Source organism: Bacillus aerolatus (assembly GCF_009183655.1).
Taxonomy (GTDB): domain Bacteria; phylum Bacillota; class Bacilli; order Bacillales; family Domibacillaceae; genus Pseudobacillus; species Pseudobacillus aerolatus.
This window is the reverse complement of record NZ_WEIO01000009.1, coordinates 1-195,648: the sequence shown is the minus strand read 5'-3', so window position 1 is coordinate 195,648 and position 195,648 is coordinate 1. Positions and strand designations below refer to the sequence as shown.

General features: G+C 43.1%; 174 protein-coding genes, 2 rRNA genes, 5 pseudogenes and 4 riboswitches. Of the genes and pseudogenes, 49 read left to right on the top strand and 132 right to left on the bottom strand.

Going from position 1 to position 195,648, the window contains the following annotated elements:
• The first annotated feature begins 20 nt into the window (after positions 1 to 20).
• Entirely contained in the window at positions 21 to 77 is a 57-nt protein-coding gene (locus tag F9802_RS20290; protein WP_404799162.1) for a hypothetical protein, read from the top strand.
• Positions 78 to 247: 170 nt separating this feature from the next.
• Positions 248 to 469: a DUF1128 domain-containing protein gene (locus F9802_RS14980; protein ID WP_152153401.1), complete on the top strand. Its 222-nt coding sequence runs from the start codon at positions 248 to 250 to the stop codon at positions 467 to 469.
• 116 nt (positions 470 to 585) lie between these two features.
• On the opposite strand, the gene F9802_RS14975 is transcribed toward F9802_RS14980, so the two are convergent.
• The 5 genes from F9802_RS14975 to hmpA form a co-directional block, all read right to left on the bottom strand.
• On the bottom strand, positions 586 to 1,104 hold the full coding sequence (locus tag F9802_RS14975) for a type 1 glutamine amidotransferase domain-containing protein (protein WP_152153389.1): 519 nt from the start codon (positions 1,102 to 1,104) through the stop codon (positions 586 to 588).
• Between the two features lie 230 nt (positions 1,105 to 1,334).
• A complete protein-coding gene (locus tag F9802_RS14970; protein WP_152153424.1) occupies positions 1,335 to 2,666 on the bottom strand; it encodes an alanine/glycine:cation symporter family protein in 1,332 nt (443 codons plus the stop codon).
• Between the two features lie 157 nt (positions 2,667 to 2,823).
• Positions 2,824 to 3,597 (bottom strand): flagellar motor protein MotB, encoded by a 774-nt coding sequence (gene motB, locus F9802_RS14965; protein ID WP_152153386.1) that lies wholly within the window; start codon positions 3,595 to 3,597, stop codon positions 2,824 to 2,826.
• Complete coding sequence (gene motA / locus F9802_RS14960) at positions 3,590 to 4,381, bottom strand: flagellar motor stator protein MotA (protein ID WP_152153384.1); 792 nt, start codon at positions 4,379 to 4,381, stop codon at positions 3,590 to 3,592. Before motA ends, motB begins: the two co-directional genes overlap by 8 nt.
• A 208-nt stretch (positions 4,382 to 4,589) precedes the next feature.
• Complete coding sequence (hmpA, locus tag F9802_RS14955; RefSeq protein ID WP_152153382.1) at positions 4,590 to 5,795, bottom strand: NO-inducible flavohemoprotein; 1,206 nt, start codon at positions 5,793 to 5,795, stop codon at positions 4,590 to 4,592.
• Positions 5,796 to 5,975: 180 nt separating this feature from the next.
• On the opposite strand from hmpA, the gene F9802_RS14950 reads away from it, so the two are divergent.
• Complete coding sequence (locus F9802_RS14950) at positions 5,976 to 6,422, top strand: RrF2 family transcriptional regulator (protein ID WP_152153380.1); 447 nt, start codon at positions 5,976 to 5,978, stop codon at positions 6,420 to 6,422.
• Positions 6,423 to 6,424: 2 nt separating this feature from the next.
• Here F9802_RS14950 and F9802_RS14945 read toward each other — a convergent pair whose 3' ends face one another.
• A complete protein-coding gene (locus F9802_RS14945) occupies positions 6,425 to 6,832 on the bottom strand; it encodes a hypothetical protein (protein ID WP_152153377.1) in 408 nt (135 codons plus the stop codon).
• A 180-nt stretch (positions 6,833 to 7,012) separates the two neighbouring features.
• Between F9802_RS14945 and F9802_RS14940 the strand changes: the two genes are divergently transcribed.
• Positions 7,013 to 8,251, top strand: coding sequence for an aminopeptidase (locus F9802_RS14940; protein ID WP_152153375.1), 1,239 nt, complete (start codon positions 7,013 to 7,015; stop codon positions 8,249 to 8,251).
• 44 nt (positions 8,252 to 8,295) lie between these two features.
• On the opposite strand, the gene F9802_RS14935 is transcribed toward F9802_RS14940, so the two are convergent.
• The gene (locus tag F9802_RS14935) at positions 8,296 to 9,201 is read right to left on the bottom strand and encodes a LysR family transcriptional regulator (protein WP_152153373.1); all 906 of its coding nucleotides are present in this window, start codon (positions 9,199 to 9,201) and stop codon (positions 8,296 to 8,298) included.
• Between the two features lie 119 nt (positions 9,202 to 9,320).
• A complete protein-coding gene (gene argF / locus F9802_RS14930; protein WP_152153370.1) occupies positions 9,321 to 10,274 on the bottom strand; it encodes an ornithine carbamoyltransferase in 954 nt (317 codons plus the stop codon).
• Between the two features lie 207 nt (positions 10,275 to 10,481).
• Here argF and F9802_RS14925 point away from each other — a divergent pair, with 207 nt between their 5' ends.
• From F9802_RS14925 to F9802_RS14905, 6 genes are all read left to right on the top strand, one after another.
• Entirely contained in the window at positions 10,482 to 10,973 is a 492-nt protein-coding gene (locus F9802_RS14925; protein ID WP_191992004.1) for an acyl-CoA thioesterase, read from the top strand.
• A 268-nt stretch (positions 10,974 to 11,241) separates the two neighbouring features.
• On the top strand, positions 11,242 to 12,249 hold the full coding sequence (gene mreBH, locus F9802_RS14920; RefSeq protein ID WP_152153366.1) for a rod-share determining protein MreBH: 1,008 nt from the start codon (positions 11,242 to 11,244) through the stop codon (positions 12,247 to 12,249).
• Between the two features lie 220 nt (positions 12,250 to 12,469).
• Positions 12,470 to 12,581: riboswitch (SAM riboswitch) on the top strand.
• Positions 12,582 to 12,664: 83 nt separating this feature from the next.
• Positions 12,665 to 14,530 (top strand): bifunctional homocysteine S-methyltransferase/methylenetetrahydrofolate reductase, encoded by a 1,866-nt coding sequence (locus tag F9802_RS14915; protein ID WP_152153364.1) that lies wholly within the window; start codon positions 12,665 to 12,667, stop codon positions 14,528 to 14,530.
• Positions 14,508 to 17,957: a methionine synthase gene (gene metH / locus F9802_RS14910; RefSeq protein WP_152153362.1), complete on the top strand. Its 3,450-nt coding sequence runs from the start codon at positions 14,508 to 14,510 to the stop codon at positions 17,955 to 17,957. The genes F9802_RS14915 and metH overlap by 23 nt, the downstream gene beginning before the upstream one ends.
• Before the next feature lie 209 nt (positions 17,958 to 18,166).
• Positions 18,167 to 18,343: a hypothetical protein gene (locus tag F9802_RS19760; protein ID WP_191992003.1), complete on the top strand. Its 177-nt coding sequence runs from the start codon at positions 18,167 to 18,169 to the stop codon at positions 18,341 to 18,343.
• Between the two features lie 533 nt (positions 18,344 to 18,876).
• Positions 18,877 to 19,077: a cold-shock protein gene (locus F9802_RS14905; protein WP_152153360.1), complete on the top strand. Its 201-nt coding sequence runs from the start codon at positions 18,877 to 18,879 to the stop codon at positions 19,075 to 19,077.
• Between the two features lie 306 nt (positions 19,078 to 19,383).
• Here the strand turns inward: F9802_RS14905 and queF are convergent, their stop codons facing one another.
• Positions 19,384 to 19,884 carry a preQ(1) synthase gene (queF, locus tag F9802_RS14900; protein WP_152153358.1) on the bottom strand — a complete coding sequence of 167 codons (501 nt, stop codon included), beginning with the start codon at positions 19,882 to 19,884 and terminating at the stop codon, positions 19,384 to 19,386.
• A gap of 123 nt (positions 19,885 to 20,007) precedes the next feature.
• Here queF and F9802_RS14895 point away from each other — a divergent pair, with 123 nt between their 5' ends.
• Together F9802_RS14895 and F9802_RS14890 are read left to right on the top strand one after the other, a co-directional pair.
• Complete coding sequence (locus tag F9802_RS14895) at positions 20,008 to 20,328, top strand: thioredoxin family protein (RefSeq protein ID WP_152153356.1); 321 nt, start codon at positions 20,008 to 20,010, stop codon at positions 20,326 to 20,328.
• Between the two features lie 76 nt (positions 20,329 to 20,404).
• A complete protein-coding gene (locus F9802_RS14890) occupies positions 20,405 to 20,980 on the top strand; it encodes a beta-class carbonic anhydrase (RefSeq protein WP_152153354.1) in 576 nt (191 codons plus the stop codon).
• 64 nt (positions 20,981 to 21,044) lie between these two features.
• On the opposite strand, the gene F9802_RS14885 is transcribed toward F9802_RS14890, so the two are convergent.
• From F9802_RS14885 to F9802_RS14825, 13 genes and pseudogenes are all read right to left on the bottom strand, one after another.
• Positions 21,045 to 21,767: an ATP-binding protein gene (locus tag F9802_RS14885; protein WP_152153352.1), complete on the bottom strand. Its 723-nt coding sequence runs from the start codon at positions 21,765 to 21,767 to the stop codon at positions 21,045 to 21,047.
• Entirely contained in the window at positions 21,764 to 22,258 is a 495-nt protein-coding gene (locus F9802_RS14880) for an ECF transporter S component (RefSeq protein WP_152153349.1), read from the bottom strand. The genes F9802_RS14885 and F9802_RS14880 overlap by 4 nt, the downstream gene beginning before the upstream one ends.
• Positions 22,255 to 22,842, bottom strand: a complete 588-nt coding sequence (locus F9802_RS14875) for a cob(I)yrinic acid a,c-diamide adenosyltransferase (RefSeq protein WP_152153347.1) — start codon at positions 22,840 to 22,842, stop codon at positions 22,255 to 22,257. The genes F9802_RS14880 and F9802_RS14875 overlap by 4 nt, the downstream gene beginning before the upstream one ends.
• The gene (locus F9802_RS14870; RefSeq protein WP_152153345.1) at positions 22,817 to 23,287 is read right to left on the bottom strand and encodes a bifunctional adenosylcobinamide kinase/adenosylcobinamide-phosphate guanylyltransferase; all 471 of its coding nucleotides are present in this window, start codon (positions 23,285 to 23,287) and stop codon (positions 22,817 to 22,819) included. Before F9802_RS14870 ends, F9802_RS14875 begins: the two co-directional genes overlap by 26 nt.
• Positions 23,239 to 23,865 carry a histidine phosphatase family protein gene (locus F9802_RS14865; RefSeq protein WP_152153343.1) on the bottom strand — a complete coding sequence of 209 codons (627 nt, stop codon included), beginning with the start codon at positions 23,863 to 23,865 and terminating at the stop codon, positions 23,239 to 23,241. Before F9802_RS14865 ends, F9802_RS14870 begins: the two co-directional genes overlap by 49 nt.
• Complete coding sequence (locus F9802_RS14860; protein ID WP_152153341.1) at positions 23,823 to 24,620, bottom strand: adenosylcobinamide-GDP ribazoletransferase; 798 nt, start codon at positions 24,618 to 24,620, stop codon at positions 23,823 to 23,825. The genes F9802_RS14865 and F9802_RS14860 overlap by 43 nt, the downstream gene beginning before the upstream one ends.
• A 152-nt stretch (positions 24,621 to 24,772) precedes the next feature.
• Positions 24,773 to 25,501: pseudogene (locus F9802_RS14855) on the bottom strand (cobyric acid synthase); the annotation flags it as partial.
• Complete coding sequence (locus F9802_RS14850) at positions 25,498 to 26,082, bottom strand: bifunctional adenosylcobinamide kinase/adenosylcobinamide-phosphate guanylyltransferase (RefSeq protein ID WP_152153337.1); 585 nt, start codon at positions 26,080 to 26,082, stop codon at positions 25,498 to 25,500. The pseudogene F9802_RS14855 and the gene F9802_RS14850, both read right to left, overlap by 4 nt.
• Complete coding sequence (gene cobD / locus F9802_RS14845) at positions 26,064 to 27,134, bottom strand: threonine-phosphate decarboxylase CobD (protein ID WP_152153335.1); 1,071 nt, start codon at positions 27,132 to 27,134, stop codon at positions 26,064 to 26,066. Before cobD ends, F9802_RS14850 begins: the two co-directional genes overlap by 19 nt.
• Entirely contained in the window at positions 27,091 to 28,071 is a 981-nt protein-coding gene (gene cbiB / locus F9802_RS14840) for an adenosylcobinamide-phosphate synthase CbiB (RefSeq protein ID WP_152153333.1), read from the bottom strand. The genes cobD and cbiB overlap by 44 nt, the downstream gene beginning before the upstream one ends.
• Positions 28,068 to 29,540, bottom strand: a complete 1,473-nt coding sequence (locus tag F9802_RS14835; protein ID WP_152153331.1) for an adenosylcobinamide amidohydrolase — start codon at positions 29,538 to 29,540, stop codon at positions 28,068 to 28,070. Before F9802_RS14835 ends, cbiB begins: the two co-directional genes overlap by 4 nt.
• Complete coding sequence (locus F9802_RS14830) at positions 29,537 to 30,598, bottom strand: FecCD family ABC transporter permease (RefSeq protein ID WP_152153329.1); 1,062 nt, start codon at positions 30,596 to 30,598, stop codon at positions 29,537 to 29,539. Before F9802_RS14830 ends, F9802_RS14835 begins: the two co-directional genes overlap by 4 nt.
• Positions 30,561 to 31,535 (bottom strand): ABC transporter substrate-binding protein, encoded by a 975-nt coding sequence (locus F9802_RS14825; protein WP_152153327.1) that lies wholly within the window; start codon positions 31,533 to 31,535, stop codon positions 30,561 to 30,563. Before F9802_RS14825 ends, F9802_RS14830 begins: the two co-directional genes overlap by 38 nt.
• Before the next feature lie 133 nt (positions 31,536 to 31,668).
• Positions 31,669 to 31,810: riboswitch (cobalamin riboswitch) on the bottom strand.
• Positions 31,811 to 32,007: 197 nt separating this feature from the next.
• On the opposite strand from F9802_RS14825, the gene F9802_RS19755 reads away from it, so the two are divergent.
• Positions 32,008 to 32,181, top strand: coding sequence for a hypothetical protein (locus tag F9802_RS19755; protein WP_191992002.1), 174 nt, complete (start codon positions 32,008 to 32,010; stop codon positions 32,179 to 32,181).
• A gap of 93 nt (positions 32,182 to 32,274) precedes the next feature.
• Here the strand turns inward: F9802_RS19755 and bioA are convergent, their stop codons facing one another.
• Complete coding sequence (gene bioA / locus F9802_RS14820) at positions 32,275 to 33,624, bottom strand: adenosylmethionine--8-amino-7-oxononanoate transaminase (RefSeq protein ID WP_152153324.1); 1,350 nt, start codon at positions 33,622 to 33,624, stop codon at positions 32,275 to 32,277.
• A complete protein-coding gene (gene bioD, locus F9802_RS14815) occupies positions 33,602 to 34,333 on the bottom strand; it encodes a dethiobiotin synthase (RefSeq protein WP_191992001.1) in 732 nt (243 codons plus the stop codon). The genes bioA and bioD overlap by 23 nt, the downstream gene beginning before the upstream one ends.
• Positions 34,334 to 34,431: 98 nt before the next feature.
• Between bioD and F9802_RS14810 the strand changes: the two genes are divergently transcribed.
• Complete coding sequence (locus tag F9802_RS14810) at positions 34,432 to 34,998, top strand: biotin transporter BioY (RefSeq protein WP_152153320.1); 567 nt, start codon at positions 34,432 to 34,434, stop codon at positions 34,996 to 34,998.
• Positions 34,999 to 35,098: 100 nt separating this feature from the next.
• Here the strand turns inward: F9802_RS14810 and rraA are convergent, their stop codons facing one another.
• On the bottom strand, positions 35,099 to 35,590 hold the full coding sequence (rraA, locus tag F9802_RS14805; protein WP_152153318.1) for a ribonuclease E activity regulator RraA: 492 nt from the start codon (positions 35,588 to 35,590) through the stop codon (positions 35,099 to 35,101).
• Positions 35,591 to 35,740: 150 nt separating this feature from the next.
• On the opposite strand from rraA, the gene F9802_RS14800 reads away from it, so the two are divergent.
• Both F9802_RS14800 and F9802_RS14795 read left to right on the top strand, forming a co-directional pair.
• On the top strand, positions 35,741 to 36,265 hold the full coding sequence (locus F9802_RS14800) for a general stress protein (protein ID WP_191992000.1): 525 nt from the start codon (positions 35,741 to 35,743) through the stop codon (positions 36,263 to 36,265).
• Positions 36,266 to 36,354: 89 nt separating this feature from the next.
• Positions 36,355 to 37,311 (top strand): YsnF/AvaK domain-containing protein, encoded by a 957-nt coding sequence (locus tag F9802_RS14795; RefSeq protein WP_152153315.1) that lies wholly within the window; start codon positions 36,355 to 36,357, stop codon positions 37,309 to 37,311.
• A gap of 46 nt (positions 37,312 to 37,357) precedes the next feature.
• Here the strand turns inward: F9802_RS14795 and pabC are convergent, their stop codons facing one another.
• From pabC to F9802_RS14780, 3 genes are read right to left on the bottom strand one after another with little or no spacing between them, the layout of a single operon-like run.
• Complete coding sequence (gene pabC / locus F9802_RS14790) at positions 37,358 to 38,230, bottom strand: aminodeoxychorismate lyase (RefSeq protein ID WP_152153313.1); 873 nt, start codon at positions 38,228 to 38,230, stop codon at positions 37,358 to 37,360.
• Position 38,231: 1 nt separating this feature from the next.
• Complete coding sequence (pabA, locus tag F9802_RS14785; protein WP_152153311.1) at positions 38,232 to 38,819, bottom strand: aminodeoxychorismate/anthranilate synthase component II; 588 nt, start codon at positions 38,817 to 38,819, stop codon at positions 38,232 to 38,234.
• Positions 38,816 to 40,240, bottom strand: coding sequence for an anthranilate synthase component I family protein (locus F9802_RS14780; protein WP_152153309.1), 1,425 nt, complete (start codon positions 40,238 to 40,240; stop codon positions 38,816 to 38,818). Before F9802_RS14780 ends, pabA begins: the two co-directional genes overlap by 4 nt.
• Before the next feature lie 156 nt (positions 40,241 to 40,396).
• On the opposite strand from F9802_RS14780, the gene F9802_RS14775 reads away from it, so the two are divergent.
• A complete protein-coding gene (locus F9802_RS14775) occupies positions 40,397 to 41,209 on the top strand; it encodes an aminoglycoside N(3)-acetyltransferase (RefSeq protein ID WP_152153307.1) in 813 nt (270 codons plus the stop codon).
• Here the strand turns inward: F9802_RS14775 and F9802_RS14770 are convergent.
• Together F9802_RS14770 and F9802_RS14765 are read right to left on the bottom strand one after the other, a co-directional pair.
• Positions 41,187 to 41,738, bottom strand: a complete 552-nt coding sequence (locus F9802_RS14770; RefSeq protein WP_152153305.1) for a class I SAM-dependent methyltransferase — start codon at positions 41,736 to 41,738, stop codon at positions 41,187 to 41,189. The genes F9802_RS14775 and F9802_RS14770 overlap by 23 nt on opposite strands.
• A gap of 76 nt (positions 41,739 to 41,814) precedes the next feature.
• Positions 41,815 to 41,919: riboswitch (SAM riboswitch) on the bottom strand.
• Between the two features lie 65 nt (positions 41,920 to 41,984).
• Entirely contained in the window at positions 41,985 to 43,175 is a 1,191-nt protein-coding gene (locus F9802_RS14765) for a pyridoxal phosphate-dependent aminotransferase (protein ID WP_152153303.1), read from the bottom strand.
• Positions 43,176 to 43,272: 97 nt separating this feature from the next.
• On the opposite strand from F9802_RS14765, the gene F9802_RS14760 reads away from it, so the two are divergent.
• Complete coding sequence (locus tag F9802_RS14760; RefSeq protein WP_152153300.1) at positions 43,273 to 44,058, top strand: carbon-nitrogen family hydrolase; 786 nt, start codon at positions 43,273 to 43,275, stop codon at positions 44,056 to 44,058.
• Positions 44,059 to 44,104: 46 nt separating this feature from the next.
• Here the strand turns inward: F9802_RS14760 and metA are convergent, their stop codons facing one another.
• Positions 44,105 to 45,013, bottom strand: coding sequence for a homoserine O-acetyltransferase MetA (gene metA / locus F9802_RS14755; protein ID WP_152153299.1), 909 nt, complete (start codon positions 45,011 to 45,013; stop codon positions 44,105 to 44,107).
• 150 nt (positions 45,014 to 45,163) lie between these two features.
• On the bottom strand, positions 45,164 to 47,326 hold the full coding sequence (locus tag F9802_RS14750) for a DNA topoisomerase III (RefSeq protein ID WP_152153297.1): 2,163 nt from the start codon (positions 47,324 to 47,326) through the stop codon (positions 45,164 to 45,166).
• 191 nt (positions 47,327 to 47,517) lie between these two features.
• Here F9802_RS14750 and F9802_RS14745 point away from each other — a divergent pair, with 191 nt between their 5' ends.
• Complete coding sequence (locus F9802_RS14745) at positions 47,518 to 49,725, top strand: GDYXXLXY domain-containing protein (RefSeq protein ID WP_152153295.1); 2,208 nt, start codon at positions 47,518 to 47,520, stop codon at positions 49,723 to 49,725.
• A gap of 104 nt (positions 49,726 to 49,829) precedes the next feature.
• Here F9802_RS14745 and F9802_RS14740 read toward each other — a convergent pair whose 3' ends face one another.
• On the bottom strand, positions 49,830 to 51,152 hold the full coding sequence (locus F9802_RS14740; protein WP_152153293.1) for a hemolysin family protein: 1,323 nt from the start codon (positions 51,150 to 51,152) through the stop codon (positions 49,830 to 49,832).
• A 284-nt stretch (positions 51,153 to 51,436) separates the two neighbouring features.
• Here F9802_RS14740 and F9802_RS14735 point away from each other — a divergent pair, with 284 nt between their 5' ends.
• Complete coding sequence (locus tag F9802_RS14735) at positions 51,437 to 52,993, top strand: ABC-F family ATP-binding cassette domain-containing protein (protein ID WP_152153291.1); 1,557 nt, start codon at positions 51,437 to 51,439, stop codon at positions 52,991 to 52,993.
• Positions 52,994 to 53,019: 26 nt separating this feature from the next.
• Complete coding sequence (locus F9802_RS14730; protein ID WP_152153289.1) at positions 53,020 to 53,685, top strand: Dph6-related ATP pyrophosphatase; 666 nt, start codon at positions 53,020 to 53,022, stop codon at positions 53,683 to 53,685.
• A 201-nt stretch (positions 53,686 to 53,886) separates the two neighbouring features.
• Here the strand turns inward: F9802_RS14730 and F9802_RS14720 are convergent, their stop codons facing one another.
• Positions 53,887 to 55,029, bottom strand: a complete 1,143-nt coding sequence (locus F9802_RS14720) for a DEAD/DEAH box helicase (protein WP_152153285.1) — start codon at positions 55,027 to 55,029, stop codon at positions 53,887 to 53,889.
• A gap of 169 nt (positions 55,030 to 55,198) precedes the next feature.
• Between F9802_RS14720 and F9802_RS14715 the strand changes: the two genes are divergently transcribed.
• Positions 55,199 to 57,196, top strand: a complete 1,998-nt coding sequence (locus F9802_RS14715; RefSeq protein ID WP_152153283.1) for an alkaline phosphatase family protein — start codon at positions 55,199 to 55,201, stop codon at positions 57,194 to 57,196.
• Positions 57,197 to 57,241: 45 nt separating this feature from the next.
• On the opposite strand, the gene F9802_RS14710 is transcribed toward F9802_RS14715, so the two are convergent.
• Positions 57,242 to 57,841 (bottom strand): general stress protein, encoded by a 600-nt coding sequence (locus tag F9802_RS14710; RefSeq protein WP_152153281.1) that lies wholly within the window; start codon positions 57,839 to 57,841, stop codon positions 57,242 to 57,244.
• 133 nt (positions 57,842 to 57,974) lie between these two features.
• Here F9802_RS14710 and F9802_RS14705 point away from each other — a divergent pair, with 133 nt between their 5' ends.
• Together F9802_RS14705 and F9802_RS14700 are read left to right on the top strand one after the other, a co-directional pair.
• Positions 57,975 to 58,187, top strand: coding sequence for a hypothetical protein (locus F9802_RS14705; RefSeq protein ID WP_152153279.1), 213 nt, complete (start codon positions 57,975 to 57,977; stop codon positions 58,185 to 58,187).
• A gap of 92 nt (positions 58,188 to 58,279) precedes the next feature.
• A complete protein-coding gene (locus F9802_RS14700) occupies positions 58,280 to 59,197 on the top strand; it encodes a DMT family transporter (RefSeq protein WP_152153277.1) in 918 nt (305 codons plus the stop codon).
• A gap of 25 nt (positions 59,198 to 59,222) precedes the next feature.
• Here F9802_RS14700 and F9802_RS14695 read toward each other — a convergent pair whose 3' ends face one another.
• Positions 59,223 to 59,819: a DNA-3-methyladenine glycosylase gene (locus tag F9802_RS14695; RefSeq protein WP_152153276.1), complete on the bottom strand. Its 597-nt coding sequence runs from the start codon at positions 59,817 to 59,819 to the stop codon at positions 59,223 to 59,225.
• A gap of 276 nt (positions 59,820 to 60,095) precedes the next feature.
• Between F9802_RS14695 and F9802_RS14690 the strand changes: the two genes are divergently transcribed.
• A complete protein-coding gene (locus F9802_RS14690) occupies positions 60,096 to 60,458 on the top strand; it encodes a DUF948 domain-containing protein (protein ID WP_152153274.1) in 363 nt (120 codons plus the stop codon).
• A 352-nt stretch (positions 60,459 to 60,810) separates the two neighbouring features.
• Here the strand turns inward: F9802_RS14690 and F9802_RS19750 are convergent, their stop codons facing one another.
• Together F9802_RS19750 and recQ are read right to left on the bottom strand one after the other, a co-directional pair.
• Positions 60,811 to 60,951 carry a hypothetical protein gene (locus F9802_RS19750; RefSeq protein WP_191991999.1) on the bottom strand — a complete coding sequence of 47 codons (141 nt, stop codon included), beginning with the start codon at positions 60,949 to 60,951 and terminating at the stop codon, positions 60,811 to 60,813.
• A 71-nt stretch (positions 60,952 to 61,022) separates the two neighbouring features.
• Entirely contained in the window at positions 61,023 to 63,161 is a 2,139-nt protein-coding gene (gene recQ, locus F9802_RS14685; protein WP_152153272.1) for a DNA helicase RecQ, read from the bottom strand.
• A 137-nt stretch (positions 63,162 to 63,298) separates the two neighbouring features.
• Here recQ and F9802_RS14680 point away from each other — a divergent pair, with 137 nt between their 5' ends.
• The gene (locus tag F9802_RS14680; RefSeq protein ID WP_152153270.1) at positions 63,299 to 64,975 is read left to right on the top strand and encodes a glutamine--tRNA ligase/YqeY domain fusion protein; all 1,677 of its coding nucleotides are present in this window, start codon (positions 63,299 to 63,301) and stop codon (positions 64,973 to 64,975) included.
• A 44-nt stretch (positions 64,976 to 65,019) separates the two neighbouring features.
• On the opposite strand, the gene uvsE is transcribed toward F9802_RS14680, so the two are convergent.
• From uvsE to F9802_RS14660, 4 genes are all read right to left on the bottom strand, one after another.
• A complete protein-coding gene (uvsE, locus tag F9802_RS14675; RefSeq protein ID WP_152153268.1) occupies positions 65,020 to 65,901 on the bottom strand; it encodes a UV DNA damage repair endonuclease UvsE in 882 nt (293 codons plus the stop codon).
• Positions 65,902 to 65,991: 90 nt separating this feature from the next.
• A complete protein-coding gene (tatC, locus tag F9802_RS14670) occupies positions 65,992 to 66,738 on the bottom strand; it encodes a twin-arginine translocase subunit TatC (RefSeq protein ID WP_152153266.1) in 747 nt (248 codons plus the stop codon).
• A gap of 95 nt (positions 66,739 to 66,833) precedes the next feature.
• Positions 66,834 to 67,031, bottom strand: a complete 198-nt coding sequence (locus tag F9802_RS14665; protein ID WP_152153264.1) for a twin-arginine translocase TatA/TatE family subunit — start codon at positions 67,029 to 67,031, stop codon at positions 66,834 to 66,836.
• Between the two features lie 11 nt (positions 67,032 to 67,042).
• A complete protein-coding gene (locus tag F9802_RS14660; protein WP_152153262.1) occupies positions 67,043 to 68,689 on the bottom strand; it encodes a PhoX family protein in 1,647 nt (548 codons plus the stop codon).
• A gap of 294 nt (positions 68,690 to 68,983) precedes the next feature.
• Here F9802_RS14660 and F9802_RS14655 point away from each other — a divergent pair.
• From F9802_RS14655 to putP, 3 genes and pseudogenes are all read left to right on the top strand, one after another.
• A pseudogene (locus F9802_RS14655) lies at positions 68,984 to 69,378 on the top strand (proline dehydrogenase family protein); the annotation flags it as partial.
• Positions 69,379 to 69,435: 57 nt separating this feature from the next.
• Positions 69,436 to 70,977, top strand: a complete 1,542-nt coding sequence (gene pruA / locus F9802_RS14650) for an L-glutamate gamma-semialdehyde dehydrogenase (RefSeq protein ID WP_152153260.1) — start codon at positions 69,436 to 69,438, stop codon at positions 70,975 to 70,977.
• 217 nt (positions 70,978 to 71,194) lie between these two features.
• A complete protein-coding gene (gene putP, locus F9802_RS14645; RefSeq protein WP_152153258.1) occupies positions 71,195 to 72,661 on the top strand; it encodes a sodium/proline symporter PutP in 1,467 nt (488 codons plus the stop codon).
• A gap of 253 nt (positions 72,662 to 72,914) precedes the next feature.
• Here putP and F9802_RS14640 read toward each other — a convergent pair whose 3' ends face one another.
• Positions 72,915 to 73,076, bottom strand: coding sequence for an anti-repressor SinI family protein (locus F9802_RS14640; RefSeq protein WP_225435369.1), 162 nt, complete (start codon positions 73,074 to 73,076; stop codon positions 72,915 to 72,917).
• Positions 73,077 to 73,445: 369 nt separating this feature from the next.
• Between F9802_RS14640 and F9802_RS19745 the strand changes: the two genes are divergently transcribed.
• The 6 genes from F9802_RS19745 (at position 73,446) to F9802_RS14615 (ending at position 80,640) form a co-directional block, all read left to right on the top strand.
• Positions 73,446 to 73,604, top strand: coding sequence for a hypothetical protein (locus tag F9802_RS19745; protein ID WP_191991997.1), 159 nt, complete (start codon positions 73,446 to 73,448; stop codon positions 73,602 to 73,604).
• A complete protein-coding gene (locus F9802_RS14635) occupies positions 73,579 to 74,418 on the top strand; it encodes a prohibitin family protein (RefSeq protein ID WP_404799175.1) in 840 nt (279 codons plus the stop codon). Before F9802_RS19745 ends, F9802_RS14635 begins: the two co-directional genes overlap by 26 nt.
• Positions 74,419 to 74,518: 100 nt before the next feature.
• Positions 74,519 to 74,863 (top strand): hypothetical protein, encoded by a 345-nt coding sequence (locus F9802_RS14630; protein WP_152153241.1) that lies wholly within the window; start codon positions 74,519 to 74,521, stop codon positions 74,861 to 74,863.
• A gap of 262 nt (positions 74,864 to 75,125) precedes the next feature.
• The gene (locus tag F9802_RS14625) at positions 75,126 to 76,478 is read left to right on the top strand and encodes a 3' terminal RNA ribose 2'-O-methyltransferase Hen1 (protein ID WP_152153238.1); all 1,353 of its coding nucleotides are present in this window, start codon (positions 75,126 to 75,128) and stop codon (positions 76,476 to 76,478) included.
• Between the two features lie 2 nt (positions 76,479 to 76,480).
• Positions 76,481 to 79,078: a polynucleotide kinase-phosphatase gene (locus tag F9802_RS14620; protein ID WP_152153236.1), complete on the top strand. Its 2,598-nt coding sequence runs from the start codon at positions 76,481 to 76,483 to the stop codon at positions 79,076 to 79,078.
• A 365-nt stretch (positions 79,079 to 79,443) separates the two neighbouring features.
• The gene (locus F9802_RS14615) at positions 79,444 to 80,640 is read left to right on the top strand and encodes an MFS transporter (protein ID WP_152153234.1); all 1,197 of its coding nucleotides are present in this window, start codon (positions 79,444 to 79,446) and stop codon (positions 80,638 to 80,640) included.
• Positions 80,641 to 80,926: 286 nt separating this feature from the next.
• Here the strand turns inward: F9802_RS14615 and imm47 are convergent.
• The 8 genes and pseudogenes from imm47 to F9802_RS14575 form a co-directional block, all read right to left on the bottom strand.
• Positions 80,927 to 81,073 (bottom strand): annotated as a pseudogene (gene imm47 / locus F9802_RS19990) (Imm47 family immunity protein); the annotation flags it as partial.
• Between the two features lie 67 nt (positions 81,074 to 81,140).
• The gene (locus tag F9802_RS14605) at positions 81,141 to 81,590 is read right to left on the bottom strand and encodes a YrhA family protein (RefSeq protein WP_225435368.1); all 450 of its coding nucleotides are present in this window, start codon (positions 81,588 to 81,590) and stop codon (positions 81,141 to 81,143) included.
• 12 nt (positions 81,591 to 81,602) lie between these two features.
• Positions 81,603 to 82,211, bottom strand: a complete 609-nt coding sequence (locus F9802_RS14600) for an HNH endonuclease (protein ID WP_152153232.1) — start codon at positions 82,209 to 82,211, stop codon at positions 81,603 to 81,605.
• A gap of 259 nt (positions 82,212 to 82,470) precedes the next feature.
• Positions 82,471 to 83,190, bottom strand: coding sequence for a PoNi-like cognate immunity protein (locus F9802_RS14595; protein WP_152153230.1), 720 nt, complete (start codon positions 83,188 to 83,190; stop codon positions 82,471 to 82,473).
• A gap of 32 nt (positions 83,191 to 83,222) precedes the next feature.
• Entirely contained in the window at positions 83,223 to 85,217 is a 1,995-nt protein-coding gene (locus F9802_RS14590; RefSeq protein WP_152153228.1) for a T7SS effector LXG polymorphic toxin, read from the bottom strand.
• Positions 85,214 to 85,480 (bottom strand): YwqI/YxiC family protein, encoded by a 267-nt coding sequence (locus F9802_RS14585; protein ID WP_152153226.1) that lies wholly within the window; start codon positions 85,478 to 85,480, stop codon positions 85,214 to 85,216. Before F9802_RS14585 ends, F9802_RS14590 begins: the two co-directional genes overlap by 4 nt.
• On the bottom strand, positions 85,480 to 85,911 hold the full coding sequence (locus F9802_RS14580; RefSeq protein ID WP_152153224.1) for a YwqH-like family protein: 432 nt from the start codon (positions 85,909 to 85,911) through the stop codon (positions 85,480 to 85,482). The genes F9802_RS14585 and F9802_RS14580 overlap by 1 nt, the downstream gene beginning before the upstream one ends.
• Positions 85,912 to 86,168: 257 nt before the next feature.
• A complete protein-coding gene (locus F9802_RS14575; RefSeq protein ID WP_152153222.1) occupies positions 86,169 to 87,563 on the bottom strand; it encodes a M28 family peptidase in 1,395 nt (464 codons plus the stop codon).
• Positions 87,564 to 87,880: 317 nt separating this feature from the next.
• On the opposite strand from F9802_RS14575, the gene F9802_RS14570 reads away from it, so the two are divergent.
• The gene (locus tag F9802_RS14570) at positions 87,881 to 88,696 is read left to right on the top strand and encodes an arylamine N-acetyltransferase family protein (protein WP_152153220.1); all 816 of its coding nucleotides are present in this window, start codon (positions 87,881 to 87,883) and stop codon (positions 88,694 to 88,696) included.
• A gap of 55 nt (positions 88,697 to 88,751) precedes the next feature.
• On the opposite strand, the gene F9802_RS14565 is transcribed toward F9802_RS14570, so the two are convergent.
• The 5 genes from F9802_RS14565 to F9802_RS14545 form a co-directional block, all read right to left on the bottom strand.
• Positions 88,752 to 89,948, bottom strand: coding sequence for a class I SAM-dependent rRNA methyltransferase (locus F9802_RS14565; RefSeq protein ID WP_152153218.1), 1,197 nt, complete (start codon positions 89,946 to 89,948; stop codon positions 88,752 to 88,754).
• A 285-nt stretch (positions 89,949 to 90,233) separates the two neighbouring features.
• Positions 90,234 to 91,226 carry a zinc-binding dehydrogenase gene (locus F9802_RS14560; protein ID WP_152153216.1) on the bottom strand — a complete coding sequence of 331 codons (993 nt, stop codon included), beginning with the start codon at positions 91,224 to 91,226 and terminating at the stop codon, positions 90,234 to 90,236.
• Positions 91,227 to 91,361: 135 nt separating this feature from the next.
• Positions 91,362 to 92,795, bottom strand: a complete 1,434-nt coding sequence (gene pdxR, locus F9802_RS14555; protein ID WP_152153214.1) for a MocR-like pyridoxine biosynthesis transcription factor PdxR — start codon at positions 92,793 to 92,795, stop codon at positions 91,362 to 91,364.
• A gap of 139 nt (positions 92,796 to 92,934) precedes the next feature.
• Positions 92,935 to 93,120 carry a hypothetical protein gene (locus tag F9802_RS14550; protein ID WP_152153212.1) on the bottom strand — a complete coding sequence of 62 codons (186 nt, stop codon included), beginning with the start codon at positions 93,118 to 93,120 and terminating at the stop codon, positions 92,935 to 92,937.
• A gap of 395 nt (positions 93,121 to 93,515) precedes the next feature.
• Positions 93,516 to 93,716, bottom strand: coding sequence for a cold-shock protein (locus tag F9802_RS14545; protein WP_152153210.1), 201 nt, complete (start codon positions 93,714 to 93,716; stop codon positions 93,516 to 93,518).
• A 315-nt stretch (positions 93,717 to 94,031) separates the two neighbouring features.
• Here F9802_RS14545 and F9802_RS14540 point away from each other — a divergent pair, with 315 nt between their 5' ends.
• On the top strand, positions 94,032 to 95,297 hold the full coding sequence (locus F9802_RS14540) for an erythromycin esterase family protein (protein WP_152153209.1): 1,266 nt from the start codon (positions 94,032 to 94,034) through the stop codon (positions 95,295 to 95,297).
• 143 nt (positions 95,298 to 95,440) lie between these two features.
• On the opposite strand, the gene F9802_RS14535 is transcribed toward F9802_RS14540, so the two are convergent.
• Positions 95,441 to 96,826 (bottom strand): protoporphyrinogen oxidase, encoded by a 1,386-nt coding sequence (locus tag F9802_RS14535; RefSeq protein WP_152153207.1) that lies wholly within the window; start codon positions 96,824 to 96,826, stop codon positions 95,441 to 95,443.
• Positions 96,827 to 97,224: 398 nt separating this feature from the next.
• On the opposite strand from F9802_RS14535, the gene F9802_RS14530 reads away from it, so the two are divergent.
• Entirely contained in the window at positions 97,225 to 100,275 is a 3,051-nt protein-coding gene (locus tag F9802_RS14530) for an efflux RND transporter permease subunit (protein ID WP_225435371.1), read from the top strand.
• A gap of 122 nt (positions 100,276 to 100,397) precedes the next feature.
• On the opposite strand, the gene brnQ is transcribed toward F9802_RS14530, so the two are convergent.
• The 15 genes and pseudogenes from brnQ to F9802_RS14455 form a co-directional block, all read right to left on the bottom strand.
• On the bottom strand, positions 100,398 to 101,708 hold the full coding sequence (gene brnQ, locus F9802_RS14525; RefSeq protein WP_152153203.1) for a branched-chain amino acid transport system II carrier protein: 1,311 nt from the start codon (positions 101,706 to 101,708) through the stop codon (positions 100,398 to 100,400).
• An 88-nt stretch (positions 101,709 to 101,796) separates the two neighbouring features.
• Complete coding sequence (locus tag F9802_RS14520; protein WP_152153201.1) at positions 101,797 to 103,452, bottom strand: LysM peptidoglycan-binding domain-containing protein; 1,656 nt, start codon at positions 103,450 to 103,452, stop codon at positions 101,797 to 101,799.
• 253 nt (positions 103,453 to 103,705) lie between these two features.
• A complete protein-coding gene (locus F9802_RS14515; RefSeq protein ID WP_152153199.1) occupies positions 103,706 to 105,682 on the bottom strand; it encodes a methyl-accepting chemotaxis protein in 1,977 nt (658 codons plus the stop codon).
• A gap of 225 nt (positions 105,683 to 105,907) precedes the next feature.
• Positions 105,908 to 106,111 (bottom strand): hypothetical protein, encoded by a 204-nt coding sequence (locus F9802_RS14510; protein ID WP_152153197.1) that lies wholly within the window; start codon positions 106,109 to 106,111, stop codon positions 105,908 to 105,910.
• 266 nt (positions 106,112 to 106,377) lie between these two features.
• The gene (locus F9802_RS14505; protein WP_152153195.1) at positions 106,378 to 106,653 is read right to left on the bottom strand and encodes a hypothetical protein; all 276 of its coding nucleotides are present in this window, start codon (positions 106,651 to 106,653) and stop codon (positions 106,378 to 106,380) included.
• Between the two features lie 225 nt (positions 106,654 to 106,878).
• Positions 106,879 to 107,886, bottom strand: a complete 1,008-nt coding sequence (locus tag F9802_RS14500) for a histidinol phosphate phosphatase domain-containing protein (protein ID WP_152153193.1) — start codon at positions 107,884 to 107,886, stop codon at positions 106,879 to 106,881.
• Positions 107,880 to 108,668, bottom strand: coding sequence for a DeoR/GlpR family DNA-binding transcription regulator (locus F9802_RS14495; protein ID WP_225435367.1), 789 nt, complete (start codon positions 108,666 to 108,668; stop codon positions 107,880 to 107,882). The genes F9802_RS14500 and F9802_RS14495 overlap by 7 nt, the downstream gene beginning before the upstream one ends.
• Positions 108,665 to 109,669 carry an ABC transporter ATP-binding protein gene (locus F9802_RS14490; RefSeq protein WP_152153191.1) on the bottom strand — a complete coding sequence of 335 codons (1,005 nt, stop codon included), beginning with the start codon at positions 109,667 to 109,669 and terminating at the stop codon, positions 108,665 to 108,667. The genes F9802_RS14495 and F9802_RS14490 overlap by 4 nt, the downstream gene beginning before the upstream one ends.
• On the bottom strand, positions 109,666 to 110,445 hold the full coding sequence (locus tag F9802_RS14485; RefSeq protein WP_152153189.1) for an ABC transporter permease: 780 nt from the start codon (positions 110,443 to 110,445) through the stop codon (positions 109,666 to 109,668). The genes F9802_RS14490 and F9802_RS14485 overlap by 4 nt, the downstream gene beginning before the upstream one ends.
• Positions 110,442 to 111,278: an ABC transporter permease gene (locus F9802_RS14480; protein WP_152153187.1), complete on the bottom strand. Its 837-nt coding sequence runs from the start codon at positions 111,276 to 111,278 to the stop codon at positions 110,442 to 110,444. Before F9802_RS14480 ends, F9802_RS14485 begins: the two co-directional genes overlap by 4 nt.
• A gap of 20 nt (positions 111,279 to 111,298) precedes the next feature.
• Positions 111,299 to 112,123, bottom strand: a complete 825-nt coding sequence (locus F9802_RS14475) for an alkaline phosphatase family protein (RefSeq protein WP_152153185.1) — start codon at positions 112,121 to 112,123, stop codon at positions 111,299 to 111,301.
• Positions 112,113 to 113,219: an ABC transporter substrate-binding protein gene (locus tag F9802_RS14470; RefSeq protein ID WP_152153182.1), complete on the bottom strand. Its 1,107-nt coding sequence runs from the start codon at positions 113,217 to 113,219 to the stop codon at positions 112,113 to 112,115. The genes F9802_RS14475 and F9802_RS14470 overlap by 11 nt, the downstream gene beginning before the upstream one ends.
• Positions 113,220 to 113,705: 486 nt before the next feature.
• Positions 113,706 to 115,229 (bottom strand): Na+/H+ antiporter NhaC family protein, encoded by a 1,524-nt coding sequence (locus F9802_RS14465; protein ID WP_152153180.1) that lies wholly within the window; start codon positions 115,227 to 115,229, stop codon positions 113,706 to 113,708.
• Positions 115,230 to 115,526: 297 nt separating this feature from the next.
• Positions 115,527 to 116,132: a methyltransferase gene (locus F9802_RS14460; RefSeq protein WP_152153178.1), complete on the bottom strand. Its 606-nt coding sequence runs from the start codon at positions 116,130 to 116,132 to the stop codon at positions 115,527 to 115,529.
• Between the two features lie 86 nt (positions 116,133 to 116,218).
• Positions 116,219 to 116,389 (bottom strand): annotated as a pseudogene (locus tag F9802_RS14455) (MFS transporter); the annotation flags it as partial.
• Between the two features lie 215 nt (positions 116,390 to 116,604).
• On the opposite strand from F9802_RS14455, the gene F9802_RS19740 reads away from it, so the two are divergent.
• A complete protein-coding gene (locus tag F9802_RS19740; RefSeq protein ID WP_191991996.1) occupies positions 116,605 to 116,772 on the top strand; it encodes a hypothetical protein in 168 nt (55 codons plus the stop codon).
• Between the two features lie 145 nt (positions 116,773 to 116,917).
• Here the strand turns inward: F9802_RS19740 and F9802_RS14450 are convergent, their stop codons facing one another.
• Positions 116,918 to 117,931, bottom strand: a complete 1,014-nt coding sequence (locus F9802_RS14450; RefSeq protein ID WP_152153176.1) for a DUF1646 family protein — start codon at positions 117,929 to 117,931, stop codon at positions 116,918 to 116,920.
• Between the two features lie 119 nt (positions 117,932 to 118,050).
• On the opposite strand from F9802_RS14450, the pseudogene F9802_RS14445 reads away from it, so the two are divergent.
• Positions 118,051 to 118,701 (top strand): annotated as a pseudogene (locus tag F9802_RS14445) (molybdopterin-dependent oxidoreductase); the annotation flags it as partial.
• A 63-nt stretch (positions 118,702 to 118,764) separates the two neighbouring features.
• Here F9802_RS14445 and F9802_RS14440 read toward each other — a convergent pair.
• The 8 genes from F9802_RS14440 to F9802_RS14405 form a co-directional block, all read right to left on the bottom strand.
• Positions 118,765 to 119,991 carry a cytochrome P450 gene (locus tag F9802_RS14440; protein ID WP_152153172.1) on the bottom strand — a complete coding sequence of 409 codons (1,227 nt, stop codon included), beginning with the start codon at positions 119,989 to 119,991 and terminating at the stop codon, positions 118,765 to 118,767.
• Positions 119,992 to 120,058: 67 nt separating this feature from the next.
• Complete coding sequence (gene bioF, locus F9802_RS14435) at positions 120,059 to 121,231, bottom strand: 8-amino-7-oxononanoate synthase (protein ID WP_152153420.1); 1,173 nt, start codon at positions 121,229 to 121,231, stop codon at positions 120,059 to 120,061.
• A 645-nt stretch (positions 121,232 to 121,876) separates the two neighbouring features.
• On the bottom strand, positions 121,877 to 122,494 hold the full coding sequence (locus tag F9802_RS14430; protein ID WP_191991995.1) for a HutD/Ves family protein: 618 nt from the start codon (positions 122,492 to 122,494) through the stop codon (positions 121,877 to 121,879).
• Positions 122,495 to 122,667: 173 nt separating this feature from the next.
• Positions 122,668 to 122,958 (bottom strand): YxcD family protein, encoded by a 291-nt coding sequence (locus F9802_RS14425; protein ID WP_152153168.1) that lies wholly within the window; start codon positions 122,956 to 122,958, stop codon positions 122,668 to 122,670.
• The gene (locus tag F9802_RS14420) at positions 122,946 to 123,389 is read right to left on the bottom strand and encodes a hypothetical protein (protein ID WP_152153166.1); all 444 of its coding nucleotides are present in this window, start codon (positions 123,387 to 123,389) and stop codon (positions 122,946 to 122,948) included. The genes F9802_RS14425 and F9802_RS14420 overlap by 13 nt, the downstream gene beginning before the upstream one ends.
• A 43-nt stretch (positions 123,390 to 123,432) precedes the next feature.
• A complete protein-coding gene (locus F9802_RS14415; protein WP_152153164.1) occupies positions 123,433 to 123,576 on the bottom strand; it encodes an FbpB family small basic protein in 144 nt (47 codons plus the stop codon).
• A 502-nt stretch (positions 123,577 to 124,078) separates the two neighbouring features.
• Entirely contained in the window at positions 124,079 to 124,261 is a 183-nt protein-coding gene (locus F9802_RS14410; RefSeq protein ID WP_152153162.1) for a hypothetical protein, read from the bottom strand.
• A gap of 286 nt (positions 124,262 to 124,547) precedes the next feature.
• On the bottom strand, positions 124,548 to 126,077 hold the full coding sequence (locus tag F9802_RS14405) for a DHA2 family efflux MFS transporter permease subunit (protein ID WP_152153160.1): 1,530 nt from the start codon (positions 126,075 to 126,077) through the stop codon (positions 124,548 to 124,550).
• Positions 126,078 to 126,266: 189 nt separating this feature from the next.
• Here F9802_RS14405 and F9802_RS14400 point away from each other — a divergent pair, with 189 nt between their 5' ends.
• The gene (locus tag F9802_RS14400) at positions 126,267 to 127,148 is read left to right on the top strand and encodes a TetR/AcrR family transcriptional regulator (RefSeq protein WP_152153158.1); all 882 of its coding nucleotides are present in this window, start codon (positions 126,267 to 126,269) and stop codon (positions 127,146 to 127,148) included.
• 287 nt (positions 127,149 to 127,435) lie between these two features.
• The gene (locus tag F9802_RS14395; protein WP_225435366.1) at positions 127,436 to 129,115 is read left to right on the top strand and encodes a ribonuclease J; all 1,680 of its coding nucleotides are present in this window, start codon (positions 127,436 to 127,438) and stop codon (positions 129,113 to 129,115) included.
• A gap of 301 nt (positions 129,116 to 129,416) precedes the next feature.
• Here the strand turns inward: F9802_RS14395 and F9802_RS14390 are convergent, their stop codons facing one another.
• Positions 129,417 to 133,709: an AAA domain-containing protein gene (locus tag F9802_RS14390; RefSeq protein ID WP_152153154.1), complete on the bottom strand. Its 4,293-nt coding sequence runs from the start codon at positions 133,707 to 133,709 to the stop codon at positions 129,417 to 129,419.
• A 300-nt stretch (positions 133,710 to 134,009) separates the two neighbouring features.
• Positions 134,010 to 134,963, bottom strand: a complete 954-nt coding sequence (locus tag F9802_RS14385) for a DMT family transporter (protein WP_191991994.1) — start codon at positions 134,961 to 134,963, stop codon at positions 134,010 to 134,012.
• A gap of 491 nt (positions 134,964 to 135,454) precedes the next feature.
• Between F9802_RS14385 and F9802_RS14380 the strand changes: the two genes are divergently transcribed.
• Both F9802_RS14380 and F9802_RS14375 read left to right on the top strand, forming a co-directional pair.
• A complete protein-coding gene (locus F9802_RS14380; RefSeq protein ID WP_152153149.1) occupies positions 135,455 to 135,988 on the top strand; it encodes an ECF transporter S component in 534 nt (177 codons plus the stop codon).
• Positions 135,989 to 136,553: 565 nt separating this feature from the next.
• Positions 136,554 to 138,023, top strand: coding sequence for a transposase (locus F9802_RS14375; protein ID WP_152153147.1), 1,470 nt, complete (start codon positions 136,554 to 136,556; stop codon positions 138,021 to 138,023).
• Between the two features lie 216 nt (positions 138,024 to 138,239).
• Here the strand turns inward: F9802_RS14375 and F9802_RS14370 are convergent, their stop codons facing one another.
• The 9 genes from F9802_RS14370 to F9802_RS14330 form a co-directional block, all read right to left on the bottom strand.
• Positions 138,240 to 139,202, bottom strand: coding sequence for a tRNA dihydrouridine synthase (locus F9802_RS14370; RefSeq protein WP_152153145.1), 963 nt, complete (start codon positions 139,200 to 139,202; stop codon positions 138,240 to 138,242).
• Positions 139,203 to 139,455: 253 nt separating this feature from the next.
• A complete protein-coding gene (rlmD, locus tag F9802_RS14365; protein WP_225435365.1) occupies positions 139,456 to 140,826 on the bottom strand; it encodes a 23S rRNA (uracil(1939)-C(5))-methyltransferase RlmD in 1,371 nt (456 codons plus the stop codon).
• 197 nt (positions 140,827 to 141,023) lie between these two features.
• On the bottom strand, positions 141,024 to 142,820 hold the full coding sequence (locus F9802_RS14360) for an ABC transporter ATP-binding protein (protein ID WP_191991993.1): 1,797 nt from the start codon (positions 142,818 to 142,820) through the stop codon (positions 141,024 to 141,026).
• Complete coding sequence (locus F9802_RS14355; RefSeq protein ID WP_152153143.1) at positions 142,801 to 144,543, bottom strand: ABC transporter ATP-binding protein; 1,743 nt, start codon at positions 144,541 to 144,543, stop codon at positions 142,801 to 142,803. Before F9802_RS14355 ends, F9802_RS14360 begins: the two co-directional genes overlap by 20 nt.
• Before the next feature lie 75 nt (positions 144,544 to 144,618).
• A complete protein-coding gene (locus F9802_RS14350) occupies positions 144,619 to 145,809 on the bottom strand; it encodes an MFS transporter (RefSeq protein ID WP_152153141.1) in 1,191 nt (396 codons plus the stop codon).
• Positions 145,806 to 146,246 (bottom strand): MarR family winged helix-turn-helix transcriptional regulator, encoded by a 441-nt coding sequence (locus F9802_RS14345; protein WP_152153139.1) that lies wholly within the window; start codon positions 146,244 to 146,246, stop codon positions 145,806 to 145,808. The genes F9802_RS14350 and F9802_RS14345 overlap by 4 nt, the downstream gene beginning before the upstream one ends.
• 132 nt (positions 146,247 to 146,378) lie before the next feature.
• Positions 146,379 to 147,293 carry a diacylglycerol kinase gene (locus tag F9802_RS14340; RefSeq protein WP_152153137.1) on the bottom strand — a complete coding sequence of 305 codons (915 nt, stop codon included), beginning with the start codon at positions 147,291 to 147,293 and terminating at the stop codon, positions 146,379 to 146,381.
• Between the two features lie 102 nt (positions 147,294 to 147,395).
• Positions 147,396 to 148,202, bottom strand: a complete 807-nt coding sequence (locus F9802_RS14335) for an arylamine N-acetyltransferase (protein ID WP_152153135.1) — start codon at positions 148,200 to 148,202, stop codon at positions 147,396 to 147,398.
• Between the two features lie 119 nt (positions 148,203 to 148,321).
• Complete coding sequence (locus F9802_RS14330) at positions 148,322 to 148,885, bottom strand: thioredoxin family protein (RefSeq protein WP_152153133.1); 564 nt, start codon at positions 148,883 to 148,885, stop codon at positions 148,322 to 148,324.
• A gap of 232 nt (positions 148,886 to 149,117) precedes the next feature.
• Between F9802_RS14330 and argC the strand changes: the two genes are divergently transcribed.
• The 4 genes from argC to F9802_RS14310 all read left to right on the top strand — a co-directional run bounded on the left by argC (position 149,118) and on the right by F9802_RS14310 (position 153,407).
• Entirely contained in the window at positions 149,118 to 150,155 is a 1,038-nt protein-coding gene (argC, locus tag F9802_RS14325; protein ID WP_152153131.1) for an N-acetyl-gamma-glutamyl-phosphate reductase, read from the top strand.
• A gap of 23 nt (positions 150,156 to 150,178) precedes the next feature.
• Positions 150,179 to 151,411 carry a bifunctional ornithine acetyltransferase/N-acetylglutamate synthase gene (argJ, locus tag F9802_RS14320; protein ID WP_152153130.1) on the top strand — a complete coding sequence of 411 codons (1,233 nt, stop codon included), beginning with the start codon at positions 150,179 to 150,181 and terminating at the stop codon, positions 151,409 to 151,411.
• Between the two features lie 62 nt (positions 151,412 to 151,473).
• Complete coding sequence (gene argB / locus F9802_RS14315; protein ID WP_152153128.1) at positions 151,474 to 152,244, top strand: acetylglutamate kinase; 771 nt, start codon at positions 151,474 to 151,476, stop codon at positions 152,242 to 152,244.
• Positions 152,241 to 153,407, top strand: a complete 1,167-nt coding sequence (locus F9802_RS14310) for an acetylornithine transaminase (protein WP_152153126.1) — start codon at positions 152,241 to 152,243, stop codon at positions 153,405 to 153,407. The genes argB and F9802_RS14310 overlap by 4 nt, the downstream gene beginning before the upstream one ends.
• A 53-nt stretch (positions 153,408 to 153,460) precedes the next feature.
• Here the strand turns inward: F9802_RS14310 and F9802_RS14305 are convergent, their stop codons facing one another.
• The 38 genes from F9802_RS14305 to F9802_RS14120 all read right to left on the bottom strand — a co-directional run bounded on the left by F9802_RS14305 (position 153,461) and on the right by F9802_RS14120 (position 194,834).
• The gene (locus F9802_RS14305) at positions 153,461 to 154,210 is read right to left on the bottom strand and encodes a TPM domain-containing protein (RefSeq protein ID WP_404799174.1); all 750 of its coding nucleotides are present in this window, start codon (positions 154,208 to 154,210) and stop codon (positions 153,461 to 153,463) included.
• Positions 154,207 to 154,785, bottom strand: coding sequence for a LemA family protein (locus F9802_RS14300; RefSeq protein ID WP_152153124.1), 579 nt, complete (start codon positions 154,783 to 154,785; stop codon positions 154,207 to 154,209). Before F9802_RS14300 ends, F9802_RS14305 begins: the two co-directional genes overlap by 4 nt.
• A 94-nt stretch (positions 154,786 to 154,879) precedes the next feature.
• On the bottom strand, positions 154,880 to 155,650 hold the full coding sequence (locus tag F9802_RS14295) for an alpha/beta hydrolase (protein WP_152153123.1): 771 nt from the start codon (positions 155,648 to 155,650) through the stop codon (positions 154,880 to 154,882).
• Positions 155,651 to 155,723: 73 nt separating this feature from the next.
• On the bottom strand, positions 155,724 to 156,692 hold the full coding sequence (locus tag F9802_RS14290; protein WP_191991992.1) for a nuclease-related domain-containing protein: 969 nt from the start codon (positions 156,690 to 156,692) through the stop codon (positions 155,724 to 155,726).
• 634 nt (positions 156,693 to 157,326) lie between these two features.
• Positions 157,327 to 158,757 (bottom strand): Asp-tRNA(Asn)/Glu-tRNA(Gln) amidotransferase subunit GatB, encoded by a 1,431-nt coding sequence (gene gatB / locus F9802_RS14285; protein ID WP_152153119.1) that lies wholly within the window; start codon positions 158,755 to 158,757, stop codon positions 157,327 to 157,329.
• Positions 158,758 to 158,770: 13 nt separating this feature from the next.
• Positions 158,771 to 160,228, bottom strand: coding sequence for an Asp-tRNA(Asn)/Glu-tRNA(Gln) amidotransferase subunit GatA (gatA, locus tag F9802_RS14280; protein ID WP_152153118.1), 1,458 nt, complete (start codon positions 160,226 to 160,228; stop codon positions 158,771 to 158,773).
• A gap of 12 nt (positions 160,229 to 160,240) precedes the next feature.
• Entirely contained in the window at positions 160,241 to 160,531 is a 291-nt protein-coding gene (gene gatC / locus F9802_RS14275) for an Asp-tRNA(Asn)/Glu-tRNA(Gln) amidotransferase subunit GatC (protein ID WP_152153116.1), read from the bottom strand.
• A gap of 350 nt (positions 160,532 to 160,881) precedes the next feature.
• Complete coding sequence (gene aceA / locus F9802_RS14270) at positions 160,882 to 162,171, bottom strand: isocitrate lyase (RefSeq protein WP_152153114.1); 1,290 nt, start codon at positions 162,169 to 162,171, stop codon at positions 160,882 to 160,884.
• Positions 162,172 to 162,472: 301 nt separating this feature from the next.
• Positions 162,473 to 164,452 (bottom strand): hypothetical protein, encoded by a 1,980-nt coding sequence (locus F9802_RS14265; RefSeq protein ID WP_152153112.1) that lies wholly within the window; start codon positions 164,450 to 164,452, stop codon positions 162,473 to 162,475.
• Positions 164,427 to 165,326, bottom strand: a complete 900-nt coding sequence (locus F9802_RS14260; protein WP_152153110.1) for an ABC transporter ATP-binding protein — start codon at positions 165,324 to 165,326, stop codon at positions 164,427 to 164,429. The genes F9802_RS14265 and F9802_RS14260 overlap by 26 nt, the downstream gene beginning before the upstream one ends.
• Positions 165,313 to 165,705 (bottom strand): GntR family transcriptional regulator, encoded by a 393-nt coding sequence (locus tag F9802_RS14255; RefSeq protein WP_152153108.1) that lies wholly within the window; start codon positions 165,703 to 165,705, stop codon positions 165,313 to 165,315. Before F9802_RS14255 ends, F9802_RS14260 begins: the two co-directional genes overlap by 14 nt.
• Positions 165,706 to 165,859: 154 nt before the next feature.
• Complete coding sequence (locus F9802_RS14250; protein ID WP_152153410.1) at positions 165,860 to 166,990, bottom strand: CamS family sex pheromone protein; 1,131 nt, start codon at positions 166,988 to 166,990, stop codon at positions 165,860 to 165,862.
• Between the two features lie 52 nt (positions 166,991 to 167,042).
• On the bottom strand, positions 167,043 to 169,049 hold the full coding sequence (ligA, locus tag F9802_RS14245) for an NAD-dependent DNA ligase LigA (protein ID WP_152153106.1): 2,007 nt from the start codon (positions 169,047 to 169,049) through the stop codon (positions 167,043 to 167,045).
• A 17-nt stretch (positions 169,050 to 169,066) separates the two neighbouring features.
• Positions 169,067 to 171,268, bottom strand: coding sequence for a DNA helicase PcrA (gene pcrA, locus F9802_RS14240; RefSeq protein WP_152153104.1), 2,202 nt, complete (start codon positions 171,266 to 171,268; stop codon positions 169,067 to 169,069).
• Between the two features lie 35 nt (positions 171,269 to 171,303).
• Positions 171,304 to 171,996, bottom strand: a complete 693-nt coding sequence (locus tag F9802_RS14235; protein ID WP_152153102.1) for a heptaprenylglyceryl phosphate synthase — start codon at positions 171,994 to 171,996, stop codon at positions 171,304 to 171,306.
• A gap of 157 nt (positions 171,997 to 172,153) precedes the next feature.
• Positions 172,154 to 172,453: a YerC/YecD family TrpR-related protein gene (locus F9802_RS14230; protein ID WP_152153408.1), complete on the bottom strand. Its 300-nt coding sequence runs from the start codon at positions 172,451 to 172,453 to the stop codon at positions 172,154 to 172,156.
• 21 nt (positions 172,454 to 172,474) lie between these two features.
• Positions 172,475 to 173,509 carry a DUF3048 domain-containing protein gene (locus F9802_RS14225; protein WP_152153100.1) on the bottom strand — a complete coding sequence of 345 codons (1,035 nt, stop codon included), beginning with the start codon at positions 173,507 to 173,509 and terminating at the stop codon, positions 172,475 to 172,477.
• Positions 173,510 to 173,547: 38 nt separating this feature from the next.
• Positions 173,548 to 175,290: an adenine deaminase C-terminal domain-containing protein gene (locus F9802_RS14220; protein WP_152153098.1), complete on the bottom strand. Its 1,743-nt coding sequence runs from the start codon at positions 175,288 to 175,290 to the stop codon at positions 173,548 to 173,550.
• Positions 175,291 to 175,623: 333 nt separating this feature from the next.
• Complete coding sequence (locus F9802_RS14215) at positions 175,624 to 176,655, bottom strand: sensor histidine kinase (protein ID WP_152153096.1); 1,032 nt, start codon at positions 176,653 to 176,655, stop codon at positions 175,624 to 175,626.
• Between the two features lie 43 nt (positions 176,656 to 176,698).
• Positions 176,699 to 177,382: a response regulator transcription factor gene (locus F9802_RS14210; RefSeq protein ID WP_152153094.1), complete on the bottom strand. Its 684-nt coding sequence runs from the start codon at positions 177,380 to 177,382 to the stop codon at positions 176,699 to 176,701.
• 13 nt (positions 177,383 to 177,395) lie between these two features.
• Positions 177,396 to 177,998, bottom strand: a complete 603-nt coding sequence (locus tag F9802_RS14205; protein ID WP_152153092.1) for a TlpA disulfide reductase family protein — start codon at positions 177,996 to 177,998, stop codon at positions 177,396 to 177,398.
• An 18-nt stretch (positions 177,999 to 178,016) separates the two neighbouring features.
• Positions 178,017 to 178,733 carry a cytochrome c biogenesis CcdA family protein gene (locus F9802_RS14200; protein ID WP_152153090.1) on the bottom strand — a complete coding sequence of 239 codons (717 nt, stop codon included), beginning with the start codon at positions 178,731 to 178,733 and terminating at the stop codon, positions 178,017 to 178,019.
• Between the two features lie 114 nt (positions 178,734 to 178,847).
• On the bottom strand, positions 178,848 to 180,287 hold the full coding sequence (locus F9802_RS14195) for a bifunctional metallophosphatase/5'-nucleotidase (RefSeq protein ID WP_152153088.1): 1,440 nt from the start codon (positions 180,285 to 180,287) through the stop codon (positions 178,848 to 178,850).
• Positions 180,288 to 180,458: 171 nt separating this feature from the next.
• Positions 180,459 to 180,842, bottom strand: coding sequence for a DUF302 domain-containing protein (locus F9802_RS14190; RefSeq protein WP_152153406.1), 384 nt, complete (start codon positions 180,840 to 180,842; stop codon positions 180,459 to 180,461).
• Positions 180,843 to 181,020: 178 nt separating this feature from the next.
• Complete coding sequence (gene purD, locus F9802_RS14185; RefSeq protein WP_152153086.1) at positions 181,021 to 182,295, bottom strand: phosphoribosylamine--glycine ligase; 1,275 nt, start codon at positions 182,293 to 182,295, stop codon at positions 181,021 to 181,023.
• A 19-nt stretch (positions 182,296 to 182,314) separates the two neighbouring features.
• Positions 182,315 to 183,850, bottom strand: a complete 1,536-nt coding sequence (gene purH / locus F9802_RS14180) for a bifunctional phosphoribosylaminoimidazolecarboxamide formyltransferase/IMP cyclohydrolase (protein WP_152153084.1) — start codon at positions 183,848 to 183,850, stop codon at positions 182,315 to 182,317.
• Entirely contained in the window at positions 183,847 to 184,452 is a 606-nt protein-coding gene (purN, locus tag F9802_RS14175; protein WP_152153082.1) for a phosphoribosylglycinamide formyltransferase, read from the bottom strand. Before purN ends, purH begins: the two co-directional genes overlap by 4 nt.
• Positions 184,449 to 185,477 (bottom strand): phosphoribosylformylglycinamidine cyclo-ligase, encoded by a 1,029-nt coding sequence (gene purM, locus F9802_RS14170; protein WP_152153081.1) that lies wholly within the window; start codon positions 185,475 to 185,477, stop codon positions 184,449 to 184,451. The genes purN and purM overlap by 4 nt, the downstream gene beginning before the upstream one ends.
• A gap of 55 nt (positions 185,478 to 185,532) precedes the next feature.
• A complete protein-coding gene (gene purF / locus F9802_RS14165; RefSeq protein WP_152153079.1) occupies positions 185,533 to 186,954 on the bottom strand; it encodes an amidophosphoribosyltransferase in 1,422 nt (473 codons plus the stop codon).
• On the bottom strand, positions 186,930 to 189,164 hold the full coding sequence (gene purL, locus F9802_RS14160; RefSeq protein WP_152153077.1) for a phosphoribosylformylglycinamidine synthase subunit PurL: 2,235 nt from the start codon (positions 189,162 to 189,164) through the stop codon (positions 186,930 to 186,932). Before purL ends, purF begins: the two co-directional genes overlap by 25 nt.
• Entirely contained in the window at positions 189,148 to 189,831 is a 684-nt protein-coding gene (purQ, locus tag F9802_RS14155) for a phosphoribosylformylglycinamidine synthase subunit PurQ (protein WP_152153075.1), read from the bottom strand. The genes purL and purQ overlap by 17 nt, the downstream gene beginning before the upstream one ends.
• The gene (purS, locus tag F9802_RS14150; protein ID WP_152153073.1) at positions 189,828 to 190,082 is read right to left on the bottom strand and encodes a phosphoribosylformylglycinamidine synthase subunit PurS; all 255 of its coding nucleotides are present in this window, start codon (positions 190,080 to 190,082) and stop codon (positions 189,828 to 189,830) included. The genes purQ and purS overlap by 4 nt, the downstream gene beginning before the upstream one ends.
• Complete coding sequence (purC, locus tag F9802_RS14145; RefSeq protein WP_152153071.1) at positions 190,070 to 190,795, bottom strand: phosphoribosylaminoimidazolesuccinocarboxamide synthase; 726 nt, start codon at positions 190,793 to 190,795, stop codon at positions 190,070 to 190,072. Before purC ends, purS begins: the two co-directional genes overlap by 13 nt.
• An 81-nt stretch (positions 190,796 to 190,876) precedes the next feature.
• Positions 190,877 to 192,175 (bottom strand): adenylosuccinate lyase, encoded by a 1,299-nt coding sequence (gene purB / locus F9802_RS14140; protein WP_152153069.1) that lies wholly within the window; start codon positions 192,173 to 192,175, stop codon positions 190,877 to 190,879.
• Positions 192,172 to 193,317: a 5-(carboxyamino)imidazole ribonucleotide synthase gene (gene purK, locus F9802_RS14135; protein WP_225435370.1), complete on the bottom strand. Its 1,146-nt coding sequence runs from the start codon at positions 193,315 to 193,317 to the stop codon at positions 192,172 to 192,174. The genes purB and purK overlap by 4 nt, the downstream gene beginning before the upstream one ends.
• A gap of 4 nt (positions 193,318 to 193,321) precedes the next feature.
• Positions 193,322 to 193,810 (bottom strand): 5-(carboxyamino)imidazole ribonucleotide mutase, encoded by a 489-nt coding sequence (purE, locus tag F9802_RS14130; protein ID WP_152153067.1) that lies wholly within the window; start codon positions 193,808 to 193,810, stop codon positions 193,322 to 193,324.
• A 114-nt stretch (positions 193,811 to 193,924) separates the two neighbouring features.
• A riboswitch (purine riboswitch) is annotated at positions 193,925 to 194,026 on the bottom strand.
• Between the two features lie 75 nt (positions 194,027 to 194,101).
• Complete coding sequence (locus F9802_RS14125) at positions 194,102 to 194,296, bottom strand: NETI motif-containing protein (RefSeq protein WP_152153065.1); 195 nt, start codon at positions 194,294 to 194,296, stop codon at positions 194,102 to 194,104.
• Positions 194,289 to 194,834 (bottom strand): DUF2179 domain-containing protein, encoded by a 546-nt coding sequence (locus F9802_RS14120; RefSeq protein ID WP_152153063.1) that lies wholly within the window; start codon positions 194,832 to 194,834, stop codon positions 194,289 to 194,291. Before F9802_RS14120 ends, F9802_RS14125 begins: the two co-directional genes overlap by 8 nt.
• A gap of 143 nt (positions 194,835 to 194,977) precedes the next feature.
• On the opposite strand from F9802_RS14120, the gene F9802_RS14115 reads away from it, so the two are divergent.
• Positions 194,978 to 195,169, top strand: coding sequence for a hypothetical protein (locus F9802_RS14115; RefSeq protein ID WP_152153061.1), 192 nt, complete (start codon positions 194,978 to 194,980; stop codon positions 195,167 to 195,169).
• Positions 195,170 to 195,277: 108 nt separating this feature from the next.
• On the opposite strand, the gene rrf is transcribed toward F9802_RS14115, so the two are convergent.
• Together rrf and F9802_RS14105 are read right to left on the bottom strand one after the other, a co-directional pair.
• A 5S ribosomal RNA gene (gene rrf / locus F9802_RS14110) occupies positions 195,278 to 195,393 on the bottom strand.
• A gap of 131 nt (positions 195,394 to 195,524) precedes the next feature.
• Positions 195,525 to 195,648: ribosomal RNA gene (locus F9802_RS14105) — 23S ribosomal RNA — on the bottom strand; the annotation flags it as partial.

Below are 195,648 nucleotides of genomic sequence, written 5' to 3'. Positions count from 1 at the left end.
ATTATTATAACAATACCCGTATTCAAACGAAACTAAACAGCCAGTCGCCGGTACAATACCGGCAACTGGCTGCTTAAAAGGTGTTTTGATCCCTGTCTCAAAAACGGGGGTCAGTCCCAAATGAGTAAGATATAAAGCCGGCTCTTTCTTGGAAGGGAGCCGGTTTTACTAAAGATAAAATGCAGATTGACAAAAATAGTGAAAAGTGAAATGATGTTATCAAATCACTGGAGAGGGTGAAAAGAACGTGGATCTGTCTGTTAAATCCCCTGAAAATATCGAGTATATGGTGGAACAAATCACATCAAAATTACGAATGGTCAATGTCGGTGCAATCAAACCGGATCATTTTAGCGAAGCTTCCTACGAAGATTTAAAAGAAATTTATGAACTTGTCAACAGAAAAAGCAACTTCAGCCCGAGCGAAATGCAAGCTATTGCTGAAGAATTAGGCAACTTAAGAAAATAAACAAAAGCGCAAGCGCCTTGATCAGCTCCATTAGCAAAGGTATCCATAATGCGATTATTTTATAGTTTCCTAAGCATAAACAAAAGCCGGCCCTCTGCCGGCTTTTTTCTAAATGATTAACTTTCGAGAAGCTTCAACGATTCTCTGTTAAAAGCAGGAAGATCATCAGGTGTCCGGCTTGTTACAAGCTGGTCCTGGCAGACGACTACTTCTTCATCTTTGTAAGTCGTCCCTGCATATTCCATATCTACTTTAATAGACTTATAACCTGTCGCTGTCCGCCCTTCCAATGCTTTAGCTGTAATTAACAACTGCGGTCCGTGGCAAATAGCAAATACCGGTTTTTTTGCATCCATAAACGCTTTTGTAAATTGGACAAACCGGTCATCTACCCGCAGCTTGTCAGGAGAATAGCCGCCCGGAAGCAATAAAGCATCGAATTCATCAGCATTTACCTCATCAATGCCTTTATCGATTGTTATAGCAGTTCCTTCCTTTTTACCTTTCACCGTCTTCCCAGCTTCTTTTTCAATATTCACTACTTCATGCCCTGCTTCCTTATAAGCATTTACAGGCTCCGTGTATTCTGAATCCTCCACCATATCTGTTACTAAAACGGCAATTTTTTTACTCAAAGAAAAAACTCCTCCCTTACTTTTATGTGCACTTCTGGAACTCCGACCGCTGAAGCAGTAGAGTTCTTAAGTAACTAAAATGAATAAGATCATACGTTCCTATAAGTATTGTATAGTTGATCATGAAGAAAAGCAAGAATATTCAATTACTTATCAAGTTAAAATGAAGCTGTCCTATCTAAGCAAGGTCTATAAGTGTAAGGATAAACACCCAAAAGCAGCTATCCTTCTCAACTAATCTTTTTCTTGTTCACATCTTTCAAATAATATTTTTCTGATTGGAAAAACTCGTCTTTCAATTCTTTCACCTTATTGCTCAGCAAGAGAACAGCAATGATATTTGGTAAGAGAATAGCTGCCAGCGCTAGATCCAAGAAGGACCAAATTGTTTTGGCGGCTCCAACTGATCCCAGTATAATGGCTGCTAAATAAACAACTTTTATGCCTTGAGCCGCTTTTAAATTAAATAGGAATTCGGCTTGCTTTGAACCGTAAAACACCACAACAATAATTGTAGAAAGAACAAAGAAAATTAATGAAACAGTGACGAGCAAACTGCCAAAAGCGCCAAAACTTTCTTCAAATGCAATTGTTGTTAACGCAGACGGATCATCAAGTGCCCCTTCTTGTTTCCACACACCGGTGGATAATATGACAAAGGCGGTCGCTGAACAAATAATGAGCGTATCAATAACAATGCCGATAATAGACCAAAACCCCTGACGGACAGAGTGATCTGTTTGTGCCGCTGCATGGGCAATTGGTGCTGTCCCGAGACCAGCTTCGTTCGAATACAATCCCCTGGCGAATCCCCAGCGAATCGTTTCCGCCACAGCTGCTCCAGCAAATCCGCCAACAGCAGACATTGGCTGAAAAGCGTGAGAGAAAATCAATGAGATAACGGCAGGCACTTGATCAAGATTTAACATTAATACAGCGAATGCGCCGCCGACATAAATAAGAGCCATAAACGGGACAAAAATTTCAGTGACACGCCCAATCCGCTTAATTCCACCGAATACAACAAGACCTGTCACAACAGCCATCGCTATGCCTGTATACAGCTCGTCAATTTTAAACGTTTGCGAAACGGTGGCCGCTACTGAATTTCCTTGCACCATAATACTAGGAATTAATTCGATCATTAAAGCAAAAGAAAAACAGACACCAAGCCACTTCATGTTAAGACCTTTCGTCATATAATACATCGGCCCGCCGACGAATTCTCCTTCTTCGTTTTCTTCGCGGTAATGAACGGCGAGCACACTTTCTGAAAACTTAATCGCCATTCCAATTACAGCGATGACCCACATCCAAAAGACTGCGCCCGGCCCGCCGAACATAATCGCTGCTGGTACACCGACTATGTTCGCCGCTCCGATCGTAGACGATAAGGCTGATGTCAGCGCCTGCAAAGGAGTAACCGTTCCCTCTCCTTTCGGCTTTTTAAATACACTCCCTAATGTTTGTTGAAAGATATAAAGCGGATACTTAAATTGAAAGAATCCGAGTTTAACTGTCATAAAAACTCCCGAAATTGCCAACAGGCCTATTAAAGGCATCCCCCATAGCCAAGCTGAAAATTTCTCCACCCCTAAAATAAAATTGCCCAAAAATGCCCCTCCTTCATTTTTTTATAATATGTATGTAATGATGACTTCTTCCGTTATACCCTAAAGTTTCTTCACCAAACAAAAAAAACTGAACCATTGCATGGGTTCAGTTCACTGCAGCAGGCTCCTGCTGGCTATTTTCTCTTTCTCCTTGCGGCAAAACTAAAATTTCCACACGGCGGTTTTTCGCTCTTCCTTTTTCTGTTTCATTCGAAGCGATCGGCTGGTATTCGCCATATCCCTTTGCACTGAATAAACGGGGATCGAGTTTTGGGTTTTCCAGCATTACTTTCATGAAGTTCACAGCTCTCATCGCACTCAATTCCCAGTTTGATTCAAATTCTGCAGTTTTAATCGGCATGTTATCTGTGTGGCCGCTTATAATAATGGTACGCGGTACATTCATTTCCAACAAACGAGAAATTTCTCTTGCCGCTTTTTTATCATCTTCCCTGATTTCAGATACCCCTGAATCAAAAAGAACATTATCACGTATGCGCAAAAGCAGCCCCTCGCCGCTCAGCACCGTTTCAACTTTGCTTTGTAAATCATTTTCTTTAATGTATTGATTAATCTTTTGCTGCATTTCCGTTAACTCTTCTTTATCCTGTTTGCCAAGCTCCGATAACTCTTTGTTTTCCGGACTGCTTTCTGACGTGGACTCCGGAGGAACTACTTCTGGATAATTCATGACTCCCGTTCCTCCATCGAATGCACTGTTAAAAGCTTGAGAAACAAGCTGAAACTTCTTTGCATCTACAGAACTCATGGCAAAAAGGACAATGAATAAAGCTAGCAGCAAAGTCAGCAAATCAGCATAAGGCAATAGCCATGACTCATCAATGTGATCATATTCCTGATGTTTTTTTCGCTTACTCATTCGGCTCGCCGCTTTCCTGAATTAACTTCCTTTTCTCTTCTGCAGGCAAGTACGAAGCAAGCTTTTGTTCGAGAACACGCGGCGCTTCTCCTTCTAAAATAGATAGTACCCCTTCAATCATCATTTCCTTCACTTTTACTTCTTGTTTTGATTTACGTTTTAATTTATTCGCAAATGGATGCCAAAGCACGTACCCGGTGAAAATACCTAATAAAGTCGCGACGAAAGCGGCTGATATGGCATGACCGAGCGTCTCAGTGTCATTCATATTGCTGAGTGCCGCAATCAAACCGATAACTGCCCCCAACACTCCGAGCGTCGGTGCATACGTGCCTGCCTGGACAAACATGCTAGCCCCGGCTCCATGACGTTCTTCCATAGCGGAAAGCTCTTCATTCATAACATCTCTAATATAATCGGCATTTTGCCCATCTACTGTCAAACTTAGTCCATTTTTCAAAAATGGATCTTCCACTTCGTTAATTTTTGATTCCAGCGCAAGCAAACCTTCTTTTCTCGCAAGTTCTGCCCAGCCGGTAAACTGCCGGATTAATTGTTGCGAAGACATCATCGACTGTTCTTTAAAAATAATGCCAAACAGCTTTGGTAATCTTTTTAATTCGCTTGAAGGGAAAGCGATTGTAATTGTCGCCGCTGTTCCGAGCAAAATAATTAATAGCGCAGCCGGATTAAACAGAACGATCGGACTTACCCCTTTAAAAATCATTCCCACACCAACAGCAATAATGCCGAGAATCATCCCAATAATTGAACTTTTATCCATTCTTATTCACCCTGTGTTTTTATTTTTGTATGTTTAATATCGGTAGAAAAAAATTTTTTTGTATCGTTTTCCACAATTATTTTACTTTCCAAACGGCTCAAAAAAGAAAAGTGGCATCTAGAGCTAGACGACTTTCTTACTCAAAAACTTGTAATTTCTTAACAGATAAAAAAGCCGGGCTTCACGAGTCCGGCTTTTTTGCTTGTTATTATTGAGTTTTCAGTTCGACAGCCGGTCCGAAAAATTCAAATTTAATTCTATCTTCCGGAATGCCGTTTTTGCTTAAATGTCCGATGACCGCTCCCATGAATGGCACCGGGCCGCAAATGTAACAAATGCTATTTGAGGCAATAACTTCTTTTAAGAAATCAGCACTAATACGCCCTTCAACATCACACATCGTTTGTTGATCTTTTTTCTTGTCATAAGCAGTGTAGGCGCGGGCGTTTTCTAATTCTCCCACCAATTGCTTTGTATGTTCTTTAAAGGCATGGGCTTCTTCGTCTCGGGCTGCATGGATAAAGACAATGTCACGTTTGCTGTTGTTTGCTGCTAATGTTTCAAGCATGCTCATCATCGGTGTAATACCGACGCCTCCGCTAATTAACGTCACAGGTGCATCATTTTCTACATCCAGATAGAAATCGCCAGCTGGCGCACTTAGCTCCACCTTGTCGCCTTTATTCACATGGTCGTGCAAATAGTTGGACGCTTTTCCTTCTGGTTTATTGTCTGATTCACGTTTAACAGAAATGCGGTAATAATCATGGCCAGGGGCAGCTGATAAACTGTATTGGCGATTGACGATATTTTTTTCACCAGGAATATCCAGCTTAATCGTAATATATTGTCCCGGCAAATAAGATGGTAACTTCACTCCATCTTTCGGTTTTAAATAGAAAGAAGTGATGAGTGAACTCTCTTCCACTTTGTCGGCTACTTCAAACCCTTTAAAGTCTTCCCATCCGCCTTCTTGTTCTTTTGCTTCTTTATACATTTCTGTTTCAATATCAATAAATACTTGAGCGATGGCGCCATATGCTTCCGCCCACGCACCGATAATGTCGTCTGTTGCCGCTTCCCCTAATACTTCCTTGATCGCTTTTAACAAATACTCGCCTACGATTGGATAGTGTTCAGGCTTGATAGCCAAACTGCGGTGTTTATGAGCGATTTGCTTTACTGCAGGAATGAGCACTTCCAGCTGGTCAATATATTTTGCCGCTGCATACACCGTATTGGCCAGCGCTGTTTGCTGGCGTCCTTTTTCCTGATTGGCATGATTGAAAATATCTAACAATTCCGGGTGATCTTCAAACATAGTGCGATAAAAATGGGTTGTAATATCTTTTCCCTTTACTTCAAGTACAGGAGCAGTAGATTTAACGATATCAATAGTTTTTTGGGATAGCATATGAAGCCCTCCAAGTATGAATGTTTTTTTAAAGATGTATTTATAATACATCTTATTTATAATCCTTTTTTTCCTTAAAATCAATCCATTTTCTATTAGTGTAATAAAATGTTCACAATCTTTGATTACAACCTTTTTCACATATATAATAGAAACAAGAAAACGATAGTGGTGAAAAAAATGAGATTAACTCTTTACACAGATTATTCGCTGCGGGTACTGATTTACCTCGCTTCCAAACACAAAGGCGAGCTTTCCAACATAAAGGAAATCGCAGAAGCTTACCAAATTTCCAAAAATCATTTGATGAAAGTCACTCATGAGCTTGGGAAATTAGGCATCATCGAAACGATTCGCGGGCGAAACGGCGGCATTCGGCTTGCCGTGGCTCCGGAAGAAATAAATATTGGCGAAGTTGTACGGAAAACAGAAGATGATTTTCACTTAGTTGAATGCTTCAACCCTGACACTAACCGCTGCGTCATTACATCAGAATGCGGATTAAGACACGTCCTTTTCCAGGCATTGCAAGCTTATCTAGCTGTACTCGATCAATACACATTAAGAGATTTAGCTGCTGACCCTGCTGCGCTCCGCAGCTTATTTTTAAAAAACCCCGAAGATTAAACTTACATCTCCGGGGTTTTGCTATTATCTTTTCCATATTTAAATGCTACAAACACAAATAATAAAAAACTGATTAACAAAATGGTTCCGCCGACAATATAAAATACCGTCGTAAATGTTTCAGGCAGATCAAACGGCTTTACTGTATAAAGCCACATACCGGATGTGAGGCCAATCGTGCCGATAATGGCACTCCATACATGTGCTCCCGCAAGCTTTGATTTTCTTGGCACCGAATACATGCGGTAAAATGCCGCAAACGCAAACAAACTGAGCCAGCCGACGACTAGAATATGGGCATGAATTGGACGAAAAGCATAAGAGCCCGCTCCCGCCATATGAGAACCCATCATCGCTCCGATAAAGCCAAAAATAGCAGCCGTCCGTACAAGCAAGACATGATAAGACATCTTTTTCCCCTCTTTTCTATCCTTTCTATCGCTTAACATTATAACGGACCTGCCATTAATTGAACACTTTCATACTGCTGGAAAGAAAACGTTCCTTTTTCCGCCATTAAATTTTGTTCTTTGTTTTATTCTTGATACAATGAATTCATTAACTATTCTGTATAAAAAAGGAGAATGCATATGTCAGACTTCCAGCAAACGTTAGAGAAATACGCAGAACTGGCAATAAAAGTAGGCGTAAATATTCAAATTGGCCAGACACTCGTCATTAACACTTCGATCGGAGCGGCAGAATTTGTCCGTTTAGTCGTAAAAAAAGCGTATGAAGCAGGCGCAAAGAGCGTGAATGTGAACTGGGATGACGATACCGTTTCCCGACTGAAATACGACTTGGCACCAGATGAAGCATTTAAAGAATTTCCAAAATGGCGTGTGCAAATGCTTGAAGAATTAGCGGAAGAGGGCGCAGCTTTTATGTCGATCGTTTCTTCCAGTCCTGACTTGTTAAAAGGCGTGAATCCTGAGCGTATTGCCAATTTCCAAAAGGCAGCCGGCCAGGCAATGCAAAAATACCGGCAATACATTCAATCCGACAAAGTCAGCTGGACAGTCATTGCCGCTCCTTCCGAAGCGTGGGCAGAAAAAGTCTTTCCCGGCCTTTCAAAAGAAGAGCAAGTCCCTGCTTTATGGGAAGCGATTTTCAAAGCGGTGCGGGCGGATACAGACAATCCCGTAGAGGCGTGGAAAACTCATGATGAGGAACTTCACAAAAAAGTTGACTACTTAAATGAAAAGCGATTCAAATCTCTTCATTATACTGCACCGGGCACAGATTTGACGATTGATTTGCCAGAAGGCCATCTTTGGGTCGGAGCGGGCAGTGTCAATGAACAAGGCCACGAATTTATGGCTAATATGCCGACAGAAGAAGTGTTCACTGTTCCTCATAAAAAAGGTGTGAACGGCTTCGTTTCCAGCACGAAACCGCTAAGCTACGGCGGCAACATCATCGATGAATTTAAAATAACATTTGAAAACGGCCGCATCACTGACGTGCAGGCAAAAGAAGGAGAAGACGTCTTAAAGAAATTGGTGGAAACAGATGAAGGCTCCCATTATCTTGGTGAGATCGCACTCGTTCCTCATCAGTCCCCGATTTCAGAGTCCAACATTTTGTTTTACAACACGTTGTTTGATGAAAATGCGTCAAACCACTTAGCGATCGGAAGCGCTTATGCGTTCTGTATCGAAGGCGGCAAGAAAATGTCGCAGGAAGAGCTTGAACAAAACGGGTTGAACACGAGCATTACTCACGTCGACTTCATGATTGGCTCCAGTGAAATGAACATTGACGGCATCAAAGAAAACGGAGAAAGTGAGCCGATTTTCCGCAATGGAAACTGGACAGAAGGCATTTAATACAGACGAAAGCTGTTCCCAAGAGCGGGAACAGCTTTTCCATTTTAGAGACTGAATTGATTTAAGCGGTTGTAATAGCCAATTAAAAAATCATAAAATAATTTTTCCGAAGGCGGCAGAGTGCGCACTTTCGTCAGGATCACGCCAACTGTTCTCGTTACATATGGTACGCCGACTGGCAGGCTGACTGTTCCAGGCGGCGTCTGATCAATTAACAATGTTTCTGGCAGCAGACTGACGCCAAGGCCCGCTTCCACTAATCCCTTAATCGTATAAATGTCTTCGCTTTCGAATCCGACGTGCGGTTCAAAATTCACTTGCCGGCAAGCCTCGATAACAAGCTTTCTCATATCATACCCTGTCCGGAATAAGACAAACTGATCGTCCATTAACTCCCGCAAGTTTACTTTTTCTTTTTTCGCGAGCCGGTGATGGTCAGGAAGAAGTACTCTCATGCTTTCAGAAAAAAAGACTTGAGTTGAAATTTCCGGCGTACTTTCCGGTACTGGTGAAACAAAAGCAAAATCAATATCTCCCTTTTCTACCAGCTCCCGCAATTCTTTGTTCGATCCTTGATGGAAATCAAAGCCGATATCAGAATACTGGCTGCGAAAAGCGGAAATGACACGCGGCAATGTTTTTGTCGCCAAGGAATTAGGAAAACCAAGCCGGATTTTGCCTGTTTCCGGATTCAAATAGTTTTCTACCGCTGCGACAGCCCGGTCAATTTCGTTCACAGCTGTTTCTATATGCTGCAAGAAGATCTTGCCCGCGTAAGTCAGCTTCACATTTCTTCCTTCCCGCAAAAACAATTCCACACCGAGTTCACCTTCCAATTTAGCAATTTGCCGGCTGACTGCTGACTGTGCTACATGCAGGCGGTGCGCCGCTTCTGTGACATGTTCTTCTTTGGCTACTTCTATAAAATATTTAATTTGACGAAGCTCCATTCTGCCCCCCACCTTTTCAGCCAATACCAATTATTTCGTCTCTTTATTTTACCATTGTCTTTTTCAGAGAGCGCTATCCGAACAATAAAAAAACGGACTTATTTAAGTCCGCTTCAATTTTATTTATTCATTACACTGTAAAGAACGGCTTTTTGTGCGTGCAGACGATTTTCAGCCTGCTGGAAGACAACAGATGCTTCACCATCCATCACTTCTGCTGATACTTCTTCTCCGCGATGGGCAGGCAGGCAATGCATAAATTTACAACCTGGGTTGGCAAGAGCCAGCATCTCTTCATTCACCTGATAAGGGGCAAATGCCTGCAAACGTTTTTCCGATTCTTCCTCCTGCCCCATACTTGTCCATACATCCGTATAAATAAAGTCGGCTTCTTTCACTGCTTCAAGCGGGTCTTCTGTGAATGTCAGTTTCGCCCCTGTCTGTTCACTGATTTCCTGCGCCAATGCCGCCATTTCCGATGAAGCTTCATAACCGGCCGGTGCGGTCAACGTAAAGTCCATGCCCATCATCACTGAGCCGACCATTAACGAATGGGCAACGTTATTTCCGTCGCCGACATATACCATTTTCAATCCTTTAAATCCGCCTTTTGTTTCGTACACAGTTAATAAATCAGCCAGTGCCTGGCACGGATGGTATAAATCAGTCAATCCATTAATGACCGGAATGTCAGCTGCTTCGGCCAGCGCTTCAATTCTGGAATGGCTATGCGTGCGGATCATGATACCATCCAAATAGCCTGACAGCACTTTCCCTGTATCTTCTATCGTTTCGCCGCGTCCAAGCTGCATGTCGTTAGAACTTAAAAACATGCCGTGTCCGCCAAGCTGGATCATTGCTGCTTCAAAAGAAACACGCGTGCGCGTGGAATGCTTTTCAAAAATCATGCCAAGCAGCTGTCCTTTCAGCGCATCAGAATAATTCTCTTTGTTCTTTTTCATATCATCCGCTAACAGGATGAGAGCTTCGATATTTTCCGTTGTAAAATCTGCAAGTTTTAATAAATCCTTCCCTTTTAACCCCTGTGTCTTCACTACATCGGCAGCTAACATTTTATCACCTCATCTAATTTTTTATGTATCGGTTCTTTCCTCGTTTATGATCTTATTTAATATTTATACATTATAATTAATTAAAATACAATGAAAATTTCTGAATTCTTCTATTTTCATTGAAAATAACTGCTTTTTCTTCTTTTAAGGTATACTACTTGTATCAAATGTTTTAACGAGGTGACATTCTTGAGAGAGAAGAAATTAATGAAAGACACATTGTCTATTAAAACTAGCTATGTCCTTCCGCCCGATACGAATCACCATGGTACTTTATTCGGAGGCAAGCTAATGGCTTATATTGATGACATCGCCTCGATCGCCGCGACAAAATTGGCCAGAAAGCCTGTAGTTACTGCTTCTACAGACTCAGTTGATTTTTTGAAGCCCATTCGGGTAGGAGACGCAGTGACGCTCGAAGCAATGGTTTCTTATACAGGTACAACCAGCATGGAAGTATTCGTTAAAGTGTTATCGGAAAACTTAATGACAGGCGAACAGGAAGTGGCCGCCATTTCCTTTTTAACATTTGTCGCTTTAAATGAATCGGGCAAGCCGATCGCAATTCCCGAAGTTGTGCCAGAAGCGGAAGATGAGAAGTGGCTGAATGAAACAGCAGTTAACCGCGCAGGCCACCGGAAAGCCCGAAAGCAATACAGCAAGGAACTGGCCGAGTTTTTCTCTTCTCCAGGAAAATAGACACACAATATGGAACGATTTGCGAAAGCCACTGAAATTCAGCGGCTTTTTTATTTACAAAAATTAAGATTCGTTAACATCGTCCCTCGCTCTCCTCCCCTGAATTTCTTTTAGCCATTGTTTTTATTGAAGAAATCCACTGTAACAATCGATTTCATTTTGTAACAATGTGCATTCCATATTTTGTCCCATATACAGTGCCATTTGTTCCTCTTTATACTTATATATAAGGAAAAAAAGTGAGGAACGCCGTTTGGAGGAATGATCAATGTTTGGACAAACCGAAATTGGAATAGATTTAGGAACAGCCAATTTACTCGTTTACAGCAAAGATAAAGGAATTATCGTAAATGAACCATCAGTAGTGGCTATTGATACAGAAACAAAAAAAGTTCTCGCCATTGGCACAGAGGCGAAAAATATGATCGGAAAAACCCCTGGACGAATTGCGGCAACACGCCCAATGAGAGACGGGGTTATCGCCGACTTTGATATCACAGCAGAAATGCTGAAAGGCTTAATGAAAAAAGCAAGCAAAGTGTTAGGGTTCACCGTCCGCAAACCGAGCGTTGTTGTTTGTGCCCCTTCTGGTGCAACGACCGTAGAAAAAAGAGCGATTCAAGATGCCGTTAAAAGCAGCGGAGCGAAAACTGTTCACTTAATTGAAGAACCTGTAGCAGCCGCTATTGGTGCTGATTTGCCTGTAGAAGAACCCATCGCCAACCTTATCGTTGATATTGGCGGCGGAACGACAGAAGTCGCCATTATTTCATATGGAGGCGTTGTTTCCTGCAACTCGATCCGTGTCGGCGGCGACAAACTGGATGAAGACATCGTTCAATACGTCCGCAAACAATATAACCTGCTGATCGGGGAACGGACAGCAGAAAAAATAAAAATGGAAATCGGTCATGGCTTAGTGGAACATAAAGAACGAACGATGGATGTGCGCGGCCGTGACCTTGTTACTGGCTTGCCGAAAACGATTGAAGTGAGCTCCTACGAAATTCAAAAAGCGATAAGAGAATCTCTGCTCGCTATCTTAGAAACTATTCGTGTCACTTTGGAAAACTGTCCACCTGAACTGAGCGGCGATATCGTCGACAGAGGCGTGGTGCTGAGCGGCGGCGGCGCCTTATTGAACGGCATCCAGGATTGGCTGAGCAAAGAAATCATCGTACCTGTTCATCTCGCCCCCAATCCGCTGGAAGCTGTGGCAATCGGCACAGGCCGCTCGCTTCATGTCATGAAAAGCCTGCAAAAAGTGACAAGCTGACCTTACTCGGCCGAATTTATGCACACGATTGCGAACTTTACGCACACACTTTTATATTTTATGCACCGAGTATGAATGACGGTGCACGTCCATAAAAAAGCAGCCAGTTTCATTGGCTGCTTTTTTATGGACGTTTAAAAATTCTAAATTTTCTATTGACTATTCCTTTTCAAAAGGATATGATATGGTCAATTATCTTACTAAATGAATACGAAATTATTTCTTATCAAGAGAAGCAGAGGGTACTGGCCCTGAGAAGCTTCAGCAACCAGCCGCTAGCGGGCCTAGGTGCTAAATCCAGCAAGCTGCATTGGCAGTTTGAAAGATAAGAAGGATGAGACATTAACGATGTAAAGCCTTCTTAATACGTAGAAGGCTTTTTCTTGTGAATATAGAGCTGGAAAGGACGAACAAAATGAAATTACTTGAGAGGCTGCAACATGAAGTACTAACTGCTGACGGAGCCATGGGCACTCTTCTTTATTCATCCGGCATAGATTTTTGTTACGAAGAGCTGAACGTGGAAAACCCTGAAATTATTGAAAAAATCCACCTTGAATACATAAGGGCGGGGGCAGATATTATTCAAACGAACACATACAGCGCTAATGCCTTAAAGCTTGCGAGATATGGCATGGAAAACCGCGTGCAGGAATTAAACAAAGCCGCTGTGCGCATTGCCAAAAAGGCTGCAGCTCCCGAACAGCGATTTGTGCTCGGAACAATCGGCGGCATTCGCGGTGTCGGTAAAAGCATCGCCTCCCTTTCTGACATTGAAGCAGCTGTTCGCCAGCAGGCAGAAGCAATTTTATCAGAAGATCCAGACGGGTTATTATTTGAAACGTATTACGATTTTGAAGAGTTAACCACTGTATTAACATTAATCCGCCAACTCACCGATTTACCGATCATTACTCAAGTATCGATGCACGAACCTGGTATATTACAAAATGGACAACCCTTGAACCGTGCTCTTGGACAGCTTGAATCACTCGGAGCGGATATTGTCGGCGTCAACTGCCGCCTTGGCCCATATCATACGATTCAGGCGTTTGAAGAAGTAACATTGCCTGAAAAAGCTTTTTTATCCGCTTACCCGAACGCAAGCTTATTAGATGTTGAAGACGGGCGAATCGTGTACGAATCGGAAGCAGACTATTTTGGCCAGGCAGCTGTTCATCTCCGCAATGAAGGTGTCCGGCTGATCGGCGGCTGCTGCGGAACAACGCCTAAACATATTAAAGCAGCCAAAAAAGCGCTTGCCGGCCTTCCGCCGATCACTGAAAAAAGAGTAAAAGCAAAAAAACCGATTATGATAAAAGAATCCGCTCCTCCTTCTGTGCCTCCACTGCACGAGCAGGTGAAAAAAGAACGGACGGTTATCGTTGAACTTGATACACCGAAACACTTGGACACCGCCGCATATATTAAAGGGGCAAAAGCGCTGCAGCAAACAGGAATGGCAGCTGTGACGATCGCCGATAATTCACTCGCTTCCCCGCGCGTCAGCAATTTGGCGATGGGCTCTATTCTTAAAATGAAACATCAAATTCGCCCGCTCGTTCATATTACGTGCCGCGACCGCAACCTCATTGGCTTGCAGTCACACTTAATGGGATTGCATGCGCTTGGGCTTCATGATGTGCTCGCTATTACCGGCGATCCGACAAAAGTCGGCGACTTTCCAGGTGCCACTTCTGTATACGACGTGTCAAGCATGGAACTCATCCAATTGATCAAACAGTTGAACGAAGGTATCTCTTTTTCCGGTAAACCATTAAAGCAGAAAGCCAGCTTTTCTGTTGCCGCTGCTTTTAACCCAAATGTGCGTGTTCTTGATCGGGCCGTAAAGCGCCTCGAGAAAAAAATTGAATGCGGGGCTGACTATTTTATTACCCAGCCTGTCTTTACGAAAGAAAAAATCATTGAAGTGTACGAAGCAACGAAACACTTAACAACGCCAATTTTCCTCGGGATTATGCCTTTAACGAGTTCAAGAAATGCTGAATTCCTTCATCACGAAGTACCGGGTATTAAATTATCTGAAGAAACTCTGGCTCGCATGAAAGCATATGAACACGATAAAGCTGCAGCCGCTCTTGAAGGTGTAAAAATCGCGAAAGAATTAATAGATATTGCAGCTGAGCTGTTTAACGGTATCTACATTATCACTCCTTTTCTGCGTTATGAAATGTCGATTGAATTGATCCGTTACATCGAAGAGCTAGATCTTAAAATAAATGAAAGAGGGATCACTCATGTCCAAACAACACTCAATTGAAAAAGAATTAGAAAAGCGCATTCTTTTCCTCGACGGAGCCATGGGCACGATGCTCCAGCAAGCCGATTTAACAGAAGATGATTTTGGCGGAGAAGAATACGATGGCTGTAATGAATATTTGAATATTACCGCTCCCCACGTTCTTGAGAAAATTCACCGCGACTACTTAGAAGCAGGAACAGACATTATTGAAACGAATTCTTTTGGCGGTACACCGCTCGTCCTAAATGAGTATGGACTCGGTGATCAAGCCTATGAAATAAACAAACGGGCAGCGGAAATCGCCCGTAAATGCGCTGATGAATTCTCGACACCGGACCACCCACGCTATGTCGCTGGTGCAATCGGTCCGACGACAAAAACCTTATCGGTCACGGGCGGCATTGACTTCGAAACATTGAGCAAAGATTTCGAACTGCAGGCCACCGCTTTGATTGACGGCGGCTGTGATTTGATTTTAATGGAAACGAGCCAGGACATGCTTAATGTGAAAGCGGGCACGCTCGGCATTGAGCGTGCGTTTGAAGCAACGGGAAAAAGATTGCCGGTCATGATTTCGGGGACAATTGAACCGATGGGAACGACGCTTGCTGGACAAAACATTGAAGCCTTCTCTATATCAATTGAGCATATTAACCCACTGTCGGTTGGCTTAAACTGTGCAACAGGTCCAGAATTTATGACGGATCACATCCGTTCGCTTTCCGCCTTGACAAAAAGCTTCGTCAGCTGTTACCCGAACGCCGGGCTTCCTGATGAAAATGGCTGTTACCACGAATCACCTGAATCGCTCGCGATGAAAATTAAAGGATTCGCTGAAAAAGGCTGGCTGAACATCGTCGGCGGCTGCTGCGGCACAACGCCGGAACATATCCGCGCAATGAGAGCGGCTATTGAGGACCTTCCTCCCCGCCAGCGTCCGGAACAGCCGCATGAACACGCTGTGTCAGGCATTGAACCGCTCTTATATGACGATACGATGCGGCCATTATTTATCGGTGAGCGCACGAACGTTATCGGCTCCCGCAAATTCAAGCGCCTGATTATTGAAGGAAAATATGAAGAAGCGGCTGAAGTCGCCCGTGCCCAAGTAAAAGGCGGCGCCCACGTTATTGATATTTGTCTCGCCAATCCAGACCGTGATGAACTCGAAGACATGGAAGCGTTCATGCAAGAAGTTGTGAAAAAAGTAAAAGTGCCGCTCGTCATTGATTCAACGGATGAAGCGGTAATTGAAAAAGCCCTTAAATATTCGCAAGGGAAAGCCATCATTAACTCCATCAACTTAGAAGACGGCGAGGAGCGCTTTGATGCGGTGCTGCCGCTCGTTAAAAAATTCGGTGCTGCCGTTGTCGTCGGTACAATCGATGAAGTGGGCATGGCCGTAACCCGCGAACGTAAACTGGAAGTCGCTGAGCGTTCCTATGACTTGCTCGTGAATAAATGGGGCCTCGCTCCTGAAGATATTATTTTTGATCCGCTCGTCTTCCCTGTCGGTACAGGCGATGAACAATATATTGGCTCAGCGGAAGAAACGGTCGAAGGCATCCGCCTCATTAAAGAAAAAATGCCGAAAGCTTTAACTGTACTTGGTGTCAGCAACGTATCATTCGGCCTTCCTCCTGTTGGCCGTGAAGTGCTGAATGCCGTTTATTTATATCACTGTACACAGGCAGGCCTTGATTATGCCATCGTCAACACGGAAAAACTGGAGCGCTTTGCTTCCATTCCGAAAGAGGAAATAGCGATGGCCGAAAAACTTCTTTTCGAAACGAACGATGAAACGCTTGCAACGTTTACTGACTTTTATCGGGATAAAAAGAAAGAGAAAAAAGAAGAAGACATTCCAAAGACAGTAGAAGGCCGCTTGAGTTATTATGTCGTCGAAGGAACAAAAGAAGGGTTGATTCCTGACTTAGAGCAGGCACTTAACATGTACGACACGCCGCTTGATATTATCAATGGCCCTTTAATGAAAGGAATGGCAGAAGTCGGCCGCTTGTTTAATGACAACCAGCTCATCGTTGCCGAAGTATTACAAAGTGCCGAAGTGATGAAAGCGTCAGTAGCTTTTTTAGAGCAGTTCATGGAGAAGAAAGAAGATGACAACGGCAAAGGAAAAATTGTCCTTGCCACCGTCAAAGGCGATGTGCATGACATCGGTAAAAACCTTGTCGATATCATTTTAAGCAACAACGGCTTTAAAGTTGTTGACTTAGGCATTAAAGTGACGCCTTCTGCACTAATTGAAGCGATCAAAAAAGAAAACCCTGACATGGTCGGACTTTCCGGGCTGCTCGTTAAATCCGCACAGCAAATGGTGATCACTGCGCAAGACATGAAAGCTGCCAGTATCGATGTACCGATTTTAGTCGGCGGCGCCGCTCTTTCCCGCCGCTTCACCGAAACGAAAATATCACCAGAATATCTCGGTCCTGTTCTTTATGCGAAAGATGCAATGGACGGCTTAGCACTCGCCAGCCGCCTGCAAGACAAAGAAGAAAAAACGTTGCTTTTAAGTGAATTAGAAGAAAAGCAAGAAAAACGGCAAGAAGTAGAAGCATACCGGGAAACGATGAAAGCATCGGCCGTAGCGGTGCTTGAAAAGCCTAAGAAAACCGTTCGCCAAGACGTGCCTGTATTGAAACCGCGCGACTTGCAAAAACGCGTTCAGCCCGACTATCCGGTTGCTTACTTAAAACCTTACTTGAATATGCAGACGTTAATCGGCCATCACCTTGGCTTAAAAGGAAAAGTGGAAAAACTGCTCGCTGAAAAAGATGAACGGGCACTGGCGTTAAAAGAAACCGTCGATGACTTTTTGGAGTCCGGTCTTTTGAAAACAGCCGGTCTGTATCAATTTTTCCCTGCTCAGTCAGACGGTGATGATGTCATTATTTACGATCCGACTGACAGTAAAACAGAAATTGAACGTTTCACTTTCCCACGCCAGCAAAAAGAACCATTCCTTTGTTTGGCTGATTATTTAAAACCAGTTGACAGCGGTGAAATGGATTATGTTGGATTCTTCATCGTCACCGCCGGCTTCGGCGTCCGTGATCAGGCCGTAAAATTTAAAGAAACAGGCGAATTTCTTCAAAGCCATGCGCTGCAGTCTACCGCCTTAGAGCTGGCAGAAGGATTCGCTGAGCGGATTCACCAAGAGATGCGCGATCAATGGGGCTTCCCGGATCCAGTCGATTTCACGATGAGAGAGCGATTCGCTGCCAAATACAAAGGCCAGCGCTTCTCTTTCGGCTACCCGGCCTGTCCAAATCTCGAAGATCAAGCAAAACTATTTAAATTGCTAAAACCTGAAAAAGAAATCGGCGTCCACTTGACAGAAGGCTTCATGATGGAACCCGAAGCTTCCGTCTCTGCCATCGTCTTCGCCCACCCAGATGCCAGATATTTTAACGTAGACTAAGAAAAAGTAGACAGTGCTCCGGTGCTGTCTGCTTTTTTGTATCTGGTTTGCGGTTTCTATGTGTTGTTCATCATTTTGGCCGCTTTGTTCACGATTCTCATGTGGTGTAAAGTGTATTCACTGGCACAGGGGTCACTCCAGCGAGACTATCTGCTTTTTTGTATAACAGAACTTTCCGAAGCCACATTAATCATAAAGGAGATGATAAAATGAAGAAAAAAGATATAACAAATCAGCCGCTAATACCTGACACACCGGAAATCGGCATCCATAGCGACATAAATGAGTACCCTCCAGGTGACTCTGTTAATGAACATGCAAATCTCGAAGTAGCCAACGAGATTATCGGCCGCAAAGAAATCGGCCAGCAAAATAACAATCTTTAGCAGACATTGTTCAAGAATTTAGTTCTTTAAAGAAAGAGCAAACCGCCCATCCCGACAGGTGAGCGGTTTGCTTTTTTGTATTACCTTCCAATCAAATTAACAGTTACCTACCGTTTCCGTAATTCATCAAACGGTAATTCGCCCTTTCCTTAAACCTTGTTCCTCGGCGTCCCCGGTTCGTGCATGAGAGAATTATTAGTTCGATAAGATCATTCATGATGTTCATACAGTCTTTGTGAAAGAAAAATTAAAAAAATAAATTATTTCAAGGGCTTAAATCTGTTAAAAGTCACTTATCGCTTTTTGGTTATAATTAACAAAACTTTCACTCCCTCTCCCTGATGCTTCAAGCTGCATAGACGACAATACATAACTATATTTTTTCTCTTGCACTACAAAAAATTGTATGTTATATTTAAAAAGAATTATTTTTGTTCGGTAAGGATTGATAAGTGATATAACTTTCCGTCTGGAAGATTTGTGAGCAAGGATAGTAACACAATGTGTGCATAGCACACGAGGAGGAAACACACATGGAACAAGGTAAAGTAAAATGGTTTAATGCAGAAAAAGGTTTTGGATTTATTGAACGCGAAGATGGAGACGATGTATTCGTTCACTTCTCAGCTATCCAAGGCGACGGCTACAAATCTTTAGACGAAGGTCAAACTGTAACATTTGATACTGAACAAGGTCAACGTGGACTACAAGCGACTAACGTTCAAAAAGCATAATTATAACCAACATATATAAACAGACTCTAATTTTAGAGTCTGTTTTTTATTTGTTTTAAAACAACATAAAAAAACCCTACTCACGAATGAATAGGGAATATCGAAACAAGTAATAGTAAATGGTAAACTAAGTATAGCATAGTATCCTTGCAACCACTAATCATTTTTGGTGTTTTTCATCATTCTAAAGAAAAAAGAGGTGTCTGATTAAGACACCTCTTTTACGCAGATTATCGTAGTTACACCCTGCAATATTTTTTGTTTTCGTGTTCACAGATGGTCACATTTCTAGCGACTTTACTTCGCTTAACGATTATCCACCGTCTCCGGATACAAATCATGGTTCATTAAGCGGTAATCCGCCATTTCCTCAAACTTCGTTCCCGGTCTGCCCCAGTTCGTGTACGGGTCAATAGAGATGCCGCCACGTGGCGTAAACTTACCCCACACTTCAATGTAGCGGGGATTCATCAGTTCGATGAGGTCGTTCATGATGATGTTCATGCAATCTTCGTGAAAGTCGCCGTGATTGCGGAAACTGAACAAATATAATTTCAGTGATTTACTTTCCACCATCTTAATATCAGGTATGTAGCTAATATAAATAGTGGCAAAGTCCGGCTGGCCAGTCATTGGGCACAGGCTCGTGAATTCAGGACAATTGAATTTCACGAAATAATCGCGGTTCGGATGTTTGTTGTCAAACGCCTCTAAAATTGATGGATCATATTCAAATGTATATTTTGTTCCTTGGTTTCCCAAAAGTGAAATATCTTTTTTTAACTCTTCTTCATTTCTTCCTGCCATGCAAAAAACCTCCTTAATCTAGCCCTTATTATAATGCGATTATCTCTGCAGCACAATAGATGTCACTTCACTTGCTCCATCATACCCGCGTGAGTATAATAAATGGAAAAGGAGGCGTTTTGAATGGAACAAATAACAACGATGCCCGTCTTACAAGAAAAACTAAATGAGAATCATCTGGCACTGCTTTATATATCACGTCCAGGGTGTTCCGTCTGTCATGCTGTCCTGCCGCAAGTGGAAAATGTGTTAACGAACTACCCTAAGGTCTCCTCTTTTCATGTAAACGCTGATGACATCCCCCAAGTTGCCGGTGAATTCTCCGTTTTTACCATTCCGGCTGTACTGTTTTTCGTGGATGGAAAAGAAATGTTCCGTAAAGCCCGCTTTATTCCGATGGAAGAGCTAAATAATCAAATAAAGAAAATTACTGATTTCATTTAAGCAGAAAAAAATTAAAATTCTCAACTTGGTGATATTAATGTAAAATATATAGTGTAACAGAAAGGAGAGTGACTAAATGACTCTATTAGAGGAAGTATTGTCATTTAATAAAAATTTCGTATCGAGCAAAATGTACGAGGAGTTTGCTACCGATAAATTTCCCGATAAGCGTGTCGTTATTTTAACGTGCATGGATACACGCCTTGTGGAATTGGTAACAAGAGCGATGAATTTCAAAAATGGGGATGTAAAAGTCGTCCGCAATGCCGGTGCTATCGTTAATCATCCATTTGGAAGCATTATGCGCAGTCTGCTAGTGGCTGTTTATCAGCTGAAAGCAGATGAGGTACTGATTGTCGGCCACCATGATTGCGGAATGAGTACATTGTCAAGCGATGCCATCCTTAGTGATATGAAAGAGCGTGGCGTGCAGCAGAACACCATCGACACCTTACGCAACGCCGGTATCGAGGTGGACCAGTGGCTCCAAGGCTTTGACAGCGTGGAGGAAAGCGTGACGCATAGCGTACATATGGTCAAACAGCATCCCCTTATGGTTTCTGACATCCCTGTGCATGGTCTTGTTATTGATCCGGGCACCGGAAAACTTGATCTTGTGGTAGATGGATATGAAAAAGAAGCGGCTCTTTAAGAGTCGCTTCTTTTTTTATTAGGCTTAATGGATCATTCATCTAAGCATTTAAAAGGCAGTAACTTCAACTTTTCTGTTTACATATTACTTTCGTATAAAAACTCCCGCAAATAGCTTGAAGCGCCTGTTCTGCATCAAGGTTATACCCAACTATAAAACAAGTGCTGGGCCCGGCGGATCTCTTAAGGTCGATCGTGCATATGATGTCGTCCGTCTGCAAGTCTTTGTGATTAGACATGTTTCTAATTTCATGAAGGATTCCTTTAGATCCGACTGGAAATACAGCATGAACTCCTTCCGTTTCGAGCACTTGCCGAAACAGTCGCAAAGGAACAACGAATTCCGGCTCGTCCAACACTTCCGGTCCGACAAGCGGCTTCCCAATGACTGCATACTGCTGGTTTTTTGGCACTGGTCTTTCCTTTATCTTCACTTTTTTTCCGAGTACGACAACACCAGTAGCGGATTGGATCATTTCAAAATTTGATTCTGTGCTTCCTGTAACAGACAGCTCAGCAAGTCCTGCTTCAACTGCAGCTTTTTTTACACCCGCAATTAAACCCGGCCACGCATCTTCTCCGGAAAAGTTATGTATGGCAGCGGCAAACGGCTCTCCCCCCGCAGCCATACACTCCATAAGAGCAACACGAGCGGAAAAATAACCGACTGTTTCATACAATGCCTGCACCGTGTCATCCGGCTTTTCACCGACCGCCCCGCTGTTATCAGCGGCGACAATAAGATCGTTTTTTTCATCCAGCGGCAAAATCAGTACATCACGATTCATACTTTTAAAACGTCCGATCGTCCAAATTTATCCGCAATCGGCAAAAGACGGGGTAATGCAACCCAGGCGAGTATACCATTAAGAGCAGACGCAATAAGAAGAGACGGCACCATAGCAGTGTAAAATCCCCAGCCCATCACGAAAATAAAAGGGAGAGGCAGAATGAGTCCATTTAACAAGACAAAAAAAGCGATGGCTAAAACCCGTTTACTAGACTGGTACATTTTTGCAAACAACCAGATGACCATCGCCATTTCCACAGCGATAAGCGCATGCAATGGCCCCATTGGCATCCCGCCGATTAAGGCCGACGTTAAATGGCCAAGGGCAGCAACAAGGGCCCCCGGTCCCGCTCCAAGCAGGCCGGCAGCAAGCAGCGCTGGAAACGAATCCAGCGCAACACTTGCCACAACCGCAGGCACTTTAATCATCCCGCCTACAACGGATAAAGCTATAAATAAAGCAAGCCAACTAATGCGTTTAGCACTCACTGCTTATCTTCCTTCCGCTTTCCATCCCGAAACACGTTTGCACTGCGAATATATTCCACATCTTTCACACCGAGGCGGAAGTTGATGACGCGCGCGATAGCAAAGAAATAGTCGGAGAGACGGTTCAAATATTTCAGCGTCACCGGATGAATGCCCTCTTCCTGACGCATTAAAGCGACAACAAGACGTTCAGCGCGGCGTGTCACCGTGCGGGCGATGTGAATAGATGAAGATGCTTTCGAACCGCCTGGTAAAATAAACCGCTCTAGTTCCGGCGCTTCTTTAATATATTCATCAATTTTCTTCTCGAGATCATCGACGGACTCGGGCTGCAGCTTCCATTCTCGTTTTCCTGCCACCGTTGCCAAATCACCACCGCAGTCAAACAGTTCATGCTGGATCGTTTCCAAATCAGCTAAAATGTCTTTGAATTTCTCAGGCTCCAGTTCTGCCATTGCCTGGCCGACGAAGCAGTTCGTTTCATCTACAGTTCCATATGCTTCTACTCGTAAGTTATCTTTTCCAACGCGTCCTCCGATAATGCTAGTGTCCCCTTTGTCACCTGTTCTCGTATAAAGTCTCATTGTTATTATTCCCCCTCATTTTTATTTTCTGCGGCAAGCCGTACCAAATTTGAATGACTTGATCCGCTTTTTCGGCGGCGTCTTGAAAACACCATCCAGCCGCGTCCCGCCACATTCTGTCAAATGCATTAGCCGGCACGATACCTTTCGTAATGTCCGTACCAATCAAAATTAATTGCCTGCCTTGCTTTTCTGTTTCCCAATTCAGCCAGCCAGCCAGCTCCTCTTTCCATACCTCGCGAGCCGCTTCCGAGCCTTCTTCTTTCTCAATAAGCCGACGGACGTGACGCTCAATGCCTTCAAGCACGATGAGCTCCATCTTCCATTCTTCCAGCTCATCTGATGCATAAAATGAATGCCATTGATATGGTTTCGAGTCGAGTTCAAACTCTTTTCTTACCCATTGCTTTTTGCCGTTGAAGGCACCGCCCGTAATGAGATACACCGTTCACCCCTCCTTAATGCCGACAGCGATCCGGTCAATTCATAACCGCGCCCGTTTTCAGCTTTCCACTCCCAAAACTTTTTCTGTTCCGGCGCAAATTCCGTCAACAGACAGCGGATCACGCCGCCGTGTGTGACGACCGCCGCACGTGTTAATTGATGGTGAGCGAGATCATCCAGCCACTTTTCCCACGCAGTGCGGATTCGGCTGCCGAACTGTTGAAAGCTTTCTCCTTCTGGCAGTGGGCTTGAAAACGGATCGTTAATCCAAGCATTGTACTCTTCCATATGTTCCAGTTCTTGATGAATTTTCCCTTCCCAAAGACCAAAATTCATTTCCCGGAATTCAGGCCAATAGTCAATCGAACTCGATGGAAAGAGAATTCCTGCCGTATCGACACAGCGCTGCAAGTCGCTTGCGATAATTTTTTCATAGGAAGGGACGAGCGGCTGAATAAGTTGAAGTTCTTTTTTTCCCGTCTCGCTGAGCACTGAATTTGTCCAGCCGCTGAAAGCTTTACGTTCATTGTCGGTCGTTATGCCATGCCGATAGAGACCAATAACCACAAGATCATCCATAAAAGCAATTCCGCTCCTTCTAGGCCGGCACCGAGCAAGTCCCCGCTAATGCCGCCAAAATGTTTGAGTGCACCCCGGCGGGCAAATACAAAAAACATGGCCGCCGCTGCAGTAAATAGAAGAAAAACGTTGATTCCTCCGCTGATGAAAAAGAAAAGCACTCCGGCTCCGGTGACCCAGAAGCTGTAGCAGACAAAAAGCCGGGCATCTTTCCCTTGTTGAAAGAAATAAGCGATTCCTTCTTTTTTTGCCGGTGTGACGCTATTTAATAAAAGACCGGTAACCATCTGACTGTAAAAAGGAATGAGCACGAAAAAAGTTGCGAGCAGACTGTGGCCAAATTTAGTGATTTCATATAAAAAGAGAAAACGCGCAGCCAGCAGCACGATCAGTGACAAGACTCCGAAAGCTCCCACACGCGGATCGTTTAAAATGTCCAGCCTGCGCTTTACATCCCGGTATGAAAAAAACGCATCACTCGTGTCAATCCAGCCGTCCAGATGAAGCCCGCCCGTCCAAATAATCGGCAGCAGCCAAAGTAGAAAAGCATCGCCGAGAGGAGAAAGCGGCGACCATTCAAGCAGCAGCCAGAAAACACCTCCGTAAAGCAGCCCTTTCACCAAGCCAAAAAGAGGAAATACCCGCAGTGTCGCCTGCAAATGCCGGGCATCTACCGGCAGTTCCCGATGAATCGGCAAAACGGAAAAGAATTGAAAGCTAAGCAATAAGCCATTTATATAAGCTTTCGCTTTCATTGAATATTTTCCTTTTTACTTCCACTGACAATACTCAAAAACTTCTCCCAATCTAAGTACTCTTGTAAATGGCCGGCCAGTTGATTATATGTTTCTTCTTTTTCTTTCATTATTGTTTGTTCTTTTTCAGGCTCCCGTCCGCTCGATGAAGGTCGGTTTGTGAGCGACAAAGCATCTTCTTCTTCCAATTGATGATCAGCTAAATAAGGGAGGACAGCCAGCACAGGAATACCTGTCCGTTCCTCAAGCCATTGCTTCCCTTCATCAAACAGCGCCGGATCTCCATGAAATTTATTAACGATTAAACCTTTTACCCGCTTTCGCTCGTCCGGTTCAAGCAGTTCAAGTGTACCGATGACGCTGGCAAACAAACCGCCGCGGTTAATATCCGCAATTAAAATGACCGGTACATCAGCGAGCTCCGCAACTTTCATGTTGACTACTTCACGATGCTTTAAATTCATCTCTACCGGGCTGCCGGCTCCTTCAATGACAAGGAAATCTGCCTGTCTGCTTAATGTTTCTAACGACTGCCTGATCGTCTTTACAGCTCGTTCATAATATTGTTCGCGGTACTCCATGCCCAATATCACTTCCATTTGTTCACCGAGCCAGATCACTTCGGAACGGCCGGAGCCAGATGGCTTGAGTAATATAGGATTCATCTCGGGGCTCGCTTCGATGTTGCACGCTTCTGCCTGCAGTACTTGCGCTTTTCCGATTTCTTTTCCATCATCAGTCACATATGAATTATTGGTGACATTTTGTGACTTAAAAGGAGCCGGCCGAAAGCCTTTTTGAACGAGCAGCCGGCACAATGCGGTCGCAACAAGACTTTTTCCTGCGTCTGATGCGGTTCCTTGAATCATCACGCCTTTCATTTGGAAGCCCCCTTCTTTTTCACTATCGGATGTCCGTGCTCGACAATGACAGCGAGCTGCGCATCAGCTGTCAGCTGCTGGTGCAGCTCTCCTAATGTTTTGGCATAATGAAAAACGAGCGGTGTGCCGAGCGGTTCAAATGCCAATTCATTGGAAACAATGAAAACGGCGCCGGCTGACTTTCTGATCTCACTGATCCCTGTTTCAATTTTCCGCTTTACTTTTTCATGAAAAACAGACTGTCCCCATTCTTCTTCACTCGTCCCGTCCTCAAACCATTCATTCGTTAAAAGTGTCGTTAGGCAATCAATCAGTACAATATCTTTACGTGTGAATTTTCCAGCTATTAATGACAGCTTTGACGGCTGTTCCCACGTCGTCCACTTTTGCCCCGCTCTTTCCCGTTGCTTTTGATGAGACCTGACACGGGCAGCCATTTCTTCGTCTGTCACTTTTCCGCACGCTACGTAATGAAGCTTGCCCCCGAGCTTTTCGGCTTCCGCTATAGCTCTCTTTTCCGCTTCCCTGCTCTTCCCGCTGCGTACACCGCCTAGAACAATTATCAGCTTTGCTTTTTCCATTGCTGCAGCGCCTCTTTCAGCTTATTATTTTCCTCTTTCGTTTTCACGGCCGCTCTCAGCCACTTACCGCTAAGACCAGGATAATTATATGTATGACGAAGAACAAAGCCTCTTTCAAGTAAAAATATAAATAGCGGCTGCTGATCTTCCAGCTCAGGATCGCGCAATAAATAAAAATTAACAACGGAGCGGGTGAAGTGAAACCCTTCTTGTTTTAAAAACTCAAACATTCGTTTACGCTCTTCTATAATGTTCTGCCGGGTCCAATCTGCAAATGAAGAATCGGCTAGAACCACTTCTGCCGCTTTTAATGCCAGAGCGTTCACATTCCAATGCGGACGAAAGCGTGCAACTTGTTTTGCTATCGCATCACTCGCCAGCAAATAGCCAATCCTCAATCCGGCAATCGCATACATTTTTGTCAATGACCTTAACACAATAAGCTGCGGATACTTGTGAAGGACACTAGCAAACGTAAAAGAGCCGGCAAAATCATAGAACGCTTCATCTATAACGACATAACAGCCGGTTAGCTGCAATTCATCCAGAAGCTGCATAATCTCTTTTTCTGAAAAAGCAACACCGCTCGGGTTATTTGGCGTGCAAATAAATATTGCCGCAGCTTCTTGCGCTTTAATTAAAATGTCCCCGACTGGAAGGGTTCCGTTTTCCTCCGCAAAGACGAAATCAATTTCACAGTCATACGCCCGGCAAGCAGTTTCATATTCAGAGAACGCCGGCTGAACAATGACAACTTGTTGGCCGCGCCATAGCTGCCCGAGAAACTGAATGATCTCAGCTGCTCCGTTGCCTAAGATGACTTGACTTTCATTTACGCCATTTTGGCCGGCCAGCAGCCGGACTACACTTTTCCCGGCTGGATCCGGATAATCAGAAACAACGGAGAGCCAACTCCCCCACTGTTTAGAGATGGCAGGAGGCGGACCGAAAGGGTTAACATTTACACTGAAGTCAATAAGCTGTGTTGGTTTTTCCATATTCATTTTTTCATATAAGCGGGCCGGATTCGAGCCATGAGCAGGCAAGTCCATAACAAATGCCTCCTATCCACATCATTAGTAAAAATAAAAGCGATGTCCGTTCCATGATCCGGTTAGCAAGCAAGATATCACCTGCTGTTTTTCCTTTCAGCGGATCGCCCATTTTAGCGCGGTGGGACACACGGCCTTTGTACTTATTCATCCCGCCAAGCTCAATGCCAAGCAGGCCGGCGACCGCCGCTTCGCACCAGCCGCTGTTCGGACTCGGATGCTTTTTCGCATCGCGGCGGACAAGCTGCCAAACTTGCTTTCTCGTAAAATCACTTTCAGGAAAAGACCATATCATCAACCAGCCGGTCAAGCGGGCGGGCAGCCAATTAACGAAGTCATCGAGACGAGCCGAAGCCCAGCCAAATTTCTCGTACCGGTCATTTTTGTAGCCGACCATCGAATCACACGTGTTAATGGCGCGGTAGATCATAGCCCCAGCCCCGCCGCCAATCAGCGCCCAAAACAGCGGCGCCGTGACGCCATCGCTTGTGTTCTCCGCGACTGTCTCAATTGCTCCCCGTGTGATTTCCCCTTCCTCCAAATCGTCCGTATCCCGGCCGACAATATAAGAAAGCTTGAAACGGGCTTTTTCCAAATCTCCTTCTTGAAGCGGTTCGTACACACTCAGACCCGCTTCTTTTAAACTCCGGCAGGCAATGGCTGATGCAATGATAATAGCTTCTGCCGCAATGCCAGCGGCCGGATGAATTTTGTAAAAAATAAAGACGAGCAAAGCACTCGTGCCTCCAGTCATAAAGAGGACAATGAACAGCATAAACAAGCCTTTTACTTTCCCGTTTGGACCTTTATTTAGACGTTGCTCAAGAAAATGAATAAGCGACCCGATCCAGCGGACAGGGTGTGGAAAGTGGGGCGGGTCACCGATCAGCCGATCAATAAGAAAAGCAATGGTGGCAGCAAGAAGATGGTTGATCATTTTTTTCGCTCTCCTATTCCACCATTTTCCAACGCCTGGACCGTGCACTCATACACCGCTTTTCCAATCGCCTGCCCGAGCGGTGTAATTGTCCCGGCAAATGACTGGTATGTGCCGCGCTGAGTGGCAGCAATTAACACACTATCTGTTGACGTGCCAGTCGCTTGTGAACCTGTTAACGGATCTTTAACGCTTTTGTCGATCAGCGCCTTCACCTTTGCTTCCGTCGCTGTCATGACCGCCTGCACGAATGCTTCTTCTGATAAATGACCGTTTGCAAACACCCATGTATTGATCGTTCCAGGCAAAAAAGCGCGGTCATGTTCCGCAGCGCGCGATACATCTACCGCATTTCCTACTCCGGCGGTGACTGCTGCAAATACAGAAATCCCTTCTACTTCTACAAGCCTATAAGCGGCTGTGTGCAAATGCACAGCCGTCATCATCCCGACTGTTTCATTGACGTCGAAGCCATACCGGCGAAGAAACTGTTTCATATCTTCTTTATACGAATCGTGCCAATAATTTTTATCAACGCGGCGGTTAACAAAGCTCCGGTGCCATCCCCAGCCTGCGCCAGTCACTCCCGCTGACAGCGTTTTTAACAAAATCGGGGCATCAAGGGCAATAAACTCCCCATTCTGTCGGATGCACGTGCCGTCAACTTCCACTTCCTCTTCGTCTTCAAGCATTTTTTCTGGAAGGATGCTCATTTGTGGCTTCGGGACTTCCGGGTGGGGGCGCTGGTGAATATCCGTTTTATACACATGTTGAACCGGCTCTTCTTTTAACACTTCACTTGGAATTCCAAGTTTATGCAGTTCCCCGTCTTCCATAAGAAGCAGCCTGTCGCAATAGAGCGAAGCAAGATTTAAGTCATGGAAGATAGATACAACGGTCAAGCCTGTTTCTTTCGTCATTTTCTTCAGCAAATCAAGCAGCTCTTTTTGAAAAGACAAATCGAGGTGATTCGTTGGTTCATCTAAGAGGAGAACTTCCGGCTCCTGGGCGAGCGCCTGAGCCAGGAAAACGCGCTGGCGCTCGCCGCCTGACAGTTCTTCAAGAGAAGTTTCCGCAAACAGCGCAACACCTGTTTGTTCCATCGCCTGCTTCACTGCCTGCTCATCTTCTTCTCTCCAAACCGGAAAAAAACCGCTTTGATGGGCATAGCGCCCGAGAGAAACGGTTTCCTTCACGGAATAAGAAAATGCCTGCGAGGCCATTTGCGGAAGAACAGCCACTCGTTTCGCCAGCTCTTTTGACGTGTAGTCTGATAGTCTCTTTTCTTTAATCCACATCTCACCACTGCTTGCAAGCAAGATGCCGCTCATCATTTTCATAAGCGTCGTTTTACCGCTGCCATTTGGTCCTAAAATGCCAAAAAGCTCTCCTTTTTGAACAGTAAAAGACATATCACGAACAATCAATTTGCCATAGTAGCCGCCTGATAGATGTTCCACTTGTATCATGCTGTTCCTCTTCCTTTCCTTTGCTTGCGCAGCAAAATAATGGCGAATATAGGTGCGCCAATCACGGATGTAATCACGCCGATCGGCAGCTCAGTCGGTGAAATGATCGTTCTTGACACAAGATCAGTTAAAATTAAAAATCCGGCGCCCGCAAGCATCGACAACGGCAGCAGGTGGCGGTGATCCGGTCCCCATATAAGGCGGATAAAATGAGGGATAACAAGCCCCACAAAGCCAATCGTCCCGGAAACAGCGACAGCCGCACCAGTTAAAATCGAACCCGCGATTAAAACGAGCAACTTCTTCCGGCGGACATTCACCCCTAAGTGCTGTGCTTTTTCTTCGCCAAATGACATGGCGTTCAACTCGGATGCGTGAATGATTAACAACAGCGTACCAATCAGGAAAAATGGCAGGATGAGCTGAATATAATCCCACCCTCTCATAGACACACTGCCAAGCAGCCAGCCAATGATTTGCCTTAACTCTTCGCCTGTCAAGGCAATCATTAAGGAAATAACCGCCCCTAAAAAGGAACTAAAAATAATTCCCGTTAAAATAATCGTTTCTACTTTTAACGAGCGCTCAATCGCTTGTGCAAACAGCACGACAATAAAGATCGTCAAGATCGAAGCCGTAATGCTGACGACCGGCAATGTAAAGTTGTGAAGCCACGGAAGCTGAATATTTAAAAATAGCACCATAACTGCCCCCACCGAAGCACCTGATGACACACCGAGCGTATATGGATCAGCGAGCGGGTTGCGCAAAAGACCTTGGAATGCTGCCCCTGCTACGGCTAAAGAAGCACCGACAAGACCCGCTAATAACACTCGCGGAAACCGGATTTGCCACACGATGTTGTCGAAAGAAGGATCAACACCATTCAGCGATGTTCCAAAAAAGTGGTGAGATAATAAGAAAGCGATATCCCGAACTGGAACGTGAATCGTTCCGATCGAGATACCGGCAAATAAAGCAATTGTGAAAAAAGCGAAAGCAAGTACGTATGCCGAAATTTTACTTCTTAAAAACGTCCGGATAGATGGCTTCGGCAAGTTCCTCTACTCCTTCAACGAGACGCGGGCCTGTGCGATTGACAAGATCGGCGTCAACATCGTGTACATCTTTATTTTTAATGGCGGTCATATTCTCCCATCCTTTGCGGCTCATTATTTCCTCCGCCGGCTTTTCTGTATAATAGCCGTGTGTCGCTATAATGACATCGGGATTTTTCTTAATAATTGCTTCTTCTGTCATTTGCACCCAGCCTTCCTGGTCAGCTGCTGCATTTTTAGCATGAATTAACTCCAGCATTTCCTGCATGAATGTGTTCGTTCCCGTTGTGTAAATTTCCGGTGCAGGCGATACTTCAATGAAGACGCTTTTCACTTCATCCTCTTTAATTGCCTTTGCTTTTTCTTTTATCTCTGCTACATCTTCTTTCATTTCATTAATTGTTTCTTCTGCTTCTTTCTTTTGGCCTGTTGCCTTGCCAATCATTTCAATAGAGTCGTATACGTCTTCAAAGTTTTGCGCGTTATTAACGACGAGTACATCGATCCCTGCATCTTCCAACTGCTTTAAGCCGTCTTTAGAACTGTCAGCCATTGAACCGTGTGCTAAGACGAGATCAGCATCGAGCCCAATAATTTTTTCGACGTTAAAATTCATGTCGCCGATCTTTTCTTTCTCCGCTGCTTCTTTCGGATAATTGTCATAGTTTGACACACCGACAATTTCGTCTCCAAGACCGAGTTCAAAGGCAATTTCAGTATTGCTCGGAAGAAGCGAAACGATTCGCTCTGGATCTTCTTCAATGACCACGTCTTTTCCTGCTGCATCTTTTATCGTAACCGGAAAGGCCGCTTCCTGGCTTTCTTTCGGCCGGTCGGCTTTTTCTTCTTTTTCAGGTGCTGCCTTTTCAGCTCCACAGCCGGCTAGCAGCCCTGCCGCTAAAATAACGGATAGCATGTACTGTGATGGTTTGTTCATTGTCTTCTCTCTCCTTAACTATTAAAAAATGCCAATAAAAAACACCTCTACGCTATGGAGAGATGCAGTGAAAAAGGGCAAATTGCCACAATAAAACGGCTGCCGCTTTTACACCACCCTATCCGCGTAGGTTGTCGGTGCTCTGAATCAGGCAGGTTTTCTGGCTCATGAAATAGCATCATTTCATTTACAGTGGCGGGACCGCGCTGGTTTTTCACCAACTTCCCCTTTTAAAAAGCTTTATTATCAGCTTTACCTCATTCAACGTATGTAATTTTCCGCTAAGATTTATTATACACGAAAAAAGATTTACTTCCATGTAATTTTAAAGCAGAAGAACAAACCTTCTGAAATTTCACCTCTGCCACATCCTAGAAAATTGAAAATTTTCTTTATTTAAACAAACATTATGTTTTAGATAAGAAAAGAGGGGAATAGAATAGTATGAGTGGTAAAGAAAGGAGCAGTTGAAATGGGGATAATGACTTTAATCGGGTTGGCGATCTTATTATTTATTATCGCTTTCATTATGATTTATTTTCTTCGTGAGGCGTTTGATTCCTCCGATTCGAGCCGCATTGATAAGCTGCCTGATGGAGAAAGTTATTTAAACGACCGTGATTCTACACATGACCGCAGTTTGTAACGTTGCTATAATTAAGAAGAAAATCCGCCAAGAAGACTGGGCGGATTTTTTTTATTCTCTTTTTTACAATGTTTGACTAGAGCAAGACGCCAATTATTTAGCTGCAAGCTGGATTTCCGCAATCGCCTGCTTCATAATTTGGCTCATTTTAGTCAACTCTTCATAACTGGCAGCAAGCGGCGGCATAAACACGACCACATCACCAAGCGGTCTCGTCAGCATACCTAGTTCACGCATCCGCAATGTTGCACGGTAAGCTGCCCGTTCTTCTAATGAAAAAAATTCTCCTGTTTCTTTATCTTTGACAATTTCAATGCCGCACATCAAGCCGAGTTGACGGATTTCTCCAATGTGAGGCAGCTCATTCAGTTCTGCTAACAACGTTTGAACATATTCCGCTTTTCGGGCGGCTTGTTCAACAAGCCCCTCTTTTTCAAAAATAGCGAGGTTTGCTAAAGCAGCTGCGCAACCGAGCTGGTTTCCTGTATATGAATGCCCGTGGAAAAAAGTTTTCATTTCCGTGAAGTCTGCATAAAAAGCTTCGTAAACTTCCTCTGTTGTCACCGTAGCAGCAATCGGCAAATATCCTCCCGTAATCCCTTTAGCAATCGTCATAATATCCGGCTGAACTCCTTCATGTTCAACCGCGAACATTTTCCCCGTACGCCCGAATCCAGTCGCTACTTCATCAACGACAAGTAAAATATTAAACTCCCGGCACAGTTTCTCGAGTCCTTTCAAGTAGCCAGACGGCATAATATGCATGCCACCGGCGCCTTGTATCATAGACTCAACCATCAAACCAGCAATCTGACCGTGATTTTCTTCAAACAACTTACGCATATCAGCAAGCGATTCCTCTTTAGCCCGCTGTTCATCGCCCGACGGATGATTTCTCGCAGACGGAAACGGCACGGTGTACGAATCAAACATTAAAGCGCTGTATACACGATGATAAATATCGATAGAGCCGACACTGATGGCGCCAACTGTATCGCCGTGATATCCATTTGACAGGGTGACAAACTTTGTCTTTTCACTCTCGCCTTTATTTTGCCAATATTGGTAAGCCATCTTTATTGCAATTTCAACGGATTCCGCTCCGCTGTCCGAATAAAATACACGCGTCAAACTGTCCGGTGAAAGCTGAACGAGTTTCTCTGCCAGCTGGATAGACGGAACATTTGCTGCACCAAGCAAAGTAGAATGGGCAATTTGATCAAGCTGGGCTTTAATCGCTTCGTCAATTTCCCGGCGGCGGTGACCGTGAACATTCAGCCATAAGGAAGAATAGCCATCCAAGTATTCGTTGCCGTGAATATCTTTTAGTATAACTCCTTCACCGCTTTCAATGATGAGCGGAGCCTCTTCGTAATCTTTCATTTGTGTAAATGGCAGCCACATATGCTTTTTACTGATTTCATACAGTCGTTTCGCATCCATTCTTTATTTCCTCCATTAATTCGTTAAATTTCCAGTCTTTTATGAGTGCCGAACGATAGCGGCTGTCTTTAAGAGATTTTTTAATATCCGCAATAAATGGAATATGTCCGATGACAGGAAGCCCAGATAATTGATGAATCATCTCCAAATTATCCTGCTCGATCTCTTCCTCACCAGGCACAGTACTTGAAAACACAAGTCCGGCGATCGGCAGTTTTCTTTTTTTCAATGATTCGATGGTTAGCATTGAATCATTGATTGTTCCAAGCCCTGCTTTCGCCGCAATAACGACCGGCAAATTTACTTCTCCCATGACATCAATCATGCATCTCCCTTTTCTGTTCAGCGGCACATACAATCCTCCTGCTCCTTCTATGAGCAAAAGGCTGCGGCCAGACGCACGCCTTTTGATTTCTTCAATTAACATTGCTTCATCGATGGTTGTTCCTTCTTCTTCCGCTGCCAAATGAGGTGAACTCGCTTTTTTGAATAAATATGTATACAGCTTATCGTCTTTCACTTTCGAAAGAAGCTTGTACATTTCAGCGTCAGGGGCTTTCCATTCACCTCCCGTCCATTCTGCTCCGCTTTGTACCGGTTTATATGGCTCTGTTTCTATTCCTCTTTCCATCAATCCATGGGCAAGCAAAAGTGTGGAAACCGTTTTGCCTGCATCAGTGTCGGTACCAGTGATAAAAAGTCCAGCCAATTTACTCACTCCCTCAAAATATGTAAACTATATTTACAAAAATGTTAACATATGAAAAAATGAATAACAATCATATTTTTTAAAGGAGTGGAAATTTAATGAAAGCTAATGAAATTGTTCTTTGCGCATTATTTGCCGCACTTATGGCAGTCGGTGCCAACGTATCGCCCTTTTTAACGATTGGCGGCGTGCCGGTTACGCTGCAGCTGATGTTTGCCATTATTGCCGGGGGTCTACTTGGCAGCCGTCTCGGCGCTTTGTCAATGGCTGCTTATCTATTTAGCGGACTTGCCGGTGCGCCGGTATTTGCTCAATTTAAAAGCGGGCCAGCCAGCTTGCTCAGTCCTACTTTTGGCTTTATCCTTTCTTTTATTCTCGTAGCTTATACAACTGGAAAAATTCTTGAAAACTCGCTAAAAAAAGTTGCTTATGTCTCTGCCGGAACTGCCGCTGTTTTCTTAAACTACATAATTGGAACAAATTATATGTATGCTGCATTCAAATGGTGGGCAGAAGCGCCTGAAGGCTTTAGCTATTTGATAGCCTGGTCGTGGATGGCTGCTTACTTTCCGCTTGATCTGGCAGTTACGGTTCTGTCTCTTGTTGCCCTCCCTAAAATCCAGTCGGCGTTAAAGCATCGAAGTATCCGGATGGTACGAGAATAAACCCTTTAATTTCTCAAGTTTTAAACAAAGAGCCTGGCCCCACTTCGAATATCGAAGGAGGAGCCAGGCTCTTATTGGACAGACTCTTTCTATTATTCTCTTATTTTTTCAGCGGCTTTTCTGCTACTATAACTCCATCTTCATCTGCATAAACGTAATGGCCCGGCACCCAATTTACTTCACCGAATTGAATTGCCGTGTCTTGTTCTCCTTCTCCTCTTTTAATACTTTTTAACGGATTGCTGCCTAATGCGAGGACACCGATGTTCAATTTCGAGAGTTCCGCGGTATCACGGACACAGCCATTAATGATAATACCTGCAAGTTTCCGCTCTTCGGCAATTTCCCCTAACCGGTCGCCAAGCAGCGCACATTTTTTTGAACCTCCGCCGTCCACAACAAGAACATGGCCTTCAGGAATGGTTTGCAGCGATTTTTTTACGAGCACATTGTCTTCAAATACTTTGACGGTGGAAATAGGGCCCGCAAAACGCTTTTTCCCTCCATAAGATTTAAGTTCCAAGTAGCACACATTTAATTCATCCGCAAAATCGTCACATAAATCGGCCGTTTTAACTTCTGTTTCAGTCATTTCTTTCTCCCCTTTCTGCCTAGTCCTTATTTTCTTTCGACAAATTGGACGCAGTTTCCTTTTCTTCCTCTTTTTTTTACGGGTTTTTAACAATTAGTAACGGGTAAGTATACAGTGATGACACGGCACGATAATTGGGGAGGATGGAAAATGGCCAATAAAATAGTCATTGGTTTATGTAAAACTGAGTTCGACGCCATTCGCCGGATTGAAGAACTAAAAGTGGAAGGCTATAACATGGATCAACTGTATGCCGTGACTAAAGATGCCGACTTCAACTTACTGCTTCAAAACCGCACTGGAGCGGAAGTCACCTCTGCGGGGCCGACGATTATGGAAAAAGTAAAGTCGATTTTTACGAAAGACAAACCGATTAAGGAGTATTTGTTGGATTTTGGCTTATCGGAAAAGGATGCAGAAGCTTACCATCAGGATGTAGACGATGAATTAATTTTGCTCGTAGCTGATGAGCACGATGAGGCCAACCGCGAGACAGCGGCTGCTCAGGCTGCCTCGAATGAAAATAAGGGAGTGACAAACCCGCCTCTGCCAACGAAAGCAGAAACAGAAAGACGTCAGCGGATCCAAGAGCGGGAACAGACAGAAAAACCTTATTTGACAGATGACTCACTTATTCCGCCTAATCAGCAGCCATACCACCGGGATTTCTTTTAATTTTTCTCATTAAAAGTTTTAATTATATCATATCGGGTAATTAAACACCATAGCAAATTTAGAAATTATTCTACTAGGAGGCTATTTAAATGGATAATAATAAAAAATTTATCGGAGTTTTTAATAATCAGACAGAGGTTATTCGTAAAATTGAAGAATTAAAAGCAGAGGGTTACGCTGAAACTGATATTTACGCAGTAGCGAAAGATGCAGACAATATTTCCATGGTAAGAGGCCGTACAGGAGCGGAAGTTGAATCCACAACAGCAGGCGGTTCTTGGATGGATAAATTCATGGCGTTTCTTTCTGGAGAAGATGAAGTGCGAGGCGGATTGCGTAACATGGGATTAGACGATGCGGATTCCGACCGTTATTATAATGACATTGAAGCAGGAAAAATTCTTCTGTATGTAGACAAAGATTACGATCAGTACTACCGTGACCGCACGTTAACAAATGAAACAAACCCTAATCTTGGAACGACTGCATTCGGCATGGGCCAGAATGTAAACACAGTTGACGGCTATGTCGATGGTGTTCGGGCTGACAGAGTACCACATCTTGATGTAGATGCGGACCTTACTGACGAACAGCGCCTTCGCCTTCGTGAAGAACGTCTCGAAGTTGATAAAGAGCGGGTACAAACAGGTGAAGTACATGTAGAAAAAGATGTAGTAGAAGAAGAACGGACAGTCAATGTAAATGTGGAACGCGATGAAGTATATGTTGAACGCCGGGCGGTGGACGAAGTCGCGTCAGGACTCGATACGTCTCCGATCATTGAAGACGATGACAGCATCCGCATTCCGATTACTGAAGAGCGGGTGGAAGTAACGAAAAGACCAGTTGTTACTGAAGAATTAATCGTCGGCAAACGAAAAGTTCAAGATACAGAAACAGTGAGAGACACGGTTAAACGTGAAGAAGCTCATGTGGAAGGAACGGGTGATCTGGAAGTAGAAAACCGCGATTCCACTGATTCTTTTCTTAACCACCGCCGTGATGACGAGTTAACAGATAACATCGACAGACACGATCGTTTTTAATAATAGTTAAAAGATAAGAAGGATGCCGCTGCCCGCGGCATCCTTCTTATCTTTTCTCTGTCGTTTCACCACTTCTGCTCCACAAACGTTCCCGGTCTTTTTCGTAGCGGGAAAAAAGCCCGTTTGTCCACTTTCCCCTTCTGCCTGGAAATGTACGGTTGTCTATTTCGCTGATCGCTGTAATCTCTTGAATGGAATTTGTGAAAAAGGCTTCGTCGGCTGCTTTTAATTCAGAAGGAGCAAACAGTCCTTCCTTTATTTTCATCCCAAGCTTTTTGCCGGTATGGATTACATATTGTCTCGTAATGCCATTTAATATTCCTGTTTCGATAGCCGGTGTATAGAGAGTGTTTCCTTTCACCCAAAAAACATTGGAAACGACCCCTTCTGCCACCATTCCCGTTTCTGTTAAAAAGATACCTTCTGTTAACGGGTCGTTTCCTGCTTCCCTCTTGCCCGCAATGTTATTTAAATAATGATGAGATTTGAGCCGTTTGGTTAGCTCAGGAGTATTACGCCGGACTGTGAGCCACACTCCTTTTTTTTCCGCCAATTCACTTGGGGGCTCGAGCGGCTTTTGAAAGATAATAACCGCCGGCTCATGGTAAGCTTCGGTTTGCAGACCTATTTCCCCGTTTCCCGCTGAAACGTTTAAACGGATATAAGAGTGACCCCATCCATTTGCTGTCGATAAACGTTGCAGCATCTCCATTGTTTCGGCACGTTTCAACTCTTTCATAATCATCAATTCCCGTAAGCTGCTGTTTAAACGGTCCAAGTGATCATCGAGTAAAAAAGGATGGCCGTTATATATCCGAAACGTTTCAAACACGCCAATTCCGTACAGAAAGCCATGGTCAAATGGGGAGATTTTCGCCTGTTCTTTCGGCACGATCTCGCCGTTTACATATACAAACACGTTACACACCTGCTGGCAGCGTCCGGTAGTGCCGGATAAAGCTTTTCAGCATATCTTTTCCGCCGTAAGTCATAATGGACTCCGGATGAAACTGTACCCCTTCAATCGGCATTTCTTTATGGCGGATGGCCATGATTTCGCCTTCTTCTGTCCATGCGGAAACCTCAAAACACTCTGGCAGTGTGTCTCTTTTTACGATTAAAGAGTGATAACGTGTAGCGGGAAATGGATTCGGAAGCCCTTCGAAAATCGTACGCCCATCATGAAGCATGTCCGATGTTTTTCCGTGCATGAGCCGATCTGCCTGAACAACATCGCCGCCAAACACTTGAGCAATCGACTGCTGGCCGAGACAAACGCCAAAAATCGGTATTTTGCCGGCAAATGCACGAATCGCTTCCATGCTGATTCCCGCGTCATCCGGTGTACACGGCCCCGGCGAAATCATTAAAAAATCAGGATTCAGCTTTTCAATTTCTTCTATTGTTATTTCATCATTTCTCTTAACGATCAATTCTTCACCGAGCTCACCTAAGTACTGAACGAGATTGTAAGTAAAAGAATCGTAATTATCAATCATTAAAATCATTGAGGCTCTCCTCCTGTTTTAATAGCCGCCCGCCTTTTTTCTGCTAATTCTTTCGCTTTCCAAACGGCTTCCGCTTTTTTCAGTGACTCTTTGTATTCGCTTTTTGGATCGGAATCAATGACAACTCCCGCTCCCGCCTGAACGTGGCACATACCATTTTCAACGAGCATTGTACGAATAACGATATTGAGCTCTAAATCACCGTTAAAGCCGAGCCAGCCGATGGAGCCAGTGTAAATTTCCCGTCTGACCGGCTCGAGTTCTTCAATAATTTCCATCGTTCTCACTTTTGGAGCGCCTGTTATCGTCCCGCCCGGAAATACAGCTTCGACTACGTCGGCATTCATCTTCCCTTCGGCAAGCAGGCCGCGAACATTGGACACGATATGCTGGACGTGTGAATACTTTTCAATCACCATAAATTCGTCTACTTCAACAGAACCGTATGCGCTCACCCGTCCGAGATCATTGCGCTCAAGATCGACGAGCATCACGTGTTCAGCCCGTTCTTTTTCATTTTCAATCAGCTCTGACGCCAGCTGTAAATCCTCGGCATCGTCTTTTCCCCGTGATCGGGTGCCGGCAATCGGCCGTGTACTCAACTCTTTATCGGCTTTTTTAATGAGCAGCTCGGGAGAACCTGAAACAATTTGAAATTCGGGCGTATGAATATAAGCCATATAAGGAGACGGATTCAGTTTCCGCAGCTCTTCGTACACAGCTATTGCGGGAACGCCAAGTTTTTTAGATTGCCGGACAGACAAGTTGACTTGGAATACATCTCCTTGAGCGATATATTGCTTTGTTCGTTCCACAGCCTCTTTAAATGCTTCTTCCGAAAATGAGACGATCAATTGATCATCTGCCGGCGCAATCGCTGCAGACTCTTTTTTCATTAGCGAAGCTGTCCATTTTTCTTCCGCTTCATCAAGCAGCCTTTCACCTTCTTTATCATTTTCAGATATGGCAAGCAGCCAAAGCGTTTCTGTTTGCTGGTCAAACACCGCCCACTCCTGAAAAACTAGGAAGTAAAGAAGCGGCAGTCCGAGGTCATCTTCTGCAAGGTTTGGCAACCTTTCAATATAGCGGGCGTAGTCATAGCTAATATAGCCGACAGCTCCCCCCTGGAAATCAGGCAAACCTTCCAGTTTTGGCACTTCAAACGCTTTCATCCAGCTTTCGAATTCTGAAAGCGGAATGCCCGCCTGTGCTTTTGTTTCGCCGTCCATCTGTATTTGTATACCTTCCTGATCTGAACAAACGACAGCAAAAGGCGACAGCCCTGCTATGCTGTAACGGCCGCCCCTTCCACTTTCCAGAAAAACATGATGAGATTCTTGCTCAGCCAGAGATTTATATTGAAGAAAGAATTGATCATTGTTGTAAGGAATCCTTCGATAATAAACGCGTCGATCACTCACTTGCTTTCACCCTTTTTCGTCATAGTCTTTTTTATCATACTAGACAAAGAGGAAAGAAAAAAGCACCGGAACAGCATTTTTTTAATGGCTTCTGTACCGCCAAATACCTTTCCCTTACAATAAAAGAAATGATATGAATTCAGCGGGGTGAACGCCATGACAAGTAAACAGTTAATTCAACGGACAAAATCATTAATTACAACTGAAACATTAAAAAAAGACTTTCTCTCTCTCGGTTTAAAACGTGGAGAGGTCGCCATGGTCCACTCTTCTCTCCGTTCCCTTGGCTGGGTGGCCGGAGGAGAAATCGCTGTTGTTCAAGCATTAATGGAAGCCGTTACGAATGAAGGAACGATTGTCATGCCAGCGCAGACCACTCATAATACCGATCCGCAATATTGGCAGCATCCGCCTGTTCCGGAAGACTGGTGGCCCGGCATCCGCTATATGATGCCCGCTTATTTGCCGGACATTACACCTACACTTGGAATGGGGCGAATAGCGGAAACATTTCGGACGTTTCCTGACGTAAAGCGCAGCCCCCACCCTTCTAGTTCTTTTACGGCTTGGGGGAAACATGCTGATTTGATTATTACTGATCATTCACTGGACTTTGCTTTCGGCGAGCAATCCCCTCTTGCCAGATTGTACGAGCTGGATGGCTATGTATTATTCATCGGTACGGATTACAGCACGTGCACAGCGATGCATCTCGGCGAATTCCGTTCAAACGATGGCAGGAATTCCTTTAAACAAGGCTCTGCTATGATGGAAAATGGCGAACGAGTATGGAAAACGTATCAGGAACTTGAAGAAAGTTCCGAACTATTTAATGAGATTGGCAGCTCCTTTGAAAAAAAAGGCGAAGTTATTAACGGAAAAGTTGCTCAATCAACTTGTAAGCTGATTAAAATCCGCCCATTAGTCGACTTTACTTCCCGTTATTTCAATAACCTTTCAACGCAATAAAGCGGTTGACAATGGCAGGGAATTCAGTCGTTTCTGCCAACTCTGTCCACCCTTGCCCGATGACTTCCACTAAAGAACGTGCCGCTATTTGCTGAACAAAAATCGTTTCAAACCCAGCCTCTCTCAAGAGGTCCCAATAATCGGGCAAACTTTTTCCATAAGTGACTCCTTTTACATGCTGCAGCGTGCCAGCTTCAGCCAAATCAACAACGAGCCGTCCCCCCGGCTTCAACAAGTCAAAGCTTTTTCTCAGCCATTCGTCTCCTTCATCCAGGAAATGAATCCCGGTCTGAGCAATGACTCCGTCAAATTGTTTCTTTTCTGCACTCTTTACATTTACAGAAGGAGAAACAGCCGTGATATTTGCTTTTTCAACGGTCAGTCTTGCTGCTAGCGGAGACGATAATTCACCTATCCAGAAAACTCTTTCCCCTTGTTTAACGCGGGCTGTCTGTAAAAAGCTTTCAGTTGAAATTGTCCATTCCAATACTTCGTCTTTAACAATTAATTTACGATCTGTTACGGCCATGTCCCATTCCTCCCTTTTAAATCAGGCAAACAAAAAAAACCTCTTCGATAAGAAGAGGTTTAATTATAATCACTCTTTCTTATCTGTCAGCTTTCGCTGCAAGAATTAGCACCGTGCTCGCGTTAACGAGTCGGTTGCCGGGCTTCATCGGGCTTGTCCCTCCGCCTGCTCTTGATAAGATGTTCGTTTATATTCAATTGGTAAATTGCGTTTTTTCAGTTAATTTGCATTATGGCACGTTTAAGATTAGCTGTCAACCTGCTTTTTAAAAATGTCCAGACGGGCAATACGGCTGATGGCTTCTTTCATTCTTTCTTCAGAAGCAAGCAAGCCAGCGCGGACATACCCTTCTCCATGCTCGCCAAAACCAGTACCAGGAGCCACAACTACATTTGCCTTCTCAAGCAAAAGGTTGCTGAATTCTTCAGAAGTGCAGCCGTCCGGCACCTTCAGCCAGGAAAAAAATGATCCTTCCGGCGCTTTCACTTCCCAGCCAATTTCATTTAAACCGCTGATAAGCAAGTTTCGGCGTTTTTCATACATGGCTTCCTGCTTGATAACTTCATCTTGCGGTCCAAGGAAAGCAGCGGTGGCTGCTTCTTGAATACCGCCATACAAACTGCAGTGCAAATGATCTTGTATTAAGTCCAGTGCGGCAATGACACTCGGGTTGCCGACAGCAAACCCGATTCTCCAGCCGGCCATATTATATGTTTTTGACATCGTGTAAATTTCGATGCCCGTTTCTTTTGCTCCATTGACTTCAAGGTAGCTGAGCGGTTTCTTGCCGTCAAAGCCGATCGCTCCGTATGCAAAGTCATGTATGACACAAATGCCGTGTTTATTGGCAAACTCAATCGTTTCTTCAAAAAACGCTTCATCCGCCATGGCTCCAGTCGGATTATTCGGATAATTGATGAACAGCAGCTTAGCCCGTTTTAATACATCGGCAGGTATGTCTTCATAGCGCGGCAAAAATCTATTTTCCTCCACAAGCGGCATCATATGCATTTCTGCTCCGGCAAGCGCCATGCCTGACCAGTAATCAGGATAGCCCGGGTCCGGGACGAGAGCGATATCGCCTGGATTTAATAAACATTGCGGCAGTTCAACAAGCCCTGCTTTGCCGCCGATCAAAAGCGTGATTTCTTTTTCCGGATCAAGTTTGACGCCGTATTCTCTTTGATAAAACTCGGCACATGCACTTCTTGCTGAAGCAAATCCTTTAAACGGCGGATATTTATCATTAGCCGGGTCATCAGCAGCTGCTTTAAGTGCTTCTTTTATATGGCCGAACACCGGCTGATCGGGACTTCCTTGCCCTAAATTTATAATATCGCGGCCTTCTTTAGCAGCGTCTGCCACTTTCTGGCCGAGTTTAGCGAAAAATTGCTCCGGCAGAGCCTGAAGCCGATTGGATGGTTCAAAACTTCTCATGTAAACAGCCCCCGCTTTCAAATTATAGTTAATAATGGTATAACGAAAGGTAGAGAAAGTAAAGTAAGAATGTTCAGAAAGGAATGTGGGGATTAAAATGAAATTAAAAGTTGCTTGCATCCAGATGGATATCGCTTTCGGGAGTCCGCAAGAAAATTACAGACGTGCAGAAAATTGGCTGCAAAAAGCAGCAGACGAAGGCTGCAACCTAGCTGTGCTTCCCGAATTATGGACAACAGGTTATGACTTAACACGCCTCGATGAAATTGCAGATGAGGAGGCCAAGGAGGCTATTGCCTTTTTAGCTGACCAAGCTAAAAAACATCAAATGCATATCATCGGCGGCTCGGTGGCAAACCGGACGAAAGAGGGCGTTGAAAATACGCTGCCCGTCATCAACAAAAATGGTGAGCTTCTTAAAACATACAGTAAGCTTCATTTGTTCCGATTAATGGAAGAAGAAAAATTCTTCAAAGCCGGCAAAGAAGACGGCTTATTTGCTTTGGAAGATGAAACGATGGCTGCATTCATCTGTTATGATATCCGCTTCCCTGAATGGCTGCGCAAACACGTACTGGCTGGAGCTAATGTTTTGTTTGTCCCTGCCGAGTGGCCGCTTGCACGCAAGGATCACTGGCGAACCTTGCTGATTGGAAGAGCCATTGATAACCAAAGCTACGTCGTTGGCTGTAACCGCAGCGGCGAAGATCCGAAAAATAAATTTGCCGGCCATTCGATCATCATCGATCCTTGGGGAGAAATTATTGCCGAAGCCGGAGAAGAAGAAGAACTGCTAATCGGCGAAATTGACTTAGCCAAAGTGCCGGAAATAAGAAAACGCATCCCTATTTTCGAAGATCGCCGGACAGAATTTTACAGTTAAACAAGAAGAAACCCGGAAATTAATTTCCCGGGTTTTTCTCGTCTCATTAGTCCCATTCGAATGGTGTTTCTTGATAGACGTAATAGTTCAACCAATTTGAAAACAGTAAATGTGCGTGCGAACGCCATTTGTTGACAGGTTTCTTTGTCGGATTATTGTCCGGGAAATAATTTTTTGGCATATCGATGTCGAGACTTTTCGCTAAATCGCGAGCATATTCTTCTGCCAGCGTATGCGCCTCATACTCTAAATGCCCAGTAATCATCACATGACGTTCGTCTTTTGACATGATAATAAACGCACCCGCCTCATCAGAGGAAGCAAGCAGTAACAAGTCTTCATGAGCTTCAATTTTTGCTTTTTCCACATCTGTATAGCGGGAATGAGGCGCATAAAACATATCATCGAACCCACGCAGCAACTTAACAGTCGGCTCATTCACCGTATGGCTGTAAATGCCGGAACATTTTTTCGGCAATTTGAATTTTCCAATGTCGAAATGATGATAAAGAGCTGCCTGGGCTCCCCAGCAAATGTGCAACAGTGAAGTGACATTTGTTTTTGCCCAGTCCATAATTTCCGTCAGCTCTTCCCAATAATTCACTTCTTCAAATTCCATTAACTCGATCGGTGCGCCGGTAATAATCATGCCATCGATCCGTTTTTCTTTCACTTCCTCAAAAGTGGTATAAAATTGCTCTAAATGAGATTTGCTGACGTTTTTTGATTCATGAGTGGCCGTATGTAAAAAAGAAACATTCACTTGAAGCGGCGTATTGCCGAGCAGCCGCAAAAGCTGAGCTTCCGTTTTTTCTTTTTCCGGCATTAAATTTAAAATTAAAATATTTAAAGGACGGATATCCTGGCTGCGGGCCCGGCCCACATCCATCACGAAAATATTCTCTTTCTCTAGAATTTCCCGTGCCGGCAATTCTTGCGGTATATTAATCGGCATTTTGCTACCCCCTCATAGTTTAGAATTTTCAATAAACAATTATAGACAGCTTCCATAAAAAAACACAAGGATTGTTTTCCTTGCATCAGCTATTGAAAGAAAAAAAGCCTGCAAAGAAACAAGACAAGTGCTTCTTTGCAGACATGTTTGTTATTTTAATTTCAGTTTAGCTAAAGCATCAGCGAGAGCTGTGTTAATCGGTTCATCTTTCGTTTGCTTTTTCAAATACTGATTTACATCTTGCTTCGTTGCTTTATTTCCGGATGTTTTCTTTCGGCGTTCCTGGAAAGAAGTCAATTTCTCCCTGTGTCCGCACCGACAGACGAAAATTTGCCCTTTTCCTTCGCCGCGAAGCTCAAGCTTTTTATGACAGTTCGGGCAGCGGGCGTTCGTCAGCTTTGCTACATTTTTGCGGTAACCGCACTCCCGGTCCTGGCAGACGAGCATTTTTCCCTTTTTACCATTTACTTCAAGTAACAGTTTTCCGCAGTCCGGGCATTGGCTGCCGGTTACATTGTCGTGTTTAAATTTTTTGTCGCTATTTTTAATTTCATTTGTGACTGACTTTGTATAGCCGCGTATTTCTTTCATAAAGACTTGCGGCTTCAGCTTGCCCTTTGCAATGGCATCCAGCTTCTGCTCCCACTCACCTGTTAATGCAGGCGACTGTAGTTCGTTCGGGACAAGTTCAAGCAGCTGCTTTCCCTTTGACGTGATGAAAATGTCCTTCCCTTTTTTCTCAATTAAAAACGTATTGAACAACTTTTCGATAATGTCTGCTCTTGTCGCCACTGTTCCAAGCCCGCCTGTCCGGCTCAACGTTTGTTTTAATTGTTGATTTTCTTCCTCCATGTATTTCGTCGGATTTTCCATCGCGGATAACAGCGTACCTTCGTTAAATCGCGGCGGCGGATTTGTTTCTCCACGCGTCCCGGTTAATGCAGCTATTTCCAGCGCTTCTCCTTGTTTCACAGCAGGCAATGAAGCTTCATCTTCCTCTTCTTTGCCGTACACTTCTTTCCAGCCAAGAGAAGTAATGACCTTTCCTTTAGCCGTAAAGGTTTCCGAACCAACTTTCGCTTCCACCGTTGTCTGCTCATACTCAAATGGCGGCAGCAAAACAGCTAAAAAGCGCTTGACAATTAAATCGTAAATTTTTCGCTCTTTATCACTTAAATCGGAGAGAATCGCCGTTTGTTCAGTCGGAACGATTGCATGGTGATCACTTACTTTCGCATCATTAATAAATGATTTATCCGGCTTAATGCCGCGCTTTTTGACTTTTACGGCGAATTTCGTATACGGATTGATTTCGACTGCTTCCACCCGCTCTTTTAACGTATCTGTCATGTCGCTTGATAAATAGCGGGAGTCGGTCCGCGGATACGTCACAAGCTTATGCTGTTCATATAGTTTTTGCATAATGGACAACGTTTCTTTCGCTGAATAGCTGAATATTTTATGGGCATCGCGCTGCAGCTCTGTTAAATCGTATAATTCCGGTGCGTATGATTTTTTTGCAGCTTTTTTCACTGAAGTAATAACGGCTTTTTCATCGCGGATCGACTTTAAGATCTGATCACGCTTTTCTTCTGAAAAGGTCTTTGTATCATTCGATTTAGCATCTTTCCATGTTAACTTGATATCGCCAGCCACTGCAGTGATCCCGTAATAGCTTTTCGGCTTGAAACTTTTTATTTCTTCTTCTCTTCGCGCAATCATCGCCACTGTTGGCGTCTGCACACGGCCGCAGGAAAGCTGGGCATTAAATTTTGTCGTCAGCGCTCGCGTCGCATTAATGCCGACGAGCCAATCGGCTTCGGCCCGCGCTACCGCAGAACGGTACAGATCTTCATATTCCCGGCCTTCTTTTAACTTTTTAAACCCCTCCCGAATCGCTTTATCGGTCACGGAAGAAATCCATAAACGCTTCACCGGTTTTTTTACATGTGCCTTGTCAATAATCCAGCGGGCGACAAGCTCCCCTTCGCGTCCGGCGTCTGTTGCTATAACAATGTCTTTTACATCTTTGCGGTTCAGCTGGGTTTTCACCGATTGAAACTGTTTGCCGGTTTTTTTAATAACGACCGTCTTTAATTGGTCTGGCATTAACGGCAGCTCAGCCAGATTCCAAGTTTTATATTGATCGCCATAAGCCTCAGGATCTGCGTGTGTCACGAGATGGCCAAGCGCCCATGTCACAATGTATTTATCTCCTTCCAAAAAGCCGTTCCCTTTTTTGCCGCAATTTAAAATGCGGGCTATGTCGCGGGCAACAGAAGGTTTCTCAGCTAATACGACTGTTTTGCTCATAGTAACATCCTTTCATTTTTACACTGTTATTATTATAACATTTGTTTGTTGAATTAGCGGAAACACACTTCCTTGCCGCACCTTCCATTGAACGAGTCTGCTCAAAACCCGTGACTTCTTTCTGCTTTTCAATTATATTTGGTGAAATTGCTATATATATTTATTATAAGAAGCGGAAAGGACTGACCGCCATGCTAGTAAATAAACGTGGTGATATCCCCTATATTCTTGGATTGATTTTTTTAATTGCTGGAGTCGTGTACTTTTTTGCCTCTAACTGGCCGCTGCTGGACCGTCCGGTGAAAATTAGTTTAAGCATAGCAATGATCATTGTCAGCTTTGCCATATCAATTTTTTATAAAAGAAGCCCCACGTTTGCCTATTTAAGCAATTGGTGGCTATTCATATCCGCCATCTCCTTTGGGGTCGGCGTGGCTCTTATTGGCCAGACGTATAATTCCCATGCAGACTCCTATCTCTTGTTTCTCATTTGGCTCGTACCTGTTGTGCTTCTTGCTTTCTTTACAAAGTACCAGCCATTTTACTGGCTGACACTGCTGCTGTTTGAGTTAACGATTTGGATGAAAGTTTATCCAACCGGTTTTTGGATGGACTACTCAGGAACTCAAGAAGCGATGATTTATTTAGCAATGATTTTCGTTCATCTCGTGCTGTTTTATACTCTGAAAAAATCGGGGCTTGAAAAGCTTGGGTTTATCACGTTAATCATCGCCCAATATTGTTCTCTCTTTTTGCTGAACAAACATTCTATCTATGATATTTTTTCAGATTTCTCTTCTTGGTCACTTTTTTATACGGTGCTGCATGGTATTTACATCGCGTTCATTTTTTTCTTTTGGCGTAGGTTCATCAATGAGCGCAAAAAACATCCAGTGGAAATGGCCGTTCATCTGCTTTTTTTCGGTGTTTATATCATTTATAACGCCTTTCTCATTTATATCACGGTGTTTGGCGATACTGTTTTTTTCACCGGCTTTTTGCTGCTGATCGCAGTCTTCGGATTTAGTGTATACGTGCTGCAAAAGCTAGCGAAAACAACGAAAGAATCAGATAAAAAGTGGAGCCGTTATACGTATAAATTTTTCGTCGGGATTCTCTCATTTTTAGCAACGATCATCGCGATCGCTTCGATTGGTTCTTTCGCCGCCTTGCTGTTCAGCTTCGGCGATGGCATGATGTACAGCTTTTTCACCATTGGAGCAGTTTGTATCGCCTGCAGCTTCGCTGTTAAGAGTAAAAATTTGATCGTTGTTCAGCTTACTATGCAAATTACCGGCATTGCTTTTTTATTTTTCTTTGCCTATATGCACGGACAAATGTGGATTTTTTGGCTGTTAGCTGTCTCATTCATCGTTCTGTCTTTCCTCTTCTTTCGAATAAGAGCAGGACTATTCTATTATTTAGCAGCAAATGGAGCCTTGTTCAGCGCCATATTATCTACTTTTTCGGAATTTGATATTTCCGGCGAGTGGATAAAAATAGTGTTTCTTCTGTTTGGTCTGCTGAATGCCGCTTTGTTTATGAAATGGTCTCAACAGCGATTGGGCCTGCTCGCTTACTTGTTGTCTCTCTGCTATTTTTTTGCCATGACGGTAGGCGATGAAGATCATTCAGTTTCTGTGTCAATTGTTTTGCATCTTATTTTTGTTGTGTATTTTTACTTTCATTTAACTCATCCGAAAAGCTCATCACGACTGTACCAGTGGGTCACGTGGGCAGCCGTCGCTGCTTTTCTCTCCTGGAAATATTATGAGTTCGTTTGGAAGCTTTTGCACAAGTCACTTGCATTTTTCCTTGTCAGTGCCCTTTTCTTTCTCCTCTTTTATTTGTGGGGCAAAAAGAACACTGAAAAAGCACGAAACATTCTCGAATGGAACTGGAAACCCGTTGCGCTCATTCTCGTTGTCCAGCTTGCTTTTATTGGGTTCACTTCATGGCAAAAAGAACAGCTGCTGCAAAACGGAGAGCTTGTCGCGCTGAAACTGGAACCGATCGATCCCCGCTCCTTACTGCAGGGAGATTATGTGCAGCTGAACTATGTTATTCATACTACCTACCAAAATGAGCAGCAAGACGGCCGCTTCAAAGAAGGCAAACTGTACGTACAATTAGAAAAGACGAAAGAAACAGTCTCTTACCATGGCAGTGACGTCGCTATTTACACGCCGGTCCGGTTTGCATCAGCGAACCAATCAGCGGGCGGAAACGAAGGAGTAGTAACCATTCAAGGTAAAGGTCGTTACGGAAATCTCGAACTCGGCATTGAACACTTCTTCATCCCTGAACATACAGGTGAAGATTGGGAAGAGAAAAACACCGCCCTCGTCCGCGTAGCTAAAAACGGCGATGCAATAGTGGAAACTTTAGTTAAACAATAAAAAAGAAGCGGCATTTGCCAGCTTCTTTTTTTATTGTATTTTACTCCAAAAGTCTTTTAAGTAACGACTTTTGGAACAGTCCTTTTTTGAAAAGGAAAAGCTCTCTAATTAAACAGCTCATCCCTTCCTCTCTTTGTTGTTTTTTTCACTTCGATCCTGTGAATATGGTGGCCGTCCACGTCACGGATAATAAATTGATATCCTTCTTGTTCGAGCGTGTCTCCAAGTTTGACATCAATATTTTGTGTTAAAAACCAGCCGCCGAGTGTATCTACATCGTCTTCTGCCAAATGAATGCCAAGCATATCATTTACTTCGGTAATTAATACACGTGCACTTAACATAAAGTGGCCGCTGCCAAGCTTTTGCACTTCCGGCTTTTCATCAATGTCGAACTCATCACGTATTTCGCCGACAATCTCTTCTAAAATATCCTCTACTGTAACAAGCCCCGATGTTCCGCCGTATTCATCCAATAAAATCGCCATATGAATACGTTCTTTTTGCATTTTCAGCAGCAAATCATGAATCGGAATCGTTTCAATCACACTGATTGTCGGTTTAACAAACCATTCCAGCGGGCGTTCGTTATAGTTGTCTTTATTTAAAAAGTAGGAAAAAATCTCTTTTATGTTAACCATGCCGATGATGTTGTCTTTATCTCCATCATCTACTGGATAACGGGTGAATTTTTCCTGTTTTAATACTTCTGTGATCTCCTCCCAAGTTAAGTCCTTGGCCAACGTAATCATATCCGTACGCGGCACCATAATTTCTTTCGCGATTCTTTCGTCAAATTCAAAGATGTTATCGACGTATTTGTATTCGGATTGATTAATTTCGCCGCTTTTAAAACTTTCCGATAAAATGATACGCAGCTCTTCTTCTGAATGGGCTACTTCATGCTCGGATGCTGGTTCAAGTCCGAACAAGCCTGTCAATAAGCGTGCCGAACTGTTCAACGCCCAAATGAATGGATACATCACCCGGTAAAACAGTGTGAGTGCGGGGGACAACGCCAAAGTCAGCCATTCCGCCTTTTGAATCGCCACCGTTTTTGGTGCCAGCTCTCCTACTACAACGTGAAGAAATGTAATAAATGCAAAAGCAATAATAAAGGACAATACACCTGTTACGGCAGGAGCTACATTCAGCCGTTCAAAAAGAGGATGCAAAATCCGTTCGACTGTCGGTTCACCTAACCAGCCAAGTCCGAGTGAAGTGATTGTAATTCCGAGCTGGCACGCAGATAAATATTCGTCCATATGTGTGATTACATTTTTCGCGACAACTGCTTTTTTGTTTCCTTCAGCAACCAGCTGATTAATCCGCGACATTCTGACTTTGACAATAGCAAATTCGGAAGCCACAAAAAAAGCTGTGAGCGCAATTAATAAAGCAATAAGCAATACATTTACAATGATCAAAGACGGCAAGGAAAGCGTAGAATGACTTATACTGTTCAGTCTTCATGCATTTTCTCTACTTTCCTCTTTCACCTCCCGCACAAGTTTATATCTACCTTTACCCAATTTAAAATCATCCATAACTAGAAGACAGCCTTTATTTTTCATATTGTTTTACCATCTCCGCTAACATATGCACCAACTTATGGCGTTCACCCTAATCACCATAAGGAATAGTTTCTATTTCAAGATCTCCGTAGTAAAATAAATGCAGGAAATAACTTTAATAGTGAGAGGGTTTTGTAATGAGTATTTTAACAGTTGAACAGCTGAGCCACGGCTTTGGTGACCGGGCCATTTTTGATAAAGTTTCATTTCGTCTGTTGAAGGGAGAGCATATTGGCCTGATCGGCGCGAACGGAGAAGGAAAGTCTACGTTTATGAATATTATTACCGGGCAGCTTCAGCCTGATGAAGGAAAAGTATCTTGGTCGAAAAATGTCCGCGTCGGTTATTTGGACCAGCATGCCGTGCTTGAAAGAGGCATGACGATACGCGATGTACTTAAAACCGCTTTTCAATATTTGTTTGACTTGGAAGCGGAAATGAATGAATTGTTCGCTAAAATGGGGGAAGTTTCTTCTGAAGAGTTGGAAAAACTGCTTGAAGAAACCGGTACAATTCAAGACTTATTAACAAATAACGACTTTTATGTCATAGATGCCAAAGTGGAAGAAATCGCCCGCGGGCTTGGTCTTGATGAAATTGGGCTTGGGCGGGATGTCCATGATTTAAGCGGAGGGCAGCGGACAAAAATATTGCTCGCTAAGCTTCTTCTTGAAAAACCGGATATTCTTCTCCTCGATGAACCGACGAACTACTTGGATGAACAGCACATTGAGTGGCTGAAACGCTATTTACAGGAATATGAAAATGCATTCATTTTAATTTCTCATGATATTCCCTTCTTAAACAGCGTCATTAATTTAATTTATCATATGGAAAATCAAGAATTGAACCGTTACGCCGGTTCATATGATGAGTTCCTAAAAGTGTATGACATGAAAAAGCAGCAGCTCGAAGCGGCATATAAAAAACAACAGCAGGAAATTGCCGGACTAAAGGATTTTGTTGCCCGTAATAAAGCAAGAGTTTCTACGAGAAACATGGCCATGTCCAGGCAGAAAAAACTTGATAAGATGGACGTCATCGAACTGGCACAAGAGCGGCCAAAGCCGGAATTCAATTTTAAAGAAGGCCGCACGTCCGGCAAACTGATTTTTGAAACGAATGATTTAGTCATCGGCTATAATGAACCACTCTCTAAGCCGCTGAACTTGCGCATGGAACGCGGGCAAAAAATCGCCTTAACGGGGGCGAACGGCATCGGAAAAACAACACTGCTTCGCAGCATACTCGGTGAGATCCAGCCGCTGGCAGGAAAAGTAGCGCGAGGTGAATCATTACAGATCGGCTATTTCGAGCAGGAAATTAAATCCGGAAGTAACCATACGTGCATTGAGGAACTTTGGACAGAGTTTCCTTCTTTTACCCAATATGAAATTCGCGCCGCTCTTGCTAAATGCGGCTTGACGACAAAGCATATTGAAAGCAAAGTCAGCGTCCTAAGCGGCGGAGAGAAAGCAAAAGTCCGCCTGTGCAAATTGATTAATAACGAAACGAACTTGCTTGTTCTTGACGAGCCGACCAACCACTTAGACGTAGAAGCGAAAGATGAGTTGATGCGAGCGCTAAAAGCATATAAAGGCAGTATTCTGCTTATCTCTCATGAGCCTGAATTTTACCAGGAAGTCGCAACTGAAGTATGGAATTGTGAATCATGGACGACAAAAATTTTTTAAAATACTCAATAATGGAGACATGCTAAATGGTTAAACGAATTGCTTTATCATGGAGCGGCGGCAAAGACAGCTGCCTAGCGCTCGACTCTTTAGTTAATCAAAAATATGAACTTGCCTGCCTTGTCACGACCGTTCCGCAAGAGATGGGCCTGACATTTGCCCATGGGGAAAAAATTGAAATGATCGAACGACAAAGCGGGTCTCTTTCTATTCCTGTTCATTTTATTCGCTGTACGTTTGAAAGCTATACAGAAGCTTTCATTGAAGACTTAATCCATTTAAAGCAAAAGTATCAGATTGAAGGTATCGCATTTGGCGATATTTACTTGGACGGCCACCGGGAATGGGGCGAGAAAGTAGCCGTTGCTGCTGGACTGCAAGCCATCTATCCACTCTGGATCCAGCAGGAAGAGAGTCTGAACTTGCTGAAGACATTTATAAATTCTGGCTACAAAGCAACTGTAATCCGTGTCCGTGAAGACGCTCTGGATGACAGCTGGCTCGGCCATGATCTAGATGCTGCGTTCTTTGAAAAGATTCGGGATAAAGACATCTGTCCACTAGGAGAAAATGGAGAATATCACACATTTGTTTATGACGGGCCTTTATTTCAAAATCCTATCCAATTTACCAAGGAAAGCATCACCTCCAATGAAACGAGCAAAAGGTTGGAAATTCAGCCAATTGATTAAGCAAAAGCAAAAAAAAGAGAGTGTCCAAAAGCTAGGCTTTTGGACACTCTCTTTTTCAGTAGACGGAAATGGTGAACAAGGCCAGCCTATTGATAAAAAACACGCAGAAGTGATGAGCAAATCTATCCTGTTCTCAAGTGGCTGTCCTATAGGTGTCTAGTTCTTTGCTTCTGGGACAGCCCCATCTAATTATTTTTTCGATTAATCTCTCCTGTCTTCATCTACAGGTTTTCCTTTATAAAATAGCTTTTTCTTCAGTTCGATCCCTAATTCTTTCGCTACTCGCTTCAAGTCACGCTCTTCTCTTTCCGTTACTAACGTGATAACGGTACCAGCTTCACCAGAACGACCTGTGCGCCCTGCTCGATGTGTATACTGCGTCGCATCTTTCGGCAGATCAAATTGCAGGACGTGGCTCAATCCTTTAATGTCCAAGCCTCTCGCCGCCACGTCTGTAGCAAAAAGCAAAGGCAGCTTTCCTTCCCGGAATTGCTTTAATGCATTTGCCCGCTCTTGTTTATTCAAGTCACTGTGAAGAATGCCATTGGCAAAGCCTTTATAGTCGAGCTTTTGAGAAAAAGCATTTACTTCGCCGATGTCTTTAATAAACGCCAGCATCCGTTCCGGCTCAAACCCGCGCATAATGCGCTCAACCATCACCTGCTTCTCCCTGCGGTCACACACGAAATACAAATGATCCACTTTCGATTGAGGCAGTTCTTCCTTATCCACCTTAATCACTTTCGCCTCTTTCATCCATGCTTTTGCTGCAGCTTCCGCCTTTTCGGGCATCGTAGCTGAAAACATAACAAGCTGACGATCTTTCATCGTCGATTTAATGATGGCTTCGATATTTTTTGTATGTTCCGGTACGAGCAGCTGGTCGCCTTCATCAAGAACGAGCAGCTTCACTTCATGCATCTTTAATTTCTTCATTTGAATTAATTCTTGGATCCGGCCCGGCGTGCCCGCCACAACTTGCGGCTGCTTTTTCAATTTTTCCAGCTGGCGCTTCACATTCGCGCCGCCGATGAACGCAGCACTTGAAATGCCGCCCCCCCACGCACGGACCTCATCGGCAATTTGCATAACAAGCTCTCTTGACGAGGCAAGAATCACTGCCTGAACAGCTTTTTTCGCAGGATCCACTTTCTCAAGAAGCGGCAGCAAGTAAGCAAGTGTCTTTCCTGTTCCTGTCGGTGATTCGGCAATAATGTCTGCTCCTTCAAGAATAGCTGGCACCGCTTTTTCCTGAATTGGTGTTGGTGATTGAAAGCCAGCTTTATCCCAGGCTTCTTGCAAAAATGGTTTCATTGTATTTAAAGTAAAAGATTGATTTGTCATATAAACTCCTTCTTTTTTCTTCACCGCTAATATCGGTGTCGTTGTTCTTTCATTATGGAAAACTTTTGCCGTTTTCGCAATCCCCCGCTTAAAAGGTTTCAAACCGCTGAAAAAGAGGAATGATTGTTTAGGCAGTCTTTTTGATCATACCAGCTAAAGGAGATAGATAATGAATATCAACCAGACATTCAAAATGATGCATAAAACTCTTTATAGAAAAGTGATTGCAGCCTCACTGCTTCTGAATTTAGCTGCCTTCCCTGCAGCAGCCACAGCAGCACCTCCTCAAAAAGAAACGATGATTATTCTTTCTTTTGATGGCATGAGACATGATTATGCCGAAAAGTATATTAAAGACGGCAGCATGCCGCATTTAAAGAAATTGAAAAAAGAAGGCATGTATGCGAAAGATATCACAACCGTTAATCCTTCTTTAACTGCTGCTTCCCACGCTTCAATAGCTACAGGAGCCAAACCGGAAAAAACAGGCTTCGTCAGCAACGAATTTCACTATAGCGGCAAAAAACTTAACAAAACAAAGAATGCTTTCCAGGCGAATATCGATGTAGCCCCGCTTTGGAAAGAAGCTAAAAAACAAGGGAAAGTAACGGCTGTTATCGGATTCCCCGGTTCAAACCCCCAAAAAGAAAATGAGGCCGACTACTCTATTTATTATGGAGACGTGCTCGCTGAAAGCAGCTACAATAAGCTCGATTTCAAACCGGTAAAGAAATGGGATAACCCGCCAAAAAGCTTTTCCGAACCGCAAGAAGCTCATTTAAAAATCAAGCTGCAAGGGAAAAAAGATGTTTATATACACATTTTAGCGATCGACTCTTCAGACAATAACAAAAAAGATTACGACCGGTTTCACGTATCTGAAGATCTCACGGTCGATTCACAAGATGCATCTGTTCAGTTGAACAAATGGGGGCAGCTTCCTCTCCAAGTAAAAGGTGCGGATTCGGCAGGCTTCCTATTTAAATTAAAAGGCAGCAAAAAAGATCTTTCTTCCGTCAAATTTTACCGGACAGCGGTGACAACTGGCTTAATTAAAGGACCTGAAGGATTTAAAGAAAAAATTGTTGAACGTTTTGGCTTTTTCCCTGACCAGGACGACTTGCCCGCGTTTGAAAAAGGCTGGATTTCCCGAAAAGAATATGAAGAGATTAATGAGAACTTCGCAGATTGGCTGGCAGATACTTCTCTTTTTATAAAGAAAGAATACAAACCTGATTTGCTCATGTTTTACGAGCCTCATATTGATTTGGAAGAGCATGAATTTCTACTGACCGATCCGCGGCAGCCCGGCTACAGTCAAGAAGCCGTAAAAACATATGAATCTTATATTAAATGGGCATATGAAAATGCGGATGACACTATTGGAAAAACAAGTGCTGCGATGACAGAGAACGACCGGCTGTTTATTGTGTCAGATCATGGAATGGAGCCGATTCACTCCCGCATCTCTCCAAATTACGAGTTGAAAAAGGCCGGGCTTCTCAAACTTAACAAAAAAGGAGAAGTTGACCTGTCAAATTCGAAAGCGTACGCTGTCGCGAGCGGAACGATCGCTCATGTCTACATTAATTTAAAAGGCCGGGAAAAAGACGGAATAGTAGACCCAAAAGATTATGAAAAAGTGCAAAATGAAATTGTCCGCACTTTCAAGGGCATTAAAGATGAAAGAAAACTCGCCTCAAGAAAAAAATTATTAAAGCACCATTACAACGAATGGCGCGACCGTGCTGGTGAGAACGGTTTGACTTGGCAGGAAACGAAAGATATGGTCAACAGTATGTTCCACGTAATTCAAGACAAAAAAGAAAATCCATACGAAAAAATTACTGAATCGGATCAAAAAGAAGCTAATAACTTTGATCACCGAAATGCTGGTGATGTGATACTGGCGGCCGCTCCTGGCTACATCATCGGCAAAGATGCCAAAAAAGCCATTGAACCAACGAAAGAACTAGGCAGCCACGGAGGTGATCCAAAAAGAAAAGAACTGCGGCCTGTTTTTTATGCATATGGGAAAGATATTAGCCATGGAGAAATTGAACGCCACGTGTCCACGCTTGATATCGCCCCAACCGTTTACCGATTAATGAACCTTCGGACTCCATCCTTTATAGATGGAAAACCAATCAAAGAACTTTTAAAATAACAAAAGGACAGGCCCTTTAAACCGGGCCTGTCCTTCTCATTTTCCTTATAAGCGGCTGTCTGAGTTGAGAGGATGTCCATTTCCATCGATATGATCGTTTCCTCTAATAATCGTTCTTTCTGTTTCAATAATTCGGCTGCCTCCGTCGGCTAGATGAGTGTCACGGTTTATCGTCCCTCCGTCACCGTCCGTTAAACGGGCGTCACGGTCGACAAGAACGAGCATTTTTCCTTCTTTTACATAGTTGTTATACCGGTCCGCATCTTCTTCCGGGATACCGAGTCCGATCAATGCTCCGGTTAATCCTCCAGCCCCTGCTCCGGCGGCTGCACCGGTCAGTCCGGCTACGATTGGACCCGCAGCAATAATTGGACCTATTCCCGGAATGGCAAGTGCCCCTGCGCCTGCTGCGACTCCAGTGAGCCCGCCGAGTATGCCTCCGGTAGCTGCGCCAGCCGCAGCTCCGTCTTCCGCTTTTGTATCTGTCGTATCTTCTACATATTCTAATTCTTCACGGTCTTTGCTGATCACGGAAATTTCATCTGAATGATAGCCTTGACGCTTTAAATCTTCAATCGCTTCAATTGCTTCAGTGTGTGTATCGTAAACTCCAACAATTTGTTTTTCATTATGATCGTTCACCATCAAAATCTCCTCCTCTGTTTTTCGATGTTCACCTTCTGTTTTCCCCTTTCACTAAAACATAAACAACATGCGGATAGGTTTAACTTTTCCTATAAAAGGTATAAATGAAGTAAATACGAGTGGAGGTGGCCTGATGGCTGAAGAGAAAAAAAGACCACTGCAACGTGGAAAAATGGACAATCCCGACCAAATGGAAACCGACAAAGAAAGTATTTATGATAAATTCAAAAGTGAACAAACGGTCGACTCTATCCCTTTAGAAGATTTAAGAATGGAACAAGAGGAAGAAAAAGATAAACACGGAACAAAGGATGATTCTTCAAGCGAAGAAAAGTATCCTGGATAAGCCTGCCGGTCTTTCGGCGGGTTTTTTCTTTTTTCGTACAAATTTGCTGTATAATGGTAACAGGAAGGGTGTTCGGGGAAAGGCGGATTACTGTGGGAAATTCGAAAATTTATTTAGTTTTAATAGGAATCATGTTGATTTGGGGCTTAAATGTCTCCGTAATAAAAATTTTAGTAGAACACTTTATGCCCGTTACCATAACAGCGCTCAGAATTTTCATAGCATCTGTTACTGTATTTTTGGTGCTGGGCGTTCTTGGAAAAGTGAGAAAGCCGCACAGCAACGAATGGCTTTATATTATTAGCGGAGCCATGCTGAGCGTAGTCAGCCATCATTACTTTTTATCTACAGGCTTGTCCAAAACAACGGCAGCAAATGGCGGATTAATTTTAGGACTAGGACCGCTGTTGACCGCTCTTTTGTCGATGATACTCCTAAAAAGGCGGCCGACTAACATCCGCCTGCTCGGCTTTTTACTCGGCGGCACCGGTGTCAGCTTCACTGTTCTTGCCGGAGACGGTGGAATTAATTCCGTTTCAGTCGGTGATTTAGATATTTTTCTTGCAATTTTGTCACAGGCGCTTAGTTTTATCGTCATTAAAAAAGCAGCAGAAACATTAGATCCCCGATTATTAACGGGATACATGTTACTAATCGGCTCCGTGCTGCTGTTTCTGATCAGTCTGTGGAAAGAGCCGGCAGGTCTGGCAAGTCTGACTCATGGCACGCCTGCCGTCTGGCTGGCATTCCTTTTTTCAGCCGTGCTGGCAACCGCACTTGGACATATGATATATAACCATGCGATCGGACAAATTGGCGCTGCTGAAACTTCTATTTTTTTGAACTTGAATACTTTTTTCTCATTAGTCGGGGCGGCCGTTTTTCTCGGAGAAGCGATTTTGCCTGCTCATTTAATCGGGCTGCTATTAATTGTTCCCGGCGTACTGCTCGGTTCCGGTTCAATGGAAGAATTAGTTCTGCGGCGGAGAAGAAAACTGCAACACAGGTAAAAGGCGGAGCCGAGTGCTCCACCTTTTATCTTGATACGTATTGATTGCCTGTCACCCAAAACCGCCACGGATAGTGCTTTGCTTCACCCGAATTATCAATGCCGATACGCGGGCCTGTTGAAATGTCTTCAGGTGTAAACCCTTTTGTTATATAAAGAGGACGTTGATCAAAACGATTGCCGTAGTCCTCCATTGTAATGCCCATCGCCTTCGTTAGTTTCCCAGGCCCGCTCGTCAAATTTTTCATCGACGTGCCGCCCCGTCTCTCAAACATTAAGTCGATCCCTTCATACGGCTCAACAGCCCTTATTAATACCGCTTCAGGTACGCCTTCTTCTCCAGTGACAACATTAACGAGGCAATGAGTATGCATCACGTATGTGTAGATGCGGCCAGCTTCATGAAACATAATTTCCGTTCTTTTCGTCCGGCGGTTATTAAAACTATGAGCCGCCCGGTCCAGCGGCCCTCTGTAAGCTTCTGTTTCAACAATGAACCCGGCAGCCGTGCCTTCTTTCGTTTCCTTTACAAGCAAACAGCCGAGCAGCGATTCTGCCAGCTGCAAGGTTGGCTGCTGAAAAAAAGATTCATCCAGCGGAACAAAGTCTGCTTTCTGCTCCATTTCACACTCCCCCTTTACCTATTTCTCACCTTTTATTTTTCCCTTTCTCGATGTGAAAAACAATTGTGTTCCTATCGCCATACATATCCATTCATCCTAATCCCTCCACTGCTCTAACTAGCCGTCTTGAATGTTTTACCCTTCTTGCCCGTGCCATATAACTAGTATCCGGCCAAAAATGAACAAATTAAACTTTTTTACCGATAATTTTCGTTAAATCGTTTACAATAAAGGGTAAGGTATATACATATATGGTTAAATAGAGGAGGTTTACGTATGGAAATTATCGGATGGATTAGTTTGGCCATTGTCGTCGGGGCATTGATTTACTTAGGCATTTCCGGATTCAGCACTTATAAATCAATGAAGCCGAAAATTGACCAGCTGCAAGCAACGTCAGAGCGGTTAAAAGCAAAACAAGAAGCTATTCAATCAGAAACAGAGAAATTAAAAGCAACTCAGGAAAACATTAAACAAGACATAGACGAGAAAAAAGAAGCTGTTATGTTCATAGTCGATGAAGCGAAAAGAACGCCGGAGTCCATTAAACAACTGGGAACGGCACTGAACTTTTTAGATGAAAAGACGAAGCTTAAACTGCCTGTCCCTAAACGAAAAAAGAAAGCAGAACCTGTTTAATCTATGTAATAGAAAAACCGGCCTGAATCAATCAGGCCGGTTTTTTTCATTTATTTGTAACTCACAACGCTTTCAAGGGGGAAAATTTCCCTTCATGAAATGAACCGCCGCGGTTATATTCCACATCGTCGTCTATTGATGAACCTAAACGACCTAAGCCCTGCCTTCTCTTAAGTCCTTGCGGCTCCGAAGCCGCTCCAGTTTGAATAAGTATTACTTCAAAAACATAGCAGAATGCCAATATTTATCTATATGAAACGTTCTAAGTTACTTAGTATCATGAATTTTAAATTATATCATCCTTAAAAAAAGATGTCAACTATTATTCACACAATCCTCGTCAGCTTATTCTTTATTGGGAATCATCTTCTTGTGGCTCAGAAGGTTCCTCGGATGGATCCGGCTCACCTTCATCAACGCCGTCACAAGCAAATAAAAGGCTCATTGATAAAATGGATGACATGAAAGCAAGAACGTACTTTTTCTTCTTCATTTCTATTCTACTTCCCAGTTGATCACTTCTACCTTTCCCTCTTTCAGCAAAAGTAATCATCTAAAAGAAATTTATGAATGAGAGCTTTCTTCCGGGCAGCCGATCTTCAAAAACGCCTTGATCATACCATACGTTATTTCTTCAGGTACGAGTTCTTTAATGGGCTTCAGCCTATCACGGCCGGCTTCTTGTACAGCTTTATCAAGCAACGTCCAGTACTCTTCAGGTACGAGCAAAGGTAAGTCCACCTTCATTCCTTCATCGGCACACTGCAATAAATGACTTTCGATCGTACTCACAGCGAGCTCCCGCTTTTCGGCAATTTCACTAACTGTCATATGCTGTTTATGCAGCTCAAGCGTGTCCAAGTGGGATTGGCTGGCCGCTTTTTTCTGAGGCTTGATGAGAGCTTGCTCCGCAGCCGCTCCTTTTTCCCGTTCAGGATGCTCTTTACAAAAAGCGGTGATCGCTGCAATGAATAGCTCTCCATACTTCTCAAGCTTACTACTCCCGACACCGCTGACTGTAAGAAATTCCCCTTCTGTCTGCGGAAGCTTCACGCACATGTCCTTTAACGTTCGGTCTGAAAAAATGACAAACGGCGGAACGTCCGCCTGCTCTGCCAGACTTTTTCTCAAGCTGCGCAATTCTTCAAACAGCGGGTCGTCGGCAGCAATCTGTTTTGTCTGCACCGCTTCTTTCCGTTTGACCAGCTGCTGGCCAACAAGAACCTCTTTGCCTTGACTTGTGACAAAAATCGTCGGATAAGAGCCGTGCTCCACACTAAGCAGCTCCTGTGATATTAAAAACTCGATGAAATTAGTAACGTCTTTGGCGCTTTGCTCTTTCATAATGCCGTACGTTGAAAGAGTGTGAAAACCGAATTCAGCGATCTTTTTATTTTTAGATCCCGTCAGCACTTGGGCAGTGATCGATTTTCCATAGCGCTGTCCCATCCGGATTACGCATGACAAAACCATCTGTGCTTCTTTCGTGACATCCACAACCGCTCTTGAATCTGTACAGTTGCCGCAGCGCCCGCACGGCTCCGCATACGCTTCGCCAAAATATTTAACGATATAGCTCTGCAAGCAATTTTCCGTATGGCAGTAGTCAATCATTAATTGCAGCTTTTCCAGCTCGCGCGGAATCCGTTCTCTTTCAAGAGACTGGTCAATTAAAAACCTCTGCGTCTGCACATCCTGAGACGAATACAATAGGATACATTCACTGTCAAGCCCATCTCTGCCTGCACGCCCTGCTTCCTGATAATAGCTTTCCATATTTTTCGGCAGCTGATAGTGAATGACATAGCGGATATTGGACTTGTCAATCCCCATCCCAAAGGCATTCGTCGCCACCATAACAGTTGCTTCATCTGTTAAAAAGCGGTCTTGCTCATTAATTCGTTCATCATCGCTCATCCCTGCATGATAACGGGCTGCCGGGATGTTGCTTTTACGCAATTTTTCATACAGTTGGTCGACAGCTTTTCTCGTAGCCGCATAAATAATACCCGCTTCTTTTTCGTTTTTCTGGACATAATCTTTTATGAATACATAGCGGTCCTGCCCTTGGATGACAGAGAACGATAAATTTTCTCTTTCAAATCCTGTAATAACCGTATTCGCTTCATCAATGGCCAGCAGCCGGCAAATATCTTCACGCACTTTCGGAGTGGCCGTGGCAGTTAAGGCGAGAACAACAGGCTTTTGCGGCAAAAGCTCGGCCAGACGCTGAATTTGCCGGTAGCTTGGCCGAAAATCATGGCCCCACTGTGAAATACAATGGGCTTCATCTACAGCTACAAGCGGGATTGGCATTTCTTTTAAATCCTCTATAAATGAACGTGACTCAAGCCGTTCAGGCGCAATATACAATAATTTGTACTCTCCCTGCTTAGCGGCTGCCATCGTATCACGCACTTCTGCGGCACTGAGCGAACTGTTAATGTATGCAGCTGCAATACCCGCCTCAAGCAGCGTGTCTACTTGATCTTTCATTAAAGAAATAAGCGGAGAAATAACAACCGTAATTCCAGGGAGTACAAGAGCCGGAATTTGGTAGCAAATCGATTTCCCGCCGCCAGTCGGCATCACACAAATCGTGTTCTTCCCTTCAAGCACCTGGCTGATGGCCTGCTCTTGTCCGCTGCGAAAAGCAGAATAGCCAAAATAAGATTGTAAATGATTCCGGGCTTGTTGAAGCATCCTTACACTTCCTTCGTTCTTTTTTCTAATTATAACATGCAAAAGCAATTACCCTCTGCTTTTCATGATGGATTTATGCGGTTGACTTCACTATAATGAGAAATAACTATAGCTAAAACAGAAAGGCTGGTAGCAATTTGGAACACAATTCATCAAACTTTATCAGAACGATTATTAAAGAAGACTTAGAATCCGGAAAACGTGATCACGTCATGACTCGTTTTCCGCCTGAACCAAATGGTTACCTTCATATCGGACACGCAAAATCGATCGTCATTAACTTTGGGCTAGCAGACGATTTCAACGGGAAAACAAACTTGCGTTTTGATGATACAAACCCGCTGAAAGAAGATCAAGAATATGTGGACGCCATTAAAGAAGACGTAAAATGGCTCGGCTACGAATGGGAAGACCTTCGTTTTGCTTCTGACTACTTTGAAGAGATGTATAACCGGGCGATTTTATTAATTAAAAAAGGCAAGGCGTACATTGATGATTTAACAGCAGATGAAATCAGAGAATACCGCGGGACGCTGAAGGAACCTGGAAAAGAAAGCCCGTACCGCGGCCGGACAATCGAAGAAAATTTAGACTTGTTTGAACGAATGCGAAATGGCGAATTCGAAAACGGACAAAAAGTGCTTCGCGCAAAAATTGATATGGCTTCTCCAAACATTAACTTGCGCGATCCTGTTTTGTACCGGGTCGCTCATGCAGCGCATCACAACACGGGCGATAAGTGGTGCATCTATCCAATGTATGCATTCGCTCATCCGCTCGAAGATGCCATCGAAGGCATTACCCACTCCCTTTGTACGACGGAATTTGAAGATCAACGCCCGCTTTATAACTGGGTCGTGGAAGAGTGCGAAATGGAACACAAGCCGCAGCAAATTGAATTCGGCCGCTTAAACATTTCGAACACAGTCATGAGCAAGCGGAAGTTAAAGCAGCTCGTTGATGAGGAGTTTGTCGACGGTTGGGACGACCCCCGTCTGCCGACGATCTCCGGACTGCGAAGAAAAGGGTACACCCCAGGCGCTATCCGCGAATTCGTGAAGGAAACAGGTGTCTCGAAAGGATCAGGTGTCGTTGATGAAGCGATGCTTGAACATTTTGTCAGAGAAGATTTAAAGCTGACAGCGCCGCGGACAATGGGTGTATTAAAGCCGCTAAAAATTGTGATCACGAACTATCCGGAAGATCAGGTGGAGTGGCTTGATGCTGAAATCAACCCGGAAAACCCTGAGATGGGCATGCGAAAAATACCGTTTTCCAGAGAAATTTACGTCGAACAAGACGACTTTATGGAGAATCCCCCGAAAAAGTATTTCCGCCTGTTCCCAGGAAATGAAGTCCGCTTAAAACACGCTTACTTCATTAAGTGTGAAGAAGTCATTAAGGATGAAAACGGAGAAGTTGTGGAGCTTCGCTGCACGTACGATCCGGAAACGAAAAGCGGCTCCGGTTTTACAGGGCGCAAAGTAAAAGGAACCATTCATTGGGTGGACGCCAAGCATGCCCTGCCGGCAGAATTCAGACTATATGAACCGTTGATTTTAAATGCGGAAGAAGAAGCCGAAGCTGACACAGCAGAAGAAACAGAAGAAAAGACATTTCTTGACTACGTCAATAAAAATTCTCTCGAAGTCGTGCAAGGCTTCATCGAACCAAATATGGACGATGTCAAGCCGCATGATAAGTTTCAATTTTTCAGACACGGCTATTTCAATGTCGATCCGAACCATTCAACAAAGGAAAAGCCGGTATTTAACCGCATCGTTTCTTTAAAAAGCTCATTTAAATTAAAATAACGCAAAAAATCCCGGACACAGATTGTATGTCCGGGATTTTCACATTAAAGATCCACGTATGTTTTCTGAAGCCTCAGCACAGCCTGTTCTTTCATTTTGGCTTCACACATAATATCGGTCTCACGGTGATTGAGCTTCTGTAAAAAGTCCGCAAAATCTTCTTCGAGAATATAATCATGATGAGCCGGATCAGCAACAGCATTTCTTCCTGAACTAATATGCATTTTAGGTATTTGTCCCGAAGGCCACGATTGAAACACGCGTCTTAAGACAGCTTCCGTATCTGCTCCTTCTTCGTAGTTGCATCGATCGTGATGAATATCGAAGCAGACTGGCGCCCCCGTTTGTTCATGAAGCTCAAGCACATCCATTGCCGTATATGTTTTATCATCATTTTCAACCCTTAAAACGCTCTTTATTTCCTGCGGCAGCTTAGCGTATTCTTGAACAAACCTTGCTTTCGCTGCCTTTTTGTCGCCGTAAGCACCCCCTGCGTGAAGAATCATGTCCTGTCCCCCAACTAGGCGAAGCATTTTTTGATGATAGACGAGTTCAGCGACAGAGTTATTGACGACTTGCTCTTTAGGAGAATTTAAGACCGTATACTGCCCCGGATGCAAGGACAATCTTAAATCGTACCGTTTCTGCATTTGCCTGATCTCATTCGTCAAGGCAACGATATCTGCATCTTTTTCCCACTCCCACGTCATAATGGGATGGCTCGCAAAAGGAATAAGCTCACTGCTTAGCCGGAAAAAGAAAATGCTGTTCTCGACGTTCCAGCGCAGCACATTAATTACTTCTGTTAAATTGTGAACCGCCAGCTCTTTTACTTTTTTCATGCCTTCTGTCTCGATTGTTTTCAAACGGCACGTTTTGAATCTCGAAGGCAGAGCGGTATTAATACAAGCATATCCAAGCTTCATCTGGCCGCCTCTTTTTCTATGTAGATTTTTCGTTCACCTCTCTTCTTCCTATTCCCTTTGCAAGCCGGCCGTATACATAGAATTCTTTCATTAACTGGTCGCTTTTAATTCCGCTTCTTCCCTCTCCTGCTTAGCCACTTTTCTTTTATACACTACTTTCGCAAGGCTGACGCTAACTTCGTACAGCAGGATCAATGGAATAATGACTAACACATCTGATATAAAATCAGGCGGCGTAATAAACACTGATACGAGAATCAAGGCAAAATACGAATATTTTCTAAAAGCACGCAGCTTATAAGGGTTTATTAAGCCGAGACTCGTCAAAAACATCAAAACCACCGGCAATTCAAATAACACTCCAAACGGCAGCGTCATATGCAACAAGAACTTAAAATACTTTTCAGTTGTAAAAAAGGTCTGGAACATTTCCCCGGACAGCGACATGAGAAAAGACAAAACGAGTGGAAACAGAACAAAGTAGCCGAACGAGATGCCTGCCAAAAATAAAATAAATAAAGCTGGTATATAAGCAAGTGCGGTTTTTCTTTCTGATTGGGACAAAGCGGGTTTGATAAACAGCCAAAGCTGATGAGCAGCAACCGGAATTACTGCCGCCCCTGCTACCACTGCGGCAATCATTAAATAAACGACAACAATATCCCCCGGTCCGAGCAGCGCCAGCTTAAACGGCAAATCCTTCACTAAATAATGATAAATATCCTGAACAAACGTAAAAGATAACAATAAAAATAATAAGAAAGCGGCCAGCGTAATGATCAGTCTTTTTCTCATTTCTTCAAAATGTTCCAGCGCTTTCATGCTGCGGTCTTGCATCGTATCCCTCCTTTAATCGAAATGAAAAAGAGGTTGTCCCAAAAGCAAAGAGCCAGGCACTTTTGGGATTCCCTCTTATCAGTTATTCAGCCTAATTAAGCGAGGTGTTTCTTTTCTTTTTTGCTGTCCGTTTCTTCTTCCTCTTCTGACACGAGGTCACGCGTTGATTTCTTAAATTCCTTTAATGTGGAACCGAAAGCGCGGCCGATCTCCGGCAGCTTAGAAGGACCAAAAATGATCAAAGCGATAACGAGAATTAAAATTAACCCTGGTACTCCTATGTTTTGCAGCATCAAATTACCTCCTAATATTTAAAGCCTGTAATGGCGACGACGGACGGGCGCGGCTGATTGTCGCCTTTGCGGTGCGGCCACATGCTTGTCGGATTATTAATATCTTCCGTGTTTTCTCCCGGGTGCTGGACAGCTAAAAATAAGGTCGTTTCGTCGTCGGTAAAGCACGGGCCTGTCAATTCCGCTTCCACAGGAGCAGAAGCAAACTGGAATGCATCTCCCTCGTTTTTTCCAGATGTAGGAATCACAAAAACACCATTGTTTTTAAATGAGGAAAATACGCCTTTATTAACAGAGCTTGAAGAAATATCAGTTACTGTCCACAAATTTCCACCGCTGTCGAACGTTAAATTATCCGGTGCACTGAATCCACTTTGACGCCCGCCGCACGCAAAGATTTCAAAGTCGAACGTTAAAGAGCCTAAATCATCATTCGCTTCTAAGAAACGAGTAATGTGCCCATGAATATTTCCATGCTTCGAATTGTTCGTATGGGCGATAAAAACAGATTTATCAAACGGACTGATTTCCACGTCTTCCGGGCGATCCGTTGGAGTCGCTCCGAGTAAAATGGCTGCTTCGTGTGCATGGACGAGCACATCTGCCTGCGTTTGGAATTTCTCAAGCAACTCTTGCTTACCTGCCGCTTTTTTCCGGACAGCATCGAGCGTGAGCGCCACCCATTCACCTTTCGACATGTTGGCCGCATACAACGTTCCTTCTTCAAGCAAAGCGGAGTTGGCTTGCTTGCGCGATTTTATGTATTTATTTTTACTGATAAACTTGTATACACATGCATCGGTCTTGTCATCACCCATGTAAACCGCCACACGCCCGTCATTTGTTAGGCCCATTGCCGAGTTTTCATGGTGAAAGCGGCCCAGTGCAGTATGTTTTCGCGGAGCAAAGCTTGTATTAAATGGATCGACTTCAACAATCCAGCCGTAATGCGTTTCGTTAAGTGAAGCCGCTTCTGACGTTGATTCATAATTTTCTTCCGCAGACAATACTGTGTTCCACAAAGTTTTTCCGCCGGAGCAATTGGCAAAGGTACCTTGTACGACATCTGTGCCTCCAACAGCTTTGGCTCCTCTTGCCGGACCAGTTAATTTAAACGGCGTCAATCCCGTGATTCGTCGGGCAAATTGGGATGTCGTATCCATTTTCCAGACGCCTTCCTCATCGCGGTACAATTCAATGATGGAACCGCCCTGGTTATAAAGTAATTTCTCTATTTGAGCTTTCGTATATGTACCATCTTTACTTTTCGGACCTGTCACCCATAAATCGCTTGTATATTCATGATTCACCCACAATAATCCCCGTTCATTCGAGCCTTTCATCGGAAAAAACATCGTAAAGTCGTTGTTATAGCCAAATGTATCTCCCTGTTTATTGATGACATCCCCATAAGCGGCCACTACGTCATATTTAAAGCCGCGCGGCAACACAAGATCATCTTTATCCGTTGGTTTTATAGGTGTAAAGTTTAATCCCGAAACCTTTTTCTTTCTCCCAAATAAATGAGAAGCGGCCTTCGCTCCTTTTGCTTCTACTGTTGGTGTAAATGCTCCTAACCCTGTGGAAGCCACCGTTAAAGCTGTAACTCCTGTTCCTACGTAAGTTAAAAACTTTCTGCGATTTAATTCTTCCCCCATCTTGCTCCACCTCTCATTTTTATCTACTAAACTTGCCAACTTCATAATAGAAAAAGAATATTAAGTGTAATCTTCTTTTTTATTATTGTTTTGTAAATCATTGTAAAGAGTGTTTATTTCCCCTCTATTCTTCTTCAACTAGTTTATTACGTAATTCACCGCTTTTTTTCCGCGCATTGTCACTTAGCAACAAAAGAAAGGACAGATTATTTCATTGTGGGAACATTGCGAAAACTCGTCGCCAAATTGTAAGATTAAGAGGAATCAAAAACTTCTTTGGAGGTGCAAATAAAAATGGAAGCGGTTACAAGTAACTTTTTTTATTCTTATCAAAAAGTAACTTACTTAACAACATAGCTAAAAATAAAGGCGACAATTTCGCGGCCGGAAAAATCATTGGCGGCACCGATTTCAAAAGCTCTATCCGGTTTATTAAAGAATTGAACGAAAGAGGTTTGTCCGTTACTGTTGACCATTTAGGAAAATTCGTTGATTCGGAAGATGTAGCGAATGAAAGAACCGAGGAGTGTATTCAAACAATTGAAATGATCAGCAAAGAAAAGCTTGATTCACAAGTATCTTTGAAAATGACTTCACTTGGACTGGATATCGACCGGACTCTCGTTGTAAAAAATATGACGAGCATATTAGATACAGCAGAAAAATACAATATTATGGTTACGATTGATTTCGTAAAAAGCTAAATTAGCACGCTAATAAACGATTAAAAAGGAGATTGGTTATCTATGATTCCATATAAACACGAACCGTTCACTGATTTTTCAAAAGCAGAAAATAAACAAGCATACGAAGAAGCACTTCAGCTTGTTGAAGGTTACCTTGGCCAGGATTATCCGTTGATCATCGGCGGCGAAAAAGTGACGACAGAAAACAAAATTGTCTCGTACAACCCGGCTTACAAAAAAGAAATGATCGGACGCGTCTCTAAAGCGGACCAGAAGCTCGCTGAACAAGCGATGCAGGCGGCTGTCTCTGCCTTTGACACGTGGAAAAAAGTGAAGCCGGATATTCGCGCCGATGTGTTGTTTAAAGCAGCGGCGATTATCCGCCGCCGCAAGCACGAGTTTTCCGCGCTGCTCACGAAAGAAGCGGGCAAACCATGGAACGAAGCGGATGCGGATACAGCGGAAGCGATCGACTTCCTCGAGTTTTACGCACGCCAAATGCTGAATATGAAAGGCGGCGTGCCGGTTGAAAGCCGGCCGGGCGAATTCAATCGCTATGACTACATTCCTTTAGGGGTCGGCATCATCATTTCTCCGTGGAACTTTCCGTTTGCGATTATGGCAGGTACGACAGCAGCGGCAATCGTCACTGGAAATACGGTTCTATTAAAACCAGCTTCCGCGACACCGGTTGTGGCAGCGAAATTTGCGGAAGTCATGGAAGAGGCGGGCCTTCCGGCAGGTGCCTTGAACTTCGTGCCAGGCAGCGGCGCAGAAGTGGGCGACTACCTCGTTGACCATCCGAAAACACGCTTTATTTCGTTCACTGGTTCCCGTGACGTCGGCCTGCGCATTTATGAGCGCGCATCCAAGCTGAACGAAGGCCAAATTTGGCTGAAGCGCGTCATCGCAGAAATGGGCGGCAAAGACACAATCGTCGTCGACAAAGAAGCAAATCTGGAACTGGCGGCGCAATCGATCGTGAAATCCGCGTTCGGCTTCTCCGGCCAAAAGTGCTCGGCGTGCTCCCGTGCGGTCATCGTTGAAGAAGTGTACGATCAAGTAGTAAACCGCGCCGTGGAACTGACGAAAGAACTGACTGTCGGCAACCCGATTGACAACCACTTTATGGGACCGGTCATTGACCAGGCAGCCTTTGATAAAGTTATGAGCTACGTGGACATCGGCAAAGAAGAAGGCCGCGTATTGACAGGCGGCACGGGCGACAGCGAAACAGGCTACTTTGTCCAGCCGACAATCATCGCTGACGTAGATCCACAAGCACGCTTAATGCAGGAAGAAATTTTTGGTCCGGTTGTCGCGTTTGCGAAAGCGCAAGACTTTGACCACGCATTAGAGATCGCCAACAACACTGAATACGGCTTAACAGGAGCGGTCATCACAACAAACCGCCTGAACATGGAAAAAGCGCGCGAAGACTTCCATGTCGGCAACTTGTACTTCAACCGCGGCTGCACAGGAGCCATTGTCGGCTACCAGCCATTCGGCGGCTTCAACATGTCCGGAACAGATTCCAAAGCGGGCGGCCCGGATTACTTGCAGCTGCACATGCAGGCAAAAACAACGTCTGAAACGTTTTAATGCACATAGGAGGCTGTCCCATTAGTTCCTTCCCCTTCTCCCCATCTTAAAATATAGTATTTTAATCAAATGCTTTATACTATATACTATTTAGTTGGTGGAGATGCATGGAACTTTGCTTTTGGGACAGCCTTTTAATTGAATAATTTTATCTAAATATTCATAGAAGTTGAATAAGCCCATTTCTTTTTACTTTTCCGCCAAGAAAGGAGCATTTATGGATTACTCATTACTTATCTCTGTAACCGTGTACATGGCTGGTATGCTTTTAATTGGCTATTACGCATATAAAAGAACGTCAAATCTATCAGATTACATGCTTGGCGGCCGCGGGTTAGGGCCTGCTGTTACTGCATTGAGCGCCGGCGCATCGGATATGAGCGGCTGGCTCCTCATGGGACTGCCGGGTGCGATGTTTGCGACAGGTCTTAGCTCTTCATGGATTGTCATCGGTTTAACACTCGGCGCCTGGGCCAATTGGCTGTATGTAGCACCGAGACTGCGCACGTACACGGAAGTCGCCAACGACTCTATTACAATTCCAGGATATTTGGAAAACCGCTTTAACGACAAATCAAAAATACTCCGTCTCATTTCAGCTTTCGTCATTTTAATTTTCTTTACATTTTATGTGTCGTCAGGCATGGTTTCCGGCGGAGTATTATTCCAAAGTACATTTGGTCTTGAGTATCATACAGGCCTCTGGATTATTACCGGTGTCGTTGTTGCGTATACTCTTTTTGGCGGATTCTTAGCTGTTAGCTGGACAGATTTTGTGCAAGGGCTCATCATGTTTACGGCACTAATTCTCGTCCCGGTTGTTACGCTTATTCACGTCGGCGGCATTGGTACAACTATTGAAACTGCCCGTTCGATTGATCCGGCTTTGCTGGACATTTTCCAAGGTACGAGCTTTTTAGGCATCGTTTCTCTTTTCGCCTGGGGGCTTGGTTATTTTGGGCAGCCTCATATTATCGTCCGTTTTATGGCCATTACTTCTGTTAATGAAATTAAGAGAGCCCGCCGCATCGGCATGAGCTGGATGATTTTCTCCAGCATTGGCGCCATGCTAACCGGATTTGCCGGCATTACGTACTTTTCACAAAACGGTTTAAAATTAGCCGATCCTGAAACAGTATTTATTGAACTTGGGGAAATCTTATTCCACCCGATTATTACCGGATTTTTAATTTCAGCTATATTGGCAGCCATTATGAGCACGATTTCTTCCCAGCTGCTCGTCACATCCAGTTCGTTGACAGAAGATTTATATAAGACATTTTTACGCCGCTCAGCATCGGACAAAGAGCTCGTCTTTTTAGGAAGATTGTCTGTCCTGCTCGTATCAATTGTTGCCTTGATTCTCTCTTGGGAAAAGAACGAGACCATTCTCGACCTTGTTGGATATGCATGGGCAGGATTCGGTTCTGCGTTTGGACCGCTCATTCTTCTTAGCCTTTACTGGAAGCGAATGACAAAATGGGGGGCGCTTGCCGGCATGATTGTCGGGGCAGCCACAGTAATTACCTGGTCACAAGCCGAATTATCCGATAAGCTTTATGAAATGGTTCCAGGTTTTGCAGCGAGTCTGATTGCGATTGTTATCGTTAGCTTACTGACAGCTAAACCATCAAAAGAAACGGAAGAACAATTTGAAAGCTTTGAGCGCATCTTAAAACAATGAATAAACTAATCTAAAGGACTGAGTGCGGAAGATGAAACTTCTCCTCAGTCCTTTTCCCTGTTCTTCTCTATACTTTTGACGATCTCAATATGAAGTGCCAGTTATTTATCGACTTACAGCTTTTAAAACGAAGTGAACACACACCGGACCGTTAAGCAAACAGTCCGGTATGATTCATTTCCCCCCTATAGACTGCACCCATGCGAGCAGGAGCGTTATTCGTTTAATAACAGAGTGGTGACAGATACGAGAATCAGGGGCGGATTAAATGTGTCTGTTTCGTCTTACTCCCTTTATTTTGCTTTATAAATTCTCTGACTTCGTCTGGCGTAAGTCCAATCTGCTTGGCCGTTAATATAAGAGCAATCCACTCTTCTTCGAGCTTCCTCCGCTGTGTGTCCTCTATCGAATTCAATATGATCGACCCCTTTGTTTTTTTAATGCGATGAGTAACTCACATGTATTGAGTCATTATTAATTAATCATTCCCGGACAATTTTACTGAGAATCTTTACTAATAATCATCCCATATAATAAAAGATGCACAATCTCACTTGCTAAACATACTGGTTTTTTCAACTCTTTAAGTAATTTAGTTACTGTAAGCCGCTCAATCATTCCAAAAACAATCATATAACTCGAGTGCCTGTTAATAGAATGATTAAAAATAGCTTCAAGAAATACGTCAAGCTATTTATTCACAAAGGGGTTTACTTTGAATAGTTAGGTTTTATTTACCTTCCTACTTTTAATAAGTGTTAAAATAGCAGCAGGGGGCGATAGAATGAAAGTATTTATTGGTTCAGTCATTATTATTCTTATTATTTGCTTCGGCATTTGGTTAATGCTGTCTCCATCATTTAAAAAGGTGGGAGACGCCGCTCATAAGCTGAAAGACAAATTGGAGGAGGATGAAAATGGAACAAGTGAAAAAGAAAAATAATAACCGCAAGATTTTAGGTGGAGCCATTATTGCGGCTGCACTAATTATTGGCTTAGCCTTGCTGTCTATGTTTATTGAAAAAATTCCGAATGGATACGTAGGTGTTGTCTACAGTCCGAACGGCGGTGTGCAAGATGAAACGCTCGGCCAAGGATGGCACCTTGTTGGCTTGTTTGACAAAGTCACCATCTACCCTGTCAGAATGCAAACCGTTAACTACAAAGATATTCAAGTAGCGACATCAGACGGAAAAAGTGTGACGGTCGATTTCGCTTACAACTACAGCATTCAGCCCGACAAAGTAGTCGAAGTGTTTAATAAATTTGGTCCAGTAGCAATCGAGCAAATTGAAGAGTCCTACTTGCGTACAAGATTATGGGACGCTGGCCGTAAAGCCATTGCTCAGTACTCGGTCATTGATACGTATGGAGAAAAGTCATCGGAAGCGGCAGTGAATGTACAAAACTTGTTTGCTGATGACATCGGCCGACTAGGCTTTACTGTCGATAATTTAACGCTTGGCGTGCCGAAGCCTGATAAATCCACCCAAGCTGCGATTAACAAACGAGTCGAAGCGGCACAAGAACTGGAACGAAAACAAATTGAATTAAAAATTGCCAAAGCAGAAGCAGAAAAGAAAAAAATTGAAGCACAAGGTATTGCCGACTACAATGAAATTATTAAAAAATCGATCTCCACAGAAGTTATACAAAACAAATGGATTGAAAAATGGGACGGCAAAATGCCAAAAGCGACCGGTTCTAATCAGTTAATTGAAATTCCAATTGACGAAACTTCTTCTCAATCGAATTAACAATGAAAGCTGCCAGCTCATCTGGCGGCTTTTTTCCGTTTTACTTTTCAATTGCAAGGGAAGTAGAAATAGGAACAGATAAATTTAAAGGAGGAGCCACATGTACTTAGACAATTTCGTCAACCAAAAAATCCAAATAAAGCTTCGGAACTTCCCTGAAGAACTCGTCGGCTCGATCACAGGCATATACCATCCCGACGACTGGTATATGGTGAAACTGATGCATACAGAAAGCATGGGCATTTGGGTAGAAAACCCTTGCCATAAACGGACAGAAGTACTCGATGACACTGGTTCACAAATACCGTCCGAGCACCAAGTAGAAGAAACATGTCCTGTCCACTTATTCATCAGATGGGAATACATCAGCTCGGTCATTACCTTTCCGAACAAAGACGTCATCGGCCTTGATAAAAAAGCCACATTGATCGGCTTCCACGCTTAAACACAGCAAGCACCTCCGCCCCTGCGCGGGGGTGCTTGCTGTGTTGTAGGTGTTGTTCATCAATTGGGCTAAATTGTTCACGATTTCCGCTTTTTCAAACGGCTTTTCTCACTTGGCCATCTATTTCTTCATCATCCTGATCATCAGTACCTCTTAGTCGTTCAAATACACCTTATTTGCGGCAATAGGCGCATGTGCTATATTAATTGTGAGCTAGAAAAGATTTTTTGTTTATCATTAACTATATGAAAGAAGTGGTTTGATGCAATTAACTATCCGGGCTGAGGGGGAAAACGCTGAAGCTGTGTCCTATTTGCTGGCAAAGAACCCGAACAATGTATACGAACGGAACTATAAAGGTCATTTAGTTCGATTTTTTTACAGTCAATTCAGTAAAAATGCAGTTGAAGCAACGATCTTTGTTACACCGGATCCGATTGAATTAATCAAAAATGCTGCTTCTGCATACGACATTACCCATTACATTAACGACCGTGAATTTGCTGTCAGCAGTATTTTCTGTTCATTTATTCGCACAGCGCTCGGAACGGCACTGAACGGCCAGCCGAAAGAAGATTATAAAAAGTGGGTGGATCATCCTTTTCCCTTCCAATTCAGCTTCGGCCCTGTCGCCTCTTCTCTTTCCAACAGCCAAATTCTCGATCTGTTTGAACCTTTAGGGTTTGCGACAGACATTTCACGAGGAGAAGCAAATTATTCTTTTAATATAAAAGAAAAAAGTTCGGCCAGGTGGATCACTTTAACAGGCAGCACTACACTACAAACTGCACTCAGGCAGTTGTTTGTGCTCATTCCTGTTCTCGATAATTATAAGCACTATTATATAGATGAAAAAGAAATTGAAAAACTGCAGCGATACGGCGAAGGATGGCTTGAAGACCATCCGCTCAAAGAATTTATTTTACGCCAATCTTTGCGCTTTAAAGAAGTTTACAGTCTTGTAGAAAAGCAGAATGAAGAAAAAACGGACAAGCAGGACACCGCCAAAACCGAACGATTAAATGATTTACGTTATGAAAAAATCATCGACACCGTCCATTCCATCGAACCTAAAGAAAAAGTGGTTGATTTCGGCTCAGGTGAAGGAAAGTTATCTCTCCGGCTCGGATTTGTGCCTGGGATTAAAGAGATTCTCGCCGTCGAACCGTCAGAATCGGCCGCTGTCCGGGCGCTCGACCGGTTTGAAAAGGCAAAAAAGAAGGAGGAGTTCCTCTCTCCTGTTCCCGTCTGGGGTTCGCTTTTTTATTATGATGAACGAATGAAGCAGAAAGACATCATGATATTATGTGAAGTCATCGAACACATTGACGAAGAGCGGCTGCCAAAAATTATGGAAATCATTTTCCGCGAGTATAAGCCGCGCGTCTTAATTATTACGACTCCGAACAAAGAATATAACCGCGTCTATGACATGTCTGACGAACTCCGCCACACGGACCATCGCTTTGAGTGGACGAGAGCGGAATTTGAAGCATGGTGTGCGGAAAGAAGCCACTCTTACCCATACGACCTTTCATTTGAAGGCATCGGTGAAGAAAATGAATCGCACGGCTTTCCAACACAAATGTGCGTATTTAAAAGAACAGAGGTGTAACTATGCAACTGACTTTGCCATACTCAGGAATCATCCTGCTCACCGGTCCATCCAACAGCGGAAAATCCACTTTATTAAAACGGCTCATCGACGAGCAGCAAATTCTGCCCTCAGAAGTCATCAGCTCAGATGATTTCCGTATTATGGTGAGCAATATCGAATTTATTGACTGGCGGAACCGTCCAAAAGAAGAAGCAGACGGCCTGTTCGATGAATACCAGCAAATTTCACAAGAAGCTTTTGACATGATGGATGCTTTAATCGAATCGAGATGCCGGCTAAATAAATTAACGTTCGTGGATGCCACACACTTACAGCCCGACGACCGCAAAAAGTATATCTCACTCGCCCGTAAGCACCATGTGCCTGTCATGGCGCTCGTTTTAGATACAGCGCAGGAGACTCTCCTAGAAAGAGATGCGCTGCGGGAGAATCCGCGCGGAAGCAGGCGAATTAAGCAGCAATTCCAAGTGTTCAAAAGAGAAAAGCGTTTTATTAAAAAAGAAGGATTTACAGCTGTTTATATGATCGATGCGAATGAACTTGCAAACGTGGAAATATACAAACGAGCAAACCCGGTAGAAATAGACTTGCATGAAGGCATCGATGTGATCGGCGACATTCACGGTTGCTTTGATGAAATGATCGCACTTTTGGAAAAGCTCGGATATGAAAAAAATGAAGAAGATCTATACGTACACCCTGAAGGCAGAAAATTCGTTTCAGTCGGCGATGTTATGAACCGCGGGCCAAAATCACTTGAGACGATGATGTTTTTCTTGCGCCACGTGAAAGCCGGGGCCGCTTATATGATCGACAGCAACCACGGCTGGAAAATTGCCCGATGGCTTGATGGCAGAAACGTTACTTTAAGCCACGGAGACGAAAAAGTGGCTGAAGAATTTACGAAATACGAAGAAATGAACGATGCCGAGCAATCGATTCAGTTAAAAAATGAATTGAAGGAATTTCTTTTAGAGGCCCCTTCTCATTATGTATTCAAAAAGAACAATATTCCCGTCCTCGTCTGTACACACGCCGGCATCAAAGATGAATTTATCGGCAAGCAGTCCCATCAAATTAGCGATTTTTGCCGCTACGGCGACACGGACGGCTTCGATGAAGATGGCAAACCGATCCGTAAAGACTGGTTTGTCCACCATAAAAAAAGCGTGCTTATCATTTGGGGTCACGATCCGAAACCACAGCCGCTTTTAATGAATCAGACCATTAATATCGACCAGGGAGCGGTGTTCGGCGGGCAGTTAACCGCTTTTCGTTATCCTGAACAAACATTCGCTGCTGTGAAAGCGGAAAAAGATTATTCAGGTGCTGACAATAACCCGCTGAAAGAGTGGGAAAAAAAGCGCCTGGACCCGCCAAATATCGGTAAATTTATTAACGGCTATTCTGTTTTAACAGAAGAAGCAGGCGAAATTCGGGTATTTGATGATACGGTGAAACCGGCGATTGATACAGTCTCCCATTTCACAGTGCCGATTGAACAGCTTGTCTACATCCCGCCGACGATGAGCCCTACGCCAAATCCTTCATCGCTAAGCAGCTATTTAGAGCATCCACAAGAAGCGATTGACTATTACCGCGGCCACGGTATCGAAACGTTGGTCGCAGAAAAAAAGCATATGGACAGCCGGGCGGTGTTGCTGTTATTTAGAAATGAAACAGCTGCCAGGAAATATATCGGGACGGGCACATTGGGCGCGATTTATACGAGAACCGGACGACGTTTCTTTGATAAGACAACAGAGAAAACGGTCGTTTCCGCTTTGAATGAGGATTTGCAGCGCGCCGGTTATTTTGATACGAACCAAACAGATTTTATCCTGCTCGATGCGGAAATCATGCCGTGGAATTTAAAAGCGAAAGAACTGATCAGCAGCCAATACGCCCACGTAGCGGAAAACGCCCTGCTAGATCGGACGATACTTAAAAATAAACTCTCCGCCGCTGCCGGCCGGCATGATGCAATTCAAAGTTGGCTGGAAGAGCACCACGAGAAAGTCAACAATGCTCTCGTCTTTAAAGAAGTGTTTCAAAAATATTGCTGGGACATCGAAGGCGTTCAAAATATCCAAATCGCCCCGTTTCACGTGCTCGCCCATAGCGGCGAAACCTTTTTCCACAAACCTCATATGTGGCACATGGAGAAAAACAGAGAGTTTGCCCGCTATTCCAGCTTCTTTGTAGAAACAGAGTGGAAATTAATTCATGACGAATCAAGTGCAGAAGAAGTGATTAAGTGGTGGAAAGACATGACGGAAGAAGGTCATGAAGGCATCGTTATTAAACCGGAATTCTTTATTGCTAAAAATAAAGGCAAGCTTTTGCAGCCGGCGATTAAAGTGCGGGGCCGGAAATATTTGAACATCATTTACGGAATGGATTATCTCGAACGTGCCAACTTGGAAAGACTGAAAAAACGTAATACTGGCAAGAAACAAAAGCTCGCTTTAAAGGAATTCGCCCTTGGCGTAGAAGGTATCCAGCGATTCGTTAACGGTGAATCACTCGAACGAATCCACGAATGCGTACTCGGCACGCTGGCGATGGAAGCAGACCGGGTTGATCCAAGATTATAATCGGGAGCTCGTGATTGGCCATTCTTGTGCACAAGTTGAGCGGACTCGTGCATAAATCCATGTAACCCGTGCAATAACATGCGATGGCCAGCGCATAAGCCCGGCCGCTGTGCACATTTCAAGAATTCCCGTGCAAAAAGCAGACATACTTGTGCACAAATCTCTTTAACTCGCACACAAAATAGCCCGGCACTATCATTTTCATAATCGTCACTTCATGCAGCCGCTGTACTTACTTTTACCGACGAAACCTTTCGCCGCCGAAATTAGTTTAATTACCCAATTGACTTTCATCTTCAATCATCGTTATATTATATAGTCAGCATTTTCAACAAGAAATGCACGAAGAAAGAAGGTGTACGTCAATGTTACCGGAACAACGCAAAAAAATGATTATTTTAATGATAAATATGTTTATTGCCGTCGGCAGCTTCGGTATTATTATCCCGATTTTGCCGGCATACTTAGTATCCATTGGCCAGGGCGGTACGGCCGCTGGTTTAATTATCGCCATTTTCGCTGGGGCTCAGCTCATCATGTCTCCCCTTGCCGGAAAATGGGCGGATCAATATGGCCGCCGAATTATGATCATCGCCGGGCTTAGCGGGCTGGCCCTATCGATGTTTGTTTTCTACTATTCTGACTCGATCGGTGTTTTATATTTTTCCCGCGTCCTCGGTGGAATCGGTGCCGCCTTATTAATCCCGGCTATCTTTGCTTACGTCGCAGACATTACGACAATGGATCAACGCGCAAAAGGAAATAGCCTTATTTCCGCTGCGATGTCTCTTGGAATTGTAGTCGGCCCTGGTATCGGCGGATTTCTCGCAGATTTCGGCCTAAAAATGCCGCTGTTAGTTTCGGCGATTGTCGGTCTTGCTGCTGTTGTGTTTTCTGCTGTTTTGTTAAAAGAAAGCAGAGAAGCAGGCAGCTTTTCACCTGAAGCAGATCTAGATCCGATGGTGAAGAAACTGGCACAGTCTGTTCATAAGCCATACTTTATTCCACTCGTCATCACACTCGTCATGAGCTTCGGCTTAATGGCCTATGAATCCGTTCTCGGGCTGTTCATTGATAACGAATTCGGCGCCACGCCTCAGGAAATCGCCGTCATGATTACCGCCACCGGCATCGTCAGTGTCATCGTACAATTATTCGTCGTTGACCGCATCGTGCGCCGTTACGGTGAAGGCGCCGTACTGAATATATTTCTTGCGGTCACAGCGGCGGGCTTTTTATTATCACTATTTGCTTCAAGCTACGTTTTATTTTTTGCTGTTACCCTTATTATTTTTCTCGCTTCATCCATTTTACGCCCCGTGCTGAATACGCTGATCTCTAAGCTCGCAGGCAACGAACAAGGCTTTGCGATGGGGATGAACAACGCTTATATGAGCATCGGCAACGTACTCGGCCCGACACTCGCCGGCCTCTTGTATGACGTGAATATATACTATCCGTTCCTGCTCGGCCTTGTCGTCCTTGCTCTCACAATGATCGTTTCAGTGACATGGCAAAGAAAACAAAAATCCGCAGGACGTAATGCAGCTGTATTGAAATAATAAAAAGCTGTTTTCGCTATTGTTATTCATAGCGAAAACAGCTTTTATTTTATCTTTTTCAAAAACTACCATATAATCATCTTCATCCTTCCCACCTTCATAGATGAAAGAATCGGCCCCCTCAACCCATTGAGCTTTGGGCAGCGGGTTATTAAAGCCTTGCCACTCTTCTAACAATTTATCGAAATAACTCTTTATTGTTCTTTAGTTGCAATTATGTTTATTTCACTTCTTTACCAAAGAGAAATGGTAACTAGAAATACCAGTTACCACCACCTATTAATATTTAAAGCTTGTGTCCATAAAAGTATTTTTGTCGCTTTTCCCAGTTTTTACTTGAAAGCCCGTTTATATAATTAATAAAATCTTTATAATTACTCGCACTAATGATCGTGTTGTAATCCCCAGGCACTTTTTCACCCGTCCAGCTACTTTATATTTTAGGAATATCAACCACATTCTTCAAATCAAATGGCTTGCTGGAAGTAAAATTTAATGTATTACAATAATGAATCTGACAGTATCTTTTCAAACATTTCATCAAATTCTTTAAATTTAACCATTTCTCTTCCTGATGGATTATCTAATTCAATATATTGTGTTTTATTTATATCAAATACATACCAACTGATATTACTTTCCCCTAAAAACAAATATTTTTTTTGTTCTTCATTTTCGTACCAAATCTGATTAGAAGTAATTAATCCATCAATATGTTGATTGGGTTTATTCCCCAATAACACTTCATCTATTCCATATAAAATAAACCCATTAAACTCTAAACCATTTATTATTTTTAAAACATTAATATATTCATTTGGTAATTCATTGTGTAACTCTTCTTTAACGGATTTTTGAAACTCAGTTAACTCTTCTTCACTAGCACCTGTGTTTATCCGCTCACCGTATAATTTTTTTCCTCTATTATTTCTTCCAGCCTTTCCTTCCACATTTTACCACCCCTAATGTTTTTTAGGATACAAATTTCCTTCAGGAACCGGCCAATCGACTACTTGTTTTTCACCGGGAACTAATTGCTTTGCAAAGCTATTTTGAAAGTTTGTAATAATTTTATGATAAGGTTCATTTTGAATTAATATTAGATTATCAAAACTATTTGTTCCACTATCATCTATTGGTACTTTATGATGAACTTGCCAACCATCAGGAACTCTACCTTTTTGTAGTTTCAGTATATCGGTATCAGAGAAACCTGCTTCTTTTAAATACGCTGTATCTTTTGATAAATCGCTCAAAAATTGCTTTCTAATTGTATTATCAAACTCTTTTCTTAAATTTTGTAATTCTGTTCTATCTCGCTTTACATATATTATTTCTTTTGTTTTCATTCCTTCTAAAGTAATATCTACACCTCGTAGTTTACCTGTGAAATCAGCCTTAGAACCTTCCTCAATAACTTCCTCCGTCCCCTTAGTAACAGTACCGCTATCTGCTCTAGATGAAAACTGCTGCATAAGATCATTCGCTGTTCTTGTTTCCACAGCAAAGTGAGGCAAGGTCATACCATTAGCGTTGTAACTATATGCACGAACCCCGGTTGGTACTTGCAAACTGCCCACTTTACGGCCAAGGTCGTTAAGTGTCTGCCTTGCTTTATTCAGCTGGCTGTTAACGTATTCCCGGCTGTACGGAGGTTTTACGGCTCCACGGCTGTCTATGTATTTAGCCGCCGCTCCATACCTGTAGGAGGCTTTGTTTCCTCTGTTCCTCGGTCAGTTCATTGCTGCATTTCTTGATTAATCGCAAGAAGAGCTGTTCCACAGTCAATTATTCATTGACCTTTGGAACAGCTCTATACTAATTTATTTCTTAGTTCTCTCCATAATGTACCATATCATATGGATAATAAGGGATATTCTTTAATGTACTATCATCTAAATTCAATATCTTTGCAAGGGCTCCGCTTTCGAAACTCCAATAGCCGCTATACGTATCATTACTACTTTTATGAGTGTCATACCACCCTGTATCATTATGTCCTTCATACCATTCATTTTGCAAGTAGTTTTTTAAAAGAGCCGTTGCTTCCGATTTATCGGATGTCGTAATAACACTTTTGAGAAACTGATAAGGAAGGTTGAATGCAAAGTTTGGAGAAACCTCTTTCCAATCCTCATTCTTAGGTTGGATTAGAAAATCAATTAAATAGTCCTGTAATCCTTCTCTCTCTATCATTGTTTCTAATTTTCTAAAATCATTATTTGGAACATCGAGCATAATTCCTATAGATACCATCCATAACATTTGCACATAACCACTATTCGCTGACCAAGTTTTTTCCATGATATTTATCACTTCAGGAAAAAATTCTTTTATTTCCTCTAGAGAAGCACCGGATGAATATAACGCTCTTAACTTATTAAAATAAAAACCCTGCAAAGAAATATACGCCCGCTTAACCCCTATATCATCTTCTCCTCTTTGGTTAATAACTGAATGCGCTAATGAAGTGAATTTCTCAATTCTTTCGTTTTCATACTCTAAAAAACTATTGAAGTAACTCTCCTCTTTTATGGTATCTCTTATCATAATTTCTCCTCCCAATCTTCACATTCTATATGCTATTGGACTTTTCCTGCATCATCAAGAGCATGTCTTGAAACGCTTCCGTTTTTGTCGATTTTAATTAAAACTTTTTGTACATTCTCCGGGTTTAAGATAGCTTCCATTCTAATTTCATCAGCTACTTCTTTGGATACTGCCGTGTCTAGCCTTTCACTTCCCTCCACCCAATTATCACTCATTTGTCTTCCATCTCTTGTATTGCCTAGCCTAGAGCTTCCATATTTCGATTCTGCGATCACGTATTTTGGCGGGGGATTTGAGTTCTCATAAACCCCATCAATACCTTTAATGATTTTATCATCTAAATCAGTCACCCTATCCGAACTAATTCGGGTGTACCCTTGACTTTCAAAAAAGTCATCCATTTTCATTTCGCCGTAGTTGCCTTTATGCTTTGTTTTTTCTAAAGGCAATGCCCCGTTTTCCACAGCATCTATTACAGAACGCTGCTGGGCTCTCGCTGTTTCTAATGCATCATTAACCCTGTCAGCTTCACCCGTTCCCTTAGTGACAACCCCTCTATCTGTCTTAGATGAAAATTGCTGTATAAGATCATTCACTGTTTTTGTTTCAAATCCGGGCTGGGAAACAGAAAACATGCCGGTGCTCATACTTCGCTGCTGGAATCCAACCGGCACTTCAAGACTGCCCACTTTGCGGCCAAGGTCGTTAAGTGTCTGCCTTGCTTTATTCAACTGTCCGTTGATATATTCCCGGCTGTACGGGGGTTTTACGGCTCCACGGCTGTCTATGTATTTAGCGGCCGCTCCGATGCCGGTGATCGTTGTCGCTTGGAAAAGGCTTTGTTTCCTCTGTTCCTCCGTCAATTCATTGCCGAACATGTCCTCGCCGGTTAAATATTCAGAGAAGCCATTCGCTGCAACGAGGCCGTAAATGCCCATTTCGGTTTGCTGGAGCACGTCGAACGCTTTGGTTGATTTGTAGGCGTCCAGTGTGTGGGCGGCGGCATTTACGCCTTTGGCGGTTTTGTAAATCGCATTTCCACCTTTTGCCGCTCGTCCCGCCCAGCCAACGACCGGGATAAATCCGGCGAGAGCCATGGCGCCGGCTGCAATGCGCTCGGCGTCACTTAGTTTTTCGCCGGTCACAGGATCAATGCCTTCTGTCGCCCTCTTGTAATCATAATAGCCGGTCACCTCTCCCGTAAAGGTGGAGACGGTATCCCATGCTTTTTCATGCCACGGCCTGTTTTCCAGCTCGATCGCTTTTTTCGCCATCTCCCGGGCGTAGGCTTGATCTTCTTTATACTGGACGTAGTCCGCTGACTGTTGGGCGATTTCGTCCTGTACCTTGTATATTTCACTGTTCTCATAAGCTTGGCTGTCGAAGTAGATCGGAGAAATCTTGCCGCCCTTAGTGGAGGCTTTCATTAGTTCGCTAAACAGTTGAATGACGTTTACTTCTTCAAGTTCAGATTTGACATATTCGGATGTCAAATCGCTGTCCAGCTTGTTCACTGCGACAATGGTTTTTGTCCGTTTTTCTTCCGCCTTTTCCATATGCTCGTCGAATGTCTCTCTCGAATACATATCTAAAGATAGAATATCATTAATTTGGTCGAAAATTTTTTGAAGATCTTCCCGCTGTGAGGTAACCATCATATTGGCATTGCTGAGACCATTGGCGGTTTCTATTTCTAAAAAAGGCACTTTGACGATCGTTTCCCCTGACAAGTTGGCATCTTCCGCCATACCGGCAATCCCTTTGAAGAAAGCAACTTGTACGCTAATAAACTCCGTCCAAGCGTCTACAACATTTATTTGTGCTTTATAAAACGCTTTGATCGCTTCCGCTCCGTCCCCTTGCATTTCTTCTTCCATCGTCGCGATTGCGTTCATTTCTTTCCTCAAATTGTCTAACTGTCCTTTTAATGCACTATATTCCTTTTTCCGTGCGTCCATGGCGGCTTTCAATGTGGCGGCTTCGTAAACTTTGCTGCTGACTGCTGCGTAACCTTCTGATACGATCATTTGTTGACGATCGCCTCATCTTGCTCTTTGAGTAAATCGACGTTCGCCCGCGTATCTTCTATGTTCTTCGTGACAACTTCGATATACTGCAAAATATTTTTATGGATGTTCGCTTCCCGCTCTTTCCATTTCGTCGTGTAGTCCAGTTCATTTTGCCCAAGTGACTCCACAGACGGTTCCGGCAGCACAATGTTATTCAGCGCTGTTTTCACCTTTTCAAGCTGCTCGACTACGGCGCTATGATCTAATTTTATTGTCCCCATTAATTAAACAGCCACCCTTTCAAACTATTGATCGTATTTCCGACGTCCTCTACAAATTCTTCTCCTTTATCAAGAAGCCGTTCTGCTCCTTGCGCGACAGCACTCGCCGCCTGTGCAGCGGCAAGCTCTATTTTCAAAAGAGCGATCTTGTTTTCAATGCTTTGAATATAACTGTCATACTCTTCGCTTACGATTCTCTCCATCTCTTTTAAAGCGGCATCCCGCGAATCATCAAAGCTATCTGCCCGGCTGCCTGTCCAGCTGTTGCCAAGCGCTGGCTGATCGATCTTCTTAATCTCTGATGTGCATTGGTCCTGTTCTGCGTTAATATCTCGCTTCGCCTGTTCCAGCCGTTCGATTTTTTCTTGAATAGCAGCGATACTTCCTGAAATCGCTGCTTGAATATCCCCCAGCATGCTTGCTTGGCTCATTTTGCTCACCTCTGTGCTATTCATCCACTTTCTTATTTGTTATCTAGTTAAAATTAAATAGTTTCTTTAAAACTAAACTCATTTATTTTCCATATTTTATATTATACACGTGGAATAAGTTTACTTTAATAGGAGGATTGTTCCTAAAGTCAACGAATGAAAAAGATACAGAAGGGTAATAAGTAGGAAGAAAAATCCTCCCACAAGAAGTTCATACGACTGTATGCTCACTTCTTTGGAAGGATGGAGTTAGTTAACTATTTAACATCTTTATTGTGATACAACTCTATGTTCTTTTCTTTTTTCACTTTTTTAGCCTTAGTTCCCGTGTTATCGAAACGGGCTTTATCGTACACAGCCGTTCCGACAATTTCAGCCACATCCTGAAGCTTCTCTTTGCTGATCTTATCGATTGTGTCTTCAGGTGTATGATACCATGGCTCAACTGGATCATGGATGAATAAAGCGGCCGGGATGCCAGCTTCAGCAAATGGCACATGATCACTGCGCCCTCCTTGAGCGTATGGTGTTGCTTCCCCATTCAACCGCTTGCTCGATTCCTGTGCAAGTTCTGTTACGAGGTTTGGCTCACCGTCTGCCGTCATCATCACCAAGTCACCAGCATCTTTGCTTCCAACCATGTCGAGGTTGAAGTTGGCAATGATGCGGTTTAACTCATCCTCAGGCAGGTTGTCCACGTAATGGGTAGAACCGATCAGTCCAAGCTCTTCCGCTCCAAAAGTGATAAAGCGGATTTCGGTATCTGTCGGTACATTTTTCAGCACACGGGCAAGCTCTAATGTCGTTGCTGTTCCGGACGCATCATCATTCGCTCCAGGTGCCAGTTCGACAGAATCATGATGGGCGCCGACTACGATCACATCGTTATTCGCTTTCTTTTTATTCGTTGGTTTTTTTGTCGCAATGACATTGTGAGACGTTCTCTCTTCTGTCACCGCTCCTTCCACTTTCAAGGAAGCGCTCACAGTGCCACTCTGAACATGGGCTGCTAGTGCTTCACCTTCTGCTTTTGTTAATGCAATGGCAGGGGCATAATCTTCTCGTGCTTCACCAAGCGTACCATTTACTGCGCCATCGGCATTGTTATAAATAATGACTCCAGCGGCTCCTGTTGCTGTTGCGTTTAATACTTTTTCACCAAATGTAATTTCACCGCGTTTAATAAGGGCAATTTTACCGGTCAAATCAATATCAGCAAGTTCTTCTTTTTTCCCTAACCCGGCGAGGACAAGTTCTCCTGTTACATCACCGCTCGGCGTGTATGTAAAGGAAGACGGATTCAATTCTCCTTCAAATCCATCGACAGTTAATTCCATGCTGCTCGGCGGTGTATAGCCTGTGAAGGTAAACTCTTGAATATCAACACCATATCCATACGATTCAAATTCACTCTTAATAAACTGAACGGCATTGTATTCGGCTTCCGTACCGGCCACGCGCGGCACTTTCGCCAAATAATCAATGTTGTTATAAATGTTGTCGACGTTGATCTCGTTAATAACCTTGTTATCGAACACTTTGTAAGGCTGCGATTGTACCGCTTCAGAAGGCTTGGCCAATACAGCTTGAGTGCCAAATGCACTAAAAGTTAATGAAGCCGCAAGCGCCATTTTCAATGCCGGTTTCTTCATAAATGACTACCTCCACTTAATTAATTGGTACTACTAGAGGAATATTACAATATTCCTAATATTATAAATAGAGCAAAAATTACTAAATCTTACAGTATTTCTCAGCGAAAAGCCTCTTAAACAGCTAAACTATGATATTTGATGCAGGAGTAATTACCATATAATTCATTTATTGTATAGAAAAGTTTCACTTGTTATACTTAGAAAAACCGCGCTTTAGCGCATTACTGCGACGGGGGTCAGTCCCTCAGCGCTTTAAAGCGCTGAGGGACTGACCCCCGTTACGTTAATTCGTTAAAGTGTTATGGAGGTTGGATATGAAACGGTTGGTGAAGGAATTAAAGGAAACTGGTTATATGGGAATGCAAACGCCTGTGGAGCAGGTGGCGTTTGTTTTGCGGAAGTTTGCGGAGTGGTTTCCGTTTGAGAATGTGGATGTAATGAGGGGAAATAAAGCAGATATTACGCCTGAGTTTTTGACGGATAAGATGGTTGTTAAGCGGCGTGGCGGTCTTTGTTATGAAATAAATCCCCTTTTGCTGCTTGTGTTGAAAACACTTGGTTTTGAGGCAGAACTCGGTGCCGCCACTGTTTATAACGAAGGTAAATGGGGGCTTCACCGCACGCACGCGATCGTTCTTCTCCGAATCAATGGAGAAAATTACATTGCTGACAGCGGCTTCGGCAGCCGGCTCGCGCTTTCTCCATTGCCGCTTGACGGCGATGAGGTAACATCACCCGCTGGCACTTTCAGGCTGCGTACTCACGCAACAGAAAAAGGATCGATTGCGATGGAATCTTTATCTGCCCAAGGAGATTGGACGATCTGCTATGTCTTTGATTGGAAAACCGTACCTTGGAATGAATTATCCAAGGCAAAGCGGAATATCCATGAAAACCCCCGCTCTCCCTTTAATAAACAATTACTAATTGCCACGATTTTACCAGATGGCACACAATCCATTAATGAAGAGCGCCGCCACCGCAAATGGAAGGACGGCCATGAAGAGACGTCTCCGTTTGAAAATAAACAAGCACTTATCGATTCTGTCCGGCTGAACTGTTCCTCTTCATTAGCGGAAGCGGTAGAAAACTACACGACACCTTCCCAATATCAACCGAAAAAACATTAACGCATTAAAGCGGTGGGGGCAATCCCCCGGCACTTTAATGTCCTAAAGTAAATGCTCACGTTGTTTTTTGAATGACGGCGACTTTTAAGTAGTTGCCTTCTTTAAATTCGGAGGTGATTTTAAAGTCTTCGGGCAGGGTGAATTCGCGCAGGATTTTGTACGTTTCGCCGGTTTTATTAAAGGCTTTTTCAATGAATCCTTTAAATTTTTTCATGCCGAATGTGCTGCAGTTCGTAGAAGCGACGATGAGGCCATTTTCCTCTGTAATTTGAATGGCCTGCTCGAGCAAAGCTGTGTAGTCTTTTTCCGCGCTGAATGTATGCTTCTTTGAGCGAGCGAAGCTTGGCGGATCAAGAATGACCATATCGAACTTTAATTGCTTTCTCACTGCGTATTTAAAATAGTTAAACACGTCTTCGACGATGATGTCCTGCTCCTCGTAATCGATGCCATTGATGGTGAAGTGTTCCTCGGTTTTGCTTCTGCTGCGGTTGGCAAGGTCCACACTCGTCGTTTTAACTGCTCCTCCAAGTGCGGCCGCAACCGAAAACGCACCGGTATAGGAAAAGGTATTTAACACCCTTTTCCCTTCTGCATATTGATCACGGATCGCCTTCCTCACGTCCCGCTGATCAAGAAACACACCAACCATGGCGCCTTCATTTAAATAAATCGCAAAGTGAATACCGTTTTCTTTGACAATAAGCGGAAACTGCGCCCGCTCCCCTGTCACAAAGTCATCATCTTCCACATACATGCCTTTTTTCGCAAACCGCTTTTTTTCATAAATGCCTTTCACGTCAGTCAAGGTTCTTAACGAATCAATGATTTCATCTTTAAAACGATAAATGCCTTCACTGTACCAGTTGATTAAGTAAAAACCGTCAAAATAATCAATCGTCACTCCGCCGATACCGTCGCCTTCACCGTTAAACACTCTGAAGGCTGTCGTGTCAGCATCTTCAAAAAAAGCAGCCCGGTCGTCTAATGCTTTTTTGATTTTCGTTTTAAAAAACTTCCCGTCAATCACTTCACGAGGACTTCGGCTTAACACCCAGCCTAATCCTTTATTTTGCTTGCCGTAATAACCTTGCCCGATAAATTGGCCCTGTTCATCGACGAGTTCAATAAAAGTCCCTTCCACCTTCAATTCTTTTTTATTCATAATCGCATCTTCCGCAATAAGCGGATAGCCTGCTTTCATTTTTTTCGCATAGGCTGGCTTTACTTTTAAACGCACTTTGTTGGTCATGTAGTCACTCATTCCTGTCTTTTTTCTTTATTTGTAAAATTGATGTCGTTTCATTTCCCTATGTACTAGCTATTTTACACACTGAGCGAGCTAATACAACAGCTAGATGCAAGGCATCAGACTATTTCGCGGTTTTCATTTTACGCACTCATTCTAAATGCATTAAACTTTTCTGCTCCATCCAGTAAGTGTGAAAGAAATATCGTCTTGCTTTCATTCACTAGTTTAAAGTATAAAAAAGCATGACTCCTCTTGAGGAACCATGCTTTTTGGATGATCACCAAATCAGCTAATAGAAAATCCAATCTTTCCTAATTGAGCGGCTTCTTCTATTCTTTTGAAGGCCTCGCCGAACTCACTGAGTGGGTACACTTCATCCATAACCGGTTTGATTTGATGAGTTTCAATAAATTTCAGCATGTCGCTGTATTCTTCTGCACTGCCCATCGTTGAACCGAGAAAGTTAAACTGCCCGTAGAAAAAAGTCCGCAAGTTGATTTGCACATCATCTCCTGCTGATGCGCCGAATGTCACGATAGTGCCGCCCGGCCGCAGCTGTTCAAGCGCCTTGTTAAATGTCGCTGCTCCTACACATTCAATGACGAGATCCATCTTTTCTCCGCCGAGCGCTTCCTTCCAGTCTTCGTTGCTGTCAATCGCTTTGTCCGCTCCAAATTCCAGCGCTTTCTCGCCTTTTTCTTTCGAGCGTGATGTCACATACACCGTGGCTCCTGCCGCTTTCGCAAACTGCAGCAAAAATGTGGCTACACCGCTGCCGATGCCCGGAATTAACACTTTCATGCCGGACTCGACTTTGCCTCTCGTAAACAAGGCGCGGTAAGCAGTTAGTGCGGCCAATGATAAAACACCTGCTTCTTCCCACGTTAAATATGCCGGCTTCGGCGCTGTGTTTTCAGCAGGAACAACAATTTTCTCTGCAAATGTTCCATGATCAGGGAGACCGACAATTTCAAAACCTGCCGGAGGAGCATCACTGTTTTTTTGCCATCCTAGTCCCGGGTTGATGATCACTTCATCTCCCACCTGAACTCCTTCTACTCCCGTTCCAACCGCTTCTACAATTCCGGCTCCGTCAGAACCAATGATTAAAGGGGGATCCGTCGGTTTATGACGATGAAGCACGAACAAATCGCGATGATTTAAACCGGCTGTTTTCAGCCGGATGCTTACTTCTCCCTCTCCAGGCTGTCTCTCTTCTATCTCTCCGTATGTAAGTCCTTCTAAACCGGGTATTTCCGCGTGAACAACTGCCTTCATTCCCATCACTCCAATTTTCGATATTGTAAGCGGATGTCCTTCTACGGTGTTTAAACGATCGCTTCTTCCCTCTATTGTAGTATGAGACTAGGAAGATTGCTATGGCTCTGCTTGATGTTTGTACCAAATCGGCATTTAATCAAACAGATAAAGTGCCTGAGCGAACCTATCGATCCCTTCTTGAATAGTCTCCGCTTCTGGCCGGGCAAACGTAAAGCGCATCCATCCTTTTTCCGAACCTAGTAAGCGTCCGGGCACAAATGCAACTCCGTGCTTGATCGCTGCTTCCAGCAATTTATTTTCGTCTATGTCTTCTGTTAACTTTACCCACAAGTGGATGCCGCCTTCTGGAACATGAAAGCGCACTTTACTACCTATCTGCTCTTTTAAGCTTGCCACAAGCAAATCTCTTTTTCGTTTCAGTTCGTTTCTTAACGAAACAATGTGGCTGGAAAAACTGTCTGAAGACAGAAATTGCTCAGCGACCCATTGCGGAAAAATACTGTGGCCAAAATCAATTTGCTGCTTCGCATCTGCCAGCCGCTCGATCACCGTATCGGGTCCGATAATCCAGCCGATCCTTAATCCGGAAGCCACTATTTTCGTTAAGGATGTAATATATAATACATTGCCGTTTTCATCCATTGACTTTAGCGTAGGATTGATTTTCCCTGTAAAAGAAGTGAGACTGTATGGGTCATCTTCAATAATCGGAATACCGTACAAAGAAGACAGTTCAAGAATTTCTTTTCTTCTCTCTAGGTGAAGAACAGTGCCTGTCGGGTTTTGAAAATCAGGATTTAAAAACACCATTCGAATGCGGTGTTTTTGATAAAGAGACAATATATCCTCCGGCTTGACTCCATGTTCATCCACTGGCAGTAAAAACGTCCGCAAACCGGCAGACTGAAACAGCGGCAACGAAAAACTATAGGAAGGATCTTCTATCGCTACTGCATCACCCGGCTTTAACAAGCACTGGACGATTAAATGAAGTGCTTGCTGGGCACCTGATGTGATCAAAACCGAGGAAGCGCTCGTTTCAACCTTTTTAAATTCACGTACGTGCGAAACGATTGTTTCCCGAAGTGACAAATTCCCTTGGGGATGATCGTAACCGAGGTATCCATCAAATGGTTTTTCGGCTAACAGCTGTTGAAAATACGAGGAAGGAAACAAATCAGCGGAAAGTTCCCCAGTAGCAAAATTAATGATGTTTTTTTCTTGCGTCTCTTTGCGGATGCGCCTCGCTAAAGGATCATTAGGCAAAAATGAGCCATATTCAACATACCTGTTCCAATTAGGCGTGCGCTGGTGAGACAAGCCCCAAATGTCAGCGGAAACATGCGTGCCGCTTCCTTCTCTTCTCGTCACAATTCCTGCTGCCCGCAATTCTTCATAAGCCGCAATAATTGTGCTGCGATTTACCTTTAACTCCTTCGCCAGCGCCCGTTCAGACGGCAGCTTGCTTCCGGCAAGGTAATCACCAGTCGAAATCTTCAGTTCGATGTATTCGGCAATTTGCTTGTAAACGGGTTTCTTTTCATTGAAATTCGGTTTCCACTCCATTGGCCTTCCTCCTCCCTTTTTATCACAACAAAGCAAAAAACCTGTCTCCTCTGTTATAGACAGGTTATTAAAAGACTAGACTCTGCGTCTCCATATTCTATTAAATAAAGAATATGAACATACTTCACTAGTCTTTCGCTTATAAAACAATATAAAAGCCTACCGCTGCCAGAGAGAGCGTCACTACAACAACATAAATCCATGACAAACGGGCGATGTTTCCTTTTGTTGCCTGCCTGTATTCATCGTCTCCTTTGACTGCCGCAATTGTCCCAAAGGCTCCAACTGCTACCAAAAGCACAACAAATATTAATAATATAGCCATCTGTCTCTCCTCTTGTAGATTGTTCTGACTTGATTAGTTGCTTACTCTTTATTTTAAGCTATTTTCACAAAAAAGGACCATCCACTTAATGATAAAATAAACCATCCACTTTTCAAAAAGTTGTTTTCATGAACATTTTTTGAAATATTTCTTATTGCTTGCTGAAAATATTTATAATGAACTTAATACTATTATAAGCGGCAAGTATTTTAAATGAAAGATGAGCTGCGTTAATAGAAGAATAAATTGTGAACAGTCGTATTGTTTTAGCCAAAAAAGCGGAAATTCATTTACGTAACAGTTACCCCACAGTCATTTAAGATATTTTCACGGAAGGGCTGGAACAAAAAAGAAAACAGACTCTGTGGCAGAGTCTGTTTTTCGTGTGGTGGGTTTTATACCGGGCTTACGTTTGTCGCCTGCGGGCCGCGCTGGCCGTCTTCAACATCAAACGTTACTTCCTGGCCTTCATCCAATGTTTTGTAGCCTTCAGATTGAATAGCGGAGAAATGAACAAATACATCCTCGCCATCTTCCCGTTCGATGAATCCAAACCCTTTTTCACTGTTAAACCATTTTACTTTACCGCGTTCCATTTTTGTTGCCTCCTAGCATATAAATAACAAATTAAACTTACGTACTCATTATACCCGTGTGTGTGCTTTTTAAACGAAAATACTCGATAAATATTTACCTATCCACTATCCTTTAATGAATAAAATTTCGCAGTCGTTCCAGCAACATATTCGTCACCCTTTCCATGATTCATTTATATTTTACTTTTTGGGCAAAGTAAAAAGCTCCTCCGTTCCCTCCCACCCCGCAATGGGTATTGTATAAATAGTTGAGCATAATGAAGAATAAAGGTAAATTTATTCCATTCATAAATACGGGGAAAAGGAGTTTTCATCATAAATCAGATTCTTGAGAAATCGGTAAAAAACTATGCCATCCCTTTTGATACGAACGAAGATTTGACAAAGATCACCGAAGAAATCGGGGAGGCAAAAATTGTTCTTTTAGGTGAAGCGAGCCATGGAACTTCTGAATTTTATTCGGTTCGAGCCGCCCTGTCAAAAAGGCTTATTGAAGAGAAAGGGTTTTCGGTTATTGCGGTTGAAGGGGATTGGCCATCAGCCCAGCACGTCAACCGTTATATTAAAGGTTATGGCGAAGAGAAAAAGGAAGCAAGAGACGTATTAAAAGCATTTAACAGGTGGCCAGCCTGGATGTGGGCGAATGAAGAAATAGCTGCCTTTATCGAATGGTTAAGATCATACAATAAAAAAAGCAGCACTGAACAAAAAGTTGGCTTCTACGGAATCGATATATATAGTCTTTGGGAATCGATGGAGGAAGTCCTTCAATATTTATCACGTGAAAAATCAGCGGGAGTCGATCTGGCATTAGCAAGAAAAGCCTTTTCCTGTTTTGAACCTTTCAACCGTCAGCCAGAAAACTATGCAATTTCTACTTTAAATTTTTCCGAAGTGTGTATAGATGAAGTATCAAAGTTATTAGCCTCTATACGGGCACATGAAGAGAATTACAAAGATGACCAGGAAGCCGATTTAAATTTAAGAGTGAATGCGTTAGTGACGAAAAACGCTGAAAAGTATTACCGTGCCATGGTTCAAAACGATGCACTTTCCTGGAATATACGTGATGAACATATGGTTGAAGCTATCAATGAATTGAGAAACTATCATGGAAAAGAAGCGAAGATTCTTATTTGGGAACATAACACTCATATAGGCGATGCCTCGGCCACCGATATGAAAAATGAAGGGATGATTAATGTAGGCCAGCTCATTCGGGAGCAAAATAATAAAGAAAGTGTATACGCTGTTGGGTTTGGCACCCATCGTGGAACGGTCATTGCAGCAGAAAAATGGGGTGTGCCTTTTAAAAAGATTGAAGTGCCGCCCGCTCGAAAAGATTCCTGGGAAGATGTGTTGCATAATACAGGAGCATTTAATAAATTATTGACCTTTACTGAAGAAAACCGCCATTTATTCGATAGCTGGATTGGCCATAGAGCGATTGGCGTCGTGTACAACCCTGAGTATGAAGCTTATGGCAATTACGTTCCATCTAAAATCGGAAGCCGGTATGACGCATTTATTTATATTGACCAGACAAGAGCACTCGAGCCGCTGGAAACAGGAGAGCCATAGATGTAACACTTGCATCCATTTCAGCAAGCAAACTTATTAAGAATAAATATCGGCTGAGAATTTGATGCCCCACAACTAAATAAACGACGGAGACACAATAGACACAAAAACAGGGCAGCCGCTTCATGGCCTGCCCTGTTTTGTTAAAGTAATTCAATGATCTTTCTCGCGGTGCTTTCTCCGTTTTCGATACAGTCGGGAATGCCGACGCCGTAATACGAGCAGCCTGCGAGCATGATCCGTGGATAAGTTGCTGCAAGTTCCCTTTCGAGCGCTTCCACGCTTTGGCAATGGGTAATCAAATAATTCGGCATGTTATCCGACCATTTTGTTACTTCACTTACAATCGGCTCGGCTGTTATGCCAAGGCTTTTATTAATATCGGCAAGCGCTACTTGAAGCAGTTCTTTTTCGTTCATTTCTTGTAAATCGACAAATGACGGGTGGCTGCTTTTATAAAACAGCCTTACGAGCAAGTTTCCAGTTTCTGAGGTGTGCCTCCACTTCCGACTTGTCCATGTGCAGGCATTACATGACAATTCTTCACTGTTTCTTGTGATAAAACCAGTTCCGTCTGCCGGAAGAAGACTGTCGGGTACATCAAAGCCAGCGTACACACTGATCAGCGAGCTATTTTTCAACTGGGCAAACTCTTTTTCGATTTCCTCATTATTAAATAATGTTTCCGCAGCTGTATGAGGAATACTGAGTACGACATAATCCGCTTCAATCGCTTCATCGTTTGTAAAAGACACTTGATAACGATTGTTGACTTTTTCTATCTTGCTTGCTGTTATATTCTTTAAAATTTCAACGTCCTCAAGCTTTCTTTCAAACGCATCTATAAGTGCGCTCAAGCCGCTTTTGAAAGAAAGAAACTTTTTGTCGCCGCCGCTTTGGAACTTTTCTTTATTTGCTTCAAACCCTTTTATAATACTGCCGTATTGTTCTTTATAATCAAACACATACGGCAGTGTGGCAGCAATCGTTAAGTCGCTGAGCTTGCCGGAATAAACACCGGAGAGAACAGGGCCGATTTGCTTTTCAACTAATTCTTTTCCGAAAAAATGTTCAAGAAACGCACCGATTGAATCGTTTTTTGTGAACGTTTCATTTTTTGTATAAAAGTCTTTCAAGGCCTCTACTTTTCCTTCCGCAGAAACGAGCGTGCTTGTCGCTAACGATTCTACACTCGCTGGAATACCGAATACAGACTCGGCAGGAATAGACTTTAATTCTCCTTCTGTATATATAAACGACCGGCCTGTCGCATTGTATACTACTTCACTTTCCAAACCGAGTTCTTCAATGAATGACAACGTACTCGCTTTACGCGTGACAATAGAATCTGCTCCTGCTTCCATCACAAAACCGTTATCTTTTACCGTGCGAATTTTCCCGCCGAGTTCGGCAGACGCTTCTGCAAGTACTAGCCTTACATCTGATCGATTTTCTTTTTTCCATTTTTGCAATTCATACATGGCAGCTAATCCTGTAATGCCTCCGCCTATTACTAGGACTGTTTTCACTTGTGTACACCCCTATCTATGTTCCATTTCCAGTCACCTAAAGTGTACCACAATGGTTTGTCTTGGACTTAGTGCTTCATTCTATTCTTCTAATCCACCTTTGTCTATCATACTCTTCTACGTCTAGAGTCTTAGATGTAAATCTGTCTTTGGTTCGTTATGAAGGATCAGAAATGAAGATAAGATTGAACTATAGAACATGTTAAATTTAACCTTTTAATTAAACATGTAACAATCACCTCCGTCAAATTCACTTAACTTCATTTTTTTAAATATTTTGTTATTTTTATGAAAAATTGGTTAATTACTCATTTTTTGCATGTATAATTGTCTTGGGTATTTTTTCCTTGATTGTAGTTTTAAACTATTGGGACAAAAGGAGAATGATTGTGAAACTAATGAAATTTATTGTTCAGAGAAAAATTTTAGTTGGATTAATGGTTGCTTTAGTTGTAATGATTGGAAGCTATTCGGTTTTTAATTTAGACAAAGAGTTAATGCCATCAATAGGGATGGATGGTGCTTATGTGGAGATCAGTGCTGGCGAAATGGCTGCCATTGAAGTGGAACGGACCATTACAACTCCCTTGGAACAGAAAATTGAAGGGATTGACGGCGTGGAAAGCATCCACTCAACAACGAATATAGGTAGAAGTTCCCTTCAAATAACTTTTGAGCGCGGACGAGGAGAAGAGCTGTACAAGGAAGTTGAATCGATTGTTAATTCCTCAAAGGCTGAGATGTCCGGAATAACGGATGTCGCAGCAGGGCAATATGGAGCGAGCCAGAACTACGAATTTTTCATGGATGTATCTGGCGGAAATATGGATAAAATCTCCTCCTTTGCGAAGAATGTTTTGGAACCGAGATTAGAAGCATTACCTGAAGTAAGAGACGTATCGCTTGCAGGAATTTTAGAGCACGAAGTTACCATTGAATTTGACCGTGAAGAAATGACGAAAAATGGGTTGGATGTTATGCAAGTGGTTCAGGCCATTGAGCAAGTAAACAATGAAGCAACTTTAGGCGAATTAAGCAATGATAAGGAATCCCCTTCCCTTCGCTGGAGTACGAAATTAGAGAACCTTGATGATGTAAAAAACATTAAAGTTCCTTCCCAAACTGGTTTCATTGAATTAAAAGACGTAGCTGATGTTTCTTTACAACCGCTGGAAAACTCCTCTTTTGTCTGGAAAAATGGAACGAAGGATTTTATTTTCGTCCAGGTCGGCCGTGTTTCTGGCGTTACACAAATTGAAATGGCAGAAGCTGTGCGTGCTGAAATTGAAAACATTCGCAAAGAAAACCTTGTTAAAGGCTTTGAATTAAACGAAATGGTAGCGCAAGCTGACTATGTAAAAGAATCTATTAATGGAGTGACAAACAATATTTTGATTGGCGGAATCATCGCAATTGCGGTTCTCCTGCTTTTCTTGCGTAACCTCCGGGCTACCTTTATTATTGGCCTGTCGATTCCAACCTCCGCGTTACTTACCTTTGCGGCAATGTGGATGTTTGATTATAGTTTTAATATTTTAACATTGATTGGGCTTGGGCTGGGGATCGGAATGATGGTCGATTCCTCGATCGTTATACTTGAATCGATATACAGAAAGAAAGAACAGGGTCTAACCAAGTTTGATGCTGTGTTAGAAGGCACAAAAGAAGTGGCTGCAGCTGTCATTGCATCCATGTTAACGACGATTGTAGTATTTCTGCCGATTGGGCTGATCGGGGGCGAAATGGGTCAATTCATGATTATGTTATCAGCAGTTGTAGCCATTACGCTCATAAGCTCCGTCATCGTAGCTTTTACACTTATCCCCTCTCTTTCGGAAAAATTTTTGAAGCTTCAGCAACCAAAGAAATCCCGTAAGGAAGGAGCTTTCCTGCGAGGCTACAGCAGAGCAGTATCCTGGACGATTAAGAAAAAGCGCCACAGTTTTGCGGTTATTGTTCTCTTTTCCATGATGTTCATCGGCTCGTTATTGCTTGTAACGAAAATACCAATGACCATCATGCCAGATATGTTCAACCGCTATACTGAGTTAATGGTCGATTTAGAAACAGGTCTTTCTATTGAGGAGAAAGAAGAACTTGCACAAGAAATAAATGAAACACTCTATTCGATTGAAGACGTAGAGTCAAATTACGTCATGGATAATGGCGGGATGTTTTATACCATTATCAATATGACGAAGGGCAATGATATTAAACGAGAACAAAAGGAAATAAATGAAGAAATCCTAAAATCGTTACGCAAGCTGCAGGAAACACAGCCGATTGAAAATGTCCAGAGTGTTATGTCTGGCGGTGGAAGCTCACCCGTTCAAGTGAATATTAAAGGAGAAAGCTTCGACCAGTTACAGACAATTGCAGATGGTTTTATAAAAGAACTTCAGGCGGTTGATGGGATTGTTGGAGTGACAAACTCTATGGAACGCACTTCTCAGGAGCAGGTTGTTGTATTAAAGCAGGAAGAAATTGAGAAGGCTGGATTGTCACAGCTCCAAATTAAACAATTTATGGAACAGGCCTTTTTGCAAACGCCTGTCGGCGAGATGACGATCAATGACGAAAACGTCCCATTAGCGATAAAATGGGCGGAAGAGACGAATACGAAAGCATCTCTTTTGAACTTAAAGGTTCCTGTTCGAGACGGGGAACAAAAGTTATCTACCTTTATAGAATTGAAAAGTGTGGATACTCCAAATGAAATTTCCCATGTGGACGGGGAGCGGCTTATCTCCATTTCAGCCGATATTGAAGGAAAAGATCTCGGAGCAGTTAATCGGGATGTACAAAAGTTAATAGAAGACTTTGAGGCCCCGACAGGATATACAGTCGCTGTGGCGGGAGACCTGGAACAGCAGCAAGAATTAATTATGGATATGGTTTTCGTATTAGCGATTGCGCTTTTCTTAGTGTACCTTGTGATGGCCGTTCAGTTTAACCATTTGGGCCACCCGTTCATCGTGATGTCGGTCATCCCAATGACGATTGTAGGAGTTATTCTGGGATTATTTATTACCCAAATGGAGCTTAACCTTATGTCGGGAATGGGGATCGTCATGCTTATTGGCATCGTTTTAAACAATGCCATCCTGCTCATTGACCGGACAAATCAGCTCCGCAAAGAAGGGAGTTCTGTTGAACATGCACTTGTTGAAGCGGGAAGAAACCGCATTCGGCCGATTTTCATGACAACCTTAACAACAGCCGGCGGAATGCTTCCTTTAGCTCTGGCATCCGGTACTTCCGGCAATTATCAAGCACCACTGGCAACTGTGATCATATCCGGTCTCATGTTTGCCACCTTTATCACCTTATTGCTGATCCCGGCCGTGTACTACCTGTTCACAACCTCCCGCTTTCGTTTTGACCGGCTAAGAAAAAAGGGGAAAAAAGCCAGGGCTGAAGTTTCTGCTGTACCTGAAAATGTAAGTTAATAATAGAAGAAACCCTTCTAGACAGGCTATACGCCATTGTCTAGAAGGGTTCTTTTACATAAATCTTTTTTTATATTTGCAATATAATTTTCCGTGCTCGCTTTTGTGTTTATTTTGTCCTATTAGGCTTGCAGTTGCTTTTTCTTGCCGCAAAGCAACCCGATCACCATCCCAAGAAGGGACGGAACGATCCAGCCAACCCCTTGCTCGTAAAGTGGGAAATACCCTAAAATCGCATCGAGGGAGCGGGATAAGAACGTAACATTGATCGTTTCTGTCAAACTAAATAAACCTGTTAACAAAATGGATGTAAAATAAACAGCCTTTGTTCTTTTTATATAGGAATCAAACAATCCAAGAATGATGAGCACAACAGCCATTGGGTAAATGGCACCAAGAATCGGAACAGACACCGCGAGAATTTGTGTCAATCCTAGATTCGCCACAACTGTGCTCAATAAAACTAACACAGTCGCCCATCCTTTATAAGATAACGCGGATAAATTACTTGAAAAATATTGACTGCAGGAAATGACAAGACCGATTGATACGCATAGACAAGCGAGTGTAAATAATGCTCCCAGCATGATCGTCCCAGCCTGACCGAAAAGTTCATTCATGACAATCGTTAACACTTTTGCCCCGTTATCAGCCTGTCCAAGTGCAGCACTTGAGGCGCCAAGATAGCCTAGAATGCTATAGATGACCGCAAGCAATGTTCCGGCTCCAATTCCGGCTATCATCATATATTTAGAAACCTTCTTAGGATCTTCTACACCTTTAGCACGAATCGTATTAGCAACTACAATTCCAAACACAAGCGCCGCCAATGCATCCATTGTTAAGTAGCCGTCTAAAAAACCTTTAATAAGAGGGCCGTCTTGATAATTCCCAGAAGGAGCACTAAACGAACCTATCGGCGTGAACAGGCTCTTAATAAAGATGATAAAAATTATGCACAAAAGAATCGGAGTCAATAACTTTCCAAATCGATCGACGAGTTTGGAAGGAGATAAACTTAACCATAAAACGACACTAAAGAAAACAATCGTATAAAGCAGCAACATATAGGACTGAGTGGCCAGCGTTTCAGGAACAAACGGTTTCATGCCCATCTCAAAGGCAATCGTTCCAGCACGCGGAATAGCCAGCCCAGGGCCGATTGAAATATAAATTAGAAACGGGAAAATAACGGCAAACAGAGGATGCACTTTTTTCGTAAGCGCTTCGAAACTGCCTGCTTTCGCTACAGTTAAAACCCCAAGAATAGGAAGACCGACAGCCGAAATAATAAACCCTGCTAAAGCCAGCCAAATATCATGACCGGCAGACCGGCCTAAAAAAGCGGGAAATATTAAATTACCCGCTCCAAAAAACATAGAAAATAACATAAAACTAATAAAAATAAGTTCTTTTGGAGTAAGGGGCTTCATAATGTTTTTTCCTTTCAAATGAATAAAACAAAGTATAACAACTCCCACCCTTCGTATCTACACAAATCAATAAGTTAAATAATTCAAATTATTCTCCTCGATCATTTTTTAAAACTAACTGGGGGCTAATACGGGGGCTTGAGCCATAGGGCATTAAATGATGGAATGCTTCACCGCGGCATACCTCATCAATATTTTGACGTGCGGAAATGGCTGAAATTTGAAAGAAGCCGTCAACTCCTTCGTATCTTTCATTGTTTATTTTTTGCCGGTGTGACGGATATTGGAAGGTAACTTTGTAGAGCGGGTTGGTATATGTCTTTTTAGGTAAATCAATAATAGGCGAAGGCGACCACTGCAAAGACATGATTCGAGCTCCTTCAAGAAGCCGGATGGGGACAGGGTGTTCAAGATCAACAACCCACATCTCATTGGCAAATTCCTGTTCCTTGCAACCGGAAAGATAAGCGATTTTCCTTCCATTCGGTGACCAAGTGACAGGTGCCGAAAAGCAATTGGAGATCGCCCATATCCGATCATCTTCCCCTCGGCGTCCCACAGTTCTGATCTGCGAAAAATATCCTCTGTCGTCAAAAGCAGTAGCGTTATATGCTATTAGCGAAGAATTAGGGGACCATTCCGGGAAATAATTTTTGGCGAGCGGTCCTCCCTTCACTTCATACACATTATTTGTTAAAAGCTCCACCGTGTGAATGATCGAAATACTGGCACCAGGAGTTGTATACAGCGCAAAAGTTCCATCGGGAGATAAACGGGCATTATGGAGAGGACCGCCCGTGTTTCTTGTTATTTGCTGTTTACCAGTTCCATCTGTTCGAATACGGAAAAGCTGACTGATATTTGATGCGTCCGGTGCTTGAAACAGCAGCTCCGTACCGCTTGGAAACCACTCAACATTGGAGGCACCAGGCTGCCTGATGCTTTGTGATTCGTGTGACATAACGTTATACAAGATCATATGGTTCTGCTTCGCATAAGCCAACCGTTCACTATCTGGTGACCAATCCAAACCGAATTCAGCCCCTTCGTCCAACTGGTCAATACTCGCTATTGAACCGGCAGTGACAAAGATGATATAGAGAATTCTGTTCTTCCCTACAAAAGCGATTTTACTGCTGTCCGGCGACCATATCGGTTTTGAGAATGAGTCGCCCAATTCGTTTGTTAACTGTACATTGCCTCCGTTTTGAGGGCTATATAACCAAATATCGTCATGTCCACTACGATCAGACGTGTAAGCGATCAATCCTTGGTCACCGGGAGGGGCGTAAGGAATGGTTAATTTCATACCTGGGAATAAGTTGAAGGATGGAAGTTGGTTTACTTGCCGAATCAGCTCGTAATTACTCCGCCCTCCCGTTATCACGTTATACCTTCTCGCGATCTGAAACAGCGTATCGCCAGGTTGAACCGTATAATAAGAAACGCCAGGCGGAACTTTCAGCAGCTGGCCGACCTGAATGACATAAGGAGGCTGAAGCCGATTAGCTTCTATAATAATGAATGCCGGCACTCCGTAAATTTGAGAAATTCGAACAACTGTATCCCCCGGCTGCACGCGATATGCGTTGACACCTGGCGGAATCGATAACTGTTGGCCCACAAATATCGTATACGGAGAAATCAAATTATTTGCTGCAATAAGGGATTCGACCGGAAGTTCCCACCTCCTTGAAATCTGGTACAATGTATCACCAGGACGAACCGTATAAAAAAGTTGCACCTTTCTCACTTCCTTATAATTAAAATACATTCCAGCAATGTATCAATAAGTTTACGTGTCTTCACCTCTCTGTCCATATGCTATGCTATTTGTATAGGCAACGTGAAGTTCAACAATAAGCACTCCCCCACCTAACACTTGAGGCTTTTGAAACGAAAAAAAGTCCGTCCCCTGCTTGTTTAAAACAGCGGGGGACGGACTCTATTACGCTCATACTTCCCAAAACACCTATCCAGCTATGGCGGCTAATAACCTATATCTTGAATTTTTGCACTTCCTTCAGCAGGACATCGGCATTTTGCGTTAAATCTTCGGACAGTTCCGATATTTTCATGACCGAAGTCGCCTGCTCCTGTGTTGAGGCAGCGACTTCTTCGGTAGAGGCTGCACTTTCTTCTGCCACCGCAGCAACATTAGAGATGACTTCAGAGATATTAGAAGCATTCATATGCAAATCTTCCGCAGCCGAAGACACTTCCTGAATTTGGACAACAATTCCTTCAACTGATTGTTCGATCTTATCAAAAGACGCTTTCGTTTCGTTCACTGCAGCTTCTTGTTTCTGCGCTACATCTATTGCCGTTGCAACTTCGCTTACACTCTTCTTACTGGCATACTGTATTTCCTTAATCAATGCGATAATGCTCTCGCTCGAAACCGCTGATTGTTCGGCCAGCTTCCTAACCTCTTCGGCCACCACGGAGAAACCTTTTCCGTGTTCACCGGCACGTGCAGCTTCAATGGCAGCATTAAGAGAAAGCAGATTCGTTTGCTCCGCAATATTATGAATAACACCTACAATTTCTTCAATCTTTTGAGATTTTTCAGCTAATAGCTCAATAGATTCTCCCACACGAATGGTGGTATCTCTACTTTCTTTTGCCAGATCGACTTGATTGACGACGATCTCAACCCCGTTCTTCATTGCATGGTTCGCTTCATCTATCATATGGACCGTTTGTTCAACATTTTGTGAGATGCTATGTACAGATTCTGTCATGCCTGCCACCATCTCCGAGCCCGAGTGTACGGACTGTGCCTGCTCAGCCGATCCATTAGCAAGTTCTTCTACAGCAGTTGAAATTTGTTCCGCTATTCTTCCGGTGTTTTCCGCATGATTGTACACATTCTGAGAGGTTGAATCTACAATAACTGCAGAATCAGCCACCTTTTGAATGAGTCCCCTTAAATTATCGGACATAGCGTTAAATGAATGGCCCAAGTCTGCGATTTCATCTCTTCCCTTCACAGCTACATGAGCCGTTAAATCACCTTGAGACATTTTTTGAGATGTTTCTTTAAGTCTGACGAGTGGCTTTACCATTCTCGTTGCAATCATAAAAGCAAGAAAAGCCACGATGATCAATGTTCCTATACTCATCAGTACATATTGATTTCGCAGAGAGTAAAATTCTTTATAAGCCGCGTCTTTAGAAACCGAAGCAGCCACTACCCAGTCTGTGCTCGGGATTTTTTTGTACATCATCAATCTTTCTTCGTTTTGAACTACGTACTCCTTTTTTCCAGATTCACTAGCTAACATGTCAACAACGAGCGGTTTCAGATTAGCATCATCCAACATTTTTTTGTTAAACAATTTATCATCGGGATGACTAAGAATCGTACTGTTCTTATCGATGAGGAACGCATAGCCATCACCATCTAATTTGACTTTTTTGATCGTATCCGTAATCGTAGACAAATTGACCTCTCCCGCAATCACTCCTTCAAAACCACCGTTTTTATTTAACAACGGTACGCTGATCGATACAGTAGATGAATTTGTTACCTTTTCCAAGTACGGATCTGAATAGCTCAGTTTGCCCGACTTTTTCACTTCCGCGTACCACGGCCTTGTTCGCGCATCATAACCGCTTTCCGGTACCCAGCCTGAGCCATCAATGAATGTCCCGTCTTCATAGCCGACGAAGAGAGCCGAGATATTCTGTGAGTTAGAGTCCCTTTGGAACGCCTGCAAATGAGTATTCTTCACTTGCTCCTTCGGCACCGCATCCTGAATGACCGTGCCAATCGTCTCCACCACTTTCGTATTGCTCTCAATCCAGCCGTTCAACTCACTGGCAGCCGCATCCACAGTCCCTGACAATTTGGCATCAATTCTCTGAGTGGCCTGTTTTTCAACACTTTTGAGACCTAGAATTGTTATAGGCACAATGGCTACAACAGCTACAACAATAAACCAAACAATAAGCTTCCTTTTCAAATTCACAAGTTTCACCTCAAAGTTTTTTAAAACATCAAAAAATAAATCACATATTTATTTATCGACAAAACTAGACAGTTATTTAGTTTTTTTAGATATTTATCGCTAGGGCTTTTCCGTAGTGGACATTCACCCTTATAATGACTTAAAAAAGGAGCCATGCCCTTTAAATCGAGGACATGGCTCCTTTTTTAAGGGGCTGGACCAATAATGGCCTAGCCCCCCGCTTTCTTATTTTTGGCTATCTTCTTCTGTTTGTGTCTCTTCTTCAGTTTCTGTACCATCTTCCGTTTCTGTTCCATCTGTTTCAGTAGTTTGATTCTCTTCCGTTCCCGTTCCGTCTGTTTCAGTATTATCGCTGCTGCAACCTGTGGCAATACCCATTAACATGAAAGATGCCATTAATACTAAAAGCCATTGTTTAAGGTTTCTCATCTTTCCTTTGCCTCCCCGATTGTTCCAATTTGAGTTACAAGATTATCATACAAGCTTTAAAGAAAATTAAAAGGCTCTTTTACAATTCTTAACAGTTGTTATTATTTCTTTATATTTGCTTAACGAATTCTTTAAAAACTTTTCAGAAAATTAAAATTCATCAGATCAGACTCCAAATACTAAAAAAGCTCACCAATGATAAATTCTGGTGAGCTTCTTCCTCTTATTCAAAATGATTTTGCTGCATGTTGCCAAATATTTTTTCTTTATTCATCCTTTAGCGGCTGCAACTGCTGTAATTGCTCCTTATTTTGATTCAACTGCTCTTGAAGACTATTAACGGATTCCAGATGTTCACTATTTTGAAGAGCATTACTGACCGCATTATCTGCTCGATCAATCATATTTTGCGCTTGTTGGATCAATTGCTGAGTAGGATGCGATTGAGCTTGTCCTACAGCTGTCGTTACATTTTCTACAGAATTACGCAATCGAGAGATACCATTGTCATTTTTCCAGCTCATTTTTGTGTGGTCCTCCATAGCAAAGTCCTCCTTATCATTTTTGGATAATAATACGTCCTTACTATGGCAAAACAATACCTTTTTTATTCATAGGATAGTGAAGTGAATTGAAAAAGATTTATTTTTGCCACCTTAAAAATATGAAATTGTGTCTTGTTGATGGCTATTACCTTAACATTCCAACAGATAAAAAAAGACAAAGATGTACAAAAGTTGTATAAATTCATAAAAAACAGACCCATTTTACTGGATCTGTACTAGGGTTCTTTCTCTTTGATGAAAGGTCGCTATGTGCGGCGCACCTAATTGCTGCAACAATTTCTTGTTTTCTGCAACGTATTTGCCAAGATCGTCTGGAAAGTGTGAATCTGAAGAAAGGGTAATCGGTACACCTTTGCCCACGATCGTTGTTAAAAAATCAACAGATGGGCACATTTCTTTGACCGGATAGCGATAATATAAACCCGCATTCACTTCCGTGGCGGTATTCGTCTCTTTTAATGCGTCAGCAATGCGTTCATACCATTTTTGATTAAATGATTCATCGTTTACTTTGAAATCAAATACTTTTAAATTATCTAAATGTGCAACAAAATCGAACATGTTTGAGCGGATCATTTTTTCAACTGTTTTATAAAAGCGTGTATACAGCTCTTCTAAATCAAGTTTTTCAAAGCGAGAGGCTGTTTGTGGATTATCAAATCCCCATCCGTCTACAAAATGAACAGAACCAATTACATAGTCCCACGGTTTTCCTTGTAAGAGTGCTTCTAGCTCAGGCTCTTGTCCGACAAAATAATCCGCTTCAATTCCTAACTTTAATGAAACGCCTTCTTTTTCCCAGCGTTTTTTTGCAGCTGTAATCGCATCAACGAATTCATCCATCTTTTCCGTCATGACATTTTGTAACCAATACGATTGCAATACGCCAATTGAATCGGTTGAATCAAGGTTCAACGCTTTTTCAAAATAATGTTTTGTTTCTTTAAAACGATACAAATGATCGACAACACCGACTTCTTTCAAACCAATTTGCTTTGCTTTTTTTAAATATAAATCAAGCCACTCTTCACCGAAACAACCACTATTCAGCCGCTTATGCAACTGATTCACTTGATGTTCAACTTTGGCTCTCGACCCGTATTCCTGCACTTCGTTCCCTTGAAAATGTCCAATAGCTTTCGCTGTACGTTCAAGCCAGCTAAACGAATACGGACCTTCTTCTAGATGTACGTGATAATCGACTAACATTCCGTCCGACTCCCCTTTGCGATAATCCATCGTTTATACCATTCTTGCCATTCTTTCGGACAAAGCTGATCACTTATGACTTCATCGAATTGGCTCGCTTTACCGAACGAAAAGAAAGACGGAACGCCTATTTTTGATGAATCTGCAAGCAAAATATTCTTCTTGCTGCTTGCCATCATTTTGGCTGAAACGAGCGACTCATCTAAATCATAATCATAGATTGTATCAGCAACCATTCCGCCACAGGAAATAAATGCTTTATCCATATGCATATGACTTAGCCACTCTAATGTCATGGCACCCGAAACAGAAGATTGCGCAGGGTTCGTCACTCCACCTAACATGATAACCTTGCCTGTCATTCGCTTCTCTTCAATCGCTTGGTTAAAACGATCTGCTGCCGCCATCGAATTCGTCACAACGGTTAAGTTTTTCACGTTTTGAATACAATCGGCCATATGAACCGTTGTCGTTCCAACATCGACTGCAATCGTATCACCGTCTTCAATACTTGATGCCGCTTCTAAAGCAATTTGTTCTTTTTCTGTCCGATTAATATCAAGCTTCCGTAAAAAAGCTTGTTCTTCTTCTAGTTTTGTAAATAAGACAGCTCCACCGTGCACCCGAGTTAACTGTTCCCGTTCTTCTAACTCGGTCAAATCTCGACGAATCGTTTCTGGTGTAACAGAAAACCTTGTCGCCATTTTTGCAACTGATACACGTTTCTCCTCATTCACCCATTGAATAATTAAACGCTGGCGTTCTTCCTTTAATTGATTCACGATAAGGCAATTACATCCTCTGGTTCTACGAATAATTGATATTCGGTACCTCGTTCAAAAGCGGAGGCACGGTGATGCAGTTGTTCCGCCGTAAATGACTTATCGCCCGCATGAAAAGTTGTGCGGATGACATTTCCATTCATAACAGAATCGCCAGCAAGTGCGCGTAGTGGGTAAGAGGAGACCCGGGATTGTAAATGAATGGATTCTGGACGAATCGCATATTTATGTGCGGATATCGCTATATTAGTCCCGAACAACTTCTCTAGCTGCTCTTTTGAAAAAACATTGTACCTGCCAATGAAATTAGCAACAAATTCGGTTTTAGGCTGTGTATAAATTTCAGACGGTGTTCCAGCTTGTGCAATCTTCCCATTATTCATGACGAAAATACGATCGGAAACGGACATCGCTTCTTCTTGATCATGTGTAACGAGAATCATCGTCATGTTAAGCTCACGTTGAATCGTGCGAAGTTCAACTTGCAAATGTTTCCGAATTTGAGCATCAAGCGCACTTAACGGTTCATCCAGCAACAATACTTTCGGACGAACAACGAGTGAACGGGCAAGCGCAACCCGTTGCTGCTGTCCACCAGAAAGCTCATGCGGATACGCTCCTTTCTTCTCTTGTAAACCAACGAGTTCTAACATTCTCCCTACTCGTTCTGCCACTTCATTTACTGGTTTTTTGTGCATTTTTAAACCGAACGCGACATTTTCATACACGGTCATATTCGGAAATAGTGCGTAGGATTGAAACACCATACCTACTTTGCGGTTTTTCGGCGGAGTGTTCTTCATGTCTTTCCCATCAATCATCACCGTGCCGCCTGTCGCATCTGTCAGTCCGGATAATATACGCAAGATCGTACTTTTCCCGCAGCCGCTTGGCCCAAGTAACGTGACAAATTCCCCATCTTCAATGTTCATATCAATTCCAGTAAGCACTTTTGTATGTTGATATTGTTTATGGACGTCTTTTAACACTACGTTACTCATGCGCGTGTCATTCCTTTCGCTTTTTTCGTTACTATCGCCATCACTAGCGTCAAAATCCCCATCAACACGATGTACACGAACACAATTGCGCTTGCAATATGACCACTTGTACTTAATTTCGACATTAAATAAATTTGAACCGTTTCAAAACGAGAACCAACTACAAGGTTAATCAACACAAATTCCCCAAATAAAACAGAGAATGATAATAAAGCTGCGACAAATAATCCTGGATAAACCGCTGGAAGCAACACTTTACGGAAAGCCTCTATTTTTGAAGCACCTAATAATTCCGCCGCGTCCATTAATTGACGGCCTTGCACATTCCGCAAGCTATTTCGTGTACCTTGGTATATATAGGGAAGCACACTAATCACATACACACCTAAAACAGCGAGTATCATCGGCAAACTCGTTCCTGAATAAAACCGAATTAAACCAACTGATAAAATAATCCCAGGGAAGGCATACACCATCACAACACTTGCCTGAAACCATTTTTCAAATGACGGGAAGTATAAAACGATCACAAAAATCGCCGGCACAATAAATAAAATGGAAAGTAACACAGCTCCACCTGAGAGAAGAACTGACCTGCCGAACGCTTCTACAAAGCGGGTATCTTGAAATAATGTACGAATCCATTCGAACGTTAATCCTTCCGGTAAAATGGTTTTATTCCATTCGGTTGAAAAGGCATACAAAGCCGTTGCAAAAATCGGTAAAGCTAAATATACACCGATCAGGATGAGCATGACGATTGTAAACTTCTTCATCGTTTCGACAAATCCTTTCTCGTTTTCTTGATGAGCCCTTCGCTAAGCAGCATCCCGATAATCATGATCACACCTAGTAAAACAGCAATGGCACTCGCCAATTCGGGTTGAGCGAAAATATCCCCTGAAATGAGTGATCCGATGCGAATGGCCGCTAAGTTATAATTACTTCCTGTTAAGGCGTAAGCAGATGCATATGCCCCCATCGCATTGGCGAATAAAATAGTGAATGTACCCGCAATACCAGGAAATAAAATAGGCAGTCCGATTTTTTTCCAAAACGCAAACGTAGAGGCGCCTAATAGCGCAGCGGCATCTTTCCATTGCTGCTGAATACCGGAATAAATCGGATATAAAAGCATGATTGTAAGCGGGAGTTGAAAATAAATATAAATGAGCAATAGCCCTGACCAACTGTAAAGCGAAAAAGATAAATCCCAGCCAAACGAATCAAGTGCTAATGTAAAGAGACCGCTGTTTCCGAGTAAAACGATAAAGGCAAAAGCTAGTGGGACACCCGAAAAATTAGACGTTAAATTGGACAAAATCAATAACCGTTCGCGGACCGGTTCGGAAAAATGTGTCATCGCATACACCCCTAATAAGGAAACGACTAATGCGACGAATGCTGACACGACAGACAAAGCTAAACTGTTTTTAAACCCTTGTAAAATATAAGAGCTTGATAACGCTTCTTGATAATGTTCTAACGTAAACCCATCACTATTTGAAAAACTGCTTATTAACATATAAATAAGCGGGACGAGAAAAAAGAACGTCATCAACAAAGCGAACGGGACTAATATGAGAAGTACGCTTTTTTTTCTATTCATAATCATGATGTCTTCCTTTCTTAGTCGACTAAGCCAGGTATGATTAGAGGAACCATCGCTTCCGATGGATCAATTCCAAGCAAATGACAGGCAAGCGGCGCCACCTGCAGCTGGGAAACGAGCTGATCTTGAATAACCGGCTTCACTTTATTAGAAGCAATAAATAACGGAACATGGCGATCATCCGCTGTATTCCCACCATGATTTCCATCGCTAGTCATCCCGTGATCAGCTGTCACGATAATGTCGTAACCGAGGTCCATCCATACTGGCAACGTAAGAGCCAATAAGGCATCTGCAGCCAACACACGATTTCGGTATTGAACAGAATCGGCTGTAAATTTATGTCCATCATCATCTACATTCATCGGATGAATATAGAGAAAGTCTGGTTTCTTTTCTGAAACGAGCCACCTAGCTTCCGCAAATAAATGACTATCCGGATAATGATCTTCAAAATAAAACAGACCATTTTCAATCGGTGCATCTTTGTCCAGTTGAATTCGATCAACTCCATGACGAAATGGCGCATGATTGTAAAGTTCGCTTACCCAATAATAGGCAGCCGCAGCGGTTGTCTTCCCGCTGCGGCTAGCTAAATGGAACAGACTTTCTTGCGTCGATAATCGAACAATTCCATTGCCAACAATTCCATGGACGAAAGGTGGCGTTCCAGTCAAAATCGTTTCATAAAGCGGGCGGGATAATGAAGGCACTTCCGACTTCACTTCATAACGTGCGGCCTTTCCTTGTTCAACAAGATGCTGCATAAATCCCATATGTGAACATGCCGTATCAAAACGCAGCGCATCCACAACGACCATAATTAAACGATTATTTGACATGGATTAGCACCTGCTCTTGCCACATTTGAGGAATCTTTTTCGTTGTTTCTTCCCAAACTTTTTGATCGCTGACTGGCTGGGCATTTTTATACATGTCATCTGGTAATAGAAGGGATTGAACTTCTTCTGGTAATTCAACATTTTCACGAATTGGACGTGCGTATCCTTTAGCTAAGTTTTCTTGCCCTTCATCTGAAAGAATGTATTCACGAGTCAACATAGCAGCATGCGGGTTTTTCGAATACTTGTTAATGATAGTGGCATAACCAGATGTAACTGATGCCTCTTCTGGAATCGTTACGTCGAAACGCGCTGCATCAATTTGTTCGCGATAGCCTAGTGCATTAAAGTCCCAAATTAAAGCGACATCAATTTCGCCTTTTTCTAAGTTAGCGACACTTGGATCCCCAGATAAACGACCTTGTTTCGCTAATTCTGCAAAGAAATCAATCCCCGGTTGAATATTCTTTTCGTCTCCACCGAAAGCATAGGCAGCTGCTAATATAGCAAATTGTGCTTGGTTTGCTGTCAGCGCATCACCAATACTTACTTTGTAATCACCGTTCTTTAAATCTTCCCAAGACGTCGGGGCCTTTTTTACGTTATTTTTGTCTGTAATAAATGCCATCGTGCCTGTATATCCAACAATCCAGTCTCCATCATCATCTTTCGCCCATTCCGGAATGTCATCCCAATAAGACGTTTTATAAGAAAGCGTTAAGTCTTGCTCCTCTGCAATAGGTCCAAAGGCAATCCCAACATCACCAATGTCAGCTGTTGCATCCTCTTTTTCCGCTGCAAATTTTGCTAACTCTTCTGCACTGGACATATCTGTATCAGAATGTTGTAAACTATATTTTGTTCCTAACTCTTCCCAAGTTTCCACCCAGTTTGCCCAAGTATCCGGCATCCCAACTGAATTGATTTTGCCTTCTTCTTTCGCTTTTTCTTCTATTTGTGCCAATGTCAAATCGTTATAATCAGCTTCTGCTCCTGCGCTCGATCCTGTAGTAGTATTGTTTGATGAACAAGCTGCTAACATTGAAACAGCCATGACTCCGATTATTCCTTTTTTCCAATTACGATTCCAAGACATTGTCATTTCCTCCTGAATATGTTTGTTTTTGTTTTGTATTACACTATGAATATACAAAACAAATATTAAACAAAAACCCTTCCCACACTAAACCTTTGTAAATTTCACTTTACAGAGCATTTACATCCAACATGGTGCCTGTCACTCCCCGAAGATTGGAGGATTTTGTCGACAGGTGAGTATTTATCATTTTATAAAGAACAAATGCGTAAACGCTTTGATCAGCCTTAGGCAAAAATGTTCTTTCACCCATGTCTAGTTGCAGGGCTAAGCGCTGCAACTGGACGTAAACCCGCTCCATTAACAAAGTGATCCACCATGCGATTATTTGATAGGACGCTAAACAATAAAAACAATAAAAAAAGAAGAGCCTATTGCTTTTCTGGCAATAGACTCTTCTTTGTAGAATAAAGGGCAAAGCTCTCGGAATTAAGTTAGAAGGAGTAAATCTCCTATGGCAAAAAAGATTAGATTAGTTTCACCTTATTACGGGTGAGACCTAGAAATCAATCCGCGCTGCCATCTAGAAATGATGACAACCGCTGTGACCATGAATACAATGGCTGCAACAAGTGATAGAATGCTTGAAGTCAAACCAGCTATAATATAAGCAAGCAATGCAGCCGATCCATTTAAAATCGCATAAGGTATCTGCGTTTTTACGTGATCAATATGATCACACCCTGCTCCTGTCGAAGATAAAATGGTTGTATCAGAAATCGGTGAACAGTGGTCTCCAAATACTCCTCCAGATAATACAGCTCCAATGCATATATATAAAGAAGCATCAAGATGGAACGCCATTGGAATGGCAAGAGGCATCATAATGGCAAATGTGCCCCATGAGCTTCCCGTTGCGAATGACATACATGCACCCGCAATAAACAAAATAACAGGAACAAGGAATACTGGGACATTACCGTCCATGTTTTCTACAATATAATTAGCTGTGCCTAAATTTTTAATGACTGTTCCTAACGACCATGCTAATACAAGCGTGACAGCGACAGTCATCATTTTTTGCATGCCCGATACATAAATATCAAAGGCTTCTCCAAGCTTTTTCACCTTGTAGTACACCATCATAAAAATAAGCAATAGGCCGGCAAATAAATAAGCCGTACTTAATGCAACACGAAAATCGCTGCCATCAATTTTTTGGAATGGAAATCCAAGCGGAATCAGCATTCCAAATAACGTAACAAGTAAAACTAAAAGAGGAAGCCAGATCAAGATCGGTTTGCTTTTTGTTTTCTCCAATTCCTTCATATTTTCGGGCTTTCTCAACGGTTTGGAGTTAGGCCAATGTAGTGCACCCGTTTCCTGAACCCGCTTTTCCGCTCTTGCCATAGCTCCAAATTCGAGCTTTGAAAATGCCACAAGAGGCACCATCAATACGGCCAATATTGGGTAAAACTGATAAGGAATCGCTTGAATAAAAGCATCCCAATCTGACTCGGCAATCTTTAAACCTTCAAACTCTTTTTGAATAAGCCCCATAATATAAACGCCCCAACCAATGAATGGGATAAGAACAGCTACCGGAGATGAAGTAGAGTCAACAATCCACGCTAACTTTTCTCTTGATATTTTTGCTTTATCAAATACTTTTTCAAAAATCGGCCCAACAAGAAGCGGTGTGCCCAGATCAGAGAAGAAAATTATAATTCCCCCAAACCAAGCAGCCATTTGTGTTTTTGCTCTTGTATTTAAAAACCCTATTACCTTTTCAGCGAAAGCTGCAGCCCCGCCTGACTTCTCCATCAAAGCCACAAATCCTCCGATAAAAACAAGCAGCACAAGAACTGCAGCGTTATAGCTATCTGTTAATTGGGCAAATATATAATCGCCAATGATTGTTTTCGTTGCTGTTAGCGGCGCTCCTTTTGTTAAAATCAAAACTCCCGAAAATGAACCTAAAAATAAAGAAATAATAACGTTTTTAGTCATAATAGCCGCTATAATGGCTAATACTGGTGGAATTAAAGACAACCATCCTATATGTTCCATCTTTCTGTGCTCCTATCTCGTTGATATTTGTTCGACAAAGAATATATTTGATTGACCAGGTATTAATTATGCAACAATAGGTATGTTTATGCAATACTTTTTTTATTATGGTGCCTGTCACTCCTCGAATTTTGTCGATAGTTGAGTATTTATCATTTTATAAATAAAGAAAGAAGAGTCTATTGCTTTTTCGGCAATAGACTCTTCTTTGTAGACTAAGGGACAAAGCCCTCTAAAATGGTTGTGTCAGAAATCGATGAATAGTGCTCTCCACGCAATACAGCTCCAATGCATATATTATGTCAATCGATATATTAAAAACCTCTCATAAGGATTATGTTCATATACACCCGGCCGTATGACTTCCTCTTTTAACTCAAAAGAGGTGCTGTTTTCTAAAAAATAGATATAATCTTCTGATCCATAATATAAAACGAGCTCTATTTCTCGTTCTGATTTTTCCGCTGAAATCAATATCTTATTGATAATATTCATAAAAATTTGTATCGAAAATGGATTGAAAAAGTAAAATCGATTATCTAATGGAGCAATTTGGTACTCTTCTGCCAAGCAACAATGGAATTGGACTTTATCTATACTATTTTTCGTTTTCTTCAAATAACTATTTCGATTTTCAACTGCTTCTTGATAAAACGCTTCGTTCATTTCTACTCCTACAACAGTTGCGTTAAATAAATAATTGATATAGAAATTTAATCGCCCTTTTCCGCACCCAAAGTCAACAATACGATCACTGCTTTTTAATTCATATTGATTAAATAACTTTTCTAGTGCACTATATGGTGTTGGCTCATATCGATGGTAGTGAAAAGACTGATTGAATCCCTTTTGGTCTCCTCTTGTTTTTATGTTCAGCAATTCATCATAAAACTGTTCTTTCATGGATTCCCTCCTATTTAAATGATATATAAATTTAACTATTGAAGTAACATATCGATAATCATTCCAACAGCAGTATTGATTCTTCAAAGCGCAGAGCTTGAAACAGATAATCCTTGTAATTTTTGAAGCATAGATGGCAGCCAGATCATTAATCCATTGTATCCTGCAATCTGAACAGTGGCCATGATGGCCAATTTAGCCGTCGTCATGGCTGTTCTAAAAGCGTGAAGCAATTGACTCAGCTTGCCTCCCTTTTGTAACTTTTCTCCAAAATCAAATCCAATAACAATGAGCAGGCTAGCTTCCTTTATGCTGGATAACCCCTCACCTTTTTCATTAAACCAAAACGTAAAGAAAGGAAAATCTTTTTCTAGACGTGGGCGCTTCCCTCACTCTCCGATTAGTTAAACGGGATATTTTTTTTCGCAGTGGAGAAAACTAAAAAAGCAAGAATAGAAAGGAGAGAATGTGTATGGGCCGTGGTAAAAGCTTTAGTCACAAAGAAAAAGGAAACCCTGGAAACTATCCTGAGCATAACGTAATTGAGAAGAAGGTGCCTAATCGACAGTTTGAACAAACTGAAGATATTGTTACTTATGAAGCTTTTAAAAATCGGGTAAAAGAGGACGAAATGCCTTAGAATTTGATAATTTACGACATTACCGAGGGAAGTAAAAAAAGGAACCCCCTCCGGCCAGAGCGGGTTCCTTTGTAGTGAGAAAGCTTTGTTGTCTTGAACAACCAAAAGGCATTTAAAAGCATTTTTATCTAAGTAGGAAATACTCTTAAAAGAAAGTAATGACAATAAAGAAAACAAACATGGTAGCTAAGCCAACAGGCAATCCGAATTTTGCCCACTCTTTACTTGCAATCCCTAACTTTCCAGCTGCAATGATATTCGGGATGTTTCCTGGTATAAGCATTCCACCGCTAATACAAAGCCCAAGTAAAATTGCCTCTATGGTCGCTTCATTCATTGAAGGGCTGATTTCGGCGGCTGCGAGAGTAGCATTGTCAAGGACGGCCGAAATCATATTGATCCAATATAATATACCCGTATTTAAATCCAGCAGGTAACGGTTGATCAATGGTTCAAATCCTGAACCGAGAAGTGTCAGCCCCATGACAAACAAATAAATTTTAATGGTCCGGATAATAATTTCTCCGTAAGATTCGCTCGCTTGACTGCTGGACAAACCTTCTTGATTTTGTTTCGGATGCACAAGAAGCGCGGAAAGAATACCGAAAATCAACACGGCAGTTATGACTTCAGGGCCGATTAATCGTATGAGATAAAAGAAATCTTCTCCTAATTTACTGATGGCAATTGTTGAAAGAGGCTCTCCAATCGGTGTTAAAGAAGCGCCAAGACCAATGGAGAAGCAAGCTAAAACCACTAGCCGAACCTCCGATTGACGGTCCAGTTTAAGGACACTGACAATTAAAACTAAAATTAAGGCAGCAATAATTGCAGTAATCACACTTGAAAGCAAGCCTAATATAATCACGACTAGGGCGATAAATAACCGAAAAGGCATTGCACGGCTTATGCCAAGAACTCCTTTTTCTAAAGGTGTCTGAAGCCACTTAAACAATAGTCCAGCTGCCAAAACGGCAATCGTAATTTTAATAGGATCTTCCAGTGCTTTCATTAGAAGAGCCTTGTCCAATACTCCGCCGACAATTGTGGCTAAAAAACCCATGACAAATAAAAATACTTCTAAATTTTCTTCGACGTATTTGACGAAAAAAGGTAAAAACAATACGAGAAGCAGAATAATTAACAGCCCAATAATCATTGAATCCTTCCTTTCCCGCAAACTTTTCTTGTAGTAAGGTATTTATGCGAGAAAATTCAAAAAACTCTTTTAGTTTTAACAATCAATAAAGTTATTTTTGCCATGGGAGGATGGTGGATATGCAATCATATATTGATGTAGAAAATGATGTGGTCCCTTCAGTCTGTTCTCTTGACTGCCCTGACCAATGTGGATTACTCGTACACAAAAAAGACGGGAAAATCGTCAAAACTGAAGGCGATCCTAATCACCCTGTGGCGAAAGGGAACATTTGCAACAAAGTGCGGAATATGAGGGAACGTATTTATGATCATAAAAGAATAAGAACGCCTTTGAAGCGTGTTGGACAAAAAGGCGATGGGAAATTCATTTCCATTAGCTGGCAAGAGGCAATCGAAACAATCACCAGTCATTGGAAAAAACTGATCTCAGAAGAAGGCCCAGAATCGATCCTCCCTTACAGTTTTTATGGGAACATGGGAAAAATCAATTCAGAAGGAATGGACCGGCATTTCTTTCACCGGCTCGGATCAAGTCAGCTCGACCGAACCATCTGTTCATCTGCTGGTTCAAAAGGATACAGTTACACAATGGGTGGAGGCTATGGTACAGATCCAGAAGAGATGACGGAAACAAAGCTATTTATCATGTGGGGAATTAACGCTGTCAGTACGAATATGCACCAAATGATGATTGCACAAAAAGCAAGAAAAAACGGAGCAAAAATTGTCGTCATTGATGTCCATAAAAATCAAACTGGACGCATGGCTGGTATGAAGAAAAGGAGAGTGATCATAGCATGAAGTGACCCGCTCTCCTTTTTGTAATCTAACTTAGTCAAAGGTGATTGGCAGTTCTTTTAACGCTCTAAAACCAATAAGTTTTCTCCATTGCAGGTCTGGTGTAGCCATTTGGAGATTACCCATTCGCCGCAGGAGTGTTTGAATAGCAATTTGTGCTTCAAGACGTGCTAATGAGGAACCTAAACAAAAGTGAATGCCATATCCAAATGCAAGATGCGGATTAGGATTCCTAGTGATATCAAGCACATTAGGATTAATGAATTTTTTAGGATCACGATTGGCGGCCCCCAACAGTATGTATACTTGCTCGCCTTTTTTAATGGTGATTCCATTCATTTCGGTATCTTCCGATGCAATACGAGCTGTCAACTGTGTGGGACTCTCATAGCGTAAAAATTCCTCAACTGCCCTTTCGATAAGTAATGTATTTTCCTTTAACATCATTAATTGCTCCGGATAATTCAATAGGGATAGAACCGCATTGCTGATAAGATTTACTGTTGTTTCATGTCCAGCAATAACAAGTAAAATACATGTCGCCAATAATTCCTCGTCTGTTAACTTGTCACCTTGCTGTTCTTCTAATATTAACGTACTAATAAGGTCATTTTGAGGAGTTTGTTTCCGCTTGTTAATGAGCTCTTTAAAGTAAATGAGTAACATCTTGGTTGTATCGTTTCCATTTGCTAGCGTCTCTCTTGAGCGGGTAAAGTCAATGGTTTGGATTAAGCTTACTGTCCATTCTCTGAATTGATGACGCTCTTCTGCCGGTACTCCTAATATTTTAGCTATAATGAGACTGGCTAAAGGAAACGCAAAGTCTGCAACGATATCCATTCGCTTTTTATCTTGTACTTGATTCAACAGCTCATTAACAGTTTCTTCTATGTAAGGACGATATCCTTCCACAACATTTGGAGTAAATACTTTACTAACCAACATGCGCAAACGTTTATGGTCATGTTGATTTTTAAAAAGCATCATATCGCTCTGGATAGTTTTAAGGTGCTCATATTTTTTTGATGTTTGAGGCAGCGGGATGCGATTTTTAAATTTAGTATCTTTAAGAATCGCTGCCGTCTCTTCATATCCGGTTACATACCAACCTGGATATTTAAATGAATTTGCCTTATAAACAGGATGATTGGAACGCAGCTTATCGTAAATAGGATAAGGATTGCTTAAAAACTCAGGAGAAGAAAGTGAAAATAATGTTGTTTTTAGACCTTCCAGCTTTTGTTTTAAATCGTTCGTCATTTTATTCCTCCAATGCGATAATCTTATTTTAAAGACACGGTACCAGCTCCTGTTACAAAAAAACGATTTATTTAATTATGTTCAGCTCTTTTCCGATGAAATGAAACGAATTTAGCAAGTGATCTATTTCTTTTGAACTGTGGTCAGTTGTGACCGTTAACCGAATACGGCTTTCCCCTACGGCTACGGTTGGCGGGCGAATCGCTGGTGCGTATATTCCTTCTTGCTGTAGTCTTTTCGCAAAGATTACTGCCTTATGGGTATCTCCGATAATCACAGGAATAATCGGTGTATCGTCCCCCTTCACCACATAACCCATTTCTTCTAAACTACTTTTTGTCTGTTTTACTTTTGAAAGCAACAGTTGGCGTTTTTCTTTACTATGTTCAATAATCTCCAATGCTGCATATGAAGCGGCACAGATGGATGGCGGAATGGAGGTTTGAAAGATAAAAGTTCTGGCATGATTTAGTAAAAAGTCAATTAATATCTTTGATCCAGAGACAAAACCCCCTTCCGCACCAATGGCTTTGCTTAGAGTACCAATAACCACATCTGGAAAGACACTGAAATATTCGCTTGTCCCCCTGCCGTTCTCTCCTAAAACACCCGTCGCGTGCGCATCGTCAACAATTACGAGTGAATGATAGCGTTTAGCAAGTGACATGATCTTATCAAGAGGTGCAATCGTACCATCCATACTAAATACTCCATCTGTTACAATAAAACGTCGCTGATAAGGTTTTGTTTCTTTTAATTTTTCTTCAAGATCATCCATATCTACATGGTTATAAATGATTGTGTCGGCTTTTGATAGTCGGCACCCATCGATAATACTCGCATGATTTAATTGATCGCTGAAAATTACATCCCCTTTTCCAGGTAATGAAGAAAGTACACCGACATTAGCTAAATAACCGCTTGAAAACAGGAGGGCTGCTTCTGTCTGCTTAAAGCCCGCGATTTTTTCTTCAAGTTTTTGATGCCATTCAGTATGGCCGGTCGTTAACCTTGAGCCGCTGCTCCCTACTCCAAATTCATGCAGTATCGTTTCTGCTGCATAAACCAAGCGTTTATCATTCGCCAGTCCTAAATAATTATTTGATGAAAAGACAATTTGTTTCTGACCATCCATAACCATCTCAGGACGGGGAGCAGTATTCATCGTTCTCAACTGCCGATACAAGCCAGACACTTTTGTCTTATCTAACCGGTGGCTTAACCATTCATCAAGCTTCAACACTTTTCACCCCATTTGTTACCTTATTAATTGTTTCTTTATAAAAGGCAGCCAAAGATACTTTCTACTTTTTTCGATTCACTCTTGTGCTATTTTCTCTCCCATTGAATGAAAAATACGTTCACCTGACTGAATATCAATCAATATAGCTCCTCTAATTAATCCAAATAGCAATCCAGTAAATTTCCGATACTCCCAAGTTTCAACCACATTCTCTTCAATTGTAAACCATATTTTATATTTAGTTAACAATTAAATGATAAAATTGTTAACACATTATGTCAATGGATTAACAAAGTTAATTGGTAACTTATTTCTTTTCAACTAGGTATTTTAATGCACTGCCTTAAATAAAATTGATTTAAAACGCTAAAAAACCAGCCTATTCTATCAACATTTCCCTACCTTATCTGTTATAACCCGAAGCAATGCCTATCTCTGGAAACATAGAGGTCAGTTGTTAATTCTCCTTGTATCCCAGACGTTTCAGACATATGTAACAGAGCATAAATCAACCGATTGACTATATCTTACAAAAATCAAAGAGCCTTTCTGTGGAAAGGCTCTTCACTCACTATTACATTTATAATTTATCTTTCCTCACAAGCAGCGAACAGTACTCAAATTGTGTATATTAAATATTCATCAAAAAAAGATGTTCGCTCTTATGACATTAGCAGTCATTTCACTTTTGTTGGATAACTTTATATTTATATTTTTTTCTGAACTTTCCCCGCTTAATACTATTAAGTCGCCCTCATCTAAATCAATAGATTCCTGATCATCGATGATCATGTTAACATTACCATTTACACAATAAAAACATTCAGTTGCTTGAAGTAAATCAAGATTTTTATTACTTAATCTTTCGTTATAAATCCCCTTTTCTATATTAATAGCTTTTAATTCTCCACTGCATCCCTCCGCTAACATTAGATTGAAGTCCCTTACTTTACCAATGCTTCGAGTTGTCCATCCCCCGCTAAAGCTATCCTGTTCATAAGGCTTTAAAAGCACACGATGATGCCCTTCATGTTCAAGAACCATTTCTCCATCAATTACCATAATCAATCTCCAAATATTAGGAAGAGAGGTGAACAAAGACTCTTCGACTTCAACCATTGCCGAACTAATCCTCCATTTAAAGTTACGTTTATTATAATCTGCATCTTCGGGATAGATAGCAAGCTGAGTTGTTATTCCACCTGACCATTCGTTTGATATTTGCTCATTTTTTCTAATAACTTGAATTGAATAAGACATGCTTAACATTCCGCCTTTCTGGAAGCTGCGACTCTTTATGGAGCCAATTATACCGTTTTTTAACGCAAACAAAAATTTAAATAGTAATTAATCAAAATAATGACCGAAATAGCAAATCCCTCACCGCCTTAACACAGTGAGGGACTTACGTTAACATTACTTTTTCATTTATCTTATCTCACGAAAGCAATAATACCTTCATTCTCATCGAGAACTAATTCGATCCCTGCCGCAAACGGATCCATGTTCATTTCAGTATCGAGCCAAAATCGAATGGCCTCAATAATGTTCACAGTAATTAAAATTTGTTTTCGGCCTGACACATGGGATTCGGCTGAAAAACCATAATCATCATCATACATTAACTCAATTTCCACCTCATAAGGGGAGACTTGCTTTTTGTCAGCAATATATAAGCAGAGGGCATTCATAATATCTTGCTCGGAAATTTTTATTTCTCCCATGCGTCATAGTCCCTCCGTTTGTTTTTCAAAGAAACAACGATTTTACGAATAATCATAACAATAGCAACGATGACTATCATATTTACCATAAACCCGAGTATAGAACCTAAAATACCAAGGTTACCTAGCAAACTCCCAAACAATAAACCAGCTAATCCACCGATAAACAGCCCTTTTAAAAGACCGCCCTTCTTAGACTTTGCTGCTGTTGATTTTTTTGTGGAATTCGTTGTTGAGTTTTGCTTATTCACTTGCTGATCGTTATTTTTTTTGAAAAGAGATGGACTATTACTAGTAGATGGTTTAAATGAACCTTTTCCCGATTTATATGATTTTGCACTTGCCACATGAGTGTTCTGATCTAGAATATTTCCAACAGGTGCTAAACACAAACTACAAACCAATATCGATGCAATTATTTTTTTCAACATATGAAATCCTCCATTTTATCTTTTTCTTATTTTAGTAAGCTGATCACACGACTTGCTGCCTTTTCATAAAGTCTGTATGCTTTTTATCCAACTTCTTTTCGATTTTTTCCATAACAGACTTATCTTTCAACATTTCTTCCTTATTCTTTTCAATTAATTGATGAAAGGATAAATGTTTCTTCTTCATGGTATACCTCCTCACTAAATTGATATGATTGGTCGTCGTTACACATAGAATGACAAATAAACAAAAAGAGCCTATACCGGATATGGTATAGGCTCAAAAAACAAAAAGACCTCTACCGTGTTGGTAAGGTCTTGCTAACAACGATAGTAGTTGCCAACAAAGCCGAGAGCTGCTTGCTCTGTAATGACGACTTTGCTGTAAAAGCTACTCCCCTTAAAAGGAATATTGAGTTTATATTACTATAATAATAGAGAATTGGATATATGTCAAGGGGCTTGTCCTTGAATGTAAACGCCTATTTCTCTTCAAATAAAAACTACGTAAGTTAAAATCGTTATTAAGCGACATGCAAATAAAAACGGTATCAATACAATATTTGATGCTGCTATTTGCACATCATTCGAAAGTTGAGTCAATCTCACGTCATTATTAATAGCCTTCACCGACTATACTCGGAAATGAAGGCTTTTTTCTTTCTGTTATTGAGAATTATAAAGGTAAATCAATTCATTCCGTTCCATTGCCCTTGGTTTTTGGATGCCCTTTCTTTTTTAGCCTTTTCTTTGTGTGCCCGATTAGCATTTGCACTGCCAAATTCTTTGCCGAATTCTGAATCGGCTTTGCTGGAGTCAAACCCTTGTTTATTCTTTTGTTCTGCATCATTTTTCTTAGTTCGTTTTGCCATAAGTATCCCTCCTTCTTTTCTTTAGTATGAGAATTGAAAGTAGAAATATACGTCATGGCTTTTTTCATTTATTTGTCAAAAAAGACCTTTAAAACCACTTAATAAAGAATGAAAAACTAGCCCCAAACACTAAAGAAATCCAGCAAGCGTAATCTTTCAAAAACTAATGATGAAACCAGCTCCTCATACATAAGGTTTAAATAAAGATTAAAAATGAAGAAGTTACCTTTTTAAATTTGTTTATGATTAGAGTCGTATTTAAGCACTGCCGATTAAACATAAAAGTTTAATTCTTCGCCAATTTAGCGGCCATTTTTTTACCGGATGTTTTTTCTTCTAATGGATCTTCCGCTTGTTTGGCTCGTTTGATAAAGAAAGCAAGAACAAACGCAACACTAGCAATAAAGGTCGCCGCGAAGAAAGCATCATTAATTCCCTCTAACATGGCCTTCATAGCAATTTGTTGTTTCATTTCAGCTAGAGCTGCTGCTGTTGGCTGCCCCGTCGCATGTTTCATTGCATTTTCTGCCAATTCAGCGGCATGTGTTTCCGTACGATTGGACATAAGTGTGACTAACAGCGCCGTACCAATGGCACCAGAAACTTGATTTAATGTGTTGTTCATCGCAGTGCCATGTGGATAGAAGCGCGCTGGCAGCTGATTTAAACCGTTTGTCGAAACTGGCATCATCACCATCGATATCCCAAACATCCGCACGGCATTTAAAATCACTAAATGGGTATACGTAGTATCTAATGTTAATTTACTGAAATAATAAGTTGTTACCGTTGTAATGCCCAAACCAATGACAGCTAATATTTTGCCTCCAAGCTTATCAAATAATTTACCGGTGACTGGTGACATGAGAGACAAGACAATCGCTCCCGGCAGCATCAATAACCCCGCATCCATTGGAGAGATCCCACGTATGGTTTGAACATAGATAGGAAGTAATAACATTCCGGAAAACAGGGCCATATTAAGAACCATAGTAATGGACGATGATAAAGCAAACATTGGATATTTAAAGACCCCGAAATTAAGCATTGGCCGTTCCAGCTTTGATTGACGCACAATAAACCAAATTAAAGAAATGATACCAACGATGATTGGGACATAGACTTGCGGGCTGTCCCAGCCTTTACTGCCTGCAGAGCTAAACCCATATAGCAAACCGCCAAAGCCCGCACTTGATAACAGAAGCGAAAAGAAATCAAGGCGAATATCAACTTTATCTTTTTTATCCTTGAGCAGGAAAAAGCCAATTAATAAAACAATAATTGCAATAGGCGTGACAAAATGGAAAAGCATTCTCCAGTCATAATGTTCAATAATCCAGCCGGATAAAGTTGGGCCTATTGCGGGAGCAGCCATCATAATTAAACCGAAAAACCCCATGGCTGTTCCCCTTTTTTCCACTGGAAAGCTAATTAGCATGACATTCATTAATAGTGGCATCATGATCGCTGATCCGGAAGCTTGAACCATTCTACCGGCTAATAATAATGGAAAGACATGAGCAAAGCCGGCAATAACCGTTCCCAACGTAAATAAACCAATGGCTGTTAAGAATAGATTTCGAACAGAATATTTTTGAATTAAGAATGCGGTTGTTGGAATCAATATCCCATTCACTAACATAAAACCAGTCGTCAGCCACTGTACTGTCGATGGTCCAATGTCAAGATCCTTCATTATCGAAGGAAGTGCAATATTTAATAATGTATTATTTAAAAAAGTAATAAAGGCTCCGATCATTAGGATAGCAAGAATCCCATACGGTGCACGATCAGTCTTTTTTATGGAATCGTCCATTGTTTTTCCCCCTATACGCTCGGTACATTATTTTGTACTCTTGTTTCACATAGAAACTTATCATATACCAAGAGTTCAAGTAATGCAATAAAAAAACACTCCGTTATTTACTGGATTTGTATAAACCTCAAAAGTAATGTACTATGATTTCTATACAGGTAGTCCAATTAAAATTTTAGGTGATAATCTATGAACGACAGAAAGCAGCATGTCATAAAAATGGCCCATCAACTATTTATTGACAGAGGTTTCCAAGCAACATCTATTCAAGACATTTTAAACTTTAGCGGAATTTCTAAAGGAACATTTTATAATTATTTTTCGTCTAAAAACGAGTTATTAATCGCTCTTTTTAAAACACTTTACAAAAGACTAGAAAAAGATCGAAATGAGTTACTCATTGGTCGGAGCCCTTCTGACATTGGGATCTTTGTTAAACAAATCGAATTGCAGGTGGAGACGAACCGAACAAATAAGTTAATTACCCTTTTCGAAGAAGTGCTTGTTTCGAATGATCCGGATCTTAAACAATTTATAAAGGAAGGTCAATTGAGAATGCTTCACTGGGTACACCGTCGATTCATGGATATCTTCGACGAAAGCAAGGAGCCCTATTTGTTGGACTGCGCCATTATGTTTATGGGGATTTTACACCAAAACCTTAAATATTATGCGATGGTGCACGAATCCACTGTTAGTATCCAACAAGTGGTCCGTTATAGTGTAGAGCGGGCAGTAAAGATGGTGAACGAGGTGGCACAAGCAGGTGATCAATTAATTCAGCCTGAGTTTTTAGACAACTGGCTGCCTGATTGTGAAAAAACCGATCAAGCGCTTCAGCAGAAGCTTTGTCATACGATATTAGTATTAAAAAAAGCTTTAAACCATCCTGAAGAAAATTCAAGATACATCGAGTTATTAGACTTTGTGCAAGATGAACTGCTGCACTCAAAAAACCCCAGGAAATTTCTGATTGAAAGCGCCCTCTTTTCTTTGAAAGCGGGACAAGTGTTTTTTGGAGAAAAAGAGCTTCAAAAGCTGGATCAACTGGCTGCAAGTTATTTTACTTAAATAGACTATCGTTAACAGAAATGAGAAGCATTCGAATCCAAATACAAATGAGCCAATTAACTATTTCATATGTGAAAGTTGAAGTAACTATCCATTCACCAGTAACAGCCTCCACCGAATATATTCGGAAATGGAGGCTGTTTTCTTTTTTAACCTTTTCTTTGTACACTTGATCAGCATGGGCACTGCCGTTTCTAAATCCCCGGCTCTTTCATATCCATCGAAAAATTTTTATCAATCAATAAATATTAGGGAATACTAAAAATATTTAATTGAATGAGGAGGATATGAAATTGAAAACCAATGATGATACATTATCCATTTTCGCCTTAGGCGGCATAAACGAAATCGGTAAAAATATGTACGCAGTCCAATATTCTAACGATATCATTATCATCGACTGTGGCGGCAAGTTTCCAGATGAGAGCTTGTTGGGAATTGATTTGATTATCCCTGATATTACCTACTTAGAAGAGAATAAAGATAAAATCCGAGCTTTAATTGTGACACATGGGCACGAAGATCATATCGGTGGTATTCCTTACTTCTTAAGGAAATTAAATGTACCTATTTATGCTACACGTTTTACACTAGGTTTAATTGAATTAAAATTAGAAGAGCATCGGCTCATAAGGGATACGAAACTCGTTCAGATTGACTCGGATTCAATACTTGAGTTGGGGGACATAAAGGTTTCCTTTTTCAGAACTAGCCATAGTATTCCCGATTGTCTAGGCATTGTCTTTCATACACCCGAAGGAAATGTCGTCCATACTGGGGACTTCAAGTTTGATTTAACACCAGTGAATAAACAATATTCGGATATTCATAAAATGGCCGAAATCGGCAGGCAAGGCGTCTTAGTTTTATTATCTGAAAGTACGAATGCAGAACGGACTGGCTTAACACCAACAGAGCGAATAGTGGGTGACCATATGGAAGAAGCCTTCATGAAAGCTCAAGGGAAAGTCATTATCTCTACCTTCGCTTCTAATGTTAATCGTGTTCAGCAAGTAGTTGATGCGGCACTAAAGACAAATCGCAAGCTGGCGTTGCTCGGCCGAAGTATGGTTAATGTTGTATCTGTTGCGATAGAACGTGGTTATTTAAAGGTTCCTGATGGGATGATGGTCGAGGCACGTGAAATCGGTAAAATGGATCCTGAAAGGGTAGCTATCCTATGTACGGGAAGCCAGGGAGAACCACTGGCTGCCCTTGCCCGCCTGGCCAGCGCAAATTATCGGGATGCAGCCATTTTACCCGGAGACACCGTTATTTTAGCGGCTTCTCCAATACCCGGGAATGAACGTGGTGTTTCACATATCATAGACAACTTATTTCAATTGGGCGCCAAAGTGATTTATGGCTCCGGAAGTACAACCGGAATGCACGTTTCCGGACATGGCTATCAGGAAGACTTAAAGCTCATGCTTACATTAATGAAACCAACATACTTTATTCCCATTCACGGTGAATTTAGAATGCTGCATCATCACCGCCTGTTAGCCGAATCCGTTGGAGTAGAGAAAGGAAACACGTTTATCATTAAAAATGGGGATGTCATCGATATTGAAAACTCGCTTGCCCGTCAGACCCGGAAGATACCGTCGGGGGATACGTATGTTGACGGGATGGGTATCGGGGATGTCAGGGACATTGTATTACGAGACCGAAAACAACTTTCTGAAGATGGAATGCTAGTGATTGTTATAACGATTAATAAAATGGATCGAAAAATGGTTTCAGAACCTGATACTATTTCCCGCGGTTTCGTATATGCAAGAGATTCGGATGATCTCCTAAAAGAGGTTAATCGTCTTGTCAAAAAAAGTATTAACGACTTACAAGAAGCGAATGTACATCAGTGGAATGCAATGAAACAAAATATTAAAAAATCGGTGGGACAATATCTATACAAACAAACGAAGAGGAAGCCAATGATCCTCCCTGTCATTATTGAAATTTAGAAGATAGAGCGCCAGGCACCATCCAAAAATTTGGCAGTAAATATATTAAAGCAGACGCCTCCAAAAGGCGTCTGCTTTAAATTCATCTCCATTCTAATTGCACTACACACTCCCCATGGCTTGGGCGGTGATGGCAGATAAAAATAGATGCAGCAGTATTTTCTCTAATAGAATCTCTCACCACAATAAATCGAGGGAAATTTAATACGCATGCTAATAATACAATGCAATCCATTTTAACCAGTGTTGCCTAATGTAATCTCATCATTCCGAACATAGGAGTTATTTCTTTTCATATATATTATTGATGCTCGATACCAAGTTCCTCTAACTTTGTCCAGAGGCTTTCCATAGACTTGGTTTTGTTAAAATAGAATTCTCTTCCTCTTAGTCTCCAGAACTTCCACCCCGCTCTTTCTAGGTCATATTGACGCTGCATATCCTCTTCCCATTTCTCAGGTCCATGCCACCTTTCTCCGTCACATTCGACTGCTAATCGTTCGCGTATGCCTTCAATTACGAAATCAATTTTATACCTTCCTACTTGCACTTGTGGCTGCACTTTATAACCTTTGGCCACGACCATGCGAAGAACTTCTACCTCAAATGGGGAATCACATTGTTCTTCCAGATTGGCCACCACATCATTTACCCGAGTTGGATTCTTACAATAACTCAAAAGCTGGTAACGATAATCATCTTTGCTCAAGTTATCTAATTCAACGGAATGATACAGTCTCATTTGGTTTCTAGCACGACTTGCAGCAACGTTAAATGTTTGCTGTTGGGCTTTTTTTGTCATAGCGATAAAGCGTCGATTATTGGCTGCGACCATTGATAAGAAAATAATATCTCTCTCGTCCCCTTGGAGGCTATAAGCATTGCCGCAAATAATCTTTCGTTTTACAAACTCACTTTCAGATATATGTTCACGAATTTTATTTTCAATAAGAGCTGCTTGTTTATGGCCCTGCAAGGTGATAATTCCCATCGTTTGCCCCTCATACTGAGGATCAGCAATCATCTCCTTTATATCTTCAACAATTTTATCTGATTCCGGATAATTCAGCGCCTCTTTTCCTTCTGTGACGTACCCTTCTTCTACTTTCACAGCCAAAACGGGAGGGTCTAATTTACCCTTCTCAAAAGGCAGCCGAAGAGGAATCATTTGCCCGCCATAGCTTAAGTCGTTTGAAAACTGAATAATTTCCGGAACACACCTAAAGTGTTCTTTTAACATAAGTCGTCCACTTTTCGGGAATATTTGGTCTGCTATTTCGTATAAAGATATTTTGTGGTCAAATAAGCGCTTATTGGGCACACCTTCTAAATATCGCTGAATCAATTCTTCAATTTCAGAATCCTTGGTTCCAATTCCATACGGACTAATCTGCTCATCATCCCCTACAACTACGATCTTTTCCCCTCTAAGCAAAACAGGAACAGACATAATATCGCACTGGCTGCTTTCATCAAAGATAATCACATCAAACTTTTCATTATAAATAGGGAAATTTTCAATGACCTGGCTGACTGGCATAATCCAAACCGGTATAGCTGACTGTGCTTTCTCCATCTCTTTGCGCGCGTCTGCTAAAAACCGCTTATTATTCCCCGTTCCTTTACCATATCGCTTAATAAAGTTCTTCCATGCCACTAAGGCTCTCTTTTGGGTCTCTGTAATCCGGTTGATTTGATTCATCCAAGTTGAGTCAGCAACGATTCCAGTGATTAGTTTCTTTTGATAATCCTGTTCTTGTTTGATACTGTTTTCTATTCGTTCTGCTTCGAACTCTTGATTTTCCGTCATCCAATCATACAAGGACTTGAGTTCCCATGACTTTTCAACGTCTTTAGGAATCTGAAAATCTTTTGATAATATATCCATCACAAAAGCAGCTGTATTTGGCGCTATTTCAGCTAATGGCTGATACAGCTCATAGAAGCGCATCACTTCTTCTTTTTTATGCATAAAAAATTGCAGTTCTTTTACAATTGATTCCCACTTTGTTTCGTCTTTTGCTAATAAGACATCCAGGAAAGCTTGAGCAATGGGATGAATATTCTTTTCGTCTTGAATTGCTTTTACCTCATCCACATAGCGATTATACTCCTGTTCCCACGATTCATAGGCGAGAACGGTAAATACATGTTCAACAGCCTGCTGAAGTTCTTTGTAGAAGGAATGTTTTAACCAATCTGCATTGTTCAGAGTCAGACGGCTGCATGTTTCTTTTAATCCTTCGATTAGTGCTCCCAGCCTCATTGTTTTCTCGTATGTTTCCCTTTCTTTATCTACCGTGCTGAAGATTCTTTTGTCTTCAGGATCAATAAGATCTCCATTGATTTCATTAAGATTTGCATTCCAAATCCGGACAACTTCCTCTTTCCTTTTCTTTAAAAGAAGATACTGCTGCAAAAGTTCAATTTCTTCAATACTGCGAACCGGCTGGCCGTTGATGATCGAAGTTTCCCATAAGTATTTGGCATTTTTCCCCTTAACGAGGGTAAACAGCTTACTAGGTTTCTTTTGTTGCCGCAATCGTTCCCCGTACAAATAGATATCCGCCTCTAATTCAAAGTCAGGTTTATTCGGCAGCGTGATATCATAGTTGATAATGACTTTATGAATAGCTGCCATTTCCTCTGTTCTTGTCTTGATGTCAGAAAGGAAGGAAACCCATCTTTCTTTTCGTGTTCCGCCTGCTAAATAATCATCTAATACCTTCTGGAGTGCTGTACCTTCTTCAAAACATTCTTTATATTCAATAACTCTAGAGAGTTCGGTTTTAAGCTGCTGCGCATACTCTGCTTCACGTGGAAAGAGAACTTTCTCTGTATGAATAATAGAAGTATTATATTGATCTTTAAGCTTTTTGCCTTTGGAAAGCCACGCCTTCATCTCTTCCGGGCTTTTTAGCAAATTCATTTTAGGAAGAGAAGCATCCTTAAGATATAATTCCTCTTTCTTAAGAAGGCCCCTCAATTCCCACATTTCTTCGAATTCTTTTAAGGCTATCGGCAAAGTTGAGTTCAATTCCACCTTGTCTAATATCCAGTGATAATCAGTGGTTTCTTCATTCAGCATTTGCGCAATATTCGCTTTTGTGACCGTGTGACCTTTGTATTCCACTTCTGTCTTTTCGCTTTTACTATACTCTAATAGCTGGTGTTTGTACTTCGCTTCATTCCGTCTGCTCTGGTCCAAATCTGCTTTAGATTGGTCAATTTCTACAGCTAATTTTTCCACTGAGACATTTCCTAATTTCTCAGAGATCGTCCGAATCGATTTTTCGATTTCTCTTAATGAATCTCTTCCGCCGCCTAATACCGGAACACATAAATCCCGAATTTCTTCAGGTATTTTATCTTTTAATACTTTCAACGGATTTTCTTTTTGACTCGTGATGAGTATTTTCTTTCCGTGAGCCAATAAATGAGAAACAATATTAGCAATCGTATGTGTTTTCCCTGTCCCAGGTGGTCCTTGCACAGTCAATCCATAATTCGAAGCTAATCGTCTGGCAATCTCTTTTTGTTCCTCATTAGCTGCTAGTGGGAAGTATAAATCAGAGGCAACTCTCCCCCATTTTGTTTCATTTTCTTGTTCATTGATCATTACATCATTTCCTACAATTGAATCAATCGTAGCCGGGATCTCAAATTCTTCTTCCTGCATAGATTCAACAATTTGCTCCAAATCATTTTTAATAATTTGATTATCTTTTCTTCTTAATATCAGAACATATTCATCTAAATGGGCAACCGCAGCCTTAGCAGGAACAACGTCTTCTCCATCTATAGATATTCTGCCGCTTGCATCCACTAACTGCATAAATTGACTGGACAAATCTTTTACATCTTCTTCTATCACATCTCTGTAACGGGCGGTTCTTCCGATATTTTGAATTTCCTCCATGTTTGGAAGCGGGATGCCGCTGAGGATATTAAGTTCTAACTTGTATCCTTGGTTCGTTGGCTTTACTTTAATGATGCCCTTATCAGTATCCAGCTCAATATCAAGCTTTGTCGTAAAAAGAGGGTGATTAATACTATCAATTTCATGTTTCCAGGTGAACAGCGTTTCCCCTAGAAGAAGTTCCAGCCCTTCTCCCTCTACTTGGAAATCGTGATTGATCTTAAAGAAGGTTTCATATAGGGTCTGCACTCTTTTCATACGGGTGACTTCAGCAGCCCATTCCCCCCAGTCGGCTTTCCATTTATAGAATAATCTCATCCGCTCCTGATCCTCTTCAAAACGCACTTCCATTTCATCGGAACCTTGCTTGAATACTTTGGGAGCAGGGATTTTAGGCAGAGTTGTTTCTTTATTATACGGATATGTAATCCAGTCTCCAATCGCTTTATCGGGATCTGGCGGAATCATGACATCATCTGTGAATTTCTGTCTATGGACCTCCAAAATCGCCTCCTCATCTTCTCCTTCACCCATTAGGAAAACGCCTTCTCCATATTCTTCAAGTATATTTTTCGTCCAGTTTTTATCATATTCTTTGAAATTTCGAATCGCTTTAAAACGAAGGTTATTAACAGCTAATAAATATTCAAACAGCTGTCTTGGTTTGTCATTCAATCTATAAACACCTCACACTTTCCTTATAAAGTAAATATATCATATCCTGCGTATAGGGAGTTAAGGTACTAGCTGGCACCCATAAATTGCAAAGACAAAAAATTAGACGAGAGCAATCACCTCTCGTCTTTCTCTCATCTTAGCCGATATTTCTTCACGGATTCCTGAAAATTACCATTTGCATTTATTGCTATAGAAGGTGTGCCATCTATTATCTCAAACATCCCTGGTTTAATTTGTCATATCCTGAGGGAATCACTTTATCGTTCTTAATCTTTTTCCGGTTATCAGGTATACTAATCAACCCTTTGCCTCTTTTAGGTTTCCTGAAACGAGGATAGAACCTAAAATTACTATTACGGTGCCTATGACAAATTGTATGCTAACAGGGGTACCAATAAATAAAATTTCAGTTACGATAGCCCAAAAAACATACGTATTGTTAAGCGACTGACCCCTGGCAGCACCGATTAAATTAATTGACATGTAGTATAAAGAATAATTGGCAGTTCCCAATAAACCTGCTATGACTATTAGCCATACGATATTAGATGATGCTGCTTGAAATGCTAAAGGATATCCATGAATAAATGGTATAACTAATATTGCGTAACACAGTGCTGAGGTCATCTGTCTTATATTAATTGCATATAGGGGAACAACCTCTTTGCCTTTCATTCCCCAAGCACCGATCACCCCTTCAAGTCCCCAAAAGATGGCGGCTCCTAATGAAAACATTATTCCGATGAAAAAACTGTTATCGACGTTAAGCTTCGATGGCATATATGCTAATATAACCACCCCGATGATGCTCAAAACAACGCCGAACCAAGTTCTTCCGTTCATTTTTTCCTTCAAAAAAGTGAAAGCAAGCACAGCACCGATCCCGGGGAATATAGAAGCAATACTTGCCGCATAAGTTACTCCTGCATATTGAATACCAAGAAAATAAAAGGTCATTGCCAAAGGCCCGCCGCATACTGCTCCTAAAACTAAAATTGCTCCGCTCTTTGTTTTTAACAACTTTAATACGTTAATAAATTCACCTTTTATAATCATAAGTAAGGATATCCACAGGGAAGAGAAAAAGTCATGCATGAAAGCGGCTATAATTGGAGCAAGTACAACAGCCTCCTTAAAAGGTGTACTGGCTATGATAACGCCAATTATCACCGTATCGACTCCCCAAGCAATCGCTGAAGCAGCTCCTAAACCTATGCCCATTCTAGCTTGTTTAACACTGTTTGCACTCATCAACTTTACCCCTTTTCCAAAAATCATTTCACCGGAATCTGATCAAATTAATAATCAGCTTTATTTTCTAGGGTTAGGAAAAAGAATGAACATGTCACCTTGCCACGCCCCGCTGGAAATGTAAACGAGCGCGTACAAGCGTTCCATCTCTTATCCCTTCTCTGTGCCGGCTGGAAATTTATATTTAATTTGTCTATCAAGGGTAAAGTTTATACATCCTCAAGCAAAACAATATAAAGCTCAAATGCTTGCCCTACTTCCTTTTTTCCTGATAGAGATTAGTTCGCTCGTTACCAACATTAATATAAGACGGGAAAAAAGATTTTTTAAATAAGCCATATGAAACTAAAAATTTCACTGCTCTTAGTTAACCTTCTCCCGTCTATCCGTTGTTACTAGAATTCTTTACATGCGTAAATAAATAGTATTAGGTATTTATTAAGTGCTTGATTAAGAGTATGATAATATTTAAAAAAGAAAGAGGTTATTATATGGATTCAACATTCTCATCCACCGGAGCGACTAGGACGAAAACAAGAACTATCGTCATCAATGCACTTTTTATCACATTGACCCTTGTAGCCACCATGTTCATCAACATAAGGCTCCCAATAATGGGTAACGGAGGCCTGATTCATCTAGGTAATGTGCCTCTTTTTATAGCAGCATTCGTTTACGACAAAAAAGCAGGAGCCATAGCAGGCGCCTTCGGAATGGCATTATTCGACCTTCTCTCCGGCTGGACAATATGGGCGCCGTTTACATTCGTCATCGTAGGTGCAATGGGCTTTGCAGCCGGCCTCATCTCCGAAAAGGTACCCGGCAAAAGGGCGGTTGTCTACACATTGGCGATTGCCGTTGCACTGATTATAAAAGTTGTGGGCTACTATTTTGCTGAAGTGATCCTTTACGCCAACTGGATACAGCCATTCGGCTCCATCCCTGGAAACGTGATGCAGATCGTCATCGCCGGTATCATTGTAGTGCCAATTGCAGGTCGCTTAAAGAAAATTGTTCGAAAATAGAGAAAAATAATAGATAATTAAAAAAAGGAAGTAAACCCTCCTAAGATTATTACGTGCATATGTGCATAGCTTTGTTTATGTATAATATTAAACAGTAACAAGCGGCTCAATTTGACCCACGGCTGAAAGACAAAAAGAAGAAAAGTACCCTCTAGATGAACCTTCACTAGGGGGTACTTTATTATTTTCATACCTGAAAACTCCAAAAGCCTCTCCAAAAGGAAAGGCTCTCTACTCACTGTTACAACTCTTCTTGATCTTCCCTAACAAGCAGTGAACAGCACTCCACAAGTGAGGAGTGTATGTGGCAACACAAGGGTGCTGGTGGGTTTATTACAGAATTTTAGCCGATTCAGCCCATGAACTTTAGGCATGGGATGAATCGGCTCCGAATCGGAACCGGGTGCATCCGGTTCAACAGATTCGGCCGGGTCGTTCTTTATCTTTTTGAAATATTTGAATGTTCTTGCTTTTTTATTCAAACCATTATACAACCAAAATGAGAACGTATGATCGTTTTTTTATCAGCTTTCTTTAAATGATTTTAAGAAAGGGTGTATAGGAGTTGGCAGCTAAACGATCAACCCCAAGCTATGTGTTAACTTTGCCGCTAAAGGTGGAAAAAAATCAGCTCCACCATCTGGAGAAACGGTTTGAAACGGCCCGCCGCCTATATAATGCCTGTTTGAGAGAAGCGGAAAAACGGCTTCGTGTCATGCGGGAGTCAAAAGCCTACCGAAGAGCACGGAAGCTGCCAGCCTCTACATCCGCAGAACGAAAAGCCCGTGCCGCCGCCTTTCAATCAGTAAATCAGCGGTTTAGGTTTGAAGAGTACGCTCTTCACGACTTTGTGAAACCCATGCAGCGAACGTTCAAGCATCTGATCGATTCGCAGGCAGCCCAAAAACTCGCTACCCGTGCGTTTGACGCCGTTCAAAAAGTACAGTTTGGAGAAGCGAAAAAATTGTCCTTCAAACGGTTTGGCGAGATGCGTTCAGTGGAAGGGAAGCAAAATACAGCCGGCATCCGCTATAAAGAAGGCATGGTACACTGGCTCGGCCTTTCTATGGCTGTCAGGCTGAAAGAAGGGGATGCCTATGCGCACCTAGCGCTGAAGGATCGCGTGAAATACTGCCGTCTTCTCCGCCGGTGGATGAAGGGACAGATCCGATATTATGTGCAATTGGTGTTAGAGGGCACACCACCGGTCAAATACAACCGAAACGGACAAAAAGGACGGCGAGGCACGGGTAAAGTCGGCATCGATATCGGCACGCAGACGGTCGCCATTGTATCGAACGCAAAGGCTTCGCTGCTTGAACTTGCCCCATCGGTGATCAATGTTCAAAAAGACATTCGGCTCGTTCAGCGGGCCATGGACAGAAGCAAAAGGGCGATGAATCCTGGAAAGTACGACAGCGATGGTGCGATCAAGAAAACGATGGGGAAATGGGTCTTCTCTAAAAGGTATCATCAGCTAAAAGGACGCTATCGCGAACTAAGCCGTGTGAATGCCAGCCGGCGTAGACAGGATCACTGCCGGCTGGCCAATGAACTGATCGAGCAGGGCGACCAATTTTTCATTGAAACGATGTCTTTCAAGGCGCTTCAAAAACGGGCCAAAGAAACAGCGAAAAACAGCGGCGGACGTTTCAAGAGCAAGAAACGGTTTGGCCGCTCACTCGCCCGGAAGGCCCCCGCGCTGTTTGTGTCGATCCTTGAGCTGAAATTGAAAGCTATCAGCCTGGAAGTGCAATATATTCACACCGCTAAAGTAAAGGCAAGCCAGTATAATCATGAAACGGACCAATTGGTTAAAAAGAAGCTTTCCGACCGCTGGAATGTAATAGAAGGAGAGCGTATTCAGCGTGACCTTTATTCTGCTTTTCTCATCAAGCATGTGACGGATACACTAGACCAAATCGATCGGCCAGCTTGTATAGCGGACTATCCATTATTTAAACAGCTGCACGACAGAGAAATCGAACGAATTCAAACAACTGTGTGTACACGCATTCCTAGTTTTGGTTTTTAAATGATTTTCCGGTTTCGAAACGAGCCGAAACAGCCGGTAAGCATCTCTGCGGTGTTTGGCTGTCGAAGTCTTGAGCAAACGCTTTGCAGTATCTGTATGTTGTACCCTGCCTGCACCTTGGGTGGACGGGAGAGTGCAGAAGAGGCAAGTTAGTCGCTCAAGAACCCCACTGCTTTAGCCGTGGGAGTTTCAGATCATTTCACTGTCCCCGTCCCATCAACATTCTTTTCCAAAGTTATCAAGCAATGCACGCACTTCATCTGTTGATTTCGTGTTCATCAATTGATTTCTTAATTCACCAGCTCCACGGAATCCTTTGACATAAATTTTGAAAAAGCGATGAAGCCCTGTGATTGAACGTGGCAGTGCTTCCGCATATTGATCTTGAAGATCAAGCTGCAGTCTTAAAAGATCAAGGTATTCTTTACTGCTATGCTCTTTTGGCTCTTTTTCAAAAGCAAAAGGATTTTTAAAAATACCTCGCCCGATCATAACGCCATCAATACCATATTGTTCAGCAAGCTGCAGCCCAGTTTGACGGTCAGGAATGTCTCCATTGATTGTTAGCAGCGTATTTGGTGCGATACGGTCACGTAATTTTTTGATTTCCGGAATTAGCTCCCAATGCGCATCTACTTGGCTCATTTCCTTTCTTGTACGTAAATGAATAGAAAGGTTCGCAATATCCTGTTTTAAAATATGCGTTAGCCACTCCTCCCACTCATTTACATCCTTATAGCCAAGTCGTGTTTTCACGCTGACAGGCAGTCCGCCCGCTTTTGCTGCTTGAATAAGTTCTGCTGCAACGTCTGGACGCAGAATAAGGCCACTACCTTTCCCTCTCGATGCCACATTCGGTACAGGGCAGCCCATATTAATATCGATGCCTTTAAATCCTAGCTCTGCCATGCCAATACTCATTTGACGGAAATATTCGGGCTTATCCCCCCATATATGTGCAACCATTGGCTGTTCATCTTCTGTAAAAATCAAACGGCCACGCACACTTTTCATGCCCTCTGGATGACAATAGCTATCCGTGTTTGTAAACTCTGTAAAAAACACATCAGGTCTACCTGCTTTACTCACTACATGGCGAAAAACAACATCCGTCACATCTTCCATTGGTGCGAGTACAAAAAATGGTCGTGGTAAATCACGCCAAAAATTATCTATCAACTCAAACTCAAATCCTCTCATTATGGATACAATTTCAAACTCTCGTCCAAAAAATATAAAGCCAAATGTTCCACTTCTTTTACACTTATATCATGCTTAATAACTTATTATCAAACACAAGTACACTTGGACATTTATAATTTGTGAAAGAACTATTGTGAAAATCGGAAATGTTTATTTTAACGAAAATCGATCCTGAATGGGAAATGTTAATTGTTTTTGAGAAGCGTCTATTAATGGATTAGGATTAGAATTAGAATTCCAACCAAGCAACCGCCTCACAATGCGTCGTCTGCGGAAACATATCCACTGGCTGTACTTCCACTGTCTTGTATCCCCCATCCTCCAATATCCTCAGGTCCCGCGCCAATGTAGCCGGGTTACAGGAAACATAGACAACTTTTTTTGGCTTCATATCAATAATCGTCTGCAATAGCGCTTCGTCACAGCCTTTGCGCGGCGGGTCGACGACGAGCACATCCGCCTTGTTGCCTTGATTGTACCATTCGGTGATGATGTCTTCTGCTTTTCCAACGGCGAACTCGGCATTGTCAATTTCGTTCAGTTCGGCGTTTCGTTTGGCATCTTCGATAGCTTCAGGGACAATTTCGACACCGAATACGTGCCTTGCTTTTTGTGCAAGGAACAGGGAAATCGTTCCGATGCCGCAGTAGGCGTCGATGACGGTTTCACTGCCAGTCAGGCCGGCATATTGTAACGCCTTGTCATAGAGTACTTTTGTTTGAACAGGGTTGACTTGGTAAAAGGATCTCGCTGAAATGGCGAACTTCACATCGCCTATATAGTCGTAGATGACTTCATTTCCCCAGAGTACTTTTGTTGTCTCGCCCATAATCACGTTCGTCCGCTTCGTGTTAATGTTATGAACAATGGATTTTACGTTAGGCAGACGAGAAATGAGTTCTTCCACGATTTGATTTTTATGAGGAAAGTCGGCCGTTCTAGTAATAAGGACAACCATGAGTTCTCCTGTTGTTTTTCCATAGCGTGCCATAATATGGCGGAGAGTTCCTTTATGTGCCGTCTCATCATACGCTTTTATCCCCAACTCGCTGCAAATTTCCTTCACTGTCTGTATGGCTTCATTTACTGCCGGAAGCTGGATAATACTTTCGTCCGTATCGACAATTTCATGACTGCGTGGTTTAAAAAAGCCGGCAATCAGCTTGCCATCTTTCTCTCCCACAGGTACTTGAGCTTTGTTTCGATAGTACCAGGGCTCTTTCATGCCCAAAACGGGATGAACCTTTACGTCCTCCAATTTGCCAATTCGGGTAAGTGCTTCTCGTACTTGTTTTTCTTTAAATTGAAGCTGCCCTTCATAGCTTATGTGCTGGAGCTGGGTTCCTCCATATTTGTGCGCTTCGGAGGCTGGCACGTCAATCCGATGTTGGCTTTTTTCGAAAAGCTCAATCAGACGGCCAAAACCGTAGCCTTTATTTACTTTTGTTACTTGAATGCGTCCTGTTTCCCCTGGCAACGCTCCTGCTACAAACAGCGGATAGCCCTCCACCTTTGCGACTGCATTCCCATCATGAGTTAAATCTTCGAAAGTCACTTCTAACGTTTGATTTTTTTGAACAGGGGCTTGAATTTTTGCCACGATTACTCACCCTTTTTTATTTTTTCTTAGAATCGAAAGCTATTCTACCACATAGTAAGATTAAACAGCAAAGAAGCACTGATTCAGGATAAAATATGCCCCATTCATGAAAAACTGCTTTCTTTCATGATAAAACCAGCTCCGTTCATAAAAAATCCTGACCCCTTCACCACTTTATAGCGGTGGGGGTCAGGCCTTTATGCTTCTGACGCAGCGATCAGCTCTGCGTAATGTCCTTCCTCTTGCACAAGTTGGTCATGAGTGCCGCGTTCAATGATCCGGCCCCGATTGAGTACGAGTATTTGGTCCGCGCGCCGGATCGTATTCAACCGGTGGGCAATGACGACGCTCGTTCGGCCTTTCATGAGACGGTCGAGTGCTTCTTGAATGTACATTTCTGTGATCGTATCGATGCTGCTTGTCGCTTCATCAAGAATTAAGATCGCCGGATCTGCAAGTATAGCTCTTGCGATTGCCAGCAGCTGCTTCTGTCCCTGGCTGATGCCCGCTCCTTCGTGCTGCAGTTTCGTCTCATAGCCGTCCAGCAGCTTCATAATAAATGAATGGGCATTGGCCGCCCGTGCCGCTGTCTCCACTTCCTCATCGGATGCATTCAATCGTCCGTAGCGGATATTTTCTCTTATCGTTCCTTCAAATAAAAATGACTCCTGCAAAACAAAGCCCATATGCTTGCGTAGTTCCTGCCGCGAAATAGTGGAACTGTCATGACCATCAATGAAAATAGCTCCGCTGTCCTGTTCATAAAAGCGGGCGAGCAGGTTAATGATCGTCGTTTTCCCTGATCCGGTCGGCCCAACGAGAGCGACCATGTCCCCTCGATTTGCTTCAAAATTAATTTCCTTAATTGTCTGCTTGCCTTTCTCGTAAGAAAAAGACACGCGGCGAAATTCAATGTCTCCGCTCACTTCATCTAATCGCAGTAAATCTTTTCGTTCCTGCTCTTCTTTTTCAGTATCCAACATATCAAACACCCGCTCCGCTCCTGCTACAGCAGAAAGCAGCGTATTAAACTGGTTCGCTAAATCATTGAGCGGACGGGTGAATTGCCGCGAATATTCCGCGAAGATAACGATCATGCCAACTGTTACTAGCCCGTTTAACGCGAGCAGTCCTCCTGCGCCAGCAATTAACGCAAAGCTGAGGTTGTTTAGCATATTCATCAGCTTCGGAATAAAACCGGAATACGTCTGCGCCCAATATCCCGCTTTCTTCAGCTTGGCATTTCTTTCGCTAAATTCCATTGCTATTTTTTCTTCCTGGGAAAACATTTTAACGATATGTTTACTCGATACCGCTTCTTCCACAAACCCGTTCAATTCTCCCAAGTGGCGCTGCTGCTCTTTAAACAGACGGCGCGTCCGGCTCGTAATCCAGTTCATTCCAACATATAAAAGCGGCACAATAACTAAAGTAACCGCCGTCAATATTGGGCTCAAGTAAAGCATGACGGTTATTGCTCCTGTAAGCGTCAACACACTGGATGCAATTTGAATAACGGAACTGTTCAACGTACTGCTGATGTTTTCAATATCATTCGTCACCCGGCTCATTAACTCGCCGTGCTGGCGCTTATCAAAAAAGGACAGAGGCAATTGATGAAGGTGGGCAAATAATTCTGTCCGCATTTCGCACACAGTTTTTTGAGCAATTCCTGCCATCCAATAGTTTTGTAAAAAAATAGACAGCGAATAAAAGACATATACTACACCAAGCTGAATTAGCAACAAAAGCAGCCCGTGTTTATCTTCTTTAATAATAAAATCGTCAATTGCTGTTCCAACGAGGAAAGGCCCAAGCAATCCCAACAAAGAACTTGCCGCCACCATCAGGACAACGAGAAGGAGCAGCCCTTTCCGTCTCGCAAGATAGCCAGCCAGCCTTTTCAATGTTGGCAGCAGTTCTTTAATTTGCGGTTTCTGCCTTAAATGAGCTTGATGGCTGTGCGAATGAGCCCTAATGGCTGGCCTTGGCATACGGCATTCCTCCTTTTCCATACTGCGAAGCCAGAATCCTGCGGTATAAGTCATTACAATTTTCTAACTCTTCATGGCTGCCGGCTGCAGCAATTCGGCCGTCTTCTAATAAAATAATCTGATCCGCCTGCAGGGCCGTGCTGATTTTCTGCGTAATAATAATCGTTGTGCAGCTTTCTTCCCGAAGAGCCGACAACAAGCTCTCTTCTGTTTTCACATCTAACGCACTCGTACTGTCATCGAGCAGTAATATAAGCGGCTTGCGGATGAGCGCCCGCGCAATCGACAGCCTCTGTTTTTGGCCTCCGGATAAATTGACGCCTTTTTGACCGATCATCGTATCGTATTTCTCCGGCAGCTCGTCGATCGTTTCGTGAATTTGCGCACGCCGGGCCGCTTCCATAATTTCTTCCATCGTCGCATCTTCTTTTCCCCAGGCGATGTTTTCACGTACAGTTCCAGTAAACAAATGAGCTTCCTGCGGAACAAAGCCAATTTGTTCACGCAGTGATGCCGGCTGAATGGTGCTGATGTCCTGACCATCGATCCGAATCACTCCTTTATCCGGCTCATACAAGCGAGGGATAAGATAAAAAAGTGTGGATTTCCCCGACCCGGTTGCACCTAAAACAGCGGCCGTTTTCCCCGGCTGAATGCCTAGTGTGACTCCGTCAAGGACAGGCACTTTACTTCCCGGAAATGAAAAGGAAACACCTTCGAACGAAATTTCCCCGCTTCCCGCTTGAAAGGCTGCACCTTTCCAGCGCTGATCTGCCTGCTCTTCCGGCTCCTCCAACAGCTCGCCGATCCGCTGGCTGGAAGCTCTCCCTCTCGAAAAAGCCATTAATATAAAGGTAAAAATAGATAATGAAGAAATAATCCTCGTTGCATAGTTAATAACGGCCACAATTTCTCCCGCTGTCGCTGTACCGTTCGAAAACTCTGCAAAACCAAACCATAAAATAACAATTAAACTGCTGTTCATTACGACCAGCAGAACAGACGTCGTCGTTTCTACAACCCGCAACACGCGGATCGTTTGTGCCATCAGCCGTTCATTCGCCTGCTGAAAACGGCTGCCTTCATATTTCCATCTAAGAAAGGCCTTGATGATGCGAATGCCTATCAAGTTTTCCTGCATCACATTATTGACGCCATCGAGCCGCTGTTGGACCGAGCGGAACAAAGAAGAACTTTTTTTCATCATTTTTAATAGAAAAAAGAGCATGAGCGGGATGGTAATAATCAAGATGATCGTCAGCTTGGCGTGAACAAACAAAGCCATCACCGTTCCGAATATGACCATTAACGGCGCGCGCAGCATGATACGCAAGCTCATAAAAACAGCATTTTGCAACTGTGTCACGTCATTTGTCATCCTGGTAATTAACGAAGAGGCGGCAAAGCGGCTATAGCTTGCAAAAGAAAATGACTGGACTTTATCAATCATTTTTTCCCGCAAGTCAAATCCGAAGTTTTGCCCGACGTGAGCGGCAACGAAAGAATTGATGATGCCGGCAGCAAATGCAAGCAAAGACGTGCCAAGCATGAAAGCTCCCCATTTATAAACGGCTCCCATGTCTTGCTGAACAATTCCTTCGTCAATAATTTTTGCCATAAACAGCGGGTGCATCAACTCAACTGCAAGTTCCACAAGCATTAACAGCCAGGCAAAAGCCATATAATTTTTATACGGTTTTAAATAAGATAATACAGCCCCCAAAGCGGCGCCTCCTCTCCCGTTGACATAATTTCTCAACTACCGTTTTTCTTAGTATAGTCCAAGGAGTGCGCCCCATCAAATGGTATGATGCTCTCTCTGCTTGCGGCGGGCGTAAAGATAGAAGTAAACGAACAGGCCGAAAAGCACGTAAATCGCGCAGTAAAAATAAAGCGCGCTGAAGCTCATCCCTGTTACGGCCAAGCCAATTATGAAAGAACCGACACCGATACCTAGGTCATAAATAGAAAGAAATGTAGCGGTCGCCAGCGCTTTTTTCTTAAGAGGCGCTTCCTGAATCGCAATGGTTTGAAAGCTTGGGAAAAGTGTTCCCCAACCCACCCCGATCATTCCGGCCGCCACAAGGAAAACGAGCGCTGTTTCTGTTTGGCTGAGCAAAAATAGTCCTGCAGCGAAAAGACAAATGGACGGATATACAATCACATGTGCCCCGTACTGGTCAAACCATTTACCTGTAAACGGACGGGATAACAGTAAAATAACAGCATAGACGACAAAGAAGTAACTGGCCACTTCACCAATTTGAAGCTCTTCTGCATACACCGAAACGAACGACAGCAAGGATGCGTAAATAATGGAAAAGAACCCGCCGACAAGTGCGATAGGCAAGGCCGAAAACTCGAACAAGTCCTTTGCATGAAACTTCATTTGAAAAATAGACATTGCGCGGGCAGTGTGCTCACGTTCAGGCACATGAATGACCAGCCCGGCAGTAAGAGCGAGACCGGAAATTGCTATGCAAATGATAAACATAGGAAAACTTCCCCATTGCTGCATGACCGTCAGCCCTAAAAATGGGCCGATGACCATGGCGAGATTCGTCGACATGACATAGTAGCCCATTCCTTCCCCACGGCGGGAGTCGGGAATAATTTCCGCTACCATGGCACCTGTGGCAGTTGTCGCCATCCCGAAGCCAATGCCGTGCAAAAATCTTAATGCAAGCATCGTTACGAGAGTGTCAGGGAAAAAGTACAATAGCGAAGCAGCCAGAAACATAACTTGTGAACTGATCAATACTTTCTTTTTGCCGAATTGTTCAATCCACTGCCCTGAGAACGGCCGGACGATAATAGCAGAAAGCAAAAATAAAGTAGTGAGTAAGCCCGCTTCCGAGGAACTTCCTCCAAGCTCCTGCAACGCATAAATAGGCATAGTAACTAATAAAAAGTAAAAAGCAACGAACAAAAAGAAGTTGCTCGCTGACACGCTGATGAAATCCTTCGTCCATAAAGGCTCTTTATTCATTTATCCTCTTCCTTTCTTTGATGACTGTCCAGTGCATAGAGCCAGTTAGACAAAAGCTGCTGCAGCTCGTGCTGGTGCACTTTCGGGAACCCTTCTATCGCTTTTTCGTTCATTTTCTTGATTTCCTTTTCCCATATCGGATATTCTTTCTCCGCCAGTTCCGTCATCTCAATAAACTTCACACGCTTGTCTTCACCCGGCATCTGCCTAACGTAACCTTGCTTCACAAGGCGCTGGACCGTTCGTGTCATCGGCGGTGCTTCCACCGACAAATAGTCACTGAGCTCTTTTTGAGTCATGCTTCCCTTTTGCTTTATCACGTACAATACCGACCACTGAGCACTGTAGAGGCCATATGGCTGCAAGACAATGTTCGTCTGCTTCATTATCTGCCTCGACAGCTGATGGACGGAGTGGAATAAAAGATGATGATTCATACACACTCTCCCTTTACTTACCTAGGTAACTATTTATACAACTTTTTTAGTATAACATATTTTCTCCAAAAAAATAAAAAAACTGCCAGAAATATTCTGGCAGCCTGCTTATACGGATATATTTATTTTCAATTAGTAAATCCGGTCTTGCGGACGCAGCTGGTCCACCGGCACAAACACTTCGAGGTGGCGGTACAGATTTTCAAAGTCAGCCGGCAATGATCCGCCCGGCTCCCCGTCCAAGTTCAACAACACTTTTTCAGGAGCATGAATTTTCACCCGGTGGGCTTTCGTATAGATAACATGAGGATCTTGAAGATGCTCTCCCCTTAGAGCAAGAGAAGCTATTCGGATAAATTCAGCAAGGTTCGTCTTTTTTAAAATGAGTAAAGAAAACAGCCCGTCATTGACGGAAGAATCCGGTGCTAATTTCTCAAAACCGCCGACAGAGTTTGTCAGCCCAATCAAAAACAGCATAACTTCGCCTTCAAACAGCTTGCCATCATACTCAATTGTCACATGGGATGCTTTAATAGATGGCAGCATCTCCATTCCCTTTAAATAATAAGCCAGCTGCCCGAGCATCGTTTTTAGCTTGCTTGGTACTTCATACGTCAGCTCCGTCAGACGCCCGCCGCCAGCAATATTAATAAAGTACTTGTCATTCATCCGTCCGACGTCAACGGGTATCGTTTCTCCTGCCGTAATAATATTCACTGCACTGTCAATGTCACGCGGGATTTGCAGCGCACGGGCAAAATCATTCGTTGTCCCCATCGGAATCACACCGAATTTCGGGCGGTAGTCTTGGCCTGCAAGCCCGTTCACGACTTCATTTAACGTGCCATCGCCTCCAGCAGCAATCACGATGTCAAACCGCCGTTCCACGGCTATTCTTGCTGCGCGCGTCGCATCCCCCGCGCTAGTCGTGGCGTGGGCAGACGTTTCATAGCCGGCTTCCTCAAGCTTTTGCAACACTTCCGGCAAATGCTTCTTGAACAGTTCGCGCCCTGAAGTAGGATTATAAATAATACGTGCTCTTTTCATGTATATCCATCCCAGTCTGATCTATAATTATGTTTAATTTTACCATTCGTTTTTCCGCTTTTTATCTTACTACTTTTTTCGTAAAAAAGCTATTTCTCGTCCTTATCGCTGCTGTTCAAACAAATATATGCCGCGGTCAGCCAAAAACTCAAGCGACTCCTCCATCCCCTGTTCATCAAGTTGGAACGCTTCCGCCACTGTTTGCATCCACTGGTTCAGCTCTCGAAAATGGTATTCCCGGATATCGCGATAATTCATCACTTTAAGGGTATGATCCCGAAGAAAGTAACAATCGTTGCCTTGAAAGCGGACAGCTGAGATACGCCGCATCGTTATGTTGCTGTTGCAGTCTTTATAAGACGCTTCAATGTCTTCCTGCAGCTCTTCTTCTGCGAGCGGCTCCCAAATAATTTGTTTCGTTACAAACGTTTTGCCATATGCCCGCCGTTCCAGCAAAAACTTTTTCTCGTGGCGGCTCGTAAAAATAATTTCTTCTCCGAAACCGTGAAGCACATGCTTTGGCCGGCTGTCTAATTCAATCGGGCGGGTAATAGGCGATCCATAACCGACGTCTACATAAAACTTTCTGCCGTTCACGCGCACCATGATCGCCGCATGTCCCGGCAGCACCCGGACAAATGAACACGAAAACCCCAATCTTTCAAGCAGCCGGGCAAAATTTATGTTTAATGAATAACAAGTACCGCCCCAGCCCCTGCTTTCCAAATTAGCGACAAACTCGGCAAATTCCGGAACCTCACTTCCATGTTTGCTGAAATAATGAAATTTACTGAACGTCTCGTATGGAATCAGCGACAAATGGTGCTGTATCAGCCGCTGCAAATAGTTCAGACTTGGTTTTTCTTTTTCAATTTTCAACCGTTGCAAGTACGCTGATACGGCATCCATGTTTTCACCTTCTCTTCTCTTTTCTTTTCCATCCTATCATGAAAGTGGGACAGTTTCGCGTTTGACGGTTTGTGAAAGAAAGGCAGGCCCTGGAATGTCTCCCGGAAGCCTGCCTTTCATTAAAACAGCCGTTCAGCCAATGATGTTTTGATGCTCCCGTACACTTCCTGCCACAGCTCCTTTTCAGTCAGGTACGCTTCCTGCAATTCCCGGTACATCTCTTTTTGCTTATCGTTAAATTCTTCGTGGTCACGCGGCGGCAAACCGGAGCGCTTGCTGTTTACAAGTTCCTGCAACGCCGGAGCGCGCGGACCCCAGACCGCTTTTTCTTCTCCTTGTTCATCAATAAAAATAAAAATTGGTATAGCCCGGGACGTTCCGTTCGTTAAATATTGATCCATTAGCTCTAAATTTTCGTCCCTATATAAGAACCGGACTTCCATGCCGGCGTGGAGTGCTGTTTCCAGCAAGATCGGCACATTTAACATCGCATCGCCGCACCAATCTTCCGTCAGTACAATCACTTTCAACTTTTCTGCCTGCAATCCAGTTAAAAAGGAAGCTTCCTCTTTTTGAATTTGAAAAGAAGATTGAATATGTTTGACGTTTTCTTTGTTCTCTTCCATCTTTTCAATATATTCATCCAATGGGATGCCTTTTTCAAACCAATCCATCAAGTTCATGGTTTTTTCCTCCATCTATTCATTAAGAAGTCTTATACTTCTTCTTAATTCGCTATTTTCCCCAAAAATCCTTTTATCTTTCCTTGTTCCGCGGAAAGCATCTTTAATATTATCTCACAAACTCAGGCTTTTTTCTAAAAGCGGTTGATTTAATTGGCTATCCAATTTATAATTATAAAAAAATATTAATATTTATGTAATCATATAAATAAAAATACATTGGGAGGTAGTAATGAAAGCAGCGGTTATTGGGGCTACTGGATACGGCGGGATCGAGCTTATACGACTTTTATCCAACCATCCGGATTTTACCCTTCATTCTGTATATTCATCAAGTAAAGACCAAGTACCGGCAACGGATGACTATCCTCATTTAAAGGATATTTGCCCTTTGCCATTAATGAAAATCGATCCTGAGAAAATTACGGAAGAGTGCGACGCCGTCTTTCTGGCCGTTCCTTCTGGCGCCTCGTCTGCTCTTTCTCCTAAGCTGCTGGCGAACAATACGAAAGTGATTGATTTATCAGGCGATTTACGCTTGAAAAATCCAGAACATTATGAAACATGGTACAAAAAAGAACCAGCTGATTCCGAGACACTTGATCAAGCTGTATATGGCTTGACTGAATGGAATCGAGAGGCAGTTAAACATGCATCGCTGCTGTCCAATCCGGGTTGCTACCCGACAGCTGCTCTGTTGGGGCTCGCACCGGCGATCCAGTCGGAAGCCATCGACGGATCCGGGTTAATTATCGATGCCAAATCAGGTGTATCAGGCGCAGGACGGGGATTGTCTCCGATGGTTCATTTTGCGGAAATGAATGACAACTTTAAAATTTACAAAGTGAATCAGCACCAGCATATTCCTGAAATTGAACAACAGTTAAACCTTTGGGATAACAGCACTGGCGCCATTACATTTTCTACACACCTTCTGCCTATTACCCGCGGAATCATGACAACGATGTATGCGCCAATGAAAAAGCCAATGTCTGCAGCTGAATTGCATCAATTATACGAAGAAACATATAAAAACGACTTTTTTGTTCGAATTCGGCCGCTCGGTGAATTTCCGGGAGTGAAGGAAGTCGCCGGCTCGAATTTTTGTGATATCGGAATTGACGTCGATGAACGCACAAACAGAGTGACTATCGTAGCTGTCATCGATAACTTAATGAAGGGAGCGGCAGGCCAGGCCATTCAAAACGCTAACCTCATGTTTGGCTTTGAAGAAACAGCCGGCCTGCGCGGGTTCCCGATGTACCCATAATGAATGAACAGGAGGAAACAACTATGTATGCCGTAAAAGAATCAACTCATATAAAAGTGCTTCAACAAGGCTCGATCGTGTCGCCGAAAGGATTTGCCGCCGCCGGAGTTCATGCCGGCCTCCGCCAATCTAGGAACGATCTCGGCGTCATTTTCAGTGAAGTGCCAGCGGAAAGCGCCGCTGTGTATACGACGAGCCATTTCCAAGCAGCTCCCATTAAAGTCACCCAAGACAGCCTGGCGGTGGAAAACAAGCTGCAGGCCATTTTAGTGAACAGCGCGTGCGCCAACGCCTGCACCGGAAAAAGAGGGCTTGCCGATGCTTTTCAAACACGCCAGTGGATGGCTGAACAATTGAACATTCCAGAGCATTTTGTCGCTGTTTCTTCCACCGGTGTTATCGGGGAATATTTACAAATGGATAAAATCGAAGCCGGTATTGCCAACTTGCACCCTTCTTCAGAAGCAGCAGCTGCCGAGCAGTTTGAAACAGCCATTTTAACGACAGACCTGGCCACAAAAAAATGGGCGGTTGAGGCAACGATTGATGGAAAAACGGTCACAATGGGCGGTGCCGCCAAAGGATCCGGAATGATCAATCCAAACATGGCCACAATGCTCGCTTACGTAACAACGGATGCAGCAATCGCTTCTGAACATTTGCATACAGCTCTTAGCGAAATTACAGACAAAACATTTAACCAAATTACGGTCGACGGCGATACGTCAACGAATGACACAGTTGTCGTCATGGCAAACGGCTTGGCCGGCAACACTCCCCTTTCGCCTGAACACCCTGAATGGATGACTTTTCTTTCTATGCTGAAAGAAGTAGGCGAACAGCTGGCAAAAAAAATTGCCCGCGACGGCGAAGGCGCAACGAAGCTTGTTGAAGTCGAAGTGCTCGGTGCTGTTTCTGATGAAGAAGCGAAAAAAGCGGCCAAAGAAGTGGTCGGCTCTAACCTCGTAAAAACAGCTGTGTACGGCGCTGACGCCAACTGGGGAAGAATTATCAGCGCAGTCGGCTACAGCGATATTGAAGTTAATCCAGAAACAATCGACATTTCTATCGGAGACCACGCCATTCTCGTTCAAAGCGAAGTGGCCGATTATATAGAAGAAGATGTGATGTCTTATTTAAAAGAAGAAGAGATTAAAATCACCGTCCATCTCCATATGGGAAGCGGCTATGGAGTTGCCTGGGGCTGTGATCTCTCGTACGACTACATTAAAATTAATGCAAGCTACAGAACGTGATTTCTTATATAAGAGGAGCCGGTGAACCGCAGGCTCCTTACTATTTTTTACAGGAGGAGTCTATGAAAACAATTGTTGTAAAATGCGGCGGCAGTGTACTTAGTGAATTATCGGAAGCCTTTTTTGACAGCATGAAAGAACTGACAGAAAAAGGCTATGCCATCGTGTTTGTCCATGGCGGGGGACCTGAAATCAATTCGATGCTTGAAGCTTTGAAAGTAAAAAGTGAATTTAAAAACGGCCTGCGCGTAACATCCAAACAAGTATTAAAAACAGCTGAGCTTGCCCTTGCAGGCAGCTTAAACCGCCAGCTCGTAAGGATGCTTGAAAAACACGGCATTCAGGCGATCGGCTTAAATTCAAGCGACAATGGCTTGCTTCAGGCGGATTTTATCGACCGGAAACAGCTCGGCTACGTCGGCGATGTAAAAAAAGTAAATAGTCAGTTTATTCAATTAGTATGTAATGAACAGCTGCTTCCTGTCCTAACGCCGCTTGCTGCGGGGCCGGATGGAACAGTGCTGAATGTGAACGCGGATCATGCGGCCTGCGCTGTGGCTAATGCCTTGCAGGCTGAACATTTTCTCATGGTGACAGATGTGGACGGCGTATTAAAAGACGGCCAGCTTGTAGCAGAGCTGACAGAAAAAGAAACAGAAGAACTGATCAATAGCGGCGTAATCAGCGGCGGTATGATTCCCAAAGTACAGTCTGCGTTAAAAGCTTTTTCAGACCATGTTAGTAAAGTGCATATTGTTTCCGGTAAAAAAGCTTTTTACGAACAAGGCGAGTGGCACGGAACAAAATTTATTAAAGAGAAGGTGACAGTATGAGCTACTTATTTCCAACATACGCCCGCTGGGATGTGACGCCCATCTCCGCAAAAGGCGCCTGGCTGACAGATAAAAACGGTAAAAAATATTTGGATTTTACGACCGGCATCAGTGTCTGCAACCTTGGACACGTGCCCGAAAACGTGAAAAAAGCAGTAGATGAGCAGCTTGGACAATTTTGGCATACTTCGAACTTATTTCAAAGTGATTTACAGGAAGAAGTCGCTAAACAACTAACAGATGCTTCAGGGCTCGATTTAGTCTTTTTTGCGAACAGCGGAGCGGAAGCGAATGAAGCAGCGATCAAGCTCGCACGCAAAGCAACCGGCCGCACGAAAATTATTACATTTATCGATTCTTTCCATGGACGCACATTCGCGACAATGGCAGCAACCGGACAGGATAAAATTAAAACCGGCTTCGGCCCGATGCTCGAAACATTTGAATATGTGCCGTTAAATGATTTGCAAGCTCTGGAAAAAGCTTTCGATAAAGAAACGGCTGCACTCATGTTTGAAGTGATCCAGGGCGAAGGCGGCTTAAATGCCGGCCAAACGGAATTTTTGCAGCAAGCCGTAGCGCTCGCTCACAAAAATGGCTCACTCGTTATTATTGATGAAGTCCAAACCGGAATCGGACGCACCGGCAAACCATTTGCATTCCAGCATGCGGATCTTACCCCTGATATAGTATCAAGCGCAAAAGGAATCGCCAGCGGCCTTCCGCTCGGTGCTATTATTGGCAAGAAAGAACTAGCGGATGCCTTCTCTCCCGGATCACACGGCTCTACATTCGGCGGCAATCCTGTATCACTGGCGGCTGCTAAAGCGACACTTGATACGATTTTTGACGATAACTTTTTAGCACAGGTCGCAGAGAAAGGCAACAAACTCTCATCCATGCTCGAAGAAGCCCTTTCTTCTGTTCCTCAAGTTAAAAAATTAAAAGGCAAGGGCTTAATGATCGGCATTGAATTAACAGAAGAAGCTGCTCCGTACGTCACTGCGGCACGCGAAAAAGGACTGTTAATTTTAACTGCCGGCACCCACATTCTTCGCCTTCTTCCTCCACTCAACGTAACAGCAGAGGAAATCGAACAAGCGGTTGCTATACTCGTCGAAACGATCAAACAGCAAGCATATGAGAAAACTGCCGGAAACTAATCCGGCAGTTTTTTTGATTACAGTCAAATTTTAAAACCTCTTGAGTCAGCCCCTTACCAGTTTCTGCCCGCGCCGCCTCCTCCGGAAGAACCGCCACCACCACCGCGATTTCCTCCGCCTCCTCCCCCGCCGCGGGAAAGAATGGAGAGGAAAATGTGCGTCAACATCCCTCCAAAAAATTTCATATCAAGAAAAATGACAATGACAGCAATAACAATGAGCAAAAACGGATTAATGCCGCCGCCTTCATCAGAATAATAAGGCTTCGCTTCGACCGCGTGGCCGTCCCAGTCGTACTCAGCAGCTGTTTCATTGTAAAGTGCTTTATACGTATTCATAATCGCTTCAGCTGGGGCTTCGTTTTCCAAATAAGGGTAGCCATATTCGTCTAAAATCCGGCCTACTTTCCCGTCAGGCAACGCACCTTCAAGACCGTAACCGACTTCCACTCTAAAGTGCCTTTCTCCCTTGCCGCCTTTTGTCGTTACGACTAGAAGCACTCCGTTGTTATCCCTCTTGCTGCCAAGGCCGTATTGCCGGAACGCCTGATTGGAGTATTCTTCGATTGGCCTTCCTTCCGTTGACGGCACAGTCAGCACGGCGATTTGAGCCGTTGTTCCATCTTCAAGCTGCCTTCCTAGTTGGATCAGCTCCGCTTTTTGCTCTGAGGTTAACACGCCTGAAAAATCTTGAACATAAATATCTCCTACAGGTGCCGGAGCTGTTGCAGCCAGCGCCGGCAGAGAAAAAGCGTGTAAAAAAATGATTGCTGCTGCTAGAAAAAAAGCAGCTTTTTTCATCATTCCTGCACACCCTCAAAATCCACTTTCGGCGCTTCTTTCGCTGCCGCATCCGCTTTAAAATATTCTTTCGCATCGAAACCGAAAATGCCGGCCATCAATGAACCTGGGAACCGTTTTACTTTTTTATTAAAATCCGCTACTTGGGCATTGTAATCTTGGCGGGCGACCGCTAAACGATTTTCTGTCCCGGCCAGCTCATCCATCAGCTGCTTAAAATTACTGTCCGCTTTTAATTGCGGATAATTTTCCACGACTACGAGCAATCGGCTCAATGCCCCAGATAACTCATCGTTTGCTGCCGCCTGCTCTTGCGGAGATCCAGCACCAGCCAGTTTTGCACGGGCATCGGAGACATTTTTGAGCACGTCTTTCTCATGACTGGCAAACCCTTTAACTGTATTTACTAAGTTCGGAATTAAATCCAACCTTCTCTGTAACTGGTTTTCTACTTGCGCATACGCCTGATCGACGTTTTCTTCTTTTTCCACCATGCCATTGTAGCTCGGAATCAACATCGCTGCCAGAACAACCACAATAATAGCGATTATCGCCAGCGGCCCTAAACCTTTTTTCATCCTCTTCACCTCTTTATGTTATCTTTTTGTATTTACCTCTTTTTATGCGGTGAGAAACCAAAATAAAACACTTCTCAAAATATAGAGAAGTGTTTTATTTTACCGCAGCATATTGATGAACAGAAGTATATGTCCTAATAAAACGGGCTGCCTGCTCAGCGATCAATTCTTTATCGTTATCCATGGAAGCAACGTGGTAAGAATCCGGCAGCGTGACGAGCCGTTTGTTTTTAGACGAAAGCGATCGGTAAATAAAAACAGTATTTTCCGGCGGAACGACATGATCCGTAAACGACTTGATGCACAAAGCAGGAACTTGAATTTTCCCGATTGCCGGCGGTGCTTCTGCCATCAGCCTTTGCAGCTCGCGAATCGCGCGTACCGGTGCTTTTTCATAGGAGATTTCATGCACATCTCCCGCTTTAATATCCGGTTTTCCTTCGTCGATAAAACGCGGAGCAGGAGATTTTTTAAATTGTTCAAAAGCCGGCAGCGTTAAGGCGGTATTAATGATAATCAACCCTTCGATGTCTTTATATTCAGCTGCAAGCTTAAGCGCCAGCGTGCCGCCCATTGACTGGCCCATGACGAATACTTTCTTTCCACGCTCTTTTAATTGTAAATACCCCCGTTTTAAGCTTTCATACCAATCTTCATGCGTGCATTGTTCCATATCAAGATAGTGGGTGCCGTGTCCTTTTAACCGGGGAGCCAACACAGTAAACCCCTGTTCTGCGAGTTTCTCTCCTACGAATCGCACACTTTGCGGCGTTCCGATAAATCCATGAGAAAGTAAAATTCCAATGTCGTTTCCTTCAAAATAAAATGATTCCGCACCGGGGATAACTGGATATTGTTCGTTCATATTGGCTCCTCCTTTAATTCCGATAATTTCTATTGGTTATATATATTTTAATGCGGAATATCTTATAAGTCAACTAGGAATTAAAATTTAGTGTGTATATTTTTCCCTTATTCGTTCCTTGACTAGCTAAGTTCATAGAGCGAAGCAAATAATAAGCCAGTTGCCCGCAGGATATCTGCAAAAAACCCCGGAGCTGCTGATTCGTGATCGTTGGGCGCAAAAGCAGATAATAGTCCTGGAGGGCATTGAGATGAGCATCACGAGAGTATGTGAGACACGCCGGACAGTGCCACTTTCGCCGTTTTCTTACCATAGGAAGAGCTGTACATTGTGGACACAGAATTCCTTTGATCAATTCCTTTTCATTGATTTGAAAGCGCTGAAGAATGTCTAATTCAAGCGGTGTATGGTGTTTAATAAGAAGGGAAGTAATTTGTCGCTGGGATTTTTTCATGAGAGTGTCGGTAGATTGCTGCTGGTTCATTTGCATAATAAAGTGGGGAAGTTGTTCAATGTGGATCACTTTTTGGCTAAGACGAGGGTCTTTGGATGAGGATTTAATAATGGTTTTATTGTGCGTAAACACGGTCACTGAATCAATTTCTGTTTTCGGGAGCTTATGCTGAGCGAGCCATTCCTGCAGCAACATCTTCTGTCGGGATGTCTGTAAAAGAGGGTTAGGAAACCGTTCTTCTTTTCCATCCAGTATACGGATCATTTGCTGAAATTGATCTTCAAACAAAATGGTGCCTGCTATGTTTTTCAACTCAATGATCAACATGTAACCAGGCACTGCGAGAAGTGTGTCGATTTGAAAAAACTGATCGCGGACAGCCAACCTAAGGTCGTGAAAGAAAAAGTTCTGCGGATGTGGGAGCAACTGCAAATAATAATCAATCGACTGCTCTCCACGAAAACCTGCTCGAGCGATGGCTAACTCCTCTTCAATCAGCGGCCGCTTTCCATGATTAGCAGGCAACCTTCTTAACAAAGCCTCTAACTTTACTACTTTAATCGGGACGCCGCGTTCTTTAACAATCATAAAATCACTCCTTTTATTATGATAGTACCTATTTCTTTGCCGCTGATTTTCCTGAATCAGACAGCGTTTCATGAATCAATGACGAGATATCATCAATCAGCACACTCTTTTCATGATTCGCGGTCTCTTTTTACTGAGCCGCCTGCTGATTTTCCTGAATCAGACAGCGTTTCATGAATCAATGACGGGATATCATGAATCAGCACACTCTTTTCATGATTCGCGGTCTCTTTTTACTGAGCCGCCTGCTGATTTTCCTGAATCAGACAGCGTTTCCTGAATCAATGACGGGATATCATGAATCAGCACACTCTTTTCATGATTCGCGGTCTCTTTTTACTGAGCCGCCTGCTAATTTTCCTGAATCAGACGGCGTTTCATGAAGCGAAGACGGGATATCATAAATCAGCACACTCTTTTCATGATTCGCGGTCTCTTTTTACTGAGCCGCCTGCTGATTTTCCTGAATCAGACAGCGTTTCCTGAATCAATGACGGGATATCATGAATCAGCACACTCTTTTTATGAAGCGCGGTCTCTTTTTACTGACTTATCCACTGTATTCCATGAACCACCCGCTTTTCCACCTAAAAAAATCTCTCAAGCAATTTGCTTGAGAGGCTCTAATTATTTCTTATCGTTTTTTAATTTCTTCAAGTAATAGTTTGTTCAGTACAGACGGGTTAGCTTGGCCTTTGGAGGCTTTCATGATTTGGCCAACGAGGAAGCCGACTGCTTTACTTTTCCCGTTTTTAAAATCTTCGATTGATTGCGGGTTGGCATCGAGTGCTTCTGTAATAAATTTCAGTAATTCCCCTTCATCGGAAATTTGCACGAGGCCTTTTTCTTTTACGATTGTTTCCGGATTGCCGCCATTTTCCACGAGCTCTTTAAACACTTTTTTCGCAATTTTAGAGGAAATTGTGCCTTTCTCGATTAAAGCGATCATCGCAGACAATCCTTTTGGCGTCAGTGCGACTTCCCCCAATTCTTTTCCTTCGGCGTTCAAGTAAGCGGACACTTCGCCCATCAGCCAGTTGGAGGCAAGCTTGGCATCTGCTTCTTCTTGAACAGTCGCTTCAAAAAAGTCAGCCATTTCTTTCGTCATCGTGAGAACCTTTGCATCGTGCGCCGGCAGGCCGAGTTCGTTCATGTAACGTTCTTTCCGCTCATCCGGCAGCTCAGGAATGGATGCGCGCACACGTTCTTTCCATTCGTCATCAATGTAAAGCTCGACAAGATCCGGATCCGGGAAGTAGCGGTAATCATCAGATCCTTCTTTCACACGCATAAGCAATGTTTTGCCTGTTGATTCATCAAAACGGCGTGTTTCCTGCTCGATGACGCCGCCTGAAGACAGCACGTCTGCCTGGCGCTTTTCTTCATACTCCAGCCCTTTTCTGACAAAGTTAAAAGAGTTTAAGTTTTTCAGCTCAGCTTTCGTGCCAAACTCTTCTTGGCCGTACGGACGCAGAGAAATGTTCGCGTCACAACGGAGCGAGCCTTCTTCCATTTTACAGTCGGATACTTCTGTATATTGAATGATGGACTTCAACTTTTCGAGATACGCATACGCTTCTTCCGGCGTGCGGATATCCGGCTCGGAGACGATTTCAACGAGCGGTGTCCCTTGGCGGTTATAGTCAACAAGGGAATAACCGTTGCCGGAGTGTGTTAGTTTACCGGCATCTTCCTCTAAATGAAGGCGAGTAATGCCGATTTTTTTCTTTTCGCCGTTCACTTCAATTTCAATCCAGCCGTTTTCGCCGATCGGTTGATCAAACTGGGAAATTTGATATGCTTTCGGATTATCCGGATAAAAATAGTTTTTACGGTCGAATTTTGTTTCTGTTGCTACTTCACAGTTTAACGCCATCGCTGCTTTCATGGCGAATTCCACTGCCTGTTTGTTTAACACGGGCAGTATACCCGGATAAGCAAGATCGATGACCGTTGTATTCGTGTTCGGCTCTGCTCCAAAGTGAGCAGGAGCGGAAGAAAAGATTTTTGATTCTGTTTTTAGCTCTACGTGGACTTCTAATCCAATAACCGTTTCAAAGTTCATGTTTATTCACCCCTTACAGCGTTGGTTTCTGTTGATGGAAATTTGTTGCCTGCTCGTACGCATGAGCGGTACGGTATACTGTTTTCTCGTCAAAATGCTTACCGATGATTTGCAGTCCAAGCGGCATGCCGTCTGAGAATCCGCACGGCACAGAAATGCCTGGCACCCCTGCCAGGTTGACAGGAATGGTTAAAATATCGTTCGCATACATCGTCAGCGGATCGTCAATATTTTCGCCGATTTTAAAGGCCGGCGTCGGCGTTGTCGGTCCAATGATGACGTCATAATTTTCAAATACGTCTTCAAAGTCTTTTTTAATTAGCGTACGCACTTGCTGCGCTTTTTTATAATACGCATCGTAATAGCCGGAGCTTAAAGCAAATGTTCCGAGCATAATGCGGCGCTTTACTTCATCACCGAAGCCTTCTGCGCGTGTTTTTTTGTAAAGATCAATTAAGTTTTCCGCGTTTTCTGTCCGGTAGCCATAGCGGATGCCGTCAAAGCGGGCTAAGTTGGAAGACGCTTCTGAAGAAGACAGCAAATAATAAGTCGCCAATCCGTATTTCGAATGCGGAAGAGATACTTCTTCCCAAGTGGCTCCTAGTCCTTCCAATACTTTCAATGCATTTAGAACGGACTGGCGCACATCTTCTGATACACCTTCACCAAGATATTCTTTCGGCACAGCAATTTTTAAGCCTTTAATATCACCAGTTAATGCTTCAGAATAGGAGTCTACCGGCACGTCCGCTGAAGTGGCGTCCAATGAATCCACACCGGAAATAGCTTCTAATAAGCGGGCATTGTCTTCCACGCTGCGTGTAATCGGGCCGATTTGATCCAATGATGAAGCAAAAGCGATTAAACCGAAACGCGATACCCGGCCAAATGTCGGCTTTAACCCAACAACGCCGCAAAAAGCAGCTGGCTGACGAATCGAACCGCCTGTATCGGAACCAAGTGAGAAAGGCACTTCTCCTGCCGCTACTGCAGCGGCGGAACCGCCGGAAGAACCACCTGGTACCCGTTCTAAATTCCACGGGTTGGCTGTTTTTTGATAGCTGGAATTTTCAGTGGACGATCCCATTGCGAACTCATCCATATTTAACTTACCGATTGTAATAGCATTTGCCTCGTGAAGCTTGTTCATGACAGTCGCATCGTAAATCGGATCAAAGTTATGTAATATCTGGCTGCCGCTCGTTGTGCGCAGCCCTTTCGTGACAATATTATCTTTAATCCCGATCGGCATACCAAACAAAAGGCCTTTGGCTTCATCTGTGCCAATTTTCCCTTGCAGAACTTCCGCCTGCTTGCGGGCATTTTCTTCATCTAATGTGATAAAAGCTTTGACTTTGCCTTCCACTTCGCTAATTCTTTTATAAGATTCATCCACTAAATCAGTGATGGATACTTCTTTTTTATGTAAAAGGTCGTGAAGTTCAGTCAATGTATGATTAAATAATGACATCCTGTTCTCTCCTTACTCAATGATAGCCGGGACTCGGATTTGCCCATTTTCATGATCCGGGGCATTTTTCAATACTTCTTCGCGCGGCAGTCCTGGTGCAGACTTGTCTTCACGCAAAACATTCTTCATGTCCAACACGTGGGAAGTCGGCTTGATTCCCGTTGTATCCAGTTCATTTAATTGCTCGGCAAATCCGATAATATCATCAAGCTGAGCCGTAAACATTTCTACTTCTTCATCTGTTATAGCCAGGCGTGCGAGGTTAGCCACATGTCTGACTTGCTCTTCGGAAATTCGTGACAATTTCCTTCACCTCCAATAAAGTATCAAACGGTCACAATACTATTCATCTTATCAAATTTCAACGTTTACTAGCAATAACCCATCAGATAAAACGCTGTATTTCCAAACTTTATTTTACCATGCCTTCTCTCGTTCAAGTAGCTTCTAAAGAAAGAAATCCCCGTGGTGTTCATCATTTCGGCGGTTTTGTTCACGATTTCAGCACGTTGTTCAGCATTTCAGCGGGTTTGTTCACGATTTCAACACGTTGTTCAGCATTTCAACCGATTTGTTCACGATTACGTCTACCTCTTCTTATACAGAAAAAACTGCCTTCAAATAAGAGTTTGAAGGCAGTTTGAATACAAATATTATGATTGAGTTTGAGCTTGGAATTGCTCTTCTTCTGTTGAGCCTTTTAAAGCTGTTGTGGAAGATTCGCCGCCGGAAACGATCATGGATACTTGGTCAAAGTAGCCAGTACCGACTTCACGCTGATGGCGGGTAGCTGTGTAACCATCTTTTTCGGAATCAAATTCCGCCTGTTGCAATTCGGAGTAAGCACCCATGCCGCGATCTTTGTAGCCGTTTGCCAGTTGGAACATGCTGTGGTTCAAAGAATGGAAGCCAGCAAGTGTAACGAACTGGAATTTATATCCCATTTTTCCAAGTTCCACTTGGAACTTTTCAATTGTTTCATCATCCAGCTTCGCTTTCCAGTTAAATGAAGGCGAGCAGTTGTATGCAAGCATTTTGCCAGGGAACTTCTCATGGATCGCTTCTGCAAAACGGCGTGCTTCATCAAGATCCGGCTCAGATGTTTCACACCAGATCAAGTCTGCGTACGGTGCATAAGCAAGACCGCGGGCAATCGCTTGGTCGAGACCAGCTTTTGTGCGGAAGAAACCGTCAGCTGTGCGCTCGCCAGTGATGAACGGTGCATCAGTCGGGTCGAAGTCACTCGTGATTAAATCAGCCGCATTTGCATCTGTACGGGCAACGAGCAGTGTCGGAGTTCCCATGACGTCTGCTGCAAGGCGGGCAGCAACTAAGTTTTTCACGGCTGTTTTTGTTGGCAGAAGAACTTTTCCGCCTAAATGGCCGCATTTTTTCTCTGAAGCGAGCTGATCTTCAAAGTGAACGCCTGCCGCTCCTGATTCGATCATGCCTTTCATTAGTTCAAATACGTTCAGCTGTCCGCCGAAGCCTGCTTCTGCATCCGCTACGATCGGCGCAAAGTAATCAATGGAGTCGTCACCTTCCATGTGAGCGATCTGATCCGCACGCTGAAGCGCCTGATTAATGCGTTTCACGACGCTCGGCACACTGTTAGCCGGGTACAAGCTTTGGTCCGGATACATATGGCCGGAAAGGTTCGCATCTGCTGCTACTTGCCACCCACTCAAGTAAATGGCTTTTAAACCGGCTTTTACTTGTTGCACAGCCTGGTTTCCAGTAAGGGCGCCAAGAGCGTTAATGAAGTTTTCTGTATTTAAATAGTTCCATAGTTTTTCTGCTCCGCGGCGCGCCAGTGTATGCTCAATATCGATAGATCCACGCAATTTGATTACTTCTTCGGCAGAATAAGGACGAGTGATCCCTTCCCATCTTTTATCATTTTCCCATTGCTCCTGTAATTGTTGAACGCGTTTGTTTGTCATGTTCATTCCTCCCAAATATTTTTTATGAATGTTTAGCAACTGCTGTTTTTAAAAATTATGTAACAGAGCTGCCCCCGTCTATTTGGCATTACCCTCTCTAATGCCTGCTGTCTGTGTAGTTTCTGGCTGAATCGTTTGATCCCCCTTGTTATACTACAGTTATTATCTGTTAATCGTATTATATAACAGAAGAATTAAAAAGGGAACACTATTTTTCAAATAATTTAAAATTTTCATTCGACGAAAATAAAAAAGCTGTTGAGAAAGCCTCAACAGCAAGGTTTAAAGCATGTTTTATTTTTTAATTTTTTATTCCCACCGCAGAGATTGCGCCATTCCCTTTCCATTGAATTAATAAGGTACGGTCGCCATCCTGGCTTAGAAGAGCCGGATTAAGCAGCTCTTTCAATTGATTGGGATCAGTTATTTTCTTGGCAGGCATTGGAAAATCAGTTAATACCGCCTCTCCTGGCGCTTCCGACTTTTCATAAATATAATCCACCAGCATCCTGCGCCGCTCCGGCGTGTCAGTCGTTAAAATATAAGCTTCCGCCACTTGATCTGCCGAAGCAAATCCGCCATCCTTCCCTTTTTGGCGAATATAATTTATTGTTTGTTCCTGATCAAGATAAATCGGTACAGACATCATCTGTCCATCGGTAAACCAAACTTGCACTTCGCCAATATTTGAAAAATCATAGTCCGTAAAACGACGGGATTTTTCATTTATGACGTCATGTTTCATCGCCTGGATCATGGCCGCCATTTCTTTCTGATCAGTAATACGCATCTGACTTGTTCCGTTCCAATAATCAGCGACGGCTAAATAACTGATTTTTTCAGGTCGGGAGATGGCAAAAATCGAACTCGTTTTTCGTTTGAATTCTTCATTGTTTCTTAATTCCTGTGTCAGTTCATTTAATTGTTCCGTATCTACATAATACTGGCGTTCCATGCGGCTTCCGTCTTTTAGCTCATAAGCAATTCCTATTTGATGAGCCATTCGCTTGGAGGGCTCTCCGCTCTTAATCAATTGTTTATGAAGATCGATGCTTTGATGGACGGACTCTCTTTCTTCCATGTATCCTATCCTTTGTCTATCAACAGCAGCGGAGTTTGGAAGCTCGCCTGTATAAGACGGGTTGTAAAATGTATTGTCGCCGACATACACTTTCGCCACTTCGTTTTCCGCCGGAACCTTTTCTTCGTAGAAGCTGGTAAAAGTAGCAACTGGTATGAACAGAATAACTAAAGCAGCAACGTATAGAACAAAACCTTTCCACGGCCATATAAGCCGCAATGTTTTCTGCACGATCATTTGTAAAATCGTATATCCGGCCAATGCACCGATGATGTAGCCGAGCAGCGTCCAACCGAACGCCCCGTCAAGAAATTCCCCGAAGTATAACCCGCCAATGAGCATAGCAGCGAGCGTGAAGGAAAAAATAAACAGCCAGCGGAAAAACGGAAAAACAATCGGCTCATCCACGGCTTCTGCCGGCCTTGCTTTATAGACAATATAAGAAATGACAACCAGCAGGACGACAAGTCCGGTATACACCGTTAACTCCATTTCGCTGAATGGTTTTTCTACAATCATCGAGGCCCGGACTAAAAAAATCCCCTCGGACATCACTTTATTGATATAGGCTTCCGCAGCGAGTCCGTTAATAAAAAAGCGCGCATTGGCCACGAAGAGCATAATAAGCGCTCCCGGTAAAACGAAAATACCGTAAGCCATCACCCCCTGCAGCAGCGGTGATCCGATAAACAATCCAACAAACACAGTCACAACAAACATCAATAAGACGACTAACAATGAAATGCCCAACCAGCCTGCCACATCGCCTATCGTGTAAACGGACGGTTTGATCAATGGCCGCATAATTATTAAGACAAGTCCATTCAACACAATCGGGAGGACCAATGCCGTACCGCCGGCCATATACACATGTGTCAATAACGTTTCCCGCTTAAATGGTAGGCTGTGCATAAAGTCAGACGAGCCCTTTTTCGTCAGATAATTGGTCAAAATCAGTCCAGCAATGACGGGAAATATAATAAGAGTGATATATTGAATAGAATACGAAAAAGCAAGTAACCCATTTTCATAGTTCCCCTGAAAATAATATTCCAGCGTTTCTTCTCTCATAAAGATCATCCATATAAAGAGCGGCAGGACAACGAGCAGCGCAAGCATAAAAAAGATGCTCATCCATAATACGGAGCGGGTATGCTGCCGAAACAAGCCTTTATTAAACGATAAGATTCCGGATTTCATAGCCGACACTCCCCATTTCATACGTAAATATTTCTTCAAGCGTCAGCGGCAGAATGTCAAAGATCGCCGGTTCAAATGACTGTACATGCCGATAAATCTCTTCTTCCTGTCCGCGCACAATGCAAGTTAACACGCGCCCCCGCTTTTCATGATGCAATACGTTCATGCCGGCCAAAAACGACTGATCCGGCATTTGCCGAAACGCCACTTGTACTTTGCAAACGTCCGTCTTTAATTCTTCTAAATCACGCTCAAATAATAATCCGCCTTTGTGCATAACACCTACGCTGTCACAAAAGTCCTCCATTTCGCGCAAGTTATGAGAGGAAACAAGTACCGTCATTTCCCGCGCACTTACATCTTGAATAAGCAAATTTTTCACCTGTTGGCGCACGACCGGATCAAGGCCGTCAAACGGTTCATCAAGCACAAGCACATCTGGCATAACGGATAAAGTTAAAATAAATGCCGCCTGCCGCTGCATCCCTTTTGACATGCGGGAAAGTCTCAAATGAGGATTCAGGCTGAAGTGTTCATAAAGCTGCCGGAATCGTTCACCGCTCCAGCGTTTATATACAGCTTCATAAAATGAAGACACCTGCATGAGCGTTGCGTGTTGAAAGAAATACGGCTGATCAGGAATGAATAAAATTCTCTCTTTCGCTTCTGGTCTCTCGTATACTGATACTTCTTCCACCTTTGCCGTTCCTCTATCCGGTCGAATGATGCCCGTCATCATTTTCAACAAAGTGGTTTTTCCAGCTCCATTCGATCCGAGCAGTCCATAAATCGATCCTTTTTTCACATGAATGGATACATCTTTCACCGCATCATAGCTCCCAAACCGCTTCGACACTTTTTCAGCTATTATCATCTTCGCTCCCTCTTTCCGGTGCATCCATTTTTTCAATGAGACGGATCACATCTTCTTTCGTTACCCCTAAAAATAAAATCTCCCCAACAATCCGTTCAAGCTCTTTTTTCAGCACCATCATCCGCTCCCCGCTTATTTCTTTTTTCACAGGCGCGACAAAGCTCCCCTTGCCGGGAATGGAGTAAATGTACCCTTCCCGCTCAAGCTCACGGTACGCCTTTTGAATCGTGTTCGGATTAATCGTCAACTCTTGGGCAAGTGACCGGACTGACGGCAATTGTTCATCTTCTTTCCACACTTCACGAATAATGAGCTCTTTCAACTTGCCCATAAGCTGCTCATAAATTGGTATACGGCTCCTCGTATCAATCGTAAACATCGCTTCTCTTCCTTTCGGCAAACCGTATTAACTGTATTAATATATATAATACAGTTGATGAAAAATAGCAATCTTTTTTGTAAAAAAAAGAAAAACAGCTCTGGAATTCCTCCAAGCTGCTTTTCTCAAATTGTTTATTAATCGGACAACATCGTTAGTAAATATGCACTTCAGGTTCTTTACTATTGGCTTTCCTCACAATTAACGCTTCCGGTCCGCTGACGGAAGAAATCGTCACTTCTACCGGAATGTAAGCAGGAAAGTGATCCATAATCAATCCCGTGACAAATTGGGTAAATCCGATAGCTTCTGCTTTTCCGTAAAATTGAATCGGGATTTCAATTTTTAAATCAACTAATTCTTCGCCGTTGTAAAGCGCTTTTCCAACGACGCCATTGTAGTTTTTAAAATACTTTTCTACATCCTGCTTAAAGTTTAAAAAGTATGTCATGTCGTCCCGATGGTCTTTTTCTGCTTGTGCGGACGGGAACAAGTAATATTTCTCGTTCACTTTTTCCCAGCTGCCGATTGTGTCGTCATTGGCATCGAGGTGAGTGTATGCGATAAAGTTACCAGGTACGACCGAGTTTTGAGCTTCTTGCTTGAATAAAGCAATCGTGACAGGTACATCTTTCAGCCCTTTCGTCGTCCTCACTCTTTTTGCTACTTCTTCAGCTATTTTCTTACCTTCCCGCTCAACTTCTTCTGCAGAGATTTTATAATCGTATACCGCCCCGTACTTCTCTTTCGTGTAATAGTGCACGGAATTTAAGGCAAGGCCGATAACCGCTCCTGAAAGCTGCAGCGAGTTTTTATCTGTTTTCGTCAAGTAATTGTGTTCCATCACATGCGCTAAATAAATCGGGCTTTTTTCGTTGCGCTGTTCCGTTGATCCTTTTCCGCTGTCCACTGGATTCAAACCAAGATTTTCTTCCGGCTTTAACTTCTTCTCTTCCAGCTGTTCCGCTGTATATTTGCGTTTCAGCCAAGCTCTCACTGTGTCACCGTCGAGCATTTGTCCTTCTTGAAATAAATATTTTTCCGGAGAAAAATGATCTTGGGCAATTCTCATCAAGCCTGTTTCAAACTCGACGATGTCGTAGCGCGTATTTAAATTGGAGACGACCATCCCTCTCGCTTTTCCCGGTTTAAATGGCACAATTGTCCGGTAAAAGTTTTCGGAAATTTGATAGTTTGGGATAATTGCTTTTTCCTGTTTGCCATCCTCCTGAATCACTTCTTCTTTTTTCTCTAATTTCGGTACACACCCGCTAGCCAGTAGCATGGCAGCGAGTGCAGCGGAAAATACTTTTTTATTCAAACGAGCCACCTCTTACTTAATTAAGTTCGTCCAACAGCTTTTGTTCATCCCATACTTCGATGTTCAGCTGCACGGCTTTATCCAGCTTGGATCCCGCTTCTTCACCGGCAATGACAAGGTCCGTGTTTTTACTGACACTGCCTGCCACTTTTCCGCCGAGGGCTTCAATCCGTTCTTTCGCTTCATTGCGGGTCAACTGATGCAGTTTCCCCGTCAAGACGACTGTTTTTCCCGCAAAGAAAGAATCAGATGCGGCCACTGCCGCAAGCTTCGGCCCGTTATAAGCCATATTGACACCGGCAGCTTGCAGTTTGGCGATCAACTCACTCACTTCCGGCTGGTTAAAGTACGTCACGACTGCTTCTGCCATTTTATCGCCGATTTCATGAATGGATGTCAACTGTTCCAAATTGGCATCAGCGAGTGCTTCCATCGTTTCAAAATGCTGGGAGAGCGTTTTCGCAGCTTTTGCTCCGACGTGACGAATGCCAAGGCCAAATAACAGCTTCTCCAGTGAGTTAACTTTCGATGCTTCAATGGCATTCAATAAGTTGTCGGTCGATTTTTCACCCATCCGCTCAAGATGGAGAAGCTGCTCTTTCGTCAGACGATACAAGTCGGACACATCGTGTACAAGGCCGCTTCTATACAGCTGGGCAATCACTTTTTCACCCAGCCCGTCAATATTCATCGCGTTGCGGGAAACGAAGTGAATCATGCCTTCTCGAATTTGCGCCGGGCACTTTGGATTCATGCAGCGAAGCGCCACTTCCCCTTCGAGACGGATGAGTTCACTTTCACACTCCGGGCAGTGTGTCGGCATAGAAAACTCTTCTTCTTCCCCCGTTCGGCGCTCGGCAATGACATTCACTACTTCAGGAATAATATCGCCCGCTTTTTTAATGACGACAAAGTCACCGATTTTAATGTCTTTTTCCCGAATTAAGTCTTCGTTGTGAAGCGTCGCTCTTTGTACTGTTGTTCCCGCCACTTTCACCGGCTGCAAAAGAGCGGTCGGCGTGACAACGCCCGTCCGGCCGACGCTTAGCGTAATGCCTGTCAGCTTTGTCACCACTTCTTCGGCCGGAAATTTAAATGCGATAGCCCAGCGTGGACTCTTCGCCGTTGCCCCGAGTTCTTTTTGCTGCTCAAGTGAATCTACTTTAATAACGATGCCATCGATTTCATAAGGCAGCTTTGGCCGCTTGTCAGCCCAGCTGCCGACATAACTAATCACTTCATCGATCGTACGGCACACTTTTCGTTCTTTATTTGTTTTAAAGCTAAGCCGGTCTAACAATTCCAGACTTCCACTATGAGTAGTGATGCCGGTTTCTTCTGCTCCTGCTACTCCATATAAGAAAATATCCAAGTTGCGGGAAGCCGCAATGCGTGGGTCAAGCTGACGCAAAGACCCTGCCGCTGCATTGCGGGGATTGGCAAACGGTTCTTCTCCTTTTTCATCACGTGTCGCATTTAACGCGATAAATGATTGCTTCGGCATAAACGCTTCACCACGCACTTCCATCGTATATGGCTCTTTTATGCGCAGCGGAATGGAGCGGATCGTTTTTAAATTGGCGGAAATATCTTCGCCGACTGTGCCGTCTCCCCGTGTAGCCCCTTGAATAAATAAACCATTTTCATATTTTAACGAAACAGCCAGGCCGTCAATTTTTAGTTCGCACACATAGGAATAGCTGCCTTCATCCAGGGCCTGCTTTACCCGCCGGTCGAAATCACGCAAGTCTTCCTCATTAAATGCATTCGAGAGGCTCAGCATCGGCGCATCATGCCGTACTTTTTTAAACGTATCCAACACTTCGCCGCCGACGCGCTGAGTAGGCGAGTCTGGCGTTTGCAGCTCAGGGAACTTTTCTTCCAGCTGCAGCAGCTCCTGCGTTAAGCGGTCGTATTCAGAGTCAGGCACAGACGGCTGGTCTAGCACATAATACTCATAATTATATTGGTTTAATACATTATGCAGCTCCTGTACTCTTTTTTCAGCAGCTTGTGAATCCATGTTGTCCACTCCTTCATTTACGCTTTTTCAATCGGGGCAAACTTCGCCAGCAGACGTTTAATTCCGGTCGGGCTCGGGAATGCGATGTCCAGCTCAACACTGTCACCGCTTCCTTTAACGCTAACGACGGTGCCTGTCCCCCACTTTTTATGGCTCGCTTTGTCACCGACTTTCCAATCTGCCCCAGAGCCCGCTGTTTTGACCTGCGGACGCATGACCGGTCGCCGGGCCGGCTGGGTTTTCAACCCGAACGATGTATTGACCCTTTGACTCGCTGCCAAGTCATCTATTAAATCAGCCGGAATTTCACTAATAAAACGCGAAACAGGGTTCATGTTTGTCCGTCCGTACAAAGTACGCATTTGCGCATTTGTCAAATAAAGCTCTTCTTCCGCTCTAGTTATTCCGACATAGGCCAAACGCCTCTCTTCTTCCATTTCTCCTTCATCCATCAAGGAGCGGCTGTGCGGAAAGACGCCTTCTTCCATTCCCATTAAAAAGACGACTGGGAATTCCAGCCCTTTGGCAGAGTGAAGAGTCATCAGCACAACAGCATCTTGCACTTCTTCCTCTTTTCCAATTTGGTCAATATCCGCGACAAGGGCCAAATCTGTTAAAAAGGCGATTAAGCTTTTATCTTCGCTATTGTCTTCAAAGTTTTTCGTAACGGAAAGAAACTCTTCAATGTTTTCCAGCCTGCTTTGCGATTCGATCGTTTTCTCCGCTTTCAGCATGTCCCGGTAACCGGAACGCTCTAGTACTTCTTCCACTAATTCAGAAACGGATAAGTATTCCTGCTGCTGTGTATACGTTTCAATCAGCCGGCGGAAATCAATCGCCGTTTTCGCTGCTTTTCCACTCAGTCCAATAAAATCCGCTTCCGCGAGCGCTTCATACATCGTCAAGTCATTATCCTGGGCATACCGGGAAATTTTATCGAGTGACGTTGAGCCGAGCCCGCGCTTTGGCACGTTAATAACCCGCTGCAAGCTGATGTCATCCGCCGGATTCGCAATCAGCCGCAAATAAGCGAGCAAGTCTTTAATCTCTTTACGATCGTAGAACTTGATGCCGCCGACAATCGTATAATCGATGTTGGATTTCATTAATACTTCCTCAATCACACGGGACTGGGCGTTCGTACGGTATAAAATCGCCATCTCTGCCCGCTTACGCTTGCCGCTGTCCGCAAGTTCCTGTATTTTCCCCGCAACAAACTGCGCTTCTGTCTGCTGATTATCCCCGCGAAAATACGTAATATTGCGTCCATCTGCGTTTTCTGTCCACAAATTCTTCGGCTTTCTGTTCAAGTTATTTTGAATCACTTCATTGGCCGCCTGCAAAATCCGCTTCGTCGACCGATAATTCTGTTCCAGAAAAATCGCCTGTGACTGTGGATAATCTTTTTCAAAAGAAAGGATATTGGCAATGTCCGCTCCCCGCCAGCCATACACGGACTGGTCCGAGTCACCGACCACACACAAATTCTGAAAGCGGCTCGCCAAAAGCTTTACTAACATGTATTGAGCGCGATTTGTGTCCTGATACTCATCAACATGAATGTATTGAAATTTCCGTTGATAAAACTCGAGCACTTCCGGTACGCGCTGAAACAGTTGGATCGTGATCATAATTAAATCGTCAAAATCGAGTGCCTGGTTTTTTTTCAGCCGTTTTTGATATTCGGTGTACACTTCGCTGACAACTTGATCCATGTAGCTGCCTTGCTGTCTGCTGAATGTTTCCGGGTCAATGAGTTCGTTTTTAGCTGAGCTGATTGCCGCTAAGATGCCACGTGGGTCAAACTTTTTCGGATCAAGGTTTTTTTCTTTTAACACGCCTTTAATGACCGATTGCTGGTCTGTCGTATCTAAAATTGTAAAGTTGCGGTTGTAGCCGATCCGGTCGATATCTCTGCGCAAAATCCGTACACACATGGAATGGAACGTGGAAATCCAAATCTCTTCCGCTGCCCCGCCGAGCAGCCGGCCGATCCGGTCTTTCATCTCTCGCGCGGCCTTGTTTGTAAACGTGATCGCCAGAATGTTATACGGGTTGACGCCTTTTTCCACCATTAAATAAGCAATCCGGTGTGTCAGCACCCTTGTCTTCCCGGAGCCTGCCCCTGCCATGATGAGAAGCGGGCCTTCCGTTGTTTTTACAGCTTCCTGCTGTTCTGTATTCAAACCCGTCAATAGTTTTTCAGTTAAAAATTGCATATTTATTTCACCGCCTATTAGAACGTTCGTTCCTATTATATATGATTTTTTACCGCCGCTACTGTTTTAATTGCTTCTTCCAGATTTTCGTACACAGCGTTGCCAACGACTACTACATCAGCGTACGCAGCTATCTCTTTTGCCTCCTTTGGCGTAGAGATGCCGCCTCCGTAAATAAACGTTGTTTCTTCCAACGTTTGACGGACGGCTTTTACTGTATTTAAGTCGCCGTACGTTCCGCTGTATTCCAAATAGAATAAAGGCAGACGAAACATTTTTTCTGCCATCATGGCATAGGCAGTAACGTCTTCCAGCTGAAGCGGTCCTTTTGCTTCTGTCAGCTGAGCTGCTTTGCAATCTGGATTCGCTATGCAGTAGCCTTCTATATAAACCTCTTCCCAATCCATGAGCTCACCGTACTCTTTCACCGCCTGATGGTGCAGTCCAGTGACCCACTCTGTACTTCCGCTGTTTAGCACCATCGGAATAAAATATAAATCAAACCCCGGGGTGATGGACTCTATAGTGGATACTTCGAGCACGCACGGAACCGTATAACGACGGACACGCGCCATTAAATCAAGCACGTTTTCCAATGTTACTCCATCGCTGCCACCGATAATGACCGCATCCGTCCCTGACTCACAGACCCGCTCAAGCGACGAATCATCTATCTCTTTATTCGGATCTAACTTAAATACATGACGCCATTCACGCACATCATACATCTAACAAATTCCTCCATTCCTTTATCCATGCCTATTGCTTGATTCGCAACTTTTTGCACCTCACCATTATAACATTTGTTCTTCCACGCTAAAACAAAGGTCTGACCCCCGCCACATTAACGTATTAACGTGGCGGGGGTCAGACCCCATTTCTTTCTTATGATTGTTTTTCTTTCAAGCGGTCAAGGACGAGCTGGTACGCATCGTTGCCGTAGTTAAGACAGCGTTTAACACGTGAAATGGTAGCAGTGGAAGCGCCGGTGCCACTTTCGATTTTGTGATATGTTTTACCTTCTTTGAGCATACGCGCTACTTCCAGACGTTGGGCAAGAGACTGAATTTCGTTTACCGTGCAAAGATCATCGAAAAACAAGTAACATTCTTCTAAATCGCGGAGTGAAAGAACCGCTTCAAACAGCTGGTCCAGTTCTTTTCCGCGCAGCTTTTCAATTTGCATATTAAGCTTCAAACCCCTTTTTTAGTTATTTTCCAAAATCACCATTTTATCTAGCCCTTTAGAGGCGGGAATTATATTAATCCACGTTTTCCCCTGGACAAATCCCATTGGGGCGCCTTCTTTAAAAGGTAAAATTCGTCCATCCACATTCGACCACTCGGCTATGTGAACCGCTCCATTTTGAAGGAGATACGCATTTCCGCCTGAAGACAAGTCGATATCCAGCCGGCCTTTTCCATCCATGACGCGATGTTCAGCTTCGATAATTAACACGTTGGCTGCACTGACTGCTTCATTCGTCTCCCTGTCAAACTCCTGCTTTCCTCCGGTAAACCGCTCATAGCGTTTTTTGTCACGGTTGTATTTATACTCTACTTGAAAAGCGGCCTGACTGGAATAATTCACCTGTACGGACATTGCTTTTTGATCGGCTCCCTCTACAGCCTCCGACGGCTGTAAAAAGCTTAACCGATCCGGCATATTGTCAGTGCTGTATCCTTTTTCTTCCGCTTTCTTATACATTGCGTCGAAACTAATATAAGAATTGTGCGGAGCTTTGCGGGAAGGATCACGCTTAAAAATCGTGCCATCGTACTGGATGCCATTTAATTCATCCATCTCTCCGCTGAAAAGACGTTCCCGTGCTTCCGGGCTGTATCCGTGGGCCACAAAAAGACTGTCATACCCTTTTGCCAGTTCAATAAAATAGTCTCTCGCACTTCGGACGGGCCCCACTTTCTCAGGCTGTTCACTTTGATAAACAGCGAGAAATCTCGTTACATTTCCTTCAGTTAGTACTTCATACACAACATCTGCCGCAGTCAGGCCAGTTTGCGGGCGGGCTTGTGGATGATTGTTAATCACTACCGCAGTGGCACGCTGTGCAGGCCGCTCGTTTGTTTGTTTGCCTGTTAAAGGATAAGCGTAGCTTTGTTCTTTATTTTCTTTTGATACTTTTCGTCCGTTGTCTTCTTGTATGTTTTTCTCTTTATCTCCCCAACAGCCGCTCATGAGTATGGCGCCTGTCAACAAGGACAGCATCGTCAATTTTTTCATACGTAAACTCCCATATGCAATCTCTTTACTTTACTATTTTAACGCATTATAGTCGGAAAGAGTACCGTTTTCTTCATTACATCATACATTCCGTGTGACGTGATCCGAATATACGGCAAATGAGTAGAAGATAAAAATAAGAGTGTATAAAGAGGGTCATCATATTTATAGCCTCTTTCTGTCAGCAGCTCTTTCAATTTTGTTTCTTCCTCTATAATTGCTTCCATCGGCTTTGTCGACATCATTCCAGACAGAGCGAGCGGAATTTCATGGATCACTTCCCCACTTTCAGCCAGAACAAGTCCACCGCCTATTTCTTTCATCCGATTAAAAGCTCTCTCCATCTCCCGTTTACATTTTCCTATTAAAATAATGTCACCGCTATTGGAAAAAGAAGAAGCAAATCCCGCCACTTCTGACGCGAAACCTTTAATTGTTGTATTTACCCTCCATTTGCCGCAGCGGTCAAGCAATACTAAAAAGCTTTCATCATCCGCTGTGGAAATCTCTTCGCCAGACATATCTTTTTCAAGAGAATACGGTTTCGTAATCACGTTATTAACCATTTCAATCCCAAAAGGCATCGAGAATTGTAAATCGTCTTCTTCCAAATCAAAGTCCAGTTCAAGCGGACCAAAGCCAAACTTTTCCCATTCAATTTGCGGGAAAAGCGGGGTATCCTTCCCTTCTTTTTTCAGCCACTCGCCTTTTGAAAGGACAGAAAGAGGTGTCGGGTGCTGTTCATCCTTTAAAATATTAATATTGGCGAATCTTCCAGGAGCAATCATTCCATGCAAATTCTCGACCCGGTAATATTTCGCCACGTTATAACTGGCCATATGATAGGCGTCAATTGCAGGCACCCCATGTTCGATTGCTTTAGCAATCATCCAGTCTAGTATTCCTTTTTCATAAAACGAAGGAGAGGCACCGTCAGTCGTAAACATCATCATGTCGTATTGATTGATGCCCATTTCTTTCATTTCCCGGAGCAGCACTTCGAGGTCTGGACGAATGGAAGACTCACGAAGAGAGACCATGTATCCCGCCATCAACCTTTTGTAAATATCTTGCCCGCTCATCGCTTCATGATCACTATCCGCACCAAGCAAAGCCATTTTCGTTAGCGTCTTCTCAGAAGCTCCCGGAAAATGCCCTTCTATTCTTTTACGGAGGCGCTTCGTCTCCCGAATCCACTGGAGCATCATATCATCGCCTGCCAAAAGCTTCGGCCACCCAGTCAATTCTCCGCCCTGAATGACATCATAATGTTCCACCCACGACTTAACAGCAGCGTTAGAAAAAATTTCTTCTTCATTTGCCAGCTCTGTCTGAGGATCATAACGGCACCACCAGTACATATTGACCGGCAGCGAGCGAAATTCCTCCAATAAAGAAAACGCTTTCTTTTCTTCTAATAATAAAAGCAACATTAAGTTATCATTAATGAATGTGGTCGTTCCCGTCTTCGCTGCAAACTCTGCAAAACTCTGGGGATTATATAAAAGAAACGGATGTACATGAGGTTCTATATAACCCGGGACAAGTGTTTTCCCGCTGCAATCGTATATTTCACTTGAATTTTTCTTTTCAGGCATATCATTGCCGACGTACACGATACGGTCTTCATAAATCCAAATATTTGCAGTGACCCACTGTTTAAGCACAGAATGCAAAAAGCGGGCATTTTTCAATACAAGTGTCGGGGAAAGTTCGCCATCGACCACCGCTACATGCTCTCTTAGCTGTTTACTTTTCCATTGATGCCGCTGTTCTACCATTTATTTAAACACTCCTCCTGAAAGGAAGCTATCATCCCATATTTTAAATTATTGACATCTTAACATATTTTATAGTTTAAAGCACTAAAGAATGAAGATTTTTTTGAACAATATGTGAAAAGTTGCGCATACTATTTCGTATGATGATTCTTCTTACTTTATGAATACTCTTCCACGTCTTATCGCTTAAATTCTTTTATAAAAAAATATCCTTAGGAAGATTCCTAAGAATATTTTTTCGTTTTAGGGTTAATCAATAATTCTGCTTTTTCTGGATTGAAGCGGTGACCGCTCATATTCATACCTCCTACATATCAGTCCATCATTTAATTTCTAGTTAAGCGGCAGTTCAACAAAAAAACGATGATATGTTCCGTCTGTTTCCAGCCAAACTCTTCCGCCTTGCCGCTCCACCAAACCTTTGACAATGGCAAGTCCCAAACCATTTCCGCCTGATTGACGGCTCCGGGAAGAGTCAACGCGATAAAATCGTTCAAACAGCTGTGATCTCGCCTCAACAGGGATTTCTTGTCCTTTTCCCGCAACTTGCAAAATATAGCTATCCGCCTTTTTCTTTCCGTCTATCTGAATAGATGTTTTTTCAATCGCATACCGGATCGCGTTATCGATTAAGTTTCCTAAAACTTGCCTGATTATATCCTCCGCTATATACAAGTATGCCTCTTCCACACATAGTTCAACTTGAATATTTTGCTTTCGCAGCTTCATCTCATGCAAGTTAGTCATTTCTTTTGTTATTACTTTTATATTAAGGGGTTTATCCGGCTTTTCATGAACATAATTGTTCCATTCCTTCTCAGAAAGATGGTAAAGCTGTTCAATCATTTTTTTCAAGCGTTCCGCTTCCCGGTGTAAAGACATCATCAATTCACGATCAGGATCTATCACTCCGTTTTTTAATGCTTCCAAATAGCCGGTGATATTTGAAAGCGGTGTACGTACTTCATGAGCCAGGTCAGTAGTCATTTGATTGCGGAGATGCTCACTCCGCTTAATCTTTCTTATCAATCGGTTAAACTGATCTGTCAATTGTCCAACCTCATTATTTGCTGACACAGGAACAAGTTGAATCTCTTCTCCATCACTTACCCGCTCTGTAGCCTCCGAAAGAGCTTGAATAGGAATAACAATTCTTCTGATCCATATAAAGTGAATCATGACCGCTATGATGAAGGCAATAATGCTGGAGCGGATTAAATAATAATCCATCGTCTGATCAAAAAAAGTCTGTCGCTGAGACTCGACCATGCTCATTTCATTTGCCAGAAAACAAGCAAATTCTTTAACGGATACTCCGGCAATTCCGATCACTATGGCTATTACTACCACATTTGCCGCGGTCAATTCCCAGAAAATCCTTGTTTCCCATACCTTATGAGGGCGTTTCCTATTCAGTGACAAATTTATATCCCACTCCTCTTACAGTTTGAATCATGATTGGAGAGTCTTCCTCTTGTTTAATCTTTTCTCGAATATTTTTCACATGTACATCAATCGTTCGCTCGAGAACATTCTTCTCATGCAATGGATAAAGTGTCTGAATGAGCTGATCCCTTGAGAGGACTTGATTTGGATGGAGCATAAATTCTTTTAAAATGACAAATTCCGAAGCGGTTAAATAGATCTGCTCAGAATGGTTCCAAATCTCATGCTTGTTTGGCTTTAATGTAAGATGTCCAATTTGCACTTTTTGACAATGATGAACGGCTCTTCTAAGCACCGTTTCTACCCGTGCAACCAGCTCATCAGGGCTGAACGGTTTAGTGATGTAATCATCCGCTCCCATTTTCAAACCATTAATACGGTCTTGTTCATGTATTTTGGCGGTGACCATAATAATGGGGACATCGCTTTGGCAATCTTCGCGAATATATCGGCACACAGCTTCCCCTGACATTTCTGGCAGCATTAAATCCAAAATAACGAAGCAGGGAGATGTCTGCTGAAACAACTCCATTGCTTCTTTTCCCGTTGAGGCAGCAACAACATCAAACCCTGCTTTTTCTAAATAAATTATGATTAACTTTTGCAACATTTGATCATCTTCTACGACCAGCATTGTTTTTGACATAGTTTCTCGTCTGCTATTGCAGCTTTTTCACCTCGTTGATCATCCAGTCATAAGACATTGGCCCGATCACGTGCTGTCTAATTACCCCTTCTTTATCAATGATAAAACTGGATGGAATAGAATACACTTCATATTGTTGGCTAGTGGCTCCCGTTGGATCCAAAGGCACCGTAAAACTAATTTGATATTCGTCAATAAACTTCTGTATATGATCTTTGCTTTTCTCGGCAGAAGTCAGGTTAACAGCTACAACCTCTACTCCTTCATTCTTATGCTTCTCATAAAACTTTTGCATATCCGGCATTTCTGCCTTGCATGGAGGACACCAAGTGGCCCAAAAATTTAAAATAACTGTTTTTCCCTTATAATCAGTCAGATTAAAGGGCTTATTATCAAGTGTAGTTAATTGAATATTTGGTGGCTGCTGTCCAACTAAAAGACCGTATTTACCATCAGTGCTTTGATTCTCTCCCTCAGAGCTGCTATTGCTTTCAGCATTACTTTCTGATCCGGCAGTCTCCGCTTTTGAATCCGGAGTCTCTTCTATATATTCTTTATACAAAAAAACTCCCATGAATGCCACTATTACAACTGCCAGTACTACCTTCCAATTCATCCTTCCTTTACCCCCTATTTAAAATGTAAAAATAGCAAACTTGGCAAAATAAGCACTAATTTTTGTCATTTGGCCCGTAAAAACTAACAATCCAAGAACGATCATCACTGAACCATTTATTATGGAGAGCTTTCCTAAATAACGGTTCACTGTACGGATGATACGCATAGATTTTGTCATCATAAACGAGATCAATAAAAACGGAACCGCCATGCCTAACGAATAAACAACTAACAGCATGATCCCCTGGCTAAACGTCGTGCTCGAACCAGCAAGAAGTAAAATAGATGATAAAGTTAATCCGACACAAGGAGTCCAGCCGCTTCCAAAAGCCACACCAAGCAAAATGGACGAAAACCAGTTTTTCGGTTTCTGCAGCCGATGATCCCATTTTTTCTCTTTCATTAAAAAGGTAAATTTAAATAAACCAAGCATTTGCAGGCCGAATGCAACGATTAATATTCCACTCAAATGTTCGATTAACTGCCGGTTGGCCTGAAAGAGCTGTCCGATTAAAGTAGCCGATGCTCCCATTAACATAAACACCAGACTGAAACCGATGACAAAAGCAAACGAACGCTGAATTAATAAACGCCGGTCCACATGAAGTTTTTGATCTTGAATGTTCCCCCCTGTTAAATGAGAGATATAGGCAGGAAGTATAGGAAAGATACACGGAGAAAAAAAAGACAATAACCCTGCTCCTAACGCAACTAGTAATGAGACTTGTTCCATCTTGTCACCCTTTCATTTTTATCTCCTTTATTTTGGAGGATGTTTGTTAAGAAATGATGAAGAAGATGAAAAAAGACAGAAGAATGTTTTCTTCTGCCTTAGTAAATATTCATTTTATACACTGATAATAGATGGAGAATGATTAGATTCAAAGCGCTTTTTATCCTTAAGAAAGCCGCTGATTGCTTCAACTGCCTGCTTGCCTTTATAATTTCTGGGAGATGTAATTCCTTTAAAAAGCTGTTCTCCTGCACCAGCTATCTTATAAGTTTTTCGGGTATCAAGCCCTTGTCCATTGATTAGTAATTCTTGAATGCGGCTCCCTTTCGGATTGTAAGGTTTGAATGCCATAAATAAACCTGATGAACGCAAAATATAGCCGCCCTTTTGTTCGAAAGGATCAGATGAGAAGACTTGCTCCAGATTCTTTTCAAGAGCTTTGAGGAGAATTTCTCCGGAAACGTCCATCGTAAACACTTCAGGATTCGTGGGAATAATACTGTGTATATCATATAATGTAACAGGGCCTGCAGGAATGGGCGTTCCATATCTCCATCCGTGTGAAAATGCAAGGTCAGCATCAAAAGAATGCAAATAAGCATCCGTAATCAGCCGGTCCATTGGGGCTTCATTTAGCGTCATTCTATGCAGAATCTTGTCTGTCCTCCCAACGATCTCTTCCATTTGAGGAGCATAAGGCCTTAAAATAGCTTCAATCATTTCCTTCATTTCTTCATCTTCCTTGTAGTCATGTTCAAATAAAGGAATTAATTCATGTTTATAATCTATTATCTTCCCGTTATCTACTGTAACATCAAGACGCCCAATGAAAGAACTGCTGGCTCCGGATTGAACAATGAGAGTTTCTCCTTGTATGATTGGCTTTTTTACCCGGTCATGGCTGTGCCCGCTCAAGATAATGTGAATTCCATTGATCATAGAAGCCAGCTTTACATCCAGCGGCAGACCCATATGGCTTAACAGCACAATCAAGTCAACCTTTTCATTCCTCAACTTCTCTACGATTTGTTCAACTTCTTCTATGCCTTTTGAAAAAGCAAGCCCATCTGCAAAACCGGCTGGCATTGTCTGATCTACGTATGGATAAGTAAGGCCAATTACTCCCACTTTCATTCCTGATAATTCCTGTATAATATAAGGGGAAAAAACGAACTCATTTGAACCCTCGTGTTTTACATTACAGGCAAGAGTAGGGAAAGAAAGCTGTTCAGTGAGAGAAAGCAGCTGCTCTTTTCCGTAGGCGAATTCCCAATTTCCTGGTACGAAGCCATCAAGCGGCAGCATTCGCAGAGCAGTTAAAATAGCTTCTCCTCTTGAGGAAACTAAAGGAGCCGTGCCATGGAACAAATCACCTCCGTCAAAGAACAATACATTCTGCTTTTGCTTTTTTACTTCTTTTATATAGTTAGCAATCCTGGAAAAGCCGCCTGCCTTATGAATTTGCGGACCATTCCCTTCCCAAAATAATTCATGATGCAGTTCAATGCTGCCGTGTGTATCATTTTGTTGAATAATTGTAACCTCTTTACTCATCTTTTCACTCCCTTACTTGTTTACCTTTATCATTACCCGGTCGAAAAATATAAACCGCACTATGGATCCATTTTAATCTGCTGTTGTTAACATTTAATGAAGATAATGCAAAAGACAGAAGGACTCTTCCTTCTGCCATTCTATAAGTCTGTATTTTGAATGCTGCTTCCATCATCCCACCGCATCAATGCAGCCAATCAGTCTGTTTTCAATATCTTTTGCTATTTCTTTTAATGCGTTATTCTCCAGCATGGCAATTAAAGCTGTCGGCTTCAGCATCCCAATATTTGTTTGCCCATTCTCTTCATAGACGACAATCTTACAAGGAAGGAAATACCCGGCCAAACTCTCTTCTTCGAGCACTCGTTTTGCCTCATGCGGATTGCACACTTCCAACACAATAAATTTTTTGTTGAATTCCACTCCTTTTTCTTGAAGTTTCTCTTTAATATCAAACTGCCAGAGCACTCCAAACTTTTCGCTTTTTAAAGACTCCTCCAGCTTCGTAAGAGCTTCTTCTAAAGGAACAGACACAGCTTTCGTATAGTGAAACATCATTTTATTCCGCCTTTCTATTTCGTTATTTCATGCAGGCTTCATACACCCATTTCACTCTTATTCTTTTCCATCATGACCTCTTTACAAACATGAAGCCTTTAGGTGTTCTTTCGAGATGTAACCATTCAGGCATAAAAAAACAAGGCTGCTGAATGAGCCTTGTTTTTTACGATTATCACCTTGCTGACTGGGCATTGGCGATTGCCCGGCTGCCGATATCTTTTCGATAGAAAAAGTGATCTGTTTGAATGTTCTCTATTTTTTTATAAGCTTCCTGTTTGGCCTCTTGGATAGAAGGGGCGATGCCTGTGACAAGTAACACGCGGCCGCCGTTCGCACAGATTGTACCTTCTTCATCTTTAAATGTTCCTGCATGCAGCACACTTGAAGAATCCACTTTTTCAAGACCTTTAATTGGATGGCCTTTTTCGTAACCTTCCGGGTATCCCTCCGCCGCAAGCACAACACCGAGTACCGCTTCATCTTTCCATTTCAAGTCAGGATCTTTTTCAGCAAGCACGTCAAGGAAAACTTGGGCAAGATCCGAATCGAGCCGAGGAAGAACAACCTGTGTTTCCGGGTCGCCAAAGCGAGCGTTAAACTCGATTGTTTTTGGCCCTTCCTTTGTCAGCATCAATCCGGCAAAAATAATGCCTGTGAACGGCCGGCCTTCCGATACCATCCCCTTCGCAATTGGAAGCAGGACTTCCTGTATAGACTGGTCAATCACATCTTGTGAAATATGAGGAATCGGTGAATAGGCACCCATTCCGCCCGTGTTCGGTCCTTCATCATTGTCAAACGCCCGTTTATGGTCCTGGGCCGCTTCCATCGGATACACATGTTCGCCGTTTACAAACGCCATCAAAGAGAACTCTTCTCCTTCAAGATATTGCTCGATGACGATTTTAGAAGATGCATCCCCGAATTTTTTATCGACCATCATTTCTTCGAGAGAGGCAAGCGCTTCTTCAAGCGTCATAGCTACAGTGACGCCTTTTCCGGCTGCCAGCCCGTCCGCTTTTAATACAATTGGCGCCCCTTGTTCTTCAATATAAGCTTTCGCGTCTTCGTAAGTATGGAACGCTGCGTAGCGGGCAGTAGGAATATTGTACTTTTCCATCATCATTTTAGCGAAAGACTTACTGCCTTCAAGCACCGCTGCCGCTTTGTTTGGTCCGTATACTTTTAAGTCTTTTTCAAGAAAATGATCCACGATGCCGCCAGAAAGCGGATTTTCAGGACCAACAACAGTTAAATCGATCTTTTGGCTAAGCGCAAAGTCGCTCAACGCGGCAAAATCCATTTCATCAATCGCCACGATTTCAGCATCTTGTGCAATCCCTGCATTGCCCGGTGCACAAAAAACTTTTTCTACTTGAGGACTTTCCGCAAGCTTTTTGCAAATTGCATGTTCCCTGCCTCCGCGGCCAACAACAAGAATGTTCATTTTCGTCCACCTCGCTTGATTAATGTTTAAAATGTCTAATGCCTGTCATGACCATGGCAATGCCATATTCATCAGCTTTTTTAATAGAATCCTCATCCCGTACAGATCCACCCGGCTGAATAATTGCCGTAATGCCCGCTTTGGCTGCTGCTTCCACCGTATCGTCCATTGGGAAAAAGGCATCGGAAGCAAGAGCTGCTCCATTTGCTTTTTCACCGGCCTGCTCAAGAGCGATTTTAGCTGCACCGACGCGGTTCATCTGACCTGCTCCCACACCGAGCGTCATCTTGCTGTCGGTGACAACGATCGCATTGGATTTCACATGTTTAACAACTTTCCAGCCAAGCTTGAGAGCTGCCCATTCTTCTTCAGTTGGCTCCCGTTTCGTGGCCACGCGGACGTCTGCATTGTCGAGCGAATGAAGATCAAGGTCTTGAACGAGCAGGCCGCCTTCTACAGATGTCAGCACTTTTTCAGCAGAATGGCCGCCATCAAATGAAAGTGTCAGCAAACGAATGTTTTTCTTCGCTGTTAAAACTTGCAGGGCTTCCTCTGTAAATTCTGGTGCAATGATGATTTCCAAGAAGATTTCATGCAGCTTTTCAGCGAGCGCTTGATCTACGGGACGGTTCAGCGCCACAATCCCTCCGAAAATAGATGTAGGGTCAGCTTCATAGGCACGTTCATAAGCTTCCTGAATCGTACTGCCCGCGCCAACTCCGCATGGATTCATATGTTTTATTGCTACTGCTGCCGGCTCTGAAAACTCTTTTACAATTTGTAAAGCGGCATCCGCATCGCGAATATTGTTGTATGACAACTCTTTTCCATGCAGCTGCTTTGCACGCGCAACTGAAAAAGCAGAGCCGAGCGGCTGTTCGTAGAAAGCAGCTTGCTGATGCGGGTTTTCTCCGTAACGGAGTGATTGCTTTAATTCATATGTAAATGTCATTTTTTCTGGTTGCTTTTCGTCCGTCAGTTCTGTCATGTAACTGGCGATCATCGCGTCATAGGCCGCGGTATGACGGAACACTTTCGCTGCCAGCTTTCTTCTCGTTTCTTTCGTCGTTTCACCGCTTGTTTTTAACTCAGCTAAAACCGTTTCGTAATCAGCAGAGTCGACAAGAACGGTGACATACTCATGATTTTTTGCAGAAGCGCGCAGCATGGCAGGGCCGCCGATGTCAATGTTTTCAATCGCATCTTCCACTGTGACATCCGGCTTGGCAATCGTTTGCTGGAACGGATATAAGTTGACGCAGACGAGATCAATCGGTGTGATTTGTTGCTCTTCCAGCTGTCTTGCATGATCAGCCTCGCCCCGTTTAGCAAGAAGACCGCCATGAATAAACGGGTTCAGTGTTTTGACACGGCCTTCGAGAATTTCCGGAAACCCGGTTACGTCACTGACACCCATAACAGGCAGGCCCGCTTCTTCGATCATTTTTTTCGTGCCGCCTGTTGATATAATTTCAAAATCTAAAGCTGTCAGTTCTTTTGCCAAATCCACGATACCGCTTTTATCCGATACACTGAGTAAAGCGCGTTTTTTCATTCTTTTGTTCCCTCCATAACTGCTTCAGTTAAAAGTGTTTTAATTACCTTTGGGTACAGCTCATGCTCAATCCCCTGTATTTTTTCCTGCAAAGATTCTCGGGTCTCATCTACTGCCATCTTGACACTTTCCTGGTCGATAATCGGCCCTGTATCCATTCCTTCATCTACAAAGTGAACCGTGACTCCAGTAACCTTCACCTGCGCATTGAAAGCCTGTCCAATCGCGTCTTTCCCCGGAAAAGCAGGAAGCAGAGAAGGATGAATATTCACTATTTTTCCACGATAAGCATTTAAAAGTGTTTCTCCAATTAAACGCATATACCCTGCAAGAAAAATAAAGTCAACTCCGGCTTCCCGGAGTTTGCTGACTATTTCTTTTTCAAATTCAAGTTTAGACGGGTAGTCTTTCGCACGGAAAGAAAACACCGGAATTTGAAATTGTTCCGCACGTTTGATCACATACGCATCCGGCTGATCACAAATTAACATCGCAATACTGGCTGGAATTTCCCCTTGTTGAACAGATTGTGCAATCGCCTGAAAGTTGCTTCCGCTGCCGGATGCAAACAAGGCGATACGGCTTTTTTTCCCTTTGCTCATGACTTAAATTGGACTCCTTCACCTGAAATGACGCGCCCAATTGTACAGGCTTTCTCCCCTGCTTGTTCAATCAGCTGCTTCGCTGTTTCTTCTTCCGCTGCAGACACAATCATCACTAGCCCGATGCCCATGTTGAAAATGTTGTACATTTCTTTAAAATCAAGTTCTCCGTACGTTTTCAGTGCATGAAAGACTTCCGGAACCTCCCACGTTCCTTCCGTAATTTCAGCTCCTAATCCTTCCGGCAGGACGCGCGGAATATTTTCAATGAAACCACCGCCTGTAATGTGGGCCATTCCTTTTACATCCATTTTTTTCAATACTTCAAGAACCGGCTTTACGTAAATCTTTGTCGGCGTTAACAGCACTTCTCCAAGAGGAGCAGACAGCTCTTCCAGTTCCGCCTCGGGTTGAAGGCTATGTTTATCAAAAAAGATCTTGCGGACGAGTGAGAACCCATTGCTGTGTAACCCGCTTGAAGGCAGTCCGATAATAACATCTCCTTCTTGGATGTCCTGGCCTGTAATCAGCTTGCTCTTTTCTGCGACACCCGTTGTAAAACCGGCAATATCATATTCCCCGTCACTGTACATGCCAGGCATTTCCGCTGTTTCTCCGCCGATTAACGCACACCCTGCCTGTTCACAGCCATCGGCTACACCTTTAACAATTTGCTCGATCTTTTCAGGCAAAGCCTGGCCGCAGGCGATGTAATCAAGGAAGTAAAGCGGTTCTGCTCCTTGAACAATGACATCATTGACGCACATAGCTACGCAGTCAATGCCGATCGTATCATGACGGTCCATCATAAAGGCGAGCTTCAACTTCGTTCCGACTCCATCTGTTCCGGACACTAATACAGGCTCTTTGACATTGACAGAAGACAAATCAAACATACCGCCAAAACTGCCAAGCGCTCCCATAACACCCGTGCGGTTTGTCCGCTTTACATGTTTTTTCATCCGTTCAACTGCTTCATAGCCCGCTTCAATATTTACTCCTGCCGCTTCATACGACTTTGCCATTTAAATAATCCCCCTTACATACTCATAACTGCACGAACAGACAGCTGTTCTTTTATTAACACAGCGTTTCTTTGTCATGTGGATGCATCGTATCCGGTAAAATTTCCGTTGGATAATCTCCTGTAAAGCAGGCGAGACACTGACCGCAATGACCATTTTGCTTTTCGTGTCCGATCGCTTCAATCATTCCTTCAACACTCAAAAACGTTAAAGAATCAGCACCAATTGCTCTTCTCAATTCCTCGTCTGTATGAGTGGCTGAAATTAATTCTTCTCTTGTAGACGTATCAATTCCGTAATAACAAGGATTTTTAATCGGCGGTGAACTAATGCATACATGCACTTCTAACGCACCCGCATCTTTCAGCATTTTCACAATGCGCTTGCTTGTCGTGCCGCGTACGATCGAGTCATCTACCATGACTACCCGTTTTCCTTCCACGACACCACGGACAGGAGACAGCTTCATTTTCACACCTTGCTCACGCAGAGCTTGAGAAGGCTGAATAAACGTCCGGCCGACATAACGGTTTTTAATTAATCCCATTTCGTACGGAATGCCCGTCTCTTCTGCAAAACCGATCGCAGCCGAAATACTTGAATCCGGCACACCTGTAACAACATCCGCTTCGATATTCATTTCTTTAGCAAGCTGAATGCCGAGACGCTTTCTCGCACTATGGACATTGATGCCGTGAATATCGCTGTCGGGACGGGAAAAGTATACATATTCCATCGTACAGATCGCCTGATTTGTCGCCATTGAAAAGCGTTCAGACCGCACTCCGTCCTTGTTAATAATCAACAATTCTCCCGGTTCGACGTCACGAATAAATTCAGCGCCAACAATATCAAAAGCGCACGTCTCAGAAGCGACACAATACGCGTCTCCGATCTGGCCGAGTGATAAAGGGCGCAAACCGTTCGGATCAAGGGCCACGAGCAGTTCGTTTTCTGTCATGACAAGAAAAGCATAAGCGCCTTTCAGCATAGACAGTGCATGTTTCACACGGTCTTTCATCGCACCAAATCCACCGCGGCGGATTAAATGAGCGAGTACTTCTGTATCAGAAGTCGTTTGGAAAATGCTCCCTTGGGCTTCAAGCTGGTGTCTTAGAGAAGTAGCATTAATTAAATTGCCATTATGGGCAAGAGCAAGGCTGTCAGATTGAGAATGAAACAGCAGCGGCTGGACATTTTCATATCCGCCGCCTCCTGCTGTTGTATATCTAACATGTCCGATTGCACCAGAACCGGGCAATTCCCGGACTTTCTCTTCGCTGAAAATCTCTGCTACAAGGCCTTCACCTTTAGCGCCGCGGAGTTTTTTGCCGTCCGATACTACGATTCCGGCGCCTTCCTGGCCACGGTGCTGTAAACTTTGTAAACCGTAATAAGTGATTTGCGCTGCATCCTCATGTCCCCATACGCCAAATACGCCGCATTCTTCGTTTAAGCCTCTGACTTCAGCAAGCATGGGATAGCTCCTTTCCAGATGTCTTCAAGTTCATTGACCTCCGCTTGGATGATTAGTTCGCTTTGCTGTTTTACGATGAAGCTTGCTTCTGTAGTTACTTCTCCAACTAACTTTGCATCTGCCACAATAGATTCAAATGACTCTTGATTTTCTTTGCTGACAGTGACGATAAAACGAGACTGTGTTTCGCTGAATAAAGCAGCTGTTTGATCGATGTTCTCAGTGACCGAAACGTTTGCTCCAAGTCCGGTACCGAAAGCTTTTTCTGCAAGAGCTACCGCAAATCCGCCTTCAGCCACATCATGTGCTGATTGAACCGTACCTGCCTGAATCGCTTGAAGGAGAGCTGCTTGTCTTTTTTCCTCTACAGCTAAATCTAACGCTGGTGCTTTACCGAAAATTTCGCCGCCATTCAACAATTTTTGCAACTCGCTCCCGCCAAATTCAGCCGCGGTTTCTCCAATGACATAAATAAGATCCCCTGCTTGTTTAAAGCTTTGCGTTGTTACGTGAGATAAGTCTTTAATTAAGCCGACCATGCCCACAACTGGCGTCGGATAAACAGCTGTTCCGTTCGTTTCGTTATAGAGAGAAACGTTTCCGCCGATGACAGGCGTGCTCAGTACCCGGCAAGCTTCGCTCATGCCGTCTGTTGATTTTTCAAGCTGCCAGAAGATTTCCGGATTTTCCGGGCTGCCGAAGTTCAAGCAGTCTGTTATTGCCAATGGTTCGCCGCCGGAACAAACGATGTTACGGGCCGCTTCAGCCACTGCAATTTTCCCGCCTGTTTCAGGATCAAGATATATATAACGAGAGTTGCAATCCGTCGTCATTGCTAGTGCTTTATTCGTGCCGCGTACGCGGATGACCGCCGCATCAGAACCTGGTGTTACAACTGTATTTGTCCGTACTTGGTAATCATATTGCCCGTATACCCACTCTTTGCTCGCAATTGTCGGCTGAGAAAGAAGTTGAATTAACGTTGCTTTGAAATCCTCTACTTGAGGTGTTTCTTGTGCCATCGCCTGGTACTCACGATAGTAAGCCGGCTCTTCTGATGGCTTATAGTACACTGGTGCATCTTCTGCAAGCGCATCAGCAGGCACTTCTGCAACGACTTCTCCTTGATGGATAAGACGGAGCATGCTGTCATCTGTTACACGGCCGATAGAAGCTGCTTCGAGGCCGTATTTGGCGAAAAGCTCTTCAATTTCTTTTTCTCTGCCTTTTTTAATGACGATCAGCATCCGTTCTTGTGATTCTGACAACATCATTTCATAAGGGGTCATGCCTGTTTCACGCTGTGGCACAAAGTCAAGGTTCATCTCAATCCCTGAACCTGCTTTACTTGCCATTTCCGCCGAAGAACTAGTTAATCCGGCTGCCCCCATATCTTGGATACCAACGAGCGCATCATTTTTCACGAGCTCAAGACAAGCTTCAAGCAGCAATTTTTCCATGAACGGATCGCCTACTTGAACAGCCGGGCGTTTTTCTTCTGATTCTTCACTTAATTCTTCAGAAGCAAATGTAGCTCCGTGAATGCCGTCACGGCCTGTTTTTGCGCCGACGTACATGACTGTATTGCCGATGCCTTTTGCCTGGCCTTTTTGAATATCTTTATGATCAATTAAACCAACACACATCGCATTAACGAGCGGGTTGCCTTCATACGTGTGGTCAAACTGGATTTCTCCGCCTACTGTCGGAATGCCGATACAGTTGCCGTAGCCCGCAATCCCTGCTACTACTTCTTCAAATAAATACTTCACGCGGCTTGACTGAAGCTCGCCGAAACGAAGTGAATTTAACATAGCAACCGGGCGTGCACCCATTGAGAAAACGTCACGAATAATGCCGCCGACGCCTGTTGCTGCCCCTTGATACGGTTCAATGGCGGATGGGTGGTTATGGCTTTCGATTTTAAAGACGACCGCCTGCTCATCACCAATATCAACAATTCCCGCTCCTTCTCCAGGCCCCTGAAGAACACGTTCACCTGTCACTGGGAATTTGCGAAGCACCGGTTTGGAGTTTTTGTAACTGCAGTGTTCAGACCACATAACAGAAAAAAGACCGGTTTCCGTGTAGTTTGGCGTCCGTCCTAAGATTTGCTCCGCTTTCGCGAATTCCTCATCCGTCATGCCCATTTCACGGTAGATTTTCTTTTCTTTAATTTGCGATGTATTAGGCTCAAGCATTAACGACATGAGATTCCCTCCAATGTTTCACAATTGATTGAAATAATTTTAATCCGTCTGCGCTTCCAAGAAGCTCATCGACTGCCCGCTCCGGGTGAGGCATCATTCCGAGGACATTGCCTTTTTCATTCACAATGCCAGCGATATCTATAAGACTGCCGTTTACATCTTCTCCATAAGCGAAGACGATTTGGTTATTTTCCTGTAATTTCTTCAATGTTTGTTCATCACAATAATAGTTCCCTTCACCATGCGCAATAGGAACCGTGATCGTTTCTCCTTTTTTATATAAGGAAGAAAACATCGTTTCATTATTTTCCACTTTCAACTCCACTTGCTTGCAAATGAACTTTAAATTTTTATTGCGAAGCATAGCACCTGGCAACAAGCCTGATTCGAGTAAAATTTGGAAACCGTTGCACACACCAAGAATTGGCTTACCTGCTTCTGCTGCTTTTTTCACTTCATTCATTACCTTTGAAAGGTGAGCGATCGCTCCAGAACGAAGGTAATCGCCGTAAGAAAAGCCGCCCGGCAATAAAATGCCGTCATAGCTGCTCAGATCATCTGCATCATGCCAAACGAAGTCCACCTCTTCACCAAGTTCGTCTTTTACCGCATGAAACATATCAACATCACAATTAGATCCCGGGAACACGATTACTGCGAATTTCACTGCTGAACACTCTCCTCAATCTCATATCGGTAATCTTCGATGACTGGGTTGGACAAAAGCTTTTCACATACTTCTTTCACTGTCTTTTCTACATCTTGGTTTTTTTCGTTGATTGTTAACTCCATATATTTGCCGATACGTACATCTTCGACGCCTTCGTAGCCGAGGTTAGTTAACGATTGCTGGACTGCCTTCCCTTGCGGATCTAATACACTTTCTCTTAACGTTACGAATACTTTTACTTTATACATGTTTGATTTCCCCCTAATCTCTTAAATACTTCTTTGTATGCTTCAACTAAATTACCTAAATCGCGGCGAAACACGTCTTTATCCAATTTGCGGTTTGTTTTCTTTTCCCATAGACGGCACGTATCCGGTGAGATTTCATCAGCCAGCACAATGGCGCCATCCTTATCTTTGCCAAATTCAATTTTAAAATCAATCAAATCTATGTCCATATCTGCGAATATTGAAAGCAGGGCTTCGTTAATCGCCAGTGCCTGTTTCTTCATCTCCGCCACTTCTTCTTTCGAAGCGATTTTTAATAACTGGATGTGATCCTCAGTAAGAAGCGGATCTCCGAGTTTATCGTCTTTAAAGTAAAATTCTACAATCGGCTGATCGAAAACCTTTCCTTCTTCCAGTCCAAAACGCTTGGCCAGGCTGCCGGCTGCTGCATTTCTCGTCACAACTTCAAGCGGGATGATGGTCACATGTTTGACGAGCTGCTCATGTTCTGAAAGCTGTTCGATAAAATGTGAAGGGATGTTGAGCTCTTTAAGCTTTAAAAAGATGAAACTGCTGATTTCGTTGTTCAGTCTTCCTTTGCCTGCCAGCTCTGCTTTCTTTTCTCCATTAAAAGCAGTTGCTGAATCTTTGTAGGAAATCAAGACGACATCTTCTTGGTCGGTTGCATAAATCCGTTTCGCTTTTCCTTCGTAAAGCATCGAGCCCTTTTCCAATGTAACTCCCCCTTGCAGAAATAATATAAATCTTCAGTCACTCATGAGAAGGCCCCGCCTGGAACGGTCATCTTCCTATCGCTATTGATCTAGCCCAAGACGGGTGAAAATTGTATCTACGTGCTGTAAATGATAGTTGTAGTCAAAACAGTTGGCAATTTCATCAGCCGTCAATTTTCCTGTGATTTGCTCGTCCGCTTCAATCAGCTCGCGGAATGGCACTTGTCTTTCCCACGCTTCCATCGCTTTTGGCTGGACAGTGTCATAAGCAGCTTCGCGCGCCATGCCTTTATCGATCAAAGCAAGAAGTACGCGCTGCGAGTAAATTAACCCTAACGTCCGGTCCATGTTGCGCTTCATGTTTTCAGGAAACACGGTTAAATTTTTCACGATATTGCCGAAGCGGTTCAGCATGTAATTTAAGGCGATCGTCGCATCCGGCAAGATGATTCGTTCTGCGGACGAATGGGAAATATCGCGTTCATGCCAAAGCGGCACATTTTCATACGCTGTCAGCATATGGCCGCGAATAACACGGGCAAGACCGGTCATATTTTCCGAACCAATTGGATTTCGCTTATGCGGCATTGCGGAAGATCCTTTTTGACCTTTTGCGAAAAATTCTTCCACTTCACGTGTTTCACTTTTTTGCAGCCCGCGGATTTCGACAGCGAATTTTTCAATGGACGTCGCAATTAAAGCGATCGTGCTCATGTAATGTGCATGACGGTCACGCTGCAATGTTTGCGTTGAGATCGGCGCCGGCTTCGTTCCAAGGTGTTTACACACATACTCTTCTACAAACGGATCAATATTCGCATACGTGCCGACTGCGCCGGAGATCTTGCCGTATTCTACTCCGTCAGCCGCTTGGTTGAAACGTTCAAGGTTTCTTTTCATTTCTTCATACCAGAGAGCCAGTTTCAAACCGAATGTTGTCGGTTCCGCATGAACGCCGTGTGTCCGGCCCATCATGACAGTATATTTATGTTCTTTCGCTTTTTCACGGAGAATATTGACAAAGTTTTCAAGGTCTTTTCTTAAGATGTCATTTGCCTGCTTCAGCAAATAAGATAATGCCGTATCAACTACATCTGTAGAAGTCAGGCCGTAATGCACCCATTTCCGTTCTTCTCCGAGCGTTTCAGACACTGCGCGCGTAAAAGCAACGACATCATGACGCGTTTCTTCTTCAATTTCTTTAATACGGTTTACATCGAACCCCGCATGTTCACGGATTTTTTTCGCGTCTTCTTTCGGGATATCGCCAATTTCCGCCCATGCCTCACAAGCAAGTATTTCTACTTCCAGCCAAGCTTGATAGCGGTTTTCTTCCGTCCATATAGCTCCCATTTCCGGGCGTGTATAACGTTCGATCATTTCGATTGGCCTCCGATCATCTTTCTACTGTTGCTCCAGATTCCGCTCGCCTCTATCTTTTCTAACGCGGCATTTAATTCTTTGGTCAAAATCGTTATATGGCCCATTTTTCTTTTAACTTTTGCTTCTGCTTTGCCGTACAAATGAAGGGACCATTCCGGATGGTTAGCAAGCCCTTCCATCACACCTGCCACATGTTCACCAAGGATATTGACCATAATTGCCGGCTTTAATAGTTCCGGTGCCTTCAGCGGCCAATTGCAAATGGCGCGAATGTGCTGGCCAAACTGGGAAATGTCGCATGCCTCAATTGTATAATGCCCTGAGTTGTGAGGTCTTGGCGCCAGTTCGTTAATGTAAATTTCTCCATCTTTCCCAACAAACATCTCGACCGCGAGCGTGCCAACAAGTGAAAGTGCTTCTGCAATTTTTTTAGCTGCTTTTACGGCCTCATCTTTCACTTCATCCGCTACTCCTGCCGGTACAATCGTCTCATGGAGAATATTTTCTCTATGTATATTTTCTCCAACTGGAAAATAAGTTGTTTCTCCTTGAAGGTTTCGCGTAACAATGACAGAGATCTCTAGTTCGAAGGGAATCCATTTTTCCAGAACACATACTCCATGCTGCAAAAGTTGGGCTGCTTCTTCAATTTGCTCCGCTTCTTTAATGACAAATTGCCCTTTGCCGTCGTAACCGCCACGTGCTGTTTTTAAGACAGCAGGATATCCCAGCGTACTTATCGTATCACAAATTTCTTCCGCTTCGTTGATCACCGCGTAAGGTGCAACAGGGACGCCCGCCTTCGCAATGGCTTCTTTTTCCGCTACACGGTTTTGCGTAATTTTGATCAGTTCCGCTCCTTGTGGAATAAATGCTTTTTCCTGCAGTTTCTTCAAGCCTTCGTAATCAATATTTTCAAATTCATACGTAATGACATCACTTACGTCAGCGAGCTGATTTAGGGCCTCCGGATCATCGTATGAAGCATTGATTTCTATATCAGCTACTTGTCCGCATGGAGAGTTTTCCCCCGGTTCGAGCACAGCAATTTTAAAGCCTGCTTCTTTTGCAGCAAGGGCCATCATGCGGCCGAGCTGTCCGCCGCCTATAATTCCTATCGTCTGGCCGGGCATAATCATTTGTCTAGACAAGTTGATCACTACTTTCCAACACAGTTTTTTCAAGCTTTTGACGACGTTCTTCAAGTCGTGAGGCCACTTCTTCATTAGTGATAGATAAAATTTGCGCGGCCAACAGCCCGGCGTTCACAGCACCCGCTTTGCCGATAGCTACTGTCGCCACCGGCACGCCTCCTGGCATTTGTACGATGGAAAGCAAAGAATCCATGCCATTCAACGCTTTAGACTGTACCGGCACACCGATGACCGGCAATGTCGTTTTGGCAGCAACCATGCCGGGAAGGTGGGCCGCTCCGCCTGCACCGGCAATAATAACTTTTATGCCGCGCTCTCTTGCTTTTTCTGCGTATTGAAACATTAAATCCGGTGTACGGTGGGCAGAAACAACTTTTTTCTCAAAAGCGATCTCCAGTTCTTCCAATACGTCACATGCATGCTTCATCGTTTCCCAATCAGAGGTACTTCCCATTATTACGCCAACTTCTACAGACATGATTGACCCTCCAAAGTAAGTTATCAAATATAAAAAGCCCAGATGGCTGCTTCTCTTGTAAGAGAAAGCAGCTCATCTGGGCAAAAAAGCTTGTTAAGTATGAAATAGACTCCAGATAAGTTGTGCTTTCCCCATAGTCCAATCATTTACGGTAATCGGGTAGAAACTTGCAGGCCATATTCCCGCTATTATATGAGGTGCCGTATTTGTCATCTACATCTTAACAAGCTTAAAAGAGTATTGTCAATAAAAATCGAACGATTATATTCATTCTTTTTTTAATGTTCGTGTTTAAGGCTTCAATTTTCCTTCAAAGATAATTTCTCTGCCAGCTGGTGTGTATTTCTTTTCTCCATTGACGATTTCTTCTTTAAAAATCGGCTGCTCCATTCTTCTGACAGGAAAATATCCTTCTTTCTTAATACGATCAAGACATTGATCGATGGTTTCATTTTCCTCTACGCGAAATTTCTTTTTTTTACTCATTACCTAACTTCCCTCTTTTTACACTTTTCACTAAGAACCCACCATAAATAGTCTTCGGTTCATAGGCAATAATAAACGATTTAGGGTCCAATTCTTTAATCTTATTGTATAGTTTTAATTCATATTTTCTCGGAGTTAAAACCTGCAGGGCCATTCGTTCCCCTTCGAGGCCATTGGCTGCCCAAGTTGTGACGCCATACCCTTCAGCACGCAGCTGCTTTGGCAAATCTTTATCATATTCTTTCGTTATGACATTCACAGTAATATAGCCAAGTGCGAGCTTTTCCTCAAGCTTCATACCGGCTAGTACCCCAAGTCCATATCCAACGGCATAAGCAACGACATTTTGGATTTCATTTAAATTATCAAGCACAAGCCCCAACCCAAAAATGTAAACGACAATTTCAATCATACTCACAAGCGCCGCATAATAGCGGTATCCTTTCAAAGTCAAAATCATCCGAATCGTAAAAAATGACACGTAACACACATTAATAACTAAAATAATCAGCGCCATAATCAATCCATTTTCAAGCACCGGGGTACCCTCCTTTAAAATAAGAAATTAAAACTAGCTATCTTCTAAACATTGACGTAAGTTTATCACAGATTAGTTAGAGAAAAAAGAATAGAAAATGAAAAGACCGCTGTTATGGTACACTAGCAATGGAGTGATGTAATGTGGAAAAAAGCACAATTCAACCACTGATTTTGCTGGCGTTAATCTTTAGCGGCTTCTCGATGGGTTTGTACAGCTATTCGTCATATGAGGAGGAACAATGGGGTCGTTCTGCACTGTTTGCTGCTTTATGTATTTGTTTTATTGGAGTCAGTTTGTACGGATGGTGTCGGAATAAGCAAATAAGAAAGTGATAATCAACAGTTTGAAAGCTTTGTTCATCAACTTGCTATTCATTTACTTTTTCTTTACCTACAATACAACAAAAAAAGAACAGCCTTCGCTGTTCTTCATCATTATTTGCCTGGCAGCGTCCTACTCTCACAGGGGGAAACCCCCAACTACCATCGGCGCTGAAGAGCTTAACTTCCGTGTTCGGGATGGGAACGGGTGTGGCCTCTTCGCTATCGCCGCCAGACTGTATAAAATTGAAAGAGTTATTCTTTCAAAACTGGATAATATGTTGTATAAGTAACCGGCAATACCATGCCATTTGGTGTTATTCATTTATTCCGTTCAGGCGTGTTTCAGCGCCTGGACGTTTCGTTTTTGGTTAAGTCCTCGATCGATTAGTATTCGTCAGCTCCACGTGTCGCCACGCTTCCACCCCGAACCTATCTACCTGATCATCTTTCAGGGATCTTACTAGCTTGCGCTAAGGGAAATCTCATCT

Bases quoted from the DNA above. Each gene is read 5' to 3' on its own strand.
- F9802_RS14970 (WP_152153424.1), bottom strand. From the start codon at position 2,666: ATGCCTTTAATAGGCCTGTTGGCAATTTCGGGAGTTTTTATGACAGTT.
- motB (WP_152153386.1), bottom strand. From the start codon at position 3,597: ATGAGTAAGCGAAAAAAACATCAGGAATATGATCACATTGATGAGTCA.
- motA (WP_152153384.1), bottom strand. From the start codon at position 4,381: ATGGATAAAAGTTCAATTATTGGGATGATTCTCGGCATTATTGCTGTT.
- hmpA (WP_152153382.1), bottom strand. From the start codon at position 5,795: ATGCTATCCCAAAAAACTATTGATATCGTTAAATCTACTGCTCCTGTA.
- F9802_RS14950 (WP_152153380.1), top strand. From the start codon at position 5,976: ATGAGATTAACTCTTTACACAGATTATTCGCTGCGGGTACTGATTTAC.
- F9802_RS14945 (WP_152153377.1), bottom strand. From the start codon at position 6,832: ATGTCTTATCATGTCTTGCTTGTACGGACGGCTGCTATTTTTGGCTTT.
- F9802_RS14940 (WP_152153375.1), top strand. From the start codon at position 7,013: ATGTCAGACTTCCAGCAAACGTTAGAGAAATACGCAGAACTGGCAATA.
- F9802_RS14935 (WP_152153373.1), bottom strand. From the start codon at position 9,201: ATGGAGCTTCGTCAAATTAAATATTTTATAGAAGTAGCCAAAGAAGAA.
- argF (WP_152153370.1), bottom strand. From the start codon at position 10,274: ATGTTAGCTGCCGATGTAGTGAAGACACAGGGGTTAAAAGGGAAGGAT.
- F9802_RS14925 (WP_191992004.1), top strand. From the start codon at position 10,482: ATGAAAGACACATTGTCTATTAAAACTAGCTATGTCCTTCCGCCCGAT.
- mreBH (WP_152153366.1), top strand. From the start codon at position 11,242: ATGTTTGGACAAACCGAAATTGGAATAGATTTAGGAACAGCCAATTTA.
- F9802_RS14915 (WP_152153364.1), top strand. From the start codon at position 12,665: ATGAAATTACTTGAGAGGCTGCAACATGAAGTACTAACTGCTGACGGA.
- metH (WP_152153362.1), top strand. From the start codon at position 14,508: ATGTCCAAACAACACTCAATTGAAAAAGAATTAGAAAAGCGCATTCTT.
- F9802_RS19760 (WP_191992003.1), top strand. From the start codon at position 18,167: ATGAAGAAAAAAGATATAACAAATCAGCCGCTAATACCTGACACACCG.
- F9802_RS14905 (WP_152153360.1), top strand. From the start codon at position 18,877: ATGGAACAAGGTAAAGTAAAATGGTTTAATGCAGAAAAAGGTTTTGGA.
- queF (WP_152153358.1), bottom strand. From the start codon at position 19,884: ATGGCAGGAAGAAATGAAGAAGAGTTAAAAAAAGATATTTCACTTTTG.
- F9802_RS14895 (WP_152153356.1), top strand. From the start codon at position 20,008: ATGGAACAAATAACAACGATGCCCGTCTTACAAGAAAAACTAAATGAG.
- F9802_RS14890 (WP_152153354.1), top strand. From the start codon at position 20,405: ATGACTCTATTAGAGGAAGTATTGTCATTTAATAAAAATTTCGTATCG.
- F9802_RS14885 (WP_152153352.1), bottom strand. From the start codon at position 21,767: ATGAATCGTGATGTACTGATTTTGCCGCTGGATGAAAAAAACGATCTT.
- F9802_RS14875 (WP_152153347.1), bottom strand. From the start codon at position 22,842: ATGAGACTTTATACGAGAACAGGTGACAAAGGGGACACTAGCATTATC.
- F9802_RS14865 (WP_152153343.1), bottom strand. From the start codon at position 23,865: ATGGATGATCTTGTGGTTATTGGTCTCTATCGGCATGGCATAACGACC.
- F9802_RS14860 (WP_152153341.1), bottom strand. From the start codon at position 24,620: ATGAAAGCGAAAGCTTATATAAATGGCTTATTGCTTAGCTTTCAATTC.
- F9802_RS14850 (WP_152153337.1), bottom strand. From the start codon at position 26,082: ATGGAAAAAGCAAAGCTGATAATTGTTCTAGGCGGTGTACGCAGCGGG.
- cobD (WP_152153335.1), bottom strand. From the start codon at position 27,134: ATGGACTTGCCTGCTCATGGCTCGAATCCGGCCCGCTTATATGAAAAA.
- cbiB (WP_152153333.1), bottom strand. From the start codon at position 28,071: ATGATCAACCATCTTCTTGCTGCCACCATTGCTTTTCTTATTGATCGG.
- F9802_RS14835 (WP_152153331.1), bottom strand. From the start codon at position 29,540: ATGATACAAGTGGAACATCTATCAGGCGGCTACTATGGCAAATTGATT.
- F9802_RS14825 (WP_152153327.1), bottom strand. From the start codon at position 31,535: ATGAACAAACCATCACAGTACATGCTATCCGTTATTTTAGCGGCAGGG.
- F9802_RS19755 (WP_191992002.1), top strand. From the start codon at position 32,008: ATGGGGATAATGACTTTAATCGGGTTGGCGATCTTATTATTTATTATC.
- bioA (WP_152153324.1), bottom strand. From the start codon at position 33,624: ATGGATGCGAAACGACTGTATGAAATCAGTAAAAAGCATATGTGGCTG.
- F9802_RS14810 (WP_152153320.1), top strand. From the start codon at position 34,432: ATGAAAGCTAATGAAATTGTTCTTTGCGCATTATTTGCCGCACTTATG.
- rraA (WP_152153318.1), bottom strand. From the start codon at position 35,590: ATGACTGAAACAGAAGTTAAAACGGCCGATTTATGTGACGATTTTGCG.
- F9802_RS14800 (WP_191992000.1), top strand. From the start codon at position 35,741: ATGGCCAATAAAATAGTCATTGGTTTATGTAAAACTGAGTTCGACGCC.
- F9802_RS14795 (WP_152153315.1), top strand. From the start codon at position 36,355: ATGGATAATAATAAAAAATTTATCGGAGTTTTTAATAATCAGACAGAG.
- pabA (WP_152153311.1), bottom strand. From the start codon at position 38,819: ATGATTTTAATGATTGATAATTACGATTCTTTTACTTACAATCTCGTT.
- F9802_RS14775 (WP_152153307.1), top strand. From the start codon at position 40,397: ATGACAAGTAAACAGTTAATTCAACGGACAAAATCATTAATTACAACT.
- F9802_RS14770 (WP_152153305.1), bottom strand. From the start codon at position 41,738: ATGGCCGTAACAGATCGTAAATTAATTGTTAAAGACGAAGTATTGGAA.
- F9802_RS14765 (WP_152153303.1), bottom strand. From the start codon at position 43,175: ATGAGAAGTTTTGAACCATCCAATCGGCTTCAGGCTCTGCCGGAGCAA.
- F9802_RS14760 (WP_152153300.1), top strand. From the start codon at position 43,273: ATGAAATTAAAAGTTGCTTGCATCCAGATGGATATCGCTTTCGGGAGT.
- metA (WP_152153299.1), bottom strand. From the start codon at position 45,013: ATGCCGATTAATATACCGCAAGAATTGCCGGCACGGGAAATTCTAGAG.
- F9802_RS14750 (WP_152153297.1), bottom strand. From the start codon at position 47,326: ATGAGCAAAACAGTCGTATTAGCTGAGAAACCTTCTGTTGCCCGCGAC.
- F9802_RS14745 (WP_152153295.1), top strand. From the start codon at position 47,518: ATGCTAGTAAATAAACGTGGTGATATCCCCTATATTCTTGGATTGATT.
- F9802_RS14735 (WP_152153291.1), top strand. From the start codon at position 51,437: ATGAGTATTTTAACAGTTGAACAGCTGAGCCACGGCTTTGGTGACCGG.
- F9802_RS14730 (WP_152153289.1), top strand. From the start codon at position 53,020: ATGGTTAAACGAATTGCTTTATCATGGAGCGGCGGCAAAGACAGCTGC.
- F9802_RS14720 (WP_152153285.1), bottom strand. From the start codon at position 55,029: ATGACAAATCAATCTTTTACTTTAAATACAATGAAACCATTTTTGCAA.
- F9802_RS14715 (WP_152153283.1), top strand. From the start codon at position 55,199: ATGAATATCAACCAGACATTCAAAATGATGCATAAAACTCTTTATAGA.
- F9802_RS14710 (WP_152153281.1), bottom strand. From the start codon at position 57,841: ATGGTGAACGATCATAATGAAAAACAAATTGTTGGAGTTTACGATACA.
- F9802_RS14705 (WP_152153279.1), top strand. From the start codon at position 57,975: ATGGCTGAAGAGAAAAAAAGACCACTGCAACGTGGAAAAATGGACAAT.
- F9802_RS14695 (WP_152153276.1), bottom strand. From the start codon at position 59,819: ATGGAGCAGAAAGCAGACTTTGTTCCGCTGGATGAATCTTTTTTTCAG.
- F9802_RS14690 (WP_152153274.1), top strand. From the start codon at position 60,096: ATGGAAATTATCGGATGGATTAGTTTGGCCATTGTCGTCGGGGCATTG.
- F9802_RS19750 (WP_191991999.1), bottom strand. From the start codon at position 60,951: ATGAAGAAGAAAAAGTACGTTCTTGCTTTCATGTCATCCATTTTATCA.
- recQ (WP_152153272.1), bottom strand. From the start codon at position 63,161: ATGCTTCAACAAGCCCGGAATCATTTACAATCTTATTTTGGCTATTCT.
- uvsE (WP_152153268.1), bottom strand. From the start codon at position 65,901: ATGAAGCTTGGATATGCTTGTATTAATACCGCTCTGCCTTCGAGATTC.
- tatC (WP_152153266.1), bottom strand. From the start codon at position 66,738: ATGCAAGACCGCAGCATGAAAGCGCTGGAACATTTTGAAGAAATGAGA.
- F9802_RS14665 (WP_152153264.1), bottom strand. From the start codon at position 67,031: ATGCTGCAAAACATAGGAGTACCAGGGTTAATTTTAATTCTCGTTATC.
- F9802_RS14660 (WP_152153262.1), bottom strand. From the start codon at position 68,689: ATGGGGGAAGAATTAAATCGCAGAAAGTTTTTAACTTACGTAGGAACA.
- pruA (WP_152153260.1), top strand. From the start codon at position 69,436: ATGATTCCATATAAACACGAACCGTTCACTGATTTTTCAAAAGCAGAA.
- putP (WP_152153258.1), top strand. From the start codon at position 71,195: ATGGATTACTCATTACTTATCTCTGTAACCGTGTACATGGCTGGTATG.
- F9802_RS19745 (WP_191991997.1), top strand. From the start codon at position 73,446: ATGAAAGTATTTATTGGTTCAGTCATTATTATTCTTATTATTTGCTTC.
- F9802_RS14635 (WP_404799175.1), top strand. From the start codon at position 73,579: ATGGAACAAGTGAAAAAGAAAAATAATAACCGCAAGATTTTAGGTGGA.
- F9802_RS14630 (WP_152153241.1), top strand. From the start codon at position 74,519: ATGTACTTAGACAATTTCGTCAACCAAAAAATCCAAATAAAGCTTCGG.
- F9802_RS14625 (WP_152153238.1), top strand. From the start codon at position 75,126: ATGCAATTAACTATCCGGGCTGAGGGGGAAAACGCTGAAGCTGTGTCC.
- F9802_RS14620 (WP_152153236.1), top strand. From the start codon at position 76,481: ATGCAACTGACTTTGCCATACTCAGGAATCATCCTGCTCACCGGTCCA.
- F9802_RS14615 (WP_152153234.1), top strand. From the start codon at position 79,444: ATGTTACCGGAACAACGCAAAAAAATGATTATTTTAATGATAAATATG.
- F9802_RS14595 (WP_152153230.1), bottom strand. From the start codon at position 83,190: ATGATAAGAGATACCATAAAAGAGGAGAGTTACTTCAATAGTTTTTTA.
- F9802_RS14590 (WP_152153228.1), bottom strand. From the start codon at position 85,217: ATGATCGTATCAGAAGGTTACGCAGCAGTCAGCAGCAAAGTTTACGAA.
- F9802_RS14585 (WP_152153226.1), bottom strand. From the start codon at position 85,480: ATGGGGACAATAAAATTAGATCATAGCGCCGTAGTCGAGCAGCTTGAA.
- F9802_RS14580 (WP_152153224.1), bottom strand. From the start codon at position 85,911: ATGAGCCAAGCAAGCATGCTGGGGGATATTCAAGCAGCGATTTCAGGA.
- F9802_RS14575 (WP_152153222.1), bottom strand. From the start codon at position 87,563: ATGAAGAAACCGGCATTGAAAATGGCGCTTGCGGCTTCATTAACTTTT.
- F9802_RS14570 (WP_152153220.1), top strand. From the start codon at position 87,881: ATGAAACGGTTGGTGAAGGAATTAAAGGAAACTGGTTATATGGGAATG.
- F9802_RS14565 (WP_152153218.1), bottom strand. From the start codon at position 89,948: ATGACCAACAAAGTGCGTTTAAAAGTAAAGCCAGCCTATGCGAAAAAA.
- F9802_RS14560 (WP_152153216.1), bottom strand. From the start codon at position 91,226: ATGAAGGCAGTTGTTCACGCGGAAATACCCGGTTTAGAAGGACTTACA.
- pdxR (WP_152153214.1), bottom strand. From the start codon at position 92,795: ATGGAGTGGAAACCGAATTTCAATGAAAAGAAACCCGTTTACAAGCAA.
- F9802_RS14550 (WP_152153212.1), bottom strand. From the start codon at position 93,120: ATGGCTATATTATTAATATTTGTTGTGCTTTTGGTAGCAGTTGGAGCC.
- F9802_RS14545 (WP_152153210.1), bottom strand. From the start codon at position 93,716: ATGGAACGCGGTAAAGTAAAATGGTTTAACAGTGAAAAAGGGTTTGGA.
- F9802_RS14530 (WP_225435371.1), top strand. From the start codon at position 97,225: ATGAAATTTATTGTTCAGAGAAAAATTTTAGTTGGATTAATGGTTGCT.
- brnQ (WP_152153203.1), bottom strand. From the start codon at position 101,708: ATGAAGCCCCTTACTCCAAAAGAACTTATTTTTATTAGTTTTATGTTA.
- F9802_RS14510 (WP_152153197.1), bottom strand. From the start codon at position 106,111: ATGAGAAACCTTAAACAATGGCTTTTAGTATTAATGGCATCTTTCATG.
- F9802_RS14505 (WP_152153195.1), bottom strand. From the start codon at position 106,653: ATGGAGGACCACACAAAAATGAGCTGGAAAAATGACAATGGTATCTCT.
- F9802_RS14500 (WP_152153193.1), bottom strand. From the start codon at position 107,886: ATGTTAGTCGATTATCACGTACATCTAGAAGAAGGTCCGTATTCGTTT.
- F9802_RS14490 (WP_152153191.1), bottom strand. From the start codon at position 109,669: ATGAGTAACGTAGTGTTAAAAGACGTCCATAAACAATATCAACATACA.
- F9802_RS14485 (WP_152153189.1), bottom strand. From the start codon at position 110,445: ATGAAGAAGTTTACAATCGTCATGCTCATCCTGATCGGTGTATATTTA.
- F9802_RS14480 (WP_152153187.1), bottom strand. From the start codon at position 111,278: ATGAATAGAAAAAAAAGCGTACTTCTCATATTAGTCCCGTTCGCTTTG.
- F9802_RS14475 (WP_152153185.1), bottom strand. From the start codon at position 112,123: ATGTCAAATAATCGTTTAATTATGGTCGTTGTGGATGCGCTGCGTTTT.
- F9802_RS14470 (WP_152153182.1), bottom strand. From the start codon at position 113,219: ATGTCTTGGAATCGTAATTGGAAAAAAGGAATAATCGGAGTCATGGCT.
- F9802_RS14465 (WP_152153180.1), bottom strand. From the start codon at position 115,229: ATGGAACATATAGGATGGTTGTCTTTAATTCCACCAGTATTAGCCATT.
- F9802_RS14460 (WP_152153178.1), bottom strand. From the start codon at position 116,132: ATGAAAGAACAGTTTTATGATGAATTGCTGAACATAAAAACAAGAGGA.
- F9802_RS19740 (WP_191991996.1), top strand. From the start codon at position 116,605: ATGGGCCGTGGTAAAAGCTTTAGTCACAAAGAAAAAGGAAACCCTGGA.
- F9802_RS14450 (WP_152153176.1), bottom strand. From the start codon at position 117,931: ATGATTATTGGGCTGTTAATTATTCTGCTTCTCGTATTGTTTTTACCT.
- F9802_RS14440 (WP_152153172.1), bottom strand. From the start codon at position 119,991: ATGACGAACGATTTAAAACAAAAGCTGGAAGGTCTAAAAACAACATTA.
- F9802_RS14430 (WP_191991995.1), bottom strand. From the start codon at position 122,494: ATGTCTTATTCAATTCAAGTTATTAGAAAAAATGAGCAAATATCAAAC.
- F9802_RS14425 (WP_152153168.1), bottom strand. From the start codon at position 122,958: ATGGGAGAAATAAAAATTTCCGAGCAAGATATTATGAATGCCCTCTGC.
- F9802_RS14420 (WP_152153166.1), bottom strand. From the start codon at position 123,389: ATGTTGAAAAAAATAATTGCATCGATATTGGTTTGTAGTTTGTGTTTA.
- F9802_RS14415 (WP_152153164.1), bottom strand. From the start codon at position 123,576: ATGAAGAAGAAACATTTATCCTTTCATCAATTAATTGAAAAGAATAAG.
- F9802_RS14410 (WP_152153162.1), bottom strand. From the start codon at position 124,261: ATGGCAAAACGAACTAAGAAAAATGATGCAGAACAAAAGAATAAACAA.
- F9802_RS14405 (WP_152153160.1), bottom strand. From the start codon at position 126,077: ATGGACGATTCCATAAAAAAGACTGATCGTGCACCGTATGGGATTCTT.
- F9802_RS14400 (WP_152153158.1), top strand. From the start codon at position 126,267: ATGAACGACAGAAAGCAGCATGTCATAAAAATGGCCCATCAACTATTT.
- F9802_RS14395 (WP_225435366.1), top strand. From the start codon at position 127,436: ATGAAATTGAAAACCAATGATGATACATTATCCATTTTCGCCTTAGGC.
- F9802_RS14385 (WP_191991994.1), bottom strand. From the start codon at position 134,963: ATGAGTGCAAACAGTGTTAAACAAGCTAGAATGGGCATAGGTTTAGGA.
- F9802_RS14380 (WP_152153149.1), top strand. From the start codon at position 135,455: ATGGATTCAACATTCTCATCCACCGGAGCGACTAGGACGAAAACAAGA.
- F9802_RS14360 (WP_191991993.1), bottom strand. From the start codon at position 142,820: ATGCCAAGGCCAGCCATTAGGGCTCATTCGCACAGCCATCAAGCTCAT.
- F9802_RS14350 (WP_152153141.1), bottom strand. From the start codon at position 145,809: ATGAATAAAGAGCCTTTATGGACGAAGGATTTCATCAGCGTGTCAGCG.
- F9802_RS14345 (WP_152153139.1), bottom strand. From the start codon at position 146,246: ATGAATCATCATCTTTTATTCCACTCCGTCCATCAGCTGTCGAGGCAG.
- F9802_RS14340 (WP_152153137.1), bottom strand. From the start codon at position 147,293: ATGAAAAGAGCACGTATTATTTATAATCCTACTTCAGGGCGCGAACTG.
- F9802_RS14335 (WP_152153135.1), bottom strand. From the start codon at position 148,202: ATGGATGCCGTATCAGCGTACTTGCAACGGTTGAAAATTGAAAAAGAA.
- F9802_RS14330 (WP_152153133.1), bottom strand. From the start codon at position 148,885: ATGAACTTGATGGATTGGTTTGAAAAAGGCATCCCATTGGATGAATAT.
- argC (WP_152153131.1), top strand. From the start codon at position 149,118: ATGAAAGCAGCGGTTATTGGGGCTACTGGATACGGCGGGATCGAGCTT.
- argJ (WP_152153130.1), top strand. From the start codon at position 150,179: ATGTATGCCGTAAAAGAATCAACTCATATAAAAGTGCTTCAACAAGGC.
- argB (WP_152153128.1), top strand. From the start codon at position 151,474: ATGAAAACAATTGTTGTAAAATGCGGCGGCAGTGTACTTAGTGAATTA.
- F9802_RS14310 (WP_152153126.1), top strand. From the start codon at position 152,241: ATGAGCTACTTATTTCCAACATACGCCCGCTGGGATGTGACGCCCATC.
- F9802_RS14305 (WP_404799174.1), bottom strand. From the start codon at position 154,210: ATGATGAAAAAAGCTGCTTTTTTTCTAGCAGCAGCAATCATTTTTTTA.
- F9802_RS14300 (WP_152153124.1), bottom strand. From the start codon at position 154,785: ATGAAAAAAGGTTTAGGGCCGCTGGCGATAATCGCTATTATTGTGGTT.
- F9802_RS14295 (WP_152153123.1), bottom strand. From the start codon at position 155,650: ATGAACGAACAATATCCAGTTATCCCCGGTGCGGAATCATTTTATTTT.
- F9802_RS14290 (WP_191991992.1), bottom strand. From the start codon at position 156,692: ATGATTGTTAAAGAACGCGGCGTCCCGATTAAAGTAGTAAAGTTAGAG.
- gatB (WP_152153119.1), bottom strand. From the start codon at position 158,757: ATGAACTTTGAAACGGTTATTGGATTAGAAGTCCACGTAGAGCTAAAA.
- gatA (WP_152153118.1), bottom strand. From the start codon at position 160,228: ATGTCATTATTTAATCATACATTGACTGAACTTCACGACCTTTTACAT.
- aceA (WP_152153114.1), bottom strand. From the start codon at position 162,171: ATGACAAACAAACGCGTTCAACAATTACAGGAGCAATGGGAAAATGAT.
- F9802_RS14265 (WP_152153112.1), bottom strand. From the start codon at position 164,452: ATGAAATCCGGAATCTTATCGTTTAATAAAGGCTTGTTTCGGCAGCAT.
- F9802_RS14260 (WP_152153110.1), bottom strand. From the start codon at position 165,326: ATGATAATAGCTGAAAAAGTGTCGAAGCGGTTTGGGAGCTATGATGCG.
- F9802_RS14255 (WP_152153108.1), bottom strand. From the start codon at position 165,705: ATGTTTACGATTGATACGAGGAGCCGTATACCAATTTATGAGCAGCTT.
- F9802_RS14250 (WP_152153410.1), bottom strand. From the start codon at position 166,990: ATGCTACTGGCTAGCGGGTGTGTACCGAAATTAGAGAAAAAAGAAGAA.
- ligA (WP_152153106.1), bottom strand. From the start codon at position 169,049: ATGGATTCACAAGCTGCTGAAAAAAGAGTACAGGAGCTGCATAATGTA.
- pcrA (WP_152153104.1), bottom strand. From the start codon at position 171,268: ATGCAATTTTTAACTGAAAAACTATTGACGGGTTTGAATACAGAACAG.
- F9802_RS14235 (WP_152153102.1), bottom strand. From the start codon at position 171,996: ATGTATGATGTGCGTGAATGGCGTCATGTATTTAAGTTAGATCCGAAT.
- F9802_RS14230 (WP_152153408.1), bottom strand. From the start codon at position 172,453: ATGCAAATTGAAAAGCTGCGCGGAAAAGAACTGGACCAGCTGTTTGAA.
- F9802_RS14225 (WP_152153100.1), bottom strand. From the start codon at position 173,509: ATGAAAAAATTGACGATGCTGTCCTTGTTGACAGGCGCCATACTCATG.
- F9802_RS14220 (WP_152153098.1), bottom strand. From the start codon at position 175,290: ATGGTAGAACAGCGGCATCAATGGAAAAGTAAACAGCTAAGAGAGCAT.
- F9802_RS14210 (WP_152153094.1), bottom strand. From the start codon at position 177,382: ATGTCAAAAACAATGCTGGTCGTAGAAGATGATCAAATGTTGCAAAAG.
- F9802_RS14205 (WP_152153092.1), bottom strand. From the start codon at position 177,998: ATGAATTGGAAGGTAGTACTGGCAGTTGTAATAGTGGCATTCATGGGA.
- F9802_RS14200 (WP_152153090.1), bottom strand. From the start codon at position 178,733: ATGGAACAAGTCTCATTACTAGTTGCGTTAGGAGCAGGGTTATTGTCT.
- F9802_RS14195 (WP_152153088.1), bottom strand. From the start codon at position 180,287: ATGAGTAAAGAGGTTACAATTATTCAACAAAATGATACACACGGCAGC.
- F9802_RS14190 (WP_152153406.1), bottom strand. From the start codon at position 180,842: ATGTTTCACTATACGAAAGCTGTGTCTGTTCCTTTAGAAGAAGCTCTT.
- purD (WP_152153086.1), bottom strand. From the start codon at position 182,295: ATGAACATTCTTGTTGTTGGCCGCGGAGGCAGGGAACATGCAATTTGC.
- purH (WP_152153084.1), bottom strand. From the start codon at position 183,850: ATGAAAAAACGCGCTTTACTCAGTGTATCGGATAAAAGCGGTATCGTG.
- purN (WP_152153082.1), bottom strand. From the start codon at position 184,452: ATGAGCAAAGGGAAAAAAAGCCGTATCGCCTTGTTTGCATCCGGCAGC.
- purM (WP_152153081.1), bottom strand. From the start codon at position 185,477: ATGGCAAAGTCGTATGAAGCGGCAGGAGTAAATATTGAAGCGGGCTAT.
- purF (WP_152153079.1), bottom strand. From the start codon at position 186,954: ATGCTTGCTGAAGTCAGAGGCTTAAACGAAGAATGCGGCGTATTTGGC.
- purL (WP_152153077.1), bottom strand. From the start codon at position 189,164: ATGTCGTTAATGCTTGAGCCTAATACATCGCAAATTAAAGAAAAGAAA.
- purS (WP_152153073.1), bottom strand. From the start codon at position 190,082: ATGTATAAAGTAAAAGTATTCGTAACGTTAAGAGAAAGTGTATTAGAT.
- purB (WP_152153069.1), bottom strand. From the start codon at position 192,175: ATGATCGAACGTTATACACGCCCGGAAATGGGAGCTATATGGACGGAA.
- purK (WP_225435370.1), bottom strand. From the start codon at position 193,317: ATGATTATGCCCGGCCAGACGATAGGAATTATAGGCGGCGGACAGCTC.
- purE (WP_152153067.1), bottom strand. From the start codon at position 193,810: ATGTCTGTAGAAGTTGGCGTAATAATGGGAAGTACCTCTGATTGGGAA.
- F9802_RS14125 (WP_152153065.1), bottom strand. From the start codon at position 194,296: ATGAGTAAAAAAAAGAAATTTCGCGTAGAGGAAAATGAAACCATCGAT.